Source organism: Kribbella sp. WER1 (assembly GCF_054189145.1).
Genome location: NZ_CM135186.1, coordinates 171,049 through 391,411 on the forward strand (window position 1 = coordinate 171,049; position 220,363 = coordinate 391,411).

The window sequence follows — 220,363 nt, forward strand, 5'->3', positions numbered from 1 at the left end:
AAGCCACCGGCGTACCCGAACGCCCAGGCGCGTGACGACACCGCGTCGCGCTGGTCCGGGGGAGCGATGTCGATCAGGATCGAGTCGTAGACGACCAGCGCAGACCCCAGACACACGTTGCCGATGAAGAGCAGTAACGCCCCGAGCTCCCAGCGGCCGCCGCCGACGAACACCATGCAGCAGGCGGAGATCGATCCGGCCCACGCGAACCCGCACATCAGGAGCTTCTTGCGGGCCATCCGGTCCGCGATCGCCCCGACCACGGGCAGGAACAGCGCGGAGGCCAGCGTCGCGACGGTGACGACGTAGAACGCGAGCGAGCCGGGGGAGATCCCGAGCCCGAGGACGTGCAGGTCGGTGTTGCACGGGTGGTCGGTGGTCCCGACGTACCCGCAGGCGTCGGTCTCGGCGACCGAGGTCAGGTACGGCGCGAACAGTACGGTCGCGACGGTGGTGACATAGCCGGAGTTCGCCCAGTCGAAGAGGCTGAACCCCCAGTACTCGCGCTTGTCCACACCGTCCGGGGCGGAAAGAAGTCCCATGCGCGGAAGTGTGTCATCAATGCCACTGACCCCGCTCGATCAACACGTCACGCAGGATGTCGGTGCGATCGGTGATGATCCCGTCGACCCCGGCGTCGAGCAGCCGGCGGATGTCGTCGGCGTCGTCGACGGTCCACACGTGCACCTGCTTGCCGCGCGCATGCGCCCGCTCGATCAGCCCGGGCGTCAGCAGGTGCAGCGAGCCGTACCGCTCCGGGATCTGCAGGCAGGCGCCTCGCGACGGCAGCGTGAACGGCAGGAACCGGATCAGCGCGATCTCCCACTGCCCGTACCCGGTGCACAGCCGCGGCCCGAGGAGCTTGCGCATCCGGTTCACCCGGGATTGCGAGAACGACGAGACGCAGACCCGGTCGATCGCGTTCGCGGCCCGCAGTACGGCGGCCGACGGCTCCAGCCCGCCCTCCGCCTTGACGTCGAGGTTGAACCGGGTGTCCGGGAACTGCTCGAGCAGCTCGTCCAGCCGGGGGATCGGCTCGCTGCCGTTGATCCGCGCCTTGCTCACCTCCGACCAGGGCAGCTCCGCGATCACGCCGGTACGGTCGGTGACCCGGTCGAGTTTGTCGTCGTGGAACGCGATCACCACGCCGTCGCTGGTGGCGTGCAGGTCGGTCTCGACGTACCGGTAGCCCAGGTCGACGGCGTGCTGGAAGGCGCGCAGCGAGTTCTCGTAGCCGGCGATCTCCGGGTGGTCGGCGCCGCCGCGGTGCGCCATCGCGATCGGTCCGTCGTGGACGAGGTACGAGTACACAACCTGCAGTATGTACCGTTGGGTCGGTGACGGTACTCAGCCCCCGCCCCGATCTGTGGACCCTCGATCCGGACGTTCTGCACCTCAACCATGGTTCGTACGGCGCCGTGCCGCGCCGCACCCAGGAGGTGATGGCCGGTCTCCGGACCGAGATGGACGCCAACCCGATGGTCTGGTTCCGGACCGTCGCCGACCGCCTGACCGCGAGCCGCCTGGCGCTGGCCGCGTTCCTGGAGACCGACCCGGACGGCTTCGCCCTGGTCCCGAACGCGAGCGCCGGCGTGACGGTCGCGCTGCAGACCCTGCCGATCCCGGCCGGCAGCCGGATCGTGCTCACCGACCACGCGTACGGCGCGGTCCGGTACGCCGCCGAGCGGTTCGCGAAGCAGTACGGCGCCGAGGTCGTGAACGTCGCGATCCCGCTGGAGGCCGACGACCAGACCGTCGTCGCGCTGATCGCGGAGCAACTGGACAACGCGTCGGTGCTGATCGTCGACCAGATCACCTCCGGTACGGCGAAGGTGTTCCCGATCGCGGAGCTGGTGGCCGCCGCCCACGAGCGCGGCGTACCGATCGTGGTGGACGGCGCGCACGCCCCGGCCCTGATCGACGCCCCGGCCGCCGGCGGCGCCGACTTCTGGACGGGCAACTTCCACAAGTGGCCGGCCGCGCCGCGGGCGACCGCCGGACTGGTCGTCGCGGAGCGCTGGCGGTCCGCGGCGATGCCGCTGATCGTGTCGTGGTCGGAGTACGACGAGCGGATGCCGGAGCGGTTCGACATGCAGGGCACGTACGACTACGTGCCGTGGATCGCCGCACCGGAGTCGCTGAGGGTGCTGGCCGAACTCGACTGGGCGACCCGCCGCCCGCAGCTGACCGCGCTGGTCGAGGAAGGCGCCCGGGTGCTGGCGAAGGCGCTCGGCACCGGCATCGCCGAGGTGGCGCACCCGCCGGCGACGATGCGCCTGGTCGAGCTGCCGGCGTCGGTCGACCTGTCCGGCGGGGACGCGCTGAAGATGCGCGTGTCCCGGGAGCTGAAGGCGGAGATCACGTTCACCGGGTTCGAGGACCGCAAGTTCATCCGGTTGTCGGCGCACGCGTACAACGCGCTGAGCGACTACGAGAAACTGTCGGAGGGGTTGCCTAGGCTCCTCGGGTGAACGACATCCAAGGGTCTTACAACACTGCCGCCGCCGACTATCACGCGATCCTGAAGGACTATCACCGGGCCGATCCGTTCGAGATCGGGGCGCTGGACTACTTTGCCGCACTGGTCTCCGAGGGGCCGGTCGGCGATCTCGGATGCGGGACCGGGCGGATCACGACGTACTTGGCCGGGCTGGGTCTCGATGTGTTCGGGATGGATCTGACGCCGGGGATGATCGAGGTCGCGCGGAGGGAGTACCCGGAGCTCCGGTTCGAGGTCGGGTCGCTGTTCGAGCTGGCCTTGAAGGATGGGGAGCTGGCGGCGGCGCTCGCGTGGTACTCGCTGGTCCACACGCCGCGGGAGGAGCTGCCGACGGCGTTCGCGGAGCTGTTCCGGGTGCTGCGGCCGGGCGGGCTGCTGGTGCACGGGTTCAAGGTCGGCGAGGGCAGCCGGCCGCTGACGCACGCGTACGGTCATGACGTCGACCTGCAGGTCTACATGTACGACGTACCGCAGGTGGCCGGGCTGCTCGCGGAGGCCGGGTTCGTGGAGGTGGCGACGTTGACGCGCGCGGCACTGCCCGCCGAGAAGGACGCCGGGCAGGCCGCGCTGATCGTCCGCAAGCCGGAGTAGCTCAGACCGGCCAGTTGGTGGCCGGTACGGCGAGGTCCAGGTCGTCGATCTCGGCGAAGCACGTGCGGTAGGTGAACCTGAAGGTGTTCGCGCCCGCGTTCAGCGGTACGTCGAGCGCCTGCTGTGTCCAGTTCTCCCAGCCGTACGACGGGTACTCGACGACCTTGCCCGCGCCGCCGTTGACGCTGAGCGTGTGCGAGCACGTCGTACCGGCGCCGTTGCCGCTGCGGATGAAGACGCGGAAGGTGCCGGCGTACGGCGCGTTGACCGTGATCGTCGCCGAGCTCGTCGCGTCGTCGATCCAGCCGGCCTTCCCGTTCCCCGACGCGACCAGGGTGGTCGCGCTGTGCGCCTTGCCGGTGAACGCCGCGGTCTCTGCCTCGAACCGGGCGATCGGCGAGCCTTCGAGGGCGGCGTACCACTGGGCGGCGAGCTTGCTGTTGCCGCTGTGCGTGAGGTGGATGCCGTCGGCCATCACGTCACTCGCCGGCAGCGCGCTGCGGGTGTCGACGAACCGGACCTTCGCCCCTTCACCGGCGAGCTTGGCGACGACGAACGGGAGCTGGTTGTTGAACGCCGCGGCCCGCGCGTTGGTGGCGGCGTCGGTCATCGGACCGACGGTCGCGACGTACACGGCGAGGTTCGGGCGGACGGTGAGCATGGTCCGGATCAGGTTCTCCAGTCGCGCCGGAGCGGTCGCCAGGTTGAGGTTCTGCAGGACGTCGTTGGCGCCGGCGTGCAGCAGCACGACGTCCGGCTGGTAGGTGGTCATCCGGTCGGCGGCGATCGCGGTCAGCTGGTCGATCACCCAGCCGCCGTGGCCTTCGTGGTCGCGGTCCGGCAGGTTGGCCGGCGTACTGTCGGTGACCGACCCGACGAAGTCGACCGGATGCCCCTCGGAAGTGAGCATCCAGTACAGGTCGGTGCGGTAGCCGCCGGGGATGCTCCCGGCGGTGGTGGACGAGCCCAGCGGCATGATCTTCGTCGTGGTCTGGGCGGCGGAGGTCGACACGGGCAGTGATACGAAGAGTGCGGGCAACAGCAGAAGCCCGGCCAGGAAGCGTCTCATCCTGGCACTGTCCCAGCCGGGCTCCTGCGGTGGTACGCCTTCGATCCAGGCCGAAAGCTCAGCCCTTGATCGCCCCCGACGTCATGCCGGCGACGATCTGCCGGTTGAAGAACAGGAACATGATCAACGGCGGGATCGTGATCAGCAGGATGTCCATGAACAGCAAGTTGTACTGCGTCGAGTACTGGCTGGAGAAGTTGTAGAGAGTCAGCTGGACGGTGGCGTTCTTGTCGCCGGGGAGGAAGTAGAGCGGGTTCACGAAGTCGTTGAAGACGTTGACGGACTGGACCACGACCACCGTGACGATGACCGATCTGAGCAGTGGGAACACCACCCGGAAGAACAGCTTCAACGGCCCGGCGCCGTCGATGATCGCGGCCTCGTCGAGCTCGCGCGGGATCGTGGCGACGAAGGCCCGGAACAGCAGGATGCAGAACGACAGCCCGTAGGCGATCTCGATCAGGATCAGCCCGGGCATGGTCCGGAACAGCCCGAACTTCTGCAGCACCCAGATCGTCGGCACCACGGCCGGCGGGATGATCAGGCCGGCCAGCACGAGGAAGTTGATGAACCCGTTCCAGCGACTCTTCCGGCGTTGCAGCACGAACCCGGCCATCGCGGCCAGGACGACCATCCCGGTGACGCTGGCGACGGTCAGGATCGTGCTGTTGATGAACGCGATCACCAGCATGAAGTCGCGGGCCCGGACGACCTCGACGAAGTTCTGCACGATCCGGAACTGGTGCGGCCAGGAGAAACTCAGGTCCGCGGCCTGCGTCCGGTCCTTCACCGCGGTCAGCAGGATGAACGCGAACGGGATCACGAACACCACGATCGACACCAGGATCGCGACCGCGCTCAGTACCCACTTCCGGGCCGGCCGGTGGTTGACGAGTTCCATGTGCATCGTGCTCACAGGTCCACCTCCTTCCGGTTCAGGAACCACGAGAGCGGGAGGATGATCGCGGTGACGACCACGAACAGGACGACGTTGCCGGCCGTGGACAGCCCGTAGAAGCCGGCCTGGTACTGCTTGTAGATCACCGACGCGATCACGTCCGAGGTGAAGCCGGGGCCGCCGCGGGTCATCGCCCAGATCAGGTCGAACGACCGCAGCCCGCCGATCAGCGACAGGATGATCACGGTCACCGTGGCCGGCCGGGACAGCGGCAGCACGATCCGCAGGAACTGCTGCCAGGACCCGGCGCCGTCCACCCGGGCCGCCTCGATGTACTCGCGCGGGATCGACACGATGCCCGCGATGTAGATCAGGGTGGCCAGGCCGACGCCCTTCCAGACGTCGACCGCGGCCACCGACAGCAGCGCCCACTTCGGGTCGGTGAGCCATCCGGGACCCTGGATCCCGAGCAGCGCCAGCGACTTGTTGATCAGTCCCTGGTCCGGGTTCATCAGCACGGTGAAGGTCAGCCCGACGCCGATCGTGGAGACCAGCACCGGGAAGAACACCACCGAGCGGAGGTAGCCGCGGGCAATGATCTGTGAGGTGAGCAGCACCGCGAGCAGCAGCCCGAGGACCACCTTCGATCCGGAGGTGACGACCGCGTAGATCAGCGTGTTCGTGAAGCCCTTGACCAGTTGCGGCTCCTGGAAGAACAGCTTGAAGTTGTCCAGGCCGATGAACTTCGACTCGAACAGGCTCCAGCGGGTGAGGCTGAAGTACAGCGAGGCGAAGGTCGGGACCAGGAAGAGGATGCCGTAGATGATTGCGGTGGGGAGGTAGAACCAGTTGGAGTACGGGCGGTAGACCTTGCTGCCGGTGCTGGACGTGACAGTGGCGGTCTTGGCGTGTTCTTCCGCGACCACAGCCACCCGACTCACCAGCCTGCCAGGCCGAGCTGTTGTGCCTGCTTCTTCACGTCGTCGTCGTACCGGGCCGCGCCGTCCTTCGCCTTGCGGATCCCGGACCCGACCTCGACCGTGATCTGCTCCAGCGACGGACCCTTGACCGGCGACAGGAACTCGAGCGCCAGGCTGGACGCGTCCGGCTTGTCCAGGTACGGCTGCATGTCCTTGATCGCCTGCGGTACGTCGTTCCCGAGGCTGCAGCCCTTCACCGCGTACGGACCGGTCGGCGCGCCGGCCTTGTTCTGCGAGTCGCACCCTTCCGGGCTGGCGATGAACGCGAGGAACTTCTTCGCCGCGTCCAGCTTGTCGCCGGTGGTGGTCTTCGGGATGTACACGCCGCCCGGGGTCCACAGCGTCAGGCCGTTCTTGCTCGCGTCGTCACCAGGCAACGCGAACAGTCCGACGGTCTTGGCGGCGTCCGGGTACGTCGCGACCATGTTCGCGACCACGCCGGACAGGATCGGGTAGTGCGCACCCTTGCCGGTGGCAAGCATCTTCAGCCCGTCCGGCAGCTTCGCGGACGCGAAGTCCTTGTTCTCGTACCCCGCGTCGTGCACCGCCTCGGTGTGCTGGAACCCCTTGATCGCGGCCGGGGAGGTCGCGTACTTCGCCTGGTTCTTCGTGTACTTGTCGGCGAAGTCCGGCTCGGCGGCCGCGACGTTGTGGAAGTCGCCCAGCACGAACAGCTGCGACGTCCAGGTCTCGCCGTACGTCTGGATCACCGGGGCGATCCCGCCGGGGGCCTTGATCTTGGCGTTGTTGGCCATGAACTCGGCCCAGGTCTTCGGGATCGTCAGCCCGAGCTTCTGGTAGACGGGGATGCTGTACAGCACCGCGCCGCCCATGAAGCCGCCGAACGGTACGCCGTACACCTGGTTGTCGGCGGTCACGGTCTGGGTGAACTTCGCGTCCAGGTCCTTGACGTACGGCTCGTCGTTGATCGACACCAGGTTCTTCTGCGGCGCGATCGCCTGGAACAGCGAGCCGGTGTTGTAGGCGAACACGTCGGGCATGTCACCCGTCGACAGCCGGGTCTTGACGATGTTGTCGCCCTCGGACCCGGCCGGACGGGTCTCCAGCTTGACCGTGATGTTCGGGTTCTTGGCGTGGAAGTCCTTGGCAATCTGCTCGCCTTCCTTCACGTCCTGGTCCTGGTTGCCGATCAGGTACGTGAGCTCGGTCGAGCCGCTGCCTCCGGAGTCGCTGGAGCCGAGACTGCCCGCGCTGCAGCCGGCGAGGGTGAGTGAACAGACTGCCAGCAGTGCGAGTCCGCTGGCTCCTGGGCGGAACCTCATCGTGACCTCCAAAAGGGGATGTACGTCGCAGCGGGGCGGTCAGGGCATGCGGGGTGTCAGGTAGTGCCAGGTAGTGCCGATCAGTGGTGCAGGACGGCACCGAGTGCGGCATTCACGGCCTCGGGACCGGAAGCGGTGGCCAGCTCGCCGGCCGGCTGGTCGAGGTAGGGCAGGAGACGGGCGGCGAGCGCGGCGTCGTCGGCGGCGAACCCGCTCTCGATCGCGGCGGCCGTGATCGCGTTCCAGATCGGCAGATTGTCAACAATCTGCCGAACCGTGGCGTCGGCGGGCAGTGCCGGCGCGGTGGCGTACGGGTCGTCCACGGTCCACTCGTGTGTCCCGTGCCCGACCTCGACGACGTCCTGACCGGGTACGTCGACCGTGGCGCGGGACCCGACCGGGACCGTGACGTTGACCGTGACCCGGCCGTCCGCGCGGGACCAGCCGACCGACGCCTCGCCGTACGGCGTGGCGTGCTTGGCGGCGGCCTTCGTGAGCTGATCGGTGAACAACGGGCGGACGTCGATGCTCCGGTAGCCCGGCTCCGCCGCCGCGAGCCCGGCGACCCGCCGGTGCATCCAGTCGGCGACGGCGCCGAGGGCGTAGTGGTTGAACGACGTCATCTGGCCCGGGTTGATGCTGCCGTCGGGCAGCATGCTGTCCCACCGCTCCCAGACCGTCGTCGCTCCCATCGTCACTGCGTACAGCCAAGAGGGGCAGCTTGTCTGTAGCAGGAGCCGGTACGCGAGGTCAGGATGACCGGAATCGGCCAGAGCGTCCGCAATCAAGGGGGTTCCGACGAATCCGGTACTGATCCGGAAGCCTGACGTCCGGACCAGGTCGGCCAGTCGCGCGCCGGCCCGCTGCCGCTGGTTCTCGGCCGGCAGCAACGCCCACTGCAGGGCGAGCGCGTAGTTCGTTGCCGAGTCGCTCAATACCCGGCCGCCCTCGGTGGCGTACTCGGCCGCGAACGCCTGCCGGACCCGCGCCGCCAGGTCGGCGTACTCGCGGGCCAGGTCGGACTGCCCGACGACCTCGGCGGCCTTCGCGACCACCTCGGCCGAGCGCGCCAGATGCGCGGTGGCCAGTACGTCGGGGTCGGCCTTGGCGCGGGCCGCGTCCTCCGGCGGCGCGGTCGGGTCGAGCCAGTCGCCGAACTGGAAACCGCCCGACCACAGCAGGTCGCTGCCGGCCAGCGCGGCCACCTTGTCGACCCACGCGCGCATACTCGGCAGCTGTCGCGCGAGCAGCCCGGCGTCGCCGGTGCGCTCGTACAGCACCCACGGCACGATCGTTGCGGCGTCACCCCATGCGGCCGTCGCCGGGCCTTCGTTGCGCAGGACGTCCGGTACGACGAACGGCACCGAGCCGTCCTTCTGCTGCTCGGCCGCGAGGTCGGCGAGCCAGTTCGTGAGGAAGCCGCCGGTGTCGAACAGGAAGCTCGCGCTGGGGGAGAAGACCTGGATGTCGCCGGTCCACCCGAGCCGCTCGTCGCGCTGCGGGCAGTCGGTCGGGACGTCGACGAAGTTGCCGCGCATGCCCCAGACCACGTTTTGGTGGAACTGGTTCAGCAGCTCGTTCGACGACTCGAACCAGCCCGTCCGGCGCAGGTCGCTGCCGATCACGATCCCCTCGAGGTCCTCCAGGCGGAGGTCGCTCACGCCCGAGATCTCGGCGTACCGGAAGCCGTGGAAGGTGAGCGGTGAGTCGAGCGTGACCTCGTCCGGGCCGGCCAGGACGTAGGTGTCGGTGGCTTTGGCGGTGCGGAGTGGGCGGACGCCGAGTTCGCCGTTCTCCAGGACCTCCGCGTGCCGCAGGACGATCTCGTCGCCGGCTGCTCCGCCGCGGACCTTCAGCCGGATCCGGCCGACCAGGTTCTGCCCGAAGTCGACGAGGGTCTTGCCGGACGGCGACGTGGTGATCTCGACCGCAGGCAGGACGTCGGTGATCCGCACCGGCGGACCGTCGGGCGCGACGAGCAGGGCGAGGTCGGCGTCGAGGACGTCCACTGGCGCAGGTTCGCCGGGCTGCCTGCGCAGGTCGGTGGACTGGCCGTCGTACAGGTCGTCGGCGAGGACGTTGCTCTCCCGGGACGTCCAGGCGCCGTCGCTGCCGTACGTGTGGACCTGGCCGTCCTCGGTGGTGACCTCGAGCTGGGCGAGGACGGCGAGGCGGTCGCCGTACAGCTGCGTTTGGTCGTGGAACCCGATCCGGCCGCGGTACCACGCGTTACCGAGCAGGAACTCGAGCGTGTTCTCACCAGGGCGAACAAGCTCGGTCACGTCGTACGTCTGGTAGCGCAGCCGGTACTGGTACGCCGTCCACCCGGGCGCGAGCTCCTCGCTGCCGACGCGCTGCCCGTTGAGCTCGGGCAGGTACACGCCGTACGCCGTCGCGTACAGGCGGGCCTTGACGACGCCTTCCGGGAGGTCCGCCGAACCGGCGACCAGCGGGGCGGGGGAGCCGTGCGGGTTGTCGTGCGGGCTGACGAACCGTGCGGTCCAGTCGTCGGGCGTGAGCAGCCCGGCCTCGACGGATCCGGGCTCGCTCCACTCGCTCCAGTCGCCGGTACCGCGGACCCGGACGCGGATCTGCGCGGACTCGCGGGAGCCGAGCGGCTCGGCCGGCCAGGGCACCAGCACCTGGTCGGGGGACTGGACGGTAAAGACCTGGGTGGTGTCGCGGGTGACCTCGACCTCGTACGCCGTCTGGGCGTAGCCGTCGTCCGCGGCCGGGACCTGCCAGGAGATCCGCGGGCTCGCGGTACCGGTCCCGACGACGGGAGCGGTGAGGTGCTCGAAGCGGAGGGCGGTGGGTGCGGCGAGATGCGACATGTGGCTCCAACCGTAATGAAACGATTCACTGGATGTACCGATCCTGCGACCGACCCTCCGCCGCCACTAGCCCGATGTGCACTCGCCCTAGCACGATCTGCACCTCGCCTCGTATCTTGAGGCATGCCCGACGAGCCGGTGACAACCCGTGGGACCGTCCTGCACTTCGTCGAGGGCACGGTCGTCCACGCCGGCACGCACGTGCACGAGGACAGTCATCCGCTGCACACCCACAGCTTCTTCGAGCTGCTGCTCGTGGTCGGCGGCGAGGGCGTCCACCACAGCCTCGCCGGCCGCCGGCGGCTACGTCGCGGCGACGCGATCCTGCTGCGGCCGGGGGTCTGGCACGAGTACGTCGACTGCCGGTCGCTCGAGGTCTACAACTGCTGTTTCTCGGCCGACCTGGTACGCCGCGAACTTGCCTGGGCGCGGGAGGATCCGCTGCTGGGCTACCTGCTGTGGACCGGACCGTTCTCGGCGGAGCGTCGCGGAATGCTCTCCACACACCTCGATCCGCAGGCGATGCTGGAGGCGCTCGGGCACCTCGACGGGCTGCGCGAGCTACGCAACCAGCCGCTGAGCCGGCACCGCGGCGAGGTGATCGGCTGGCTCGCGCTGTACCTGAGCTGCATCGCCCGGACCGTGGCAGACCGGGACGAACGCCGTGAGTACACCCATCCTGCGGTCGTCGACGCGATGCGGATGATGGAGGCGGACCCGGCGCGGCACTGGACGCTGACCGATCTGGCCGGCGAGCTGCACCTCGCGCCGGGCTACCTGGTGCGGCTGTTCAAGTCGGTCACCGGGGTGCCGCCGATGGCGTACCTGTTCCGGCACCGGGTCGAGCTGGCGGCCGATCGGCTGCTGCAGACGGACCTGCCGATCAACCGGATCGGGGAGTCCGTCGGGTGGCCGGATCAGAACTACTTCGCCCGCCGGTTCAAGTCGCACTACGGCCTGTCCGCGTCGGCGTACCGGCAACGTTTCAATCTCCGGCCGTCGAGTCTCTTCTACCACTGACCAGAAGCTCGAGACCGTCCAGGATCCGCTGCAGCCCGAACTCCAGGCCCTGGTTCTCGCTGCCGGCCGACGTGCGCATCGCGGCCGTCAGCCGCGGGAACCGGGCGGCCTCGGTACTGAGGATCTCGGCGAACGACCGCTGCATGTCCTCCTCGGTGAGCCCGGTGGTATGACCGGGGAACGTCGTGGACTGCTGCGCGATGTTCCGGACGTGACTGGTGATCACCAGGACCGAGTCGAGTTGCTCGCCGCCGGTCAGGCCGAGGTCGGTGAGTCCGGCGAGGCCGCGTTCCATCCAGGTGAGCTCGTTCGGTCCGAGCGGCCGGCGTCCGATCGTGGACTGGAGCAGCCACGGGTGCCGGGTGAATCCGTCGTACAGGTCGTGCGCCCAGGTGTGCAGCACCTCCCGCCACGGTGCGTCCGGGCGTTCCGGCGGTTCGCCCATCGCCAGGTCGCTCATCACCGCAACCAGCTCGGTCTTGCCGGGGACGTGGCGGTACAGCGCCATCTTGGTCACCGGCAGGTCGTCGGCGACGCGCTGCATGGAGACGGCGTCGAGGCCTTCGGCGTCCGCGATCGCGATCCCGGCGGCGGCGATCCCGGCCAGTGTGATGGCGGGTTTCGGGCCGCGGGTGCGGACCGGTTCCTTGCCCCAGAGCAGCTCGGTCATCAGGTTTCCTCCCGAACGGACTTGAACTGTGTCTACCATACACATTACTGTGTCCGGCAGACACAGTTACTTCCGAGGGAGACGATCATGAAGGTTCTGGTTTCGGGTGCGAGCGTTGCGGGACCGTCGGTGGCGCTCTGGCTGGGGCGGGCGGGGCACGACGTGACGGTCGTCGAGATCGCGCCGGCGCTGCGGCAGGGTGGGTACGCCGTGGACTTCCGCGGCGAGGTGTTCACCACGGTCCTGCAGCGGATGGGCGTGCTGGACGAGCTGCGGTCGCTGCAGACCGGCGGCAGCGCGATGCGGTTCGTGGACGAGTCGGGGCGGAAGCTGATGCGGCTGCCGGCCGAGTTCGCAGGCGGGGAACTGGAGGTACTGCGGGCCGACCTGTCGCGGGTGCTGTACGAGCACAGTCGCGCGCAGGCGACGTACCGCTTCGGGGACTCGATCGCGGCGCTGGCCGAGCACGCGGACGGGGTCGACGTACGGTTCGAGAGCGGGATCGAGGAGACGTACGACCTGGTCATCGGGGCGGACGGGATGCACTCCGTCGTCCGGCGGCTGGCCTGGCCGCGCGAGCAGGTGCTGGAGAAGCACCTCGACTACTACGTGGCCGGCTGGGAGGTGCCGAACACGCTCGGGATCTCCGGGGACTCGCTGATGTACAACGTGCCGGGGAAGCTGGCGAGCGTCGGCGCGGACCGGCGCGATCCGGGCCTGGCGCAGACGCTGTTCGTGTTCAAGTCGCCCGTCCTGGAGTACAACCGGCGGGACCTGGACCAGCAGAAGGCGATCATCCGCGGGCAGTTCGAAGGACTCGGCTGGCACGTGCCGGAGCTGCTCAAGGCGTTGCCGTCGGCAATGGAGCTGTACTTCGACTCGATCAGCCGGGTGCAGGTGGACCGCTGGTCGACCGACCGGATCGTGCTGCTCGGCGACGCCGGGTACGGCGCGACGTTCGGCGCGCTCGGTACCGGGACCGCCGTGGTCGGCGCCTACGTCCTCGCGATGGAGCTGGCCCGCGGGAACTTCCGGACCGCGTTCGACCGGTACGAGGCGCTGCTGCGGAAGGCGGTGTCGACGACGCAGGACGGGAGCCGGGCGGGATCGTTCCTGGCGCCGGCCAGCCGGTTCGGGATCGCGAGCCGGAACTGGATGCTCGACAAGCCGTTCTTCATGAACCAGATGCTGAAGATGGCGCAGAACATGAGCGAGCTCGTCGAGCTGCCCCCGTATTCAATCAACACAGCTTCAGTCGAGGAGGGGAATTTTGTACAGGAATGACTCCCACGAGTCGGGTAGCCAGCCCGGCACACCCAGCACGGCCAGATAGAGCCAGACGCCGACCACGACGCAGCCGGAGAGGGCGGCGGTGCCGAGGCCCTTCAGCCAGCCCGGCTGCTTACCGGTCCAGGTCGTCAGCGACTTCACCCAGTCCTTGACCCGGTACAGCAGCCGCTGCGCCCACTCGAACTCGCTGGCCAGGACGGCGAGACCCGCGATGAACAACGGGATCCCGCCCGGGCCCGGCAGCCAGCCGGTGAGCGGCGCGGCGATGAGCAGCAGCCCGCCGAGCGCGCCGACGCCGATGCGGTAGAACAGCAGCTTCTTCGGGTTCTCCCGGATCCGGCGCCGCCATTCCCACCGGTCGTCCGCAGCGTCCAGCGTGATGTTGTCGTCGGTGCGGTCGGGACTCTCTTTCTCGGCCACGCCGCCAGCCTACCCAGCCCTAGGAAGCGGTCGGACCCAGAGCGAGCAGGCGCCGGAGCGCGGCCGGCGTGCTGCCGAGGTGATCGCGCAGCGTGCGGGTGAGATGCGCCTGATCGGCGAAGCCGAGGTCGGCCGCGAGGCCGGCGAGGCTGGATTCGCCGGCCTCGAGGCGGTCCAGGGCGCGACCCACCCGGACCCGATTGCGGTACCTGGTCAGCGACACGCCCAGTTCGCGGGTGAAGGCGCGGCTCAGCCGGTACGGCGAGGCCTCGAGGAAGTTCGCGAGCGGGATCAGGCCGCCCGCGGCCGGATGGTCGTCGCCGATCAGCGCCCGCGCGCCCGCCACCAGATCGCGATCCCCGGCGGCGTCCCGGAGTCGGCTCGGGGTAGCGGTCGTGACGACTTGGCGCACGATCCGGGCGAGGAGGTCCAGCACGGCCTCGGCACCCGCGCAATCGGCGTCCGGCTCCCGTGCCGCGAGCAACAGCTTCCGATGGGACAGCTCGAGCGGCCCGTCGACGTACACGGCGGACGTGCGGATCCGCGGGGTGTCTCCGGCCAGCGTCCGCCACAGGTCTGGCGTCAAGGTGAGCGACGTACAGGCGTCACCGCCAGTGGGGTGGGCGAAGCGCTCCTCGTCACCTGGCAGCCCCACGTAACCCACCATGCGGTCGACGTCCCGATCGAGGCCGCGGACGGAGCGGCGGAAGCCTCCCTGGCGCACGAGCACGACCCGCACGTCGTACCGCGGCGGCTCGGTTGACCAGGCCCGGTGATCGTCGCGGCAGTGCACCGCGGTGACGGCGAAGTCGGGATGGTCGGCGAGGACCGCGAAGTCGAGCACGCGGGGAGCCTACTTTGGCGTTCCGACAGTTCTCGCAAGGATCTTCAAGACGGTCCCACCGTCCGTCGGACAGGCTGTGCGCACCGAATCGAAGGAGCGACGAACAGATGGCATCCATCAGCAAGGAAATCCACCTGCGCACCGGCGCGGACGACGCGTGGCGGGTGATCGGCGACTTCCACACCGGGCCGGAACGCATGGCGCCAGGCCTCGTCCTGGACAGCCGGATCGCCGGAGACTACCGACTCGTCACGTTCGCCGACGGGACCGTTGCCCGGGAACGCCTCGTGGCCGTCGACGACACCGCCCGGCGGATCGTCTACTCGGTCGTGGGCGACCACATCCAGCCGGAGCACAACAACGCGTCGATGCAGATCATCACCGACGGCGACGACGGTTGCCGGCTCGTCTGGATCCACGATGTGCTCCCGGACCCGACGGATGCTGCCTGAGGCGTTCAGAGCTGAGGCTAGGCGCCGGTCGGGTTGCCGAACTCCCAGTGCCACGGCTCTTCCCGGTTGTGGCCGGGTTCGGCCCAGGCCGGGTGCACCCAGCCGTACGCCGGGGCGTGCGCCTTCATCCACAGGTACTGCGGGGTGTTGTACCGGTCGATCCCGCCGCACAGGTCGACCGCGACGCCCCAGCCGTGGTTCGACGTACCGGGGAGGGCGGCCAGCGAGGGTTTGCGCTGGTACAGGCTGACCTGGGAGGCGTACGAGCGGTACGAGTCGGTGATGCACAGCGCCTGGCCGAACTGTCCGCGATAGGCCGCGGCGAGCTTCTGGTACGCCGCGGCGGCGTCGCAGCGGAGCATGTGCCCGGCGCTGATCGCGCAGAGCTTGCTCGCCGGGATCATGCCGTTGCTGTACCCGCCCCAGCCGGTACTCGCGGAACCGGTCGCCAGGAACGGCATCGGGTTCACCGGGTCGCCGCCGAGCCGGACCTCGAAGTGCAGGTGCGGGCCGGTCGTGTTCCCCTCGTCGCCGACGGCCCCGATCTGCTCGCCGGCCGTGACCTGCTGGCCGTCGGTGACGTCGACGCGGCTCAGGTGCGCGTACAGCGTCTCGAGGCCGTTGCCGTGGTCGATCCGGACCAGGTTGCCGGCCCACGCCGGGTGCTCGACCCGGACCACGCCGGACGTGACGGCGCGGACCGGCGTACCGATCGCGGCCGGGAAGTCCTGGCCGGTGTGCGACCCGCTCGACCACTCGGAGCCGGACTGGCCGAACGGCGTACCGATCTCGTACGTGCCGTCCGGCAGCGGCCAGGTCCAGGACCCGGAGCCGACGTCGTACGACGTGGCCGTGCTGCCGCAGCGGAACGCGTACGCGTCGCTCGTCGCGACGGGTGCGACCTGGGGCGTGGCCGGGGCGCCGAGAGTCGGGCGGAGAGCGGCATACAGGTTGTCGGGGACGCTGGTGACGACGACGGCGCCCTTGGACTCGTCGGCGGCGATCATCTCGTTGTCGTCGAGCGCGACGCCGATGTGCACCAGGCCGAGCGACTTGCTGCCCATCACGAGCAGGTCGCCGGGCTGGATCTGCGTGGCCGGGACGGCCTGGTAGTCCGGGTATACCTTGCCGACCAGGTTCGGGAGGGTGGTGTACGGCTCCCACGCGACCCGGGCGGCGCCGAGGCAGCCGTACTTGTCGGGGCCGGTCGCGGCGACGCCGTACGGCTTGCCGACCAGGCTGAAGGCCTGGTTGACGGCGCGGATCGTCTCGGCGGGCAGGACGCGGACGGTGCGGCCGGCTGCCGTGACCGACGCGGCCCCGGGGACGGCCGCGCCGCGGCGGGTCAGCGGCGCGAGGCCGGCGGGGAGCGTGGCCGGGTTCTTCAGCAGCGCGGCCGCCGGGGGAGTGACCTTCGCGGCGGTGAGCTCGGTCAGGTACGTCTTCCAGCGGGCGAGGGCCTGCGCGTCGCGGACCGTCTGGAGCTGCTGCGAGAGCCCGGACGCGACGTCCAGGTCGGCCGTCTGGTCGGCCATCGCGGCCGCGGCGTCGGCGGCCTTCGCCTGGACCTGCTTGCTCAGCTCCTGTGCCTTGGCGGCGGCCTCGTTCGCGGCGGCGCGCTTGGTGGCCGCGTCCGCCTTCAGCCGGTTCGTCTCCGATTCGGCGGCCATCGCGGCGTTGTACTGCGCGACCTGGGTGCTGCCCAGCTGGACGATCGCGGTCTGCCGGTCGGCGATCTCCTGCAGGTTCTCGGCGACCGGGGCGAGCGACCAGAGCAGCGATTCGGTGCCCATCACGGTCGGGATGCCCATCTGGTACGCCTGCGCGGTGATCACGCCGAGCTTGCGGCGCTCCTCGTCCGAGCGGCTCTTCGACGTACTCGCCGTGGTCTCGGCCTTCTTCGCGGCGGTCTCGGCGGCCTGCGCCTCCTTGAGGGCCTTCGTGTAGGCGATCGTCGCCTTGGCGAAGTCCGCCTGGACCTGGGCGGCCTCGGCCTGGAGCTGCTCGAGCGACCGGTTCACGTCGGTGACGGACGCGGGCGGCGGCTCAGACGTCGACGGAGCCGGCGGCGTCGGGTCGTCGGCGTACGCGGGCAGTGCCACGGCCGCCAGTACGATGCCGACGGCCGCGAACCGCAGCCCCCGGCGCTTCCCCAGATCCATCCGTCCCCCATGGTGCTCGCCTCACGCGCGCGACCAGCGTAGGCGCCGTACGGTGCTTACGGAACCCCGGTTAGCATTCACTTCATGGCCTCGCACTTTGACGTTGTTGTCCTCGGCGCCGGACCCGGCGGGTACGTCGCGGCGATCCGCGCCGCCCAGCTCGGGCTCAAGACCGCCATCATCGAGAAGAAGTACTGGGGCGGTGTCTGCCTGAATGTGGGCTGCATCCCCTCCAAGGCGCTGCTGCGGAACGCCGAGCTGTCGCACATCTTCCGGACGGAGGCGAAGACCTTCGGCATCTCCGGTGAGGTGAGCTTCGACTTCCCGACCGCTGTCCAGCGCAGCCGGAAGGTCGCCGACGGCCGGGTCAAGGGCGTCCACTTCCTGATGAAGAAGAACAACATCACCGAGTTCGACGGCTGGGGCTCGTTCACCGACGCGAACACGCTCGACGTCACGCTGAACGACGGGTCGTCCGAGACCGTCACGTTCGGCTCCTGCATCGTGGCGACCGGCGCCACCACGAAGCTGCTGCCGGGCACCCAGCTGAGCGAGCGCGTGGTGACCTACGAGGAGCAGATCCTCACCGAGGAGCTGCCCGGCTCGATCGTGATCGCCGGCGCGGGTGCGATCGGCGTCGAGTTCGCGTACGTGCTGGCGAACTACGGCGTCAAGGTGACGATCGTCGAGTTCCTGGACCGGATGGTGCCGCTGGAGGACCCGGAGGTCTCCAAGGAGCTCGCGAAGGCGTACAAGAAGCTCGGGGTCGACGTACTGACCTCGACCAGGGTGGACTCGATCGACGACTCCGGCGCGTCGGTGAAGGTCACGGTCACCGGCAAGGACGGCGTACAGAAGACCATCGAGGCCGACAAGGTCATGCAGGCGATCGGCTTCCAGCCGCGCGTCGACGGCTACGGGCTGGACAAGATCGGCGTCGCGCTGACCGAGCGCGGTGCCATCAACGTCGACGGCTTCTGCCGGACCAACGTGCCGAACATCTTCGCGATCGGCGACGTGACCGCGAAGCTGATGCTCGCGCACGCGGCCGAGGCGATGGGCGTGATCGCCGCCGAGACGATCGCCGGGCACGAGACGATGGAGCTCGACTACGCGATGATCCCGCGGGCGACGTTCTGCCAGCCGCAGATCGCGAGCTTCGGGTACACCGAGGAAGAGGCGAAGAAGCTCGGCCACGATGTCAAGGTCGCGAAGTTCCCGTTCACCGCGAACGGCAAGGCCCACGGCCTCGGCGACCCGACCGGCTTCGTGAAGGTGATCAGCGACAGCAAGTACGGCGAACTCCTCGGCGCGCACCTGATCGGCCCGGAGGTCACCGAGTTGCTGCCGGAACTGACCCTGGCCCAGAAGTGGGACCTGACCACCAAGGAACTGGCCCGCAACGTCCACGCCCACCCGACCCTGAGCGAGGCCCTGCAGGAGGCGTTCCACGGCCTCGAAGGGCACATGATCAACTTCTGATCAGCTTTTCCCGTCCGGGCCGGTGTCGATCTGACGCCGGCCCGTTCGACGATGAGGTATGACCAACCAGCGCAAGGTCGTCGCGGCCTACTTCCTGTCCCTCGACGGCGTCGCCGAGAAGGCGAACGAGTTCCTCACCGGCTGGGACGACGAAACCGACGCCGCCGGCGAACGGCTGATCAGCACCCAGGACACCGTCCTCCTCGGTCGCCGCACGTACGACGAATGGGCGCCCTTCTGGCCGACCAGCGACATCGAGCCCTTCGCCTCGTTCGTGAACGCGGCCCCCAAGTACGTCGCCACGTCGCGCCCACTCGACGGCACCTGGCCGAACTCCCACGCCGTCACCGGCGACCTCGCCGACTTCGTCCGCACCCTCAAGTCCCAGCCGGGCGCCGACATCGGCATCCACGGCAGCATCTCCGTCACCCGAACCCTCCTCGCCGCGGGCCTCGTCGACGAACTCCACCTCGTGATCGCCCCCACCGTCGTCGGCACCGGCCAAAAGCTCCTCGACGCGCTCGGCCTCCTCAACCTCGAGACAATCCACGGCACAAAAACCCCAGCCGGCCACCTCCTGGCCGACTACCGGGTGCTGCCCGCCTGAAGGTTCGAGGCGGCTCGGGGAGGATTTCTGCCCAAGCCGGGTAGCAAATGCTCCCCACACCGGTAGATCTAGCGCTCGGAGACGCCGCCGAGCACGGGCTTCACGTCAACGATCGGCGTTCCGTCGAGCGCTTCGAGGTTGGTGACGTGGAGGCGGAGGCCGTCGGCGGTGAGGACGGTGACTCGGTGGAGGCCGAGCGGGTTCGGTCGGTCCGGCGAGCGGGTGCTGAAGACGCCGCTCGCCGGGCGTGACTCGTCGCCGCGCGGATGGACCTTCTGCACCGTGCGATCGGCGCGGTCGAACCAGCTGATCAGGATCAGGTCGTCGCCGGCCGCAACGTCCGCGAGCGCCTCCCGTACGGACGCGTCGAACACGACCCAGGCATCCGGTGCCCCCTCGTCGCCTTGCCGCGGAGCATCCGCCCGCTCTCGCAGGCTCGACTCGACCCGCCCGATCGTACGTACGACAAACTCGTCCACCGCTGCAGTTTCGCAGCTCGGCCGGATACTGGAAACTTTTCGCCACCTGGTAACGATTTCTTTCCGCACAGTGCGTTACGCAGGGTCAGTTGGGGTAACGGTAGATCGTTTGGAGCGGCTCGCCCGGCGTGTGGATGTGGAAGGCGAGGCCTGGGTGGGCCTCGGGGTCCGTCAGGGTGCCGGTCGTGGGCTCGAACGGGAGGGGGACTGCCGAGCGGATGCCGGGGGCGCCGAGGACGGGGTGGCCGGCGAACGTGGTGGTGATCGCGTTGTGCACGTGCCCGGTCAGCAGCGCCGTGATGGGTTTGCCGGTCAGGACCTCGGCGAGGGCGCCGGGGTTCTCGAGCTTCCACTGGTCCATGACCTGGTGGTGCAGCACGAACGGCGGGTGGTGCATGGCGACGAAGACCGGCCCGTCGAACGACTCACTGAGGACGCCGTCGAGCCAGCTGAGGGATTCGTCGGACAGGTAGCCGTGATCCTTGCCCTCGACGGTGGAGTCGGCGAGCACGAACCGGGCCGGACCGACCTCGCGGACCTGGTGGACCGGGTGGCCGTGGCCCGCGGCGGTGACGAGGGCGCGGAAGGGTGTGCTGACGTCGTGGTTCCCGGGCAGCACCAGCGTCGGTACGTCGAAGGTCAGCTCGCGCGCCACCTCGACGTACTCCTCCGGCAACCCGTGGTCCGCCAGGTCACCGGTCGCGAGTACGACGTCCACCGTCGACGAGCGCACGTACGCCGTGACCGCCCGGAGCCGGGACCGTGCCTCCTCGGAGCCGTCGAGGTGCGGGTCACTCAGATGCGCGATCACGTACATGTCGGCACATTAGCCGCAGAACCCCGTCGGTAGTGCGCCGCAAGGCACCAGTCCGCCGCGTTCGAGCACCGGCCGCGCCTGCGACGACCGGACGTAGTCCAGGAACGCCGCGGTCAGCGACTTCGGCTCCGGCGCCCGGTACGTGTACGCGTGCTCGACCTCCCAGAACTTGTACGACCGGTCCGCCACCTTCGACGTGTCCGGTACGACGTTGTCGATCGTCACCGCGGCCAGGTCCGGGAACTTCTGCGCGCTGCCGAGTTCGGCATACCCGATCGCGCCGTCGATCTCGTTCACCCGGGTGAGCAGCTCGTCGGTCGTCCCGACCTCGCAGCGGTGGTACTTCGCGGCCGCGGCGTCGTCGTCGCGCCGGCAGTCGTCGGAGGTGATGCCCAGCTCCTGGTCGCCGCCGAGCACCTTCTCGCGGAACACCAGCCGCGACCCGGACGCCGGCCCGACCCGGCTGACCATCCGGATCGGCAGGTTCTTCCCGCCGACCTGGTTCCAGTTGGTGATCTTGCCGGTGTAGATCTTGCGCAGCTCGTCGGTGGTCAGGCTGGTGACGCCGGCCGCCCGGTTCACGACGACCGCGAACACGACGACCGCGATCGCCTCACCGCTGAGCGACGGCGCGTCCTCGGCCGGCCCGTCGGACATCGCGATCACCTTGCTCGCCGCGGCCGGATCCTGCGCCCCGAGCGTCTTGAGATCGAGTACGCCGCTCCGGCTGCCGTTCGCGGCGATCGTGATGTCGGAGCCCGAGCACTGGCTGGCGTAGGCGCTGCGCAGTTCGGCCACCGTCGGCTCGACCGCCGTCGACCCGATCACCCGCACCTGCCCGGCCGCGCAGTTGTCCGGGGGCCGCAGTACGTCGACCAGGAAGAACGCGACCAGCGCGCCGACGAGCACCAGTGTGGTCGCGCCGAAGATGAGGGTACGGCGACCCGGTCCGCGCGGCCGCGGCTCGTGGTAAACGCCGCCGTTCGACCCGCCGCCGGTGAGATACCCGGAGTGCGTGACGCCCTTGCCGCGTCCGGACAGCACGAGCAGGAACTTGAAGTGGTCGCCGTGGTTGATCGAGAACCGGGGTACGACGAGCTTGTCCTCGTCGACGTACGTCAGCGGATCGAGACTCTCCTCGATCAGCGTGCCCGAGTCGGTGTGCGCCTCGACCACCTTCATCCGGACGATCCGGCGGCCAGGGAACCCGAACCCGAGCTCCTTCTTCATGTCCGCGGCGTCGATGTCGGTGCCAGTGTTGTCCACCCGGAGCAGCACGATGCTCGGGTCCTGGACCACCTCGTTCTGGTGCCGGACCTCGACGTCGACCAGTTCGTGGGCCTGACCCTGCTGTGGATGGACGCCGATCTGCGCATCCACCTGGACGCGGTACACGAGTCGTTTGCGTCGCCAGACGTAACGGTCGAGCAGCCACACGATCGACGTGCCGATCAGCGAGACGAGGGCGATGACGGTGCCCAGGTCGATGTTGCCGAAATCGAACAACTCTGTCCTCACTTCTCCGGGAACAGAACGCTAGTGGCCGGTGGTGAACGCCTGCTTACGGTGCGATGACGCGCCGGGTCGGGGCTTGGTCCGGACCGGGCGGTCTGAGAGATTTGGCGGCATGGCTGAACAGGTGGACGTGGTTGTGGTCGGGCTCGGTGTGGGCGGGGAGGAGACCGCGGGCCGACTGGCGCAGGCCGGGCTGCGGGTGGTCGGGATCGAGTCCCGGCTGGTCGGCGGCGAGTGCCCGTACTACGGGTGTATCCCGAGCAAGATGATGATCCGGGCCGCGAACCTGATCGCGGAGACCCGGCGCGTCGAGGGCATCGCCGGTACGTCGAGCGTGCAGCCGGACTGGACGCCGGTGGCGAAGCGGATCCGGGAGGAGGCGACCGACACCTGGAACGACCAGGTCGCCGTGGACCGCCTGGTCGGCAAGGGCGCGACCGTGATCAAGGACGTCGCGACGATCACCGGCCCGCGCACGGTCAGCGCCGGCGGTACGGAGTACGAGGCGTCCCGCGGGATCGTGATCGCGACCGGGACGGTGCCGTCGGTGCCGCCGATCGACGGGCTCGCCGGTACGCCGTACTGGACGAACCGTGAGGCGATCGAGGTGGAGGACCTGCCGGCGTCGCTGCTGATCCTCGGCGGCGGCGCGATCGGGATGGAACTGGCGCAGGTGTTCGCCCGTTTCGGCGTCGCGGTCACCGTGATCGAGGGCGCGCCCGAGGTGCTGGCGATGGAGGAGCCGGAGTCCGGCGTACTGGCCCGCGAGGCGCTGGAGCGCGACGGCGTGACGTTCCGCCGGGGCGCGCACGCGCAGCAGGTCGGGTACGCCGACGGCGCGTTCACCGTGACACTGGAGGACGGCGGAACGGCCACCGGCGAGAAGTTGCTGGTGGCAACGGGCCGCCGGGTGGCGACCGCGGACCTCGGGCTGGACAAGGTCGGGCTGGACCCGACGGCGCGCCGGATCGAGGTGGACGAGCACGTCCGGGCCGGCGACAGGGTGTGGGCGGTCGGTGACGTCACCGGCGTCGGGGCGTTCACCCACAACGCGATGTACCAGGCCGACATCGCGGTCCGCGACATCCTGCAGGAGCCGGATGCGCCGACCGCGAGCTACCACGCGATGCCGCGGGTGACGTTCACCGACCCGGAGATCGGCGCGGTCGGCCTCACCGAGAAGCAGGCCCGCGACGCCGGGCTGAACGTCCGCATCGGCTCGACGCCGATCCCGGCCTCGACCCGCGGCTGGATCCACAAGGCCGGCAACGAGGGCTTCATCAAGGTCGTGATGGACGCGGACCGCGGCGTCCTGGTCGGCGCGACCAGCGCGGGCCCGACCGGCGGCGAGGTGCTGAGCGCGCTCGCCGTGGCCGTGCACGCGGCCGTCCCGGTGAACACTTTGCGACAGATGATTTACGCGTACCCGACGTTCCACCGTGCGATCGGCGAGGCGCTCAAGTTCTAGTTGCGATCCGGTCGCAAATAGATCAACAATGTCGGCGTGCATGTTCCTGACGGTTTCTTCGATGCCCCCACATCCGTCGCTACCGGCCTGATCGCGGCCGGGGCGGTCGGCATCAGCCTGCAGCGAGCGAGCCGCGAGCTCCGCGAGACCGGCCCGGCGCTGGCCGGGCTGACCGCGGCGTTCGTGTTCGCGGTGCAGATGGTGAACTTCCCGGTGGGAGCCGGGACCAGCGGGCACCTGCTCGGCGGTGCGCTGGCGGCGGCGCTGGTCGGGCCGTGGACCGCCGTCCTGGTGATGTCCACCGTGCTGCTGGTGCAGGGCCTGCTGTTCGCCGATGGCGGGCTGACCGCGCTCGGGACGAACATCACGCTGATGGGCCTGATCACGGTCCTCGTCGGGTACTTCGTGACCCGGGCGCTGCTGAAGGTGCTGCCGCGGCGCGTCGGCAGCGTCGTACCGGCGACGACCGTCGGGGCGCTGGTGTCGGTGCCCGTCGCGGCGCTGGCGTTCACCGGGCTGTACGCGATCGGCGGCGCGGTCGACATCCCGCTCGGCAAGCTCGCGACCGCGATGGTCGGCTGGCACGTCCTGGTCGGTATCGGCGAGGCTGTCATCACCGCCGCCGTGCTCAGCGCGGTCGTCGCGACCCGACCGGACCTGGTGTACGCCGCCCGGCACCTGCAGCAGGACCTGGTCCTGGTCGATGCCGACGGCAACAGCTCGGCGGTGTCGCCGGACCGCCCGGTCGCGGCGAAGCCGGCCGGGCGTTCGCTGGGGGTCGGCGTCGCCGTCACGCTGCTGGTCGCGGGCGGGCTGAGCCTGTTCGCGAGCGCGCACCCGGACGGGCTGGAGTTCGTCGGCGCGAAGCTCGGGTTCGAGAGCGCCGCGAAGGATTCGGCGGTGGCGAGCAGCCCGCTGGCCGACTACGGCGTCCACGGGATCGGCAACGCGCAGGTGTCCGGCGCGCTGGCCGGGATCATCGGCGTACTGGTGACGATCGTCGTCGGGCTCGCGATCGCGAAGCTCGCCTCGTTGCGGACCAACAAGGCCTCATGAGCGGGGACGGTCTGCTGGTCGCGGTGGACAGCCCGGTGCACCGGATGCCGGCGCAGGTGAAGCTTGTCGCGCTCTTCGTCTTCGTGCTCGCGGTCGTCTCCACCCCGGCCGCGATCTTCTGGGCCTTCGGCGTGTACACCGCGTTGCTGATCGGCGCCCTGGTCACGGCGAAGTTGCCCGCGGCCACGGTGCTGCGGCGGCTGGCGGTGGAGACGCCGTTCGTCGTGTTCGCGCTGCTGCTCCCGTTCGTTGCCACCGGCCCGCAGATCGACGTACTCGGGCTGCAGCTGTCGGCGTCGGGGGTGCTCGGTGCGTGGAACGTGCTCGCGAAGGGCACGCTCGGCGTGCTCGCGGCGATCCTGCTGTCGGCGACGACCGCGCCGCGGGACCTGCTCGCCGGGCTCGAACGGCTCCGGCTGCCGGCGACGTTGGTGGCGATTCTGTCGTTCATGGTGCGGTACCTGAGCGTGGTGTCGGACGACCTGCACCGGATGCGGGTCGCCCGGGAGTCCCGCGGGTACACGGGCGGCCGGGCCGGTCATCTGAAGGCGGTGGCCGGGGGAGTCGGGTCGTTGTTCGTCCGCAGCTTCGAACGCGGCGAGCGGGTGCACCTGGCGATGCGGTCCCGCGGGTACACCGGCCGGATGCCGCTGCTCAGCGCCCAGGGTGCGTCGAGCGCACAGTGGGTCGAGGGACTGGCGATCTCCCTGCTCGCGGTGGCGATCGCGGTCGCGGCTAGGGTGGTGGCCTTGTGAGCGCGATTCAAGTCGAACGTCTGGTGTTCGCCTACCCAGACGGACGACAGGCCCTGTACGGCGTCGACTTCAGCGTGGAGCACGGCGAGCGGGTCGCGCTGCTCGGGCCGAACGGTGCCGGCAAGACCACGCTGGTTCTGCACCTGAACGGCATCCTCGGCTCGGTCGCGGGCGGGACCGGCAGCGGCCGGATCGCGATCGGCGGTACGGCCGTGCACCGCGAGCACCTGACCGCGATCCGCCGCAAGGTCGGCCTGGTCTTCCAGGACCCGGACGACCAGCTGTTCATGCCGACCGTCCGCGACGACGTCGCCTTCGGCCCCGCGAACCTTGGCCTGCGCGGCGCCGAACTCGACGAGCGCGTCCACGAGGCCCTGGTTCAGGTCGGCATGCAGGACAAGGCCGACCTCGCCCCGCACCACCTCTCGTTCGGCCAGCGCCGCCGCGTCGCCGTCGCCACGGTCCTCGCGATGCGCCCCGAGGTCCTGGTGCTCGACGAGCCCTCCAGCAACCTGGACCCGGCCGCTCGCCGCGAACTCGCCGACATCCTCGCGACCCTCGACGTCACGCTGCTGATGATCACCCACGACCTCCCGTACGCCCTCCAGCTCTGCGAACGCAGCCTGCTGATGAACGACGGCCGCATCGTCGCCGACGGCAGCACCCGCGAACTCCTCGGCGACCCGGAGCTGATGCAGGCGAACCGGCTAGAGCTTCCCTACGGATTCGACCCCCTCTCGGTCTCCGGCCCCGAACGCTGACCGGAGCCGCCCGCGGGACGCGGTCAGGTGTGCGTGCATGGCGGCGTCGGCGGACTCGGTGTCGCGTTCCCGGATCGCGGTGACGATCAGGTCGTGCTCGTCGAGCGCGTCCTCGGTGACCCGGCTGTCGCGGAGCAGCCGGAACAGCTGCAGGTGGCAGTGCAGCTTGGCGAAGATCTCGCCGAAGTAGCTGTTGCCGGTCGCGGCGATGACGGCCGCGTGGAACTCCGCGTCGGCCCGGGCGAAGGCGCCGTACGACATCGTGCCGTCCTGGTAGCGGGCCCGCATCTCGACGGTCAGCCGGGTGATCTGCTCGACCTCGTCGCGGCGGTGCCGGCCGGCGGCCAGGCCGGAGCAGTACGGCTCGATCAGGAACCGGGCCTCGAAGAGATCCTCGAACCGTTCCGGCGTCAGCTTCGGTGTCGCGGAATATCCGATCAGATGTGTCTTGGTGACCAGGTCCTCGGCCTCCAGGCGGTTCAGTGACTCGCGGACCGGGGTCTGGGAGACCCCGAGCCGGCGGCTGAGCTCGTCGACGCGGATCCGCTCACCGGGCTGAATCACGCCGTCCAGCAGGAATTCCAGCAGACGCTCGTAGACGACGTCACTCATCCTGGTACGTCCGGAACGCTCCGTGCTGCGCTCGCTCATCACTGTCCATCCTGTCGGCAGAGGATTCCTGGATTCGTATTCACAGACCATTGCGAATCGTATCTGATCTGATCTAGGGTCCCAAGAAATCGAGCGGTGTATACGAATGCAGAACCTCTCCACCCCGGGACGGTCGACGTGCACACAGATCTGCTCACGGCCCAATCACTGGCCGAACGACTCCTGATCACCGCCGGTGTGCCCGCCCCGGCCGCCGCCCAGCAGGCCGAACTGCTCGTCGTCGCGGAGGCGAAGGGAATGCCGTCGCACGGCCTGCTGCGACTCCCGCGGCTGCTCCGCCGGCTCGCGAACGGCACGGCCAGCCCGACGAACACGGGCCGGCACACCTGGCTCAGCCCGAGCTACCTGACCGTCGACGGCGAGCAGGGCCTCGGCCCGGTGGTCGCGGTCCGCGCCCTGGACGCGATCGTTCCTGCCGCCGAGCGATACGGCGTCGCGGTCTGCTCGATCACCGCCAACAACCACCTCGGCATGCTCGGCTACTACGCCGGCCGAATGGCGGAGCGGGGACTGGTCTGCCTCGGCGTCACCACGAGCGAGGCGCTGGTCCACCCGTGGGGCGGCACCGAGGCGATGCTCGGTACCAACCCGCTGGCGCTGGCCGTCCCGGCGCGGCCCGCCCCGCTGGTCCTCGACATGGCCACGTCGGAGATCTCGATGGGCAAGGTGCACGACCACGCGCTCCGCGACGTACCGCTGCGGCCGGGCTGGGCACTGGATGCCGACGGCAACGAAACCGTGGACCCGAAGGCGGCCAAGGACGGCTCGATCGCGCCGTTCGGGGGAGCGAAGGGATACGGCCTCGGCCTCGGGCTGGGCGCGATGGTCACGTTCCTCACCGGTGCGGCGTACGGGACAGCGGTCGGCGGCACGCTCGACGACGACCGCCCGAGCACCAAGGGCGACCTGTTCGTGCTGCTGGCCGGCGGCCGGTTCGCCGCGAGCGACTACCTCGACCAGGTACGGCGCAGCCGTCGCGCCGATCCCGCGGTCCCGGTGGCGGTCCCCGGCGACGGCGCCCGGGAGCGCTACCGGTACGCCGCCACGCACGGCATCGAGGTCGCCGACGACCTGTGGCACGAGCTGTCCGCGCTCGACGCCGACGGCCGCGAAGCCGCACTGGCCGACTGACCCGCCCACAGACAAGGACCACCATCATGACGTCCACCGCCCCCCGTTTCGGGGTCCAGCGGTCGCCGCGCACCGTCGTCTTCGGCGCCGGCCAGCGCGCACTGCTCGGCCGGTCCGCCGCGGAGTACGGCGGCACCGCCCTGATCTGCACCGACCAGCGGCTCGCCGCGACACCCGAGTTCACCGAACTGACCCACGACCTCGCGGACCACGGACTGACTGTGCACGTCTGGCCGGACACCTCGCCGGAGCTGCCGATGTCCGACATCGACGCCTGCTGCGCGGCGATGGAGTACGCCGGGATCGACGTGGTGATCGGCATCGGCGGCGGCAGTTGCCTGGACCTGGCGAAGGCCGTCGCGCTGATGCTCAGCCACGGCGGCCCGATCGACCGGTACTACGGCGAGAACGCCGTCCCCGGCCCGGTGCTGCCGATCATCGCGGTGCCGACGACGGGCGGCACCGGGTCCGAGGTCACGCCGGTCTGCGTGCTGAGCGACAGCCGTCGCGAGCTGAAGGCCGGCATCTCCTCGCCGTACCTGATCCCGTCGGTCGCGATCTGCGACCCCGAACTCACCTACACCTGCCCGCCCGGCCTGACTGCCGGCGCCGGCGCCGACGCGGTCTCGCACCTGGTCGAGTCGTTCACCGCGATCCAGCGCCCACCCACCGCGGTCGCCGAGGGCCGGGTCTTCATCGGCAAGAACGTGATCAGCGACTCGTACGCCCGCTGGGGCCTGACGCTCCTCGCGCAGGCGCTGCCCGTCGCCGTCGAGCACCCGGACGACCAGGACGCCCGCTCCGACGTGATGCTCGCCGCGAACGCGGGCGGGTACGCGCTGGGCGTCGCGGGTACGGCGGCCGCGCACGCGTTGCAGTACCCGCTCGGCGCGCTCACCCATACCGCGCACGGCGTCGGCGTCGGCGTACTCCTGCCGTACGTGATGCGCTACAACGCCCCGGCGCGGATCCACGAGTTCGCCGAGATCGCCGCACTCTTCGGTACGCCGCCTACCGGCACGGCCGAGCAGCAGGCGATGGCCGGTATCGAGGCCGTCGACGCGCTGCTCGATCGGATCGGTATCCCGGCGACGCTGAAGGAGCTGGGGCTGACCGAGGACCAGCTCGAGTACGTCGCCACCCGCGGCCTGCAGTCCGCCCGTCTGATCGACAACAACCCGCGCCGGCTGGACGCCGGCGCCCTGCTGGAGATCACCCGCGCCGCGTACACCGGCGACCGCACGAACCCCTTCTGACCCCCTGCTGACACGGAGACCGCCAGATGAACTCTCCGCACGACCTCTTCATCGACGGACAGTGGCGCCCGTCGTCCGACGGCCGGCGCTTCGCCGTCCACGACCCGGCCGACGGTTCCGAGCTGGCCCGGTTCGCCGCCGCCACCGAGGCCGACTGCCTGGCCGCGGTCGACGCGGCCGCCGACGCCCTCGCGGCCTGGTCCGCGACCCCACCACGCGAGCGTTCGGAGATCCTCCGCGCCTGCTTCGAGGTCCTCACCGCCGAACGCGAGCAGTTCGCCGCGCTGATCACCGCCGAGAACGGCAAGGCGTACGCCGACGCGCTCGGCGAGGCGTCGTACGCGGCCGAGTTCTTCCGCTGGTTCGCCGAGGAGGCGGTCCGGATCGGCGGCGACTTCCGGCTCTCGCCGGCCGGGGACAAGACGATCGTGGTCAGCCGCGACCCGATCGGCGTCGCGATCCTGATCACGCCGTGGAACTTCCCGGCCGCGATGGCGAGCCGGAAGATCGCGCCCGCGCTCGCGGCCGGCTGTTCGGTGGTCCTGAAGCCCGCGAGCCAGACGCCGTTGACGGCGGCGTACGTCGTCGACGTGCTGCGCCGGGTCGGCGCACCGGCCGGGGTGGTCAACCTGGTCACGCCGGTGCCCGCGGGTCCGGCGGTGAGCGCGATGCTGCACCATCCGGCCGTCCGCAAGCTGTCGTTCACCGGGTCGACCGAGGTCGGCCGGATCCTGCTGCACGAGGCGGCCGACCAGGTGGTCAGCCCGTCGATGGAGCTCGGCGGCAACGCGCCGTTCGTCGTACTGCCCGGCGCCGACGTCGACGCCGCGGTCGAGGGCGCGATGGTCGCGAAGCTCCGCAACGGGGGCGCGGCCTGTACGGCGGCCAACCGGTTCTACGTGCACGAGTCCCTCGTCGACGAGTTCGGCACCCGGATCACGGCCGCGATGAAGGCGGTCACGATGGGCCCGGGCGCCGACCGTACGAACGACCTCGGCGCGCTGGTGTCGCCGGAGGAACGCGACAAGGTCGCCGGCCTGGTCGACCGCGCCGTCGCCGACGGCGCCACGCTGGCCCTCGGCGGTGAGCCGTCCGCCACCGGCGCGTTCTACCCGCCGACCGTGCTGACCGAGGTCCGGCACGGTAGCGAGATCAATCGGACCGAGATCTTCGGTCCGGTGACCGCGATCGTCGGGTTCCGCGACGTCGACGAGGCCGTCGCGATGGCGAACGACACGATCTACGGCCTGATCGCCTACGTGTACGGCGATCCGGCCCAGGCGCTCGCGGTGGCGCAGCGGATCGACGCCGGCATGGTGGCGGTGAACCGGGGCGTGCTGAGCGACCCGGCCGCGCCGTTCGGCGGCACCAAGCAGTCGGGGCTCGGCCGCGAGGGCAGCTCCGAAGGGATCCTCGAGTTCCTCGAGGAGAAGTACATCGGGATCGAGGTGTGACCGATGGCGAACGCCGTCCTGCCCACAGTCAGCCCGTCGCCGGCCGCGGATTCGCCCGCGGGCCGCCGGCGGACCAAGCACACGCCGAAGCGGCAGAACCTGGCCGGCTGGCTGTTCGTCGGGCCGGTGATCTTCGGCGTGCTGTTCTTCCAGTTGCTGCCGGTAGCCGCCTCGCTGGTGGTGTCGCTGACGAACTGGTCCGGGCTGAACTCGCCGTCGTTCCTCGGCCTGGACAACTACAAGGAACTGTTCACCGCCGACGACACCTTCTGGCCGTCGCTGAAGAACACGGTGGTCTTCACGCTGGCCGTCGTGGTGCTGACCATCGGGATCGGGCTCGGCCTCGCGGTGCTGTGCAACCAGAAGGTGAAGGGCATCGGGATCTTCCGGACGCTCTACTACTCGCCGGCCGTCACGAACGTTGTCGCGATCGGGTTCGTCTGGTTCTGGCTGTACGACCCTGACAACGGGCTGTTCAACTCCACGCTGAAGACCCTCGGCGTGCACGGACCGGCGTGGCTGTCGGATACGAAGACCGCGCTGATCGCCGTCGTCATCGTCGCGATCTGGCAGGGCGTCGGGTACCCGATGGTGATCCTGCTGGCCGGGCTGCAGAGCATCGACCAGTCATTGCTGGAGGCGGCCACCGTCGACGGGGCGTCGGCGTGGCGGCGGTTCTGGTCGGTGACCTGCCCGCTGCTGACGCCGAGCCTCTTCTTCCTGACGATCACGCAGTTCATCACCTCGTTCCAGGTCTTCGGGATCATCTACGTGATGACCTCGGGCGGGCCGAACAACGCCACCTCGGTGTTCATCTTCCACATCTACGAGGCGGCCTTCGGGCACGGCCGGTTGGGGTACGCGTCGGCGATGGGCTGGGTGCTGTTCGTGATCGTCGGCGTTGTCACCGCGGTGCAGTGGAAGCTCGAGAAGCGGTGGGTGCACTATGGCGACTGACCTGCGCCGGGCGCCGCGGCACATTCCGCGCCGGATCGTGGTGTTCGCGGTCCTGATCGTGCTCGCGGTGGTGTTCGCGATGCCGCTGCTGTGGATGATCAGCGCCTCGCTGAAACCGGAGAACGAAGTACTGCAGACGCCGCCGACGTTCGTCCCGTCGGAGTTCCAGTGGGCGAACTACTCGCAGGCCGGGCACGGGCTGCTGCCGTTCTTCCTGAACAGCTGCAAGCTCGCCGCGCTGAACGTCGGCTTTCTGCTGGTGTTCGCGGCGATGGCCGGCTACGGGTTCGCCCGGCTGAACTTCGCGTTCAAGAACCTCGCCTTCGCGCTCTTGTTGTCGACGGCAATGATCCCGAGCATGGTGTACCTGGTCCCGCAGTACATGCTGTTCCGGGAGCTGGGCTGGATCGACACCCACTACCCGCTCTGGATCCCGAACGTGCTGACGCCGGTGTTCGGGACGTTCCTGCTCCGGCAGGCGTTCCGCGGCGTCCCGATCGAGCTGGAGGAGGCCGCGAAGCTCGACGGCGCGTCGATCTTCGGCACCTTCTGGCGGATCATGGTGCCGCAGGTCAAGCCCGCGCTGGCCGCGGTTGGCGCGCTCACCTTCATGGGCTCCTGGAACGACCTGTTCGGCCCGCTGATCTTCCTGAACTCCACCCGGCTGCAGACCATGCCGATCGCGCTGGCGCTGTTCAAGGGGGAGTACTTCACCCAGACCAACCTGATGATGGCGGCCGCCACCCTGACCATCCTGCCGCCGCTGCTGCTGTTCCTGCTCGCGCAGAAGTACTTCGTCCAAGGCATCACGATGTCCGGCCTGAAGGGATAACCATGCGGATCACCCGGATCGAGTCCATCATCCTGCTCGACAAGCTGCACATCGTGAAGGTGCACACCGACGAGGGCCTGGTCGGTGTCGGCGAGGTCAGCCCGATGAACGCGCACGTCTCGCACAGCGTCGTCGAGCAGGCGCTGGCACCGCTGCTGATCGGCGAGGAGGCGACCGACCTCGAGCGGCTGTGGCGCCGGCTGTACACCAAGCCGTACAAGCTCGGCCCCGGCGGCGCGCAGCTGAACGCGATCGCCGGGATCGACATCGCGCTCTGGGACCTGCTCGGCAAGGCCGCCGGGCTGCCGGTCTACAAGCTGCTGGGAGGCAAGTACCGGCCGAGCGCGAAGGTCTACGCCAGCTCGATGTCGCGCAGTATGACCCCGCAGCAGGAGGCCGAGCGGGCGAAGTCCTTCCAGGAGAAGGGATTCCACGGCTACAAGATCCACTCGTCCACGCCCTGGATGCACGACGACGGCTTCGACCAGACCATCGCGACGGTGACCGCCGTCCGCGAGCTCGTCGGGGACGACTTCCCGATCCTGGTCGACGTCAACAACGCGTACTACGAACACACCGCGATCACGATGGCCCACGCGCTGGAGGACCTCGGCGTGTGGCACTTCGAGGAACCGCTCGCCGCCCACGACTACGCGGCGTACGGGCGGCTGGCCGACGCGGTCGACATCCCTGTCGCAGCGGGGGAGCAGGAGTACACGACCTGGCAGTTCCGGGACCTGATCCTGACCGGCCACGTCGACATCCTCCAGCCGGACGTCATCAAGTGCGGCGGCATCACCGAGTTCAAGAAGATCGCCGTCCTCGCCGACACGTTCACCAAGCCGATCACCGTGCACAACACGCAGCAGACGATCGGTACGTCGGCCCACGCGCACCTGTGGGTCAGTACGCCGTCCTGCGTCTATCCGCAGGAGTACAACATCGAGCACAACCCGATCCTCGACGACGTACCGATCTGGAAGAACCCGCTCGTCCCTGTGAACGGCGAGATCACGCCGTGGGAGCTGCCCGGTCTGGGCATCGAGCTGGACGACGACGCGGTCGCCAAGCTGCGGACCAACTAACTCCCCTGAACGAACAGGACCCGACCATGCCTGCATCAGACATCTCCCGACGATCGGTACTCAAGGCACTCGGCATCACCGGCGGGGCGTTGACCGCCGGCCTGCCACTCGCTGCCTGCGGCAACAACGGCGCCGGGGGCGGTGGCGGCAACGCCTCGTTCCTGACCTGGGACACCAACAGCGGTACGCCGCTCTACACGGTCGCGGAGAACTGGGCGAAGAGCGCCGGGAAGACCCTCGACATCCAGTCGGTGCCCGGCGACGACTACGACACCAAGCTGCGGACCGTGCTGTCGTCGGGCTCCGCGCCGACCGTGATCCGGATCAACGACGACTACGTCCGCGGCTACTACTCCGAGGGCTCGCTGCTCGACCTGCGGCCGTACCTGGAGAAGGACGGCATCAAGCCGGACGACTACTTCCCGGTCGCGTACAACTTCGCCAAGCAGCCGGACGGTGCGCACGCCGCCTGGCCGATCATGACCAACCCGGGCGTGCTGTACTGCAACACCGACGCGTTCGCCGAGGCCGGTGTCGAGCTGCCGCCGAAGGACTGGGCCAAGAGCGGCTGGACCTGGGACGACTTCGTCGCCGCCGCGAAGAAGCTGACCAAGCCGAACGGCGAACGCTGGGGCGCGCTGGTCTTCCCGGACACGTCGCTCGAGACCGTCTTCCCGGTCAGCAACGGCGGTGACGGGATCTACTCCAAGGACGCGACCCGGTTCACGCTCGCCGAGCCGCAGGGCACCGAGGCGATCCAGTGGGTCGCGGACCTGGCGCTCGTCCACAAGGTGCACCCGGACTTCGCCACGGTCACGGCCGGCAAGCAGACACCGAACTGGGCGCTGGCACAGCTCGGTACCGGCAAGGCGGCGATGCTGCTCTCGCTGACCAGCGGCATCCCGTACCTGCGGAAGAACGCGAAGGTGACGTGGGACATCTTCCCGACGCCGATGAAGGTGAACCGGACGACGGTGAACACGCTCACGGTGCTGGCGGTGCCGAAGCAGTCCAAGGACCCGGACGCGGCCTGGGCGTTCCTGAAGTACTGCGCGGGCGCCGACGCCGCGAAGCTGCTCGCGCAGTCGCGCGGGTTCATGCCGGTCGCGAAGAGCTCGTCGTCGTTGTTCGTACCGGACGAGCAGCCGCCATCGAACCTTGCGCTGGTGACGCAGGCGCTCGACAACGCCGTGAACGAGAACTTCAGCCGCTACATCGAGCGTGCCCGGACCGTGTACCGGCCGGTGCTCGACGATGTGTGGAGCGGCAAACGGACGGCCGAGGCCGCACTCGGTAGCGTCAAGCAGAAGGTCGAAGACGTACTCGCAGGCAAGGGATGACCGGATGAAGATCACCTCGGTACACGTCGACGTCACCTCGGAGCCGAAGGCGCATCCGGTCCGGGACGCGATCCAGTTGCTCGACCGGGACGGGGTCACCCGGGTCCGGATCGACACCGACGAAGGCGTGAGCGGCGAGAGTACGACGTACTTCGGGCGGGTCGAGTCCTCGCCCGCGGTGCTGGCGAAGATCGTCCGGGACCAGCTGGGGCCGGCGATCGTGGGGGAGGACCCGACGGTGATCCGGGGGATCCGGCAGCGGTTGCGGGAGCTGACCGACTACCAGGGGTCGGCGGGGTTGTCGGCGTACGGGATGTCGGCGATCGACCAGGCGTTGTGGGACCTGCTCGGGAAGTCGCTCGGGGTGCCGGTGTGGAAGTTGCTCGGGGCGCGGCGGACGGCGATCCCGGCGTACGCGATGGTCGGTTGGCTGGAGCTGGACGTCGCGGGGCTCGAGCGGGTGTCGGCGCGGGCGATGGAGCAGGGGTTCCACGGCGTGAAGATGAAGGTCGGCGGCGGGCCGTTGACCGAGGACCTGCGGCGGATCAAGGCGGTCCGGGCGGTGATCGGGCCGGACGCCGCGCTGATGGTCGACGCGAACCAGGCCTTCGGGTACGCCGAGGCGCTGCGGCGCGGGCGCGCGTACGAGGACCTGGACTGCCGGTGGTTCGAGGAGCCGCTGCCGGCGGGGGACACGGACGGGCATGTGCGGCTGGCGGACAAGCTGGACATCCCGATCGCGACCGGCGAGAACCGGTACGGGCAGGGCGCCTTCCGGGACCTGATCGCGCGCGGCGGCGTCGGCGTCGTACAGCCTGATCTGCGGCGGGCGGGCGGGGTGACCGACTGTCTCGAGATCGGGCTGATGGCGGCCGGGTTCGGGGTGCCGTACGCGTCGCACGGCGGCGGGGCGCACATCCACGTGCTGGCGGCGCTGCCGAACACGCTCTACCTGGAGAGCGGGCTGCTGCCCGAAGGGGGTCAGCTCGTGGACGGCTGCTATCCCTTGCCGTCGGCACCGGGGCTCTCGGCTAGTTGGTGACCGTCACCGGGAATCCACGGTGAATTTGTTACCAGGCCCTTGTGTGTTACTCACGGGTCAGCGAAGGTGACGTGGAGTACTTCAGTCGCCACACTTCGCCCCCAAAGGTGGTCCGCCCATGAAGTCCGTCACCAGTCTGCTGTCCGCCGCGGTCCTCGGCGCCGCGTCCCTGCTGATCCCCGGAGTCGCGCACGCCGCGGCTCCGAACTACGTCGCCCTGGGTGACTCCTATGCCTCCGGCGTCGGCACCCGGACCTACATCTCGTCGAGCGGCTCGTGCCAGCGCTCGACCAAGGCGTACGCGTACCTCGACGCCGGCCGGCTCGGCGCGAACCTGACGTTCGTGGCCTGCTCCGGCGCGAAGGTCGCGGACGTCACCGCGAACCAGCTCCCGTCGGTGACCAGCGCCGCGAACATCGTGTCGGTGCAGGTCGGCGGCAACGACGCCGGCTTCTCGTCGGTGATCACCGAGTGCGCGAAACCGTCCTGGCTGGGCGACTGCAACAGCGCCGTCGCGAGCGCCCAGTCGATCATCAACAACACCCTTCCCGGCCGGCTGAACAGCCTGTACGCGTCGATCAAGAGCCGGGCGTCGTCGGCCAAGGTCGTCGTGGTCGGGTACCCGCGGCTGTTCAACGGCACCGACTGCAACGCCGGCACGTTCTTCAGCCCCGACGAGATGACCAAGCTGAACGCGACCGCCGACCTGCTGAACGCGAAGATCTCGGCGTCCGCGAGCGCTGCCGGGTTCGCGTTCGTGAACCCGACCTCGAAGTTCATCGGTCACTCGGTGTGCGGCAACCCGGAATGGATCAACGGGCTGTCGAACCCGATCAGCGAGTCGTACCACCCGAACGTCACCGGCCAGGCGGCGTTCGCCGACCTGGTCCAGCCCGCGCTCTGACCGCAGTTTCCGAAAGGTGCCGTCCGAAAGGGCGGCACCTTTCGCCGTTGGAGATGCGGAACCGGCGAGTTCGTGGTGTCATGCTGAGGTGGCGCGGAGGTCCGTCGACTGGTTGCTGGCGGCCAGGATGCAGGCCAACTGCCTTGCGCGTCCGGTGAACGAGGCCGGCCCCGGAGGGGTGGCCGACGTCGTACGCCGGACGGGGGGACTGCAGGCCCAGACCTGGCGAGGTGCGGCGTACGCCGTGCGCGCCCGGTCCACCGCCACCACCTTCGCCGACGTGACGAACGCCCAGGTCACGGACCGGTCCGTGGTCCGCGGCTGGTTCATGCGCGGCACGCTCCAGCTCGTCGCGGTCGAGGACGCCGGCCCGCTGCTCGGCCTGCTCGGCCCGAAGCTGATCAAGGACACCGGCCGCCGGTACGCCGAACTCGGCCTGCCGGACCGCATCCGCTCGAAGGCGGCCGAAGTACTCGAGGAACACCTGCTGGCGCACGGCCCCTCCACCCGCGCCGAGCTGGCCGACGTACTGGTCCACGCCCGGCTGATCCCCGAGCCGAAAGGGCAGGCCGTCTACGCGCTCATCCGGTACGCCGGACTCCTCGGCCGCCTGTGCTACGGCCCCGGCGACACCTGGGTAGCGGTCACCGACTGGCTCGGCAAACCCCTCGACCTGGACGGCGACCTCGAAGCCCTTGCCCGCCGCTACCTGACCGCGTACGGCCCGGCCACCGCCCGCGACTTCGCCACCTGGGCCGGGCTGCCCGTCCCGCAGGCCCGCCGCGCGATCGCCGCCGTCGCGACCGGGACCTTCGAGGTGGACGGCACCGACCTGTCCGCCGTCGAGGACCTGCCGGGCTGCCAGGACGTCCGGATGCTCGGCGAGTTCGACGCATACCTGCTCGGCTACCAGAACCGGTTCCAGGAGCTGCCCAAGTCGATCTTCCCCGGCGGCGGGATGCTCAGCCCCGCTGTGATCCGGGCCGGCCGGGCGATCGGCGCCTGGAAGCACGCGGACCTCTCGACCGACCTGTTCGAGCCCGCGGACCTAACCGACGAGCTCGTCGACCTCGCCCGGTTCTGACACGTACCGGCGCAGGTGCTCGGCCGTCACCGTCGGGCTGCTCTCCACCAGATCGGCCGGCGTACCGGTGAACACGACCTGCCCGCCCGCGTGACCCGCGCCCGGTCCGATGTCGATCAGCCAGTCCGCATGCGCCATCACGGCCTGGTGGTGCTCGATCACGATCACCGTGTTGCCCTGGTCGACGAGGGTGTCGAGCATGCCGAGCAGCTTGTCGACGTCGGCCAGGTGCAGCCCGGTCGTCGGCTCGTCGAGGATGTAGATCGAGCCGGTCCGGCCCATGTTGATCGCCAGCTTCAACCGCTGCCGTTCGCCGCCGGACAGCGTCGTGAGCGGCTGGCCGAGCCCGATGTACTCCAGCCCGACCGTCGCCAGCCGGTCCAGGACCGTCCGCGCCGTACCCTTCACGAAGAACTCACGGGCCTCCGCGACCGTCATCCGCAGTACCTCGCTGATGTTCTTGCCGCGCAGCCGGTACTCGAGAACCTCGGCGGTGAACCGGGCGCCGTTGCAGTCCTCGCACACCGACGCGACCTCCGCCATCATCGCGAGATCGGTGTAGACCAGCCCGATGCCCTTGCATGTCGGGCAGGCGCCGACCGAGTTCGCGCTGAACAGGCCGGGCTTCACCTTGTTCGCCTTCGCGAACTCGGCCCGGATCGGGTCCAGCAGACCGGTGTACGTCGCCGGGTTGCTGCGCTTCGACCCGCGGATCGGTTCCTGTCCCGCGATGATCACGCCGTCCCGGCCGGCCAGCGAACCGTGGATCAGCGAACTCTTCCCGGACCCCGCCACGCCGGTCACCACGGTGAGCACGCCGAGCGGTACGTCGACGCTCACGTCCCGCAGGTTGTGCAGCGACGCGTTCGTGATCGCGAGCTGTCCGGCCGGCCGGCGTACGTCGTCGCGCACCCGCACCCGGTGGTCGAGGTACTGGCCGGTGAGTGTGCCGGACGCCTTCAGCCCGGCGACATCGCCCGCGTAACAGAGCCGCCCGCCTGCCAGGCCCGCACCCGGTCCGAGGTCGACGACGTGGTCCGCGATCCGGATGGTCTCCGGCTTGTGTTCGACGACGAGGACCGTGTTGCCCTTGTCCCGCAGTTGCAGGAGCAGATCGTTCATCTGCTGGATGTCGTGCGGATGCAGCCCGACCGTCGGCTCGTCGAACACATACGTGACGTCGCTGAGGCTCGACCCGAGGTGCCGGACCAGCTTGACCCGTTGCGCCTCGCCGCCGGACAACGTCGACGACTCCCGGTCCAGCGACAGGTACCCGAGCCCGATCGTGACGAACGAGTCCAGCAACTGCCGCAGCCCGTCGAGCATCGGGCCGACCCCGGAGTGCTCGACCCCGGCAACGAACTCGGCGAGGTCGCTGATCTGCAGGGCCGAGCACTCGCCGATCGTCCGGCCGTCGACGGTGACCGCCCGGGCCGCCGCGTTCAGCCGTACGCCGTGGCACTCCGGGCAGGTGTCCTGCCGGATCGCGCGCTGGGCGAACGCCCGGGCGTGACTCTGCATCGACTGCGGGTCCTTGCTCAGGTACTGCCGTTTGAGCTTGGTGATCAGCCCTTCGAAGGTGAGGTTGCTCTTCCCGACCCGGACCTTCATCGGCTCCTGGTACAGGAACTGCTGCCACAGCTCGTCCGGGTACTCCTGCAGCGGGAGATCCGGGTCGAAGAGGCCCGAGTGCGCCATCAGTTGCCATGGCCAACTGTCGATCGCGTAACCGGGCGCCTTGATCGGGCCCTGGTTCAGGCTCTTCTCGCGGTCCACCAGTTCGTCGAGGTCGAACTCCGTGGTCCGGCCGAGGCCTTCGCACAGCGGGCACATACCCTCGGCCCGGTTGAAGCTGAACACCGACGGCGGACCGGCGTACGGCGTCCCCGCGCGGCTGAAGAGCACGCGGAGCATGGTGTGCGCGTCGGTCGCCGTACCGACGGTGGAGCGGGCGTTGGCGCCGATCCGTTCCTGGTCGACGATGATCGCGGCGGACAGGTTCTGCAGGGCGTCCACGTCCGGGCGGCCGAGGCTCGGCATGAAGTTCTGCACGAACGCGGTGTAGGTCTCGTTGATCAGCCGCTGGGACTCGGCCGCGACGGTGTCGAAGACGAGTGAGGACTTGCCGGAACCGGAGACCCCGGTGAAGACGGTGAGCCGGCGTTTCGGAATGTCGAGCGAGACCCCGGCGAGATTGTTCTCCCGGGCGCCCCGCACCTGGATGACGTCATGACTGTCAGCAGGAAACATCCTTCAATGGTGTCATTGAAGCGGTCGCCAGAACTTTGCGCGCTTCGTCAGCCTGCTGGTGCGGAGGAAACCTTCAACGCCGTCAGGAAGGTTGGCGGGCCACCTTGGTGATCTCGTCGAGCAGTTCCTGCAGTTGGGAGGCCAGTTGGGCGCGGCCGCCGGGGGACAAGGAGGCGACCAGCTCGGACTCGCGGGTCAGCACCTGATCGACGGTGCGCTCGATCAGGTCGTGACCGGCCTGGGTCAGCGCGACAAGCACCGCGCGGGTCCCGTCGTCCGCGGACCGCCGGGTGACCAGTCCGCTCTCCTCGGCGCGCGCGACCCGCTGTGAGATCGCGCCCGCGGTGACGAGCGTCCGGCGGGTCAGCTCCCGGGTGCTCAGCTCGTACGGCGCCCCCGCGCGGCGCAGCACGCTGAGCAGGTCGAGGGTGGCCGGATCGACCCCGGCGTCCGCGAGCACCCGCCGCCGGTCGTCGGCGAACAGCTTCGCCAGCCGCCACAGGGGAGTGACGATCTCGATCGAGTCCGTCGGCGTCCCGGGTCGCTCACGCTGCCAGGCGCGGGCGATCTCCGCGGCCGGGTACGGGTTCGGGGCGTCGAGCGGATAGTTGTCGGTCACGGCGACCATGCTACGTTTAGGGCTAAACATTTAGACCTAAACGTGAGGACAGAGATGCGAACGATCGTGGTGACCGGTGGCGCGACCGGGATCGGTCGGGCGACCGCGGCCCGGTTCCGCGCGGACGGGGACGACGTGGTGATCACCGGCCGGCGGGAAGACGTCCTGCAGAAGGCGGCCGACGAGCTCGGAGCCAGGGGAGTGGTGTGCGACGCGACCGACCCGGCGCAGATCCAGCGGCTGCGGGACGCGCTGCCCGAACGGATGGACGTACTGGTCAACAATGCCGGCGGCAACACCGACTTCGGCCGCCCGGACGGCGATCTCGCGCAGCTGAAGGCGAACTGGCTCGCCAACCTCGAGGCCAACCTGATCAGCGCCGTGCTGACGACGACCGCGCTGGGTCCGCGGCTGACGACGGCCGTCGTCCACCTCGGGTCGATCGCGGGCAGCCGCGGCCCGGGATCGTACGGCGCCTCGAAGGCCGCGCTCGCGCTCTGGAACGCCGACGTCGCGGCGGAACTCGGCCCGCGGGGCGTCACCTCGAACGTCGTCGCACCGGGCTTCACCGCCGACACCGAGTTCTTCCAGGGGCGGCTCACCGACAACCGCCGCGACCAGTTGCTCCAGGCAACGTTGACCAAGCGGGAGGGCCAGGTCGAGGACATCGCGGGCACCGTCCACTTCCTGGCTTCGCCAGCCGCCCGGCATCTGACCGGTCAGGTGCTGCACGTGAACGGCGGTGCCTTCGTCACCCGTTGACGGCTGACAACGGTGGCCAGGTGTGACAATGGGCGACATGCGTCCCACCGTCAAAGATGTCGCCAAGCTCGCCGGGGTGTCGCCGAAGACGGTGTCGAACGTGATCAACGGCGTCGTCTTCGTGCGTCCCGAGACCCGCGCGCGGGTGGAGAGCGCGCTCGCGGAGCTCGACTACGTACCGAACATGAGCGCCCGCGGCCTGCGCAACGGCCGCTCCGGGATGATCGCGCTGGCGCTGCCCGACCTGCTCCGGCCGTACTCCGCCGAGATCGTGCACCTGGTCGTCGAGCTTGCCCACGAACGCGGCTGGGGCGTGCAGATCGAGCAGACCGCCTCCGAGCCGAACCGCGAGTTCGAGCTGCTGTCGAAGGCCCGCGCGTACCTGGTCGACGGCCTGATCCTGAACCCGGTGAACCTCGACGACAGCGCGGTGATGTCGGCCGGCCCGCTGCCGCCGGTGGTCCTGATCGGTGACGTCGACCAGGACGTCGTCAGCCAGGTCGCGATCGACAACGTCGCCGCGGCCCGGGACATGACCAGACATCTGCTGGCCCAGGGCTGCCGCCGGATCGTTGCCGTCGGCACGCCGGAGGTCCCACGCGGCTCCAGCGGCGCCGGGATGCTCGGCGGCTCGGCCGCGTCCCCGGGTACGGCGGCGTCCCGGTTGCGCACCACCGGGTACTGCGAGGCGCTCGAGGAGGCCGGCGTACCGCTGGATCCGGCGCTGCAGATCCCGCTGGACCGGTGGCGGCCGGAGGGGGCGGCGACCGTGGTGGCGAAGTACCTCACCGAGCACGAGCTGCCGGACGCGTTCTTCTGCTTCACCGACTCGATGGCCTCGGGCACCCTGTCGGCGCTCTGGGAGGCCGGCGTCGACATCCCTGGGCAGACGCTGGTCGCCGGGTTCGACAACATCCTCGAGAGCCAGTTCATGATCCCGCCGCTGACCTCGATCGACTTCGACCGGCGGGCGTTCGTGGCGGCCGCGCTGGACCTGCTCGAGGAGCGGATGACGGACAAGGACGCGCCGGCACGCAGGGTGATGATCCCGCACCGGGTGATCGAGCGCGCCAGTACTCAACGCTAACGGAGACGTTTGCACAAAATCACACACAAGATGCTTGTCTGAGCATTCCAACGATGTAATCATCGGTCCCGCCCCCAAAGGAGACCGAATGAGTGAAGATTTCTCCCGGCGCAGCCTGCTCAAAGCGGCTGCTGCGCTGGCCGGTGGCGGGTTGCTCGTCGGCTGCGCACCCGGTGCGTCACGCGCGACGACCGACCTGAGCTACTGGCACCTGATGACCGGTGGTGACGGGACCGTGATGGCCGGCCTGGTGGACGCCGTCAACGCCGCGCACCTCGGCTTTCACGCCACCCAGACCGTGCTGGCCTGGGGTCCGCCGTACTACACCAAGCTCGCGATGGCCTCGGCCGGCGGGCGTGCTCCGGACGTCGCGATCATGCACGCGTCCCGGATCGCGGGGTACGCGCCGGGCGGACTGCTGGAGCCCTGGGACGTGGATCTGCTCGCCGAGGTCGGCGTCCACGAGAGCGACTTCCCGGCCCGGGTGTGGGAGAAGTGTCACTACGACGGGAAGCTGTACGCGATCGCGCTCGACACGCACCCGTTCGTGCTCTACTACAACACCGAGCACGCCGAGAAGGCCGGTGTGACCGACACCCTGCACTCGATGAAGAGCCCCGAGGAGTTCGTCGAGGTCGCGACCAAGATGCAGCAGGTCACGAAGAAGCACGGCCTGTCGTACGGGTACCTGGGCGACGGCGCGCAGATGTGGCGGCTGTTCTACACGCTGTACCGGCAGACCGGCGCGGACATGAAGCTGGTCCCCGGACAGAAGGCGGACGTCGACAAGGACGCCGCGGTGCGGACGCTCGGGTTCATCCGCTCGCTGCTCAACGACAAGATCGCCTCCCGCAGCGGCGACGGCGGTACGGCGACCAGCGAGTTCCTGCACGGCGAGAGCGGCCTGTTCCTCGGCGGCGTCTGGGAGCTCCCGGTGCTGAAGGACGCGAAGATGCCGGTCGACGCGCTGCCGATCCCGAACCTGTTCGGGACCCAGGCGGCGTACGCCGACTCGCACACGTTCGTGCTGCCCCGGCAGTCGCACGTGTCGCCGGAGCGCCGCAAGCACGTGTACACGATGGTCGCGGAGATCCTGAAGCGGTCGGTGAAGTGGGCCGGCGGTGGGCACATCCCGGCGTACCAGCCGGTCGTGAAGAGCGCGGAGTACCAGGCGCTGAAGCCGCAGTCGAACTACGCGGGCATCCCGGCGTACGTGAACTACGACCCGGAGGTCTGGTTCAGCGGGGCGGGCAGCGACTTCCAGAACTACTTCGCCGAGAACGTGCAGAACGTGTTCCTCGGCAGTGGTGATCCAGCGGCCGGCTTCGGCGGATTCGTCGACCGGCTGAACAAGTTGCTCGACCGTCCGCAGCCGGTGTGAGAGGAGACCCAGACATGTCGACTGCCATCGACACTCCGGCCGCGGTCGCGGAGGAGAACTCGGCCAAGGGCCGGGCGCGCGCGAAGCGCGGCGAGACGTTCACCGGGTGGGCGTTCGCGGCGCCGTTCGCCGTACTGTTCGTGCTGTTCCTGGTCGTACCCGCGGTGTACGGCCTGTACCTGAGCTTCACCGGCGAGACGCTGACCGGTGCCGGCAGCGGGCTGGTCGGCTTCGCGAACTACGGGGAGGCGCTGACCGACCCGGACATGTGGAAGTCGCTCGGCAACACCTTGTGGTTCACGGTGCTGAGCACGATCCCGCTCGTGGTGCTGTCGCTCGCGCTGGCGCTGCTGGTGAACCTCGGACTGCCCGGCCGGTGGCTGTGGCGACTGTCGTTCTTCATGCCGTACCTGCTCGCGTCCACGGTCGTGGTGATGTTCTGGAGCTGGATGTACAACCCGACGCTCGGGTTGATCAACGGCGTACTGGCGAAGTTCGGGGCCGCGCCGGTCGCCTGGCTGCAGGACCCGAAGGTCGCGATGATCTCGGTCGTGATCACCACGCTCTGGTGGACGATCGGCTTCAACTTCCTGCTGTACCTCGCGGCGCTGCAGAACATCCCGGAGCAGCAGTTCGAGGCGGCGGCGCTGGACGGCGCCGGCAAGTGGCGGCAGCTGTTCTCGATCGTCATCCCGCAGCTGACGCCGACGACCGCACTGCTGGTGACGCTGCAGCTGCTCGCGTCGCTGAAGGTGTTCGACCAGATCTACATGCTGACCAACGGCGGTCCGGCCGGGAAGACGCGCTCGATCGTCGAGTACATCTACGAGTCCGGCTTCACCGGTTACCGGTTCGGCTACTCGTCGGCCATCTCGTATCTGTTCTTCGCGCTCATCGTCCTGGTGTCGCTGGCGCAGTACAAGCTGATCAACCGCAGGAGCGCCGCATGAGCACATCAGCGATCAAGCAAGGTCACAAACCAGGGGAGAACCCCTGGAGCCTCTCGCGCATCGTCGCGCTGCTGGTGCTCGCGTTCCTCGCCGTCACGTGGCTGGTCCCGTTCGCCTGGTCGGTGCTCACCTCGTTGAAGAGCGAGGCCGACGCCGGCGCCTCGTCGCTCAGCTTCAACCCGCCCGACGGCTTCAGCTTCGCGGCGTACCGCAAGGTGCTGTCCGCCGGCGACATCCCTTCGTGGGCGTGGAACAGCCTCATCACCTCGGTCGCGATCACGCTGATCACCGTCGCGACCTCGGCGCTCGCCGGGTACGCGTTCTCGCGGGTGAACTTCAAGGGCAAGCGCTGGCTGTACGCCGCGATCATCGCGGCGATCATCATCCCGCCGCAGCTGCTGATCGTCCCGCTGTTCCGGCAGATGCTGGCGTTCAACCTGGTCGACACCTACTGGGGCATCATCCTGCCGCAGGCGTTCGCGCCCGCGATGGTGCTGATCCTCAAGCGGTTCTTCGACCAGATCCCGACCGAGCTGGAGGAAGCCGCGCGGGTGGACGGCGCCGGCCGGCTGCGGGTGTTCTGGTCGATCGTGCTGCCGTTGTCGCGGCCGATCCTGGCGGCGGTGGCGATCTTCGTGTTCATCGGCGCCTGGAACAACTTCCTCTGGCCGTTCATCGTGACGACCGACGCGCACCTGATGACGCTGCCGGTCGGCCTGCAGACGGTGAAGAGCGCGTACGGCCTGCAGTACGCGCAGAACATGGCGTCCGCGATCCTGGCCGCGCTGCCGCTGGTCGTGGTGTTCCTGTTCTTCCAGCGCCAGATCATCAAGGGAATCGCGACCACGGGCTTCGGTGGACAGTAAGGACTCAGTAAGGACTCAGCAGGTTTCCTGAGGTTTCCTGAGACCGGGATTCCGGAAAGCGGGATTCCGGTCACGATCCCTTGAAAACATCGTCACTCTCAGCAATTGTTGACGGCTACCGCCACTCGGGGGCAGTAACGATGAGAAGGGGGAAGTGTGTCAGCGATGAGTAGGCTCGCCGGGCAGTGCCGTGATGTGAGGAGTCACGGCAACGCAGGTCTCGGACGGGCTGCGATCCAACCGGCGGTGTGCACCGGCATCCACGAGGTGAACTCGTCGATCCCGTCGGTGCAGCCGCGACGCGTGGCGATGCTCAGGTTGAGCAACGGTATGACGACCACGCTCCGACTCAGGTCCGGTGCGGAGGCACCGGCGCCTGGAAGTACGGTCTACGTCCAAGGTGGCCGGGGCATGGGTGACCAGCCCGCATCAGGTGGGGTCATCCTCGCGTCGAGCGAGCCCGGCCGGACGTCGGCGTACTGAGTCAGTGACTCGCCGGTCTCAGGTGTCCAACGCCCAGCTGAGGCCGGCAAGTCCCTGGGACAGCCATCAGTCCACGGGATCGGTGAATTCACGGATCTCGATGGGGGAGTACGGTGCCTCGGGCAGCCGCGCGGCGATCTCGGCCGCCCGTTCGAGGCTCGCGCAGTCGACCACGTAGTACCCGGCCAGCACTTCCTTGGCCTCGGTGAACGGCCCGTCGGTGACCGCCGGTACGCCGTCCTGGACCCGGACCACGCGGGCGTTCTTCGTGGTCAGGCCGACCCCGGCGACGAACTCGCCGTTGGCGACCAGCTCGTCGGAGAGCACGCGGTGCTGGTCCATCACACCGTCGATGCCCTGCTCGTGCAGCGTGTCCCAGGTCTGTTCGTTGCCGTAGATCAGCAGCATGTACTTCATGGCTTCACGGTAGCGACTACCAGGTCGCACCGGCAGGCTGACGCGTGGTCGTGTTCAGCCGGTTGAACAGGTTGGTGAGCGCGATCATCAAGATGATCGCGGACAGTTCCTTCTCGTCGAAGTGGTCGGCGGCCGCGTTCCAGATCTCGTCGCTGACCGCGGTCGGGTTGTCCGCCAGCCGGGTCGCCGCCTCGGTCATCGCGAGTGCGGCCCGCTCGGCGTCGGTGAACAGGTCGGAGTCCCGCCAGGCGGCCACCTGGTGCAGCCGCTCGTCGGTCTCGCCGTTCTTCAGCGCCGACTTGATCCCGCCGAACACACAGGGCGAGCAGCCGTTGATCTGGCTGGCCCGCAGGTGCACGAGCTCCAGCACCTTGCCGTCGGTGCCGGAGGCGCCGATCGCCTTGTAGATGTTCTGGATGCCCTTGGTGGCGTCCGGCAGGATCATCGCGGGGTTGGTCATCCGTGCTTGCATCGTGGTTTCTCCATCAGGTCTTGGTTGCTTTCACCCCCTTGACGGATGCTGCGCGGCGGATGTGACAGCGAAGCGGAGATCTTTCGCGAGCCGGTTTTCGACCGGTACAGCGGGGTCGGAGTACTGCCCGGTGAGGCAGATCGGACCGGCGTACCCGAGCTGCTGCAGCGTCGCGAACACAGCCGGCCAGTCCGACATCCCCTCCTCGGCCTCGACGAAGTTCGTCCGCCAGCCGTCGCCGGTGCGGACGTAGTGCACGTTCTTCAGGTTCACGATCCCGAGCCGGTCCGCGCCGAGCTCCAGCGTCACCGCGGGACGGTCGCCTGCGAGCGCGTCGTGCGCCGCGTCCCAGACCAGCTTGAACCGGTCCGGGAGCCCGTCGAGCAGTTGCAGTACGCCGAGCGTCGACGACACGTACCGTCCGTGATGCGGCTGGACGCCGACCTGCACGTCGTACCGCTCCGTCAGTTCGGCGGCCTGCTCGAGCAGCGTGCGGTTCCGGCGTACCGACGCGGCGTATCCGTCCGCGCCGAGCTCGGCCATGATCCGGATCATCGGGACGCCGGCCTCCGCGCAGGCGGCGAACACCGGCTCGGTGAGGTCGCTCGCGACGCTGATCGGTTCGATGCCCTCGGCCCGCAACTGCGCGGTGAACTTGGGCAGCTCGGCCTCCGCGTTCCCCGGCGTGACGTACGCCGTGTCCCGCACCGGCACCTCGGCGCCGCCGAACCCGAGACCGGCGACCAGCCGGCCGAGCTCGGCCCCGGGCAGCCCCGCCCACGGTTTGGTGAAGACGGACCACAGATACGACATCAACGGCCTCCCAGCCCACTCATCGTGATACCTCGGACGAACCAGCGTTGCGTGAGGAAGAACAGGACGATCAACGGGATCGTCGTGACGGTCGCGGCCATCAGCAGCAGGTTCCACTGGGTGCCGTTGGTGTCCTGGAACACCTGCAGCCCGACCGACGCAGTCCGGGTCGCGTCGCTGTTCGAGATCACCAGCGGCCACAGCAGGTTGTTCCACTGCCCGATGAACTTGAACACGGCCAGCGTCGCGATCGCCGGCACCGCGAGCGGCACGATCACCCGCACGAACGCCTGCCAGCGGTTCGCGCCGTCCAGCCGCGCGGCCTCCTCGTAGTCGCGCGGAATCCCGAGGAAGAACTGCCGGAGCAGGAACACCCCGATCGCGGTGAACGCGTGCGGCAGGATCATCCCCGGCCAGGTGTCGATCCCGTGCAGCTTCGCGACCAGCACGAACTGCGGGATCAGCGTCACCTGCGACGGGATCATCAACGTCGCCAGGTAGATCCCGAACAGCCAGCCGCGGCCGGGGAAGTTCAGCCGGGCGAACGCGTACGCCGCGAGCGCGGCCGTGACGGTTTCGAGGATCGTCGTACCGGCGGCGAAATAGATCGTGTTCAGCAGGTACTTGCCGAGCGGGATCAGGTCGAACGCGCGGGTCAGGTTCTCCGGGCGCCAGCTGCTCGGCCAGAACGACGGCTTCGCGGCCATCGACTCGGCGTCGGACTGGAACGCGACCAGCACCATCATCACGACCGGCACCAAGGTGATCGCGGTGACCAGGAAACAGGTGAAGACGACAAGCTTGCGCCTGATTTCAGTTGTCATAGTGCACCAGCCTCCGCTGGAACAGGAACTGGCCTGCGGTGATCATCACGATGAACGCGAACAGGACCAGCGACTGCGCGGCGGCGTACCCCTGGTCGTAGTTCTCGAAGCCGGTCCGGTAGATGTACATGACCAGCGTGGTGGTGCGGGTGCCCGGTCCGCCGTTCGTCATGATCAGCGCCTGGTCGAAGACCTGGAACGAGCCGATCACCGACGTCACGATCACGAAGAACAGCGCGGGGGAGAGCATCGGCAGCGTGATGTGCCGGAAGCTGTTCCACGGCGACGTACCGTCCACGCGGCCGGCCTCGTAGAGCTGCTGCGGGATCGCCTGCAGCCCGGCCAGGAAGACCACCATGCCGAACCCGAAGCTCTTCCAGACGCTCATCAGGATCAGCGCGGGCATCGCCCAGGTGTCCGAGATCAGCCAGGACGGCCCGTCGATCCCGAACCATCCGAGCACGGTGTTCACCAGTCCGTCGTGCGGGATGTAGAGCCAGATCCAGACGAACGCGACCGCCACCGTGATGGTTGCGTACGGCAACAGCAGGAGGCTGCGGAAGACAGCGATCCGCTTCAGGCCCTGGTTCAGCAGCAATGCGAGCGCGAGGCTGACCAGGATCGTGAGCGGGACGCTGACCAGCGTGAAGTACGCCGTGTTGCCGAGCGCGGACCAGAACGTCGGGTCCGGGCCGAGGCGGGCGAAGTTGTCCAGGCCGGCCCAGGTCGGGGCGCTGAACAGGTTCCAGTTCAGCAGCGAGATCACGCCCGCGGCGACGACGGGTCCGGCGGTGAAGATCAGGAAGCCGACGAGGCTCGGGAGGATGAAGAGCCACGCCGTGAGCGATTCGCGGTTGCGCCAGCGAGGAGTTGGGGTCTTCGGTGGTGCTGGCGTGGTTGTGACGGGAGCGGTGTCGACGGCCATGCGGCTCACCCCTTCCTCGCCGTGGCCTGGCGGACGGTGTCGAGATGCTGCCGCATCAGTACGTCGAGACGCGGCGTCAGACCGTGAATCGCGTCCGCGACCGGGACCTGGCCGAGGAACGTCCGCGGCAGGTCTTGGCCGAGCAGCTGCTTGACCTGGTTCCAGTTCGTCGTGACGTCGAACGCGTGCCCGCCGGCGACCTTGCCGGCCAGGATGTCCTGGACGATGCCGAGGTTGTCCGGCGGCGGCTGGAACGCCGTACCCGCGCTCAGCCGGGCGGGGTTGTTGCGGCCGGCCTTGGCGTAGATGTCGAGCGCCCCGGTACTCGTGAGCGTCTTCAGCAGCTTCCATGCGAGGTCGACATTGCGTGTCCCCGACGGGATCGCGAAGCTGGACCCGGAGACCCGAGGTTTGCTGCCGGCCGGGCCGGCAGGGAACGGGATGATGTCCCAGTCGAACTTCGCCTTCCGGGCGTTCACCACCTGCCACGGCCCGTTCTGCATGAACGCGACGTTGCCCTGCAGGAAGTTGGACAGCGAGTTCTCGGTGACCAGGTTCTTGATCGGCGGCGTCACCTGGTCCTTCACGAACAGGTCGATGACGAACTGCAGCGCCTGCATCGCCTCCGGGTCGCCGAGCGTACTGCGGCTCGCGTCGGCGCTCATCACGTTGCCGCCGGCGCAGTAGATCCACGACACCAGGTCGTCGATCGCCGGCGCGCAGGTGAAGCCGTACTGCCGGCCGGGTTTCGTGAGCTGTTTGGCGAGGTCGCGGAACGTTGCCCAGGACATCGGCTCGGTCCGGGACGGGAGCGGGATGTTCTGCTTCTTCAGCAGGTCCTTGTTGTAGTACATGACGGTCGGCGCGACGTCGAAGCCGATCGCGTACGTCTTGCCGTTGAAGCTGGAGATCTTCCGGCTGGTCTCGTAGAAGTCGTCGGTCGTGAAGTCCGGGTCCGCGTCGATCAGGTCGTCGAGCGGGCGGTGCGCGCCACGGGCGGCGTACGTCGGGATCAGCGTGCCGTTCAGCGCGGTGACCAGGCTCGCCGTACCGCTGACGAGTTGCAGGTCGAGCTTGGTCGGGTATCCGGGCGACGGGGTCAGGGTGGCGACGGACTTGACGCGGAGCTGCTGCTCGACGTACTTGCCGAAGTCGGCCCAGACCAACTTCTCGGCGGCACTGCTCGACCACATCGACCAGGTCGCCGTACCAGCCGACGGGCCTGTCGAACATCCGGCCGCCGCGATCCCGAGGCCGGCGCCACCGGCCATCGTCAGGAACCTGCGGCGGGACAGGTTGGTGCTCATCGTTCTCCTCACCGGTAGAGCAGGTCGATCGACTCGGCGCGGATGCGCTCCTCGTCGACCTCGACGCCCAATCCAGGGGCGGTGGGGACCGTCGCGACGGCCTTGGTGATGTTCAGCCCGTCGACGTACAGGTCGGTCAGCAGCTCCGGCCCGTTGAGCTCGGCGGGCAGGGCGAGCTCGAGCTGACTGAACACGTGCAGGGCGGCGGCGAATGCGATGCCGCAGTCGGTGAGTCCGCTGGCCAGGATCTCCAGGCCGCCGGCGAGGGCGGTCTGCGCGGTCTTGAGCGCGTTCCGCAGACCGCCGGACTTGCAGACCTTCACGACAACCAGGTCGGCGGCGTCCAGGCGGATCGCGCGGGCGAGGTCGGCGGCGGAGAAGCTGCCTTCGTCGATCGCGATCGGCAGGTCGACGAGCCCGCGGAGCCGCTGCATCCCGAGCGTGTCGGTGCTCGGCACCGGCTGCTCGACGCAGTGGATCGTCCGGACGTCGCGGGTCCGGTCGAGAAGCTGCCGGAGCGCGGCCGGGCGGTACGACTGGTTCGCGTCCAGCCACAGAGGCTTGCCGTCGGCAACTTCCGCGACGGTCTCGATCGCGGCCGTGTCGGCATCCAGGTCGCCACCGATCTTGACCTTGTACGCCGCGTAGTCCGACGACTGGAGCGCATGCTCGCGGACCACGTCCTGGTCGCCGACGCCGATCGCCGAGCAGAGCGGGATCTCGTCGTACACCTTGCCGCCGAGCAGCGCATGCACCGGGACGCCGGCGAGCTTGCCGGCCGCGTCGTGCATCGCGACGTCGACGGCGGCGCGGGCGAACGGGAATCCGTTCGAGACCGCCGGGCTGAGCCGCTTGGCGGCGCGCTGGTGGAAGAGTTCGACGTCGAACGGGGTGAGCTCTTCGAGGATCGGCGCGAGGTGGCGGCGGATCACCACCGCCATCGTCTCGGCGGTCTCGTAGCTCCAGCTCGGCAGCGCCCGCTGCTCGCCCCAGCCGACGACGCCGTCCGCGGTGGTGAGCTTGACGAACACGACCGCCCCGGCCTGATCGGGTGCGGCGTCGGGGGCACCGACCGGACCGCTGCCGAGCACGAACTTCCGCGCGAACGGTACGGCGACCGGGAACACCTCGACCTTCACGATGCGGCTCATGCTGCGATCGACCAGGTAGCTGGGTCCACGAAACTCGGGCCTTGGGTGCCGTCCTCGAGCCACTTGATCGCGTCACGGACGACGTACCCGGCCAGCGCCAGGTGTCCCTCCGCGGTGTCGCCTGCAATATGCGGAGTCAGCAGCAGATTCTGTGATCGCAGGACGTGTTCGCCGAAGGACGGGGGCTCGGGGTCGTAGACGTCCAGCGCCGCGTAGATCCGGCCGCTCAAGGCGTTCTCCAGCAGTGCCGGCTGATCGATCGCAGGCCCCCGGGACGAGTTCACGACGACCGCGCCGTCCGGCAGGTTGTCGATCAGCGCGCGGGTGATCATGCCCTTCGTCTCCAGCACGTTCGGTACGTGGATGCTCAGGAACGGCGCGCTCGCCACCTCGTCGAGGGGCGCCGTACGGACGCCGAGCTCGGCGGCTCGCTCGTCCTTGAGGTACGGGTCGTATACCGCGACGTCGCACGCGAACGGTTTCAGCATCGCGATCAGCGCCCGCGCCGTACTGCTCGCGCCGACGATCCCGACCTTGGCGCCTGCGAGTTCGTGACCGCGGTACTCCGTCTGCTTCCACCCACCGCCGCGCACCGCGCCGTCGAACCGCGGCAACCGCCGCGCCAACGTGAGCATCGCGCCGAGACAGTACTCACCGACCGACCACGCGATCCGCGGGCCGGCCGTGAACACGCCCACGCCGTCCCCGAGCACCGCCGGGTCGATCAGGTTCTTCACCGTTCCTGCCGCATGCGCGACCACCTTCGGGCCGCCGTCCGCCCACAGCTCCTTCGGGAGTCGCGGCGTACCCCAGCTGGTCAGCAACAGGTCTGCGCCGGCGGCCAACTCCGGTACGGCCGCAGGATCAATCCCAGGCGGAGTGCTGCCGCCGGTCAGGGTGTGCTCGGCACCCGCCCACACGACCTCGAAGCGGTCCTCGAGCAGCGTGCGGGTCTCTGCGTCGACCACGTCCGCGGCACGTTCCGGGGAGATGAGGGCGGCGAGTCTCGGGGTGGGGTTCGGCACCGGAGTAGCTCCTTCGGTTGGGATTGGAATGACGGTAGGCGCTTTCCGTTATGCAGGTCCAAGCCCATTTCCGTATGAACCGATACCGTGCACGCATGGACCTGTCGCTCCAGCAACTCCGCGGATTCGTCGCCGTCGCCGAGGAACTGCACTACGGCCGCGCCGCCCAACGGCTGAACCTCACCCAGCCCCCGCTCACCCGCCAGATCCAGGGCCTGGAACGCACGCTCGACGTCCGCCTCTTCGACCGCACCGGCCGCGGCGTCCGCCTCACCGCGGCCGGTGGCGTCTTCCTCGAACACGCGCGCCGCGTCCTGGCCCTCCTCGAGGTCGCCCCGGTAGCCACCCGCCGCGCCGCCGACGGCACCACCGGCACGTTGCGGCTCGCCTTCACCGCGATCGGCGCGTACGCCGTACTCGCCGACTTCCTCACCATGGTCAGCAGGCGCACCCCCGGCGTGACGGCCGAGCTGACCGAGCTCGTCAGCCCGGACCAGTTCGACGCGCTCGCGAACCTCGAGATCGACCTCGGGCTGGTCCGCCCGCCGATCCCAGCGCAGTTCGAGTCGCTGCTGGTGCACTCCGAGGACCTCGTCCTCGCCGTACCGGCCGACCATCCGCTCGCCGCGGGCAAAGGTCCGGTCTCGCTCGTCGACGTCACCGACGACTACATCGGCTACAGCCCGGAGGGATCGCAGTACCTGCACGACATCTGCGCCGCGATGATCGGCATGGACCGGTACGCCGTCAGCCAGCTCGCCTCGCAGGTGCCGACCATGCTCGCGCTGGTCCGGGCCGGCCTCGGCTGCGCGCTGATCCCGCGATCGATCATGGCGATGCGGGTCGAGGGCGTCCGGTACCGCGAACTCGACACGGCCGACGCGCACTCGGTCACGCTGCACGCCTGCTGGAGCCCCGACAACCCGAACCCGGCGCTGCAACGCCTGGCCGAATCGCTGCGCGCCGATCCGCACTTGACTTAGAGCGAACTCTAATTCGTACATTCGATGACATGACTGCACAACACAAGATCGGCTCCGGCTTCGGGCACGACAGCACCGCGGACGACGTCCTGGCCGGCCACGACCTGACCGGCAAGCTCGCGATCGTCACCGGCGGGTACTCCGGTCTCGGCCTGGAGACCACGAAGGCGCTGACGAAGGCCGGCGCACACGTCGTCGTACCGGCGCGCCGCCCGGACGCGGCCCGCGAGGCGCTCGCCGGGGTGGATGGCGTGGAGATCGACGAACTGGACCTCGGCGACCTGGGCAGCGTGCGCGCGTTCGCGGACCGGTTCCTGGCGACGGACCGCTCGATCGACATCATGATCGACAATGCCGCGATCATGGCGAGCCCCGAGACGCGGGTCGGTCCCGGCTGGGAGGCGCAGTTCGCGACGAACCACCTCGGGCACTTCGCGCTGGTGAACCGGTTGTGGCCGGCGATCGCCGCGAACGGCGGCGCGCGGGTGGTGTCGGTGTCGTCGTCGGCGCATCGGCGGTCGGACATTCGGTGGGACGACCTGGAGTTCCGGCAGGGGTACGACAAGTGGGCGGCGTACGGGCAGGCGAAGACCGCGAACGTGCTGTTCGCCGTTGCGCTTGATGCCTTGGGCAAGGATTCTGGGGTGCGGGCGTTCGCGCTGCACCCGGGTGGGATCCTCACGCCGCTGCAGCGGCATCTGCCGCGGGAGGAGATGGTTGCCTTCGGCTGGATCGACGAGGACGGCAACCTGCTGAGCCCGCACTTCAAGTCGCCCGAGCAAGGCGCGGCGACGCAGGTGTGGGCGGCGACGTCGCCGCAGCTCGACGGTCTGGGTGGCGTCTTCTGCGAGGACTGCGAGATCGCGGAGGTGTCGGACGACAGCCCGTACGGCGTACGGCCGTACGGGATCGACCCGGCGTCGGCCGCGCGGCTGTGGACGGTGTCGGCCGAGCTCACGGGGGTGAACGCCTTCGGATAAGGTCACCAGTTTGTGAAGGCACCTGAGGTCACCGCGATCGTCGCCCGGCTGCGCGCGTCCGGCTGCGTGTTCGCCGAGGACGAGGCCGCGCTGATCCTCGAGACCGCCCAGGACGCGGCCGAGGTCGCGGCCATGGTCGAGCAACGGGTGGCCGGGGCGCCGCTGGAGTACGTCGTCGGCTGGGCGTCGTTCCACGGCCTGCGGATCGCCGTCGAGCCCGGCGTGTTCATCCCCCGTCGCCGGACCGAGTTCCTGGTGAGCGAGGCGCTGCGCGTCGTCCGCGCCGGCAACACACTCGTAGACCTGGCCTGCGGCACCGGCGCCCTCGCCGCCGCCGTAGCGTCGGAGGTTGCCCGGCGATCTGTTGCTGGTGTCGAGCCGGAGCCGTCGGTGGTGGTGTATGCGGCCGACATCGAGCCGGTCGCGGTGCGTTGTGCCCGGCGGAACCTCGCGCCGTACGGCGGGATGGTCTTCGAGGGTGACCTCTTCGACGCGTTGCCGGAGGATCTGCGCGGGCGGATCGACGTACTGCTCTCGAACGTCCCGTACGTACCCACCGACGAGATCCGGCTCCTCCCGCCGGAGGCGCGGTTGTACGAGCCGCGCGTGACACTCGACGGCGGCCCGGACGGGCTCAGCACCCTGCGCCGGGTGGTCGCCGGCGCAGGGGAGTGGCTCACCCCGGGCGGCCACTTGTACGTCGAGATGAGCGACCGCCAGGCCCCGATCGCCCAAGCGGTGATGACCGCCGCCGGCCTCACCGCCGAGATCACGACCGACGACGACCTCGGCGCAACCGTCGTCCACGGCCGAACCTCGTTCTAACCAACCCGCGGCTTGGCGTAGTTGGTGAGGGATGGGGCGAGGAGAGTGAACGCGGTTTCGGCCTCAGCTCCTACTGTGGTGGCGATTTGGGGTGCGGGGAGGCCGGCGAGGGTCAGTTCCTGGATTCGTTGGAAGAGGATTCGGTGGACGGCGCCGAACAGGCCGGCTGTCGTGCGGACTGTGATGTCGTCGGGCTCGGTCCCGGCTGCTTCGGCGAGGGCTTCGGCGAGGGCTTGTTCGCGTTGGTCGTGGAGGGTGCGTAGGCAGGCGACCAACGTCGGGCTGGCGGCGATCATCCGGATGAACTCCGGGCCCGCGAAACCGGCGACCGCGTCCTGTGTCTCGACTGCGGTGGTGAACGCCCGGCGCAGCGCCTCATACGGCGACTCCCCGGCGGATCGGCCTCGGACCGCGTCGGCCAGGGAGGCGGTGAAGGCGTCCTGGTGGTCGAGGGCGAGGTCCTCTTTCCGGGCGAAGTAGTTCGTGACGGTCTTCTTCGCTACCCGGGCCGCGGCGGCGATCTCGGCGATTGTCGTCTCCTCGAAGCCCTGCGCGATGAACAGCCGGGTCGCCTGGTCGGAGATCTGTTGCCGGGTCTCCTGCTTCTTGAGCTCGCGGAGCCCGAGTGGGGCGGTCGTGATCGGTTCCATGACGGCAATCATACCCTCGTCATAAAAGTATGTTGACAGCACCGAAGGTGTCTGGTTAAAGTTACTCCCGTCGTAAAAATACTCTGAAGGGAAGTTGTGGATGCGCACTCCGAAACACGGTGCACCCCGGTCCGGCTCGGCGTTCCAGCGCCGGGACGACCAGCGGCGTACGGCGCAGCTCCGCGTCGTGCGCTACCAGCAGCCCGTCGCCCGGCGCGTCAACCCGCGCCGCAACGGCCGCTGACCCACCAGTTCGCCCAGTCACCGAGTTCTCCGGAAGGGAATCCCATGAACATCACCGCATCCACCCTGTCGCTGACCGTCGACGACGTTGCCGCGTCGCACGCGTTCTTCACCAAGCACCTCGGGTACGTCGAGGAGGTCGCCGCGGAAGGTTTCGCGAAGCTGAACCGCGACGACGCCCTCGAGATCGTCCTGCTGCAGCGCGGCATCGAGGTACTGCCGCCGGAGCAGCGCGACCAGCGGGCCGCCGGCCTGATCGTCGCGTACACGATCAGCGGCATCGAGGCGGAGGAGGAGCGCCTGCGCTCCGAAGGCGTCCCGATCTCGATGCCGCTGCGGGTCGAGCCCTGGGGCGAGAAGCTGTTCCAGGTCACCGATCCGAACGGTGTCGTCGTCCAGTTCGTCGAGTGGGCGGCCTAGACCCGGCGCTGGACGTGCAGTAGATACTCGCGGCGGTTGAGCGGGTCGTGATCGGTCCGCGGCCGGTCCGGTAGGTGGCCGGTCACCGGCTGGTACCGCTCGAACGCCGATTCGAGTACGCCCTCGCCGCGGGTGAGGGCCGGGAGCTGCTGCTCCAGTTCGTACACGGCGGCCGCGGGGACCTCACCTTCCAGGGTCGAGGTCTCCGCGGCCAGCGCCGGTACCTGCGGGATCGCCCGGAGCCGGGCGAGGGTCGCGAGTACGGCGCGGGTCGTGTCGGTCGGGATCTCCAGCCGGAAGCGGTGCATCGGCTCGTGCACCGTCGTACCGGCCTGCTGGAGTGCAGTCATCAGGACCAGCGGGGTTAGCAGCCGGAAGTCGCCCGCGGTGCTCGACATGCTCTTGTCGAACACCGCGTGCGCGTGACTCTGCCGGGCGGAGTACCCCGAATGCGTCATCACGACGTGCGCGTCCGGGATCTGCCAGCCGTGCAGACCCTGCTGCAGCGTCTCGCGGACGGTCTCCTCGACGGCCTTGATGAACGCGTACGGCATCGACCCGAGTTCGACGTCGAGCTCGAACGTGACACCTGCGTCGACCGGCGCCGGCTCGACGCGCAGCCCGACCGTGGCGAGGAACGGGTTCGGGTCCTTCTTGTTGAACTCGACCGCCTGGCCGGTGCCGGCGATCCGCTCGATGCAGATCGTCGTGGTCTCACGGAAGTCGACCGCGATCCCGTACTCGGTGGCCAGTGTGGTCTCGATGACCTCCTTCTGGACTTCGCCGTACAGCGACACGGACGTCTCCTGGCGGAGGTCGTCCTGGCGCAGGTTGATCAGCGGGTCCTGCTCGGCCAGCTGGGTCAGCGCGACCTGCAGGTTGCCCTTGTCGGACAGCCGCCGCGGCATCACCACGGTCTCCAGCGTGGGTGGCGCGAACTTTGCGGAAACAATTCGCCGCTGGGTGGCGGATTTGTTCCGAAGATCGGAGATGGTGTCGCCGATCCTGATGTCGGGCAGGCCCCAGAGCTTGCCGATCTGCCCGGCGGAGAGCGCGTCGCCGTACGTCTCGAGGGCGGTGATCTTGCCGTCGGTGTCGCCGTACCGGATGCGGTCGCGGACGGCGACGGTGCCGGAGAACAGCCGCACGTACGCGATCTTCTCGCCGGCCGGGCCGCGTTCGACCTTGAAGACCGTGCCGTCGAGCGGACCGGTCGTGGTGCCGGCGCGGGGGAGCAACTCGCGGATCCCGTCCGTGAGAGCGTCCGTGCCGGCGCCGGTGATCGCGGATCCGAAGTACACCGGGTGCACGATCGCCCGGCGGGTCTGGTCCGCGAGTACGTCGTGCAGCCCGAGCGGGGCGCCGTCGACGTACCGCTGGAGCAGGTCGTCGTCGTGCTCCGCGAGGACGTCGAGCAGCGCGTCCTCCTGCACGATCGGCTTGAACGCCGCCTCCGGGGTGCCGAGGTTCGACGCCTCACCCATCGGCACGATGCCCGGCGTCAGCTTGGCCGCGATCTGCCGGAGCACACCGTCGTACTGCGCGCCCGGGCGGTCGAGCTTGTTGACGAAGATCAGCGTCGGGATGCGTAGCCGTTGCAGTGTCCGCATCAGGATCCGCGTCTGCGCCTGCACGCCCTCGACCGCCGAGATCACCAGCACCGCGCCGTCGAGCACGCTCAACGCCCGCTCCACCTCGGCGATGAAGTCCGGGTGCCCCGGTGTGTCGATGAGGTTGATCCCGAGCTCGCCGATCCGGAACGCGGCCACCGCCGACTTGATCGTGATCCCACGCTGCCGTTCCAGCGCGAGCGAGTCGGTCTGAGTACTTCCGTCGTCGACGCTCCCGACCGCGTCGATCACCCCGGCGGCGAACAGCAGCCGCTCGGTCAGGCTGGTCTTACCGGCGTCGACATGCGCCAGGATCCCAAGATTCAGTACTTCCACGCAGCTTCATGTCCTTCGAACAGGTGTGGTCCATTTCCATGCCAGACATGAAGCGAGGTCGCATGACGGACTCCTATCGATCACCTGTTCGCGGTACTACGTGCTGAGTACACCAACTCCTCGGTCGCGGGAACAAACCATTTAGGTCAGACCTACACCCTCCGTAAACTGCCGAACGATGACGGACCCATTCGCCTTCGCGACGCCGCACCTCGGCCCGATCCTGCTCGCGCAACCTGTCGACGGATTCGTCGGCAATCAGACCTTCCATCTGCGGACGTCCGACGGCGTCTACTACCTGAAGCAGGCGGAAACGGCCGCCGAGGAAGCTCGCGCCTGCAAACTCGCGACCACCGTCGGCGCGCCCGCGCCGACGGTGGTCGCCCAGGGCCCTGGGTATCTGATCACGCGCGCGCTGGCTGGACGACCACCGGCCGCGGAGGATGCCGCCGTCCTTCGCGTCGCAGGACAGGCAGTACGTGCGGTGCACTCGCTGTCCGGTGAGTCAGTCTCCTGGGCGACGCACTTGCGAACGGTGTCGGAGAACCTGACCGTGCTTCCGCCCGGCTTGCAGGTGCGCTATCGGGAGCTGATCCCGCCGTTCGTCGACAGTGTCGCGGGGGTGCAGCCGGTGCTGCTGCACGGCGATTTGCATCTGCGCCACCTGTACGCCGACGGGGACCGGCTCACCGGAATCCTGGACTGGGGCGACACGACGTACGGCGATCCGCTGTTCGACCTCGCGCGATTCTCGATGGCGGGACCGGTTGCGATGGCCGCGTTCGTGGAAGGGTACGGCGGGGTCGACGCCCCGGAGCGCACGCTGTCGTGTTACCGCGTGCTCTGGTCGCTGATGGCGCTGCAGGCGGAGCACCTCGCCGGCGGCGACTGGTTGCAGCCGCACATCGACCGGATCGCCGCTGAACTCAGTTGATGAGAGTGCCCAGTGGGGTGCCGGTGGCGATGGTGGTGGCGGCGTGGGGGCGGTCGATGTCGAAGACGTGGAGGGGGAGGTGGTGGTCGCGGGCGAGGATGAAGGCGGACTGGTCCATGACGCCGAGGCCGCGGTCGATGACTTCCTGGTAGCTGAGGTGGTCGAAGCGGCGGGCGCCGGGATGGCGGTTGGGGTCGGCGTCGTACACGCCGTCGGTGCCGTTCTTGGCGACCAGGAGGGCGTCGGCCTGGAGCTCGATCGCGCGCTGGACGGACGGGTAGTCGGTGGTGGTGAACGGCTGACCGTTGCCGCAGGCAAGTAGGACGATCGCGCCCTTCTCGAGGTGCCGGAGGGCGCGGAGGCGGATGTACGGCTCGGCGAGGTTGTTGATCGGGATCGCGGTCATCAGCCGGACGTCGTCGGCGCCGAGCGCGGCGAGCCGGCCGCGGAGGAGCACCGCGTTGATGACCGTGCCGAGCATGCCGATGTTGTCGGCCTCGACCCGGTCGATGCCCCAGTCGTCGGCGCGGTTGCCGCGGAACACGTTCCCGCCGCCGATCACCACCGCGACCTGCACCCCGGTGGCCCGCAGCGCGATCACCTCGGTGGCGAGATGGGTCAACCGGTCACTGCTGAAACCGAACTCGTTCGAGCCGGCGATCGCCTGCCCGGACAGCTTGAGGACGAGCCTGCGATACATGCCGACAGGTCTATCACGAACTGTCGGCGGCCGGGGCTAGCCTCGGGGGATGAGTGATTGGCGGAAGCTCGCGCAGGCCTGGCACACCCGGTTCGGTACGTCGTCAGTGCTCGACGGGGCGAGGTTCGCGCAGGCCGTGGGGGAGGAGTGCGCGGATCCGGAGCTACGGCTCGGGCCGACGTACGTCGATGTCGCGACTCGGGACCGCGCCACGGCCGACCGGATCAGCGCGATCGCCAAGGAGCGCGGGCTGATCGCGGATCCGGCGGCGGTCGCGCAGCTGGAGATCGGGCTCGACACCGCGGACCTGGTCGCGATCGGGCCGTTCTGGGCGGCGGTGCTGACCGGCAGCACGGACGCGTTCACGGGGAACGACGTCATGGACCCCACCCGCCGGGTCGCGAACCTGTGGTTTCAGGGCACGACGCCGCACGAGACGCCCCGCCAGCGGTTCCACCTGGACCTGTGGCTGCCGTCCGAGGTGGTGCCGTCCCGGATCGAGGCGGCGATCGCGGCCGGCGGCAAGGTCGTGTACGACGACGAGGCGCCGATGTTCATCGTGCTCGCGGACCCTCAGGGCAACAGGGTCTGCTTGTGCACGGCGGAGGGGCGCTAGATCTGCTAGCGTTCGTGGTGACTCGAGGAGGTGTGTGATGGCTAGGAAGGTTCTCCGGTTCCGCGCCGTTCCCTCCTCGGATGCTGTCGTCTGACAGTTCTTCTCCGGACCGTTCGGTGCGTTTCCCCGTCCGTGCCGATCGAACCGGAGATCACTCATGTCCTCCGTGGACACCCAACTTCATGCTGCCCTCGCCCGCGCCGCTAGCGGCGTACCGCACCACGAACTGCACACCAGGGCCGACGCCCTCTCACACCGCTACCGCACCGAGCAGGTCGACGACTGCACGCCGGGGATGCGCGACGCGCTCGACGCCCTCGCGTACGCCGTCGTCCGGATGCCGGCGACCGTCAGCGCCTTGTCCGCGGCGCTCGCGGCCGTCGAACGTCAGGTTGACGGCGCGCACGCCACCCAGCTCGATCTCGGCGGCGGTACCGGCGCCGCGGCCTGGGCCGCTGCGGCGCGATGGCCGGACCTGGCGATCGAGATCGTCGAACGTCAACCAGCGGCCGTCCGTCTCGGCCAGAAGATTGCCCTAGGCAACTGGCAGTGGACCACCGCCGACGTCCGGACCTGGGCCGGCCGCCCGGTCGACCTGATCACGATCGGGTACGTGCTCAACGAGCTGACCGCCGGCGCCCGCCGCGACGTGCTGCTCCGCGCGATCCGCCACGCCCAGACGATCGTGATCGTCGAACCAGGCACCCCGCGCGCCCACGCCCGTACCCTCGCCGCCCGCGCCCTGCTGATCGAGCACGGCTTCCGGATCGCCGCGCCCTGCCCGCACCAGCAGGCCTGCCCGGTCGACTGGTGCCACTTCGCGACCCGCCTGCCCCGGACCGAGCTGCACCGGCTGCTGAAGGATGGCACCCGGAACTTCGAGGACGAGAAGTTCACGTACGTCGTCGCGACCCGGTACCCGGTCCGCCCGGCCGCGGCCCGCGTGCTCGCTCGCCCCGCGCGCGCGAAGAACCGGGTCGGCCTCGACCTCTGTACGTCGGCCGGCACCGCCGAGCACGTCGTCGTACCGAAGTCGTCGCCCGCCTACCGGGCCGCGCGGAACGCGACCTGGGGTGATGCCTGGTAGCTCTACGAGGAACGCATTCCGAGCCACTGCTCGGCGTCCCACGCCCGGAACCGCTCCACCTCGGCGAACCCGAGTTTCGCCGCGAGGCGCATCGACCCGGCGTTGGCGCTCTGCGTGGTGAGCACCACCGGCTCGCCGGGAAGTACGTCGTCCAGCCATCCGAGCGCCGCCGAGCACGCCTCGGCGGCGTACCCGGATCCCCACGCCCGCGGGAGGAACAGGTATCCGAGATCCACCTTCCCGGCGGCCGTGGGGCGGCGGTGCTCGGTCGCCCGGCGGAGCAGGACCTGGCCGATCATCGCCCCAGGTCTGACATGCTGGCAGGCTACCGTCTGGACGCTGCAACCGGTTGCGTGGTTGTCGCGCGGACGATGAGCGAGGTGCTGAGCAACACCCGGCGGTCGGGACCGTCGGGGTTCTCCAGGCGGTGCAGCAGCAGGTCGACGGCCGCGGCGCCGGCGTCGGCCGCGTGCGAGGAGACGGTGGTCAGCGGCGGATACACCTGCGCCTTGAGTACGTCGTCACACCCGACGATGCTGAGGTCGTCCGGCACCGACAGGCCGTGCTGCACGAGGCCGGCCAGGACCCCGTGCGCGAGCACGTCGTCGAAGGCGACCGCCGCGGTCGCGCCGGACTTGAGCAGCGCAGGCACCGCCTGCATCCCGGCCTCGTAGTTCGAGACCTGCCCGGGCAGCATCACCGCCTCGATCCCTGCGCGTTCCGCCGACCGCTTCACCGCCTTCTTCCGCTGCGCGTTCGCCCACGACCGCGCCGGACCGGCCAGGTACGCGATCCGCGTATGCCCGAGCTCCGCGAGATGCTCGACTGCTGCCCGTACGCCGTCGGCGCTGTCGACGAGCACCCGCGGCAGACCGGGGAGATCGCGGTTGACCAGCACGACCGGCCGCCGCTTGGCCAGTTCGCGGATCTGCCGTTCGCTCATCCGGCTCGCCGCGAGGATGAACCCGTCGGCCTGCAGCGTGAGCCGGCCGACCATCGTGTGTTCACGGGCCGGATCCTCGTCGGTGTTGCCGAGCAGCAACGCCAGACCGGACGTTTCCGCACGTCCCTGCGCGGCCCCGATCATCGGCGGGAAGAACGGGTTCGCGATGTCCGGCACGATCATCGCCAGCAGCCCGTGCCGCCCGGTCGACAACGCCTGCGCGGTCGGATTCGGCACGTACCCGAGCTGCGCCGCGGCCTCATGCACCCGCGCCACGGTGTCGGCCCGCAGGACCCGCGGATTGCTGAACGCCCGCGACACCGTCGCCCGCGAAACCCCCGCGAGCGCCGCAACGTTGCTGATCGTCGGCCCCGGTGCCATGCCGCGCAGCCTAGCTCTTCACGCAACCGGTTGCACGCGTCACGGGCGGGCGACGTACGCCGTCTTCTCGTCCGGGTCGAAGCCGCAGCGGCGGTAGAAGGCGTGGGTGGACTCGCGGCGGGAGCCGGTCTGGAGCATCACCTTGTAACAGCCGGCGTCCCACGCCGCCTGCAGTGTTGCGGCCATGATCTGCTTGCCGAGGCCGGTGCCGCGGCGGGTGGAGTCGACGACGACGTTCTCGATCACGGCGTACGGGCGGCCGCCGCGGGTCAGGTTCGGGATCAGGTTCAGGTACGTCGTGGCGACGACCGTGGGCCCGTCGGCGAGGACGTACAGGTGCAGGCCGGGCCGGTCGAGGATTGTGGTGAAGGTCGCGCGGGCGGCCGGGACGGGCGGATCGGCCGGGTGCAGCTGCCGGTAGAGCGCCAGGATCCCGTCGAGGTCGTCGGCGCCGGCCTCGCGGAACAACGCCGTCACAGGTCCGCCACCAGCAGGCAGAACGGATGCCCGGCCGGGTCGGCCAGGACGTACAGCGGCTCGCCCGCGTCGGCCGTCCGGTCGTGCAGCACCCGCGCCCCAAGCTCCTCGGCCCGCGCGCGATGCCGTTCCAGCTCCTCCACCGACGGTACGGCGTAGTCGAGGTGCGCCTGCGTCGGTACGTCGGACGACGGCCAGGTCGAGCGCTTGAGCTCGGCGACCTGCTGGATCGCGAGCTGCCGGTTGCCGTCGGCGTCGAGCAGCACGATCCAGTCGTCGTCATCGCCCGGGCGGAACCGCAGCCCGAGCAGGTCTCGGTAGAACCCGGCCAGCCCGCGCGCGTCGGTCGTGTCCAGCGCGGTGTGCATCCGCCGCGGGTACGCCAGGTCGAACCGGACGATCACCAGCTCGTCGCCCGGCTGCAGGTCCGGGTAGTAGCTGCTCAGCCCCGGGATCACGTCGTACGCCCCGGCGAAGCCGTCCTCGAGCGCCTCCTCCTCGGTCACCTCGTCGGCCCGCTTCGCGACCGTCGACACGATCCGCCCCGGCAGCCGGACCTCTTCGTCGAACTCGAAGACCAGCGTCGCCGGCCCGACCTCGACGGGATCGTCGTACCGCATCGTGATCCGTTTCGTGCCGGCCCGGACGGCGTCGAGGTGGTCGGCGCGGAAGCGCAGCTCCTGGAGGCTCATGGCGCCCGAGCCTACGTGCTGCGGAACGACTGCCGATACGCGTTCGGCGGTACGCCGACAACACGCTGGAAGTGTCGCCGCAACGTCGTCGCTGTCCCCAACCCGGTCGCGGCGGCGACCTTCTCGACGGACGCGTCGGTGGACTCGAGCAGCTGCTGGGCCCGGCGTACGCGTTGCGTGAGCAACCACTGCAGCGGGGTCTGCCCGGTCACCGCGCGGAACTGGCGGCCGAGGTGGCGCGGGCTGGTGCCGGCCCGCTTGGCGAGGTCGGTGACGGTCAGCGGCTGGTCGAGGCGTTCCTGCGCCCAGGCGAGGAGGTTCGCCAGCGAGTGGTCGCCGCTCGGCTGCACCGGAGTGGAGACGAACTGCGCCTGGCCGCCGGCGCGATGCGGCGGTACGACGAGGCGCCGGGCGACGGTGTTCGCGACCGTGGCGCCGTGGTCTCGGTGGACGAGGTGCAGGCACAGGTCCACGGCGGCTGCTTTACCGGCGGAGGTGAGGATGTCGCCGTTGTCCGTGTACAGGACGTCTGGGTCTACCGAAGCCTCCGGGTAGCAGGACTGGAGCTCGGCGGTGTGGGCCCAGTGGGTGGTGGCTCGACGGCCGTCGAGCAGCCCGGCCGCGCCCAGCACGAAGGCGCCGGTGCAGAGCGAGGCGATGCGCGTCCCGGAACTGTGGGCAGCGCGGATGGCCTCGACCAGCACCCGGGGCGGTGGGGTGTCGACGTCGGCCAGGGCGGGGACGAGGACGGTGTCGGCGGCGGCGAGGTGGTCGAGCTGGTGGGACGGCTGCACCTGGAACGGGCCGACCTGGATGGGCGCCGGTCCGCAGAGCTGGACGTCGTACCAGTCGTCGACTCCGACGGGAGGGTTGGCGAAGATCTCGTAGGCGATGCCCAGCTCGAAGTGCAGCAGGTCGCCGGTGGCTGCCAGCGCGACAGTGTGCATGTCCGAAAGTGTACGGATGGTGTCGTTCCGGACTCTCACGCTCGTCCGGGCAGCGGACCGAGACTCGACCCATGAACGCCATCGTCGTGTACGGCGCCACCGGTCACACCGGCCAGTTCGTCGTCGAAGAACTCCGCCGCAGGCATCTCCCGACCGCCGTCTCCGGCCGCGACCCCACCGCCCTCGCGGCGCAGTGGCCCGACCTCGACGTACGTCCGGCGGCCGTCGACGACCCGCATGCGCTGGACGTCGCACTGAAGAACGCTGCCGCGGTCATCAACTGTGCGGGACCGTTCGCCACGACCGCGGAGCCGCTGATCGAGGCGGCCGGACGGCAGCGGATCCCGTACGTCGATGTCGCCGCGGAGATCGAGGCCAACGTGGCGACGCTGGCCCGGCGGAGCGACGTCCCGGTCGTGCCGGCGATGGCCTTCTTCGGCGGACTGGGCGACCTGCTCGCGACCGCAACGCACCAGGAGAAGGCGGACCTGGTGCAGGTGGCCTACGGGCTGAGTAGCTGGCACCCGACTCCCGGTACGCGGGTCGCCGGTCAGGTGTCGCACGACCGCCGGAACGGGCGGCGCGTGCGGTTCGCGGACGGGCGGCTGCAGTACCACGCGGATCCGGCGGTGCAGCAGGACTGGGAGTTCCCGGAGCCGCTCGGCCGGCGTCGGGTGTTCGCCGGGTTCAGCATGGCCGACATCGTCACGATCCCGAGCCACCTCGACGTACCGGACGTGCGCACGTACATGACGGTGGAGGCAGCGGGGGATCTCGCCGACGCGGAGACGCCGGCTCCGGTGGCCGTGGACGAGCAGGGCCGGTCGGACCAGACGTTCGTGGTCGACGTCCGGGTCGGCGACGTCCGGGCGACGGCCACCGGGCGGGACATCTACGCGATCTCGGCGCCGCTCGCGGTAGGCGCCGTACGGCGGATCCTCGGCGGCGAGACGCGGGCCACCGGGGTCGCGTCCGCCGGGGCGATGTTCGACGCCGTCGGGTTCCTGCAGGAGCTGCCACTCGCGCTCAGCCTGCCGTAAATCGATTGCCGGCGGACAATGGTGGGGCCCCTGCTGACCGCCCGCACAGCCGGAGGCACCGCCATGCCCGAGAGCCGCCCGTCCCGTCGTACTCTCCTCACCCTCACTACTGCCGGTGCGCTCGCCGGCACCGTCGGTCGCGCGCTGCCGGCGTACGCTGAAGGGGTCGACTACACCGCGCGCAAGACGTTCGATGACTGGGACCGCCTGTTCCAGAAGGGCGGTCCTGGCCAGCCGGACCAGCCGAACGACAACTCGAATCGCGACGGCCGGTCGGGCATGCTCGCCTGGAGCCAGTCGTACGTGCTGCTCGGGCTGGTCCGGATGTACGAGACGTACCGCGACACCTATTACCTGGACCGGCTGATCGACAACGTCGACCAGGTCCTCGCGGTCCGCGACAGCGCCCGTGGCGTCACCGACTACCGCGGGCTGTCGCTGCCGGCCTGGCGCGCCGACCACCCGTACACGACCGGCTACGCGACTCTTGCCGACAGCAACGGCCGGCCGTTGCTCGACCTGCGCGAGGCGCTCTCCTACGCCGAGGACACGACCGTCACCGTCACCGCCGGGAGCCACCAGGACACGTTCACCGTCCAGCTCGACAACACCTCGGTGAAGCGCTCGGTCACGCACACCGATCTCTCGCTCGACCCGGCGAGCCCGGACTACGCGGTCGCGCAGATCTACGCGGCCGCGCCCGGGCCGTTGCAGCTGACCGCGGCCGACCGAGGCGCGGGTCCCGGCGCCGTACCGGCGTTCGGCACCTACCAGATGCACTGCAAGCCGGTGATCTTCGCCGTCCACACCGGCATGATCACGTACCCGATCGCCGCCTTCGTCCGGATCGTCGCGGGCTCACCGGTGCTGCGCCGACGGTACTGGCGGAAGGCGTCGGAGTACCTGACCGCGTGCCGGGAGGCGGTCGCCGTCCACGACTGGGAATACCGCGACGGCGGGTACCTGAGCTGGCCGAAGACGCAGCCGCTGCCGTACGACGGATGCGAGCAGCCGATCAACCAGTCCGTCGGGCTCGGGCAGACGCTCGTGGAACTGGCGCTCGTGACCGGCGACCCGGAGTACCGGGCGAAGGTGGCCGCGATGGGCCGGATGCTCGCGGCGCAGCTGACCGTCGACAGTGGGGACGCAGACGTCTGGCACTACTGGCCGACCGGCGGGCACATCTACGACGGCTTCGCGAAGACCGGCGACCCGGACACCGACGTCTCGATCTTCACCCCGTCCGGCGGACCGGCCCGGCAGTTCGAGGACATCAGCCACGGCGCGATCGACGTCGAGTTCGCGGTCCGGGCGTTCCGTGCGAAGCTCGCGTTCACCGGCCGGGACATGAACCGGATCGCCCGCACCTTCACCCGCAACGTCGCCGCCACCGACGCGGACGGCCTGCCCGCGATCCACACCACCGTCGGCGGCGGCACCCTCGGCGGCCCGTCCGTCGCGGCCCAGGCGCCGCGCTGGATGCAGGTGACACCGTGGGACCCACAGGTGCTTGCGCACTGCCTGGCCCTCTACAACCGCAACCAACCGACCCCCGAACGCGACGGCCAGCAGGCGATCGGCTTCGGCTGGCTGCTCGCCAACGTCGCCTACCTCAACTGGGGCGCCCGGAAGGTTCCGCGGTGACGTAGCCTGGGGGCGTGGAGGGGGAACCGCTGGTACGGCGGTCCGTGGGGATCGTGATCGCCGGATTGTTGCCGTGGGCATGGTTCGTGGTGCGGGACCGGCTCGGTGTGGTCACCGACGTGGTCGCGATCGTGCTGCCGATGCTCACCCTGGTCGTGGCTGTCGTCGTTGGTATGGTCGGCCGGCGGCGACGGGCCGCGGTCGCGTTCGCGGTGTCGACGTTGGTGGTCGGGATCGTCGCGACGTTCGGGCCGTGGATCCCGCACGGCACCGGCACGGTCGCCGCGGGCAAGGGGATCCGGGTCGCCGCCGCGAACATCGGGGTCGGGGAGCTCGAGGGCGCCGACACGCTGATCAACCTGCGGGCCGACGTACTGGTCGTGTCCGAGATCGGCGAGCCGCTGACGGACCGGCTGGCGCAGACGTACCCGGATCACGTCGCGGACTGGAAGGGCCCGTCGATCGCGGTCTTCAGCCGCTGGCCGCTCACCGTCCTCGAACAGCCCGGCCCGGACCTGCCCGGCTACCTGCTGCGGGTCAACGCCCCGACGGGCGCCTTCGACCTGATCGCCGCGCACGTACCGCGTCCGTGGTGGACGGCGGACGGTTCGACGTACCAGCGGTCGACCGACACCGGGCAGCCGTACGAGACGACCGTCGCCGGGCATTACCGGCTGATCGAGCAGATCGCGGCCCGGGTGCAGCGCGACGGCCGGCCGGTGGTGGTGACCGGCGACCTGAACACGACCGACCGCGGCCGCGACTACCGGATCCTGACCAGCCACCTGACCGACGCGATGCTGGACCACTGGGGCCGCCCGTCGCAGATCGGCAAGTGGGCCGCGCTGCTGGTCCGGATCGACCACCTGATGGTGACACCGGGCTGGTGCTCCGACGACAGCTCCTGGTATCCGGTGCCGAAGTCGGACCATCATGGACTGATCTCCACGATCGGACCGTGCGGCTGATCTGGGCTGATATGGCAGGATTACGACTGTGAGTAGCGGAACGACGGACGCGCAGCGCCTCGAGGACCTGGCGCGGCTGCGGCGCGTCAAGGATCGTATCGACCGCGAATACGCCCAGCCGCTGGACGTCGAGGCGCTCGCCCGGGGCGCGCACATGTCCGCCGGGCACCTGAGCCGCGAGTTCAAGCGTGCTTACGGAGAGTCGCCGTATGGGTATCTGATGACGCGCCGCATCGAGCGCGCGATGATGCTGTTGCGGCGCGGCGGGATGAGCGTGACCGACGTCTGCTTCGAGGTCGGCTGCCAGTCGCTCGGCACGTTCAGCACCCGGTTCACCGAGCTGGTCGGGATGCCGCCGAGCGTCTACAAGGACGCCGCCGCCGACGCCACGGTCGGGATTCCGTCGTGTGTCGCGAAACAGGTGACGCGACCGATCAGGAATCGAGAAGCAACCCCGGCTTCCGGCACGTAGCGTGGCGCCCATGAGCCTGAAGATCCTGAACAGCTTCCTGCCGCACACCGACCCCGAGGAGTCGCTGAAGTTCTACCGCGACCTGCTCGGCTTCGAGGTCCGGATGGACGTCGGCTACGAGGGGATGCGCTGGATCACGGTCGGCCCGCCCGGCCAGCCGGACACCTCGATCGTGCTGACGCCGCCGGCCGTCGACCCGGGCATCACCGAGGACGAGCGGAAGACCGTCTTCGAGATGATGGCCAAGGGCACGTACGCGACCGTCGTCCTGCAGACCGACGACGTCGACGCGCTGTTCGACCGGTTGCAGGCCAGCGACGCCGAGGTCATCCAGGAGCCCGTCGACCAGCCGTACGGCGTCCGCGACTGCGCGTTCCGGGACCCGGCCGGGAACCACGTCCGGATCAACCAGGCCCGCTGACCCTTTCGGAGAGATGACCATGAGCCGCGACGAGTACGTTGCCGACAGCCACGACATGATCCGGGTCACCGGGGCGCGGGTGAACAACCTGAAGGACGTCAGCGTCGAGATCCCGAAGCGCCGGCTGACCGCGTTCACCGGGGTGTCGGGGTCCGGCAAGAGCTCGCTGGTGTTCGGCACCGTCGCGGCGGAGTCGCAGCGGCTGATCAACGAGACGTACAGCGCGTTCGTCCAGGGGTTCATGCCGACGCTGGCCCGCCCGGAGGTCGACGTACTGGACGGCCTGACCACCGCGATCATCGTCGACCAGGAGCGGATGGGCGCGAACCCGCGGTCCACCGTCGGTACGGCGACCGACGCGAACGCGATGCTCCGGATCCTGTTCAGCCGGATCGCCGAGCCGCACATCGGCCCGCCGACGGCGTACTCGTTCAACGTCCCGAAGCGCACCGCGACCGGCTCGATGACCGCGGACAAGGGCGCCGGCGAGAAGAAGGTCGTCCGCGATCAGGTGTACGCCGGCGGCATGTGCCCGCGCTGCGAAGGTATGGGCTCGGTCACCGACTTCGACCTGACCGCGCTGTACGACGCGGAGAAGACGCTGGCCGAGGGCGCGCTGACGGTCCCCGGCTACAGCATGGACGGCTGGTACGGGCGGATCTTCCGCGGCTCCGGCTTCTTCAACATGGACAAGCCGATCAAGAAGTTCACCAAGAAGGAACTGCACGACCTGCTCTACAAGGAGCCGACCAAGATCAAGGTCGAGGGCATCAACCTCACCTACACCGGCATCATCCCGTCGATCCAGCGCTCGCACCTGTCCAAAGACGTGGACGCGATGCAGCCGCACATCCGCGCGTTCGTGGAGCGGGCGGTGACCTTCACGATCTGCCCGGACTGCGGCGGCACCCGGCTCGCCGAGGAGGCGAGGTCGTCGAAGATCAACGGGCTGAACATCGCCGACCTGACCGCGATGCAGATCACCGACCTGGCCGCCTGGGTCCGGAAGCTGAAGGCGCCGTCGGTCGCGCCGCTGCTGAAGGCGCTCGGCGAGGCGCTGCAGGCGTTCGTCGACATCGGGCTGGGGTACCTGTCGCTGGACCGCCCGGCCGGCACGCTGTCCGGCGGCGAGGCGCAGCGGACCAAGATGATCCGGCACCTCGGGTCGTCGCTGACCGACGTCACGTACGTGTTCGACGAGCCGACGATCGGGCTGCACCCGCACGACATCCAGCGGATGAACGAGCTGCTGCTGCAGCTGCGGGACAAGGGCAACACGGTGCTGGTCGTCGAGCACAAGCCGGAGACGATCGCGATCGCGGACCACGTGATCGACCTCGGGCCGGGGGCCGGGTCCGGCGGCGGTGAGGTCGTGTTCGAGGGGACGGTCGAGAAGCTGCGGACCAGCGGGACGCTGACCGGGCGGCACCTCGACGACCGCGCGTCGCTGAAGGACTCGGTCCGGTCGGCGTCGTCGGTGCTGGAGATCCGCGGCGCGTCGCTGAACAACCTGCAGGACGTCGACGTCGACGTACCGCTCGGGGTGCTGACGGTCGTGACCGGCGTGGCGGGGTCCGGGAAGAGCTCGCTGATCCACGGGTCGATCGCCGACCGGGACGGCGTGGTGGCGATCGACCAGGGCGCGATCCGCGGGTCGCGGCGGTCGAACCCGGCGACGTACACCGGTCTGCTGGATCCCATCCGGAAGGCCTTCGCGAAGGCGAACGGGGTGAAGCCGGCGTTGTTCAGCGCGAACTCCGAGGGCGCCTGCCCGGCGTGCAAGGGCGCGGGCGTGATCTACACCGAGCTCGGCGTGATGGCGACCGTCGAGACCCCGTGCGAGGAGTGCGAGGGGCGGCGGTTCCAGGCGGCGGTGCTGGAGTACGAGTTCGGCGGCAAGAACATCGCCGACGTACTGGCGATGCCGGTGTCGGAGGCGCTGCCGTACTTCGCCGACGGCGACGCGCGGACGCCCGCCGCGGAGAAGATCCTGGAGCGGCTCGCGGACGTCGGGCTCGGGTACCTGTCGCTCGGCCAGCCGCTCACCACGCTGTCCGGCGGTGAACGGCAGCGGCTGAAGCTGGCGACGCACATGGGGGAGAAGGGCGGCATCTACGTCCTCGACGAGCCCACCACCGGCCTGCACCTCGCCGACGTCGAGCAGCTCCTCGGCCTGCTCGACCGGCTCGTCGACGCCGGCAAGTCCGTGATCGTCATCGAGCACCACCAGGCCGTGATGGCGCACGCCGACTGGATCATCGACCTCGGCCCGGGCGCCGGCCACGACGGCGGCAAGGTCGTCTTCGAGGGCACTCCCGCGGATCTGATCAAGAAGCCGAAGACGCTGACCGGCAAGCATCTGGCGGAGTACGTCAACTGATCAGGAATCGAGAAGCAGCCGGTGGCGGTCCGGAAATAGCGTTGGTCGTGCTGGAAGACCACTCGAACTGGAGATGAAATGACCACCACACAAGGCGTCCAGACGATCCTGCACCCGGTGACGGACATCGAGAAGGCGAAGCCGGTGTACGCCGCGCTGCTCGGCGTCGAGCCGGTCGCGGACTCGCCGTACTACGTCGGTTTCGAGGCCGCCGGCCAGCAGATCGGCCTGGTCCCGAACAGCGACATGACCGCGCCGATCGCGCACTGGCACGTGACCGACATCGAGGACCGCATCAAGGCGATCGTCGGGGCCGGCGGCACCCTGAAGTCGCCCCCGAAGGACGTCTCGAACGGCCGCCTGGTAGCCCTCGTGACCGACCCCGACGGCAACGTCCTCGGCCTCCTCCAAGACCCGTCCTGACCATGTGCACCCTCCCTCCGGAGGTCCGCGCGGCCCTGTACGGCACCCACCCCAAAGCGGGCGAACCACGCGAGCCCAAGCCCACCGAGGAGCCCGTAGGGCATCATCTGGTGCATGACTGAGCCCAGCTACGTCCGCCTGCAGGCCGGCTATCGCGGCCGGCTCGGCATCGAGGTCGGCCTGTTCGTCGCGGTGGACCACCTGCGGCGGGCGGGCCGGCTGTCGGCGGCGGAGGAGGCACAGTACCTCGACATCGACGACTGGTTCCTCGCCGAGTTGCCGAACCCGGACTTCTACGCCGACGGCAACACTGTCGGCGCCGTGACGTGGTTCAAGGGACCGATCCCGGCGCCGATGCAGGAGCGGGCCGACACGTTGTGCGCGATCCTGTCCGCTCACGACGTCGCCTGGGAGCGCGTGACGTCGACGGATCCCGGGACCGTGGTGTACGAGGACGAGTTCCAGGTCGGCGTGGTGCCGTACGTCCGCGGTGAACAGACGCCGCTGCCGACCGGTATCACGCTCACGCCGACGGCCGGTGGTTCCAAGCGAGCCGTCGCAGCATCCCCGGTTCGGCATGTGTTGTTCGATGCGGATGGGGTTTTGCAGGATCTGCCGGGTGGTTGGTACTCGGCGCTGGAGCCGTATCTGGGGGAGCGGGCGAAGGAGTTTCTGCACCAGACGTGGTCCGACGAGCTGCCGATGCTTGCTGGTGAGGGGGACTATCTGCCGCTGCTGGCCGAGTCGCTCCAGCGGTACGGCGTACGCACGCCGGTGACCGAGGTGTACGACGCGGTCTGGAAGAACATCGTGCTGATCGAGGAGTCGCTCGAGATCGTCCGGGCGCTGCGGCGGAACGGGTACGGCGTCCACCTCGGCACCAACCAGGAGAAGTACCGCGGCGCGCACATGCGGACGGCGCTCGGGTACGACGAGCTCTTCGACGTCAGCTGCTACTCGTACGACCTCGGCGTCGCGAAACCCGACCCGGCGTTCTTCACCCGCGCCGCAGGCCGGATCGGCGCCGAACCCGGCACGATCCTGTTCATCGACGACACCGCGAAGAACATCACCGGTGCCCGCGCCGCCGGTCTGCGCGCCGACCAATGGGACTTCACCCAGGGCCACGACACCTTGCACACGCTCTTCGAGGAGCACGGCGTCGACGCCCGCAGCACAGCCTGACCAGACTCTTGTTTTCCATGTCAGGACAAGTGAAGATTCTCGGCCATGAGACGACGCGACTTCCTCGGCCTGACCCTGGCAACTGCGACTGCGACCGCGGCCGCCACCGCGCTGCCGGCCCAGGCCGCCACCTCCGCCCTCGAGCTGACCCGCCCGTACCGCGTCTTCCTGAAGCGCGGTCTCAGCGCCGGCGCCTGGGTGACGACCCCGCAGACCGGGCGGTACGTCCCGAGCGCCGCCGAGTGGCTGCAGTCCTCGTTCACGCAGCCGACGTTCTACGAGCGCGACTTCTACCACCCGGGGCTGATGGCTGCGCTGCCGCGGAACACGCCGTGGGGGATCGCGGCGTACCCGCGCGACGACAACTGGGGCTCACTGACCCGCGGACCGGCGCCGGACGAACAGATCCTGTGGACCCCGGAGCAGCGCGCGAACGCGAAGAACCTGCTCACGTTCAACGTCGGCGACGAGGAGTCGTACAGCGAGCAGATGATCGAGTGGCTGCGCCAGTGGTTCGGCGTCGTCCGCGCGCAGGTCGGCGACGACGTACTCGTGCACAACAACCAGCCCGGCGTGCTCTGGCCGGAGCCGCAGCTGCACACGTACGTCGAGTACGCGAAGCCGGACCTGCTGACCACCGACTGGTACCACTTCCAGTCGCCGGCGCCGTACGAGACCGGCAACATCAGCGACCCGTACGACGACATCGCGCACTACCGCCGGGTCGCGCTGGCCGGGCTGGACGGCGACTACCGGCGGCCGATCGCGTTCGGGCACTACTCGCAGGGCTACAAGGGCGGCGGCGACGCGTACAACTACGTGCCGTCGGAGTCCGAGCTGGCGTTCCTGTACTTCATGCCGTGGACGATGGGCGCCCGCTGGGTGATGTTTTTCCGCTGGGAGCTGGACCCGGCGGTGTTCCTGCTCAACCGGCCGGACGGCAGCCACTCGCCGCAGTTCGCCCAGCTCGCGAACATCGTCCGCCAGAGCCGCACGCTGTCGCCGTACCTCGTCCAGCTGCTGACCGAGGAGGTGCACTTCGTCACCGGCGTCCACCGCGATCCGGCCGGCGCGATCGTGCCGAACCGGAAACCGGAGTGGATCGACTCGTTCGCTCCCGACCCGTCCGGCGTCGTCGACGTGACCTCCCGCGACGTCGGTGGCGCGAACGACGGGCACCCGGGCGACGTCCTGATCGGCTCGTTCCGCCCGCTGCCCGGAGTCGGCTGGCGGCCGGACCGGCGCGCGTTCATGGTGCTGAACGGGCTGATCGGGCCGAACCCGTCCGGTGACTTCGACGCCACCGGCGGCTTCGCGGCCGGCGGTCGCCAGGAGATCACGCTGACGTTTGCCCACGGCAACCGGCTGCTGCGCCTGGACCGACGGACCGGCCGGCTGGTCCCGGTCCCGCTGCGGCACACGTCCCGGACGGAGGCGCGGGCGACGATCACGGTGGACGGCGGTTTCGCGGAGCTGCTGCTCCTCGACTGAGCTAGGGTCCGGGAGATGGACCTGCGCGCGATGTACTCCGCCGAGCCCGGCGCGACCGCTCTCGGCGGGATGACGGATGCCTGGCACTGGAGCAAGGCGCCTGGGCTGGACTCGGTCGCGGCACTGTCGGGGGAGCACGCCTTCGAGGCCTTCGCGCTGGACTCGTACCACGAGGGTCTCGCGGTCGCGCTGCTGTCGTTCTGCCGGGAGCACAGCGCCGAACTGCTGCGCGATCAGCCGCTGGTGGTGGTCGACGGGTTCAGCCATCCCGGGTACGGGTTCTCGCTGGTGGTCGCGGTGTCCCCGGCGGTGCACCAGAAACATCCGGACGATCCGGAGGCACAGGCCGCGGTCCGGTCCGTCGTACCGGCGTACCGCTGTGAATTCGCGGGCGACGAGGACCTGCAGGACGCCAGCTACCGGTGCAACCGCGCGCCCGGCGTCCAAGGCACCAGGTGGGACCGCACCGACCCGCGCCCGTACTTCAAAGCCCGCTTCCGCGGCGACGACGGCCACCTCGCAACTCGCCGCGGCTTCACCCGCCCCCAACTCCTCGCCTCCCGAGTGACGAGAGAGGACCGCCGCGAGGAACAGTTCATAGAGTTCGAGAACTACCGCCACGAGATCTACACCGTCACCTGGCAGGACACCTGGTTGCTAGCGGGTCCGACCGGAGCGGCAACGCCGTACACCGACCCAGCGCAGCTGCTCGCCGCCGTCAACACGATCATCGGCCTCTGAGCGACCCCGGAGACCGAGCTGCACGTGCTGCCCGACGTCAGCGGCAAGGACGTGATCGACCTCGGGTGCGGTACGGCGTACATCGGGGCCTGGGTACTGCGAGCCGGCGGGCGCTCCGTCGGCATCGACAACTCTGCGGAGCAGCTGGCCACGGCGCGGACGCTGCAGGACAAGACCGGCCTGCGCTTCCCGCTGATCAACGGGAACGCGGAGAGCGTCCCGCTGCCGGACGACTCGTTCGACGTCGCGATCAGCGAGTACGGCGCCAGCAGTTGGTGCGACCCGGCCCTCTGGATCCCGGAGGCCGCGCGGCTCCTCCGTCCCGGCGGGCGGCTGATCTTCCTCCGGAACTCGACCCTCGTCGAACTCTGCACACCCCCGGACGCCCCGGCCGCCACCGGCCGACTCAGCTGTCCGTACGCCGACGTCGTCCGGATCGCGCGCTCCGACGGCGGCACGCAGCCGACTGGCCGTCCGTGGAGTTGTGGAAGGCGACCTGGTCGCCGGGCGCCTGAGTCGCACCGCGCGAGCAAGACCGATCGTTCTATCTGCTACCGTCGAGGGTGTTACGTCGAACGGATGGGGAAGCGGATGTCGGAAGCGCGGATGCGGCTGCTCAGCACGGCCACTGGACTCTTCTACTCGGAGGGGATCCACGCGGTCGGCGTCGACCGGGTGATTGCCGAGGCGCAGGTCACGCGTGCCACGCTCTACCGGCACTTCCCGAGCAAGGACGACCTCACCGTCGCCTACTTGACTGCCGCCGACGACGCGATGCGCGCCCGCGTCGCCGACGCACGTACGACGGACGCGAGCCCCGACGACGTGATCCGCGCGGTCGCGACGTCCATCACCGACGACATCACCGGCCCGGGCTTCCGCGGCTGCGCCTTCCTGAACGCCGCCGCCGAGTACCCGGACCCGGCCCACCCCGTCCACCAGGCCGTCCTCAAGCACCGCGACTGGTTCCTCGCGACGATGACCGAGCTCTTCACCGCCACCGGCAAACCCGACCCCGAACCGGCCGCCCGGCACTTCGTGATGCTCCGCGACGGCGCCATGACCGCCGGCTGCCTGACCGATCCGGCGCCGATCTGCGACACCTTCACCCGCGGCGTCGACGGCCTGCTGACGTACCGCAGCCGCCTGGGTTGACCTTGACCCTAGGGGAATGCCGAGGGTCGGCTTCAGGCGCACCGGCGCCGCAGTCGAGAGGATGGGACCCCACGTGCTGAGTATCGGAGAGTTCGCGCGGGCGACAGGGCTGACCGCGAAGGCGCTCCGCCTGTACGACGAACTCGGCCTGCTGACACCCGCCGCGGTCGACCCGTACAACGGCTACCGGTACTACGCCGACGACCAGGTGGACCAGGCCCGCCTGGTGGCCCGGCTCCGGTCGGCCGCCGTACCGCTGCCGCGGATCGCCGCGATCATCCGGGCCGCGACCCCGCGGGACGCCGCCGACGAGGTGCTGTCGTACTGGCGCGTCGTCGAGGCGGACCGGGCCTCGGCGCGTGAGGTCATCACGTCTCTCGTTGCCCTACTCACAGGACAGGACAACACCATGGCAACACCGGAAGCACTGGAAGCACTGGAAGCACTGAACATCAGCCTCGGCGAACTGATCGCCGGCGTGTACGAGGACCACCCGGACGCCGACGACCTGGCCCGGATCGCCGAGGCTCGTCGCCGCGCCCGCGCGCTGACCGACCTCGGCGAGCAACTCGTCGACCACTACGTCAGCGAGGCCAAACTCAGCGGCGCCTCGTGGAGCGACATCGGCGACGCGCTCGGCGTCTCCGGCGCCGACCGGCCCCGTACCTCCGACGTCTTCGCCCGGTACACGAACCTGAACCGGCACTGCATCGTCCTCGCCCAGGAGGCCGCCCGGACCCACAAGCACGACCTCATCGCGACCGAGCACCTGCTGCTCGGCCTGCTGTCGGAGCCGAGGGGCCTGGCGTACGACGTACTGACCGCGCACGACACCTCGGAGCAGCAGGTCCGCGACGCGATCGAGGCCGCACTGCCCGCCGCCGGGGCGGAGGCGCTGCAGGGGCACATCGCGTTCGGGGCCGACAGCAAGGAGTCGATCAAGGAGACGATCCGCGCGGCGGGCGAACTCGGGCACGACTGGGTCGGTACCGAACACACGCTGCTCGGGCTGATCCGCGTCGAGGACAGCGGCGCCGCGCGGATCCTGCGGAGTCTCGGCTTCACTTCGGACGCTCTGCAGACGACGATCAAGTCCGAGATCGCCGCGCGGCTGGCGGAGTAGTTGCTCAGGACAACGGCAACAGAGCGCGGCAGGCGTCGATGCCGTGCAGCTCGATGTCGTACCGGCGACGTTGTTCCCAGGCCTGCCGCGTCAGTCGCCACTGGTTGAGCAGGACGGGTTCGCCGCGGCGCGTCGCCCAGTCGAACCCGTTCGGCTCGTACCCGAGGGACCGGGAGACCGCGTTCGACCCGACGTTGTCGACGAACGCGTCGCTGCCCGCCTCCTTCGCGCCGAGCCCCTCGAACGCGAGATGCAGGATCGCCTGCCGCATCTCCGTGCCGATCCCGCGCCCGCGGTGGTCGGCGGACAGCCAGGAGAACGACGTGACGGTCCCGAACGCCGAGAAGCTCACGCCGATGACGTCCTGCATCCCTACCGGCTCGCCGTCGACGACAACGGCGAAGTTCATCCGCCACCGGTCGTCTTCGACGATCCCGCGACCACGCCACATCGCCCGCAACCACTTGGCCACCCGGAGATCCGGGTCCTGTTCGTAGAACGTGCTCGGATCGTCGTACGGCGCCGGTTCGGCGGTCATCTTGCCGGCGTGCACCACCGGCACGAGCTGCTCCAGCAGGTCGTCGGTGGCGGCGCGCAGTTCGAGTCGCGGCGTACTGACACGCACATCGAGGAGGGGATAGCTCAGCACAAGGCACCCTAACGGTTGAAAGCGGGGAACAGGCGCGGCGGGGGATTGGTGGCGTCGGTCCAGCGGGCCGTCATCGCGGCGGCGAGCTCGCGGGACCACCGCGCCAGCCCGGGCAGGACTCCGGCCCGCGCAGCCAGGCGGTCGAACACGCCGATCTGCTGGACGATCTGCCCGCGCCGCCGCCAGCTGTCGTGGGCCGACTGGTCGCCGCGGGCAACGAGAGGCAGGCGGACCACCCGGCTGGCGATGGCTGCCGCAGCCCCGATCGCGACCGCTTGGTCGAGGCCGTCGAGCGCGACGATGCCGCGGTAGGCGTCGTCCGCGTCCCGGATGATTGCGTCCGGCAACGTGCACCAGTGCGCGCTGTAGTGCGGGAACGGGTAGTGCAGGAAGGAGGCGTCGAAGCCGAGGTGGCCGAAGCCCGCCCCTTCGAAGTCGACGAGCCGTACGCCGCGGTCGGTGACGAGCGCGTTCGTCGGGTTGAGGTCGTGGTGGACGAGGGCGGCGTACGGACCCGGCTCGTCCAACTGCCCGCGGACGAACGCGATGTCGTCGCGGGCGATGCCGGCGTCCGGGAGATCAAGCTCCGCACACGCTCGCTCGACCTCGTCCCAGCGGCGGACGCCTCCGGTCCCGACGCCGTCGCCCGTCGTGACGTCGGCCTCGCCGAACTCGGCGAGCGCCCGCTCGTGGTCCGCGCGACGGCCCCGCGTGGTCGCGTGCAACCGTCCGACGGTTCGCGCGAAGTCGACCATCGCGGCGGCGGCACGATCCGGGTCGTCGCCGAGCAGGACTGTCTCCAGCGTCGGCCACTGGCCAAGGTCCGACTGGACGACAACGCCGGCCCGGTCGTCGACCAGGATCACCCGTGCTGCGACGTCACTGGCCGCGGCCGTCCGCAGCCCCGCGACCTCGCGCCGCAGATACGCCGGCCCGCCGTGCCCCTCGCCGTCCACGCGGCGCGTCTTCACGATGACCGGCTCGTCGCGATCGAACACCAGCCGCGTCACCGGCGCCCACTGGTGCCCGACCTTCCGCGCGTCGACCACCACCGGCCGATGCCCCCAGACGTCCGCGAGCCCGTCCAGTACCGCGTCGCGCCGTTCGTCCGTCAGTGGATAGTGCATCAGCGGTCCTGGTACTCGGCGAAGATCTCGCCCAGAACATGCTTCGCGGCGGCCGCGGTCGCCGCATCGCCGGGGTCGTCGTACGTGGATCTGTAGGTGGCGAGTGCCTTCCACAGCGCCCAGCCGCGACCGCGCGCCCAGGTCGGGTCGTCGACCGCCAGGCGCTCCCGGAACGCGCGCCGACCGTCCGCGTTCAGCAGCGTCCACGCGATCGCCAGGTCGCAGGCCGGATCGCCGACGCCACAGGTCCCGAAGTCGATGACGGCCGAGAGCTGCCCGTCGGTCAGCAGCAGATTCCCCTCGGCGATGTCGCCGTGGAACCAGCGATCCACCCGGTCCCAGCGCGCGGCGAGCGAATCCGCCCAGATCTCGCGCGCCAGCTCCACGTCGACCTGCCCGGCGAGTTCGCCGAACGCGCTCCGCGTGTTGTTGTCGTACGTTCGCAGCGTGCCACCGCGGTACCAGTTGTGGATGCCGGGTTGCGGTCCGTCGCCGGCGTCGACGCTCTGCAGTGCGGCGAGGAATCCGGCGAGGTCGAGCGCGAACCGCACCGGATCGGCGATGCCGTCCGCCGTGGCGGTCACGCCGTCGATCCACCGGTAGACCGACCACGGATGCGGGTACTCCGCCGTCGGTTCCCCGTGTGCCAGCGGCACCGGGATCGGCAGCGGCAGCAGGGGAGCCAGAACCGGGAGCCACCGGTGCTCCTTCTCGACCGCCTGCGCGTACTCGGCCGCGCTGGGTATCCGGACGAGCATGCCGGTGCCGAGGTGAAACGTCCGGTTGTCCCAGCCGCCGTTGTCCAACGCCCGTACGGCGAGCCCCGCCCACTGCGGGAACTGCTCCGCCACAAGACGCCGTACCAGCGGCGCCTGGACGTCGATGCGCTCCGGCACGGGACCAAGATCCGGCGTCTCACTCATCCGGACAGCATGCCCGACGTGCCCGCGCCCCGGCCTCCGGTTTTCTCGACAGTGCTCCATCGTTGCTGTTGGATCAGGGGATGCCGAAGACCGACTACAACGAGTTCGCCGAGGCGTATTCCGCGGACAACGAGACCAATCTGCTCAACGGCCACTACGAACGACCCGCGATGGTGAAGCTCGCCGGGGACGTCGAGGGCCGCCGCATCCTCGAGGTCGGCTGCGGGTCCGCGCCGCTGTCGGCCGCGCTCCGCGACAAGGGGGCAATCATCACCGGCTTCGACCAGAGCACCGCCATGCTCGAACTCGCCCGCCGTCGCCTGGGCCCCGACGTCGAACTCACCGCCGGCGACCTCTCCGAGCCGCTCCCGTACGACGACGCCGCGTTCGACGACGTCGTCGCGTCACTCGTCCTGCACTACCTCGAGGACTGGACCAAGCCGCTCGCCGAACTGCACCGCGTCCTGAAGCCCGGCGGCCGCCTGATCCTCTCGGTCAACCACCCGATCGTGTACACGGCGCTGAACCCGGACGGCGAGTACTTCGACGTCACCGAGTTCACGTACGACGCCGAACACGAGGGCCGTACCGTCATCTACACCAACTGGCACCGGCCGCTGCAGACGATGACCGACTCGTTCACCGCGGCGGGCTTCCGGATCGTGTCGATCACCGAACCGCCGATCGACCCGGACACGCCCCGCGACGTGATCCCTGCCGAGCTGCGGCACGTGCCGAACCCACGCTTCATCTGCTTCATCTTCTTCGTCCTCGAGGCCGCCTGAACCTCAGGTGATCCTGGCGAAGACCGGTCCGGTCGCCGCGCCGTCCACCTGCGCCAGGAGCCGCGCGGCGCCGGCCGGGCAGAACGGTGAGAGCTCGGTGCTGATCGTGCGGCAGGCGTGTGCGACCAGGCTGAGGACTCGGTGGGACTCGGGGCTCGTGGGTGTCTTCCACGGTTCCGCTGCATTGAGGAGTTGGTTGGCGGTGGTGACGGCGGCGACCAGGTGCGCGGTCGCTGCCCGGAAGTCCGCGGTGCTGAGGGCGGCGTCGATCCTCGCCGGGAGCGGGTCGTGGGCCGGCTGGACGAGCGGTTCGTCGTAGTACTTGCGGAGCAGGGTCGTCGTACGGTTGACGAGGTTGCCGATCCCGTTCGCCAGGTCGGTGTTGTACGCCTGGACGAGGCGTCCGGCGGTGAACTCGGTGTCGCCGAGGAGCGGGACCTCGCGGGTGATCCACCAGCGCAGGGCGTCCGCACCGTACGCATCGACGAGGTCGACCGGATCGACCACGTTGCCGGTGCTCTTGGAGAGCTTGGCGCCGCCGACGTTGACGTAGTCGTGTACGTGGACGGTGGTCGGGAGCGGCAGCCCGGCCGAGAGCAGGAGGCCGATCCAGTAGACGGCGTGGAAGCGCGTGATGCCCTTGCCGATCACGTGCACGCGTTCACCGCTTCCGGCCCACCAGGACTCGTACTCCGGGCTCCGCCGGTCGACGCCGAGTGCGGTGAGGTAGTTGGCGAGCGCGTCCCACCAGACGTAGATCACCTGGCTCGGGTCGCGGGGGACTGGTATGCCCCATCCGCCGGCGCGCTCCGCCGGCCGGGAGACGCTGAAGTCCTGGAGACCGCTGTCGATCAGCGCGAGTACTTCGTTACGCTTCTGGGGCGGGTTGATCGTGACGGCGCCGGAGGTGATCGCCTCCTTGATCTGCCCGCCGTACCTCGAGAGGCGGAAGAACCAGTTGGTCTCGGTGACCTCCTCGGGCCGCGTACCGTGCTCCGGGCAGACGCCGACGTCCGGCTCGTAGAACTGCTCGCAGCCGACGCAGTACAGACCTGTGTAGGCGCGCTGGTAGAAGTCACCTGCGGAGGCGCATCGCTCCCACAAGTACTCGACGCCCGGGCGATGCCGCGGGTCGGACGACGTCCGGATGTAGTCGTCACAACTCAACCCGAGAACGCCCTGCAACGCCTCGAATCTGTCCGCCGCGTTCCTTACGTATGCCGCGACCGGTGCGCCGGCGTTCCTCGCGGCGAGGACGTTCTTCAGCGCGTGATCGTCCGTACCGGACAGAAACCGAACCGGTTGACCGCGCAGCCTCCGATGCCGCGCGAGCACGTCTGCCTGCACGAACTCGAGCGCATGCCCGAGATGCGGAGCGGCGTTCACGTAGGGGAGTGCGGTGGTGATGTAGTACCCGTTCACAGTTGGGTGTCCTTCCTGACACACCGACAGGCAGGCCCCACCTCACCGCGAGCCCACATGCCGTGGGCTCGACCGGCTGCAATTCAGCGCATGACGACGGGACCCACCAAGGGGCCCATCATTCGCCGCCACGCAACAACCATGCCCCGAGGCTACCGCCGCCCCGCCCTCCCCACGACCCATTTCCCATGCCAAGCTGCGCCGTATGACCGAGGTCGTACTCCCACTGACCATCCGCCCGCTGACCGAAGCAGACCTCCCCAACTGCGGCTGGTACGGCACACCAACCGACCTCGCCTACCTGACCGAAGCCATCCACCGAGCGCACCGCGGCGAGGTCGACTACCTGGCGATCTGCCCACCGTCCGCCCGCCCCATCGCCGTAGGCGGAATCGACTACACAAAACCACCCGACGCCGCCACCCTCTGGCAACTCGCCGTCCACCCCGACCTCCGCGGCTGCGGCATCGGCACCACCCTCATCACCGCCCTCGAACACCAAGCCCGCAAACGAGGCCTCACCTGGGTAGAACTAGGCGTAGACAACAACAACCCCCGCCCCCGCGCCCTCTACGAACGTCTCGGCTACCAACCAACCACGACCGAACCCGCCTCCTGGAACCAACAATCCCCAGACGGCACCATCACCCGCTACCAAACCCAAATCACCCTGATGCGCAGGCAACTCGCTCGTTAGGCCCAGCCGTCGAGAGCGGTGATGAACTCGTCGAAATGGCTGTACCAAATGCTGTGGCCGGCTCCAGGGACTGATCGAACCTCGAAACCAAGCAGCTGGAGTTCTTCCGCACGCCTCTGCGACACGAATCGGCTCGGCTCCGCGCGGATCACCAAGGAGGGCGTGTCGGCGCTCGATGGATGCAACCCCTGGTAGGCCAATTCCAGGGCAACGGCCGTCGCGACGTCGAACTGCTGTGCTGCTCTCGCCTCCACGGCGCGGTCCTCCTCGGACCACAGCGGCCGGCTGACCCTGAGTGCTTCGACCGTACGGCCGTCCCGCGCCGCGGTGAAGCGTGCCGCCAACGCGTCCTCCTGCACCGCATCCGACGTGGCATCCGACAGCGGGGCGTCGACGTACACAGCTCTCGAAGGCTTGAGCGCGGGGAGCGCTTCCGCGAGCACGACGGCGCCCAGCGAATGGCCGATCGCGAGCTCAGGCGCCGATCCCACAGTCTCGACAACCGACGTGGCGAACAGCGCGAGATCAGCAGCGGGCGCCGCCGGCGAACTGCCGTGACCGGGCAGGTCGAGGGCAACGGCTCGGTAGCCACGATCGGCGAGCGCAGGCCCGACCCTCCAGAACTGCTCGGCCGACCCCAGCATCCCGTGCAGCAGAACAGCCACCCGATCGCCGTCACCCCACTGCCTGGTCGTCAGACGCACTGGACAGCGTTCTGAATACTCGCGAGGCATTCCGGGTGGGCGAGTTGGATGTCGGCGAGTTCGTTCGGGTGGAACCAGTGGAGGGTGTCGTGTTCTTCCGGGGCGATGTTGGTGGGTTCACCTGTCCAGTGGGTGACGAGGAAGGCGTGCATGTCGACGGTGCGGTTGCTGACCTTCATCTCGATCGGCTGCGGGTTGTGGATGTGTACGGCGATTTCCTCGAGGCATTCGCGGGCCGCGGCCTCGTGGGGTTGTTCGCCTGGCTCGACGTGGCCGCCGGGGAAGCTCCAGGTGTTGGGGTACGCCTGGCGCATCGGGTGGCGATGCGCCAGGAGTACGAGGCCGTTGCGTACGAGTACGGCGGTTGCGATCTGAATCCGGGCGACCATGCGCGGGATCCTAGACGCGGGCACCGACAATCACTGGCCGAGTCCGTCGATCGCCTGAGCCGTCAGCCGTTCCGCGAACTCGTGGCTGCTGAGCTGCATCCAGCCCTCGTCCATCGCGCGCGTACCGCCGTTGTTGACCGTCATCCGGAAGTCGAGGCATTCCAGCCACAACGGGCGCATGGTGAGGATCGACGGGAGCCTGTCGAGTTCTTCGGTGGTGAGCTCGACGTGCTCGGAGTATCCGCGCATGACTGCCGCAATGCTCTCGGCGTCGTTCCCTTCGGCCGCAGTACGCAGCAGCCAGGCCAGCGCCGGCAGCCGAGGCCCGCGCCCCGAGCCAGCCCAGCCGACGATCGAGAGATCGCCGGGCGCACCGACGGCGGCCCACGGATGGTAGTTGCTGTGGGTCAGCGCCTCGGGCAGACCTTCTGCGTCGTCGGCGGCCTCGACCTGATCCCGCAGCCACTCGAACTTCGGACGGTTGGCGGCGTCCACCTTGGCCTCGACGCTGACCAGGAAACCCATCGCGGCCGCCAGATCCTCCTTCGGCCGGCCCACGTGGTACCCGCCGTCGTGCTCCTCAGCACCACCGTCCCGCGCGACAGCGCCCGCGCCACCGGGCAGTCGATGCAGCCGCCCCAGCAGACCCGCGAGTTCGTACCAGACAGCGGGGGAGTCGGCACTCGGACGACCCCCGTCGAGGAACTCGGTGACGATGATCCCGTTCCCGTCGAGCGCCGTCACTGCATCCTCGCGGGCAACCCGTTCGGCCGGGAAGTCATGCGCGGCGAGGTACTGCAGGATCTCCGCATCCTCCCGGACCCGGCTGACCCGGTCGGCCGAGGACGAGAAGATCCGCGCGATCCACTGCTGTCCGTCGGCGTGCTTGACGACCAGGGTCCACGGGTAGTGCCCCGGCCACGAGTCGCGCGGACGCGTCGCGGGGTCGTCGTCGATCGGCAGGATCGAGGTGATGCCGATCCCGTAGTACTCCTCGAGATGAGCCCTGAGCGCCGCCTGGTCGAACGGGCGGGAACGCACGAACTCCTGCCGGTTCGCCAGTTCCAGATCGGCGCGCGCCTGGGTGTACCGCTGCCCCGTGGCGCGGGCACGCTCGCGGACGGCGCGCTTGAAGCTGCTCTGCTTGGTCATGACAAGCCTCCTCGACATGTCCTCGTTCCCCAGCAACGTGACACTCGAACAGGCCTGAACTGGTCGCGACCGTGAGGGCAGATTCCCCTTCGCCATCCCGAGGCCCCGGCTGGGGCAGGTCCTCGCAGGCTCGGCGTCAGGTCAACGCCAGTCCCGATGATGGTCCGGCCCGCAGTACGGTGTCAACCATCGCGGCGCGCGACGCCGGTGCGTCATCGGTGATGCCGGTGTGCGTGGAGTACGTGCCGAGAGCACCGCGGCCGCCGCTGGACGGGCTGATCGACGACCTCTACTACCTCGCGGGTACGCCGACGGCTGCGTGATCACGACGCCGACCCGCGCGATGGAGTCCGGGTACCCGCCTGGGACGCGGTCGGTCGACGTACACCTGAAGGCGTGGGGGATGGCGCCGTTCCTGCCGTTGCCCGCGGCCGAGCTGTGCGACCGGCCGGTGACGATCGAGCGGTGTGGGGACGCGCCGCCGTTGCGGGGCTGCGCGACCGGCTCGACTCGGCGAACGGACCCGACGAGATGCTGACGCTGCTCGAACAGGAGTTGCTGGGACGGCTACGTGGGACCGCCGGGCTGGGGCTGGTCAGCCAGACGAGCAGCCTGATCGGGGCGACCAGGGGAGCGGTGACGATCGGGGAGCGGTGGCGATCGGGGAGTCGATCGATCCCGCCGGACCGATCGACTGGGGCGCGCTCGCCGGCCGATTGATTTCTTACAAGAACAACCGTGCGCGACAAGCTAGCTTGAGGGCAACCCGAAGAATGAGGAGGGCCCCGTGGGCAAAGTGGTCATGTACAGCTCGGTGTCGGTGGACGGCTTCGTCGCGGACGAAAACGACCAGCCCGGACCGCTGTTCGACTGGCTGATCAGCGGTGACGTCCCGCTGGACGAGAGCGGCGCGCTCAGGGTGTCACAGGCGTCGTACGACTACACCCGCCCGTACTGGGACTCGATCGGTGTCACCGTCGCCGGCCGCCGCGTCTTCGACCTGACCGACGGCTGGGACGGGAAGCCCCCGGCCGGAGTCGACCACGTTGTCGTCGTCACGCACCGCCCGGCGCCCGAGGGTTGGGACCCGGCCGCGCCGTTCCACTTCGTCGACGGCGTCGAGGCAGCGATTGCGAAGGCGCAGGAACTCGCCGGGGACCGCATCGTCGAGGTAGCCGCCGGCGACGTAGGCGGCCAGGTTCTCGCCGCGGGCCTGATCGACGAGGTCCGGATGGACGTCGTACCGGTCGTCCTCGGCTCCGGCAAACGCTACTTCGGCTCGGTCGACTCGCAGCACCTACTAGAAGACCCAGACGTGGTACTCCGCGCCAACCGAGTCCTGCACCTCCGCTACCAGGTACGCCGCTGACTCCCATGGAGCGTGCTTTCCCCAACGGCGCCGCCGACGAGCGCGAAGTACTAACCGGCTTCCTCGACTGGCAACGAGCCACCGTCCGCCGAAAGGTCCACGATTTGCCGGCTGAGTTAGCCGATCGCGCCCTCCTGGAAACATCCCCCCGTATGACAATTGCCGGAGTCGTCTCACACCTCCGCCAAACCGAACACGACTGGTTCGCCGGAAGCTTCCCTTCCCTGACAAGCGAGGCCATTCGAGCGGGACGAGGACGGCGGTTGGTCTGCTGAAGGTCGAGCAATCACCGACCTCCTGAACAGCTACGAAGGTGAATGTGCGCAATCAAGGCGCATCGTTGCCCAATTGTCTCTCACCACGATTCAGCATTTCACGCCACCGCAATTCACCCCGGTGTCGCTGCGATGGATCCTGACCCACATGCTCGAGGAAACGGCTCGGCACCTCGGCCACCTGGACATCCTGCGCGAACAACTCGACGGCTCTCGCGGATACTGACCAGATGATCGAACTCAGACCGTTGACCGCGGCGGACGCGGAAGCGCACTGTGCGGGGGAGGACGAACTCACCGTCCGCTGGCTGACCGGAGGCTACGGCGACGTCGAAGGCACCATCACGTACTTCGAATCGCTCGCGAGAAATGCTGCCAGGGGAGTGGGCAAGCGAGGCTTCGGGATCTGGAAGTCCGATCGCCTCTGCGGCTACATCGACTACACCCCAAACCTCGACGACGGCCTGGAACCGGACGACGTGTCGCTCGCCTACACCATCCACCCGTGGGCCCGCGGCCAAGGCGTCGCAGTCGAAGCCGTCCGGCTGATCTGCGACCTCCTCCGAACCAACGAAATCGGAAAACGCGCCGCGATCCGCGTCGAGCCGGACAACATCCCGTCAGTCCGCGTTGCGCAGAAGGCCGGCTTCAAATACGTCCGGGATTATCAATCCAATCGAGACACCCAGCCGGACGGAACGCCAACAACGTTCAGCCTCTATCTACTGGACCTATTCCGTATTCGAGACGCAGCACCAGGCGACGGTGATCCGCTGGCGGGGTTGCGTGCGCGGTCCCGGGCTGCGTATTACCGCGCCGGCGGTCACGAGGTGCCCGCGATTCCTGATGAGAGATATCGGGAGATCTGGCGCAACATGGTGGCGGACGATCGACTCACCGTCCTGGTGGCCGTCGTACGAGACGAAATCGTCGGCGTGATCACGCTCGATGCGAACGGCGTCTTTCCGACCAATGCACCGCACGAGAGGCGCGTTCGTCTCGTCGGCATCTTTGTCGACCCAGACCATTGGTCGAGCGGCGTTGGTACCGCCTTGATGGAACGCTTCGTCTCCATCACCCGCCAGGCCGACGCCATGGGCGAGGTAGACGTCTGGGAGCGGAACTCCCGCGCCATCCACTTCTACGAACGACACGGCTGGACCCGCGACGGAACCTCACGCCCAGGGCCAGCTGATGCGGACTACATCGGCTTCACACACCTGCCGTAGATCCAGCGATCTGGAACTGACCGCTGGGGGAGCAGACGGCGCGACGCCTGTAGTGTCTTGGGGCTATGTGGAGCGAGGTGCGACCGCCGACGACGGCTCAGGTCCGTGACGCCTTCGGGATCGCGGTGGGTGAGCTTCGGTCGCGTGAGGGCGGGTTCGAGGCGGATGCGTTCACAGACGGTCGGTGGTTTGTGAAGCTGTGGCGTCAGGAGCCCGACAGTGATGCTGCGCTGGCGCTCACGGTCGAGCTGGCGGCTCGCGGCATCCCGGTTCCGGCTGCGCAGCGAGCGCGTGACGGCTCGTACACAGGGGAGCACCTCGGCCGGCGCTACGCCTTGTTCCCGTACGTCGAGGGCCGGCAGGCAACGCGGGACGACCCGGAAACGATCGCGCGGGCGATGCGCGCCGTCCACGAGATAGCCGGCCTCGTCCTGCCGCGGGCCGATCTGCGTGAGTGGTGCATCGAGGCACTGCGTGATCGCCAGGATCACCCATGGCTCGCCGGTCGCCGAGACGAGGTCCTCGCCAGCGTGGACCGGCTCGAAGCGGGATCGCACGGGCGCGCGCAATCGACGTACCCCACGTCCTGTGCCACCACGACCTGTTTCCGCACAACGTGATCATCGACGGCAACGGTCGCGTCGCAGCGTTGCTGGACTGGGGTCACGCGCTGCTGGCGCCGCGCGAACACGAGGGCATCAACAGCTGGGGCTTCGAGGGGCTGCGTCGAGTCGACGCCGACCTCGCACTCGCCCGCCCGTTCTGCGCAGCCTGACGATACGGCTAGAGCCAGGGTGGGGTGTAGCGAGCCACGTAGGTGCGGGCGCGTTCCGTCGGATCTGCCCAGTATTGGTGCGGTTGTCGATGGACGTGCTTCTCGCAGAACTCCCGAAGGTCAGTGGTGATCGTCTCCACCTCACGGACGGGGAGACCTTCGAAGTCGCTGTTGACCTGCAGGAGTTCGGATTCAGGGTTCCATCCCGATGCGTCGAACGCCCACCTGTCCAACCTCGCGTACACGTGCAGCGGATGGTCGAAGTCACCGATGTACAACGCCGCCAAGCCGATTTCCTGATCGGGATAGAAGTCCCTGCACGTCCAGGCCAGCACGTGGCACGCCCCGCTCGAGAAGAACGCCTGATCCGTTCGTTCCCACGAGACTCGTTGATCCGACCGCTCGATCGCGGTCCGCCGGAACACCCCAGACGCTGTCGCTGCCACGGATCGATCCTAGCCTGCGGCCGGCTTCGGATGAGGTAGAGCTTGTCAGGGCTGGTATGTGACGGCTCGTAGGACCTTCGCCGGTGCGCCGGCCGCGACGGAGTACGGCGGAATGTCCTGTGTGACAACGCTGTTCGCGCCGATCACGCACCTCTCGCCGATCGTCACGCCGCTCGTGACGACCACGTTCGCGCCCAGCCAGACGTTGTCGCCGATGCGCGTCGGGCCCTTGGAATCGAACCCCTGCCACGGCACCGGACGATCCGGATCGTCGTACCGATGATTGGCATCTGTCACGAAACATCCGTTCGCCAGCATGCAGTGCGACCCGATCTCCACCAGGTCGAGCGCCGCGACCATCACCGCGATGTTGAGGAACGTACCCTCGCCGATCCGCACCCGCCCCTCGTCGCCCATCGTGATCCACACGTTCGGCTCGAACATGGTGTTGGCCCCGACCTCGAGCCGCCCGTCCCGCAGGGCCTCCAGTACGTTGCCGTGCAACGGCCACCGCGCGAACGCTCCGCGCCGCATCAACTCCCAGTGGATCCGCCCCCGATTCCACGGCAACGAACTCCGCTGATACCAACGCCACTTCCGCACCCAAGCCGTCAGCTGCTCGCGAAGCCCGTCCACCCGCACCAGGCTACGCAATGTTGCATCGTGCGCGGCAGTTCGATGAGCGCGGGGGAGAGGCAGCATCGCGTCGGACCTGGCAGACTGGCTCGGCATGACCTCCGATGCGCGGACCGCCGATCAGGAACCGGACCACTACGACAGCTTCGCCGAGGCGTACGGGCGCGCGAACGACAACGGTCTGTACACCCGCTGGTACGCGCGGTCTGCGGTGCTCGATCTGCTGGGTGACGTCACCGGGCGCCGGATCCTGGACGCCGGCTGCGGTTCGGGCCCGCTCGTCGCGGAATTGAAGGCGCGAGGAGCGAGCGTCGCCGGGTTCGACGCAAGCCCGGCGATGATCCGGCTCGCCCGGGAGCGGCTCGGAGACGACGCCGACCTGAAGGTCGCCGACCTGACGCTGCCGCTTCCGTACGACGACGAGGCCTTCGACGACGCGTCGGCCATGCTCGTGCTGCACTACTTCGAGGACTGGTCCGGCCCGCTGACCGAACTGCGCCGGGTACTCAGGCCTGGCGGTCGGCTGGTCGTCGTGGTCAACCACCCGGTGATCACCCCGGTGGCGTACCCCAAGTCCGACTACTTCGCGACCGTGCCGCACACGGAGGACTACGACTTCGACGGCGTCTCCGCAAACCTCACGATCTGGTACCGCCCACTGAGCGCAATGTCGGAGTCGTTCACCACCGCCGGCTTCAAAATCTCCACGATCAGCGAGCCACCAGTCTCACCGGACACACCCGTCGACCTGCTACCGAACAGCGAAACCGACCCAACCCGCTTCATCAGCTTCATCTTCTTCGTCCTCGAAGCCCAGTAGGAAGCCCCTTCTAGGCCTCTCAGCGATGCGCCGATAAGGGACATTATGTCAACTAGTGGTCTGTATAGCCCGTGGATACGACCTCATCCGTCGCGTTCGGCGCTGATGATCAGGAAGTTCGGCAGCGCGACGTAGGACTCGATCGCGTCGATTCCGCTGTCTCGTGCAACCTGTGGATCCAGTCTCGGTTCGCACAGTTCCGTCACGCGACACCCTAGGCCGATGACCTCGTTGATGTAGGCAGACAGCGGGCGGTGAAAGTCGGGTGCATGACCGCCTGGCAGCTCGTACTCGTCCAGGTATCGATCAAGTTGGTAATGACCGTGCTCTCGCCACGTTGGGTAGAGACTCTCAAACGCCGGATGAGTGATCGAGAAGACGAACCGGCCGCCCGGCCTCAGCGCTCCGACGCACGCCGCCATCGCCGACTGCCAGGCGGGTATCGCGAGCAGCACCATGCTGCAGACCACCGCGTCGAACGGCTGACCAACCTCCGGCAACGTCGAGAGGTCAGCCTGCGCGAACCGGATCCCCTGACGCCGCTCCTGCTCGATCCTCTGAGCGCGCGCCAGCAATGCGGCAGCCGGCTCCACGCCGACCACCTCGGCTCCGCCTTCGGCCAACAGCCGGCTCAAATAGCCCTCGCCGCTGCCTGCATCGAGGACCTTCCGACCAGCGACAGGCCCCAGCATCCGGAGCAGGTTCCCATTCAGCAGGTGGCGCTTGGGGAAGTCGCCCTGATCGTCGTACGCCTCAATCGCGTCAGTCGGCATCGCCGACCACGCCGCGATCGCCTCTGAGTTACTGATCGTGGACATCCGGTCACACCTCTCCGACGACAGATAGCCAGGGACAGCCATGCAACCTACCGCCTCCCCCAGCCTGCTCACGCGGTCGCGCTGAACGCCCTCCGCCTCATGACGGTGTGCAAGTTGTGATCGATGACCTTGCCAAGGAATACCTGCACCTGTCGGTCACCGAGGCGCGATACTTCAGCGGGGTGTTCGACCGGCCCTCACTGTGGCCACTTTCCCACTGGAAAAGCGACGTGGTCGCGTAGGCCAGACGTGAAGCTGTTCAACGTCCTGGTCCACCTGCTCACCGAGACCAGCCGCCATGCCGGTCACGCTGACATCCTGCGCGAGGAACTGGACGGACACGTGGGCACGGGTCTCACCGGAACGATCCTGCACGGTCAGGACAGGGAGTACTGGGCAGCCCATCGCGCGCCGCCCGGGCTGCTCACAATTCGTATCGCATCAGATGAGTCAATCGCGTGCGACTGATCCACTGCCCCCGCTGACTGGACAGAACCCAGGCCTGACCTGCGGAAACGGAGCGCCGAAGGTTGTCGCGACGACGTCATCCGTGCGTGGAAGCCGACAGGATCAGGCGTTTGAGCCCGCGGAGTCTGAACTGTCGGCCGGCGGCCCGGGGTCCTCTGGCGCCGGATACCGCACGGCTGCGGGAAAGCAGCGCAGCAGTGCGGCGAGCCGCGCGGTATCGCCCGCCACGTCGGTGTCTGCCCGCTCGACGGCGTCGTGCAGCGCCGCACCGGCGAACACCAGATCGCGCAATGTCGCCGCCTCGCGCACGGTCAGCCACGCATCGGGTTCGGCTTGCTCACCGCGGTCCACCTCGAGGTGTCCGCCCGCAACGGCGATGCGGAACCGATCGCCCGCGACGTCCAGCTGGCAGCGCAGCGACAGCTCACCCGCCAGTGCCGGATCGAAGGTGGCGCGCAGGGCGAACAGCAGCGCGTCGACGCTCAGTTCCGCCGCGCCGTCCTCGGGCAGCGGTGCGCGGCTCCCCCAGTGGGCGAGCGCGCGGAGCACGGGCTCCAGTTCCTGCCCGCGCTCGGTGAGTTCATACACGGCGACGGACGCAGGCGGTCCCAGGTGCCTTCGCCGCACCAGGCCGTCGGCTTCGAGCTCGCGCAACCGCTGCGCGAGGACGTTCTGGCTCATCTGCGGCAGCCCGCGGTGCAGGTCGGAGTAGCGCTTCGGGCCGAAGATCAGCTCCCGCACGACGAGCAACGTCCACCGCTCGCCGACCGCGTTCAGCGCTCGCGCGATGCCGCAGGGATCGTCGAACACCCGCTTCTTGCTCATGCACCCGAGTGTAGACAACAGGAGTGAACGCTCCTAAATTAGGAGCGTCAATCGTGACCTGAGCCGACGGCACCGTCATCGGCTGCACACGACGCGGGTCAACATGCTCCGACGGTGACGACCACGCCTCGAGATAGGGAGAGAAGCAGTGAACGAGATGACACTTCGTGTGACGTCCGCCGACGGTACGAGGATCGCCTACGACCGGAAAGGCACTGGCCCGGCGGTGATCCTCGTCGGCGGCACCCTGGACGACGGCGCTGAGAACGCGCCGCTGGCCCGGCTCCTTGCCAACCATTTCACGGTCTACAACTACGCACGACGCGGCCGGGGCGACAGCGGCAACACACCGCCGTACGCCGTGGCGCGGGAGGTGGAAGACCTCAACGCGCTGATTGCGACAGCCGGCGGCTCAGCTCACCTGTACGGCGCCTCATCTGGCGGCGCCCTCGCGCTGGAGGCAGCAGCGGCAGGTTCGGCGATCGACAAGATCGCGGTGTGGGATGTGCCGTACGTGATCGGGGACGACCTGCGGCCGAGGTTCGACCAGTACCTCGCGGACACCCACGAGGCAGACAAAGCCGGGCGGGACGAGGAGATGCTGGAACTGTTCATGAGGCTTACCGGCGGACCCGACGCGGACATCGCGGCCGGCAAACAGCACCCGTTCTGGGCCTTGTCCGTCGCGCTCGCCCACACGCTCGTCAAGGACGCCCTGGTCCTCAATGACTACAAGATCCCCACGGACCGACTTGCCCGCATCACTCAGCCGGTCCTGGTGACCACCGAGGGTCCGATCACCGAGCCCCAGATGGCGTACCTCCCGACCGACTTCTTCGACCGCTCCGCGAAAGCGATAGCCGCTGCCATCCCCCAGACCGAACGACACACGCTCGACGGGCAGGGACACGTCGTCGCCCCCGAACTCATGGCCCGTGTACTGAAGACGTTCTTCGACCAGTAACCCGTCGACTGATCAGGTCGCTTCGCGTTCGTTCGGATGCGGGTGGTGTGCGTAGAGCGTGAGCTCCCCGTACATGTCGTAGAAGTTCAACCGTTCGCGCAGATGGTCGCGCTCGAACAGCTCCGGATACGCGCCGTGCAGCCATCGGGGAACCTCGGTGAGTGTGGTCTCGTCGAGCCCTTGTTCGTCGGGCGTTGGTGGGAACTCTCGCGCTTTCGCGCACCAGCGCAGAATGGTGTCGAGCTCGACGTCGGCCGGCTGAGCCAGCGCCTCCGCGAAGTCGATCAGACCAGTGACGCGTCCTTGGTCGACGATCAGATTCGACCCATGGAGATCACCATGGACGAGGGCAGGTCGGTCGGTGGCGAACAATGCCAGCCGCTCCTGGACCCAATCGGCAACATCGGCGAGCAGGCGCGAGTCATGCCCGCGCACGCGCTGGGCAGCCTCGACCTGCTGGAGCGCCGCACCCACGACGGGTGGATGGAACGCAGACCATGGCTTGCCGGCGAGCGCGCTGGCCAGCCAGGGCGGCAGCAGACCTGCCGGAGCAGGAACCCGGTGCAGAGCCCGCAACGCAGCACCCAGGCTGTCGATGATTGCCTGGCGCGTGGACGAATCCGCCGCCGGCCACGCTTCGTACAGGGTTCGTCCGGGCAAGCGTTCGGAGACGTACCACGGCCCGTCGGCGCCGTCGCCATGTGCGACGTGCGAGGCGTGTGGGACCTCGCTACCGGCGAGCAGGTTGACGACTGCAGCCTCGTGGCGATACGCGTCACGGAACCGTCCGTCGGTGTTCAGGCGTACGACGTACTCGTCACCCACCCACGCCCTGCTGACCCAGCCGGCCTTGGGCACAAAACGCCCGGCTACTGGCAGATCAGCGGCCGCCAGGATCCTCAGCAGCACCGGATCGGTAGCCGGCTCGACGAACGATGTTGATCGGGTGATCGCGGTGCTCCTCAGGACGGTCGACCAAGAACATCAACGTATCGACGTGGGTGGAATCGCTCACGGTGCCGTACGACGGGCGCGAGTCTGAGCCTGCCCCGGAGAGAAGTTCCCCCACTGGGCCGACGCCGGCAGGCGGCGCGACGAGGTGTCCGCAGCACCCGCCCGGTCAACGGGCGACCTACGGACCTCCTGCTCATGGGCGAATACGCGCGAACTCAATACGCAGAGTCTGCACCAGTGGCTGGCTTGGTCGCTACAACCGTGTAGTTGTCGGCCTTGGGATCGAATGTGCTCAGTTCTGTCTGGAGGCCGGCCTGGTGCAGCTCGGCTTCGAGTTGCTCGTATCGGTAGGGCCAGCAGGACAGCTGTTCTGAGCGGACGAGAACCGGCCCGGTCGGATCTACTTGCGCGATCGCAATCTCGATGTGGTGCGCGTCCTCCCAGTGCGGCGCGATGTCCCAGCGGTAGACCACGACTGCGTCGCGACCGTTGCGGCGGACGAGTCGGTTGCTGATGTCGAGTCGGGAACCTCTGGCCCTGACGAGTTCCCAGGTGCGGGATGTGAGCACCAGGCGCCCTCCAGGACGCAGGAGCCGTGACATCGAGGCCAGAGCAGCACGTCTGGCTGTCGGGCCTGCGGCATGGTGTAGCGAGTTGCCGACGCAGAAGACCATGTCGAACGTGTCGTCCTCGAAATGGTCAGGCAACTCTTCCCAGCTCGCCCGCAGGGCTCGGACGGATGCCCGAACTGCTCAGACAACTCTGCAGTACGGCGAATCATCGCTTCGCTGGCGTCGGTTGCGACAACCTGCATGCCACGACCGGCGAGCGGCAACTTTGCATCTGAGATGAGCCATTCGTACACCTCGGCGAGGATGTCATAGTCCGTCACAACCACTACCTCCGTCATACGGCAGGCCCACGGTGGGACGTCAGTACTATCAGTACTCCCCTGGGCTCGGAAAACCGGCTGACGGTGTGTGGGGCGCGAACCTAAGGTTCGGATGATGACTGACCTGTTCGCACCGTTGGATTGGCGGCGGCTTCGTGGGGCGGCGTCGGTGGTGGCGCTGACGGCGGGTGCTGTTGCGGCTGTGGGGTCCACGCTGGGCAGCGTGGTGGCTGGGCAGTTGGCGGCGCGGCCTGGTTGGCGGTTGGTTGGGCTGTTGATGTTGTGTGTTGTCGGTGGCGCCGTGATCAGCAGCGTCGGCAAGGTCATCTGGGTTGGTGTCTCGGACCGGGCTGAGGGTCGGCTTCGTGAGGACGTGCTCGGGGCCGCTCTGCGGCAGCCGCTGGCCGTACTCAATGAGCAAGCCGCCGGCGAGATCCTGGATCGGGTCGACGACGACTCGCATGAGGTGGGCAATCTGCTGCGTTCGCAGCTGTGGAGTCTGGCGACGATCCTGTTCGGGATGATCCCGATGTGGATCGTCGCCGCGGTGACCTGGTGGCCGGCTGTTGTGCTGTTCCCGGTGCTCGCCGTGATGACCTGGTTCGCCGTCCGCGGACTTCTGGGTGAGCTCGCTGCCAGGAAGATCGTCGAGGAGATGGCCTGGACCGATCACACGGCCGCGCTCGAGGAAGGGATCGCCGGGCGTGACGATCTGCGGACGAGTCTCGGGCAGGCGCATGTGCTGGCGCGGGTGGCGCGACTCTCGGCTGTGGTGCACGAGAAGTTCAACGCTCGGGTCACGGTGGACAGCCGTATCGCTCGGCGGGCCGGTGTCTTGCTGCACGGTCTGCTGGCGGCGATCGGTGTCGTCGGGATTGCTCTTGCTGTGGGCAACGATCTGTCGGTGGCGCGGTTGGTGACGCTGTTCCTGGTCACCTCGACGTTCGTCGGGCAGATCGCCGTACTCGCCAACAGTCTCCCCCAGCTCCAGGCCGGTCTCGGCGCGATCGTCCGGCTGCGGCAGCTGCTCGCCGCCGAACCCGAGCCGGAAGGCGGCTCCGAGCTGCCGCTGGACGGCCCGATGGACCTGGAGATCCGCGACCTGGATTTCTCGTACGACGAAAGCTCGTTCGCGCTCCGCGACATCAACCTGCGGGTAGAGGACGGTCAGACGATCGCCCTGGTCGGACGTACCGGCTCCGGGAAGTCGACGCTGGCGTCGCTGATCTCGCGGGCCGTCGAGCCGCCGCCGGCCAGCGTGTTCCTGGCTGGTCAGGATGTTCGCGAGCTTGATCTGCGGAAGCTGCGCGCGGCGGTCGGTGTGGTCACTCAGCGGACGGAGATCCTCGCGGGCAGCCTCGCCGAGAACATTGCCCTGTTCAACGATGATCTGCCGAGGCCGGCCATCGAGGCGGCTGTGCTGGAACTCGGGCTCAGCGACTGGGTCGCGGGTCTGCCGGACGGGTTGGACACGCTGCTCGGGCCGGGTGGGACGTTGTTGTCCGCGGGTGAGGAGCAGCTGGTCGCGTTCGCCCGGCTGCTGGTCCGCGACGTCCGCGTGGTGATTCTGGACGAGGCGACCGCGCGGATGGATCCGCTGACCGAGCGGCTGGTGATCGCCGCGTCGGACCGGTTGCTGTCCGGACGGACCGGCGTACTGATCGCTCATCGGCTCTCGACGATCGTGCGGGCGCCGCTGGTGGCGGTTCTCGATCACGGGCGGGTTGTCCAGCAGGGCGTTCGTGCTGAGCTGGCGGTCTCCCCCGGGCCGTTCCGGGAATTGTTGCTGGCCGGCGATTCCGGGCCGACGTACGACGGGCCCACGTACGACGAGCCCGAGCCAGACCCGGCCGAGGCGGTCGGCGGCCGGCGGCGGGTCGGCGCGTTGCCTGAGCGTACGGACGTCGGCGACGGGCCGAGCCTTGCCCGGGGCGTCGCGCATGCGTTGCTGGTCCGGCCCGAGGTGAGCGTGGTCGGCGCGTTGCTGTTCCTGATCGCCGGCCTGATCGGCGCGCAGGGAGCGGTGACCGGCCTGGTCTGGGGGCACGTCGTCGAAGCCCTGCATCGCGGGCAGGCACCGTGGTGGCTCGCATTCGCTCTGGCGGCGACCCTGCTCGCCACTCCCCTGGTGTTCGCCGAAGGTCTCCGCCGCTATCCGCGTCGAGCGGTCGAGGTGATGCTGCGGACCCGGATGGCGGTGCTCTTCGGTCAGACCGGACAGCGCCGCCTGTCCCGGACTCCACCCGGCGAGGTGGTCGCCCGAGCCATGGACGCGCTCCGGATCGTCGCGTACGGCGACCGCTGGGTCGACTTCGTCAACGGCCTCGTGATCACTGTCGTCACCGCCCTGCTCGGCGGCACCTGGCTCGCGGGCGCCGTACTGCTCGTCGTGATGATCTCGTCAGGGCTGGCCTCAAGCCTCGGCCGACCCGCCGCGGGTCGTTCGGCGGCTGCGGCGTCGACGGCGCGAGCTCGTTTCGGGCGATCGCTGGTGTCCACGCTGGACGCGGCCCGGACGATCAAGTTGGCGGCCGCGATGCCGCAGGTGCACGCGCATCTGCAGCACGTCGACCGCGGCCGGGTCGACGCCGCGGTACGCGAGCACCGAGTGCAGGCCTTCCTGGACGGCATCCCGGTCGTGATGGTGCAGCTCGGCGTGGTCGCGGCGTGGGCGGCGTACATGGGAAACGTCTGGGGCCTGGCCACCGCGCTGCTGGTCGCCAATGCCGTCAACGGGTTCGACTACTTCGGGCGGGTCGCGAGTGCGGTCGTCACCGACGCGCCGGGCACCCGCGCCTGGCAGGTCGAGACGAGTCGGCTCGCCGGCGGCGTCGACCTGATGGACCTGCCGCCCGGCGTCGACCTGATCGCCGGTACGGCGCCTGCGCCCGAGCCGGTGCCGCGCACCCACCTGCGTCGACTCGAGGTGGTCAACCTCAGCGCGATCCACGACGACGGCACGATCGGCGTAGAGGGCGTCACCCTGACGGTCGAGGCAGGAGAGCTGGTACTGCTGGTCGGCCAGGTCGGCGCCGGCAAGTCCAGTCTGCTGTCCGCATTGGCCGGGCTGATCGACCATCGCGGTCAGGTCCGCTGGAACGGCGAGCTTGTCGACGAGCCACAGCTGTTCCTGCGTCCGGGGCAGGTCGCACATGTTGCCCAGGTCCCCCGGGTGCTGTCCGGCAGCTTCGCGGACAACGTACGGCTGGGGCATGCCCGCGCGTTCGAGGATCCGGTCGCCGGTGCGCGGCTGGATGCCGACGTTGCGGACGCCGGCGGCAAGGACGCGCTGGTCGGGCATCGCGGCGTACGGCTGTCCGGCGGGCAGGTGCAGCGCCTCGCGCTGGCCCGCGCGCTGGCGACAGATGCGGAACTGTTGCTGGCCGACGACGTCTCCAGCGCCCTGGACGCCGCGACCGAGATCGAGTTGTGGAAAACCCTGCGAGAACGCCGTACGACGGTCATCGGCGCGACGTCGAAACGGGCCGCTCTGGCCCAGGCGGATCGGGTGGTCGTCCTTGTCGACGGCGAGGTCACCGCGATCGGTCCGTGGTCCGAGCTGTCCTCGCGCTGGTCCCATCTCGCCGGCTGAATCAGACGGTCTGGTCCGCGACGATTGCGAGGAAGGCGTCGCGGGCCGGGTCGTCCACGTCCTGCAGGAGGACCAAGGCACAGGTGGACGGCGGCAGGTCCCGTACCGGGATCGCGACCACGTCAGGGTGCTGGAAGTGTTCCGCGAACGGCGCGACGGTCGGATGTACGAGGCGGCCGCGGGCCAACAAATAGAGGAGTTCGGCGTTGTCGGCGACCGCCGTGTCGACGAAGTGGATCGGCCGGCCGGAGGGCGTCGTGGACGGGCAGGTCGCCTCGGCGGCCTCGGTGGTGAGTCCGTACGGGCGTCTGACGTCATGGTCGGCCAGGTCCTCGACCGACAGCTCGGCACGGCCCGCGAGCGGATGGCTGCGTCCGACCATCACCACTCGTTGATCGGCTGAGCTCAGGACCGGTCCGACGACGACATCGGGCTGGTTGAGCGGCAGACGCGAGACGACGAGATCCACCTCGCGGCGGCGCAACGGGCCAAGCCTGTCGTCGAACGGCGTCGTACTCAGCTGAACCGTTGCCCCGACGTACTCGGACTCGAAGCGTTCGATCGCCCGGCTCAGGACGTCGACGCCCGAGGCAGCGTTGAGCAGGCCGACTCGGACGATCCCCGGCCCACTCCCCCGGAACGTCGCGGTCCGCAGTACCCGGTCGAGGTCGGCCACCGCGGGCCCCAGCTCGGTGAGTAGCGCGCGGCCGGCGTCGGTCAGTTCGACGACGCGGCTGGTACGGCGGAACAGTGGCCGGCCGCCCAGCTTCCGCTCGACGGCTCGTACGGTCTGGCTGACTCGCGAGGTCGTCAGGCCGAGGCGTCCTGCGGTGCGTCCGAAGTGCAGTTCCTCGGCGAGCACCAGGAACACGCGCAGCTCACGCAGCTCGACGTCTGGCATCGTTGAGCGATGCTACACATTCCGTGGCGCAGATCGGCGTTGATCGCGCCACGGTGACGCTGCGACGCTCGGGTCATGGAGGACGCGATCGTGGTCGGCGTGATCACACCTCACGCCGTACCTGGGCCGGAGGTCGAGCTGCCGGAGATGGCGCCGGTGCGGGTCGAGCTCGTGCGGACCGAGCCGACTCCCCCGGCGCTCGCCGCGGCGGCCTCGGTACTGCGATCTGCGGACGTGCTCGCGTTCGCGTCGACCGGGTCAGGGTATGCGCTCGGGTACGACGGTGAGACCGCGCTCGTGGAGCGGCTCCGGGAGCGGGCGGGTGTGCCGGCCTGCTCGACGTCTCGGTCGGCGGTGGCGGCGCTCCGGGCCTTGGGTGTTCATCGGGTGAGCCTGGTTCATCCGCCGTGGTTCGGGCGGGACCTCAATGCGCGCGGAGCGGAGTACTTCCGGCGCCAGGGGTTCGAGGTTGTCGAGGCTCGGCTGGCCGAACTACCCCAGGATCCGCGTCTCGTTCGGCCGGAGATGGTGGTCGAGTGGGTGGTGGAGCACGTGTCCGACCGCGCCGAGGCGATGTTCCTCGGCGGGAACGGGTTCCGGGCCGCACAGGCGATCGAGCCGCTGGAGGTCCGGACCGGACGCGTCGTACTGGAAGCGAATCAGGTGTTGCTGTGGTCAGTCGTGGAAAGCGTCGGGGCGCAGGTTCGGGGGTTTGGGAAGTTGTTCGACGACTAAGGAGAAGTGGGTCATGCGGGACGTGATTCTGTACATGTCGATGTCGGTGGACGGGTTTGTCGGTGGCGTCGTACTGGCCGCATTCGGACGATGCGTACGCGGCGCCGATGAATGACATTCCTAAGGTGGTTTTCTCGAAGACGTTGAGTGATGCCGAGGCGAGTTGGCCGGATACGCGGGTGGCTCGCGGTGAACTTGCGAGCGAGATTGCGGCGATCAAGGCTGAGGACGGGGCGGATGTGGTTGTGTGGGGTGGCCGGCGGTTGGCCGGCGCTTTGGCGGCTGCGGGTTTGATCGACGAATACCGGTTGCTGATTCAGCCGTTGGTGTTGGGGCGTGGGGAGGCGTTGTTCGATCAACTGGGTGATGCGCGGCGGTTGGAACTGGTGGAGGCTCTGCCGTTTCCCAGCGGGGTGGTCGTGCATGTCTATCGCTAGCAGAGGCAGAAGGGGTGGCCGTCGGGGTCGAGCATGACGCGGTGGTCGGTGGGGCGTGGTTGGACCGGGGCGATGGTTGCGCCGCAGTCGACGGCCCAGGCGACGGCGGTGTCCAGGTCGTCGACGCCCAGGTCGAGGTGCATGGTCGAGGTCTGTTCGCCGTTGACGGCCGGCCAGGCGGGTCGGCGGTAGTTGGCTTCGTAGTCGAAGTTCAGGGCCGGTTCGGCGACGCCTTCGGGCGGGCAGACCAGGGCGTAACCGGCCTCGGGTGGCTCACCTGGGCGCGGGGGTTCTTCCCGGACGTACGGCCAACCCAGCAGGCGTGAGTAGAACCGCGCCAATTCCCGCGGCCTGGCAGCCATGATCGTGAGCGCGCCGAGCCGGACGGAGGTCACCTTCCGGCGCGCGCCGCTGTGGACATGAATGTGCAGGTGTTTGGAATCTTGGTAATTTCCTAGATTTGTGAGTACGGCAGCTTCTCCGGTGGACTGCTCTACATCTGCGGCGACCGACTGGACGACCTCGAAGAGGCGGCGTACGACCGGTTCATCGGCTGGGGTCAGTGTCGTCAGTGAGGCGATGTGCCGTTTCGGGACCACGACACTGTGCGTTGTCCAGAAAGGTCGCGTGTGATGGAACGCGAGTACCAGTTCGTCTTCGTGGATGACATTCAGGTCGGCAGGGTTCGGGATTGCCACGTCGCAGTAGAAGTCGTCACCGGTGTAGGGCTGCATCTTTGGAGGGTAGGCGGAACGGTGGGCGGGTTGTCCAGGTCGCCCAGCGCCAGAGCCATTCGAGGGGGCCTTGGGAGTAGCGGCGGAGCCAGAGGGTGGAGGCGAGGGACTGGGTGGTGAGGATGGCGGCGGCGATCACGACGACGTCCTGGGTCGAAATGGTGTGGAGGTGGAGTACTCGGATGATCAGCAGGACCAGGATCGTGGCGGAGATGTAGTTCGTGAGGGCCATCCGGCCGAGGGGGCTGAAGACTTTTGCGAGGAGCGGGCGGAGCGGGGTTCGCAGCAGGATCAGCAGTAGGCAGATGTAGAAGGCGGCGACTACCAGACCGGCGGTTGCCAGGGCGAGGGAGAAGGCTCTGTCCCGCGCTTGGAGTTGCCACAGCAGGAGCGGTACGGCGACCAGCGCCAGCGCGATGGTGACGAGTGGTAGGCCGCGGCCGGGCTTCTCCCCCGCCGCGAGGCGGTCGACGATGCCGAGGTGGACGAGGGCGGAGCCGGTGAGGAACAGGCCGGCGGTGAGCGAGAAGCGGCCGTCGCCGGTGGCCAGGGAGACGAGGATGAGGAGCGGTCCGAGGATCGCGACCGCTCGGGTCGGGAGCCAGGTCGACGGGAGCAGTACGAGCAGGCCGACGACGGCATACGTCGAGAGGATGTCGCCCCACCAGAGCAGCAGGAAGTGTGCGGCGCCGATCACCAGCAGCGTGAGCAGGCGACGCAGCAGCAGCACCCGCGGACGCGGCACGGCCGCGCCACTCGCCTGGTCGTAGACCGCGCGGCGCGCGGTGACGGAGCGGAGGAGCAGGGCGAAGCCGATGCCGAAGAGGAGGGCGAAGATCGGCATGAAGCGCTGTTCGACGAACAGCCCGAGCCAGGTGGCGCCGTCGGACTCCCCCGACGCGCGGATCGTGCGGCCGCCGGAGATCGGCTGGACGTTCGCGAGCAGGATCCCGCAGAGTGCGAAGCCGCGGATCACGTCGAGTGCGACGATCCGCGGCTGTCCGGATGAGGTAGGCATCCCTCAACCCTGGGCGGCGCGGACCGGGAGCGGCAGCGGCCGGAAGTACGTTCGGACGGTACTTTCGGCCGGTTCTGGCCGCCGCCGATGATTTCGTAGGCTGACCGGGTGCGCTGTGCGAGGACGAGTACGGACGTCGCGTTCGGCGGCGTCGTACTGGTGCTGCTCGGGTATGAGGCGTACCAGCTGGCGACGGTCTGGGGCCGGCAGTACTGGATCCTCGACGCGGGAGCAGGAGCGGTGGTCGGGGTGATCGCGTTGCTGCGACGGCACGACCGGTGGCGCGCAGCGGTTGCGGGGCTCGCGGTCGCGGCCGTGACGGTCGTGGTCGCGTGGACAGCGGGGCTACCGAGTGAGCCAGGACCGGCGATGGCGCTCGGGCTCGCGGTGCTCGTCGGCTCAGGGGTCGCGACGTTGCCGAACCAGCAGGCAGCAGTGGTCGCGGCCGGCGGGCTGATCGTTGCCGTGGGCAGCTTGTTGATCAGTCACAGCTCGGCGATCGGTACGGTCAACGCTGTCGGCTGGCTGGTCGCGGTGAGCATCGGGTCGGCGGTGCGGGTCAGGGACGTACGGCGGCGCGCGACCGCGGACCGGATCCGCCAGGACGAGCGGCTCGAGCTCGCCCGGGAACTGCACGACGTCGTCGCCCACCACATCTCCGGCATCGTCCTGCAGGCCCAGGGCGCGCGGATCGCCGGACGCCGGACGCCCTCGCAGTACGACGAATCGCTGGCCGGGATCGAGTCCGCCGGGGCCGAGGCGCTGGCGGCGATGCGCCGGGTCGTCGGGCTCCTGCGCGGCGACGACGTCGTACCGGGGCCGATCAGGCTGGACGAGCTGCGCGAGCTGGCGGCGCGGTTCGGCGAGCACGGGCCGGCGGTCGCGCTCCGGCTCCCCGACGACGAGCCGACGTGGCCGCCGGAGGTGATGCGGACGGTCTGCCGGGTCGTGCAGGAGTCGCTGACGAACGTCGCCCGCCACGCGGCGCATGCCGGGACGGTGACGGTCAGCGTGACGCAGGTACGGCGGGCCGTGGCCGTCGAGGTGGTCGACGATGCCGAGCCCGCCGCGCGGCACCACCGCGCGGGCTACGGGCTGATCGGTATCCGCGAACGGGTCGAATCGCTCGGCGGAACCCTCTCGGCCGGCCCGCACCCGACGACCGGCTGGATCGTGTCCGCCTCTCTCCCGCTGGAACCCGGCCGATGACGATCAAGGTGCTGCTGGCCGACGACCAGGCGATGGTCCGCGGCGGGTTGCGGCTGATCCTCGAGAACCAGCCCGACATCCAGGTGATCGCGGAGGCCGCCGACGGGGTCGAGGCGATCGCGCTCGCCCGGGAGCTGCGGCCGGATGTGTGCCTGGTCGACATCCGGATGCCGCAGTTGGACGGCATCGAGGTGACACAGGCGCTGGCCGGTCCCGACGTACTCGAGCCGTTGAAGGTCGTTGTGGTGACGACGTTCGATCTGGACGAGTACGTGTACGGCGCGCTGCGTGGTGGCGCGGTCGGGTTCATCCTGAAGGACGCCGGGCCGGCCATGCTGGTCGAGGCGGTCCGGGCCGCGCATGCCGGTGATGCTCTGGTGTCGCCGTCGATCACTGTCCGGCTGTTGCGTCGGCTGACGCCCGCTGCGACGACCCGGTCCACCACTCCCCTGTCGGATCGTGAGGTCGATGTCGTGAGGGCGATTGCGCGGGGGCGTACCAATCACGAGATCGCTGCCGAGCTGTTCATCTCGCTCAGCACGGTCAAGGGACACGTGGCGGGTATCCAGGCCAAGCTGAAGGCCCGGAACCGGACCGAGGTCGCGGTCTGGGCGTGGCAAACCGGCCTGGTCTGACCCTTTGTGAATGCAGTCACGAGCTGCGAGGATCAGCGGCATGACCTGGGACCCGCCCCGCGCGAAGGACCTCGCAGGCCCGTATCGGTACCTGCTGTGGCTCACCCGGGCGCAGGCCCGGCGCGCTTCCTGGGGCGCGATGCTCGGGACGTTGTGGATGGTCGGACTGACCGTGCCGCCCTGGGTGCTGTCGAAGGCCGTTGACGACGGACTCGCTGCTCGGGACACGGGCGCGCTGGTGAAGTGGGTGCTGTTGCTGCTGGGGGTCAGCGTGCTGAATGCGGTGCTGGGGATCGCTCGGCATCGGGCGATGACGAAGATCCGGATGGATGCGGCGTTCCGGTCGGTGCGGGCGACGGTTCGGCAGACGGCGCGGTTGGGGGCGTCGCTCGAGCGGCGGATGAGCGCGGGTGAGGTCGTGACGGTTGGGATCAGCGATGTGTACACCGTCGCGCAGACCTTGACGATTACCGGGCCTGGCGTTGGGGCGGTGGTCGCTTATGCGGTGGTTGCGGTGGTGTTGTTCACGATTTCGCCGTTGCTGGCGGCGGTGGTGTTGGCCGGCGTACCGCTGCTGGCTGTGGCGGTGGGGCCGTTCTTGCAGCGGATCGAGCGGACCGGTGGGACTTATCGGGTTCATCAGGGGCGGTTGACCACGAGGCTTGTTGATGTGCTTGCAGGCTTGCGGGTGCTGAACGGGCTTGGCGGGAAGGCGTTCGTTGCGGAGCGGTACGGGCGGGAGTCGCAAGGGCTGATCAGGCACGGGTATCGGGTGGCCGGGCCTACCAGTTGGGTGGGAGCGCTGTCGACAGGACTACCGGCGTTGTTCTTGGCCGCGGTGGTGTGGTTGTCGGCGCGGATGGCTGCGACGGGAGCTATCACGATCGGCGATGTGGTGGCGGTTTACGGGTATGTCGCGGTGCTCGTTGTTCCGGTGTCGGCGTTCATCGAGGGTGGTGCGGATCTTGCGCGGGCGCGGGTGGCCGGGCAGCGGATCGTCGAGCTGTTGAGGCTGCCGGTACCGCGGGAGGGCGAGGGGGCGGTCCCGCGCGGTTGTGGGCCGCTGGTGGATCCGGCGTCGGGGGTGGTTGTTCGTCCGGGGGTGCTGACCGCGCTGGTGACGGCGCGTCCCGCGGAGGCGATCGCGGTCGTCGAGCGACTCGGGGGGCTTGAAGGCGGCGCGGGTGTTACGTGGGCCGGGGTGGACGTTGCTCAGGTCGGGCGTGGGGAGTTTCGGCGGCGGTTGGTGGTGGTGGACAACGACGGGGAGGTGTTCGGCGGGACCGTGCGGGACGTTGTCGCGGGGCGGCTGGACGCGGAGGACGGGCGGATCCGGGAGGCGCTTCGGGTGGCCGTCGCCGAGGATGTCGTCGAGGCGTTGCCGGCTGGGCTGGCGGCGACGATCGCGCCGGGTGGTACCGACCTGTCGGGCGGGCAGCGGCAGCGGATCCGGCTTGCTCGGGCCGTGTACTCCGCGCCCGACGTGCTGCTGGCCGTCGAGCCCACGTCCGCGCTCGACGCCACCACCGAGGCCGCGGTCATCGACCGGATGCGAGCGGCCCGGCGCGACACGACGACCGTGATCACGACGACGTCGCCGCTGGTCCTGGATCGTGCCGACGAGGTGATCGTCCTGGTCGACGGCAAGCTGTCGGCCGCCGGCACCCACGCGGACCTCATACGCTGCGACCCGTACTGCCGGGACCTCGTAGCAAGGACCGCCGATGAATAGCCTTCCGGTGGCCGAGCCTCGTGAGGTTCGGGCTGCACTTGTGCGCGATCTGGGCGCGGATCGGCGCGCGATCGTCGGCGTGGTGGTGGTCAACGCGCTTGCGTCCGCGGCGGGACTGGTGGCGCCGTGGTTGCTGGGGCGGATCGTAGACACAATCCGGGCGGGCGGTCCGCACGTGCTGAGCGCAGTCGACCGGCTCGCGTTCGGGGCGTTGGTCTTCACCGTTGTGCAGACCGTGCTGGCGTGGTGCGCGTTGACGCTCGGCTACCGATTCGGTGAGCGTACGGCGGCCCGTGTCCGGGAACGCTTCCTCGCCCGAACCCTCGCGCTCCCGCCCCGCGCGGCCGACCACCTTCCGGCCGGCGACCTGATCGCCCGCGGCAGCACCGACGCCTCGCTGGTCGCGTCGACGCTGCGGTCGGCGGTGCCCGAAGTACTGGTCGCGCTCATGCACGCGCTGTTCCTGATCGTCGCGGTGCTCGTCCTGGATCCGCGACTCGGCCTGTGCGGGCTGGTCTGCCTCATCGGCGCCGGCGCGGCCGTCCGGTGGTACCTGCGGCGCGCCCGCCCGGCGTACCTCGCCGTCGCCTCCACCGGCGCCGACCTCGCGGACGCCGTCGTCAGTACGGCGAAGGGCGCCCGTACGGTCGAGCTGCTCGGCCTGGAGGACCGTCGCGCAAAGGTCACCGAGAACGCGGTCGCGCGCGCCCGGACCGCCCGGCTCGACGCGCTGCGACTGCGGACGGTGCTGTTCCCGTGGGCGGATGTGTCGCTGGCGCTGCCGGTCGTCGGCGTGCTGCTCGTCGGCGGCGCCCTGTACGCCGACGATCTGGTCAGCCTCGGCGTCGTCGTGACGGCGACGGTGTACCTGCGACAGCTCGTCGGCCCGCTCGACACCCTCATGCTCTGGATCGAACAGCTGCAAGGCGCCGGCGCGTCGTACGCGCGGGTCGAAGGACTCGCGGACGTCCCCGAACCCCAGCCGGCCGTACCGGCGCAGGACCTCGGCGACCGGATCCAGGTCCGCGACGCCCACTTCAGCTACACCGGCGCCCGCGACGTCCTCCGCGGCATCGACCTGCTCGTCCAGCCCGGCGAACGACTCGCGATCGTCGGTACGTCGGGCGCCGGGAAGTCCACGCTGGCCCGCCTGCTCGCCGGTCTCGACCGCCCGCGGGCCGGATCGGTGACCATCGGCGGTACGCCGGTCGCGGATCTCCCGCCCGAGCAGCTGCGCGAGCACGTCGTGCTGATCACGCAGGACCATCACGTCTTCCACGACACGGTCCGCGACAACCTGCTCCTCGCGAAACCGGACGCCACCGACGACGAGCTGTCCGCCGCGCTCGCCGCCGTCGGCTGGTCGGGCGACCTGGACGCCGAGGTCGGTACGGATCTCGCCGACGCCGAAGCCCAGCAGCTGTCGCTGGCGCGGGTCGTGCTCGCGGACCCGCACACGCTGATCCTCGACGAGGCGACCGCCCTGCTGGATCCGAAGACCGCGCGCCGCACCGAGCAGTCGCTGGCGGGCGTACTGCGGGGCCGGACGGTGATCGCGATCGCGCACCGGTTGCAGACGGCGCACGACGCCGACCGGATCGCGGTCATGGAGGCGGGTGAACTGGTCGAGCTCGGCACGCACGACGAGCTCGTCAGCGCGGGCGGTGTCTACGGGCAGCTCTGGCGGGCGTGGCACGGAGACCCTGCCGAGCGGTAGAAGGGACTGTGGACTTCTCAGGGTTGTCCGATCTGCTCGAGGAACACCGGCTGCCGGGGATGGCGGTCGGCGTCTGTACGGCGGACGAGGTGCTGTGGTCGGGTGGGTTCGGCGTGACGCGGGCCGGCGGTGATGTCCCGGTCGGGACCGAGACCATGTTCAGCGTCCAGTCGTGTTCGAAGATGTACACCGCGACGGCGGTCCTGCACGCCGTACGGGACGGGCTTGTCGAGGTGGACGAGCCGATTGTCCGGTACCTGCCGGAGTTCCGCGTGCGGAGTCCGTTCGAGGAGCATCCGGAACGGCGGATGACGCTGCGGCATTTGCTGAGCCATACCGCGGGGTTCACGCACGAGGCGCCGGTCGGGTCGAATTACCTGGTCGGGCGGGAGTCCTTCGAGGCGCATTGCCGGAGCATTTCCCAGACGTGGTTGCGGTTCCCGGTCGGACGCCATTTCCAGTACTCGAACCTCGGGATCGACCTGGCCGGATATGTACTGCAGCGACGGTCCGGGCTGCCTTTTCACGAGTACGTGCGCCGGGTGCTGCTCGAGCCGTTGGGGCTGGAGCGGACGTCGTTCGACGCGCGGGTGATCGCACGTGCGCCGGACCGGGCGATCGGGCATTCGACCGGGTACTCGCGGTTGCCGGTGCGGGTGCCGATGGTGGCCGCGGGCGGTCTGTACACGACGGTCTCCGACGCCTGCCGGTTCATGCAGTTCCATCTTATGCACGGCGAATCGCTGGCCGCGATGTATCCGCAGCACGGTTACGGGTTGGGAATTGCCCTCACCAAGGCCAACGGCATTCCGACGCTTGGGCACGGCGGTGGCGGTTTCGGATTTCTGTCGGACATGTCCTGGGGTGCGGGAGTCGGGGTCGTCGTCCTCACCAATTCCACGGCGCATTCGCTCCAGCGGAAAGTTGCCACCGACATCTTCCGCGAGGTCGTCGGCGAGGGCCCTCCCCCGTCGCGGCCCACGCGATCCGTGGCCCCGGATCCGTCGCTTGCCGGTCGGTACGACCAGGCGACGCTGGTTGTCGACGGCGAGGACGCGTTCCTGGTGGAGGGTGACGAGCCGAAGCCCGCGGTGTTCGTCGGCGCGCGCGAGTTCTGGGTCGACGGCGAGACGTTCCGCGTCCACGACGAGTACCTCGAGTCCGTCGAAGGCGGCGGCGTCCGGTACCGCAACGACGTACCCGAGCCGTCGCCGGCTCCGGTGGACGGTCCGTGGAACCGGGACTACGCCATCCACGTGTCCGGCGTTCGCGACGGTACGGCGCGGTTGCGGAAGGAGGACGGCGTCCACGTGTTCGACCACTGGGGCGGCGGCACGTACCGGTTGCGCGAGTACCGGCCCGGGCTGTACCTCTCGTCCAACGGGGAGATGCTCGACCTGACCTCGACGCCGCCGACGTACGCGAATGTCCGGCTGCACGATTTGTCGGATCCGGGTGCTTAGGTTCGTTGCTCAGGTGGGGTCCGGCGAAAGGGAGACGATGGTGTTTTCGGCGAAGCGGTTGTCGCGGCTGCGGACGGTGCTGGAGCGGCGGGTCGAGTCCGGCGCAGTGCCGGGCGTCCTCGCGGTGCTCGCGCGGCGCGGCGAGGTGCATGTCGAGGCCGTGGGCGGTCTCTCCTTCGACAGCGGCAGTCCCGCGATGGCGACCGACACGATCGTCCGGCTGGCGTCGATGTCGAAGCCGCTCGCCGCGGCCTGCGCGATGACGCTGGTCGAGGAGTGTGCGCTGCGGCTCGACGACCCGATCGACGACCTCGTCCCGGAGCTGGCGGAGATGCGGGTGCTGGCCGATCCGCTCGGGCCGCTGGAGGACACCGTCCCGGCGGCGCGGCCGATCACCGTACGGGACGTCCTCGCGTTCACGCTCGGCACCGGCATGGTCCCGGAGCCGGCGCCGATCTCCGACGCCCTGGACAACCTCGGCGCGCCGCCGCTGGACGAGTGGGTCGCGCTGCTCGGGAAGGTGCCGCTGGTCCATCAGCCCGGTGAGCGGTGGCTGTACGACACGGGCTCCGACGTGCTCGGCGTACTGATCCAGCGGGCCACCGGGAAGACCTTCGGTACGGCGCTGCGCGAGCGGGTCTTCGAGCCGCTCGGGATGAAGGACACCGGATTCAGCGTCGACCCCGCGAGCATCGACCGGTTCGCGACGGCGTACGACCACGAGGACGGTCCGTCCGGCGCGGTCGTCCAGGACGTGCCGGCGACCGGGCGCTGGAGCAGGCCGCCGGTGTTCGAGGGCGGCAGCGGCGGGCTGGTGTCGACGGCCGAGGACTACCTGACATTCGCGTCGGCCCTGCTTGCCGGTGGCACGCAGGTGCTGTCCCCGGCGGCGGTCGCGCTGATGACGAGTAGCCAGCTCACGCGGGAGCAGCGGGCCGTGTCCGGCTTCTATCCGGGGTACTTCGCGAGCACGAGCTGGGGGTTGGGGGTCGGGATCGTCACGGACCGGACACACCTCGGTCCGTCGGTCGGCAGCTACGGCTGGAACGGGTTCTACGGCACGTCCTGGTACAACGATCCCGCCGAGGAGCTGACCGCGATCCTGATCCAGCAGCGCGCGCACGCCGGTGATCCGCTGCACGCGTTCCAGCGGGATTTCTGGACCGGCGTGTACCAGTCGCTGACCTAAGGGACGGCAAAACCTGACCTGTCCTGCGGGGTCTGCTCGTGCTTCGGCCGTATCGTCCGAAGAGGTGCCGGTTCACACCGAGCCGGATTCACGAACGGGGAAACTGATCCATGCGCAGGTCTGTACTGACTATTGTCCCAATATTGCTCGTCGCCCTCTTGCTCGGCGGCTGTGGCGGCTCCACGAAGAACAACAGCTCCGCCGCGACCACACCGTCCGCCGGTGCGAGCCAGCCCTCCGCGGGGAGCACGCCCTCTGCGTCGACGGCCGCGTCCGCCGACACCTGCCCGGCGAGCAACACCAAGTCGTTCGCGAAGACGAAGTTCGTCGCGCACGTCGGGCTCGCCGCGGGCAGCTTCCACCGCTGGATCTGGAAGCCGTACAAGGCGGGCACGTTCGCCAAGGGCGCGCACGGCCGGCTCAAGGCGACCGTGAAGGCGGGTCTGACCGCGGCGTTCATCGCCCACGAGGTCAAGGTCGCCAGTGACGACGTGAACGCGAGCCCCGCGCTCTGCAAGGTGCTGAAGAAGCCGCTCGTCGCCCTGGGCAACCAGTTGGACGGTCTGAAGACCAAGATCACCGGCGGCGACCTGTCCAGCCTGGACGGGGTCAACACCGCGATCGCGGGCGTGACCTCGCTCAGCGACAAGAACGGCGCCCAGATCACCGAGACCTCCCAGAACTAGGGCCCCTCCCCCTCGACGGCCGGCCCGGCGGACACTCCGCCGGGCCGGCCGTCACTTTTGTTCGTCAGAATGTGTCGTACCGGGGTGGTGCGCTTCGTTGGGTGGGTGTACGCAGTCTTGTGAAGGGAGATGGTGATGCAGTACCTGATTTCGGTGGTCGATCATCGGACCGGTTCGGCGACCGAGGAGGAGATGGCCGCGATCGACGCGTTCAACGAGCAGCTGGTGGCGGACGGGCACTGGGTGTTCGCGGGCGGGCTGAGCGCGCCGAGCGACGCGACGGTGATCGACGCGCGCGGCGACGGGCAGCCGATCTTCACCGACGGCCCGTTCCTGGAGTCGAAGGAGTACCTGGCCGGGTTCTGGGTGTTCGAGGCGCCGGACCTGGACGTGGCGTTGAAGCTCGCGGCGGCCGCGTCGAAGGCGTGCAACCGGCGGCTCGAGGTGCGGCCGTTCCTGTGACTGGAGTCGAGGAGGCGATCACCCGGGCGCACCGCGAGGAGTGGGCGCGGGTGGTCGCCTCGCTCGCGAAGCGGTTCGGCGACCTGGACATCGCGGAGGAGTCGGCCGCGGAGGCGTTCGCGACCGCGGTCGAGCGCTGGCCGGTGGACGGCGTACCGCCGAACCCCGGCGCCTGGCTGACCACCACCGCGAACCGCAAGGCGATCGACCGGATCCGCCGGGAGACCAAGCGGGACGACAAACAGAAGGAGGCTCAGATGTCGTACGACGAACCGCCGGAGCCTCTCGGGGTGATCGACGACGAGCGGCTCCGGCTGATCTTCACGTGCTGCCACCCGGCGCTGGCGATGGAGACCCGGGTCGCGCTCACGCTGCGGATGGTCGGCGGGCTGACCGTGCCGGAGATCGCGCGCGCGTTCTTCGTCCAGGAGACCGCGATGGGTCAGCGGATCACCCGCGCGAAGGCGAAGATCAAGGCCGCCCGGATCCCCTACCGGGTGCCGTCCGCGGAGGACCTGCCGGGCCGGGTGTCCGGCGTACTCGCGGTGCTGTTCCTGGTCTTCAACGAGGGCTACCTGGCGACCGGTCCGGACAGCGACCCGGTGCGGGGCGAGCTGACCGCGGAGGCGATCCGGCTGGCCCGGCTGATCCGGGTACTGCTGCCGGCCGACGGTGAGGTCGCCGGTCTGCTCGCGTTGATGCTGCTCACCGAGGCGCGGCGTACCGCGCGGGTCTCGCAGACGGGCGAGCTGGTCGCGCTGGACGAACAGGACCGCGGCGCGTGGGACACGGCGATGATTGCCGAGGGCCACCGACTCGTGCGGGAGCGGATCGCACGCCGGATCTCCCCCGGGCGGTACCAGATCCTGGCGGCGATCAACGCGGTCCACACGTCCGCCCGGGACGTCCGCGACACCGACTGGTCGCAGGTGGTCACGCTGTACAACCAGCTCGCGCAGGTCGACCCGTCGCCGATCGTCACGCTGAACCGGGCGATCGCGGTCGCGGAACTCGACGGGCCCGAGGTCGCGCTCGCGATCGTCGACGGGCTCCACGAGCAGCTGTCCGGCTACCACCCGTACCACGCGACCCGCGCGGACCTCCTCCGCCGGCTCGGCCGCAGCAGCGAGTCGCGGGCGGCGTACGACGCGGCGATCGAGCTGTCCGGGAACACCGCCGAGATCGCGTACCTGACCCGGCGGCGCGATCAGCTGGCGTGAGGGGTTGCGCTGGAACGCCTTACCATGAGGTAATGCATTACCAAATGGTAAGGAGATGATGATGGCTGATGTAACCCGTGCGATCACGATCCCGCGTCCGCCGAGCGTGGTCTGGCGGCAGTTCGGGACCGAGGAGGCGCTGCGCCGCTGGCTCTCGCCGACGCTGACGATCGACCTCCAGGAGGGCGGCGCGTACCGGATGCTCGGCGCCGACGGCGACACCTGGATCAGCGGCGTCGTCCTCGAACTCGTTCCCGAGGGACGGCTCGTGCTGTCGTGGCTCGAGGAGAACGCCGGCTGGGTCCACCCCGGACGGCTGGTGGTCGAACTGCGCGCGGCCGGCGACGGTACGGAGGTGTCGCTGACGCACGACGGGTTCGCCGGGATCGGTACGGCGACGTGGCGCCGGACCCGGGACGCGTACGCGCGCGGCGCCGTGGAGCACCAGATCCTCGAGCAGCTGGCGGACGCGGTGAAGCAGAGTGCCTGACGAGTCCGCGGATCCGTTCCGGGCGATCGCCGATCCGACCCGGCGACGGATCCTCGAGCTGCTGATGGAGCGGCGCAGTCTCACCGTGGGCGAACTGGCCGCGGAGTTCCCGGAGCTGGTGACGTCCGGGATCTCGAAACACCTGATGACGTTGCGGGCCGCCGGGTTGGTGGTTGCGGTGAAGGCGGGACGGCATCAGCACTACCGCATCGACGACGGCGGCCTCGACGCGGCGTTCGGGGCGTGGATCGCCCGGTACGAGTCGTACTGGTCGGACGCGCTGACGAAGCTTCGCGACCTGTCCGTCGAGGATTAGCTGCGACCGTAACGCGCCAGGCAGTGCCAGACGTACTTGATCGCCTGGGGCGGGTGGTCGCGCGCCGCCTCGCCGAGCACGTACGGCGTCAACTCGCCGCCAAGCGAGCGGGCCAGCGCAACGATCTCCGGCCCGCGGTACGCCGGGTCGAACGAATCCGGCGTACCGCGGAAACCCGGGTGGTATTCGAGCGGGCACCCGAGCTCGCGAGCCGCCGCCTCGACCGGAGTACCGATGAACGACGGATCGAGAACCACAGCCTCGACATCATCCGCAAACGCGACCGGCCCGTGAACATGCGCCTCGACGTAATCATCCAACTCATCCGCCGATGCAGCGTCGGCCAACCCACACAAGCGCGGCAGAACACCCCGATCCCCGTAGTCACGCGGTTCCCGCGCAGAGTCCGGAAAGCAGAAGGTCGCCCGCTCGACGACCTCAGCCTTCAACCGCAGATACGACGACCCGAACCGGATCGCCCCGCCGTACACGTCCTCCCGCCGGTTCCACACCCCATACACCGGCCGAGCCACACCAGGCAGCTCGTCGTACCGCCCACCGAACAACCGACTCTCCCACCGCCACCGATCCCCGCCCAGGCCACCATTGGAAATCCCAGTGGCGAACTGCGACCGATACACCCCGTCCCCCACCATCGACTCGATCACCATCCGCGAACCATGCGGCCAGTTCGGATGGAACTGAATGGTCAGCATCAGGCCGGCCCCGTCGCGTTGCCGTCGGCGCCGACCGTGATGAAGCGGAGCGTCCGATCGTGCCGGCCGACGGCCAGCCAGTGCGTGAACGCGATCCGCGCCGTGACCGGCATCTGCAGCCCTGGATCCACGTCCAGATCGAACCATGCGAGGTCGCCTTCGGCGCATTCCGTCGGGACGCTCGCGGTCGCGTCGAGGTCGGCGGTGAAGTAGTACGTCGTTCGGATCTCGCCACCGGTGTCGCGCACGGCGACGTACCGGAGCTGGAGCCCGACCAGGTGGTCGGCGGTCACTCCGATCTCCTCGTGCAGTTCGCGGAGCGCGGCGGCAGTCGGGTCGGTCAGTTCGTCGGGTTCGAGGTGACCGCCGATGCCGACCCAGGAGTCGGCGATGGCGCGTGAACCGCGGCGGTACAGGAGCAGGACGCGGCCGTCGCGAACGAGGTACAGCGACGTGAGATGGCGTGCTGTGTGCACGATCAGACGTTGATGTTGAAGCCGAGGTCCAGGTCGGCGGCGGCTTGGCCGGCGCGGATGCCCCAGTTGGTGGTGGGGAGGTCTCGGACGAGGATCGTGATGTGGTCCGGTGGGATGCCGAAGGGCTTCAGGTTGGTGATCAGGGCGGTGTAGAGGGCGCGTTTGGCGGCGAGGGAGCGGCCGGCGAAGCAGTCGATGCTGATGAGGGTGAAGTACTCGGGCTGGGTGAGGCGGGGTGAGCAGGCGAAGCGGTGGGGCGCGTGGACGACCAGCCGTACGTCCTTGTCCTGCGGTGGGATGCGGAACGCGGTGACCAGCGCCTGGTGGACCGCGTCGATCAGGCCCATCTCGTCGGTCTCGGAGTACTCGCGGCGGACCTCGATCTGTGCACTCGGCATGGCCCCAGATCTCACCACGGATCAGCTCGGTCGGCGAGCGAAATATGCCGATGTCGAAGGCCCCGACTGCGCCGGCCACCGGTACGCCGTGCTTCCGGGCGGGCACGTCGAGCCGGATGAGTCGGCTGCCGCCGCGGCGCTCCGGGAGCTGAACGAGGAGACCACGCTCACCGGCAGCGTCGACCAGCTCCTCTGGACCGGCACCCACAACGGACGCCCGGCGTACTACTTCCGCATCAAGGACGTCACCGGCGAGCCGCAACTCTCCGGCGACGAAGCAGCCGAGCACTCCCCCATGAACCACTTCGAACTCCGCTGGGCCGACCGCGCCGACCTCAAGTCGTTCGGCATCTACCCACCAGACCTCCTGGGGCGCCTAGTCGAGCTGTGCGACTAGTGCGTCGAGCATGCGATAACCCTGCTGTTCGTACGCCGCGTCCCCGACCCGCCGCGCCCACACCGCCGTACTGACCGCCTCGCGGACGCGGTTGCGTTCCCACGCCGCAGGCTCGCGAGGATCCGACCCATACCCGTCGAGGAACGCCTGCTCCAGCTCAGGCCTGCCCTGGAACTGCTGGGCAGCCAACCGAGCCAGATCCGTGTACGCCGGCCGCAGCGCCGCCCGCCCGTAGTCGATCACCCGGACGACGCCGTCGTCGATCAACCAGTTCCGCGGCTGCCAGTCGCCGTGCGTCGGGACGAGCGTCGCCGGCGGCGTCGGCCAATTCCCGACCGTGTTCCGCAGCCGCTCGACCACATCGGGCGCGATCAGGTGCGGCTGGCTCAGATACGCCAGCAGCCGCGCATTCTCCCCCGACTCGTACCCGTCATCGACAACGGCGGACTGCTCGTGGAGTAAGTGCAGCAACTCACCGGCCTGACGATACGTCGCGGGCGCCCACTCGAACGCCGTCCCTTCGACCAGCTCGCCCGGAAGGTACCGGGTCAGCAGCAGTTTCGCGTCCTCGTCTGCCTGGACCAGCTCGGCCGCCCGACCCTGCGCGGTCCACGGTCGCAGCCAGTTGCGGTGGGCCCGCAGTTCCCGGGCAAGGTGCCGGTCGGCGTCGTCGGCGGCCTTCGCGATGTACCGCCGACCCTCGTGCTCGAGCTCGAGAACGTAGGTGCCGACAAGCCCCCAGCTGTGGTCGCGCGCGATCGTCGCTGACGGCAGCCAGAGGTTCAGCAGTTCCTGCTGCCGATCGGAGAGTCGCACGCACCAAGAATAGTGCAGAAAGCTGCGGGGAAGTCTGGACGAATATCCCCGGAGGATTTATCCTGGCCGAATGCAGAATTCACAGGGAAATGCCTCACTACCAATAAACCTATCATCGGAAATTGCGGAAAGCAAGTCCGGCGAATTCTGGCAGCTCGGGGCGGACCGGGTCCGCCGGATCGGCTTCGGCGCGAAGCGGCTCGCGGGCGCCGGCCTGCCCGACGGAGCGGACATCCAGGACCGGGCGATCGCGCTGCTGCGACGGGTGGTCGAGCTGGGCGTGAACCACCTCGACACGGCCGCGTTCTACCCCAGCCACGGAGTCGCCGGCGGCACCGAGTTCGAGAGCCTGGACTGGGCGAATGACGTGATCCGCCGGGCCCTCGGGCCGTACCCGCAGGACCTGGTGATCGCGACCAAGGTCGGCCCGACGAAGGACGGGCTGGCCCGTCCGGACGAGCTCCGCGGGCTCGTCGAGGCGGACCTCCGCGCACTCGGCGTCGACACCCTCGATCTGGTCTACCTGCGGCAGATGCGGCTGGACTCGATCGCCGAGCATTTCGGCGTACTCGCGGAACTCCAGGCGAAAGGCCTGATCCGCCAGCTCGGAATCTCGAATGTCCGGGTGTCGCATTTGCACGAGGCCCGCGAGATCGCGCCGGTGGTCGCGGTACAGAATCGGTACAGCGTCGGCTTCGGCCGGGTGAACGACGAAATCCTCGAGCTCTGCGGCCAGCTGGGAATCGCGTTCGTCCCGTTCTTCGCGGTCACGGCCGAATCGCGCGAGGCCGGCGGCGTCCCGGTGTCGGATCCGGTCCGGGACATCGCCGCGCGGCACGGCGCGACCGAGGCGCAGGTCCGCTTGGCGTGGACGCTGAGCCGCGGCCCGCACGTCCTGGCGATCCCCGGTACGTCAAGCGAGCGGCACCTCGAGGAGAACCTGCGGGCCGGCGAGCTGGTGCTGTCCGTCGACGAGCTGACCGCGCTGGATGCGGTGATCGACTGAGGTGACAGGTGCTCGGGGACGCCCTCCCCGAGCACCTACCATCGTCGGATGCTCACCACGGTGCTGTTCGACCTCGACGGAACGCTCGTCGACCACGAGTCGGCGGCCGCGGCGGCGGTCGTGGTCTGGGCGGCCGAGTACGGCGTGGCCGGGCCGGAGCTCGCCTCGACCTGGGCGGCGATCTCGGACAAGCACTACCGCCGGCACCTGCGGCGCGAGCTGACGTTCCCGGAGCAGCGGCGGTTGCGCGTCCGGGAGTTCCTCGGCGTGCAGGCGACCGACGCCGAGGCGGACGAGATCTTCGAGAACTACGTCCGCCGGTACGAGGCCGGCTGGGCCGTGTACGACGACGCCGTACCGGCGCTGCGGGCCGTCCGCGGGGCCGGACTCGGCGCGGTCGTCCTGACGAACGGCAATACGGCGCACCAGACGTACAAGCTCGAACGGATGGGGTTGACCGCGGAGGTCGACGAGCTGATCACCGGCGACGACCTGCCCGCGACCAAGCCGGATCCCCGGGCGTTCGCCTACGCGCTGGACCGTGTCGGCGCGGTCGCCGACCAGGTCCTGATGGTCGGCGACTCGCTCGAGAACGACATCCGCGGCGCGCAGGCAGCCGGGATCCACGCGGTACTGATCGATCGGAAGAACGCGCACGCACAGGCCGACGTACCGCGCATCCGGGCGTTGACCGAGGTGCTGGGCTTCAGCCTGCGAGACGGCGACGTCGAGCGCGTTGCCGGCACGTAGCGCCGCAGTAGCGGGCCGGCCGGCCGGTCGACCGGAGCGGGAGGCCGGCGCCGCACTGCTCACAACGGTCGTCACGAAAGGGTTGTTCCGTGACAGCCGGGCGCAGGCTGTCGAGGACGAGGCGAACCAGGCTCTGGCCGGCTGACCGGTCGTGGCGGCCGCGCAGGATCGCGGCACATCCGACGGTGAGCGCGACGACGTCGTCGGGGTCCAGGTCGCGGCGGACGCCGCCGGATCTCTGCGCGGCGTGCAGCAGCGCGGTCAGGGCCTGACGGAAGCGTTGCACGGACGCGGTGAGCATCGGGTGTGGCCAACTGGAGTCGCCTGCGACGACGTCGCAGATGTGGCCGCCTTTGTCTGTCTTCTCCACGACTTCTTGGAGAAATGCGAAGAGTGCCTGGGTCGGTGGAAGTTGTGCCATCAGCCGTTCGCCGGCGGCGACCAGCCTGTCGAGGTGCTGGACGAACACCGCTTCCAGGAGGGCCTGCTTCGTCGGGAAGTGGCGGTAGACGGTACCGGTGCCGACTCCGGCGCGGCGGGCGATCTCCCCCAGCGGGACGTCCAGGCCGTCCGCCGCGAACGCCTCGCCGGCGGCGGTCAGCACCTTGGCCCGGTTGCGTCGTGCATCGGCCCGATCGCCACCGTTGATCAGTGCAGTCATGTCACGAAACCCCTTGTACGCCCAGGCTCAACCGGGTTGAAGTATTCCAGATGCCAACGAGAGGAAGCCATGAGAAGTTCAACCGTCGTGGTCACCGGAGCGACAGGGAATCAAGGTGGAGCCACCGCTCGCCGTCTACTGGCGGGTGGATGGAAGGTACGGGCGCTGGTGCGGGACAAGTCCGCGCCTGCCGCTGAAGCGCTGGCGGCAGCAGGTGCCGAGTTGGCGATCGCGGACTTCGACGAGCCGTCCACGCTGGCGCCTGCGTTGGAGGGGGCCGGCGGGTTGTTCGCCGTACCGCCGGTCGCTTTCGGGCCGGACGGGAGCAATCCGGAGCTGGAGTTTGCCCGGGGGCGTGCGGTGGCTGATGCCGCGGCGGCTGTGGGCGTGCGGCAGGTGGTGTTCACCGGTGTTGCGTCGACTTCCGGGGATGCGTTTGCGGCGCCGGGGAAACGGCGAACGGAGGAGTACTTGCGGGAACACATCCCGGTGGTCACCGTGCTGCGGCCGGTGCGGTTCATGACGAACTATCTGGCGCGCCCCGGGCTAGGTCTCGAGGGGTTCGTCGACGGGGTGCACCGGCATCTGTTCCCGCCGGACGAGCCGGTCCAGATCATCGCGCTGGAGGACATCGCGGAGTTCGCGGCACTGGCGTTCGAGCAGCCGGAGCGGTACGCCGGACGGACGCTGGAGCTGGCCGGTGACGAGCTCACGCCCGTCGAGGCCGTCGCAGCGATCGCCGAGGCGGCCGGAGTTGCCCTGCGCTACGAGCAGCTCACCCATGACGACGCTGCGGCGCTCAACGTGGAGATCGCCGAAACCCGTCGCCGCTGGATCGACGGCCAACGCTGGCACGCCGACATCGAGGCGCTCCGGGTGATCCACCCCGGCCTCCGCACGTTGGCTGACTGGCTCGCCGAGTCCGGCACCACCGCCCTCCTCGCCGGCCCCCTCCGCACTACCTGAGGCCCGGCGCCTCCCGGGTCAGAAGCTGACCTCGTCGGTCTTCTTGACCGCTGCCGCGCGGCCCGGGGCGCGGTGTTCTCCCCAGTACAGGTTCGTGTGCGCGATGACCTTGTCGGGCGTCGGCGCGCCCCACTCGGACAGGTCCTCGGTCGTGTGCGCGTCGCCGACCAGCGTGACGTCGTAGCCGCGGACCATCGCGCCGTGGATCGTCGAGCGGATGCACTCGTCCGTCTGGGCGCCGCTGACCACGAGATGTCCGATGCCCGCGGCGGCGAGGACCTGCTCCAGGTCGGTCGCTTCGAAGGAGTCCGGGTACGTCTTGTGGACCAGTGCCTCCGAGTCGTCGCGGGACAGCTCGGGCACCAGTTGCCACTCGTCGCTGTCCTTTACGAGGTTGTCGCTGGAGTGCTGGACCCACACGACCGGAACTCCCCCGGCGCGGGCCTTGCCGACCAACGTGGAGATGTTCGCGACGACCTGGTCGCGCTCGTGCGCTTCGGCGACGACACCGGTCTGGACGTCGACCACCAACAAGGCCGTGTTCGGCCGCTCGGGCAGCGTGGACATGCGCTGCTCCTTCCTCTCGGGTTGTACGACGGAACGCTAGCGACCCCCGCCGACAGTTCTCGTCACGTCCGCAACCGCAGCCGGACCGTCGGGACGTCGCCGTCGTCCAGATCCTCCGCCCGCCGGACCGCGGCCTTCACCGGGAGGACGTACTGCCCGTCCTTCGGGAACATCGAGGTCGCCCACACGCTCCCGCCGATCTCCGCGGTCACCGGGATCATCCCCCACCCGTAGGACACCTGCCCGGCCTCGGCCTCGAAGTACCCGCACTCCTCCTCGGGCACCGTCACGAAATACCACGGCGCCGGACCGCGCCAATACCAGATCTCACCTTCGAACTCGATCTCGTTCACTTCTCTCCCAGAGTGCTGGCGGCGAGGAGGCGCTGGGCCAAGGAGCGCGAGGCGGCTTGCAGCTCGGGGCTGGCGAGGATGCGGTACGGCGCCTGGATCGCGGTCAGCTGGGCCGCGTACCAGGTCGGCTCGTCGGTGCTGGCGAGCAGCCGGGTGTGGGTGTCGTCGATCGGTTCGAGCCGCCCCATGCTGCGCGCGATCCAGCAGGTGGTGTCCGCACGCGGCGCGTCGATCTCGACCTCGATCGGGTACTTCCAGCCCATCGCCAGATGCTCCTCGACCATCGCCAGCGGATCCAGGTCGGCCGGCGGGTCGAACGACGTCGGCTGCGCTTCCACACGGGTGATCTTGTCGACGCGCAGCACCCGCTGGGCGTCCTTCGTATGCGACCAGCACAGCAGATACCAGCGGCCCCGGCGTACCACGACCGCCCACGGGTCGACGTCCATCGGGAACTCGCTCTGATGACGCCGGTAGTGGATGGTGATCCGCCGGTGCTCGGCGCTCTGCGCGACCAGCGACGCGGTGATCTCCGGATCGGGCGTCCGTACGCCGGGATCGGGCCCGCGGGCGCTGACCCGCCGGACCGCGTCGGTCGACCGGGCGACCGCCTCGGGCAGTACCCGGATGATCTTGCCGAGCGCGGTCTCGACCGGGTCCGCCGTACCGCGGGGGCCTTCGAGGACGGCCATCACCAGGCCGAGCGCCTCGGTGGTGGTGAACATCAGCGGCGGCAGCCGGAGCCCGCGGCCGACCCGGTACCCGCCGTACGGGCCGCGCAGGGACTCGATCGGGATGTCGGCCTCGCGCAGGATCGGGCTCACGTCGTACGCCATCGTCCACCACATTCCGGAAGAAGACCGTCCGGATCCGAGACTAACCCAGTCTGGCAGGATCGACGCGTGCGGGCGGATCGGTTGGTGGCGGTGCTGTTGCTGATGCAGGCACGCGGCAGGGTGACCGCGGCGGAGGTCGCGACCGAGCTGGAGATCTCGGTGGCCACCGCGCGCCGCGATCTCGAGGCGTTGTCCACCGCCGGCATCCCGGTCTATCCACAGCCCGGCCGGAACGGCGGCTGGCAACTCGTCGGCGGTGCCCGGACCGATCTGAGCGGCCTGTCCGCGACCGAGGCGCAGGCGTTGTTCCTGCTCGTCGGTCCGGCCGCGTCGATCGCCCCGGACGCGAAGGCCGCGCTCCGCAAGCTGGTCCGCGCGCTGCCCGGCACCTTCCGGGAACACGCGCAGGCCGCTGCCGAGGCGGTCGTCATCGACCCGGCCCGCTGGGGCGAGCACGTCAAGGAGCGTCCCGAGCAGGTCCGCCGCCTGCAGGACGCCGTCGTACGCCGGGAACGGGTCCGATTGGTCTACTCCGGCCGTGGCCGCGAACCGTCGGAACGCACCGTCGACCCGCTCGGACTCGTCGACAAGGACGACGTCTGGTACCTGATCGCAGACACCGACGACGGCCGGCGGACGTTCCGCGTCGACCGGATCGCCGGCGCCGAGCCGACCGGTGACTCCTTCGAGCGACCAGCCGGCTTCGAACTGTCATCGGCGTGGGCCGAGATCGTCGAGCGGATGGAGGAACGCCGATCGGGGCTGACGGCAACAGTGCTGATGGACGAGCGGTTCGTGTGGGTGATGCAGGACCGGCTCGGCCGGCACTGCGAGGTCGACGGAACGGTCGGCGACCGGGTGCGGGTCCGGGTCACCGCGCCGACGCCGTTGATGATCGCGCAGCACCTGGCCGGCTGGGGTGGGTCGATCGAGGTCGTGGATCCGCCGTCGGTGCAGGCGGAGCTGGCCCGTCTTGGCCGGGAATTGACGAACCGGTATGCCTCGGTGGACCACCTGGGTGAGTAAGGTGCCATGGTTCAGCGTGACCCGATCAAGCCTCAGGAACCATTCGTGACCACATCCCCTCCCCAGCCGCCGCAGGGCCCGTACGCAGGTCAGCCGGACGGCTACGGTCCGCCACCGCAGCAGTTCCCGCAGTACGGCCAGCCCGGCCCGCAGGACCGCCCGCAGGACCAGCAGCAAGGCCAGCAGTACGGCGGCGCCCCGCAATACCAGGGTCAGCCCGGGCCGTACCAGCAGCAGTACGCCGGCCAGCAGGCCCCGCAGTACGGCCAGTACCAGCAAGGCCAGCAGCAAGCCCAGTCGTTCCCGCAGTACAACGGGCCGCAAGAGCAGATGATCTGCCGGTTCTGCGGCGGGTACCCGGCGGTGCAGGCGACCGTCCGCGGCCACCAGGGCCTCATCATCCTGATGCGTTTCCTCAAGCTGCAGGGCCCGTTCTGCCGGACGTGCGGCATGGCCTCCGTGCGCGACATGACCTCGAAGAGCCTGTGGCAGGGCTGGTGGGGCATCGGTTCGTCGATCATCAACCCGATCACGATGCTGATGAACATCGGCCCGATGCAGAAGTTCAAGAGCCTGCCGGAGCCGACGCCCGGTCCGGGCCGGCCGATGAACCCGGGCAAGCCGCTGTTCCAGCGCCCGGCGATCCTCGGTCTGCTGCTGCCGATCGCCGTGATCGCGCTGATCGTGTTCGCGAACCTGAACTCGGTCGAGAACAAGGCCCAGGTCGGCGCCTGCGTGGTGAACAAGGGCACGTCGAGCGTCCCGGACGTGAAGGTCGTCGACTGCAGCTCGTCCGACGCCGAGTACCGGGTGATCGACAAGCTCAACTCCACCGACGAGAGCCAGTGCGGTGACAACGCCGACGCGACGTACGTCGACGAGAAGGCGAACTACACGCTCTGCCTGGCGAAGGTGAAGTGAGTGAGGCGGGGTCCCCGTCGCCGGGACCCCGCTCCTCAGCTGTAGTACCCGTCGACGGCGGCCTTCGCCTCGTCGTACAGCGCAGGCCCTTCGAGCGGTACGCCGGTGAAGTTGCCCGTCGTCTTGAGACCGTTCAACTGCTCGCCCGACAGCGCGAACACGACCTTGCCGAGCCCGGATCGCGCCAGCGCGCCCGAGCACATCTCGCACGGCTGGCAGCTCGTGTACATGGTCGTCCCGGCCGCCACCTCGGGCGTCAGGTGCTGCGCCGCCCACACCGCCAGCTTCAGCTCCGGGTGGTAGCTGATGTTGCCCTCGCTGATCGTCGTGTTGTGGTCCTCCGCCAGTACGTCGCCGTCCGGGCCGACCAGCAGCGAGCCGAACGGCGGGTCGCCGCCCTCCCGCGACGCCGTGGCCAGCGCGATCGCGCGGCGCAGGAATTCCTCTGCTTCAGGTGTCACGTCGTTCTCCAGTTCTCGCGATAGTTCTCCGCAATCGTTGCCAACGCCTGCCACGCCGTCTCCGGACGCTCGGTCTCCGCGGGATCGCCGACGAACGGGTCGAGGACGACGCTCCCGGCGCCGAGCTCCCGCAGTACGGCGAGGTCGTGCAGCACCTGGTCGACCGATCCCTCGCCCGCGATCCGATCACCGTCCGGCAGCGGGTCCCCGGTCAGCCGGAGCAGGATCCGCGGCGCGAACCCGGGCACCGGCCGGTCCAGCTGTTCCGCGAGCGCCTGCATCCGGGTGAGACCGGCCCGGAGCTCGGGAACAGTCTGCCGCAGCGGGTGCCACGCGTCGGCGTACCGCACGGTCCGCCGGAGCGCCGGCGGACTGCTGCCGCCGACCCACAGCGGGACCATCCCCTGCAGTTCCGCGAGCACCTCGTCCGTCAGCCGGCCGCGCGCGGCATGGTCCGCGCCGAGCGCCTCGAACTCCTGCCGCGCCCACCCGGCCCCGACGCCGAGCACCAGCCGGCCGCCGCTGAGCGCGTCCAGGTTCGCCGTCATCCTTGCCGTCAGCAACGGATGCCGGTACGGCGCGATCAGCACCGTGGTGCCGAGCCGGATCCGGTCGGTGATCCCGGCCAGCCAGCTGAGCGTGGTGAACGGCTCGTAGAACGGCTCCGGGTACTGCTCGGCGACGTCCGGCGTGATCACGACGTGGTCGGAGACCATCAGCAGGTCGTATCCGAGCCCTTCGACGATCCTGGCCCAGTCGCGCAGCCGGGCCGGGTTCGTCCCCGGCCCGAAGTTCGGCACGTTCACCCCGAGTTCCATGCCGTTCAGGCTATCCAGGCGGACGCCCGCACTTGAAGAGATTCCTCCCGGCGTACGACCGTCGGCGCCGTGGAATCACCGGTAGATTGGCCGGATGACCGAGACTCTCGATGCGACCGACTGGGCGATCCTCGGCGAGCTGCAGGCCGACGCGCGGCTGTCCCTCACCGAGCTCGGCCGCCGGGTGAGCCTGAGCGCGTCCGCGACCACCGAGCGGGTCCGGCGGCTGGAGTCGATCGGCGTGATCACCGGCTACCGTGCCGAGGTCGACCTGACGAAGGTCGGCTACCCGGTGCTGGCCGTCGTCCGGCTGAAGTACCCCGGGAACAAGCACGAGCCGCTGCGCCGGCTGCTCGCCGAGCGCGGCGAGATCCTCGAGTGCCTGCGGACCACCGGCGACGACTGCTACACGCTGAAGGTGGCCGCCGCCTCGATGCCGCACCTCGAACAGCTGGTCAACGAGCTGACCGACTTCGGCAGTACGACGACCAACCTCGTCTACTCGCAGACGCAGCGGTACCGCGGCCCGCAAAAGCCGGTGACCGAACAGCCCTGAGGATGAGAGCGTGGCCCGATGCTGACCGTCCTCGGTATCCCCGTCTCCGCCGACCTGCTCGACCACTGGGTTCACTGGCTCGCGCCGGACGAGCAGCCGTTCTTCCTCACGCCCAAGCAGGCCAGGACCTGGAAGCTCACCACCGACGACCGTGAGCCGAGCCGCGAGGACCGCGACACGTACTGGATCTACGCGATCGACCCGAAGGCTGCGCGGACGGCCTGGCTGAGCGAGGCGGCGTACGACGAGCTGCCGCAGGCGACACGTGCCGCGCTGGTGCGGGCGCAGGTGAACCACGGGCGGGGCTCCGTGCCGACGGTGCGTCGGTGGGCGGGTGTTGCCGGATCAGAGCTCAGGCAGCAGGCGGACGGGCATCGGTTCGTGTGGTGGAAGTCGTTGCTGGGCGATCCGAAGGCGGTGCTGCCGGAGATCGTCAGCGAGGGCATGGGGCCGAGCCGCCATGCCGAGGTGCGCAGGTGGCCGCGCCAGTTGCCGCGGGTGCGGGAGCTGGCCGGCACGTTCGCGGACGGGAGTGGGCCGAACTGTTTCGGGACGGTGATGGCGGCGTCCGGGGTCGAGGGGGCCGAGCACGTGTGGATGGTGCGTGAGCCGTTCGAGGAGTGGCTCGCGGCGCACACCGAGCGCGGCGGGAAGGACGACGTACCGGGCACGGTGTTCGTGTGGCGGAACGCGGCGGGGCTCGTCGAGCATGCCGGGCTGACGATCGGGGACGGCTGGATGTTGCACAAGCCGTCGCAGGCGTGGAAGTCGCCGCGCAAGATCCGGACCGTGGCGGAGGTGAAGCGCGCCACGCGGACCGCCGGCTGGCGGCTCGAACGCCATAGGGTTGTCATGTGAGGCTGCTTGTCACCGGCGCCGCAGGACTCCTGGGGCGCGAACTCGTGCGCGTCGCGGCCCACGAGGTCGTCCCGGCGTACCACTCGCAGGTCGTGCCGGGCGGAGTACAGCTCGACGTACGGCGTCCCGATCAGGTCCGCGCGGTGATCCGGGAGGTCGCGCCGGACGGGATCATCCACACCGCGTACAAGCAGAACGAGTGGGCGACGACCGCGACCGGCGCCGCCAACGTGGCGCTCGCGGCCGAAGGCGTCCGGCTGGTGTTCGTGTCGACCGACGCCGTGTTCGGCTCCCGCGCCACGCCGTACGACGAGTCCGAGCCACCCTGCCCGACCACGCCGTACGGCGCCGCGAAGGCAGCCGCCGAGACCGCCGTCCGCGCGCTGCGCCCGGACGCGGTCATCGCCCGGACGTCGCTGATCGTCGGATCGGACGGCACCTCGGAAGAAGAACGCCGGGTACGACGCCTCGCGGCCGGCGAACCCGGCACGTTCTACACCGCCAACGTCCGCTGCCCGATCCACGTCACCGACCTGGCGTCGGCCCTGCTCGAACTACTGGTCCTCGACGTCCGAGGAATCACCCACGTCGCCGGCCCCGAACCACTCAGCCGCCACGAACTCGGCCGCCTGATCGCCCGCCGGGACAACCTCGACCCCGACGCGCTCCCGTCCGAACCAGGCGCCCCGTCGGACATCCGCCTCGACAGCAGCAGGACCCAAGACCTCCTGCAGACCCGGCTCCGAGCGCCGTCGGAGTTCCTCAGTCGTTGACCGTGGTGGTCACCGGAGTGCCGAGCTCAACCGTACGGCTGACCGTGCACAGCCGGTCGTGGGACATCTTCACCGCGCGCGGGAGCGCCTCGCGGGCCTTGTCGCCGTCCTCGCCGTCGGGGAAGTGGACGGTGAACTCGATCGCCAGGTTCTGCATCCGGTTGCCCTCGTCGGCGTCCCGGATCTTGTCGCCCTTGACCACCGCGCTGAACTCGGTCGGCTCGGCGCGCCGGCTGACCACGATGTCGACGTCGATCGCCGAGCAGGTGCCGATCGCGGCCAGCAGCAGCTCGACCGGGGTGAAGTCGGTGTCCGCGCCGCCGGAGCCGACCCGGATGCTGCCGCCGCGGGCGTTCTTCACCTCGTAGCTGCTGTTCGCCAGCCGTTCGAAGCTGACCTGGCGGAGTGTGTCTGCCATCGTCCCGTCACATTCTGTTGCTTGTGGCAACGTTAGAGGTTCTGCAGGGCGTCGCGGACCGGGCTGTCGCCGGCCACGAGTTCAAGGGTGCGGCCGATCGCGGCCGGAGTGTCGCAGAGACCGGCCAGCACCAGCGCGACGTCGTCCCGGGTGATCCGGCCGTTCCCGGTCTTGTCGGCGAGGTGGACCGTGCCGGTGCCCGGGTCGTCGGTCAGCCCGCCCGGCCGCAGGACCGTCCAGTCGAGGTCGCGGGCCCGCAGGTCCTCCTCGGCCGCCCACTTCGCCTTCAGATAGACGGTGAACGTCGCGTCGTCGGTGAGCGAGTCCGCCCGGTCCGCACCCATCGAGCCGACCTGGATGTGCCGCCGTACGCCGGCCTGCTCGGCGGCGTCCGCGAACAGCGCGGCCGCTCCGCGGTCGACGGTGTCCTTCCGGGCGTTCCCGCTGCCCGGGCCCGCGCCCGCCGCGAAGATCGCGACGTCGGCACCCCGCAGTACGTCGGCCACCGCCGCCGTGTCGGCCTGCTCGAGGTCGAGGACCGCGGCCCGCCCGCCGGCCGCGGTGAGGTCGGTCTCGTGGTCCGGGTTCCGTACGATCCCGACGACCTCGTGCCCGTCCGCGCTCAGCAGCCGGGTCAGGCGCAGCGCGATCTGTCCGTGTCCACCCGCAATCACGACTCGCATACCTGCACACTATCTCCGTGCCATACGCAGCAACCATCGACGGGACACGGATCGCCTACCAAGTTCGTGGCGAGGGGCAACCACTTGTGCTGCTCGCCGGTCAGGCGAACAACCACACCTGGTGGGATCCGATCCTCGACGACTTCCACGGACACCGGCTGATCACGCTCGACTGGCGAGGCACCGGCGACAGCGACAAGCCCGACGAGGTGTACAGCACCCGAGGCTTCGCGCAGGACGTGGTCGCCGTACTGGACGCGCTCGGGCTCGACACCGCCAACATCTACGGGACCTCGATGGGCGGACGCGTCGCGCAATGGCTCGCCGCCGACGCCCCGGAGCGAGTCGACAAGCTCGTACTCGGCTGCACCTCCCCCGGCGCCGCCCACGGTCACGAACGCAGCCAAGCGATCCGCAAGGCACTCGCGGACCCGGCGAAGACCGACAGCGTCCTGCTCGACCTCATGTACACACCGGCTTGGATCGAGAACAACCCAGGCCCGTACTACGTCCTCGGCGACAAGACCATGCCGCCGTACGCCAAGGGCCGTCACCTGGTCGCGAGCAACAAGCACGATGCCTGGGACCAGCTCCCGAAGATCCAGGCGCCGACGCTGATCCTGCACGGCACCGACGACGTCTTCAGCCCGGTCGCGAACGCGCAGCTCCTGGCCGGCCGGATCCCGAACGCGCGCGCCGAGCTGATCGAGGGCGCCCGGCACGCTTACTTCCACGAGTTCCGCGACGTCGCGAACCCGGCCGTCCTAGCCTTCCTGGGCGCCGCGCAGCACCGGCCGTAGCGCGGCCAGTACGCCGGCGTCCTCGATCGTCGACGGCACCGGTTCGTCGCGGCCGTCGGCGATCCCGCGCATCGTCCGGCGGAGGATCTTCCCGGAGCGGGTCTTCGGCAGCGCGTCCACCACCGACACGTCGCGGAACGCCGCCACCGGGCCGATCTCCCGGCGTACCGCGGCGACCAGTTCGTCCCGCAGTACGTCCTCGGTCACCGTCGCGCCGGCCTTGAGTACGACGAGCGCTCGCGGCAGCTGGCCCTTCAACGCGTCGTGCACGCCGATCACCGCGCACTCGGCAATCGCCGGGTTGGCCGCCACGACGGCCTCGATCGAACCGGTCGACAGCCGGTGGCCGGCCACGTTGATCACGTCGTCGGTGCGGCCCATCACGAAGATGTAGCCGTCGTCGTCGATGTAGCCGCCGTCCCCGGTCAGGTAGTAGCCGTCGTACTCCTTGAGGTAGCTGTCGATGTAGCGCTGGTCGTCGCCCCACAGCGTCGGCAGCGCGCCGGGCGGCAGCGGCAGCTTGATCGCGATCGAGCCCTCCTCGTGCGGCAGCAGTTCTTTGCCGTACATGTCGAGGATCTGCACGTTCCAGCCCGGCATCGGCACGGTCGCCGAGCCCGGCTTGGTCGGCAGCGGCTCGAGCCCGCGGGGGTTCGCGGCGATCGGCCAGCCGGTCTCGGTCTGCCACCAGTGGTCGACCACGGGTACGTCGAGGTGGTCGTGCGCCCAGTGGTACGTCTCCGGGTCGAGCCGCTCCCCCGCGAGGAACAGCGTCCGGAACGTGTCCATCGGGTACTTCGCCAGCTCGGCCGCCTCGGGATCAACCTTCTTGATCGCCCGGATCGCGGTCGGCGCGGTGAACAGCGCCTTCGCGCCGTGCTCCGAGATCACCCGCCAGAACGCGCCGGCGTCCGGCGTACCGACCGGCTTGCCCTCGTACAGGACCGTGGCCGCGCCGACCAGCAGCGGCGCGTAGACGATGTACGAGTGGCCGACGACCCAGCCGACGTCGGAGGCGGTCCACCACACGTCGCCCGGGCCGATGTCGTACACGTTCCGCATCGTCCAGGCGAGCGCGACCGCGTGCCCGCCGTTGTCACGGACCACGCCTTTCGGGCGTCCCGTCGTACCGGAGGTGTAGAGGATGTAGAGCGGGTCGGTGGCCGCGACCGGCACCGGGTCGGCCGGCTCGGCCACCAAGGAGGACCAGTCGAGGTCCCGCTCCCCGAGTTGCGCTTCGGCTTGCGGCCGCTGGAAGACGATCGTGTGGTCGGGCTGGTGCGACGAGATCGTCAGCGCCTCGTCGATGATCGGCTTGTACTCGACCACCCGGGACGGCTCGATCCCGCAGGACGCGGCCACGATCACCTTCGGGCCGGCGTCCTCGATCCGGGCCGCGAGCTCGCGCGGGGCGAAGCCGCCGAAGACCACCGAGTGGATCGCGCCGAGACGGGCGCAGGCGAGCATCGCGACGACCGCCTCCGGGATCATCGGCATGTAGACGATCACCCGATCGCCCTTGCCGACACCGAGGGACTTCAGCGCGCCGGCGAACCGCGCGACCTCGTCGCGCAGCTCGGCGTACGTGAGGCTGGCCGAGCTACCGGTCACGGGCGAGTCGTAGATGAGCGCGGTCCGGTCGCCGTGGCCGGCCTCGACGTGCCGGTCGAGCGCGTTGTACGCCGTGTTGAGCTCGCCGTCCGGGAACCACCGGAAGATCGGCGCGGCACTCGCGTCGAGGGCCCGGGCCGGCGGCCGCGTCCAGGAGATCGCCTCGGCCGCTTCCAGCCAGAACCCGTGCGGGTCGTCCAGGCTCCGGCGATAACTCTCGTCGTACGCGCCCATGGGCAGGGCCTCCCAACCGTCGGCTGTTCCCCATCGTGGCAGGGTTGAGCCATGACGGTAAGTGCCGACGACGTCCAGCAGGCCGCGCAGCGGATCGCCGGCCGGGTTCACCGGACCCCGGTGATCGAGGTGGCGCCGGGTCTCACGTTCAAGCTCGAACTGCTGCAGCACACCGGGTCGTTCAAGCCGCGCGGCGCCTTCAACCGATTGCTGACCGCGAAGGAGAACGGCGAGCTCGGCGGTACCGGCATCGTCGCCGCGTCCGGCGGGAACCACGGGCTCGCGGCCGCGTACGCCGCGCGCGAACTCGGCGTACCGGCCCGGATCTTCGTCCCCGAGACCACCCCGGCCGCGAAGCTCGGCAAGCTGCAGACGCTCGGCGCGGACGTCGTCCAGGTCGGACGCGAGTACGCCGAGGCGTACCAGGCGGCGCTGCAGGCGCAAGGCGAGTCCGGTGCGCTGCTGGTGCACGCGTACGACCAGCCGGAGATCCTCGCAGGGCAGGGCACGGTCGGGCTGGAGCTCCTCGAACAGGTCTACGGCTTCGACACGGTCCTGGTCGCGGTCGGAGGTGGCGGCCTGATCGGCGGCATCGCCACCGCGATCGGTGACCACGCCCAGGTCATCGGCGTGGAGCCGGCACTCGCTCCCACCATGAACCGCGCCCTCCACGCACAGCAGCCGACGGACGGCGCCGTCGGCGGAGTAGCCGCGGACTCCCTGGGCGCCCGCCGCCTGGGGGACCTCGCCTTCCAGGCGGTCCAGCGCCATCACGTGCGGTCCGTCCTGGTCGACGACGACTCGATCGTTGCCGCCCGCAAACAACTCTGGGCGACGTACCATCTGGCCACCGAACACGGCGGCGCCGTCGCCTGGGCGGCCCTTGCCTCCGGCGCCTACACACCGGCCGACGGCGAGCGGGTCGTGGTGGTCGTCTGCGGAGCGAACACCGACCCGAGCACGCTTATGTAGTACGGGTCTGCCGGTCGTCCGACAGCACCCAGGCCGCGATCAGCCCCGCGATCCCGCCGCACAGGTGACCCTGCCAGGAGATCCCGTCCTGCGGCAGCAGGCTGGTCAGCAGCGCGCTGCCCCAGACCATGATCACCACGATGCCGATCAGCACCTGGCCGATCCGCCGGTTGAACAGCCCCCGCACGATCAGGTACGACGCATACCCGAACACCAGGCCGCTCGCGCCGATCGTGATCACGTTCGGCGGTGAGATCAGCCAGGTCCCGAACCCACCGAGCACCGTCACGATCGCGGTCACCTGGAACAACCGGGCCGCGCCGCCGACCGCGATCAGCGCACCGAGCGTGACCAGCGGCAGCGTGTTCGAGATCAGGTGCCCGAACCCCATGTGCAGGAACGGCGAGGTCAGGATCCCGACCAGGCCGCGCGCCTGCCGCGAGATGATCCCGTAGTGGTTGAGCGCACCGTTCGTCGCGGTGTCGATGACCTCGATCAGCCACATCAGCCCGACAAGGACGCCGAGCAGCTTCAGGCCACCGCCGACCTTGGCGGTGTCCACGCTCCGTCCGGTCCGCTTCGCCGGAGTCTGGTAGCTCATACCCCCACGATGCCGCATCCGGCCAAGTCTCAGGCCTTGACAGGCGCGGCGACAGCAGAACGTGACGTCTGCGATACTGCGAGTGGCACTCGTCGAGTGAGGGGGAACGATGCCGATCGCCGTCTACGTCCTGGGCCTGAGCATCTTCGCGCAGGGGACGTCGGAGTTGATGCTGGCCGGCCTGCTCCCGGAGCTGGCCGCGGACCTGCACGTCACGATCCCGCAAGCCGGCCTGCTGATCTCCGCGTTCGCCGCCGGCATGCTCGTCGGCGCCCCGGTGCTCGCGGTCGTCACGCTCACCTGGTCCCGGCGTACGGCGCTGCTGCTCTTCCTCGCGGTCTTCGTGGTCACCCATGTCGCGGGCGCGCTGACGACCAGCTACGCCGTACTGCTCGCGACCAGGATCGTCGGCGCGTTCGTGTACGCCGGGTTCTGGTCGGTCGCCGCGGTCACGGTCGTGGCGCTGGTCCCGTCGAACGCCCGCGCCCGCGCGATGAGCGTGGTCACCGGCGGACTCACGATTGCCACCATCATCGGCCTGCCGCTCGGCACCGTCCTCGGCCAGCACCTCGGCTGGCAGTCGGCGTTCTGGACCGTCGCCGGGCTGTGCGTGCTCGCGATGGCCGGCGTCGTCACCACCGTCCCGGCCGGACGCCCCGACCCCGCGACCGCCCCACGCCTCCGCAAGGAACTCCGCGCCCTGCGCAACACCCGTTTGTGGCTGGCCTTCGCCACCACCGCGCTGGTCACCGCGACGATCCTCGTCGTCTTCAGCTACCTGGCCCCGCTGCTGACGCAGACCACCCACCTCCCGCCGGCCGCGGTCCCGGGCGTGCTCGCGCTCTACGGCCTTGGCTCCTTCATCGGGATCACCGTCGGCGGCCGTTTCGCGGACGCCCTCCCGTTCCACACCCTGTTCATCTGCATCACCGGCCTCATCACGCTGTCCGCCGTACTGGCGCTCACCGCCCACGTCGCCGTCCTGGCGGTCGCCGTCATCGTCTTCCTGGGCGCCTTCGGCTTCGGCGCGAATCCGGCACTGAACGCCCGCGTCTTCACCCTCGCCGGGGACGCGCCCACGCTCGCCACCGCGACGAACTTCTCCGCGTTCAACGTCGGCATCACCGCCGGCCCGTGGCTCGGCGGCCTCGCGCTCGCCGCCGGCGCGGACTACCGCACACTCGGCTGGATCGCGGTCGCGACCGGGCTCGCCGCGCTCGCGACCGTGCTGGTCGCGGCGCTGGTCAGTTCACCGGACCCTGCTGATCGAGGTGCGTCGGATCGAAGTCGGCGCGCCGCTTGAACACGTACTTGTTCAGCAGCCAGGTCAGCGCCCACAGCCCGACGCCGACGAGCATCAGCCACCCGGCGATCTTGTAGTCCGCCGAGTCCCGCCCGGACAACGGGCTGGCCAAGTACACGCACAGTACGACGCCCACGATCGGCAGCGCGGTCGGTGCGTGGAAGTGCTTGTGCTCGACCCTGTCCCGGCGCAGCACCAGCACCGCGACGTTCACGACCGCGAACACGCACAGCAGCAGGAACGCCGTCGTACCGCCGAGGGCCGCGAGGTCGGCGTACCCGATCAGGAAGAACGCCAGCAGCGTGGTGAACAGGATCGCGATGTACGGCGTCCGCCGCTTGTGCAGCACCCGCCCGAGCGGTCCGGGCAGCACGCGCTCGTGCGACATCCCGTACAGCAGGCGGCTCGCCATCAGCATGTTGATCAGCGCCGAGTTCGCCACCGCGAACATCGTGATCCACGCGAACACCTCCAGCGGGAACCCGGGAGCACCGGCCTGGACGACCTTCAGCAGCGGCGTCGCACCCTTGTTCAGCTCGTCCGGCGGGACCAGCGCGACCGCGGAGATCGCGACCAGGACGTAGATGACGCCGGTGATGCTCAGCCCGATCAGCATCATCCGCGGGAAGATCCGGACCGGGTCCTTGGTCTCCTCGGCCATGTTCACCGAGTCCTCGAACCCGACCATCGCGAAGAACGCCAGCGCGGTCGCCGCGGTCACCGCACCGAACGGCGACTCGCCCTCCGGGACGTGGAAGTCGGTCAGCCGCGAGGTGTCGCCGTCACCGCCGATCAGCGCCCAGGCGCCGACGCCGATCACGATCAGCAGCCCGCTGAGCTCGACACAGGTCAGGACGACGTTCGCCTTCACGCTCTCGCCGACGCCGCGCAGGTTCACCAGCGCGATCAGCGTCATGAAGCCGAGCGCGGTGATCATCAGCAGCGCGCCACGATCCGGGTCGAGGTGCACCGCGGAGAAGAAGTTCGCCGCGAACGCCTTCGACGCGCTCGACGCCGACGTCAGCCCCGAGCACATCACCGCAAAGGTGAGCAGGAATGTCAGGAAGTGGATCCCGAACGCCTTGTGCGTGTAGACCGCCGCACCACCGGCCTTCGGGTACTTCGTGACGAGCTCGAGGTAACTGGTCGCGGTCAGCATCGCGACCACGAACGCACACAGGAACGGCAGCCACACCGCCCCGCCGACCTCACCGGCGACCTTCCCGGTCAGCGCGTACACGCCGGTCCCGAGGATGTCCCCCACCACGAACAACAGCAGCAGGCCAGGCCCCATCACCCGCTTGAGTTCGGGACGTTCGACCACGGCAGCGTCACTCATCGTGCCTCCCGGAGATCGGATGCGTGACATCCATGGTCGCATCTGAGAGCCAACTGAGAACCGGGAACGCGCGGGTTGCGGCATCATGTCGCCCGTGATGCACCTACGCCTGATCGTCCCGCCGGAGCGCAGCGAACTCGTCCTGGACACGTTGGTCGCCGACCCGCGGGTCACCAGCATCGTGCGGCTGCCCGGCGCGGCGCACCGTCCGGACGGTGACGTGGTCGAGTGCGACGTGACCCGCGAGGCGACCTCCGACGTCCTCGGCTTCCTGCGCACCGAGGGCCTGTACGAGGACGGCGCCGTCGCGCTGACGGCCGTCGACTCGGCCCCGTCGCGGAACGCCCAGGCCGCGGAGAAGGCCGCGCCCGGCGCACCCGACGACGCGGTGATCTGGGACGCGGTCGTCGACCAGGCGTACAACGAGGCCGGCGGCTCGTGGGTGTACTACGCGTTCCTGACGCTGGCGACGATGATCGCCTCGGTCGCCGTCGTCACCGACTCCGCGATCCTGGTCGTCGGCGCGATGGTGGTCGGCCCGGAGTTCGGGGTGGTCGCGGCGCTCGCCGTCGGGTTGTTCCTGCGCAAGCGCGGGCTGACACGCGCGTCGTTCGTCCTGCTCGTCAAGGGTTTTGTACTGGCGATTGTCCTGACCGCGATCGCGGCGTTGCTGGCGCGGGCGGTCGGCTGGGTGGATACGAGCGACGTGACGGCCGCGCGGCCGTTGACCGGATTCATCTGGCGGCCGGACAAGTGGTCGGCGGTGGTCGCCGTACTGGCTGGCTGCGCCGGGGTGCTGTCGCAGACGGCCGGCCGCGGGAACGCGCTGGTCGGCGTGTTCATCTCGGTCACCACGGTCCCGGCCGCGGGCGATCTGGCGTTGTCGCTCGCGCTCTGGGCGCCGCACCAGATCGGGGGGTCCGCGGCGCAGCTCGGGATCAACCTGGCCGGTATGACGGTGGCCGGCGTACTGACGCTGATGCTGCAGCGCCTGGTGTGGCGCGGTTACCTGAGGGTCAAGCGCAGGACGGGCGCGCGCGTTGAGGCTTGACCGGGCGTCCCCTGTCCGGTCCGCGCGCGCCCGGCACGTCAGATTTACCCCACCCGAGGGGGTCGTGCACCCGTTCGGGGACTGACGTATCTCAGCCATGACGTGAAGTCGCCAAACCGGTCGAGGCCGTCCGGGGAACGAGATAGCCTGATCGGATGCTGGAGTCCGTGGGGGTGGAGCCGTCCGACGAGGAGGCCTACCGGGCGCTGTTGTCGGCGCCGGGCTGCGAGATCCAGCAGCTCGCCGACCGCCTCGGGCGGGACCGGCAGGACGTGGTCGCCACCGTCGAGCGCCTCGAGAAGCTCGGGCTGCTCACGAGTACGTCGGACGACCCGGTCCGGCTGCTGCCGACCCGCCCGGACGTCGCGGTCGACGCGCTGGTCGCCGTACGGCGGGCCGAGCTCGACCGGGTCCGCGCCGAGGCCCGGGTGTTGTTGTCCGAGCTCAGCACGCAGGAGCGGTACCGGCCGGAGAACCTCGTCGAGGTCATCGTCGGGCAGGAGGCGATCGCGGCCCGGTTCACGCAGCTGCTGAACGGGACCCGGAACCAGCTCCTCGTCCTCGACCGGCCGCCGTACGCCGCGCAGGCCGACGAATCCGACAGCACGGTCCGTGGGCTGCTCGGCGAGGGAGTCGTCGTGCACGGCATCTACTCCCCCGACTCGCTCGACATCCCGGGCGGCGTCGACGAGGCGTTCAGCGCGGCCGACGCGGGCGAGACCTCACGGGTGCACCCGCAGGTGCCGATGAAGCTGGCCGTGTTCGACGGGAAGATCGCGCTGCTGCCGCTGTCCGTGGACCAGTTGGTCGACAGTGCTCTCGTCGTCCATCCGTGTGCGCTGCTGGACGCGCTGATGGAGATGTTCTGGCTGCTCTGGGACCAGGCCGTACCGGTAGTCCCGGCGGCGAAGGCGGACCCGACCGACGCGCGGCTGATGACGCTGCTCGCGGCCGGGTTCAAGGACGACGCGATCGCGCGGCAGCTCGCACTGAGCAGCCGGACCGTCGGCCGCCGGGTGGCCGAGCTGATGGATACGCTGGGCGCGCGGACCCGTTTCCAGGCCGGCATCCACGCCCAGCGCCGCCACCTTCTCGAGGACTAGCAGGTCGCGAGCATGCCCTGCAGCGCGGTCTTCTCGCTCGACTGCAGCGACAGCTTGTAGGTGTACTTCACCCAGATCCAGTACCGCGCGTACAGGCAGTGCACCGCGGTGTTCGGCGGCTGCCACTCGGACGGGTCCTTGTCGCTCTTCGAGCGGTTGCTCGACGCGGACACCGCGATCAGCTGCGAGATCGTCAGGTTGTTCGCGAACTCCTGACGCTTCGCCTGCGTCCAGCCGCTGGCGCCGGACTTCCAAGCCTCGGCGAGCGGGACGATGTGGTCGATGTCGACGTCCGAGGAGTTCGTGAACGTCTGCTTGTCGTACACGCTGTACCAGCTGCCCGAGGTCGGCTTGCAGCTGCTGTCGACCTGCACACCGGTCCCGTCGCGCTTCAGGACCTCCTCGCGGGTGTCGCAGGTACCGGACTGGTTGATCCAGTGCGGGAACTTGTCCCGGCTGTAGCCGGTGGTCGTGCCCTCCGCCTTCACGGTCAGGCTCGCCAGCTCGGTGGCGGCGGTGCTCGCCGACGGCGGGGTCGGCGGGGTCGCCATCACCGGGCCGGTGCTGAGGGCAAGGGCCGCGGTCGCGGCCACGGTGGTGATCAGGAACGTACTGATGCGTCGCATTGGTCAGGCCTCCGATGGGGTGGGGCGGATATCCCCCTGACGTTGCCGCCTTCAGCCTTCCCTGATCACCCAGCGTGGGAAACCACTCACCAGTTACAGTCGAGTGAACGTCAGTCGTGTTCCACGACGGTGAGGGTCCAGCCCGCTCCTGAGCTGCTGGAGCGCTCGAGTTCGGCATTCCATCGGTCATTGACCAGCTTGTGCAGCGATTTCGCGGTCCCCGGGTCCTTGCCGGACTCAAGCAAGTGCCGGGCGACCAGACCGCGGGTGTGCTTGGCGTTGTGCGAGACGACCGTCCGTACGCCGTCCCGCTCGCGGACCACGTTCACCGACACCCACTTGTCCGCCTGCGGGCCGCTCGGACGCCACGCCGCGACGTACGTCGAGGACCGGCAGTCGACGATCACCCCGTCGACGTCCTTCAGGACCGCGTTCAGCGGCTCGCGCCACACCGACGCCAGCGGGCCGTGGCCGGGCAGCGTCGTACCCATCGAGAGCCGGTACGGCGGGACCCGGTCGGCCGGGCGGAGTGCGCCCCAGGCGGCCGAGACGACGAGCAGCCGGTTCGCGGCGCGGCGCTTCGTACCGGCCGACAGCGTGGCGTAGGACAGCGCGTCGTACAGGACGCCGGAGTACAGCTCGGAGACCGGGACGGACGGCTCGGTGCGCCAGCGGGTGTTGCGCTCGACCTCGTGCTGCAGCGACGCGCCGACCTCCAGGACGTCGTGCGCGTCGGCGGAGGCGGACACCTTCGCCAGCGTGTCGAGGACCTGCTCGCGGACCGGGTTCAGCTCCGGGAAGGACAGCGTCTCCAGGTCGACGGCACGGCCGCGCGACCGTCCGGTCTTGCCTTCGGACGGCGGCAGGAGAATCAGGGTCACGTCAGCTCGTCCAGCGTCGCGAGGTCGGCCGGGGTCGGGTCCCAGGTGCCGGCGGCGACGTTCTGCGCGATCTGCTCCGGCCGGGTCGCACCGGCGATCACCGACGCGACCGCGGGCTGTGCGGCCAGGCCGCCGATCGCCACGTCGATCATCGTCAGGCCGCGCTCGGCCGCGAACGTGTCCAGCGCCTCGAGCTTGTCGAAGTCCGCCCGCGCCAGCCGCTCCGGCTGCGTCGCGAGGCGGCTGCCCTCGGGCGCCGACGTACCGCGCTTGTACTTGCCGGACAGCAGACCCGACGCGAGCGGGAAGAAGGGCAGGATGCCGATCCCGAGGTGCTCGCAGGCCGGCACCAGTTCGTCCTCGACGTCGCGTTCGAGCAGCGAGTACTGGTTCTGGGCGCTGACGAAGTGCTCCAGGCCGTTCGACCGGGCCGTCCAGTCCGCGTCCACCACCTGCCAGCCCGCGAACTGCGAGCTGCCGATGTACCGCACCTTGCCCTCGGCAACCAGTTCGGACAGGGCCGCCAGCGTTTCCTCGATCGGCGTGACCGGGTCCGGGAAGTGCAGCTGGTACAGGTCGATCCAGTCGGTGCCGAGCCGCTGCAGGCTGGACTCGACCGCCTTGCGGATGTACCGCCGGGAGCCGCGGACGCCCCAGTCCGGGCCGTTCACGCCGCCCATGTCGCCGCCGAACTTGGTCGCGATCACGACCTCGTCGCGGCGCGACCCGAGCGCCTTGCCGAGCAGCTCCTCGCTGAACCCGTGCTCGCCGCGGTAGATGTCCGCGGTGTCGAACAGCGTGATGCCGGCGTCGACCGCGGCGTTCACGACGGCCTCGGTCCGGCCCGCGTCCAGCCGCCGTCCGAAGTTGTTGCAGCCCAGTCCGACGACGCTGACGGTCAGACCCGAGTCACCCAGTTGGCGGTACTCCATATTGCCCATGGGGCTCAGCCTAGTCACCGCATACAGTGGCCCTCATGCCGAGTCTCACCGTCGACGGCGCCCGCACTCGGGCCGCCGCGCTCTCCGTCCAGTCGTACGACGTCGACCTCGACCTCACCCAGGGCGAGCGGACGTTCGGATCCACCACGACGATCCGGTTCACGGCCACCGAACCGAGCAGTTGGGTGGACGTGAAACCCGACGCGCTGGTCTCGGTGACCCTCAACGGCTCGTCCGTCGACGTCGCCGGCCTGAACGACGGACGGCTCGAGCTGACCGGCCTGCAGGCCGCGAACGAGCTCGTCGTCGTCGCCACGATGGCGTACTCGCACGACGGCGAGGGCCTGCACCGCGCGGTCGACGCCGCCGACGGTCTCGCGTACACGTACGCGATGGCGTTCTTGGACGCCGGCCCGCGGATCTTCGCCTGCTTCGACCAGCCCGATCTCAAGGCGCCGTACCGGCTCAAGGTCACGGCCCCGGAGGAGTGGCTCGTGCTCGGCAACGGCGCGTCCACCCAGGTCTCCCCCGGCCGCTGGGAGCTGGCCGAGACCAAGCCGCTGTCGACGTACTTCGTCACCGTGGTCGCCGGGCCGTACCACCAGGTCACCGACGCGCACGACGGGATCAACCTCAGCGTCGTGTCGCGGCAGTCGCTCAAGGACGCGCTGGACCGCGAGGCCGCGGACATCTTCGAGGTGACCAAGCAGTCCTTCGACGAGTACCACCGGATGTTCGGCTACCGGTACCCGTTCGGCGAGTACCACCAGGCGTTCGTGCCGGAGTTCAACGCGGGCGCGATGGAGAACCCGGGCTGCGTGACGTTCCGCGACCAGATGGTGTTCCGGTCCGCCGTGACCGACGGCGAGCGCAGCCAGCGGGCCCGGACCATCGTGCACGAGATGGCGCACCAGTGGTTCGGCGACACCGTGACGATGAAGTGGTGGAACGACCTCTGGCTGAACGAGTCGTTCGCCGAATACATGGCACACCGCGTCGCGACCGCCGCCACCCGGTACAGCGACAACTGGATCGACTTCGCGTACATGCGCAAATGGTGGGGCCTGCAGGCCGACCAGCGGTCCTCGACGCACCCTGTCGCGGCCGACGCGGTCAAGGACGCCGCCTCCTCGCTCGACGACTTCGACGGCATCTCGTACGCGAAGGGCGCCGCGACGTTGAAGCAGCTCGCGGCGTACCTCGGTGACGACGTGTTCCTGGCCGGCGTGAACGCGCACATCGAGTCCCACGAGTTCGGCAACGCGACCTTCGCCGACCTGGTCGGCAAGTGGACCGAGGCCGGCGCGACCGGGCTCGACGACTGGGCCCAGGCCTGGCTGCGGACCCCCGGCCTCGACACGCTCACCGTCGTACGGACGGCCGACGGGATCAAGCTGCACCGCAAGGCACCCGCGGCGTACCCGGCGTCCCGGCCGCACCAGCTCACCGTCGCCGGGTACGACGCCGACGGCCGCCGCACCGACGTCGCCGTCCTGGTCGACGCCGACGAGGTGGACGTCGCCCTCGACCCGTCGGTCGCCGTGGTGATCCCGGACGCGGGCGACGACAGCTGGGCGAAGATCCGGCTCGACGCCGACAGCCTCGCGAACCTCACGGCCGTGCTGCCGAAGATCGAGGACGGGGTCACGCGGGCCGTCGTACTGAACAGTGTCCGGGACGCGGTCGCCGACGCCGAGCTGGACCCGAAGGCCGGGTTCGACGTCGTGCTCGGGATGCTGCCGACCGAGACCAGCGACATCGCGGTCGGGACGCTGGTGAACTGGTCGGTCAGCCACCTGCTCGGCGTCTACCTGCCGTACGAGCCGTACCGCGGGCAGCTGGCCGACGTACTGCGGGCGCGGCTGGAGACCGTCGAGGCCGGGACGGGCGTGCAGCTGTCGGTGGCTCGCGGGTTCGTGCGGTTCACCGACGACGTCGAGCGGTTGAAGGGGTGGCTCGCCGGTGACGGCGTACCGGACGGCCTGCCGATGGACGCCGACCTGCGCTGGCTGGTCACGCTGCAGCTGGCCAGGCTCGGCGCGATCGGCGAGGCCGAGATCGACGCCGAACTGCAGCGCGACTCCTCGTCCGAGGGCGTCGTCCACGCGACCCGCTGCCGCGCGGCGCTGCCGACCGCCGAGGCGAAGGAGCGCGCCTGGGCGCAGATCAGCACCGACGCCGACCTGCCGAACTACGAGCTGTACGCCGCCTGTGAAGGGTTCTGGCACCCCGCGCAGGCCGAGCTCACGGCCGGGTACGTCGACCGGTACTTCGCCGAGATCGCCGGTACCGAGAAGCTCCGCTCCGGGTGGGTCGTCGCGAGCAGCGCCAAGCTCGCGTTCCCGCGGTACGCGATCGAGCAGCGGGTCGCCGACCTGGCCGCCGGACTGGTCGCCGACGAGTCGGTCGCGGCCGGCATCCGGCGCTCGGTCGCGGACAGCGCGGACGACCTCAGGCGCGCGCTTTCGGTCCGTTCGGCGTACGGCGACTGACCCCGTCGTCAGCTGTCACGCCGTGTTGTGACTAATGTGACTGGTGTGACCAGGAGGACCCTGGTGACCAGGCAAGATGTGTTTTCGTGACGTAACCTCCACAATGACCGGGCGGCACGGCGCGCCGGTCTTGGTCAGGCCCAGCGTCCGGGAGAGACTGTCTAGAACCGCACAGGAGAACAAGGTCAATGCGCGAGGCGAGGCTCGTCGGTCTGAGCCAGGATGGGACGCAACTCATCCTGGCGATGGCAGAGACGGGTGAGGAGTTCGCCGTTCCGGTCGACGACCGGATGCGTGCGGCCCTCCGCGGCGACCGTGCCCGACTCGGCCAGCTGGAGATTCAAATGGAGAGCGCGCTGCGCCCACGAGACATCCAGGCTCGTATCCGCGCCGGCGAAAGTCCCGAGGCGGTCGCGGCGGTCGCCCAGATGCCGATGGAACGCGTGATGGCGTTCGCCGGCCCGGTCCTGGCCGAGCGGGACCACATCGCGACGCTCGCCCAGCGCGCCTCCGTCCGCCGCCGTGGCGGCGGCGACGCACCGGCACGCAACCTCGGCGCCTGGGTCACCGACCGCCTCCGGCTGCGGCACGTCGACCCCACCTCGGCCGAGTGGGACGCCTGGCGCCGCGAGGACGGCCGCTGGGCGGTGCGCGTCTCGTACTTCGTCGAGTCCGAGGACGAGGCGGAGAAGAAGGACGAGAAGATCGGGATGTTCGCGTACGACGCGCCCGGTCGCTATGTCGTACCGGACGACGACGAGGCACGCTGGCTGGTCGGCGAACAGCCCCAGGTCCTGCCGACGCCCGTCCAGCCGCAGCCCGGCGAACGCCGCCTCGCCGCAGTCGCCGACATCGACCCGATCCTCGCCCCCGACCACGGCGCCGACAGCTACGAAGCCGGCTTCGAAGACACCGTCGCCCTCCGCCGCCGAAACCACCCGGTTTCCCGCGAAGACGCGTACTCCCGCGACGACTCGGCCCGCTACTCGCGAGACGACTCCCGCTACTCGAGGGACGACGCCGCCCGCTCCCGCAACGAGCCCGCCGGCTACTCCCGCGACGAAGCCGCCGGTTCTCGGGGCGACCGCTTCTCCCGCGACGAATCCGCGGGCTCCCGTGGCGACCGCTACCCCGGCAACGAGCCCGCGGGCTACCCGCGCGACGACTCCGCCGGCCACCAGCGCGAGGTCTCCCGCACGTCCCGCGACACCGACCGCGGTCCCCGCCGCGTCCACTCGGTCCCGAACCCCGACGAAGAACCCACCCTGATCGACGTCCCCGTGGACCAGCCCCCCGCCCCCCGCCCGTCGGTCCGGGCAGTGGAACGCCCCACCACACCCCCGACGTACGCCTCCCCCGCCAACCCACGCGAGGACCAGACCGACCGGGACTCCGCCGCCGAAGCCGCCCCTCGTCCTCAGCCTGCACCGGCGGCACGTGCAACCCCGTCGCGGACGGCAGACGCCCCCAACCGCCCCGCGGGCCCGCGCCCCACCCCACCCCGGCCAACCGACGAACACCCGGTAGAGGCTCGATCGCCGCAGCCGCAGCCGCAGGAGCAGACCGCCCAGCCCACCCAGCAGCCTGCGACCAAACAACCCCACACCGAACAGTCGGCCACCCCCGAGCAGCCCGCACTCCCGGACGGCACCGACGAGGCAACGGACACCCCCGCAAAGAAGAAGCCGGCCCGCCGAGGCAAGCGCGCCAGCGTACCCAGCTGGGACGAAATCATGTTCGGCAAGAAGGCCGACTGAGCTACCGCGCTCGCCGGGCCGCATTCGCTTCCTGGACAGGCGTCCCACATCGCGGACGGTGTTTGGTGATCGACCCTGCGTGCTGCCATCATCGTCGGCATGCAGATGATGCTGTGTTGTTGCTGTTGTCAGTGTTGTCACTGACGCGCGCCGACTCCGGCGCCCGAGGCCCTGCCCCTTTCCGTGGCCCGCCCGCCGACACAGCACTCACAGGAACTCCGCATGAATCTCCCGGCTCTAGCCGACCTCTTCGCGTCCCACGACCTCCGCCTGCTCCCCGGCTCGCACCCGGTCCCGGTCGAGCTGCTAGTCCAGTTGCCTGACGCAACCATCGCCCACTTCACCGCCCGCGGCACCAGCCTCCGCCTGCGCATCTACTCCCCCGACGCGCTCACCACCATCACCATCCCCGCCGAGTGCGGCTGCGGCGACCACCACCCCCAAACCGGCCCCGCCCGCCTAACCCTCAGCCGGTACGCCGTCCCTCTGAACGAGCGAATCATCGACGGCGAACTCGAATACAACTGGCACCACCACGAAGCCGGCCTCCTCCGCCTCGCCGACGCCGTCCCCCACTTCTTCACCCTCCTGACCCACCTGAAAACCCGCGAACTGGTCAGCGTCGCCTAAACCCACCCCACACCGCCCCTCCTCACCCGGCCGCCAGGCCCAACCGGGCCTCCCACCAACCCGGTCGCCCACCGGACCCGCCCGCTCCGCGTCACCACCATCCCAACCCGCGCGACACCCGACCAGCGCGCAAGCCCACACCGCGGCACTCCGCACTTCACCGCACGGCCGGGACCAGCTCACGCCGCCACAGCAGTACGCAAGCACCCGCGCGGCACCGCGCCATCGCCTACGCCGCGCAGGTCGTTCCGGCCCAGATCGCGCCGCTCGCCTGCCGTGCCTGGCCGGCCCGCCCGACCAGCTGACGCCGTACGCCAGTGCGCAACGCGCCCGCGTCGCGCCACCGCCTACGCCGGTGCGGGTCGAGCCGTCCAGGTCGAGCCGCGCGACCGGCTTGCCACCGCGCGTCGCCCATCACGGGACCAACCCGCCACGCCACCGCCTACGCCGGTGCGGGTCGAGCCGTGCAGATCGAGCCGCGCGACCGGCTTGCCACCGCGCGTCGCCCATCACGGGACCAACCCGCCACGCCACCGCCTACGCCGGTGCGGGTCGAGCCGTGCAGATCGAGCCGCGCGACCGGCTTGCCACCGCGCGTCGCCCATCACGGGACCAACCCGCCACGCCACCGCCTACGCCGCGCGGGTCGCGCTGCCCGGGCGGGGTACCACCGCTCGCGTTGCCCAACCACGGGACCGACCCGCGCTACGAGACTGCCGTGCCTGACTGGCTGGGCCGCCGGCGTACCGGGCGCGGAACCGTCTGCGGACCACGCAGTACCCAAGCCTCCCCACCTCGTCCGGACCGGCGCGCATCCCGCTGAACGCGAGGGGATATCCCCTCGCGTTGCTGCTTCTCCCCTGCTACATCAGCGGAGAACCGGCAACTGCAACGGATATCCGTTCGTGTGCGGCAGGCGGCGGCGGGGGTCAGGGGCCGGGGTCAGGGGCGGCGGTTGGCGGGTTCGTGGGTGTCGAACTGCCGGCGGGCGGCCTCCACCTTCGTCAGGTTGGGGGACCATTCGGCGAGGGAGTGGAAGAGTGGGGCGAGGCTTCGGCCGAGGGGGCTGATGGCGTACTCGACGCGGGGCGGGACCTCGGCGTGGTAGGTGCGGGTGATCAGGCCGTCGCGTTCGAGTTGGCGGAGGCGCTGGGTGAGGACTTTCGGGGTGATGGTGCCGATCCGGCGGTGCAGCTCGACGAAGCGCTGGACGCCGTATTCGTTGAGCGTCCACAGGATCGGCGTCGTCCACCGGCTGAACACCAGGTCGACGACCGGAGCGATCGGGCAGGCCTGGACGGGCTCGGCGGCAGCTGACGTGGTCTCGGTCACAAACCCGATACTATCCTCTAGGTACCTACTATCCGCGCGCCACTAGCGTGATCCCCATGATCGTGATCACCGGAGCAACCGGCAACGTAGGCCGTCCCCTCGTCCAGACCCTGACCGCGCTCGGCGAGGACGTCGTCCCCGTCTCCCGCAGCGGCGCCGGCCACCAGGCCGACCTCACCCGACCCGAAACCCTGCGCCCCGTTCTCGACGGCGCGAAGGCCGTCTTCCTGCTCACCTCCCCCGACTTCCTTGCCCGCGGCAACCTCCAGGAGGTGATCGCGGTACTGCGGGAAGCCGGCGTACCGCGGGTCGTCCTGCTGTCGTCGCAGGGTGTCGCCACGGAGCGGCACCCGTCCGTTCACGAGGACGCTGTCACCGGGTCGGAGCTCAAATGGACGATCCTCCGGCCCGGCAACTTCGCGAGCAACGCGTTCGCCTGGGCGGAGTCGGTCCGGAGCCAGCGGACGGTGTACGCGCCGTTCGCGGACGTCGCACTCCCCGTCGTCGACCCGCAAGACATCGCCGAGGTCGCCGCGGCGGTGCTCCGCGAACCGGGTCACGCCGGCGCCATCTACACCCTGACTGGTCCCACCGCGATCACCCCACGCCAACAGGCCACGGCGATTGAGGAGGCAGTCGGTACGCCGGTTCAGTTCGCCGAGCTCACCCCCGACCAGGCGCGCGCCAACATGCTCAACTTCATGCCAGCGCCAGTGGTCGAATCAACCCTCGACATTCTGGGCACTCCCACCCCAACCGAACAGCAGCCAACCCGCGACATCCAAGAGGTCCTCGGCCGCCCAGCACACACCTTCGCAGACTGGGTACGCCGCAACGCGACCGCCTTCCGCTAGTCGTCGGAATCGTCGAGAGCAGGACCGGCGCTGCGCGCAGCTCTGTACGCGCAGCCGACCGGTACAGGTGGTGCCCGTCGCGCGGCTCTTACCTTCCGCGGGTCTGCCGCCGAGCAGGGAGAGGCGCCAATGGTGGCTCATGCACCTCTTCACTCCGAACGACAGGCGTGCGGCGCGGGTCGTGCGCAGCGCGCGTCTCTCCGCGCAGGTCGGTCCCGGCGCGCGGGACGGCCACCTGAGGTGCAGGTGGTGCGCGCCGGACAGCTCTCCTGCTTCGCCTGGACCGCCGTGAGGTAACGCCGGGATGCGGGGCTAGTTCTTCTTTGATTCTTCAGGGGCGGGTTCAGCGGTGGGGAGGGCGTGTAGTTGGTGGCGGAGGGCTTGGGCTTCTTGTTCTGCTGCTTGGTGGGCTGCTGTCAGGGCGGCTACTCGGTCTTCGGTTGCCTGCTTGAGGTCGGCCAGTTGGGTTTGGTGGTCGGCGCGGAGTTGGTCGCGGTCGGTTCGGTGTTCGGTGCGGAGGGTTTCTAGTTCGGTGCGGTGGCGGGTGCGGTCTTCGCGGAGTTCGGCGCGGAGTTGGTCGGCGGTTTGCTGGGCGGCTTCGAGGGTGGACTCGGCGGTGGACTGGGCCTTGCGGGCAGCTTCGACTTCGGTTCGGGCTTGGCGGAGTTGGTCTTCGGCTGCGGTTTGGGCTTCGCGGAGGCGGTGTTCGGCTTCGGTGCGGACGCGGTCGAGTTCTGCGGCGGCCGATTCGTGGGCTGCGGCGAGGTCCTGGCGGGCTTGTTCCAGCTCGGCGGCGGCGTGGTCGGCGGCGGCGGTGGCTTCTTGGCGGGCTTGTTCGGCGGCTTCCTGGGCGACTGCCACGTCTACCCGGGCTTCGTCGAGGGCTGCGACGGCTTCGCGGGCCGCCTCGTCGGCTTCCTCGCGGGCGTCTTCTGCGTCGGCGGCTTGCTGTTCGGCCTGGCGGCGGCGGTGTTCTTCGTGGCCGCGTTGCCGTTCGGCGTCGGCGAGCTCGGCGCGCGATGCCGCCTGCAGTTGTTCGACCTCGGCGGCGACGGCTTCTGCGTCGCCGTACGTGCGGACTGCCTCGGCGATCTGGGCGAGGTAGCCCTCCAGTTCCTGCATCAGGCGCGGCAGGTTGCCCTTCATCAGCTGCTCGAGCGTCATCCGAGCCGCAGTCACCGGTCCCGGCCCTGAGACAGCCGACGAGTCCGGGCCGGCGGCAGTGCCGTCGCGACGGGCGGGTTGTCTGGCGAGCCGGTTCTTAGCGGCCCAGGCGTTCGCCTTGTTGTGGACGACCGGCTTCCCGTCGACCCCGGCTCCTTCCCGCCCGCAGTACTTCGGCGGGCGGCCCGGCGTCCCGGGGTCCACCTGCTTCGGGTTCGCACAGGTCACTCCAGGAAACTCGCACAGTCCCTGTCGAGTCCGAACGATCGGCTCAGTCGTCATCTCACCATCCTACGACATTACGTCGATAAAGTTCCCCATTAAGTATGGTTAACATCCACTACTTTAGACACAACTAAACTGAACGGAAGTAGCGCATAATCCCCGTTATGCGCTAGCGTGACGCCGTGAACGATCCGCTGGTTTTCCGTCCGACGGAGACTGCCGTCGAGCTGCCACGGCCCGATCCGGCGACTGAGGGCGCCGTACGTCGCTCCCTCGGCAGGCGTCGGCCACTCGCCGACCCCCGGGCGGACCCCGTCGACCGGCTGGAGCTGTTGATGGCAGCCCTCACGCCGGAGCTGACCGCGCTGGTCGTGCTCTGGCTGGGCGGGACACGGCGTGCGAGCCGGGACACGCGGATCGGGTACGCCGACGACCTGCTGCTGTGGGCCGACTGGGCGCAGCGCGAGCTCGGCCGGGAGCGGTTCGGGCTCGACCTGCGGCGCGGGGAGGTGACGATGTGGCTCACCTGCCAGCAGGACGCGGGCGCTGCGGCGTCCTCCGTCTCACGCCGGCTGTCGACGCTGTCCAGCCTCTACCGGTACGCCGCCGGCTGGGGCCTACCCGTGGTCTCCCCCATCTCCGACGACGACCACCGTCCCAAGTTCCAGCGCGGGCGCCGCGCCACCTCGGCGCGGGTGCTCGACGCCGACCAGGTGGGCGACCTGCTCGCGGCCGCGAGCGACGTCCGCGACGCCCTGATCGTCGGCCTCCTCTACACCGGCGCCCTGCGGGTCTCCGAACTCTGCGGCGCCAACGACGCCGACCGCCAGGACGAGGGCCGCCGTACCTGGCTCGTCGTCACCCGGAAGGGCGGTAAGTCCGTACGCGTACCGCTGGAGACGACCGTGTCCGAGCTACTCGACGCCTACCGCGGGACCCGGCCGCCCTGGACCGGCCAGGGGCCGGCCCCACTGTTCGCCGACGCCATCGGAAACAGGCTCGACCGCCACGACGTCACCCGCCTGCTCCGCCGGCTCGCGAAGGCGGCCGGTATCCCCCGCCCCGAAACAGTCGGCCCGCACTCGCTACGCGCCACCGCGATCACCGACCAGAAGCGCCGCGGCCACAGCGCCGAGGATCTCCAGGAGCTCTCAGGGCACGCGGATGTCCGCACGGTCATGGTCTACATCGACGACGACGGCCGCGCCGAACGCGTCGCCGCCCTTACCGACGACCTCGGCCGCGTCATGACCGCCGTACCCCGGCACCTCAAGTCGCCCGGCTAGTCCCGCAGCAGTCGGTCGACCAGTCCGTCGATGTACTCCGGAGTCAGCGGGTCCAGCCCGAACAGGACGCGGATGTACATCGGGGCCATCACGTGGTCCAGTACGCCCAGCGCATCGGGCGCGCGCTCCCCCCGTTCGGCGGCACGGTCGAGCATGGATTGCAGTTGCCGAGCGCGTTCGGCAAGGACGTCGTCCCGCGCCTGCAGGCCCTGCTCACCAGTACTCGACAACGCGATCGCGAGGCGGAGCAGGGCCAGACCGTCCGGGCCGGTGATCTCACGGGCCACCTGGGCCGCGTAGGTGCGCAGGTCTCCGTCCAGGGTGCCGGTATCGGGCATCGGTGACTGCGTGTCGAGGCGGGTGAGCGCCACCTCGGCGAGCAGGGTTTCCAGGCTTCCCCACCGGCGATAGATGCTGCTGTCGGCCACCCCCGCCCGCGCGGCGATGTCGCCGACGGTGAAGTTCCCGTAGCCGCGCTCGCTGATCAGATCGGTGACCGCCCGATGGACGTCCGCCGCGACCCGGGCGCTGCGTCCGCCGGGCCGCCGGGCGCGCTGTGGCTCGTTCATGGCCCGAGCTTAACGCAGCTGCGACTTGCGTTTGCGAGGCGGCGCGCCTACAGTCGCTAACGCAGCCAACAACTGCATTAGTGGTTCTGACGACGGAGAGGAATCCCGTGGCAGTGAACAGTCGACCGCATCGGGCCGTGTTGCTCGCGGTGACCTGTCTTGGCCAGTTCATGGTCCTGCTCGACAACACGATCGTCGGCGCGGCACTCCCTGACATGCAGCGCCGGCTGCACACCGAACTGACCGGCCTGCAATGGATCGTGGACGCCTACGTCCTGCTCGTCGCCATGCTGCTTCTCACCGGCGGCGTCCTCGCCGACCGGTTCGGACGCAAACGGGTGTACCTGATCGGAGTTGCCGTCTTCACCGTGGCGTCGCTGGTGTGCAGCCTCGCTCCGTCGGTCCCCTGGCTGATCGCCGGCCGGGTGCTACAGGGCATCGGCGCGGCGGCGCTGAGCCCGGCATCGCTCGCCCTGCTCGCCAGTGCGTATCCAGTGCCACAAGAACGAGTCAAGGCGATCGGTTTGTGGGCCGGCTTCAGCGGAATCGGCCTGGCCGCGGGACCGGTGGCCGGCGGCGTGCTCGCGCAGGCGTTCGGCTGGTCCGCGATCTTCCTGGTCAATCTGCCGGTCGGTGCGATCCTCCTGCTCGTCGGCCTTCGCAGCCTCGCCGAAACCCGGAATCCGGACGCTCCCGCGATCGACGTCCCAGGGACGGTGCTGTCCGTGCTCGGGGTCGGGGCGCTGACGTACGGACTCATCGAGGGCGGCGCTCGCGGGTGGACGTCGCCGTTGATCCTCGGCACTTTCGGCGCTGCCGTCGTCCTGCTCGCGGCCTTCGTCACCGTCGAGGCCCGCCGTTCCGCCCCGATGCTGCCGCTGCGGCTGTTCCGGGAGCGGCTGTTCAGCGTGTCCAACACGGCCATGGTCGTGGTCGGGTTCGCGCTGATGGGTTCGTCCTTCTTCTTCTCCCAGTTCTTCGTGTACGTCCAGGGCAGCTCGATCCTGCGCGCGGGCCTGCAGACCCTCCCGACATCACTCGCCATGGTCGTCGTCAGCCCGTACGCGGGCCGGCTCGCCGCCCGGTACGGCTTCCGTGTCGTGGTCACCGCAGGTCTCGCCCTCGCCGGTCCGGGTCTACTCGCACTCGGCATGGTCCACGCCGACACCGGCTACGGGAACGTGTGGTGGCGTCTGGGGCTCGTCGGCGTCGGCTTCGCGTTGACCATGTCCCCGTTGACGGGGGCCGCCATCCAGGCGGTCAGCCAGCAGGAAGGCGGCCTGGCCTCGGGCATCAGCAGCACGACCCGGCAGATCGGCGCGGTGCTCGGTGTGGCGCTCCTCGGGGCCATCGTGCGCGCCCGGCAATCCTCCGGCGCCTCGTTCGAGGCGGGGCTCAACAGTGCCTTCCTGGCCGCCGGCGCCGTCACCTTGGCCACCGCGGTCTTCACCGGTCTGTGGCTCGCGAAGTCCAGAACCGCGCACACCGTGGCGTCTGCGCCCGAGTCGAAGCACAGAGTCTTGAATTAGTAACACGCTTGGTTTAACTTATCCGCGCAGCTGCTCTTCCGGTCCGCCACCTGGGAGGTTCCAGCATGTCCAGACGCCTGCTCGCGCGGGTACTCCCCCTCTGTCTACTGACCGGCCTGCTCGCTGTTCCGACAGCGCAGGCCGCGACCACGTACCCCAGCGGCGTCGGCGCCGACCTCGGGCCGGCGCCCACCACGCTCGGCGTGAAACCTGCCGCCGGCGACGACCCGGCCGGGCTCCGGACCGGCACCGCGCAGGGCCGCACCTACTGGCAGACGAACCGGGCCGCCAACACCGGATACCTCGAGTTCGACGTGGATCACGACTATGTCGGCGAGATCGGCACCGACGACGTCCTGGTGACGGTGACGTATCTCGACAGCGGCTCCGGCACCCTCGACCTTCAGTACGACGCGAAGGACAACCCGCAGCAGGACGCCACCGACGTACAGCTCACGAACACCGGCCAGTGGAAGACCGGCGTCTTCGCGCTCACCGGCATCAGCTTCACCAACCGGCTCGGCGACGCCGACCTGCGGGTCTTCGGCGGCTCCGACGACGTCACGATCGCCGGCCTTCGGATCAGTACGGCGGGCGCCTCCGTGCAGCTCGGCGCGACGCCCGTCCAGAACGGCATCAGCCCCCGCGCCGGCGACGACGCCTCGCACCTGCTCACCGGCATCCAGGACGGCCGCCCGTACTGGCAGACCGACCGCACCGCGCCGTCGCCCGGAACGAACTTCTTCTACATGAACGTCGCCGACACCTATCTGTACGACAACCACGGCCTCGTCCTGGTCAGTGTCGACTACTTCGACGAGGGCAACGGTCAGTTCGGGCTGCACTACGACTCCTCCGGCGACACGATCCCGGACAAGTTCAAGAACTCCGAGGTCGTCCGGTACGGCGACACGAAGACGTGGAAGACCTACACGTTCGCGCTTCCCGACGGCGTACTGACGAACCGTTCGAACGGCGGCGACTTCCGGATCCACAACGGCGACGGCTCCGCCGACCTCAAGGTCGCGGCCGTCCGGGTCGCGAAGGTCGCGGGCACGCTCGACGTCACCGAAGGCCTCGTCGACCTGATCGGCCAGGCCACCCGCACCGCCAAGGCCGCCCGGGAAGGAACCCGGGACGGGCAGTACCCGGCCGGCAGCCGCGCCACCTTGCAGGCCGCGATCGACAACGCTCAGGCGGTCGCGTCCACCCCGGGCGTCACCGACGCCCAGGTCAAGGCGGCGCTGACCACGCTGCAGAACCGGCTGGACGCGTTCACCGCGTCGGTCGTCGACACGAACTTCGCGGCCAGTGGTACGGCGTCCGCGAGTGCCGGCACCGGCGCGGCGAACGTGAACGACGGCGACGACACCACCTCCTGGACGGGCGGCGCCGACTCGTGGCTGCAGCTCGACCTCGGCAAGCCGCGACCGGTGAACGACGTCCGGGTGGAATGGGGCGCCGCCTCCTCCCCCGACTACACCGTGCAGGTGTCGAACGACGGCAAGAAGTTCACCGACGTCGGCCGGATCGGCTCGCCGGGCGGGAACCAGATCAGCCGTACGCGGTTCGCGACGGTCGACGCGCGGTATGTAAGAGTCGCGATGACAGGCGCTCAGACATTCACCGTGCAGGAGCTGCAGCTGCGAGCAGCACCCGTCGTCACGCCGCAGCCGAAGCTCGTGCAGACCAGCAGCCCGACCGAGGACGGCGTGGTCGCCGACTTCGACGCCACGCAGTACGGCGCCGATCGCTCCGGCAAACGGGACTCGACGCGGGCGATCCAGCAGGCGATCTACGCCTGTCAGGACGCAGGCGGCGGCACGGTCTGGCTCCCGGCCGGGCAGTACAAGGTGACCGACACGATCGAAGTACACGCGTTCTGCACGCTGCGCGGCGACAAGCGCAGCACGATCGTCGTCGCGGACCTGGCGCCGGGTGACGACGGGCCGAGTCTGTTCCGGATCGGCGGCAGCGCCGGCCTGGTCGGCGTCACGACGTACTACCCGAACCAGAACGCGACCGACCCGGTGCCGTACAACTACACGTTCGAGATCCCCGGCGGCGCCTGGATCGGCAACGAGAACTACATGATGTCGACGGTCTCCGACGTCACGATGCTGAACTCGTACCGCGGGATCGGCGTCAGCACGATGCCGAACGACCACGGCAACGCCCCGAGCTCCGGGCAGGTGCACGAGTCGACGACGATCCGGAACGTGCAGGGTACGGCGCTGTTCGAGGGCGCCCGCGCGTACAACGGCGCCGACGTCGGCACCTGGGAGAACGTTGCCTTCGACAACTCGTACTGGTCGTCGGCGCCGGCCGCGTTCCGTCCGCCGGCTCGGGCACAGCTGGACGCGTGGACCCGCGCGCACGGCACCGGGCTAGTCCTCGGCGACCTCGAGTGGGACCAGTTCTACCGGGTCTCTGTCGCCGACTACGCGATCGGGATCCACGTGGTCGCCGGTCAGCGCGCGCAGTTCACCGGCAGCTTCCTCGCACCGGACATCCGTCGCACCGGGGTCGGCATCAAGGTCGACGTGATGGACGACCGCTGGGGTATGACGCTCGCCGGCGGGCACGTGGACGGCGGGATCACGAACGACTCGCACGGCTACGTGAAGCTCACCGGGACGGAGGTCGTCGGCCCGCAGACCGGGACGATCCACCACATGTCCGGCACGGCACCGACATACACGCAGAAGCCGTTGCCGAAGCCGGTGCAGAAGCTGTACGTCGTGGACGCGCCGCACGGAGTCGGGTACTTGCCGGCCGCGGACGCGACGCGCGACGTACAGAAGGTGCTCGACCGGGCCGGGCGGGACGGCGGCGGGATCGTGTACCTGCCGGCCGGGTGGTACCGGATCAGCACGCATCTGGCCGTCCCGGCGAAGGTCGAGCTGCGCGGCGCGTCCGCCGTACCGAACCGGGACGAGGGCGGGCTGAGCGGCGGGACGGTGCTGCAGGCGTTCGAGAGGAACACCGACACCGCCCTGGTCACGCTTGGCGCCAAGGCAGGTGTGCGCGGGCTGCGGGTGTTCTATCCGGAGAACAACCCGGCGAACGGCGTCGTGCCGTACCCGTACGCGATCCGCGGGCACGCCGGTGGCAACTACGTCATCAACGCGGGCTTCCCGAACGCGTGGGACGGCATCGACCTCAGCGGCGACGACGTCGTCGTACGGAAGGTGGCCGGTGCGTTCTTCGACCACGCGATCACGATCGGGGCCGGGCGCAACGGCCGGGTCGAGGGCGTGCTGTCGAACGGGAACGCGGTCACCCGGGTCGGGTACCAGCATCCGTACTGGATGAACGAGGGCAACATCTTCGAGCTCGTCATCGACAAGTACATGCGCAAGACCGCGAAGATCGTCACGGTCGACGGGGCCCGCGGGCTGACGCTGCTGAACGTGTTCGCGTACGGCTTCCACGACGGGCTGGTCGTGGACGACGGGCAGGTCGAGGCGTTCAACCTGGGCACCGACAACCTCGGCACCGACGGCCACACCGTGCAGGTGGTGAAGGGCGACGTCGAGGCGACGAACCTTGCCCGGTACAACGGTGCGACGCTCAGCGGTCCGGCGACCTTGCACAACGTGATGGTGATCAACGTCGTGCAGCGCAGTGTCGCGGTGCGGGCGAACGGGAACGGTACGGTCGCGATCGCCGGCAACGAATCCGAGCCCGGAACGTACGAGGTCGGCGCGCAGGTCACAGTGACGGCGGCACCCAGATCGGATAGCGTTTTCCTCAACTGGACCGTGAACGGGACGGTGGTGGCGACAACGCCGTCGTACACCTTCACCGTCGACACGGACCGGATACTGACCGCCAACTTCACACCGAAGTAGGAGCGAGATGGCTGACACACAACAGCAGCAGGTCGCGATCGTCGGCTGCGGCATCATCGGCCGCACCCACGCCAAGGCCGTCGCGGAACGCCCCGACGCCGTCGTCACCGCCCTCGTGGACGGCGACGACGCGGCCCGGGAGGCACTGCGGGCACAACTGGTCGAGCTCGGCCAGCCGGAGCCGAAGGTGTACGACGACCTGCCCGCGGCGCTGAGTGGGTCGGACGTGTCCCTCGTCGCGATCTGCACCCCGAGCGGCACGCACGCCGCGCTCGCCGAGCAGGCGCTGGACGCGAAGAAGCACGTGGTGATCGAGAAGCCGCTCGACGTGGACCTGGTCCGCGCCCGCCGGCTCGGCGCCGCGGCCGACCGGGCCGCGAACCACGGCGTCCTGTCGTCCGTGATCAGCCAGCACCGGTTCGACGCCGGCAGCGCGGTCGTCAAGCAGGCGATCGACGCCGGGCGCTTCGGGCAGCTGACCTCCTGCGTCGCGACGGTCGCCTGGTGGCGGAGCGACGAGTACTACGCCTCCGCCGGCTGGCGCGGCACGTGGGCGCAGGACGGCGGCGGCGCGCTGATGAACCAGGGCGTGCACACCGTCGACCTGATGCTGTGGTTCATGGGCCGCCCGGTCACGATCCAGGCCCAGGCGCTGCGCGCCGCCCACCACGCGATCGAGGTCGAGGACACGGTCGTCGCGACCCTCACCTTCGAGAACGGCGCGGTCGGCACGCTGCACGCGACCACGGCGGCGTACCCCGGTGGCCGCACCCGCGTCTCGGTCCACGGCACCGAAGGCGGCGCCGAAATCGAGGACGACCGCCTCAGCCGCCTCAACGTCGACGGCACCGACTCCGACCAGCCGGTCGACGTCGGCAGCCCCGGCGGCCACACCGCGCAGTACGACGACATCTTCCACGCACTCGCCGAGGGCGAGAAGCCGGCCATCACCGTCCAGGACGCCATCGACGCACTGGCGACGGTGCGGGCGGTCTACATCGCGTCAACTCTCCAACGCCCAGTCAAGTTCCTGGACGTCCTGGAAGGCCGGTACGACGACGTAGACGTCTCCCGCGGCATCGGTCTCCCGCCCAACTAGCCAACTGCGCGAACCCGGTGTCGTTAGGCGCCGGGTTCGCGGTTGTTGAGGATGCGTTGGTAGAGGTTGCAGTCCTGCCAGTAGCCGTCGATGTGTAGGTAGGTGGGGGCCATGCCTATCTGCTGGAAGCCCGTGCGGTCCAGCACTCGCTGAGAGGCGACGTTGCCGGTGAGGGTGCTTGCCTCGATGCGGTGGAGTTTCAGTTCGGTGTCGGCGATCTCGGCGACGGCTTCCACCGCGCGGGTCGCCAGGCCCTGGCCGATCGAGTCGGCCGCGATCCAGTAGCCAAGGCTTGCGCTGCGGAACGGACCCGGGACCAGGTCGCTCAACGTGATTGCGCCGACGATCCGGTCGGCGGCGGCCAAAACCCAGGGAACTACCTGGCCGTTCTGGTAGCGGCCGAGTTGGTAGGTCAGGCGTTCCAATTGGCCTTCGGCCGTGAACCACCGCTCCGCACGAACCGGCTCCCACCGCCGCAGATGTTCCCGGCTCAAGGTCTGAGCATCGGCCAGCGCAGCAGCATCGTTCAGGGTTGCGATCCGGAGTTCGACGTCCGGCGTCAGCTGGCGGGGTTCGATCACTTGGGAAGCCTACGGGCCTGGCTCGATCCCGACACCCGAGGGGTGAACGCGTCGTGGAAGATCGTCGACGCCGCGCCGACCGCGGCCGCGTCCTTCTGCAGCATCGACTCCTCGACGACGACCTCCCGGGTCTCCCGCGCCAGCGGATGCGCGTTCACCGCGCGGCCGATCTCGGCGAGGAAGATCTCCGCGATCTCCTTCCCGAACGCCGGTCCGCCGAGCACCAGCAGGTCGATGTCCAGCAGGTCGACGAGCCCGACGGCACCCTGCCCGATCACCCGAGCCACCTGCCGTACGGCCCGCACCGCCGCCGCGTCCCCGGCAGCCGCGGCGTGGCAGACCGCCTTGTACCGCGTGGCCTCGTCGGTGGCGGCCGGGTCCTTCTCGACGTACCCGTACTCGGCCGCGATCACCGGAAGCGACGCCGTCGGGTTGCACTCGGGGACGAGCCGCGGGCCGTTCTCGCCGTCCCACTCCCCCACCCGCAGCGCCGCGACCTGCCCGAACTCGCCCGCGTTCGACGTACCGCCGCGATAGATCGCCCCGTTCAGGAACAGCCCGCTCCCGACTCCGGTGCCGAGATACAGGTACGCGAAGTCGCGGGCCCGCGCCGACCGGCCGATCCAGCGTTCGCCGATCGCGGCCGCCGTACCGTCCTTCTCGACCAGCACCGGATGGTTCAGCCGATCCTGCAGCAACTGCCGGATCTTCAGCCCGTGCCAGGCCGGCTGCAACGGCAACGCGAGCAGGGACCCGTCGGCGTCGATCGGACCGGGAACCGCGACCCCGACGCCGAGCATCGAGGCCATGTCCACCTGGCTGATGCTCAACGCCGCGGTCACCGTCGCCGCGGTCAGGTCCACGAGCCGGCCGGCCTCGAGATCCTCGGCGAGGTCGACGGTCTCGCGGCGGACGATGTTCCCGTCCAGGTCCACGACCGCGACGGTCAGCAGTTCGGGGTCGACGTGGATCCCGACCGCGTGCGCCGCGTTCGACCGCAGCCGGACCGGCGTCCGCGGTTTGCCGAGCCGTTCGGCGCGCTCCTGCGCCTCCTCCACCAGCAGGCCCTGCTGGAGCAGGATGCGCAGGATCCGCGACACCGACTGCTGGGTGAGGCCGGTCCGGCGGGAGATCTCGGTCCGGCTGATGATGCCGGCCAGCCGGATCGTCTCGATGATCACGGCCTCGTTGAACGAGCCCAGGTCGTACTGGTTCGCACCCGCGCGCCGGACCAGCCCCTCGACCGATTCGCTCATCTCTCCACCTCCCGTCTCGTCGCCTGCCTGGGCCGTGATCGTACTGCCGGACTACGGTGCCTCGAGGGCCCCGTCGATCCGCCGTACGCCGGCCGCCCACTCGTCGTGACCCGACAGCTCGGCCGGGTACCGGGCCGCTGCCTCCAGGTCGACGTCGATGCCCCAGCCGGGAGCGTCGTTCGGCCGCAGCCAGCCGTCCTCGATCCGCAGCGTGCCGGGGAACACCTCGTACGTCGCGTCGTTGTAGATATGCCCCTCTTGGATGCCGAAGGCAACCGACGTGACGTCCAGTGCGACGTTCGCGGCGGCACCGATCGGCGAGGTGTCGCCCGGGCCGTGCCACGCGGTCCGGACGCCGCACAGCTCGGCCAGGTCGGCGAGCTTGCGGGCCGGCGTCAGGCCGCCGATGTCCGAGACGTGCGAGCGGATGAAGTCGACGCCGTGGTCGCGGATCAGCCGGACCGCGTCGTTCATCGACGTGGTCAGCTCGCCGACCGCGAGCGGCACCGGCGACGCGGCCCGCACCTCGGGCAGCCGGTCCCAGTTCTCCGGCGCGAGCACGTCCTCCAGGAAGAACAGCCCGTACGGCTCCAGCGACCGCGCCAGGATGATCGCTTCCTTCGGGGTCAGCCGCGAGTGCACGTCGTGCAGCAGCTCGATGTTCGCGGGCAGTGCCTGCCGCGCCTCGGCGAACAGCTCCGGCGTCGAACGCAGGTAGTCGCGCGCGGACCAGCCGTTGCGGTAGGGCGCGTCCGGGTAGAGCGTCGGCAGCTGCGGAGCGCCGTACCCGCCGCCGCCCGGCGTGGACATCTGCAGCCGGACGTGCCGCCAGCCCTGGTCGACCAGGGTCTTCGCGTGCTCGATCGTGTCCTCGATGGTCTTGCCGCTGGCGTGGATGTACGTGTCCGCGGCCGCGCGCACCTTGCCGCCGAGCAGCTCGTACACGGGCATCCCGGCGCGCTTGCCGGCGATGTCCCAGAGCGCCTGGTCGATCCCGGAGATCGCGTTGTTGGTGACCGGTCCGCCACGCCAGTACCCGGAGTACGACGCGAGCCGGGTCAGGTCGCCGATGTCACCCGGGTAGCGGCCGACCAGCAGCCGGGCGAGGTGCTCGTCGACGAACGTCTGCACCGCCTTCCAGCGCTGCGTGAACGTCGCGCAGCCGAGCCCGTACAGGCCCGGCTCGGTGGTTTCGATCTTCACGACCACCAGCGGGATGCCTTGCGGCGCCGTGACGATCGCCTTCACCGCGCGGATCCGCAGGTCGTCGCGGACCGGCCACGGCTGGTCGAAGTTCGAGGGCATGTCAAAGCTCCAGAGGAAGAGTTGGTAGGTCCAGTTCGTGCCGGGCCTGGAAGCCCAGCGTGGTACGGACTGCGGTCAGGTCCATCGGTACCTCGCGCCCGACGAACCGCCGCAATCGCGGCACCTCGGGTGCGTACGCGTCCAGCAGGTCCTCGGTCGCGTACGGCGCGGTGCTGGTGCCGGCGGCAACGAAGAACGTGTGCGCCCCGGACAGCGGCGCGGTCAGCCCGAGCTCCACGACGTACGCCGCGTCCCGGGTGTCGAGGTAGGTCCACGCCTCGCGGAGCCCGCTGACCGGGTCCTCCTTGACGTGCGCGGCCATCCGCTCGAGCGCGTCGGCGGAGTTCACGTGCGGGAACCGGAACGAGACCACGTCGATCCCCCACCGCCGCCACGCCATCCGCGCGGTGTTCTCGTCGTTCTGCTTGGACAGCGAGTACCAGTCGCCGACGTCGCTCGGCGCCTTCTCGTCCCACGGGAAGTACGCCGGCCGGATCTCGTGCGGGTTGAACGGTACGCCGGTGGCGTTGATGCTGCTCGCGATCACCGCCCGGTCGATGCCCAGCGCACCCGCCTGCGCGAGCACGTTGAACGTCGACACCACGTTGATCGTGTACACGTCGTACGGCGTACCGGCCGACGGATGCGCGAGCGCCGCCAGGTGCACGACGTACTCCGCACCCTCCAGCGCCTGGGCCACGTCCGCCTCGGACCGGGTGTCGCCGATCAGCACCCGGTCCGCCTTCAGATCGGGATGCGGGACGTTCGACAAGGCGGTCACCTTCGCACCCAGCTCGTTCAGGTGCTCGACCGTGACCAGCCCGATCCGGCCGGCAGCCCCCGTGACCAGCACCCGCCGGCCGTTCAGTTCACTCACTCTTTGATGCCTCCGGACATTCCGACGCCGCGCAGGAACTGCTTCTGGAACAACAAGAACAGCACCACAGGTATCAGAACCGCGAGGAACAGTGCGCTCATCTGCAGCGAGATCTCTGTGGTCTTCTGCACACGCGGGAGCGCGACGGAGATCGGCTGCAGGCTCGGATCCGGCAGCACCAGCAGTGGCCAGAGGTAATCCTTCCATGAACCGATCACGGTCAGCAGCGCCACGACGCCGACGATCGGCTTCGACAGCGGCAGGATCAGCGACGTGAACATCCGCAGGTTGCTCGCCCCGTCGATCCGGGCCGCCTCGATCAGCTCGCGCGGGATCGAGTCGAAGTACCGCTTCATCACCAGGATGTTGAACGCGCCCGCGGCCTGCGGCAGCCAGACCGCCCAGAACGTGTTCTGCAGGCTGATGTGCAGCAGCGGCATGTCCAGCACGGTCATGTAGAGCGGGACCAGCGAGATCACGCCGGGCAGGAACAGCGTCGCGAGGACGGCGCCGGTGACGACCGGGCCCCACTTCGGACGCAGGATGCTCAGCACGAACGCGCCCGTCGTACACACGAACAGCGTCGAGATCATCGAGCCGATCGCGATGAACGCGGTGTTGCCGAGGTACGCGCCGATCTGTACCCGGTTCCAGGCATCGGGGATGTTCTTCAGCTGGATCCCCGACGGCCACAGCTGCATCGGGCCGCTGAGGATGTCCTGGCTGGTGGAGACGCCGGACTTCAGCAGCCACAGCAGCGGGCCGACACCGGCGACCACCACGGCGACGAAGATCACCACCTGGATCGCGGGCAGCCCGAACCGGACCGCGGTGCGCTGCCGGTCGGCGGTCGAGATGATTCCACGTTCGTAGCTCATCAGTTGCTCCAGCGGCGGGTGGCGAAGTGGTAGACGACCGACAGCAGGCACAGCACGCCGGCGAGCAGCACACTCAACGCGGTCGCGGCCCCGAAGTCGCCGTTGATGAACGCGTACCGGTAGATCAGCAGCAGGATCGACAGCGTCGCGTCGTTCGGTCCGCCGCCGGTGAACAGGAACGGCTCGGTGAACACCTGGAAGGTTCCGATCAGCTGCAGCAGCATCATGATCAGGATGATTCCGCGGATCTGCGGCAGCGTGACGTGCCAGACCCGGCTCCAGATCCCGGACCCGTCGAGCTCGGCCGCCTCGTACAGCTCCGTGCGGACGCCGGTCAGCGCCGCCAGGTAGATGATCGAGGTGGCGCCCGCGCCGGCCCAGGTCGCCTCGAGGACGATCGCCGGCATCGCGAGGCTCTGCGAGTTCAGCCAGGCGTACGGGCCGAGCCCGAACCAGCCGAGGATCGCGTTGAACACCCCGGAACCGCTCGGGTCGTAGAAGAACTTCCACAACAGGATCGCGGCCACCGGCGGTACGACGGCCGGCAGGTACGACAGCACGTTGTACAGCCAGCCCGTCTTGCGCAATTCGCTGACGAACACGGCCAGGAACAGCGGCACCGGGAATCCGAAGACCAGCGCCAGGAACGCGAAGTACAGCGTGTTCAGGGCCGCCTGCGGGAGCTGCGGGTCGGTCAGCACGTAGCTGAAGTTCGCCCAGCCGACCCACTCGGCGGGAGCGACCAGGTTGGTCTTCTGGAAGCTCAGCACCAGGCCGCGGACGATCGGGCCCCACGAGAAGTACAGGAAGGTCAGGAGCAGCGGCAGCGCGAACAGGATCGCGCTCAGCCCGCCGGAGCGGTACCAAGTGGCAACGCTCCGGCTCGACGACTGCTTAGTTCTTTGCTGGAACATCTGATTACCGCGCCAGACGCGCGTCGACCTTCGAGGCGGCGTCGCTGACCAGCTTGTCGACGTCCGCGTCCTTCTTGGTCAGCACCTGCTGGACCAACGGGTCGAGCAGCGAGTAGACCTCCTGGCCCTTGTTGGGCGGCTCGGGCAGCAGCTTCAGGGTCTTCGTGGAGTCGATGTAGCCCTGGAACTGGTTCACCGGGACGTTCACGTACGGCTGGATCCACTTGTTGTACTGGTCGTACGTCTCCTGGCTCAGCGGGCTGATGCCCGGCCGGCCGACGAAGCCCTTGTCCGCGATCGCGGTCTTCGCGTCCGCCACCGCCGAGGCCTCGCTGGTGTACTTGTCGAACTGGTCGAACCGGATCCACTTCAGCGCCGCGACGATCTCGTTCTTGGTCGCCTTCGGGCTGATCATCTTCAGCGCGCCGCCGGTCAGCGTGCCGTGCGGGCCGCCGTCCTGCGGCAGCGCGCCCTCACCGAAGTCGGCGGGCTTCATGCCGAAGTTCTTCACGCTCATGTCGTAGGCGTCCGGCGCCTGCATGACCATGCCGATCTTGCCGGCCGCGAAGTCCTGCCGGATCTCCTCCTGGTTGTAGAGGAACTTGCTGCCCATCGAGTTGTCGGTCCAGCGCATGTCCTTGAGCAGCTGCAGCGCCTTCTTGGTCGGCGCGTCGTTGAACGTGCTCTTCTTGCCGTCCTGGCTCTCGATGCTGCCGCCCATGCTGTACGTCATCGTGGTCAGCATCCAGCCACCGGTGTTGTTGGTGGTGAGCTGCGCGTAGCCGGCCTTGCCGGTCTTCTCCGCGATCTGCTTGGCGTCCGCGCGGACCTCGTCCCAGGTCGTCGGCGGCTTGTCCGGGTCCAGGCCGGCCTGCTTGAACAGGTTCCGGTTGTAGGCCAGGCCGACCGAGAACACGTCGATCGGTACGCCGTAGATCCGGCCCTTGTCGTCCTGGACGATCTTCAGGACGTTCGGGTTCAGGTCCTTGGTCATGTCGACCAGCTTCAGCTCGTCGGTGATGTCCGGCAGCTGCTTGTTCGGGATCATGTTGGCCGGCTCGGTGAAGCTGATGCTCATCACCGTCGGCAGCGTGCCGCCCGCGACCTGTGCCTGGAAGGTCTGCGCCTGCCAGTTGGTCTCGGTCGACTTCACCGTGATGTTCGGGTTCTTCGCCATGAAGTCCTTGATCTTCTGGTCGAAGGCCTTCACGTCGTTCGGCTTGTCCGGGGTGGGCCGGTCGCCGATCGTGATCGTCACCGGCGCCTTCTCGTCGATGTCACCACCGCCGCTGCCGGCCGCGCCGGGCGTGGTGCCCTTCGCGCAACCCGCCGCCAGCAACAGCCCAGCCACTCCGAGGGCAGTACCGAACCGGCCCCACCTGCTCGCAAACGTCATCGGAACTCCTCAGGTTTCCGGATGCCGCCGGTGTGCTCTGAGCCACACACCGGCCAGGTCCCGAGTAAGTTAAACCAAGCGTGTTACTAACTCAAGACCTAGATCCCGGCATCTGCGGTAACGCTTTCGCAACGTCCGAAAACCGATGGAAGCCCGCGGTCGCGGGGCGTGAGGATGAGGGCATGCATCTGCGACCGGCGACCGCTGCCGACTTCCCGTTCCTGCTGGAGATGTTGCTCGAGGCGTGCAACTGGGACGGGACACCCTGGTACGACGAGGCGAAAGTACGGCAGGACCCGCGCGCGTGGGGGTACCTCGGCGGCTGGCCGCTCGACGGGGATTTCGGGGTCGTCGCGGAGATCGACGGCTCCCCCGCCGGCGCCACCTGGGCGCGGCTCCTCACAGCGGATCGGCCCGGCTACGGGTACGTCGCGGACGACGTACCGGAGCTGACGCTCGGGGTGGCGCCGGGGTTTCGCCGGCGCGGGGTGGCGCGGGCCGTGCTGACCGAAGCAGCCGCGCAGGCCCGCGCGGCGTCGTACCGGAGGTTGTCGCTCAGCGTCGACCCGGACAACCCCGCGCGGGGCCTCTACGAATCACTCGGTTTCCGCAAGGTCGGCGTCGTCGGGACGTCCGACACGATGGTGCTGGAGCTCTAGCCGAACCCGCGGACGCGGAACTGCATCACCCGGTACGGCCAGCCGGCGTCGGTGTTCCACTGGCTGACCGACAGGTGCATGTCGGACAGCGTCGAGCCCGGGATCACGTACCCGCCGTACAGCTGCGCCACGTGGTTGTCGTCCTCCGAGCCCCACGCGCCGCCGTAGATCAGGGTTTGCCGGTACGCCGTGTACAGGTTCGACGTCGGCGTGTCCATGATCATGCCGTCGATCCGGTAGTCGCCGGCGTTGAACCAGGTCAGCACCCACCTCCCACCGAGCGGCCGCAGACTCATCTCGCCGAAACTGCCGTTCAGGATCGGGGTCGCCGGATTGCCCCACGCCCAGATGCCGTCGCGGTAACCCCACGGCTCGTACGCGCCCGGATTCGCGATCTGCTCCTGCCGGACCCGCTTCAGGATGATCGGCTTGTTGCGCTGGAACCCGGTCGAGTAGACGTACACGTACCCGTCGTTCCCGAGACCCCAGGTGAGCAGCTGGAACATCCCGCCGTCGATGTTCGGGTCGAACTTCGCGCCGGTGTGGTACCAGCTGGCACCGGAGTTGTCGGAGCGCCAGATCTCCGTCCACACGACGTTCCCGAGGCCCTTGTTGACCATGGCGTGCAGGTACATCGACCCGCCGATCGTGATCACGTCCGACGGCAGCACGGTCGAGAACGTCGGGTTGTCGTGCGGGTAGTCCCAGAGCTGCTGCGCCGCATCACCGCCGACCGCGCCGGACCACTTCACGCCGCCGCTCAGGTCCGACGTCGTCGACCACAGCGCCACCGGCGAACGCCACCAGCCGCCGCCGACCCGCGCTTCTTCGAACGTGTCGCCGAACATGAACAGCAACCGGCCGTCCGGCGTACGCGCCGGAATCCCGAGATCGGTCGCCGCCATCCGGAACCGGTCGGTGAGTCCCGGCCCGGTCAGGTCCGCGACCTTGTTGGTCTGGATTGCCTGGGTACTGCCGAACGCTCGCCCTGGTACGGCGGCGAGCACACCGGCACCGACCGCGGCCTTGAGGAACGTGGATCGCTTCATCATCTGTGGTGACTCCCAGCATCAACGGGGGCGGACTGATGGGAAATCGATTTCTGCCACAGAATCCCGCACCCCCACACCCGAAGTCAACCCTCAACCACCCCACGACCCCACCACCAACCACCGCCACCACCTAGGCCACCGAGGCAGCGGAGGCAACCGAGGCGACGGAGGGAGCGGAGAGGATCGTGGCCACCGGCGCGAGGGGCATTTGAGCGGATGTCCCTTCGCGTTGCTGGTTCTCCCCTGGTATGAGAGCGGAGAACCAGCAACACGAGGGGACATCCCCTCGTGTGTGCGGCCAGCCTCAGGAGACCTCGTACGTCCCGTCGAGCCGAGCGCGACCGAGGACCTGGCCGCTGATCGCGGCATTCGAGGCGACCGCACTTGAGGGGATATCCCTTCGTCTTGCTGGTTCTCCCCTGGTATGAGAGCGGAGAACCAGCAACACGAGGGGACATCCCCTCGTGTGTGCGGCCAGCCTCAGGAGACCTCGTACGTCCCGTCGAGCCGAGCGCGGCCGAGGAGGTGGCCGGTGATCGCGGCGGTGAGCTGGGCGAGGGTGAAGCCGGGCGGGAGGTCCGTGGGTCGGTCCAGGGCGAAGAGCTGGAAGACGTACGCGTGGGGACCGTGCGAGCGGATCGGCATCGGCCCGATCCACCCACGCCGCCCAAGCGGTCCACGCCCGTGCCGCAGCTCGCCGCCCCCGGCACGGTCCCGCGCGGCGTCGCCGACGGCGGACGGGTCGGCCGCAGACACGGCGGTGGACACGCCGGGCGTAGGCACGGCGGTAGACACGTCAGGCGCAGCGGCAGTAGACGGGTCTACCGCGGGCGCGGCGGTAGCCGCGTCGGGCGTAGGCACGGCGTCGGTAGACGCGTCCGGCGTAGGCACGGCGTCGGTAGATGGGTCGGCCGCGCGCGCGGTGGTAGACGCGGCGGGGGCGGGTACGGCGGGGGTGGGTGGGGTGGGTGCCGGGTCGGTGGGTGGGGTGGGGTGGTTGGTTAGGGCGTTCGCGGGGAGGGCGCCGGAGGATGGGTTGATGCCGACTGTGAGGGCGTGGACGGCGGGGGTGCTGTGCGGTACGTCGGGGTCCTGGACGATCAGGACGAGCTCGAGCGTGCCCGCGGGCGGCTCCGTCCAGGCTAGGGGCGGTGAGATGTTCGCGCCGAATACGTGGCCTCGGTGTGCGGGCGGGATCGGCGTACCGTGCTCGAAGGCGGGGCTGGTCAGGGTGAAGGTCTCCGGGGCCTGCAGCTCCGGGCGTGCCCAGGCGAGCTTGTCCTGCCCGGCGCGCCGGTTGCGCAGCAGTACGCCGAGCGGGTTCGCGGGCATTGGTCTACCGCCCGGTGGCGACCGGGCGACTCGGGTCGGTCACCCACTCGGACCAGCTGCCGACGTACACCGTCGAGGGGATCCCCGCGGACTCCAGCGCGAGTGCCTCGTGCGCGGCGGTCACGCCGGAACCGCAGTACACGGCCACCTCGGAGCCGCCCTTCACCCCGAGCGCCGCGAACCGCTCCCGAAGCTCGTCGGCCGGGCGGAAGTGTCCGCTCTCGGTGACGTTCGCACCGGTGGGCGCGTTCACTGCTCCCGGGATGTGTCCCGCAACTGGGTCCATCGGCTCGACCTCGCCCGTGAACCGCTCCGGAGCACGCGCATCCAGCAAGATCCCCCGCCCGGCGACCGCTGCCGCTCCGTCCGCATCCAGCACGGGAAGATGTCCAGGAGTCGCGATGAAACCGCCGACGGCCTCGCCTGTGCTCCCGTCGGCACCGGTGGAGTTGGTTGCCGGGGCGGCAGTCCCCTCTCCACCGGCGGCAGCCTGTCCCTTGGCAGCAGCTTGTCGCTCCGCGGGAGCGTGTCCCTCGCCGCGAGCCTGTCCCTCGGCCGGAGCGTGTCCCTTGGCGGGAGCTTGTCGCTCGCTGCGAGCCTGTCCCTCGGCGGCTGTCAGCCGTTCTCCTCCGGCCGGCGGAAGAGCCTCGCCTGTCAGCTCTGCTCCACCAGCTGGCGGTGGGGCCTTGGTTGTCAGGTGTTCGCCGGCTGCTTGCCAGGCGGCTAGGCCTCCGTCCAGGACGCGGACGTTGGTGAGGCCGAAGTAGCGGAAGGTCCACCAGGCGCGGGCTGCCGACATGGAGGTGGCGGCGTCGTACACCACTACCGGTGTGTCGGCGGAGGTGATGCCGAGGCGGTGGAAGGTGGCCGTCACGGTGGTTGCGTCGGGCAACGGGTGGCGGCCGGGGCCGGGTGGGCCGGCCAGTTCGGTGTCGAGGTCTACGAAGTGCGCACCCGGTAGGTGGCCGGCGTCGTAGGCTTCCTTGCCGGGAGGGCCGGCCAGGTTCCAGGTGACGTCGGCGAGGACCGGAGGCGTCTCCAGTGCGCGTAGTTCCTCGACGGTGATCAACGGGTTCACGATGCGGCTCCTCCGAACGGCAGGACCTCGGGTGACAGCGTGGCGCGGGCGCGCGCCTGGGTGAGGCGGCGGCGGTGGTGCCGGCGGCAGAGGACCTCGTACGCGACCTCGTGGTCGTGTGTCTCGATGTCACCCACCACCAGCTGTTCGCCTTCGGTCACCATCTCCCCACCGATCGTACGGGCGTTGTGCGTGGCCCGTTCACCGCACCAGCACAGCGCCTCGACCTGGAGCAGTTCCATCCGGTCCGCGAGTTCGACCAGCCGCGCCGAGCCGGGGAACAGCGTGGCCCGGAAGTCGGTCAGGATCCCGAAGCAGAACACGTCGATCTGCAGCTCGTCGACGAGCCGGGCGAGCTGCTCGATCTGCAGCGGACTGTAGAACTGGGCCTCGTCGCAGACCACGTAGTCGATCCGCCCGCCGTGCGTCAGCTCGCCGACGACGTAGTCCCAGAAGTCGAACTCGCCGCGCACCTCGACCGCGTCGGCGGACAGCCCGAGCCGGGACGAGAGCACCGACTCCCCGGCCCGGTCGTGGCTGGTGAAGATCCGGCCGCGGCGGCCGCGCGCCTTGTGGTTGTGGTCCATCTGCAGCGCCAGTGTCGACTTGCCGCAGTCCATGGTGCCGGTGAAGTACAGGAGCTCAGCCACGGGCGAACATCCTGCCAAGTCAACGGGCCGCCGCGCACTCCGGGGTGTGTCGGAGGGGTGGGTTGGGTTCTGAGCCCCGGGTCCGTTTGAATGAATCGTGCGCAAACCCCTGCTTCTCGTCCTGGCGGCCTGTCTGCTGGCCGTCTCCGCCGTCCAGCCGGCTGCCGCGGCGCCGGCGCGTTCGGAGGCGGGGCTGCGGGCGTACTTCGTGATCACCGCACCGAACCAGACCGCCCAGGTCACCGGCGCAATCACGCAGAACGGCGGCTCGGTGTACGCGACGTACGACGCGATCGGCGTGATCGTCGCGCATTCGACGGCGGCCGACTTCGCGGACAAGCTGCGCGGTGTCGCCGGGGTCCAGAAGGCGGGCGCGACCCGGACCACGGACTTGCCTGCCGAGGTCGGCAATCCGGCGATCCCGCAGCAGGTGCCGGAGGTGGCGACCACGCAGGCCGAGTCCGACCGCCAGGACATGGCGCAGATCGGCGCGGACCGGGCCTGGACGAAAAACCCGGGCTCGAAGAACATCACGGTCGGCGTCCTGGACACCGGCGTCGACGACCAGCACCCGGACCTGAAGGCGAACTTCGACGCGACCAAGTCGGCGTCCTGCGCGTACGGCAAGGTCGACGCCCGTCCCGGTGCCTGGCGTCCGGTCGGCGAACACGGTACGCACGTCGCGGGCACGATCGCGGCCGCGAAGAACGGCATCGGCATGATCGGCGTCGCGCCGGGTGTGCGGGTGTCGTCGATCCGGATCGCGGAGCCGGGCAGCCAGCTGTTCTTCCCGGAGAACACGGTGTGCGCGTTCATGTACGCCGCCGACAAGGGCGTCTCGGTGACGAACAACAGCTACTACGTCGACCCATGGCTGTTCAACTGCCCGAGCGACAAGGATCAGGACGCGATCGCCGAGGCCGTCCGCCGGGCCGTCGCGTACTCGGACACCAAGGGCGTCGTGAACGTGGCCGCCGCCGGTAACGAGGACTACGACCTGGCGAACAAGACCGACGACAACACCAGCCCGGACGACTCGACCGCGACCGACCGGCCGATCACGAACGACTGCATCAGCCTGCCGACCGAGCTGCCGAACGTCGTCGTGGTCGCGTCCGTCGACCCGACCAACCTCAAGTCCCCGTTCTCGAACTACGGCGACAACAAGATCAACCTGGCCGCGCCCGGACAGGCCGTCTACTCGACGGTGCCGGGCGGTGGCTACAAGGTCCTCGAGGGTACGTCGATGGCGTCGCCGCACGTCGCGGGTGTCGCCGCCTTGATCCGCAGCGTCAACCCGAAGCTCACCCCGGCCCAGGTCCGCGCGAAGCTCGCGCAGCAGGCGAACGACCTCGCCTGCCCGGCCGGTTCCGCGGGCCAATGCACCGGCTCGCCCGCCGACAACTCGTACTACGGCGAGGGTCTGGTCGACGCCGCCGAGGCCGTCGGCGCGGCGGCTGCCCAACCCCAGGGCGCACTCGCGGTCGCGCAACCGTCCGAGCAGCTCGGGTTCGGCGGTATCCCGGCGGTCCCGCTGCAGCTGAAGGGCACCGGCGGTACCGGCGAGATCACCTACACCGCGGTCGGTCTGCCGCCCGGCCTCAGCATCGACAAGACCGACGGCTGGGTCGTCGGCGTCCTCACGCCGGGCTCCGGCCGGTACAAGGTCACCGTCACCGCGCGCGACGGCGAGGCGAAGACCGCGACGACGAGCTTCTTCTGGGACGTCTGGAGCTTCTAGTTCCCGGTGTCGACGAGGAGCGGGATCTCCATCTCGTCCGGGGTGAGTGACCCGTGCAAGCCGATCAGTGCGGCCTCCTGCGCGTACCGACGGCTGGCGACCAGCGCGAGCGGGCCGAGCGCCGCGACGATCACGTCACCGAGCCGCGGCAGCACCCGCTCCTCGACGGCCGGGCCGAACCAGCCGCGGCCGATCGCCTCCGCGCGGGTCAGCACGAGCGCCTTCTCCCCCAGCCGTTCCTGGTACGTCGCCAGTACGTCGGCGTCCGCGCCGGGCGCGCAGTACAGGTGTCGGAAACGGGACTCGCCGCCGACCAGGCTGACGCCCTCGGTAAGCGCGGGCTCCGCGTCCAGGTCGACGCGGTGCTCGGGTGCGACGTCGATCATGCCGTGGTCGGCGACCACGATCAGTACGGCGTCTCGCGGCAGCGCGGAGCGGACCTGCTGGGCGAACGTGTCGGCCGCGGTCAGCTCCTTCTGCCACTGCGAGGAGTCGCAGCCCTGCTGGTGGCCGATGTAGTCGAGCTGGGAGTCGTAGACGTACACCAGCGACGACCGGCCCTCGCGGCTCGCGAACCGGGTCGCGTCCAGCCGGTCCTCGATCGTGTCCGCGCCGCGGTGCATGCTCCCCCGGAACGCCGCCGCCGTCAGACCTGACTTCTCGAACCGCACCTTGCTCACGTTGCGGGTCGCGACTCCCGCGGCCGTCACCCGATCGAACACGGTCGGATGCGGCTGCCAGCGCCGCGGATCCACCGGAGCGTCCCACTGCAACGCATTCAGCAGCGCGCCGCTCTCCGGGACGATCGACGTGTAGCCGACCATGCCGTGCGCGCCCGGCGGCAGACCGGTACCGAGGCTGGTCAGGCTGACCGCGGTCGTCGACGGCACACCCGCGGTCAGGCTGCGCCCCGCGATCGACGACAGGTACGGCGCGGCTTCGGCGTACCGCTTGAGCAGGTTCCACCCGAGGCCGTCGAAGAGCAGGACCGCATACCGCGAGGCGGGTGGCAGGTCGAGGACGTTGGTCTCCCCCGGCACCGCCAGGGCGCCGGCCACGGACGGCAGTACGTCGGCGAGGGCACCGCCGCCGTACTGCGGGGACACCGGGACGATCACGGCGCTACCTGCTGGTCGCGAACGAGAGCGCCTTCGCGAACTCGAGCACCTGCTGGATCCCCGCCGGGCCGTCCGCCGCGGCGCTGATCCGCAACGAGATGTCGTCGGCCGCGACCGAGCCGGTGTAGCCGTGGTCGGCCTCGCAGTTCGGGTCGGCGCAGACGGCCGGCTCGAGATCGATCCGGTTCACCATGCCCCAGCCGATGGTCAGCACGACCTCGCCGCTGCCGGCCACCGCCGGGTCGGCCTTGCCGGTCGCATAACCGGCCGGGTTCGGAACGACGCGGTTGACGACGACGGCGTTCACGCGGTGCAGCGGGATCGCCTCGGTCGAGGTGGACGCATAGGGCGCGCGGATCAGCTCGTCGGCGGCGTGCTCGTCGGTGTGCCCGACGATCAGCCGGGTCGGGGTCAGCGCCAGGATCGTGATGTGCCGCCGGACCTCGTCCCGATCGAACGTCGGCTCGTGCTGCAGGACATAGGCCCGGATCGGCTCGTCGGCGATCGCCACCTCGAGCGAGTCGGTCACCACATCGGGGTAGTAGCCGCACCGATCTATCGCGTCGCGCAGGTCCGCCGACGCATCCGCGAGCTCCGGTGCATTCAGGTCACGCATGCCCTCATCCTTGCACGATCAGGGCGCCGAGCGTTTCACCCTTGTGGACAACCGCGATCAGTTCGCACTTGCCTTCCGTAACACCGGAGCACCGGCGGCCCCCGCGACCGCGACCAGCACGAGACCCACGACCACCTGCCCCAGCAGCAGGAACAGCCCGGAACTCCCCTGCGTGATCACCCGGCCGCCACTGAGCACAAGCCCGCAGAACGCCCCGAAACCGACCACAGGCAGGCCAACACCCAGTACAGGTACGACGGCGGCGAGTCGCGCGGCCCGCTCGATCACAGTGAGCGGTACGCCGGAACGCCGCAGCGCACGGGCCGGTGCGGCCTGGTCCAACGCCGTACCGACTGCGCCGGCGGCTGTGGACGCGGCCACGGTCAGGAACACCAGCGACAGCAGCAATGCCACGCCGATCCGCATGTCCTGGAACGTCGGGTCGTCGTTACCGGACGGCATGAACACCGAGATGAAGCCGGTGACGAAACCGGACAGCACCAGCGCCGCCACGGGCCGGAACGCACCCTTCGGGTCGTCGACCAGCCGTCGGCCGGCCAACAACGTCACGGGCTTGTTCGCACTGTTGGCCATCGCCTTACCGACCAGCTGCACCGCCCACGGCCCGATCACCCGCACAGCAAGGGCAGCGAAGCCCACACCGAACAGCAACGGCAGGAACGCGCCCTGCAGACCGTAGTAGCCAAGAATCGCCGGACCGATGACCAACAGACCTGCCCGAAGCGCGGTGACGCCCTTGCGGGTTTGACCACGTACGACGCCCAGGGGCGTGATGCTGACCCGGCCGAGCCCGATGAGCGCGCTGACGACGGACAGGATCGGTACGGCGACCAGTACGACCAGGACGGTCCACCACTGCACGGTGATGTCGCCGAGGTACCAGCGTCCGCCGCCCAGCGGGATCTGCGCGATCAGCGGGCTCAACGCGGAGTAACCGATCAGCCCGACCACCGCGCCCGCAAGACCGAGCACGGCCTGCTCTACTGCGCTCAGCCAGAGAACCTGCGTGCGGGTGGCGCCGGCGAGACGCAGAGCGGCTAGCCGATGCTCACGACGCTTGGCCGCGACGCCTGCGGCCTGTCCGACCAGGCTGAGGATCGGGAACAGCACCAGCATGATCCCGAAGCCGACCGCGATGGTGAGGCCGAGCATGCGGCTGTCCCAGACGTGGTCGTTCCAGCTGCTCAGGTACTGCGGATGTTCGTCGGCCGGGATCGTGTCGACGCCACGGATGATGACGTACTCCTCGGGCGACGACAGGCCCTTGCTACTGATGATCCAGGTCGGCTTGTCCAGTCCGTACTGCTTCGTCCAGTGCTTCGCGACCTCCGGTGACACGTAGACCTCGCCAGGCTTCGGCGCGTGGTCCAGGCCAGGCGGTGCGGGTTCGTTCGGCTTGAGCACCGCGAGGTCGATGACCGTCGTACGGTGGCCGGCGACGCTCTGGTCTTCATGGACGTCGAGCATGCCGACCGCCGTCGACGGGTCGGCCTTGTCCGCGCTGCGCCAGCCGATCCGCTCGGACCGATGCGACAGCCCGAGCGACCCCGCGATCAGGAACGTCACCAGCAACGCAACTACAGCGGTGGCCCCGAAGGCGGCCAGGTTCGCCGCCCGTCCGCCAGGTCCTGGCCGGCGGACGAACCGCAGGCCGAGGTCGGTCATCGGGCTCATCGGACAACTCCCGCGGTCTCGCTGACGCGACCGTCGACGATGTTCAACGTCCGGTGGCAACGGGCGGCTACGGCGTTGTCGTGGGTCACGACCACAACCGCGGCACCGCGATAGGTGGCAGCACCGACCAGCAGCTCGATGACCTGCGAGCCGGTCGCCGCGTCGAGAGCGCCGGTGGGTTCGTCGGCGAAGACGACCTGCGGCTCGCCGACCAGGGCGCGGGCGATCGCCACCCGCTGGGCCTGACCGCCGGACAACTCGCCCGGACGCCGCCCCGCCTCAGCGGCGAGGCCGACCTGGGCGAGCGTGTTCCGGGCCCGGGCGATCGCGTCCCGCCGGCTCAGGCCGTCGACCATCAGCGGGAGCGCGACGTTCTCGTCCGCGGGCAGCTCCGCGAGCAGCTGGTTGTCCTGGAACACGAACCCGAGCCGCCGGCGCCGCAGTACCGTCCGGGCCGCGTCGTTCAGCTGGTCGACGCGCTCGCCGCCCAGCCACACCTCGCCCTGGTCCGGCGTCAGGATGCCGGCCAGTACGTGCAGCAGCGTCGTCTTGCCGTTGCCGCTGGGACCCATCACCGCGAGCGCCTCGCCGGAGCGGACCGCGACGTCCACACCGGCCAGGCCGACGACGCTGCCGTAGTACTTGACGAGGCCGTGACCGCTCAGCACGACCTGGGGCGCAACCTGGGGACTCTGGAAGTTCATACCCCAGAGCCTTTCGCGATCACCGCCCGCGAGCGTCGGACCACGGGCCGGTCTTCGGATCGCCTTCGGGGGCCTTTCGGCGGATCGGCGTACGACTCAGGTCGTACGTCGCAACGCCGACGGGAAGGCGTCCCGGTACGCCGGAATCACCCCGTCCGGCGTCTCCACCGACTCCGCGGCCAGCATCGCGTGCACGATCGCGCGGGTCAGCGTCCGCGCCCCGGCGGCGTACACGGTCTCCAGCTGGGCGAGCGCGGTCGGGTCGTTGACGCTCAGCCGCGGGCCGTCCGTCGCGGTCGACACCGCGAAGATGCTGTCGCCGTCGACAAGCGTGTGGATCGGGTCGATCGCCCGGGCCAGCCCGTCGTGCGCGATCATCGCCATCCGCTTGGTCGCGGCCTTGTCCAGCGGTACGTCGGTGCCGACCACGGCGATCACGGTGTTCATCGAGGGACCGGGGATCAGGTTCCGCCCGGGCGCGGCGGCCGGCGGCACCTCGGTCGGCGTCTGCAGGTGGGCGAACTCGTCACCGAGGCCGAGGCGGGCGCCGTACAGGTTCCCGTCCGCGTCGACCGTGGAGCCGGCCGCGTTCACGATCACCAGCGCGCCGACGGTCGTACCGTCGTCCAGCCGCACGCTCGCCGACCCGACGCCGCCCTTCAACGTCCGGGCCCTCGCCCCGGCGCCCGCGCCGTGGTTGCCCAGGGCAACCGGACCGTCGGAGGCGGCGGCGAGTGCGTCCGCACCCCAGGACGGCTCGGGCCGGGCCTTGAAGTCACCACCTCGCGCCAGGTCGAAGATGACCGCGGTCGGCACGATCGGCACCACGTCGAACTCGCCCTGCCCGACCCGGACGCCCTCGCCGCGCTCCTCCAGCTTGCCCATCACGGCGCCGGCCGTGTCGAGCCCGAACGCGCTGCCGCCGGTGAGGACGATCGCGTTGACGCCGCCGTTCGAGTTCACCGGCGAGAGCAGGTCGGTCTCGCGCGTCCCGGGCGCACCGCCGCGCACGTCGACCGCGGCGACGGCCGGGTGCGGGAAGTGCAGGACGGTCGTGCCGGTCAGGTACGGCGGGTCGAGCCGCTCCACCTGGCCGACGTGGATTCCGGGGACGTCGGTGATCGCGTTCTGCGGGCCGGGTTGCATGCACCGATCCTAAATCCGGTTGCAACGCCGCATAGCGTGAAAGGTATGAACGCCGATCAGTTGTGTGGTCTGCTGGCCGAGCCGTCGAGGTTGCGGACGTACTCCGCGATCGTCCTCGGCGCCGCGACTCCGGAGCAGGTGGCCGGGAGTACCGGCCTGGACGCGCCGGTCGTGGTGAAGGCGCTGCAGCGGTTGACCAAGGGCGGGCTGATCACGGCGAGCCGGGACGGGTTCACCGCGGATGCCGCGGTGTTCAAGGACGCCGTCCGGCAGCACCGGCCGGAGCGGGTGCCGCTCGATCCGGATCCGGCGCGGGACAACGTGCTGAAGTCCTTCATCCGGGACGGGCAGCTGACGCACTTCCCGACGTACCCGGAGAAGTATCAGGTCGTTCTCGAACACATCGTCCAGACCTTCGAGGCCGGTCGCGCGTACCCCGAGCCCGAGGTGAACGAACTGCTCAACCGCTGGCACCCCGACCACGCTGCTCTCCGCCGCGGGCTGGTGGACGCAGGCCTGTTGCGGCGGGAGAACGGCATCTACACACGCACTAGGTGAGGCGGCGGGCGGGCGTGTCCTGGCGGGGTTTCTCGTTCGGGGCGATCCGGACCCGGGTGTCCAGCACTGTCGCCCCCTCGGCCGACACCAGCACCGACCGCAGGTCCAGCCGGACGACTTCCTCGAGGTCGAGTGTCAGCCGGGAGACCCGGTGCAGCAGGTCCTCGATCGCGCTGATGTCCACGGGATCCGAGCCGCGGTAGCCGTACAGCAGCGGCGCCGCCTTCACCTCGCGGACCATCTCCGCCGCGTCCCGCGTGGTCAGCGGCGGCATCCGGTACGACCGGTCGCCGAGCAGGTCCGTCGCCACCCCGGACAGCCCGAACGTGACCACCGGCCCGAACGACACGTCCTCGATCGTCGAGATCACCACCGGTACGCCCGGCGGCGCCATCTTCTGCACGACGAACTGCGCCCGCCCCGGATCCGCGGCCACCCCGAACGTCCGGGTCATCTCCGCCCAGGCGGCCCGCATGTCGTCCTCGTCGTGGATGTGCCGCCAGATGTCGGCCAGGTCCGGCCGCATCCGCCACTGCTCCGCGGTCGCCTTCAGGATCACCTCGAACCCGAGGTCCGCGGCCCGCGCGACCGCCTCGTCGCCGCTCAGCACCGGGAACGCCGGCAGCACCGTGATCCCGTAGAAGCTCAGCAGCCGCTGCCGGTCCGCCTCGTCCAGGTCCGCGCCGGACGGGTGCCGCTGCAGGTACTCCGCGACGAAGTCCTCGGCGGCAGCGGTGTCGACGTCCGGCAGGTCCGGGATCCGGCTGTCCGAGCGCCGCCGCCACTCGGCGTACTGCGTGGCCTTCGCGAGCGCGCCCACGGCGTACTGCGGGTTCAGGAACGACGGGATCGAACCGCGCGTCGCTCCCCCGTCCTCGTCCGGCACCCGGAGCTCCTCGGGCACGCTGCGAGACGCGAGGAACGTCGACACGACCGGCTTGTCCGATCCGGCCGCGGCGGCCGCCAGGACCTGCGCGATCTCGCCGCCGCTGGACTGCACCGGCGGCGTGTAGATGACCACGACCGAGTGCACCTTGTCGTCGGAGAACACCTCGGACAGCGCCAGCCCGAAGTCCGACGGGCTCGCATCCGGGCGCAGGTTCCGCGGCTCCCCCGCCACCTCGAGGCCGCAGCCGGCCATGGTGTCCAGTGCGAGCAGGGTCAGGGCGTCGGAGTTCGAGACGATCGCCACCCGGCGGCCCTTCGGCAGCGGCTGGTGCGCAAGCAGCTGGGCGACGTCGAACAGCTCGCCGGTGGTGTCCACACCGATCAGGCCGCTCTGCCGGAACATCGCCTCGATGGTTGCTGCCGGCAACTGGCTGCGCCGGATCATCTGCCCGACCGGCACCCCCTGCGTGGCCCGCCCGGACTTCAGCGCGACCACCGGCTTGCGGCCGGCCAGCCGCCGCGAGACCCGGCTGAACTTGCGCGGGTTCCCGAGTGACTCCAGGTACAGCAGTACCACCTCGGTGGCCTCGTCGGAGTACCAGTACTGCATCAGGTCGTTGCCCGAGACATCGGCCCGGTTGCCGGCCGAGACGAAGCTCGACAGGCCGAGGCCACGGCCGACCATGTCGGCCAGGATCGGGACGCCGAGCGCGCCGGACTGGCAGAAGAACGCGACCCGTCCCTTGCTCGGCATCAACGGCGACAGCGTGGCGTTCAGCGACACGCCGGCCGCGGTGTTGATCAGCCCGAGCGCGTTCGGCCCGATCACCCGCATGCCGTACGAGCGGGCCAGCCCGACCAGGTACCGCTGCCGCTGCCGTCCCTCGTCGCCGATCTCCGCGAACCCGCTGGACACCACGACCAGCCCGCGGACCCCCTTCGCGGCGCAGTCCAGCACCACGTCCGCGACCATCTCGGCCTTCACCGCGACCACCGCGAGATCGACCGTGTCCTCGACCTCCCGGATCGTCGGGTACGCCGGGACGCCCTCGATCTCATCGGCTTTGGTGTCGGTGTTGACGGCGTACAGCCGGCCGGGGAAGCCGCCGTCGCGGAGGTTGCGGAGCAGCGCGTTGCCGATCGTGCCCTCGCGCCGGCTCGCGCCGATCACCGCGACGCTCCCGGGTGTCAGCAGCCGCGCGATCGACAGCGCCTCGGAGCGCTGCTCACGGGCCTGCATCACGCCGAACGACGTGTCGGTCGGCGCGATGTCGAACTCGACCATGATCACGCCGTCCTCGAACTCCCGGGCGACCTTGTAGCCGGCCTCGGTGAAGACCGTGATCATCTTCCGGTTGTCCGGCAGTACTTCGGCGACGAACCGGTGGATGCCGTTCTCGCGGGCGGCCTGGGCCAGGTGTTCGAGCAGCAACTGGCCGAGCCCGCGGCCCTGGTGCGCGTCCTCGATCAGGAACGCGACCTCCGCCGTACTCCGGCCGGTGCCCTCGTACCGCCCGACGCCGATCATCTCGTCACCGACCGTGACGATCAGGGCGAGCCGCTGGTGGTAGTCCACCTGGGTGAACCGCGCGACGTCCCGGTCGGACAGCTCCGGGTACGGCGCGAAGAACCGGTAGTACTTCGACTGCTCCGACACCCGGGCGTAGAACGCGACCAGCAGGGCGTCGTCGGCCGGCGTGATCGGCCGCAGGTGCGCGGTCGCGCCGTCCCGCAGGACGACGTCGGCCTCGTACTCCGCCGGATAGCCGTCCGGGAGCTCGTGGTCATACTGGTCCGGCACCCAGACAGCGTAATCGAACGGGCACACCGGAGGTCGGGAATTTGGTCGAGCGGATCGCACCGGTCCTGGTGTTCCTGATCGCGGTGACGGTCATCGCCGAGCTGGCCGACCAGGCCAAGGTGTTCGACGTCGCGGCCCGCGAGGCGGCGCACCTGGCCCGCGGCCGGGTCTGGCGGCTCTGGCTGCTGGTCGTCGCGCTCGCCACGGGCCTGACGATCGTGTTGTCGCTGGACACCTGTGCGGTGCTCCTGACGCCGGTGGTGCTGTCGATGGCCCGCCAGCTCAACATCCCGCCCAAGCTGTTCGCCTTCACGACCGTCTGGCTGGCCGGTACGGCCTCCCTCCTGTTGCCGGTGTCCAATCTCACGAACCTGCTCGCCGTGCACCCGTTCCGGGAGCTGGGCGTGAGCTACCTGTCGGTCAGCTGGCGCCCGGCGATCGTCTCGATCGTGATCACGGTGCTGGTGCTCGCGGCGTTGTTCCACCGCGACCTGCCACGGACGTACGACGTGCCGCCGACGCCGCAGGTCGAGGACAAGGTGCTGTTCTGGGGCGCCACCGCGGTCTGCGTGCTGCTCGGACCCGCCTTCGTGTCCGGGGTCCAAGTGGCGTACCCGGCCACCATCGGCGCGCTCATCCTGGTCGGGTTGTTCGCCGTACGGCGCCGGAGCGCGCTCAAGTGGTCACTGCTTCCGGTCAAGCTGGTCGTGACGGTCGTGGTGCTGTTCACGGTTGTCGGCTTCCTGAGCTCGCACGGGCTCGAGGACCTGTTACGGCGCGTGGCCGGGACCACGTCCGAGCTACGGCTGAGCGCGACCGCCGCGGTCGGCGCGAACCTGTTCGACAACCTCCCGGCGTACCTGGCGATGGAACCGGTCGCCTCGAACAGCCCGCAGCGCATGCTCGCCCTGCTCATCGGCGTCAACTGCGGATGCCTGCTGACGCTGTGGGGTTCGCTCGCCACGCTGCTCTGGCGGGCGCGCTGCGACGCGGCCAGAGTCTCCATCTCGTGGTGGTCGTTCCTGTGGCGCGGGCTGATTCTGACGCCACTCGTCGTGACCGGAGCCGTTCTCGCGCTGAATGGGTAATGTTGCGCTACATGGCGACGGAGCAGAGCACTTCGGAGGTCACCCGGGAGTTCCGGGCGGCGCGGGACTTCCTGGTCGCGCATCGGGACGACTACGAGACGGCGTACCGGGACTTCAGCTGGCCGCAGTTCGAGCGGTTCAACTGGGCGCGGGACTGGTTCGACGCGCTCGCGGTCGAGCAGCCCGAGGTGTCCGCGCTGACCATCGTCGAGGAGGACGGCGAGGTCAACTCGCGGACGTACGCCGAGATGGCCGAGCGGTCCCGCAAGGTGGCCGGCTGGCTGACGGCGGCGGGCCTGAAGCCGGGCGATCGGGTGCTGATCGTGCTCGGCAACCAGGTCGAGCTCTGGGAGACCATGCTCGGCTGCATCCGCGCCGGTGCCGTGATGATCCCCGCGACCACGCTGCTCACCGACGCCGACCTCGCCGACCGGATCACCCGCGGCAACGTCCGCGCGGTCGTCACCAGCGGCGCCGACGCCCCGCGGTACGCCGGGATCGCCGACCACTGCATCCGCGTCGCCGTCGGCCAGGCCGCGGACGGCTGGATGCACTACCCCGACTCCGAGCGCTACGACGGCCCGGTCCCGGACGTCGACACCGCCGCCGACGACTCGCTGCTGCTGTATTTCACCTCCGGTACGACGAGCCAGCCGAAGCTGGTCGAGCACACGCAGGTCAGCTACCCGCTCGGGCACCTGTCGACGATGTACTGGATCGGCCTGCAGCCCGGCGACGTCCACCTGAACGTGTCCTCCCCCGGCTGGGCGAAGCACTCGTGGAGCAACGTGTTCGCGCCGTGGAACGCGGGCGCCACCGTGTTCCTCTACAACTACACGCGCTTCGACGCCTCGAAGATGCTCGACGTGCTCGCGACGTACGGCGTGACCACGTTCTGCGCGCCGCCGACCGTCTGGCGGATGCTGATCCAGGCCGACCTGTCCGCGGTGGACGTGAAGATCCGCGAGTGCATCTCGGCCGGCGAGCCGCTGAACCCCGAGGTGATCGAGCAGGTCCGGAACGCCTGGGACATCACGATCCGCGACGGCTACGGGCAGACCGAGACCACCGCGCAGATCGGGAACCCGCCCGGCCAGCCGGTGAAGCTCGGCTCGATGGGCCGCCCGTTGCCCGGGTACAGCATCGCGCTGATCGACCCGGCGACCGACGAGATCGGCGACGACGGCGAGATCTGCATCGAGCTCGCGCCGGCCCCGGTCCCGCTGATGCGCGGCTACCGCGACGCCGACGAGCTGACCGCCGAGGTGATGCGGAACGGGTACTACCACACCGGCGACGTCGCCTCCCGGGACACGGACGGCTACATCACGTACGTCGGGCGCTCGGACGACGTGTTCAAGGCCAGCGACTACCGGATCTCGCCGTTCGAGCTGGAGTCCGTGCTGATCGAGCACCCGGCCGTCGCGGAGGCCGCCGTCGTGCCGTCGCCGGACCCGGTGCGGCTCGCCGTCCCCAAGGCGTACGTCGTTCTCGCCGCGGGACATGAGCCGTCGCGGGAGCTCGCCGGGGAGATCCTGGCGTTCTGCCGCGAGCACCTGGCGCCGTACAAGCGGATCCGGCGGCTCGAGTTCGCCGACCTGCCGAAGACGATCTCCGGCAAGATCCGGCGCGTCGAACTGCGCGCCGACGAGGCCGCCAAGGTCGAGAGCGGCGACGGCGGCCAGACCTACGACGAGGCCGACTTCAGGTAAGTGACCTTCCACACCGGCCTCGGCTGGTCGGCACTCGTCGTCCTGCCGCTCCTGATCGCGATCGGCGTCGCCGCGTCCCGGTACGCCGGGCTGCGGCACGACAAGGGCATCGTCACCGCTGCACTGCGCGCGATCCTGCAGCTGGCCGCGATCGGCCTGGTCGTCGGTGTCGCGCTGCAGCACACCCTCGGGGCGATCGCGTTCGTTCTGCTGATGTTCGGGGTCGCGACCGTGACCAGTACGCGGCGGATCCACAACACCGCGGTGATCCCGCGGCAGTGGCTGTACTGCGCGGCGGCGATCGGCTCGGGTGCGTTCGCCGTACTGCTGCTGCTCATCCTGCCGGGCGTGGTGCCGCGCAACCCGGCGAGCATCCTGCCGATGGGCGGGATCATCGTCGGCGGCACGATGACCGCGACCACGCTGGCCGGGCGGCGCGTGCTGGGCGAGTACAGCACCCGGTACGGCGAGTTCGAGGCCGGCCTGTCGATCGGGCTGCTGCAGCCGGACGCGTTCAAACTCGTCGTCGGCCCGGTCGCCGGCGACGCTCTGCTCCCGGCCCTCGACCAGACCCGCACGGTCGGCCTGGTCGCGCTCCCCGGCGCGTACGTCGGCATGCTGCTCGGCGGCGCCTCCCCCGTCGAGGCCGCCGCCCTGCAACTCGTCGTACTGATCGGACTCGTCTCCGCGGAAGCGATCGCGATCCTGGTGCTCACCGAGCTGCTCTCCCGCGCTCAGCTGCCGGACGGGCGTACGGTTACCCCATGAGCGACGACAAGGGCATCTTCAGCCGCATCGACGACCTGGTGGCCGAGGAGCACGAGCTCCGGACCAAGCATGCGGCCGGCCAGGTCGGCAACGCCGACGAGCAGGCTCGCCTCAAGGCCCTCGAGGTCGAGCTGGACCAGTGCTGGGACCTGCTGCGCCAACGCCGCGCCAAGCGCGAGTTCGGCGAGAACCCCGACGACGCCCAGGCCCGCTCCACCGACACCGTCGAGGGCTACCTCAACTAGAAGCCGCGCAGTTTCACCGGGGTGATCCGGATCAGCACCGAGTACGACCGGTGGAACTGGTCCGGCGTCATCCCCAGCCCCTCGATGTCAGCGGCGTACTTCGCGTTGTACGCCGCCAGAGCCTCGCCGCTGATCGGCTCCGGGTCGATCCGCGCCGTCCCGGTGATCACCCCGACGTCGCCGCCGGTCTGGGTCGCGTTGAAGTTCACGGCCACCTGCGGGTGGGCGGCGACGTTCCGCAGCTTGGCCTTGTCCGGCTCGCTGCCGATCAGCAGTTCGCCGTCGTGCCAGAGGAACCAGACCGGCGTCGGTGCCGGCGTACCGGACCGGGCGACGGTGGTGAGCCAGACGATGCGTTCGTCGTCGAGCTGACGGGCGATGCGTTTGCCGAAATCGGTGGACGTGTCGAGGTCGAACATCAAGCTCCTCAGGAGGCCGGTCCGAGACGCCCCCACTCGATGGCCGGGCAGTGGTCCATCACCATCGTGAGGCCTGCTGCCGTCGTCCGTGTGTAGGCGTCCTGGTCAACTACACCGAGCTGGAACCAGACCGCCTTCGCGTTGATTCCCACCGCCTCGGCCGCGATCGGGCCCGCGAGCTCCGAACGGACGAAGACGTCCACGCAGTCGACCGGGAACGGGATATCGGCCAGTGTCGCGTACCCCGGCTCGCCGTGCACCGTCTCCGCGGACGGGTGCACCGGCACGATCCGCTTCCCGTGCTCCTGCAGGAAGCGCGCCACGCCGTACGCCGCCCGGCCGGTGTTGTTCGACAGGCCGACCACCGCCCAGGTGTCGCACTCGGCCAGGATCTTGCGGATCGCCTCGTCCATCGTCAGCCCCTCAGGTAGGTCAGTACCGCGGACACGCGCCGGTCCAGCCCGTCGTCCAGCCGCAGCTTCGCGAAGATGTTGCCGACGTGCTTGCGGACCGCGGCCTCGCTGACCACCAGCTGTTCGGCGATCGACGCGTTCACCCGGCCTTCGGCCATCAGCGCGAGCACCTCCAGCTCCCGCGGTGTCAGCGCCGCCAGGGGGCCGTCGTTCCGCCGTCGCGCGAGCAGCTGACGCACCACCTCCGGATCCACCACGGTACCCCCGCCGGCCACTCGGTCCAGCGACTCCAGGAACTCGGCGACGTGCCCGACCCGGTCCTTCAGCAGGTACCCGATCCCGCCGGTCGTTGTCTCCAGCAACGACGACAGGTACGCGTCGGCGACGTACTGCGACAGCACCAGGATCCCGATCGCGGGCAGCTCGGCCCGGATCGCGGCGGCCGCCCGGAGCCCCTCGTCGCTGTGCCCGGGCGGCATCCGGACGTCGGTGATCACCACGTCCGGCGGATCCTTGCGAACCACCGCGAGCAGCGTGTCCGCGTCGCCGACCGCGTCCCGGACCTCGTGCCCGGCGCGGTCCAGGATGCTCGCCAGCCCCTCCCGCAGCAGCAGCGAATCCTCCGCCAGCACGATCGTCAGTCGCCGAGTCGGCACGGGCACTCCATCCTCAGTCGGGTCGGCCCACCGGGTGGGCTGTCGACGTCGAGTGTGCCGCCCAGCGCGTCCAGCCGGGTCACCAGGCCCGTCAGCCCGGTCCCCGCGCCGAGCTGCGCGCCGCCGATCCCGTCGTCCTGCACGGTGATCACCAGCCGCCCACGGTCGACCCAGCCGGACACCTCGCAGCTGGTCGCCTGAGCGTGCTTGGCGACGTTCGCGAGCGCCTCGCTGACCACGAAGTACGCCGCTGCCTCGATCGGCGCGGGCAGCCGGTCCGGGAGCGTGATGTTCAGCGTCACCGGGAGCGGCATCCGGTCCGCTACCTCCCGCGCGGCCGCCTGCAGACCGTGGTCGACCAGCACCCGCGGGTGGATCCCGCGGACCGCGGCCCGCAGATCCGCGAGCGCCGCCTCCGCCTCGGCGTGTGCCTTCACCACCAGCCGCCGCCCCTCGCCCTCCGGCAGGTCCAGCTCGGCCAGCCCGAGCGTCATCGTCAGCCCGACCAGCCGCTGCTGTACGCCGTCGTGCAGGTGCCGCTCGATCCGCGCCCGCTCGGTCTCGAACGCGTCCACCAGGTCCAGCCGGGACCGCCGGAGCTCGGCGAGGTTGCGCTGCAGCTCCTCCTGGCGCGGCCCGAGCATCGCCTTCGCCAGCGACGCCTCGGCCCCGGCGAGGACGCCGAGCAGGTACGAGCTGACGGCGTAGAACACCGGCCCGAACAGGACCGTGAACAGCATCCCTTCCCAGAACGAGTCCAGCTTCCACGACCACATCACCACGTCGTCGCCGCTGCCCGCGAGCAGCGGGGTCGCCAGGGTGATCCCGAGGACCAGCGCGGACAGCCCGCCGATCGCCGCGCTGAACGGCCAGACGAGCACGCCGAGCACGAACCCGTATCCGAGGCCCCGCATCGACGCCTGCTCCCGGCGCCGGTACGTCAGCCGCGCCCGCGGCGACAGCCCCGCCGGCAGGGTCGCGTGCGGACTCGGGATCCCGTCGACGAGCATCAGCCCGGCGCGGCGCCGCTCGACGTACCCGATCGCCGCCCCGATCAGCGGGAACGCCGTCAGCATCAGCACACCGATCAGGATCGGGCTCAGCACGGCGCTCAGACCGGCGACGCCGACCAGGACGCCGATCGTCAGCGCGCCCATCGGCACCGACGACAACAGATACGCGTACGACCGCCACGGCCACGACGAGATCAGGTAGCGCGGCGACGCGAGCGCTGCCCAGACCGTCTTCTCCACAGGCCAACCCTAGGTGGACGGCGGCCTGTCCCGCGGTAGCGCCTGCGCTACTCCAGGTCTCGCCCGCAGGCCAGCGTGCGGAGCGCCGTACGACGGTTGGCTGGCAGCATGACCGCTACCGCGCCGACGTACCCCACCGTCGCACCGATCGCGCCGCCCGCCCTGCTGCTGGACGGCATCACCAAGACGTACCGCTCCAAGGCCGGGGCGGTCGACGCGCTCCGGGGCGTCACCTACCGGTTCGCGCGCGGCTCGTTCACCGCGGTGATGGGGCCGTCCGGCTCCGGCAAGTCGACGCTGCTGCAGTGCGCGGCCGGGCTCGACCAGCCGACGACCGGGGAGGTCGTGTTGAACGGCGTCCCGTTGCGCGGGCTGAACGAAGTACAGCTGACCAAGCTGCGGCGGTCGGAGATGGGCTTCGTGTTCCAGGCGTACAACCTGCTGCCGTCGCTGAGCGTGTACGACAACGTCGCGCTCCCGCTGCGGCTCACCGGCCGCCGGCCGGCGCGTCACGACGTACTAGGGGTGCTCGAGCAGGTCGGGCTGGACGGGAAGGCGAAGCGGCGGCCGGCCGAGTTGTCCGGCGGGCAGCAGCAGCGGGTCGCGATCGCGCGGGCGCTGATCACGCAGCCGTCGGTGTTCTTCGCCGACGAACCGACCGGGGCGCTGGACAGCGGCACCAGCCGGCAGGTCCTCGAACTGTTGCGCGCGGCAACCGATCGGGCAGGACAGACCGTGGTGATGGTCACCCACGACCCGGTGGCCGCGGCGTACGCGGAGCGGGTGCTGTTCCTGTCCGACGGCCTGCTCGCCGGGCACCTCGACCGCGCGACCCCGGCCCAGATTGCCGCCGCGATGAGCGAGCTGGAACGGTGATGTTCCAGCTCAGCCGGCAGACCGTCGGGCAGCATCGGTCGCTGTACGCCGGGTCGTTCGTCGCGCTCGCGGTCGGGGTGTTCATGCTCGGGCTGGCGGCGACCACGACGGCCGCCACGATCGCGTACCACCTGCCGGCGTCGGCGACGATCGCCGTACGGACGCTGGGCGGGCCGGATACGCCGCCGCAGCAGGTGCGGGTGGCGCTCGCCGACGCCGACGTGTCGGGGTTGCAGACGGTGCTGAGCATGGTGGGGGCGATCTGCGGCTTCATCACGGTGTTTGTGATCGCCAGCACGTTTGCCTTCGCCGTTGCGTCGCGGCGGCGGGAGCTGGGGTTGCTGCGGCTGATCGGGGCGACACCTCGGCAGCTTCGGCGGATGATCATCGGTGAGGCGCTGGTGGTCGCGTTCGCCGCCTCGGTCACCGGGGCGGTCGGCGCGCAACTGGCGACACCGTTGCTGTTGACGAAGGCGTCGTACACGGAGTTGGCGCCGGTGAAGCTGGAGCCGGCGTCGCCGTGGGTACCGCTCGCGATCGCGGTCGGGGCGGGGATGCTGGTCGCGTTGCTCGGCGCTCGCTCCGCTGCCCGGCGTGCCGGGAAGGTGGCGCCGATCGACGCCTTGCGGGAGGCCGCGCTGGAGCCGCCGCGGATCGGGCCGGTACGGATCGCGTTCGGGGTGCTGTTCCTGGGCGGGGCACTGGTGATGCTGTCGCTGATCCGGCCGTCGTCCGGGGAGGGCGCCGTACCGCTGGCGATGTTCACGCCGATGGTGATGGTGGTCGCGCTCACGCTGCTCGCGCCGCTCGTCGTACCGGTCGTCGGACGGCTGTGGGCGGCGCCGCTGGTCGCGTGGACGCAGGTGTCGGGGCGGTTGGCGCGCAGCAACGTGGTCGCCTCACCACGCCGCAGCGCCTCACTCGCGGCGCCGATCCTCGCGATCTCTGCCATCGCCGGATCGATGGTGCTCAGCTTGAGCTTCGCGGCGGACAGTTCGGTGGCTGCCATCCGCGACGCCGTCCGCGCGCCGGTCGTGGTCACCGGCGACGCGCCTGTTGGCGACCCGGGAGTTCGCGCGGTGGATGCCGCGCTGCCGACGCAGCTGGTGCGGGTGGCGGCGGACTACGCGCAGTTGGAGGGGGTGGAAGGGATCGACCCGGCGATTGCCTCGCAGACCCGGGACCTCGGCGTACTGGATGGGGATCTGAGCAACCTGACCGGGCTGACTGTTGCCGTCAGCAAGGAGATGGCCGGGTTCGAGCACTATCGGGTCGGGGACGAGATCCCGGTGGTCTTCGTCGACCGGGTGCCGGCCAAGCTCCGGGTGGTCGCGATCGTGAAGGACGCGTTCGGGGTCAACCCGTCGTTCATGATCCCCCTCGACGTCGCCCGCCGGCACGCCCCCGACGCCAAGGTCGAACGCAGCTTCGTCCTTCCCGCCGACGGCGTCTCCCCCGGTGAGCTGGTCGGACGCATCCCGCACGCGCAACTCGCCGCCGACTGGGAGGCGGACCAGTCCACAGGCCTCCGCAAAGGCAACCAACTCGGCCTCGTGATGCTGCTCGGCCCCGCCGCCCTCTACAGCGCGATCGCGATCGCCAACACCCTGCTGATGAGCAGCCTCCAGCGCCGCAACGAGTTCGCCACGTCCCGCCTCCTCGGCGCAACCCCCCACCAACTCCAACGCATGGTCCTCTGGGAATCCACCCTCGTCGGCGCAGTAGCGCTCACCCTGGGTACCACAATCACGCTCACAGTAGGCCTCCTCCTCCGTCATGCCATGACCTCCGGCCTCACCGACGTACCCCTGACCATCCCTTGGCCCACCCTCCTGACCATCGCCACCGTCTGCCTGACCCTGACAACGACGTCCGCCCTGACCCCCGCCACCTACCTCCTACGCGCCACCTCCCGCTCCCTCACCAGCCACCAATCAGCCTGACGACCGCTCCCGCAACCAGGCTGCGGCGGTCGCGTCGTCGGGGTTTGTCGGGGGTGGGAGGTAGTGTCCGCTCTGGCCCCTCTGCGGGTCGTAGGCAGGGAAATGGTGGTTCACCAGGGAGAATAGGGACGGCGCCGTTCCCGTCGCGGCGTCGGTACTACTTGATCGAGGAGTTCGTAGACCCGCATGGCACGTCGCACCAGTACCGCCGAACCCGAGGACTTCGAGGAGCACATCCTTGACGTCGACGTCTCCGACGAGATGCGCACCAGCTACCTGGAGTACGCCTACTCGGTGATCTACTCCCGGGCGCTGCCGGACGCCCGGGACGGGCTGAAGCCGGTTCAGCGGCGGATCCTGTTCTCGATGGCGGAGAACAACATCCGCCCAGACCGTGGGCACGTGAAGTCGGCCCGTGTCGTCGGTGAGGTGATGGGTAAGTACCACCCGCACGGCGACGGCGCGATCTACGACGCCCTGGTCCGGACCGCGCAGCCGTGGTCGATGCGGGTGCCGTTGATCGACGGGCACGGGAACTTCGGTTCGCTCGACGACGGTCCGGCCGCGATGCGGTACACGGAGTGCCGGATGGCGCCGTCGGCGATGGCGATGACGCTCGGCCTCGACGAGAACGTCGTCGACTTCCGGCCGAACTACGACGGTCAGGAGGAGGAGCCCGCGGTCCTGCCGGCGGCGTTCCCGAACCTGCTGGTCAACGGCGCCGCCGGGATCGCCGTGGGTATGGCGACGAACATGGCGCCGCACAACCTGGTCGAGGTGATCCAGGCGCTCCGGCACCTGATCAAGACGCCGACGGCCGACCTCGACGACCTGATGCGGTTCATCCCGGGTCCGGACCTGCCGACCGGCGGCAAGATCGTCGGGCTGGACGGCATCAAGGACGCGTACGCGTCCGGCCGCGGCAGTTTCAAGATGCGCGCCACCGCCCGGATCGAGAACGTCACTCCGCGCCGCAAGGGCATCGTGGTCACCGAGCTGCCGTACTCGGTCGGCCCGGAGAAGGTCATCGAGAAGATCAAGACCCTGGTGCAGAGCAAGAAGCTCCAGGGCATCGCGGACGTCAAGGACCTGACCGACCGGACGCACGGCACGCAGCTGGTGATCGAGGTCAAGAACGGGTTCGTCCCGGAGGCCCTGCTCGAGCAGCTGTACAAGCTGACCCCGCTCGAGGACGCGTTCCACGTCAACAACGTCTGCCTGGTCGAGGGCCAGCCGCGGACGCTCGGCCTGAAGCCGCTCCTCGAGGTGTACCTGGACCACCGGTACGACGTGGTCCGCCGGCGCAGCGAGTTCCGCCGGAAGAAGGCGCAGGACCGGCTGCACATCGTCGACGGCCTGCTGATCGCGATCCTGGACATCGACGAGGTCATCCAGGTGATCCGGAGCAGCGACGACTCGGCCGCGGCCCGGTCCCGGCTGATCGAGATCTACGACCTTTCCGAGATCCAGGCGAACTACATCCTGGACATGCCGCTGCGCCGGCTGACGAAGTACTCGAAGCTCGAGCTGGAGAGCGAGAAAGGCGAGCTCGAGCGCGAGATCGAGGCGCTGACGGCGATCATCGAGGACCCGAAGCTGCTCCGCAAGACCGTCTCCGACGAGCTCGCCGAGGTCGCCAAGACGTACGGGACGCCGCGCCGGACCGTGCTGCTGGAGTCGTCGGGCGCGACCAAGACGGCCGCCGTACCGCTCGAGGTCAGCGACGACCCGTGCTGGATCCTGATGAGCTCCACCGGGCTGCTGGCCCGGATCGACGGCGTCGAGCCGTTCGGGGCGACCGAGTCGCGGGCCAAGCACGACGCGATCGTGTCGGTGATCAAGAGCACCGCCCGCGGGCAGTACGGGCTGGTCACGAGCGCGGGCCGGCTGATCCGGCTGGAGTCGCTCGACCTGCCCGCCGTACCGCACACGGCGCACGCACCGAACCTGCAGGGTGGCGCGCCGGTCGCGGAGTTCGTGTCGCTGGAGCCGGGCGAGAGGGCGCTCGCGCTGACCACGATGGACCCGGACTCGGTCGGTGTCGCGCTCGGTACGGCGGGCGGTGTGGTGAAGCGCGTCGTGCCGGACCACCTGAGCAACCGCGACTCGTGGGAGATCGTCGGCCTGAAGGACGGCGACGAGGTGATCGGCGCGGTCGAGCTGACCACCGGCGACGAGGAGCTGTGCTTCATCACGTCCGACGCACAGCTGCTGCACTTCCCGGCGTCGGCCGTCCGGCCGCAGGGGCGGACCGCCGGCGGTATGGCGGGTGTCCGGCTGGCCGCCAAGGCGAAGGTGGTCTTCTTCGGCGCCGTGGACACCGCCCGCGAGGCGCAGGTCGTGACCATCGCGGGCTCGTCGTCGGCGCTGCCGGGGACCGAGGTCGGCGCGGTGAAGGTGACGCCGTTCAGCGAGTACCCGGGCAAGGGCCGCGGGACCGGCGGTGTGCGCTGCCAGCGGCTGCTCAAGGGCGAGGACGGGCTGCTGCTCGGGTACGTCGGTGTCGCGCCGGTGAAGGCCAGCGCGAACAGCGGCGCGCCGATCGACCTGCCGCCGATCGACCCGCGCCGGGACGGTTCCGGCGTACCGGTGGCGCAGCCGATCGCTGCGTGCGCTTCCGATCTGGCAGGCTGACGTCGTGAAGAGAGTGCTCGCGCTGTGTGCGGTCGTCGCACTGGCGCTGACGGGCTGTAGCGGCAAGAAGGACAGCGGCAGCGGAAGCAATGGCGGTGGCGACGACGCGGTCGCGTTGCTGACCGGCGCCAAGAAGCAGATCGACGACGCGGCCAGCGTGCACATCGTGCTGACCGGGCGCGACCTGCCGGACGGCGCGCAGGCGCTGGTGTCCGGTGACGGCGTCGCCACCCACGCGCCGGCGTTCAAGGGCAAGCTGACCGTCCGGACGAACGGCTCGAACCTCGACGCCGAGGTCGTCGCGGTCGGCAGCAAGGTCTACGCGAAGGTGTCGTTCGCGCCGACGTTCATCGAGTTGTCGCCGAGCCAGCTGGCCGGGCTCGGCGCGCCCGACCCGGCCGTCCTGCTCGATCCCGCAAAGGGTCTGACCGCGGTCCTGCCGACGCTGAAGGACCCGAAGGTGAAGGGGCAGACGCGGGACGGCTCGAAGGTGCTGACCGAGATCACCGGGTCGGTCACGGGCAAGTCGCTGCAGGGCATCTTCCCGAAGGCGCCCGCGGACCAGGACTTCCCGGGCACGTTCAAGATCGACAAGTCCTCGCAGCAGCTGGTCGCCGCGACGATCACCGGCCCGTTCTATGCCGGCGCCACCAGCAGCTACGACGTCACCTTGGACAAGTACGGCGAGAAGGTCGAGATCGCCAAGCCGTGACGCCGCGCGCGCAGCTCACGCTGGCGTCCGTCGCGGTCGCGTTCGCCGCGGCGGACACGTACGTCGTCGTGCTCGCGCTGCCGGACATGATGTCCGGCGTCGGGCTGTCCGCCGACGAGCTGCAGCGGGCGGCGCCGATCATCTCGGGCTTCCTGCTCGGGTACATCGCGGTCCTGCCGCTGATCGGGCGGATCGCGGACGTCGTCGGCCGTACGCCGGTCCTCGTCGCAGCGCTGCTGCTCTTCGCCGTCGGGTCCCTGGTGACGGCGGGCGCGTACGACCTGCCACTGGTGGTAACCGGTCGGTTTCTCCAAGGTGTCGGTGGTGGCGGGCTGGTTCCGGCGACGCTCGCGTTGGTCGCCGATCTGTGGCCGTCCGAGCGGCGCGGGCTGCCACTGGGCGTGGTCGGCGCCGTACAGGAGCTGGGGTCGGTTCTCGGTCCGCTCCTGGGTGCCGCGGTGCTCGCGGTCGCCGACTGGCGGTACATCTTCTGGCTCAACCTGACCGTCGCGGTCGTCCTCGCGCTGCTGCTCCGCGGTCGGCGATGGCCTCCCCCGTCAGCGGCGGTCGGGGTGCTCGCGGGCGTCGCTCTCGGGCTCACGTTGACGGCGCCGCAGCGGCTGGCCTCGGGCGTCACGCTCGGGATCCCGTTCGTGCCGTTCACGGGTACGTCGCGGCTGCTGACGCCGATCGGGGTCGTCACACTCGTCCTCGGACTGCTGTGGCTTGCGCTCGTGCTGCGGCGGACGCGTGGTCAGCTCAGTCGGCTGCGCTCGCAGGTCGACCTCGTCGGCGCCCTGCTGCTGGCGCTCGCGCTGGCCGGTGTGGTGCTCGCGTTCGCGACGGCGGATCCCGAGAAGCACCTGATGTCGCCGGCCGGGCCGTGGTTGCTCGTCGCCGCGGCGGTCTTCGCGGTCGCGTTCGCGCTCTGGCAGCGGCGTACGGCGGCGGCGATCGTCCCGCGCGGGCTGCTCGGTGCGCGGGCCGCATGGGGATCGCTGGTTGTCAGCTTCCTGATCGGTTGCGCGTTGATCGCCGCGCTGGTCGACGTACCGGTGTTTGCTCGGACGACGCAGGGCGGCGGTCAGCTGGCGGCGGCGTTGGTGCTGCTGCGGTTCCTCGTGGCGCTTCCGGTCGGTGCGGTCGTCGGCGGGTGGCTGACCCGCCGGTACGGGCTCGGGCTGATCACGGGCGCCGGGCTGGGCGTGTCCGGGGCGATGTTCACGGTGATGGCGTTCTGGAGCCGTACGGCGCTCGATCACTGGCCGGCCACCGTCGTACTGCTGGTGTGCGGGTTCGGCTTCGGGCTCGCGTTGTCGCCGGTGAACACCGCGATGCTCGGCGCGACGCCCGGCGACAGCCACGGACTGGTCAGCGCGCTGGTCGTGGTCGCGCGGATGGTCGGGATGCTCGTCGGGGTCTCCGCGCTCACCGCGATCGGTCTACGCCGGTACTACGCCATTGCCAACGGCATCAAATCGCCCAACGAGCTGTGCCCGGCGACGCCCACCAACTGCCGCCCGTTCGTCGACGCGCTGCTCGACGCGGCCGTTTCACAAGTTCACGCGATCTTCGCCGGGGCGGCCGTCTGCGCGTTCCTGGCCGCGGCCGTCGGCGCGCTCGTGCTCGGGCGCCGTGGTACAGCGCACACATGATGATCATCATGAGGGACAGCCGTCTCGCATCGCGTACCGTGTGATGCTGTGAGCCTCGCACCTGCCTCCGGCCTGTGCTCGACGTTCTGTCGGGTGCTGCAGGAGCCATTGGCCGGTACGGCGGTCGTCGCGGCCGGCTGGGTCGTCGTCGAGCAGCCGGGCCCGTGGGGTGCGAAGGCGCCGACGCAGAGTCACCTCGATCCGGTGTTCGGCGGAGCGTTCGACGACCGCTGCAAGAAGGCCGACGTACGGTTCGGGCTGATCCGCTCCCCCGGCCGGCACGCCGACGCGATCGAGCGGTCGCATCAGGTCTTCGTCGCGTCGACCCGGCCCGGGCGCACCTGGCTGCTCGGCGGCCGCGTCGCGGATCCGGCCGCGGTGAGCACGCTCGACCTCGGCGCGGTGGCCCGCGGCGACCGTACGGCGGTGCTCGCGTCGCTGCCGGGATTGTCGATTGTCGACGATCCGATCGTTCTCGTGTGTACGAACGGCAAGCGGGACGAGTGCTGCGCCATCCTCGGGCGGCCGCTCGTGTCCGGGCTGGCCGCGCGCGTACCGGGCCGGGTGTGGGAGGCCAACCACCTCGGCGGGCACCGGTTCGCGCCGACCGCGACGTACCTGCCGGCCGGGACCATGCACGGACACCTCACGGTCGAGACGGCGGTCGACGTACTCGCCGCCGCGGATCGTGGGGAGACCGTACTCACCGGGCTGCGCGGCCGGTCCACCTGGACCAAGCGCGGCCAGGCGGCCGAGGTCGCCGTCCGCGAACTCACCGGAGAGCTCGCCCTCGATGCGTTGCAGGTCGTCGGCGAAGGCGCCGACACTGTGACTGTCCAGCACGCCGACGGCCGATCCTGGATCGTGCCGGTCACCAGCGCACCGGCCGATCCACCTCGCCCGGACTCCTGCGGAAAGGAACCGTTCGCCATGTCGATCCTGCAAGCCGGAACCCCAGTCCAGGGAGCCACCCGATGACCGGCGGCTTCGACGACCTGCTCGCGGCCAACGCCGAGTACGCCGCCGACTTCCACTACAGCGGCTTCGACGGCATCGCCCACGCCGGCATCGGCCTGGTCACCTGCATGGACTCCCGGATCCCGCCGCTGGAGATGCTCGGCCTGAAGGCCGGCGACGCCAAGGTCCTGCGCTCGGCCGGCGGCCGCGTCACCGAGATCACCATGACCGGCCTGGTCCTCGGCGTCCAGCTGCTCGGCGTCCGCCGGATCATGATCATCCCGCACACCCGCTGCGCGATGGCCGCGATGTCCGAGGACGAACTCCGCGCCAAGGTGGAACTCGCCGCCGGCAAGCCCGCCGGCTACCTCCCCATCTCCGTCATCCCCGACCAGCACGAAGCTCTCCGCCGCGATGTCGCCGCCGTCCGCGAACACCCCCTGATCGGCGAAGACATCCTCGTCGGCGGCTTCATGTACGACGTCGACACCGGCAAACTCACCCAAATCGACTGACCCGGCCGAGGCCCGCCCGGATGACGGGCGTGCGGGTGGGAAATCTGATAGACAGCCGTGTATGAGACTCCGCCCCAGCTCATTTCATCGTTCGTTGGTTGCCGGTGCTTTGGCCTTGACGGCTATGTTGTCCGGTGCGCCGATTGCTCACGCGGTGCCAGATGCGGCGCCGGTGTTTCGGGGCGGGGCGGTTACCGGGTGTTTGGATCGGTCGATCGTCGGGACGGTCGAGGAGCAGCGGCTCGGGAGTGTGCCGGCGGAGATCTTGCGGCGGTCGGGGTTCGAGCGACAGGTGGCGTTGTTCGGGCAACTGCTCTGCCGGGTGCCCAACCGAGCGGCCGCCGCGGCGTTGGTGCGGACGCAGGGCGAGGCGCTCTGGCGTACGGCGACGTACCGGGCTCAACATGCGCCGACGGGTGCCGACGCGCTCCCGGCCACCGATGACCGCGGACTGTACTGGGCGCGGATCTCGATGGCGCTCATGCTTCGCCAATGGCAGCCGGACTTCGGGGTCAGTACGGCGGAACGCACCGAGCTGATGCGCTCCTTCGAGTACACGTCCCGCGGCATCACCAGCACCCGCTTCACCCCGGGCGTGCGGAAGATCCTCGTCACCGGGTTCGACCCGTTCACACTGGACGCGGACATCCGGATCGGCAACCCGTCCGGCGCGAACGCGCTGACCCTCGACGGGAAGCGCTGGAAGGTCAACGGGACGACGTACGAGATCCAGACCGTGGTGTTCCCGGTGCGCTACCCGGACTTTGACCAGAACATGGTCGAGAACGCGCTCGCGCCGCACTACCGTCCGGGGCCGCAGCGCGCCGACCTGGTGATGACCGCGAGCCAGGGCCGGGCCGGGATCTTCGACCTCGAGGTGTTCAACGGCCGGCGGCGGTCGGTGAGCTCCATCGGCGACAACAACAACCTGTGGGGCGGCGGCACGATCAGCGCGCCGGTCGTCTCGCCGAGCATGCCGCCCGGCCCGGAGTGGATCACGTCCAGCCTGCCGCTGGCCCGGATGGCGCAGGCCGACGTCGGCCCGTTCCGTACCCGCGTCAACACATCCGTCCTGGAGATCCCGGCCGGCGAGACCACGCCGGTACGGCGGCCGGACGGCCCCACGGCCGGATCGATCGCGTCCGAGGGCACGGGCGGCGGCTACCTGTCGAATGAAGTTGCCTACCGCAACACTCTGCAGCGCGACCTGCTGGACCCGTCGATGCCGGCCGGTCACCTGCATGTCCCGGTGCTGACCTTCGACCTGGTCAACAAGACCGCGATCACCGACCCGACGTACGAGGCCAACCGGGACGCGATCGTCGCGGGTGCCCATGCGGTTCTCGCAGCAGCCCTGTGATCAGAATGCTGATCACCTGATCAGTATCCTGATCATGGCTTGAGGATCAATCGGTTAGGTGCCCTCCCCGGAGGGTGGATAGCGTCCGCGGCATGAATACCGCCGAAGAACTTGTAGCTGCTTTGCGTTCCGGTGAGGTCAGCTCCGTCGAGCTGGCCGAGCAGGCGATCGAGCGCGACGACAAGGCGATCAACGCGATCTGTGTGCCGGACTACGACCGTGCTCGGGAGGCCGCGCGCGCCGCCGACCAGGCGCTGGCTCGCGGCGAGGAGCAGCCGTTGCTCGGCGTTCCGGTGACGGTCAAGGAGTCGTACGACGTTGTCGGCCTGCCCACGACCTGGGGAATGCCGGAGTACCGCGGCTATCTGCCGGCCGCGGACGCCGTACAGGTGGCGCGACTGAAGGCGGCCGGTGCGGTGATCCTTGGCAAGACCAACGTTCCCTTGGGACTGCAGGACATCCAGAGCTTCAACGAGGTCTACGGCACCACCAGCAACCCGTGGGATCACAGCCGTACGTCGGGCGGCTCGTCCGGCGGATCCGCGGCCGCCCTCGCGGCCAGGGTCGGCGCGCTGTCGATCGGCTCCGACCTCGCCGGTTCGCTCCGTACGCCCGCGCACTTCTGCGGCATCTACGCGCACAAGCCGACACTCGGCCTGGCCGCCGGCCGCGGCATGACCCCGCCGCCCGGCCCGGCGCTACCGGTCGACCTCGACCTGGCCGTCGTCGGCCCGATGGCCCGCTCCGCGCGCGATCTCACGCTTCTGCTCGACGTCATGGCAGGACCGGACCCGCTGGCGCTCGGCGTCACGCACCGGCTGCCGCCCGCCCGCCACCAGCGCCTCGAGGACTTCCGCGTCCTGGTCGTCGAGGACCATCCCCTGATCCCGACCGGATCCGCCGTACGAGCCGCCGTGAACCGGGTCGCGGACGCGCTCGTCCACGGCGGCGCACGCGTCGAACGGCACAGTCCGCTGCTGCCCGGTCTGGCCGAATCCGGGACGCTCTACACGCAGTTCCTCACCTCGGGCTCGATACCGCGTTTCCCCGCCGAATCGCTCGACCAGCTCCGAGCGGAACTCGACGCGGACGACCAGAGCCTGCACGCGACTCGCCTGCGCGCGATGGTGTTCAGCCACCACGACTGGCTCCGGGCGAACCACCGCCGTGAACTCCACCGCCACGGCTGGCGGCAGTTCTTCGCCGAGTTCGACGTGGTGGTGTGCCCGATCACGCCGACGCCCGCGTTCCCGCACGACCACACCCCGAACCCGATGGAACGGCACATCGACATCGACGGCGTCGACTACCCGTACTTCGACCAGCTCGTCTGGGCAGGCCTCGCGACCATGCCCGGCCTGCCCGCCACCGCCGTCCCGGCAGGCCGATCGCCCGAGGGCCTGCCGGTCGGAGTGCAGCTCATCGGCCCGATGCACGAGGACCGCACCCCGCTCCGCCTGGCCGAACTCCTCGAGCTCTCCGCGCCGGAGTAGTAAATGTCGACTTTTCGACACTCAACTCGGGGCAGAACCCACGGCCCGGGAACCGGGTCCGGGTCAGCACGTGGCCGGCGCAGGAAGTGACTACTAAACTGATCACCACGGTCCGAGAGTGATCAGTATTGTGTTCACGAAGTACGACGATCACCGTCGACGCCTGCGTGCGGGCATGACCGTCTGGGGAGGATCTTGTCCCGATCCGGGCGGTAATCCTCCCCGACCTGGCATGTGGCGCGGGGGTCAGCTGGTGAGGATCAGGGCGAAGGCGTCGATCACCGAGTCGGCGTGGTGGTCGGGCGTGGGAGTGTCGGTGTCGTTGTGGTTCCCGACCCGGATCGTCCGCAGCCCGGCCGCGATCCCACCGGCGATGTCGTACGCCGGGTGGTCGCCCACCATCCACCCGCCCGCCAACGGAGCCCCGGCCCGGTTCGCCGCCAGCTCGAAGATCCGTCGATCGGGCTTTCGTACGCCGACCGCACCGGACACGCAGGCGTAGTCGACTGCCTTGTCGAGCTGCGTGTACTCGAGCTTCAGATCCTGCTGCGCCGGATCCCCGTTCGTCACTACCGCCACCCGCCACCCGCCAGCGCGCAACGACCCCAACCCGTCCAGGACGTCCGGCCGAACCCGCACGAACAGCGGATGCTCCTCGTTGTACGCCGCCACCAGCTCGTCCACCGGCGCCACAATCCCGAACCGCTCCCGCGCCATCCCGAACAACTCCGCCCGCGGCCGGAACCCACCGTTGTCATAGGCAACGAACCACTCGAGCGCTGCCTCATCCAGCCCCTGCAGCTCCACCCACCACCGCGCCCAGCGCAGAAACGCCCCGTTCCGATCGATCAACGTATTGTCCAGATCGAAACACGCCAGCCGCAAAGTCACCCTTCACCCTTACACACACCCCGAACACACCACGACCCGCTACCCTCGTCACGTTGCGTAGGGGTGCGCATCTTCTGACAGGGGGCTCCATGAACGGTGTACGACGGGCTCGGAGTCGGCACCGGGTTCATCGGGCTCACCAATCTGCGGGTGATCGTCCAGGACAACTCGTTCGTAGGTAAGAAGACCGCGCCGACGAGCATTCCGTACAGCAAGATCCAGTCGGTGTCGTACGTCTCCGACAAGTCTGTCTTCGGCAAGTTCGCGTCGCCGAGCACGATCGCCCTACATGTGAGCGGCACAACCTACGAGGTCCAGTTCCGCGGATCCGAGAAGGCCACGCACGCACACAACATCGTCCTCTGGAACATCATGCGCTAGCCCGCCAGAACCGCCAGCCCATCACAATCGCACCCGACCGGGTACGTGCACGCCTGAGGCTCCCTGCTCCCGCCGATTGCGATGGCCTGGCGGTCCGCAACCCAGCACGAACCACGCCGGCACCGCACCCGGCGCCGCCAACCTCGGCGACGTCACCACCGCAGGTGACCGACACGACAGCCGCCGCGGAGCGGTGGCCGTTGTCAGACGTCGATGCGGTTCTCGTCCAGTTCATAGGCGCCCTGGACGAGGAACTCCTTGCGTGGGGCGACGTCGTTGCCCATCAGCAGGTCGAACACCTGCGACGCGGCTTCCACGTCGTCGACCGTGATCCGGCGGAGCGTGCGGTGTCGCGGGTCCATGGTGGTTTCCGCCAGCTGGTCGGCGTCCATCTCACCGAGACCCTTGTAGCGCTGCGGGGGCTCCTTCCAGCGGACGCCCTTCTTCATCAGCTCGGCCGTCTTCCGCTGGTACTCCGCGTCGCTGTAGGTGTACAGGTACTTGTCCTGCCCCTTCTTCGGGTTCGTCAGCTCGAAGCGGTGCAGCGGCGGGACGGCGGTGTAGACGCGGCCGGCCTCCACCATCGGGCGCATGTAGCGGAAGAACAGCGTCGCGAGCAGCGTACGGATGTGGGCGCCGTCGGAGTCGGCGTCGGCCATGAAGATGATCTTGCCGTACCGCGCCTGCTCGAGGTCGAAGGTGCGGCCGGAGCCGGCGCCGACGACCTGGATGATCGACGCGCACTCGACGTTCTTCAACATGTCGCCGACGGACGCCTTCTGCACGTTCAGGATCTTGCCGCGGATCGGCAGCAGCGCCTGGAACTCCGAGCTCCGCGCGAGCTTCGCGGTCCCGAGCGCCGAATCACCCTCGACGATGAACAGCTCGGAGCGGTCGACGTCGTTGCTGCGGCAGTCGGCCAGCTTCGACGGCAGCGCCGACGACTCCAGCGCGGTCTTCCGGCGTTGCAGCTCGCGGTGCTGACGCGCGGCGACCCTGGTGCGGGACGCGGCGACGACCTTCTCCAGCACGGCCCGCGCCTGCGCCTTGAACTCGCGCTTGGTCGAGGTCAGGAACGACTCCAGCTCGGACTGCACGACCTTCGCGACGATCCGCGACGCCGCCGGCGTCCCGAGCACCTCCTTCGTCTGGCCGTCGAACTGCGGCTCGGCCAGCCGGACCGTGACCACCGAGGTCAGGCCCTCGAGGACGTCGTCCTTGATGATCTCCTCGCCGCTCTTCAGCAGCCGGGTGCCGTCGAGCGCGTTCGTGAAGCTCTTGGACAGCGCGCGCTCGAAGCCGGCGACATGCGTTCCGCCCTTCGGCGTCGCGACGATGTTCACGAACGAGCGCAGCTCGGTCTCGTACCCGTCGCCCCAGCGGACCGCGATGTCGACGTCCAGGTCCCGCTCGACGTCCGTCGGGGTCATGTGGCCGGCCTCGTCCAGCATCGGCACGGTCTCGGTGAAGTGACCGGTCCCGGCCAGCCGGATCACCTCGGTGACCTTCTGGTCGGTGGCCAGGAACTCGCAGAACTCGCTGATCCCGCCGTCGTGCTTGAAGCTCTCCTCGGTGATCTCCTCGCCGCGCTCGTCGCGGATCACCAACTCGAGGCCGGGCACCAGGAACGACGTCTGCCGCGCGCGGGTGACCAGCTCGTCGTAGTTGAAGGTGGCGTCCTTGGTGAAGATCTGCCGGTCCGCCCAGTACCGGATCCGGGTGCCGGTGACGCCGCGCTTGGCCCGGCCGGCCTTGCGCAGCCCCTTGGACGGCGTGAACCCGGCAGCCGCGCCCTCACCGTCGAACTCACCGGCGACACCGCGCCGGAACGAAGTGGTCCAGACCGTTCCGCCGCGGTCGACCTCGACGTCCAGCCGCGCGGACAGCGCGTTCACCACCGAGGCGCCGACACCGTGCAGACCGCCGGAGGCGTTGTACGACCCGCCGCCGAACTTGCCGCCGGCGTGCAGCTTGGTGAAGACGACCTCGACACCGGTCATCTTGGTCTTCGGCTCGATGTCGACCGGGATGCCGCGGGCGCGGTCCTTCACCTCGACCGAGCCGTCCTGGTAGAGCACGACGTCGATCCGCTCGCCGTGGCCGGCCAGGGCCTCGTCGACGGCGTTGTCGATGATCTCCCACAGGCAGTGCATCAGGCCGCGGCTGTCCGTCGACCCGATGTACATCCCGGGCCGCTTCCGGACCGCCTCGAGTCCTTCGAGGACGAGCAGGTTGCGGGCGTTGTACGTCGGGTCGATCTCGGTACTGCGAGGCGTCGGGGCGGCCACAGGGCTCCTTCACTGGTTCACGCACTTACTCGGGTCAGCTTATGCGGCCGCACCCCCAAAACAGTGCAGGCCCGACATGCCGATGGGCACCGGAGATACATGTCGCGGCAGATATCGATCCGGACTCGATTCGAAGTGGTGTACGACACTCCGATTCCGAGCAGACGGTGACGATTCCATGGCGCACAGTGAGAGAAGAAGCACCCCTCCTCCGTGACTCGCCAGATTTCCGCCGTACCACGAAACGATTCCGTGTCAGCAAACGTCATAGCGGAACAGGTGGTTCGTCTCACATACGGACACGTTGTCCCCACCGGGAAGCGATCCGCATGTCAGGATGTTGCTATCTGGTGAGTACGGAACTAGATGAGATGAGGCCTCAATGACTACAGCACTCGCCCCGAGTTCGGCCCTGTCGGCCGCGGATCGTTGTGACCGCTGCGGTGCGCAGGCCTACGTCCGAGTCACCCTGACCAGCGGTGGGGAGCTGCTCTTCTGCGCCCACCACGGCCGGGAGCACTCGGAGAAGCTGCGCGACATCGCGATCACGATCCACGACGAGACGGGCAGGCTCGACGCCACGCCGACGATCGCCGCCGAAGACGAGCGGTAAACCACCAGGCTGTTCCAAACGCGCCAACGACGGCGCCAAAGTCATAGCAGGCTTCGATGGCGGCTGATCCCGACAGGATGGCCGCCATCCTTTCTTGTCACACCACAGGTACGCCGGGTCCCGGCCCGTGTCGGCGCAGTTCCTGCCATGCCCGTGCCAGCCGGCTGACCGCGTCGTCGAGCACGCGCTCCGAGTAGGCGAACGGCACCCGTAGGTAGTCGTTGTGCTCGCCGGTCGGATCCATCGCCTGCCCGGCCACCACCTCCACGCCGTGCCGCAACGCGACCTGGGCGAACACCCGCGCATCGGTGTCCGGCAACCGGATCCACAAGGCCGACCCACCGACCGGTACAGACCACTCCCATTCGGGCAGTCGTTCGGTCAGCAACTCCCCCATCAACTTCTTCCGCACCGTCGCCACGCGTGCCCGTGCCGCGGTCAGCTCGCCGAGCCGCGGCAGTAACCGGGCCGTCAGCGCCTGGTCGATCACCGGGCTGCCGAGATCGGCCAGTGCCTTGTGTCGCGCCAGCCGTTCCGCCAGCGGCCGCGATGCCCGGATCCACCCGATCCGCAGCCCGCCCCACACCGCCTTCGACACGGACCCGATCGTCAGTACCTCGGCCGCGTCCGGCGCGTACGCGGCCAGCGGCGGCGGGATCTCCGGCCCGGACGGATCCCACGCCGAGTACGCGTTGTCCTCCACCACGACGACCCCGTGCCGCGCGGCCAGCTCCGCGACCTGCCGCCGGCGCGCCGCCGACATCAGCCGCCCGGTCGGATTGTGGAACGTCGGCATCACGAACAGCATCGCCGGCTGATGCTCCGCGAACGCCGCATCCAGCAGGTCGGGCCGGATCCCCGCATCGTCCAGCGGTACGCCGACCACCCGCCCGCCGGCCGCGCCGAACAGGTCGAAGCACCCCGGCCAGCTCGGCTGCTCGATCGCGACCGCGGCACCGTTGCGCAGGTACATCTGGGTGACCAGCGCGATCGCCTGATGCGCGCCGGTGGTCACGACGATCTCGTCCGCGGACGTCGGCAGCCCCGAAGCGGTGAAGTGCTCCGCGATCCGTTCGCGCAGTACCGGCAGGCCGCGCGGGTGGTAGCCGACGTCGCCGAGCAGCTCGGGCAGGTCGGTCGACGCGAGGTCGACCAGCTCGGAGGAGAGCTCGGGCAGTCCGGGGTCGACGGCGTACGTCATCGAGATCAGTTCGCCGGGGCCGACCGTGATGCGGTGGAACAGCGACTCGCCGGACCCGGACGGCATCCGCTTGTCCGCTCGTGAACGTCCCCGTCCGGCGGCGCGGGCGACCGTCGTACCGCTGCCGCGGCGGCTCTCCACCAGGCCGCGGGCGCGGAGTTCGTCGTACGCCGCGACGACCGTGGAGCGGCTGACCGCGAGCGCTTCGGCGAGCCGGCGTTCGGCGGGCAGCCGGGCGCCGACGGGGAGCTCCGCGGAGCCGATCAGCGCGGCGAGTTCGTCGGCCAGCCGCCGGTACAGGCCGCCGCTGCGGCCGGTCAGCCGGTGGCCGATCAGATCGGCCAGCGCACCCGCGTCTCCAGAACGGTCCACTTCTCCTCTTATTGGCTCGGGTGGACTGCTTCCAAGGCCGCCAGGCTAATACAGTCCAATAGGAGGTCACGTGGGGATCGGGCAGGTCGCGGGATTCGCGGGAGCGACAGTGCTGCTGGTCGGCATGCCAGGGCCGAACAATCTGTACATCTCGCTGCGCAGTCTCACTCAAGGACGGCGCGCGGGTGTCGTATCGGCGCTCGCGATCGAGACCGGGACGCTCGTGTACATCGTCGTCACCGCGCTCGGCCTGGCGACCGTGGTGCAGGCCTCGCCCGCGTTGTTCACCGCGATCACGGTCACGGGCGCGCTCTACCTCGCGTACCTCGGGACCCGGCTGCTCGTCGCACCGGCCGCCGCGCACTCGGCCGGGATCCAGGCAGCCCCGCTCGGCCGGATCTTCCGCGACGGCGTCGTGGTCAACCTGCTGAACCCGAAGGCCGCGCTGTTCTTCCTCGCGTTCCTCCCGCAGTTCACCACCCGCGGCGCCGGACCCGATCAGCTCCGCACCGAGATGCTGCTGCTCGGCGCCGGCGCCCTGCTGATCGGCATCACCCTCGACCTCTGCTACGCCCTCGGCGCCGACGCCGTCGGCCGCCGCTTCCGCTCGACCCGCGCGACAGGCCGCTGGCGCAACCGCCTGGTCGCAGGCGTCTACCTGGCCCTCGCCGTCGCCGCCGTCCTCAGCACCTTGACCACCTAGCCGCGCAGGATCTCCGCGCCGTCGCCGTCCAGCCGGACGGTCAGTATGTCGTCGCCGACCCGCAAGCCCTTCAGTTCAAGGCGTTTCCACGGCGCGGCGGGGTTCACCACCAGCGCCCCACCCGGTACGTCGGGCTCGATGCCGAGCGCCGCGACCAGGACGGCGACGGCCGACGCGGCGGCCCACGCCTGCGGGCGGCACGAGAGCGGGTACGGCGTCGGCGTACTCTCCGCACCGGTCCCGCGGCCGCCGTACAGCTCGGGCAGGCGGTAGTCGAACGCCTCCGCGGCGCGGACCAGGCCCTCGACGTACGACGCCGCGACATCGGCGTGGCCGGTCGCGAACAGGCCCTGGATCGTCATCGCGGTGTCGTGCGGCCAGACGCTGCCGGTGTGGTAGCCGAGCGGGTTGAACCGGGTCATTGCCGTGGACAACGTCCGGAGACCGAAGCCGCTGTCCAGGTCGGCGCCGGCGAGGACGTCGGCGACAGTCTGCTCCTCGTCCGCGTCCAGCAGGCCGGTGCCGAGCAGGTGGCCCATGTTCGAGGCGCGGCCGGCGACCGGGTTCTTCGCACCGTCGAGCGCGATCGCCGGACAGCCGTCGACCCAGAACGCGGCTCGGAACCGCTCCTGCAGCGCAGCCGCCCACAGCCGCCACTCGTCACCGGACTCGTCGAACGCCTCGAGCAGCTCGGCACCCTGCACGGCCGCGGCGTACGCGTATCCCTGGACCTCGCACAGCGCGATCGGCGCGGTCGCGAGCGTCCCGTCCGGCCATTGCACGGCGTCGGCGGAGTCCTTCCAGCCCTGGTTCGCGAGGCCGTGGCCGGACTCGTCGACGTACTCGAGGAAGCCGTCGCCGTCCGGGTCGGCGTAGTCCTTCATCCAGGTCAGGGCGCGCCGCACGTTCGGCAGCAGGTCGCGGACCTCGTCGGTGGGCATGCCCCAGCGCCAGGCCTTGTGCAGGGTGCTGATCCACAGCTGGGTCGCGTCGTGCGTCCCGTAGTACACCGGCGGGAGGACCAGGCCGCCGCCGTGGTCGGCCACCTCGGCGCGCAGCTCGTGCGGGATCTTGCCCGGCTGCTCGGCGGTGTCCGCGTCGACCTTCGTCCCCTGGCGGGCGGCGAGGGCGCGCAGGGTCCCGGCGGCGAGCGTCGGGTCGACCGGGATCAGCATGCCGGACGAGATCAGCGAGTCCCGGCCGAAGAGCGTCAGGTACCACGGCGGCCCGGCACCGAGGTACCTGTCGTCGCCGTCGGCGAGCTGCAGCGCGGTCACGTCCTCGAGCGACCGCTCCAGCCAACGCTCCACGCGCTTGTCGTCACAGTCGAGGATGACGTCGTACGGCGTACGCTCGGCCGGCGGCTCGATCGAGAAGCCGGTCGTCGACTTCGGGAAGTCGGCGGCGACATGCAGCGTCAGCGTGAACTCCGCCCCCGGCTCGACGCGCGGCGTCGCCGTCACGCCAGGGTCCGCGGTGACGACGACGCGGGTGTCGTCGCTCTCCCAGCGGATCCGGCCAGGCCCGTCCGGGAGCGGCGGGAGCTGCGGCAGGGCGGTCGCCGCGCCGCTGCGGACCGCGGCGGTACCGGCCAGGTCGGTGCCGAGGGCAACATCCAGGCGGCACTCGACGGTCGCGCGGGAACGGTTCACGAGCGTGATCCGCTCGATGAGGCCGGCGGATTCGACGGTCCGGGTCCGGTACAGCATCACGGTCGGGTCGTGCCGGGTGTCGCCGAGCCCTTCGACCATCGCGACGTACTGGTGGGTCGCCGCGTCCTGTTCGTCGACGTGCACCGGGATCGGGTCGCGGCCGTCGACCGTGACGCTCAACCGGGACAGGATCCGGCGGTCCCGGGCGTACACGCCCTCCGCACCGGAGCCGGTGAGCTGACCTGATCGCGGCGACAGCACCACCCACGGAGCGGCCAGGGCGGTGACGAGTTCGTGGAGCTGGGAGGACATGTCCCCACCCTAAAGGCCCCGCGGTGCGAGAGAGTTGGGGTATGCAGACTGCCGTGACGGTCCTCGCCGGGATCGCGATCTTCGTTGGGATCGCGGGCATCGTGCTGCCGATCCTGCCCGGCGCGCTGCTCAGCCTGGCGGCGATCCTGGTCTGGGCGATCGTCGAGCGGAGCGCCACCGGGTGGATCGTGTTCGCGGTCTGCACGGTGCTCATCGGTGCCAGCCAGGTGGTGAAGTACGTCGTACCGGAGCGCCGGCTGCGTGAGGCCGGCGTACCGCGGCGCTCCATGATCGTCGGCGTACTCCTGGGCATCGTCGGCTTCTTCGTGATCCCGCTGGTCGGGATGTTCGTCGGCTTCCCGCTCGGCGTCTACCTGTCCGAGGCGCAGCGGCTGCGCGCGCACGGCGCGGCCTGGACCTCCACCAAACACGCGCTCCGCGAGACCGGCGTCTCCATGCTCATCGAACTCCTCGGCACCTGCCTCGCCGCCGCCCTCTGGCTGGTCGCGGTGCTGTTCCTGATCTCTTAGCCGATTGCCAGCTCGTTCTTAGTCACGGGCGGCATGCTAGGACGATGAAGCTCTCTCAGAAGCGGTGGCGCCTGATCGGCACGGCCGCCGCGGTCGTCGTGACCACGGCAGCCGGCGGCGTTGCCTGGGCCGCGAACAACACGGACCCGACCCCGTCCGCCTCTCCGTCCGCGTCTCCCTCGCAGCCGAACCAGAATCAGAACCAGAAGCCCGGGCGTGGCGGGTTCCGCGGCGAGTTCGGGCTCGGCGGAGCGCTGCACGGCGAGTTCGTCGTACAGAAGAACGGTGGCGGGTACGAGACCGTCGCCGTCCAGCGCGGTCAGGTCACTGCCGTCAGCAGCACCTCACTCACGGTGAAGAGCGCCGACGGCTACAGCCGGACGTACACGCTCACCTCGAACACGATGGTGAACGCGGCCCGCAACGGCATCGGCGACGTGAAGACCGGCAACACGGTCAACGTGCAGGCCGTCGTCACGAACGGTAACGCCACGGCGGTCCGGGTCAACGACGGTACGGTCCGGCAGGCAGCGGGGCAGAGCTGGGGCTTCAAGCACGCACCACGCTGACCCAGACGTACAGGTGACGTTCCGGCGACTCACAGGCGATTGCCAGGAAGCTTCCAGGGTTCACACGGATGCCGGCGGCACACTGTCACTATGAGTCCGCATCTGCTGGTTGTCGACGACGAACCGAACATCGTCGAGCTGCTGTCCGCGAGTCTGCGGTTCGCCGGGTACGACGTGACCACGGCGACGCACGGCGCCGAGGCGCTGCGCAAGGCCCGGGACGTGGAGCCCGACCTGGTCGTCCTCGACGTGATGATGCCCGGACTGGACGGCTTCGAGGTGGTCCGCCGGCTGCGCGGTGAGGACCGGCACGTACCGGTGCTGTTCCTGACCGCGCGGGACGCGGTCGAGGACAAGGTACTCGGCCTGCAGACCGGCGGCGACGACTACGTCACCAAGCCGTTCAGCCTCGACGAGCTGGTCGCGCGGGTGCGGGCGCTACTGCGCCGCTCCGGTCACCGCGAGGAGACGACGACCGAGGCGGCCGTACTGCGGTACGCCGACCTGGAGCTCAACGAGGACAGCTACGAGGTGTTCAAGGCCGGCAAGGCCGTGCAGCTGTCGCTGACCGAGTTCAAGCTGCTTCGCTGCCTGCTGGAGAACTCCGAGCGGGTGATGTCGAAGGGGCAGATCCTGTCCGCGGTGTGGAACTATGACTTCGCCGGCGACGCGGGCGTGGTCGAGTCGTACATGTCGTACCTGCGCCGTAAGGTCGACACCGGCGACCAGAAGCTGCTCCACACCGTCCGCGGGGTCGGCTACGTACTGCGCACCCCGCGAGGCCCCAACTGATGCAACTGAGTCACCGGCGGTTCACCGACCGGTATCCGCTGCGCGTCACCATCGTCGTCGTCCTGCTGACGCTGGTCGTGCTCGCGCTGGCTGCCTCCGGCATACTGTCGACGACCATCATGCGCGGCTACCTCATCGACCGCGTCGACGAGCAGCTGCAGCAGACGTCGATGCAGCTGATGCGCTTCCGGCCGGACAACCGCCCGCTGCCGCCGGGGCCGAACCGCCCACGGCAGATCCCGAACCCGGTCGTCGTGCAGTACAACGACTCCGAGGGCCACAGCGACAACGGCCCGATCGGGACCCGGCTGACCGACGCCGAGCCGCTGCCGACCCTTCCGGTGCTGGACCTCAACCAGGTTCGCAACCTGAACGGCCGGCCGTTCGACGTGAAGGCGGTCTCCGGCGGCGCCACCTGGCGGGTGCTCGCCGTACCGCTCGACGACGGCACCGGTTCGGTGATGGTGGCGCAGAGCCTGCGCGACATGGACCACACGATCACCCGGCTCGTCGGCGTCCAGCTCTCCGCAGGCGTGATCGTGCTGGTGCTGCTGGCCGGCGTCGGGACGTTCGTCGTACGGCGAAGTCTGCGCGGGCTGGAGGACGTGGAGAACACCGCGGTCGCGATCGCCGGCGGGGACCTGGGGCGGCGTGTCCCGCAGCGGGATCCGCGGACCGAGGTGGGGCGGCTGTCGCTGGCGCTGAACCAGATGCTCGGGCAGATCGAGACGGCGTTCGCGCAACGGACCGCGTCCGAGGCGGCGGCGCGACGGTCGGAAGACGCTGCCCGGCAGTCGGAGGAGGCGGCGCGGCAGTCCGAGGAGCGGATGCGGAGGTTCGTCGCGGATGCGTCGCACGAGCTGCGGACTCCGTTGACGTCGATCCGCGGGTTCGCGGAGCTGTCGCGGCAGCGCGGCGACAGCACGGACTCCGACACGATGCGCCGGATCGAGGACGAGGCGAAGCGGATGGGGCTGCTCGTCGACGACCTGTTGCTGCTGGCACGGCTCGACCAGCAACGTCCGTTGCGGATGGAGTCCGTGGATCTGCTGCCGATCGCCGCCGACACGCTGCACAACGCGCAGGCGATCCAGCCGGACCGGCCGCTGTCGCTGACGATCCTCCCCGACTCGGAAGCGCCCGTCGTCGAAGGCGACGAGGCACGCCTGCGCCAGGTGCTCGGCAACCTGGTCAGCAACGCCCTCAACTACACCCCCGTCGACGCCCCGATCACGGTCTCCGTCGGCACTCGCGGCACCGAGGCCATCCTCGAGGTCAGCGACACCGGCCCGGGCCTCTCCGAGGAGCAGAAGGCCCGCGTCTTCGAACGCTTCTACCGCGCCGACACCGCCCGCACCCGCACCACCGGCGGCTCCGGCCTCGGCCTCTCCATCGTCGCCGCCCTCGTAGCCGCCCACAAAGGCCGCGTAACCACCACCAACACCACCCCCCACGGCGCCACCTTCACCGTCCACCTCCCCCTGGCCAACTGAGCAAGGTCAGCGAATGGCTCTCAACCTTTTCCGGGGGTCGGGTCATCAGCCTCTTGAGTGAGATGAGAGGCGGAGGATGGCTTTGGAGACCGGGCGGGACCGGGAGTTCGCCGAGTTCGTGGACGGGAGGTTCACCGCGTTGCAGCGGTTCGGGTATCTGCTCACCGGGGAGTGGCAGCTGGCGGAGGACCTGGTGCAGACCGCGTTGACGAAGGTGTGGTTCCACCGCAACTCGCTGCGGAGCGCCAACGCGCTGGAGAGCTACACCCGGACCGCGATGGTCAACACCAGCACCCAGTGGTGGCGCCGCAAGTGGCGGGGCGAGACGCCCACCGAGCATCTGCCGGAGCGGGTGAGCCAGTCGCAGTACGGCGTGGTCGACGACCGTGATCTGCTGCTCCGGGCGCTCGCGGACCTGCCGAAGCGGACCCGGGCGGCCGTCGTCCTGCGGTACTTCGAGGACCTGCCCGAGGCCGAGATCGCCCAGATCATGGGGTGCTCGGTCGGTACCGTGAAGAGCAACGTCTCCCGCGGCCTCGCCCGGCTCCGCGAGCATCAGCTCGTCGCGGCCGTCACGTCCCCTGCGCGGAAGGAAGTCGCCCATGACCGATGAGCTGAAGCAGCGCTTCGAGCAGCTCGTCGCCGAGCCGCCGCCCCCGAGCCAGGCGCCGAGCGAGGCCGTGTTCGCGCGCGTCCGCAAGGTACGCCGCCGGCGCGCCGTGGGTGCGGCCGGGCTGGCGTCGGCCGCCGTGGTCGCCGCAGTCGCGATCGCCGGCAACCTGAGCGGCCCGAGTACCCAGGCACCCGTCGCGGGACCGCCGTCCCCGTCGGCGCTGCAGGCGACGGTGCCCACGCCGTCCGCGACCGCCCCGCCGGCGTTCGGCGTCCGGCTCAAGCTGACGCCGCACGTGAAGGGCCGGACGCTGACCATGACGATCGAGGCCTCCGGGACGATCCTGGTCCCGTACGTCGGCGGGTACCTGCCGACCGACCAGGGCCTCGCGGGCCTCGGCCAGGGCTCGACGACGTCGTACGGCTACGGCCCGACGGTCGGCTCGCTCAGCAACATGCAGGAGTGCGCGAAGTCGACGAGACGCTACACAGGCAACGCGACGTACCCACCGGACACGTTCACCTATCCGAAGGCCGGCACCTATACCTACACCTACACAGGCCAGTACTGCGGCCTGAAGAACCCGGTCGTCGTCAGCACCAAGGTGACGATCCGCTAGAGCACCGGGAACGACCGCGTCGCCGACTCCCCGTGCTCCAGGACCTGGGCCGCCGGGCCGAGGATCTTGGGGTCGGGGTGGCCGACCAGCTCCTCGTCCTTGTCGGTGTAGTCGTACAGCGAGAGCACGTGCCGCATCGCCTCCAGCCGGGCGCGCTTCTTGTCGTTGCTCTTCACAACGGTCCAGGGGGCGTGCCCGGTGTCGGTGTAGTGGAACATCGCCTCCTTCGCCTCGGTGTACGCCTGCCACTTGTCCAGCGACGCGAGGTCGGTCGGCGACAGCTTCCACTGCCGGACCGGGTCGATCTGGCGGATCGTGAAGCGGGTCTGCTGCTCGGCCTGCGACACCGAGAACCACAGCTTCACCAGCTTGATCCCGGACCGGACGAGCATCCGCTCGAACTCCGGCGCCTGCCGCATGAACTCCTCGTACTGCTCCTGGTCGCAGTACCCCATCACGTGCTCGACGCACGCGCGGTTGTACCAGGACCGGTCGAACAGCGTCATCTCACCGGCGGCCGGCAGATGCGCGACGTACCGCTGGAAGTACCACTGGGTCTGCTCGCGCTCGGTCGGCTTCTCGAGCGCGACGATGCTCGCGCCACGCGGGTTCAGGTGTTCCATGAACCGCTTGATCGTCCCGCCCTTGCCCGCCGCGTCACGCCCCTCGAACACGATCACCAGCCGCTGCTTCGACCGCTTCACCCAGTACTGCAGCTTGAGCAGCTCGATCTGCAGCAGCCGCTTGTCCCGGTCGTAGCTCTCCCGCGGCAGCCGCTCGGCGTACGGATAACCCTCCCGCCAGGTGTCCACCGGCGTACCGTCGGCGCGCAGCAGCACCGGGTCGTCGTCCTCCTCGTCCAGCACGCGGAAGCCGAGCTCTTGCACCAGATCAGGCGTGTTCATGCCCTCAGAATCCGCTGCGATGATGACCTTCAGATGAACAGGCGGCGCAGCTTCACCGTGCAGTCGCGGCGGTTGACCGGTACGCCGTCGCGCATCACCTGGGCGCGGTCGTGCGCGCGGCTGACGAGCGTCTCCCACTCGCCGTCGGCCAGCGCGAGGCTGTCGATCACCTCGGCGGGCTCCGGGAAGTGGATCTCGGGGTGCGGGTTGTGCTCCCCCGGCGGGAATCCCAGGTGGCCCTCGATCAGCAGTACGCCGCCGGGCGCGACCGCGGCCGCCGCGCGCCGCAGGATGCCGTCGCGCGGCAGGTCGGTCTTGGAGTGCAGGAACTGCGCGGACACCAGGTCGAACTCGCCGTCCGGGAACGAGCTGCCCAGCTCGTGCTGCTGCCAGTCGATCCGGTCGCCGACACCGGCCGCCTTCGCGTGCTCGGCCGCACGGCCGAGCGCGACCGTCGAGATGTCGACGGCGGTGACCTGCCAGCCCCGCTCGGCGAGCCAGATCGCGTCGGCGCCTTCGCCGCAGCCGAGGTCGAGGGCGCGGCCGGCGGGCAGGTCCGCCACCTCTTCGGCGAACGCGACGTTCGGCCTGCCGCTCCAGATCTGCTCGTGCTCGGCGTAGAAGGCGTTCCAGAACTCGTCCGGCAACTGTTCGGTCGTCATACCGCGATCGTCCGCCTGCGCGCCGAATCCCGCAAACAATCTTGCCGTGTTGGCAAGTCAGGTGTCCCGGACAGGCAGCGGTTCGGCCTTGCCGACCACGAACGCGTACGTCAGCGCCCCGATCACCGCCACCACTCCGGCGACCGCGAACGACGGCAGGTACGAACCGTGGTAGATGTCCAGCAGCAGCCCGAACACGTACGGGCTGATGATCCCGGCGATGTTCGACGCGAAGTTCTGGATGCCGCCGATCGACGCCACGTGCCGCGACGACGGCGCCACGTCCCCGGGCAGCGACCAGATCCCGGTCGCCGCGATCGCCAGGCTCGCGTACGAGATCGCCAGGAACAGCAGCGCGACGTACACCGACTTGGCCGGCGCCGCGAACACGATCGCCGCACCGCCGAGCAGCCCGCCGACCATCACGGTCTTCCGCACCCGGGTCACGTCGGCGCCGGCCCGGATCCGCCGGTCCGCGACGATCCCCGCGATCCAGCCGCCGGCGATCGCGGTGATGCCGGGCAGCGTGCCGAGCGTCCCGAGCTGCGCGAGGTCGAGCCCGCGGGCGTCCTTGAGGTACGACGGGAACCAGGTGAGGAAGAAGTAGATGACGAAGTTCAGGCAGAAGAAGCCGAGCATCATCCCGCGGATCGTCCGGTACCGGAACAGGTCCCGCCAGCGCACCTGCGCCGCTGCCTCGTCGTCGTTGTCCTCCAGACGCGCGCCGTGGGACGCGATGTACGACCGCTCCTCGGCGTTTGCGTGCCGATGCTCCATCGGGTCGCGGTAGTACCAGTACCAGACCGCGGCCAGCATGATCCCGAGCACGCCGAGGACGACGAACGAGAAGTGCCAGCTGACCAACGCGATCAGCCCGGTCACGACCGGCAGCGACAGCACCGTGCCGACCCGCGACCCGGAGTCGATCACCGCACTCGCGAACGCCCGCTCGTGCGCCGGGAACCACCGCGACGCGGCCTTGGTCGCACTCGGGTACGCCGGCGCCTCGCCCGCGCCGAGCGCGAACCGGAACGCGAAGAGCGACCAGAACCCGCGCGCCAGCGGGGTCAGCGCGGTCACGACACTCCACCACAACGCGGCGAACGTGAACGCCTTCCGCGAGCCGACCTTGTCCGCGAACCAGCCCGCGGCGAGCATCGCCCCGTCGTACGCCCAGAAGAACGCGCCGAGGATCAGGCCCTTCTCGGCATTGCTGAGGTGCAGGTGCAGGTCGTCCTGGATGAACGGCAGTGCGACGCTCAGGTTCGCGCGGTCCAGGTAATTCAGTGAGAGCCCGACGAACGCGAGCCCTAGGATCAGGTATCTCGTGCGGCTGGCTCCCGGTGGAGCTTTCACAGAGCTGGCGGTCACTGTGCGCCTCCGATCAATCGCGGATCGTCGCACGCTACCGCGCCGGCACCTTATGTGTAGACAAACGTTTCAGCTAGTGGAATGAGGCATGGTGATCGAGGACGGCGAGGAGATCCCGCTGCTCGGCGGGGACGTGACCGAGGGCCTGGTGCGGGTCGGCGACACCGTACGACGTCCGCCCGGCGAACGCGCCGAGCTGGTGCAGGACGTACTGCGCTACCTGGAGAAGGCCGGCTTCGACGGCGCACCGCGGTACCTCGGCATCGACTCCAAGGGCCGGCAAACCCTCACGTACGTCGAGGGCGAGGTGGCCGGCCGCCCGCGTCCGGCCTGGATCGCCGACGAGGACCGGATGGTGTCGGTCGCGCACCTGCTCCGCGCGTACGACGACGCGATCGAGCCGTACGGCGTCCCCGGCAACCTGCCCGCGCCGATCGAGCCGCCCGGGCTGCCGGAGCTCGACGATCCGCCGGAGCTGGTCGGCCACCAGGACGTGACGCCGGAGAACGTCGTGTTCCGCGAGGGCCGTGCGTACGCGCTGATCGACTTCGACCTCGCCCGTCCGGTCAGCCGCGCCCGCGAGTTCGTCAACCTGATGCTCTGGTGGGCCCCGCTCGGCGCCGACGCCGACCTCGACCCCGGACTCCGCGGCCTCGACCGCCCACGCCGCTGCCGCCTGCTCGCCGACGCCTACGACCTGTCCCCCGCAGACCGGGCACGGGTCGTCCCGCTCTCGATCGCCCTGAACGTCCGCGCCTGGCACACGATGAAGCACCGCGCCGACACCCTCGGCGGCGGCTGGCAACGCATGTGGAACGAGGGAGTCGGCGACACCATCCGCCACCGCCAGACCTGGCTGGAGCAGAACGCCGACTCCCTCACTACCGCACTCAGTGGCTGATCTTCACCTCGGCGCCGAGCTTGGCCGACTCGTAGATCGCGGACAGCATCTTGGCCATCTCGAGGCCCTGTTCCGCGGTCGCGTCGGCCGGGATCTCGCCGCGGCAGATCTGCAGGAAGTGGTCGATCTGGTTCGCGAAGCCGACCTTGAAGTCGAAGCCGAGCGAGTCGATCTGCGGCTGGACGTGCAGCAGCGTGTCGTGCCGCTCGGTGACCATCAGCAGTTCGGGCTCGATCTCCGCGCCGCCCTTGTCGCCGTGGATCCGGACGCTCAGCTCGTTGCGCGCATGCAGCGAGTACGACGTGTCCACGTCGAGGACCGCCCCGCCCTCGAACCGGATCTGCGCGGTCGCGTAGTCCTCGACCGTGTTCGGCCGGGCCGCCGAGGCCGCCTTGTACCGGGTCAGGTTCTGGATGTTGTCGCGGGCACCCAGCGGCGCGAACGTCGCACCCGACGCGGACACCGGCTTCGGCATCCCCATCAGGTACCAGCACAGATCGATGATGTGGACGCCGAGGTCGATCAGCGGGCCGCCGCCGGACAGTTCGACATCGCCGAACCAGCCGCCCGGGTTGCCGGCCGTCCGCAGCAGCGTCGCGCGGGCCGCGTAGATGCTGCCGAACTCGCCGGCCTCCAGGAACCGCTTGGTCACCAGCGCGTTCGGCGCGTACCGGCGTACGTACCCGATCTGCAGGGCCTTGCCGGTCTCCTCGACCGCCTTCACCAGCGCCTCGGCCTCCGGCACCGTCACGGTCATCGGCTTCTCGACCAGGACGTTCTTGCCGGCCCGCAGCGCGCCCTCGGCGATCGGGGCGTGCAGCGTGTTCGGCACGCACACGCTGACCGCGTCGATCGACGGGTCGGAGAAGATCTCCTGGGCGTCGCCGGTCACCCGCTCGACCCCGAACTGCTCGGCGCGCGCCTTCGCCCGCTCGAGGTCCACGTCGCACACCGCGACCAGCTCGGCCTGCGGGTTCTTCTGGTACGCCGCCAGGTGCTCGACGGCGATCGAGCCGAGGCCGATCACTGCAATCCGCGTCGTCATGTCAGGCGTTGCCTTCCGTCAGTCGGAGGATGTTGGCGAGCGAGCGCTCGATCGCGGGCAGCGGCGTCTCCATGCCCTCGAATTCCAGGCTCACCGGTACGTCGGGCTTCGTCGCCGCCAGCGCCAGCAGCCCCGCGACGTCCACGTCACCGTGGCCCGTGACCGTGCCGAGCAGGTAGTCGCCGGCCAGCGTCTTCAGCCAGCCCTCACCCGCCGAGCGGCGGATGTGGAAGTCCTTCACGCCGATCGACGCCGCGACGTCGATCAGCCCGGCGGCCGTCTTGCCCGGGACCTCGCCGACGCACAGGCCGTTGCCGAGGTCGAGCGTGACCCGGAAGTTCGGCCGGTCCACCTCGTACACCAGGCGGGCCAGCCGCTCGCTGCCGTTCATGAAGAAGCCGTGGTTCTCGATCGTCGACACGATGCCGAGCCCGGCCGCGTGCTCGGCGACCGCCCGGCAGCCCTCGACGACCTTGGCGAACGTCGTCTCGAACTCGCCCGGGTCCTGCTCCCGCCACGCCCACGGCGCGACGTCGTGCCGGAAGATCCGCGCACCGAACGCGTGCGCCACGTCCAGTTGCTTGCGGAGCCGGTCGATCTCCGCGGTGTCCGCGGTCCGCAGGTCGCCGCTGACCAGGTAGTTCACGATCGGTACGCCGATCTCCTCGGCGTGCTTCGCGGTGTCGCGGACGACGTCCTGGTGCTCCAGGTAGTACTCGCCGTCCATCGCGGCCACCTCGATGTGCCCGGCCGACGAGGCCGCGACCCAGTCCAGGACACCGATCAGGTCCATCTCGCCGCTCGTCATGAGCTGGCGGAAACAGTACGAGCTGACTCCGAGCTTCACTTTTCATCTCCGGTGTAGGTGCGGAACTTCAGGGTGGAGGGACCACCCGAACGGTGACGATTCAGAAACTGTCGGTTCTCGATGGTTGGCTTCCTTTCATGACGACGCCGTCCCCGGGCCCTAACGGTGAGACCGAAGACATTGTGCGTGCGAGGTACAGGTACCGATTGCGGGTCTCGTCCGCAGCCGCCGACGCATTGCTTCGCGAGTGGGATCGTTGCCGGTGGGTCTGGAACGAGTGCGTCGCGAAAGCCCGGCAGGTCCATTTGCACAATCGGGCCACTCCCGATCGCAAGCTGACCTGCGGCCCGGCGCAGCTCGACCGGATGCTTACGCAGGCGCGCGCTCGCGTGCCGTGGCTGCGTGCGGGTGCCAGCGTGCCACAGCAGCAAACGATCAGGGACTTCGCCAAGTCCAGAACGAAGGCGTTGAAAGACATCAACGACGGGCTGCCGCAACGACAGCGTGCCGGCATGCCTCGCCCGAAGAAGAAGCGGGTCGCGCTGCCGACCCTCAACTACACGAGGAACGGCTTCCGCTTGAAGGCCGGGCGTCTGCAGCTCGCGGGCGGGATCGTCCTCACCGTGGTGTGGTCTCGCGACCTCCCGTCGCCGCCGTCTTCGGTTCGCGTCTTCCGTGACAGTTCGGGGCATTGGTACGCAACATTCGTCGTCGTCGCGCAGCCAGACCCACTGCCCGCGACCGGTCGCGCCATCGGTGTGGACTGGGGCGTCAAGGTAACCGCGACGACTACCTGTGACAACTACGACTTGCTGCATGCTCAGCACGGCAAGATTGCCGCAAAGCGGCTCGCCAAGTACCAGCGGGCGATGGCGCGCAGAAAGCCGGTCACAGGACAAGTCGAGTCGCGAGGATACCGCGCCGCAAGAGGTAAGGCCGCAAAGCTGCAGAAGAAGGTCGCGAGACAACGACAGGACACTGCCAGGAAATGGGCGAAAGCAGTTGTTCGCGACCATGATGTGATTGCCGTCGAAGACTTCCGCCCGAAGTTCCTCGCCAAGTCCTCGATGGCCCGGAAAGCCGCCGACGCAGCGATCGGCGTGACGAAGCAAGCTCTGCTCGAAATGAGCCACAAGCATGGGCGCGAAGTGCGTCTCGTGAATCCCGCGCATACCACGATGGACTGCGCGGCGTGCGGTGCGAGAACCAAGCACGCACTTCCCCTTTCCGAACGTACCTATACCTGCATCTCGTGCGGCATGGTGTCTCCGAGAGACAAGAACTCCGCTCGCGTGATGCTCGTCCGGGCTGGTCTGTCCCCGGCTGGTGCTGACGGCGCAAGACCTCTGGCAGCACGCCTGCCGGGGCAGCCTGAGCCAGGAATCCCACCTTCAGGAGGGAGCAGTCAATTGGTGGTCCTCTCCACTTCGTGAGTGATGCGGGTCCAGGGGCTGGGGACGTCCTGGATTCCGTAGATGCCTGACGTCAAGCGGTCGAACGCGTTGCCGACGGCCCCGAGTACCACCGCTTCGCGGCCCAGGGCTGCGGCGGCGAAGGGTGGGCGTTCGGGGAAGACCAGTTCGTTTTCGACCGCGGCGGCGAGTGGGCGGAGCAGGGCGCTGCTGTCTGCCGCGGGGCCGCCGCGGACGACGATCACCTCTGGGTCGACGACCAGGAGGACGGTCGCGATCCGCGGGGCGATTTGCTGGCAGAACTCTTGGAGCTCGGCCTGCGCTGCGGCGTCTCCGGCGGCGGCAGCGGTCAGTACTTCGGCGCCGGTCGGCCGAGTCGACCAGACGAGCTGTCCGCGCTGGGCGTTCCGCGTCCACCGCATTCCGCGTTGCGCGCCCAACTCGCCTGCCAGCCGGTGACGTCCTTGCCGGATGACGCCGTTCAGCACGATCGACACCGACAGCCGGTGCCCGATCTGCAGATAGACGACGTCGGAGTACCCAAGCCCCGCCCCACCCCGCTGCTCCGCCAGCGCCGCCAGCTTGATGTCGTTGTCCACCACCACCGGAACCCCGAGCTCCTTCGCCAGCAACTCCCCCACCGGCAACCCCACCAGCCCGGGGGTCGCGAGGCTGGCCCGCAACCGCCCGTCCGCCTCCACCACCCCCGGCAGCCCAATCCCCACCGCCCGCAACCGCCGAAGGTCAAGCGGACCCGAAGACGCGGAGGAACCACCGCGCGAACCGGCAGCCGCGTCCAGCGCACGCCACTCG

General features: G+C 69.5%; 225 protein-coding genes (2 of these 225 running past the window's edge). 124 read left to right on the top strand and 101 right to left on the bottom strand.

Annotated features, from left to right (window positions below; all coding sequences use genetic code 11):
- Both ACXJJ3_RS00780 and ACXJJ3_RS00785 read right to left on the bottom strand, forming a co-directional pair.
- A protein-coding gene (locus ACXJJ3_RS00780; RefSeq protein ID WP_458167846.1) for an MFS transporter crosses the window boundary here: on the bottom strand, positions 1-542 show its 5' portion. It extends 832 nt beyond the left edge of the window; only the first 542 of its 1,374 coding nucleotides appear in the window; its start codon is at positions 540-542; its stop codon lies beyond the left edge, outside the window.
- Positions 543-558: 16 nt separating this feature from the next.
- The gene (locus ACXJJ3_RS00785; protein WP_458167847.1) at positions 559-1,311 is read right to left on the bottom strand and encodes a glycerophosphodiester phosphodiesterase; all 753 of its coding nucleotides are present in this window, start codon (positions 1,309-1,311) and stop codon (positions 559-561) included.
- Positions 1,312-1,337: 26 nt separating this feature from the next.
- Here ACXJJ3_RS00785 and ACXJJ3_RS00790 point away from each other — a divergent pair, with 26 nt between their 5' ends.
- Together ACXJJ3_RS00790 and ACXJJ3_RS00795 are read left to right on the top strand one after the other, a co-directional pair.
- A complete protein-coding gene (locus ACXJJ3_RS00790) occupies positions 1,338-2,471 on the top strand; it encodes an aminotransferase class V-fold PLP-dependent enzyme (RefSeq protein WP_458167848.1) in 1,134 nt (377 codons plus the stop codon).
- Positions 2,468-3,091, top strand: coding sequence for a methyltransferase domain-containing protein (locus ACXJJ3_RS00795; RefSeq protein ID WP_458167850.1), 624 nt, complete (start codon positions 2,468-2,470; stop codon positions 3,089-3,091). Before ACXJJ3_RS00790 ends, ACXJJ3_RS00795 begins: the two co-directional genes overlap by 4 nt.
- A gap of 1 nt (position 3,092) precedes the next feature.
- Here the strand turns inward: ACXJJ3_RS00795 and ACXJJ3_RS00800 are convergent, their stop codons facing one another.
- The 5 genes from ACXJJ3_RS00800 to ACXJJ3_RS00820 all read right to left on the bottom strand — a co-directional run bounded on the left by ACXJJ3_RS00800 (position 3,093) and on the right by ACXJJ3_RS00820 (position 10,155).
- Positions 3,093-4,160 carry a GDSL-type esterase/lipase family protein gene (locus ACXJJ3_RS00800; RefSeq protein ID WP_458167851.1) on the bottom strand — a complete coding sequence of 356 codons (1,068 nt, stop codon included), beginning with the start codon at positions 4,158-4,160 and terminating at the stop codon, positions 3,093-3,095.
- Positions 4,161-4,218: 58 nt separating this feature from the next.
- On the bottom strand, positions 4,219-5,067 hold the full coding sequence (locus ACXJJ3_RS00805) for a carbohydrate ABC transporter permease (protein WP_458172008.1): 849 nt from the start codon (positions 5,065-5,067) through the stop codon (positions 4,219-4,221).
- Between the two features lie 5 nt (positions 5,068-5,072).
- A complete protein-coding gene (locus ACXJJ3_RS00810) occupies positions 5,073-5,990 on the bottom strand; it encodes a carbohydrate ABC transporter permease (RefSeq protein ID WP_458167852.1) in 918 nt (305 codons plus the stop codon).
- A 5-nt stretch (positions 5,991-5,995) separates the two neighbouring features.
- A complete protein-coding gene (locus ACXJJ3_RS00815; protein WP_458167853.1) occupies positions 5,996-7,321 on the bottom strand; it encodes an ABC transporter substrate-binding protein in 1,326 nt (441 codons plus the stop codon).
- A gap of 80 nt (positions 7,322-7,401) precedes the next feature.
- Positions 7,402-10,155, bottom strand: coding sequence for a family 78 glycoside hydrolase catalytic domain (locus ACXJJ3_RS00820; RefSeq protein ID WP_458167854.1), 2,754 nt, complete (start codon positions 10,153-10,155; stop codon positions 7,402-7,404).
- Positions 10,156-10,278: 123 nt separating this feature from the next.
- Between ACXJJ3_RS00820 and ACXJJ3_RS00825 the strand changes: the two genes are divergently transcribed.
- Entirely contained in the window at positions 10,279-11,175 is an 897-nt protein-coding gene (locus tag ACXJJ3_RS00825) for an AraC family transcriptional regulator (protein WP_458167855.1), read from the top strand.
- Here the strand turns inward: ACXJJ3_RS00825 and ACXJJ3_RS00830 are convergent.
- On the bottom strand, positions 11,141-11,845 hold the full coding sequence (locus ACXJJ3_RS00830; protein WP_458167856.1) for a TetR/AcrR family transcriptional regulator C-terminal domain-containing protein: 705 nt from the start codon (positions 11,843-11,845) through the stop codon (positions 11,141-11,143). The two genes, ACXJJ3_RS00825 and ACXJJ3_RS00830, sit on opposite strands and share 35 nt — an antisense overlap.
- Before the next feature lie 87 nt (positions 11,846-11,932).
- Between ACXJJ3_RS00830 and ACXJJ3_RS00835 the strand changes: the two genes are divergently transcribed.
- Entirely contained in the window at positions 11,933-13,129 is a 1,197-nt protein-coding gene (locus ACXJJ3_RS00835) for an FAD-dependent monooxygenase (protein ID WP_458167857.1), read from the top strand.
- On the opposite strand, the gene ACXJJ3_RS00840 is transcribed toward ACXJJ3_RS00835, so the two are convergent.
- Both ACXJJ3_RS00840 and ACXJJ3_RS00845 read right to left on the bottom strand, forming a co-directional pair.
- Positions 13,097-13,555, bottom strand: a complete 459-nt coding sequence (locus ACXJJ3_RS00840; RefSeq protein WP_458167858.1) for a PGPGW domain-containing protein — start codon at positions 13,553-13,555, stop codon at positions 13,097-13,099. The genes ACXJJ3_RS00835 and ACXJJ3_RS00840 overlap by 33 nt on opposite strands.
- A gap of 19 nt (positions 13,556-13,574) precedes the next feature.
- Positions 13,575-14,399, bottom strand: a complete 825-nt coding sequence (locus ACXJJ3_RS00845) for a helix-turn-helix domain-containing protein (protein WP_458167859.1) — start codon at positions 14,397-14,399, stop codon at positions 13,575-13,577.
- A 107-nt stretch (positions 14,400-14,506) separates the two neighbouring features.
- Here ACXJJ3_RS00845 and ACXJJ3_RS00850 point away from each other — a divergent pair, with 107 nt between their 5' ends.
- Entirely contained in the window at positions 14,507-14,851 is a 345-nt protein-coding gene (locus ACXJJ3_RS00850) for an SRPBCC family protein (RefSeq protein WP_458167860.1), read from the top strand.
- A 17-nt stretch (positions 14,852-14,868) separates the two neighbouring features.
- Here ACXJJ3_RS00850 and ACXJJ3_RS00855 read toward each other — a convergent pair whose 3' ends face one another.
- Positions 14,869-17,013, bottom strand: a complete 2,145-nt coding sequence (locus tag ACXJJ3_RS00855) for a peptidoglycan DD-metalloendopeptidase family protein (RefSeq protein WP_458167861.1) — start codon at positions 17,011-17,013, stop codon at positions 14,869-14,871.
- Positions 17,014-17,097: 84 nt separating this feature from the next.
- Here ACXJJ3_RS00855 and lpdA point away from each other — a divergent pair, with 84 nt between their 5' ends.
- Both lpdA and ACXJJ3_RS00865 read left to right on the top strand, forming a co-directional pair.
- Positions 17,098-18,495, top strand: a complete 1,398-nt coding sequence (lpdA, locus tag ACXJJ3_RS00860; RefSeq protein WP_458167862.1) for a dihydrolipoyl dehydrogenase — start codon at positions 17,098-17,100, stop codon at positions 18,493-18,495.
- A 58-nt stretch (positions 18,496-18,553) separates the two neighbouring features.
- Positions 18,554-19,102 (top strand): dihydrofolate reductase family protein, encoded by a 549-nt coding sequence (locus ACXJJ3_RS00865; RefSeq protein ID WP_458167863.1) that lies wholly within the window; start codon positions 18,554-18,556, stop codon positions 19,100-19,102.
- Positions 19,103-19,170: 68 nt separating this feature from the next.
- On the opposite strand, the gene tsaA is transcribed toward ACXJJ3_RS00865, so the two are convergent.
- The 3 genes from tsaA to ACXJJ3_RS00880 all read right to left on the bottom strand — a co-directional run bounded on the left by tsaA (position 19,171) and on the right by ACXJJ3_RS00880 (position 21,916).
- The gene (gene tsaA, locus ACXJJ3_RS00870) at positions 19,171-19,581 is read right to left on the bottom strand and encodes a tRNA (N6-threonylcarbamoyladenosine(37)-N6)-methyltransferase TrmO (RefSeq protein ID WP_458167864.1); all 411 of its coding nucleotides are present in this window, start codon (positions 19,579-19,581) and stop codon (positions 19,171-19,173) included.
- Positions 19,582-19,666: 85 nt separating this feature from the next.
- On the bottom strand, positions 19,667-20,398 hold the full coding sequence (locus ACXJJ3_RS00875) for a metallophosphoesterase (RefSeq protein ID WP_458167865.1): 732 nt from the start codon (positions 20,396-20,398) through the stop codon (positions 19,667-19,669).
- Between the two features lie 9 nt (positions 20,399-20,407).
- Complete coding sequence (locus tag ACXJJ3_RS00880; protein WP_458167866.1) at positions 20,408-21,916, bottom strand: PstS family phosphate ABC transporter substrate-binding protein; 1,509 nt, start codon at positions 21,914-21,916, stop codon at positions 20,408-20,410.
- A 109-nt stretch (positions 21,917-22,025) separates the two neighbouring features.
- On the opposite strand from ACXJJ3_RS00880, the gene ACXJJ3_RS00885 reads away from it, so the two are divergent.
- The 4 genes from ACXJJ3_RS00885 to ACXJJ3_RS00900 are packed head-to-tail and all read left to right on the top strand — an operon-like array spanning position 22,026 to position 25,953.
- Positions 22,026-23,381, top strand: coding sequence for a dihydrolipoyl dehydrogenase family protein (locus ACXJJ3_RS00885; RefSeq protein ID WP_458167867.1), 1,356 nt, complete (start codon positions 22,026-22,028; stop codon positions 23,379-23,381).
- 36 nt (positions 23,382-23,417) lie between these two features.
- On the top strand, positions 23,418-24,437 hold the full coding sequence (locus ACXJJ3_RS00890; protein ID WP_458167869.1) for an energy-coupling factor ABC transporter permease: 1,020 nt from the start codon (positions 23,418-23,420) through the stop codon (positions 24,435-24,437).
- Positions 24,434-25,192, top strand: coding sequence for a cobalt ECF transporter T component CbiQ (gene cbiQ, locus ACXJJ3_RS00895; RefSeq protein WP_458167870.1), 759 nt, complete (start codon positions 24,434-24,436; stop codon positions 25,190-25,192). The genes ACXJJ3_RS00890 and cbiQ overlap by 4 nt, the downstream gene beginning before the upstream one ends.
- Positions 25,189-25,953 (top strand): energy-coupling factor ABC transporter ATP-binding protein, encoded by a 765-nt coding sequence (locus ACXJJ3_RS00900; protein ID WP_458167871.1) that lies wholly within the window; start codon positions 25,189-25,191, stop codon positions 25,951-25,953. The genes cbiQ and ACXJJ3_RS00900 overlap by 4 nt, the downstream gene beginning before the upstream one ends.
- On the opposite strand, the gene ACXJJ3_RS00905 is transcribed toward ACXJJ3_RS00900, so the two are convergent.
- Positions 25,900-26,604: a GntR family transcriptional regulator gene (locus ACXJJ3_RS00905; RefSeq protein ID WP_458167872.1), complete on the bottom strand. Its 705-nt coding sequence runs from the start codon at positions 26,602-26,604 to the stop codon at positions 25,900-25,902. The genes ACXJJ3_RS00900 and ACXJJ3_RS00905 overlap by 54 nt on opposite strands.
- A gap of 138 nt (positions 26,605-26,742) precedes the next feature.
- On the opposite strand from ACXJJ3_RS00905, the gene ACXJJ3_RS00910 reads away from it, so the two are divergent.
- The 10 genes from ACXJJ3_RS00910 (at position 26,743) to ACXJJ3_RS00955 (ending at position 37,710) form a co-directional block, all read left to right on the top strand.
- Complete coding sequence (locus ACXJJ3_RS00910) at positions 26,743-27,756, top strand: Ldh family oxidoreductase (RefSeq protein WP_458167873.1); 1,014 nt, start codon at positions 26,743-26,745, stop codon at positions 27,754-27,756.
- Positions 27,757-27,782: 26 nt separating this feature from the next.
- Positions 27,783-29,012, top strand: coding sequence for an iron-containing alcohol dehydrogenase (locus tag ACXJJ3_RS00915; RefSeq protein ID WP_458167875.1), 1,230 nt, complete (start codon positions 27,783-27,785; stop codon positions 29,010-29,012).
- A 26-nt stretch (positions 29,013-29,038) separates the two neighbouring features.
- Positions 29,039-30,466 (top strand): NAD-dependent succinate-semialdehyde dehydrogenase, encoded by a 1,428-nt coding sequence (locus ACXJJ3_RS00920; protein ID WP_458167876.1) that lies wholly within the window; start codon positions 29,039-29,041, stop codon positions 30,464-30,466.
- A gap of 3 nt (positions 30,467-30,469) precedes the next feature.
- Positions 30,470-31,423, top strand: a complete 954-nt coding sequence (locus ACXJJ3_RS00925; protein WP_458167877.1) for a carbohydrate ABC transporter permease — start codon at positions 30,470-30,472, stop codon at positions 31,421-31,423.
- The gene (locus tag ACXJJ3_RS00930; protein WP_458167879.1) at positions 31,413-32,255 is read left to right on the top strand and encodes a carbohydrate ABC transporter permease; all 843 of its coding nucleotides are present in this window, start codon (positions 31,413-31,415) and stop codon (positions 32,253-32,255) included. Before ACXJJ3_RS00925 ends, ACXJJ3_RS00930 begins: the two co-directional genes overlap by 11 nt.
- Before the next feature lie 2 nt (positions 32,256-32,257).
- On the top strand, positions 32,258-33,340 hold the full coding sequence (locus ACXJJ3_RS00935; RefSeq protein ID WP_458167880.1) for a mandelate racemase/muconate lactonizing enzyme family protein: 1,083 nt from the start codon (positions 32,258-32,260) through the stop codon (positions 33,338-33,340).
- Between the two features lie 26 nt (positions 33,341-33,366).
- Complete coding sequence (locus ACXJJ3_RS00940; RefSeq protein ID WP_458167882.1) at positions 33,367-34,680, top strand: ABC transporter substrate-binding protein; 1,314 nt, start codon at positions 33,367-33,369, stop codon at positions 34,678-34,680.
- A gap of 4 nt (positions 34,681-34,684) precedes the next feature.
- A complete protein-coding gene (locus ACXJJ3_RS00945; RefSeq protein ID WP_458167883.1) occupies positions 34,685-35,722 on the top strand; it encodes a mandelate racemase/muconate lactonizing enzyme family protein in 1,038 nt (345 codons plus the stop codon).
- Between the two features lie 118 nt (positions 35,723-35,840).
- Positions 35,841-36,626 (top strand): SGNH/GDSL hydrolase family protein, encoded by a 786-nt coding sequence (locus ACXJJ3_RS00950; RefSeq protein WP_458167884.1) that lies wholly within the window; start codon positions 35,841-35,843, stop codon positions 36,624-36,626.
- An 88-nt stretch (positions 36,627-36,714) separates the two neighbouring features.
- Positions 36,715-37,710 (top strand): winged helix DNA-binding domain-containing protein, encoded by a 996-nt coding sequence (locus ACXJJ3_RS00955; RefSeq protein WP_458167885.1) that lies wholly within the window; start codon positions 36,715-36,717, stop codon positions 37,708-37,710.
- Here the strand turns inward: ACXJJ3_RS00955 and ACXJJ3_RS00960 are convergent.
- Both ACXJJ3_RS00960 and ACXJJ3_RS00965 read right to left on the bottom strand, forming a co-directional pair.
- A complete protein-coding gene (locus tag ACXJJ3_RS00960) occupies positions 37,675-39,960 on the bottom strand; it encodes an ATP-binding cassette domain-containing protein (RefSeq protein WP_458167886.1) in 2,286 nt (761 codons plus the stop codon). The genes ACXJJ3_RS00955 and ACXJJ3_RS00960 overlap by 36 nt on opposite strands.
- A gap of 82 nt (positions 39,961-40,042) precedes the next feature.
- Entirely contained in the window at positions 40,043-40,579 is a 537-nt protein-coding gene (locus ACXJJ3_RS00965; RefSeq protein WP_458167887.1) for a MarR family winged helix-turn-helix transcriptional regulator, read from the bottom strand.
- Between the two features lie 54 nt (positions 40,580-40,633).
- Between ACXJJ3_RS00965 and ACXJJ3_RS00970 the strand changes: the two genes are divergently transcribed.
- The 6 genes from ACXJJ3_RS00970 to ACXJJ3_RS00995 all read left to right on the top strand — a co-directional run bounded on the left by ACXJJ3_RS00970 (position 40,634) and on the right by ACXJJ3_RS00995 (position 46,108).
- Positions 40,634-41,341 (top strand): SDR family NAD(P)-dependent oxidoreductase, encoded by a 708-nt coding sequence (locus tag ACXJJ3_RS00970; RefSeq protein ID WP_458167888.1) that lies wholly within the window; start codon positions 40,634-40,636, stop codon positions 41,339-41,341.
- 37 nt (positions 41,342-41,378) lie between these two features.
- Entirely contained in the window at positions 41,379-42,428 is a 1,050-nt protein-coding gene (locus tag ACXJJ3_RS00975) for a LacI family DNA-binding transcriptional regulator (RefSeq protein WP_458167889.1), read from the top strand.
- A gap of 88 nt (positions 42,429-42,516) precedes the next feature.
- On the top strand, positions 42,517-43,809 hold the full coding sequence (locus ACXJJ3_RS00980; protein ID WP_458167890.1) for an extracellular solute-binding protein: 1,293 nt from the start codon (positions 42,517-42,519) through the stop codon (positions 43,807-43,809).
- Positions 43,810-43,823: 14 nt separating this feature from the next.
- On the top strand, positions 43,824-44,759 hold the full coding sequence (locus ACXJJ3_RS00985; protein WP_458167891.1) for a carbohydrate ABC transporter permease: 936 nt from the start codon (positions 43,824-43,826) through the stop codon (positions 44,757-44,759).
- Positions 44,756-45,625 (top strand): carbohydrate ABC transporter permease, encoded by an 870-nt coding sequence (locus ACXJJ3_RS00990; protein WP_458167892.1) that lies wholly within the window; start codon positions 44,756-44,758, stop codon positions 45,623-45,625. The genes ACXJJ3_RS00985 and ACXJJ3_RS00990 overlap by 4 nt, the downstream gene beginning before the upstream one ends.
- 165 nt (positions 45,626-45,790) lie before the next feature.
- Positions 45,791-46,108, top strand: coding sequence for a hypothetical protein (locus tag ACXJJ3_RS00995; protein ID WP_458167893.1), 318 nt, complete (start codon positions 45,791-45,793; stop codon positions 46,106-46,108).
- Between the two features lie 66 nt (positions 46,109-46,174).
- Here the strand turns inward: ACXJJ3_RS00995 and ACXJJ3_RS01000 are convergent, their stop codons facing one another.
- Genes ACXJJ3_RS01000 through ACXJJ3_RS01035 form a run of 8 tightly spaced genes read right to left on the bottom strand, consistent with a single transcriptional unit; the run spans position 46,175 to position 53,042 of the window.
- On the bottom strand, positions 46,175-46,525 hold the full coding sequence (locus tag ACXJJ3_RS01000) for a YciI family protein (protein WP_458167894.1): 351 nt from the start codon (positions 46,523-46,525) through the stop codon (positions 46,175-46,177).
- Between the two features lie 16 nt (positions 46,526-46,541).
- Positions 46,542-46,997, bottom strand: coding sequence for a carboxymuconolactone decarboxylase family protein (locus ACXJJ3_RS01005; protein WP_458167896.1), 456 nt, complete (start codon positions 46,995-46,997; stop codon positions 46,542-46,544).
- 30 nt (positions 46,998-47,027) lie between these two features.
- Positions 47,028-47,810, bottom strand: a complete 783-nt coding sequence (locus tag ACXJJ3_RS01010; protein WP_458167897.1) for a sugar phosphate isomerase/epimerase family protein — start codon at positions 47,808-47,810, stop codon at positions 47,028-47,030.
- Positions 47,810-48,634 (bottom strand): carbohydrate ABC transporter permease, encoded by an 825-nt coding sequence (locus ACXJJ3_RS01015; RefSeq protein ID WP_458167898.1) that lies wholly within the window; start codon positions 48,632-48,634, stop codon positions 47,810-47,812. The genes ACXJJ3_RS01010 and ACXJJ3_RS01015 overlap by 1 nt, the downstream gene beginning before the upstream one ends.
- On the bottom strand, positions 48,624-49,559 hold the full coding sequence (locus tag ACXJJ3_RS01020; protein WP_458167899.1) for a carbohydrate ABC transporter permease: 936 nt from the start codon (positions 49,557-49,559) through the stop codon (positions 48,624-48,626). Before ACXJJ3_RS01020 ends, ACXJJ3_RS01015 begins: the two co-directional genes overlap by 11 nt.
- Before the next feature lie 5 nt (positions 49,560-49,564).
- Positions 49,565-50,866 carry an ABC transporter substrate-binding protein gene (locus ACXJJ3_RS01025; protein WP_458167900.1) on the bottom strand — a complete coding sequence of 434 codons (1,302 nt, stop codon included), beginning with the start codon at positions 50,864-50,866 and terminating at the stop codon, positions 49,565-49,567.
- Between the two features lie 8 nt (positions 50,867-50,874).
- Positions 50,875-52,017, bottom strand: a complete 1,143-nt coding sequence (locus tag ACXJJ3_RS01030) for a mandelate racemase/muconate lactonizing enzyme family protein (RefSeq protein ID WP_458167901.1) — start codon at positions 52,015-52,017, stop codon at positions 50,875-50,877.
- The gene (locus tag ACXJJ3_RS01035; protein ID WP_458167902.1) at positions 52,014-53,042 is read right to left on the bottom strand and encodes a hydroxyacid dehydrogenase; all 1,029 of its coding nucleotides are present in this window, start codon (positions 53,040-53,042) and stop codon (positions 52,014-52,016) included. Before ACXJJ3_RS01035 ends, ACXJJ3_RS01030 begins: the two co-directional genes overlap by 4 nt.
- Before the next feature lie 95 nt (positions 53,043-53,137).
- Between ACXJJ3_RS01035 and ACXJJ3_RS01040 the strand changes: the two genes are divergently transcribed.
- The 3 genes from ACXJJ3_RS01040 to ACXJJ3_RS01050 are packed head-to-tail and all read left to right on the top strand — an operon-like array spanning position 53,138 to position 55,830.
- The gene (locus ACXJJ3_RS01040; RefSeq protein ID WP_458167903.1) at positions 53,138-54,025 is read left to right on the top strand and encodes a LysR family transcriptional regulator; all 888 of its coding nucleotides are present in this window, start codon (positions 53,138-53,140) and stop codon (positions 54,023-54,025) included.
- Between the two features lie 29 nt (positions 54,026-54,054).
- Positions 54,055-55,005, top strand: coding sequence for an SDR family NAD(P)-dependent oxidoreductase (locus ACXJJ3_RS01045; RefSeq protein ID WP_458167904.1), 951 nt, complete (start codon positions 54,055-54,057; stop codon positions 55,003-55,005).
- Between the two features lie 12 nt (positions 55,006-55,017).
- Positions 55,018-55,830 carry a putative protein N(5)-glutamine methyltransferase gene (locus ACXJJ3_RS01050; RefSeq protein ID WP_458167905.1) on the top strand — a complete coding sequence of 271 codons (813 nt, stop codon included), beginning with the start codon at positions 55,018-55,020 and terminating at the stop codon, positions 55,828-55,830.
- On the opposite strand, the gene ACXJJ3_RS01055 is transcribed toward ACXJJ3_RS01050, so the two are convergent.
- On the bottom strand, positions 55,827-56,480 hold the full coding sequence (locus tag ACXJJ3_RS01055; RefSeq protein ID WP_458167906.1) for a TetR/AcrR family transcriptional regulator: 654 nt from the start codon (positions 56,478-56,480) through the stop codon (positions 55,827-55,829). The genes ACXJJ3_RS01050 and ACXJJ3_RS01055 overlap by 4 nt on opposite strands.
- A gap of 100 nt (positions 56,481-56,580) precedes the next feature.
- On the opposite strand from ACXJJ3_RS01055, the gene ACXJJ3_RS01060 reads away from it, so the two are divergent.
- Positions 56,581-56,724 (top strand): hypothetical protein, encoded by a 144-nt coding sequence (locus ACXJJ3_RS01060; RefSeq protein ID WP_458167907.1) that lies wholly within the window; start codon positions 56,581-56,583, stop codon positions 56,722-56,724.
- A gap of 44 nt (positions 56,725-56,768) precedes the next feature.
- Positions 56,769-57,143, top strand: a complete 375-nt coding sequence (locus tag ACXJJ3_RS01065; RefSeq protein ID WP_458167908.1) for a VOC family protein — start codon at positions 56,769-56,771, stop codon at positions 57,141-57,143.
- On the opposite strand, the gene ACXJJ3_RS01070 is transcribed toward ACXJJ3_RS01065, so the two are convergent.
- Entirely contained in the window at positions 57,140-59,089 is a 1,950-nt protein-coding gene (locus ACXJJ3_RS01070) for a GTP-binding protein (RefSeq protein ID WP_458167910.1), read from the bottom strand. The genes ACXJJ3_RS01065 and ACXJJ3_RS01070 overlap by 4 nt on opposite strands.
- Before the next feature lie 178 nt (positions 59,090-59,267).
- Between ACXJJ3_RS01070 and ACXJJ3_RS01075 the strand changes: the two genes are divergently transcribed.
- Complete coding sequence (locus tag ACXJJ3_RS01075; protein ID WP_458167911.1) at positions 59,268-60,023, top strand: phosphotransferase family protein; 756 nt, start codon at positions 59,268-59,270, stop codon at positions 60,021-60,023.
- On the opposite strand, the gene pyrH is transcribed toward ACXJJ3_RS01075, so the two are convergent.
- Positions 60,016-60,723 (bottom strand): UMP kinase, encoded by a 708-nt coding sequence (gene pyrH / locus ACXJJ3_RS01080; protein WP_458167912.1) that lies wholly within the window; start codon positions 60,721-60,723, stop codon positions 60,016-60,018. The two genes, ACXJJ3_RS01075 and pyrH, sit on opposite strands and share 8 nt — an antisense overlap.
- A gap of 49 nt (positions 60,724-60,772) precedes the next feature.
- Here pyrH and ACXJJ3_RS01085 point away from each other — a divergent pair, with 49 nt between their 5' ends.
- Positions 60,773-61,339 (top strand): VOC family protein, encoded by a 567-nt coding sequence (locus ACXJJ3_RS01085; protein ID WP_458167913.1) that lies wholly within the window; start codon positions 60,773-60,775, stop codon positions 61,337-61,339.
- Between the two features lie 157 nt (positions 61,340-61,496).
- On the top strand, positions 61,497-62,426 hold the full coding sequence (locus ACXJJ3_RS01090; protein ID WP_458167914.1) for a small ribosomal subunit Rsm22 family protein: 930 nt from the start codon (positions 61,497-61,499) through the stop codon (positions 62,424-62,426).
- 2 nt (positions 62,427-62,428) lie between these two features.
- Here the strand turns inward: ACXJJ3_RS01090 and ACXJJ3_RS01095 are convergent, their stop codons facing one another.
- Genes ACXJJ3_RS01095 through ACXJJ3_RS01115 form a run of 5 tightly spaced genes read right to left on the bottom strand, consistent with a single transcriptional unit; the run spans position 62,429 to position 65,866 of the window.
- A complete protein-coding gene (locus tag ACXJJ3_RS01095) occupies positions 62,429-62,725 on the bottom strand; it encodes a GNAT family N-acetyltransferase (protein ID WP_458167915.1) in 297 nt (98 codons plus the stop codon).
- 26 nt (positions 62,726-62,751) lie between these two features.
- Complete coding sequence (locus ACXJJ3_RS01100; protein WP_458167916.1) at positions 62,752-63,750, bottom strand: LacI family DNA-binding transcriptional regulator; 999 nt, start codon at positions 63,748-63,750, stop codon at positions 62,752-62,754.
- Between the two features lie 39 nt (positions 63,751-63,789).
- The gene (locus tag ACXJJ3_RS01105; protein ID WP_458167917.1) at positions 63,790-64,227 is read right to left on the bottom strand and encodes an N-acetyltransferase family protein; all 438 of its coding nucleotides are present in this window, start codon (positions 64,225-64,227) and stop codon (positions 63,790-63,792) included.
- On the bottom strand, positions 64,224-64,919 hold the full coding sequence (locus ACXJJ3_RS01110) for a VOC family protein (RefSeq protein ID WP_458167918.1): 696 nt from the start codon (positions 64,917-64,919) through the stop codon (positions 64,224-64,226). Before ACXJJ3_RS01110 ends, ACXJJ3_RS01105 begins: the two co-directional genes overlap by 4 nt.
- Positions 64,920-64,930: 11 nt before the next feature.
- On the bottom strand, positions 64,931-65,866 hold the full coding sequence (locus ACXJJ3_RS01115) for a helix-turn-helix domain-containing protein (protein ID WP_458167919.1): 936 nt from the start codon (positions 65,864-65,866) through the stop codon (positions 64,931-64,933).
- 71 nt (positions 65,867-65,937) lie between these two features.
- On the opposite strand from ACXJJ3_RS01115, the gene ACXJJ3_RS01120 reads away from it, so the two are divergent.
- From ACXJJ3_RS01120 to ACXJJ3_RS01175, 12 genes are all read left to right on the top strand, one after another.
- Entirely contained in the window at positions 65,938-66,906 is a 969-nt protein-coding gene (locus tag ACXJJ3_RS01120; protein WP_458167920.1) for a saccharopine dehydrogenase NADP-binding domain-containing protein, read from the top strand.
- A gap of 63 nt (positions 66,907-66,969) precedes the next feature.
- Complete coding sequence (locus ACXJJ3_RS01125) at positions 66,970-68,550, top strand: hypothetical protein (RefSeq protein ID WP_458167921.1); 1,581 nt, start codon at positions 66,970-66,972, stop codon at positions 68,548-68,550.
- 14 nt (positions 68,551-68,564) lie between these two features.
- Complete coding sequence (locus ACXJJ3_RS01130) at positions 68,565-69,518, top strand: endonuclease/exonuclease/phosphatase family protein (RefSeq protein ID WP_458167922.1); 954 nt, start codon at positions 68,565-68,567, stop codon at positions 69,516-69,518.
- Between the two features lie 28 nt (positions 69,519-69,546).
- Entirely contained in the window at positions 69,547-69,990 is a 444-nt protein-coding gene (locus tag ACXJJ3_RS01135; RefSeq protein WP_458167923.1) for a helix-turn-helix transcriptional regulator, read from the top strand.
- A 10-nt stretch (positions 69,991-70,000) separates the two neighbouring features.
- Positions 70,001-70,411, top strand: coding sequence for a VOC family protein (locus ACXJJ3_RS01140; protein ID WP_458167924.1), 411 nt, complete (start codon positions 70,001-70,003; stop codon positions 70,409-70,411).
- 19 nt (positions 70,412-70,430) lie between these two features.
- Positions 70,431-72,791 carry an ATP-binding cassette domain-containing protein gene (locus ACXJJ3_RS01145; RefSeq protein WP_458167925.1) on the top strand — a complete coding sequence of 787 codons (2,361 nt, stop codon included), beginning with the start codon at positions 70,431-70,433 and terminating at the stop codon, positions 72,789-72,791.
- Positions 72,792-72,869: 78 nt separating this feature from the next.
- A complete protein-coding gene (locus ACXJJ3_RS01150) occupies positions 72,870-73,214 on the top strand; it encodes a VOC family protein (RefSeq protein ID WP_458167926.1) in 345 nt (114 codons plus the stop codon).
- Positions 73,215-73,328: 114 nt separating this feature from the next.
- Positions 73,329-74,399 (top strand): HAD family hydrolase, encoded by a 1,071-nt coding sequence (locus tag ACXJJ3_RS01155; protein WP_458167927.1) that lies wholly within the window; start codon positions 73,329-73,331, stop codon positions 74,397-74,399.
- A 45-nt stretch (positions 74,400-74,444) separates the two neighbouring features.
- Positions 74,445-75,890, top strand: coding sequence for a hypothetical protein (locus ACXJJ3_RS01160; RefSeq protein WP_458167928.1), 1,446 nt, complete (start codon positions 74,445-74,447; stop codon positions 75,888-75,890).
- A gap of 15 nt (positions 75,891-75,905) precedes the next feature.
- On the top strand, positions 75,906-76,631 hold the full coding sequence (locus ACXJJ3_RS01165; RefSeq protein WP_458167930.1) for a hypothetical protein: 726 nt from the start codon (positions 75,906-75,908) through the stop codon (positions 76,629-76,631).
- Between the two features lie 24 nt (positions 76,632-76,655).
- The gene (locus ACXJJ3_RS01170) at positions 76,656-77,786 is read left to right on the top strand and encodes a methyltransferase domain-containing protein (RefSeq protein ID WP_458167931.1); all 1,131 of its coding nucleotides are present in this window, start codon (positions 76,656-76,658) and stop codon (positions 77,784-77,786) included.
- A gap of 73 nt (positions 77,787-77,859) precedes the next feature.
- Positions 77,860-78,909, top strand: coding sequence for a Clp protease N-terminal domain-containing protein (locus tag ACXJJ3_RS01175; RefSeq protein WP_458167932.1), 1,050 nt, complete (start codon positions 77,860-77,862; stop codon positions 78,907-78,909).
- A gap of 4 nt (positions 78,910-78,913) precedes the next feature.
- Here the strand turns inward: ACXJJ3_RS01175 and ACXJJ3_RS01180 are convergent, their stop codons facing one another.
- The 3 genes from ACXJJ3_RS01180 to ACXJJ3_RS01190 are packed head-to-tail and all read right to left on the bottom strand — an operon-like array spanning position 78,914 to position 81,608.
- Positions 78,914-79,558, bottom strand: a complete 645-nt coding sequence (locus tag ACXJJ3_RS01180) for a GNAT family N-acetyltransferase (protein WP_458167933.1) — start codon at positions 79,556-79,558, stop codon at positions 78,914-78,916.
- 8 nt (positions 79,559-79,566) lie between these two features.
- Entirely contained in the window at positions 79,567-80,685 is a 1,119-nt protein-coding gene (locus ACXJJ3_RS01185) for a phosphotransferase family protein (RefSeq protein ID WP_458167934.1), read from the bottom strand.
- Entirely contained in the window at positions 80,685-81,608 is a 924-nt protein-coding gene (locus ACXJJ3_RS01190; RefSeq protein ID WP_458167935.1) for an aminoglycoside phosphotransferase family protein, read from the bottom strand. The genes ACXJJ3_RS01185 and ACXJJ3_RS01190 overlap by 1 nt, the downstream gene beginning before the upstream one ends.
- Before the next feature lie 80 nt (positions 81,609-81,688).
- On the opposite strand from ACXJJ3_RS01190, the gene ACXJJ3_RS01195 reads away from it, so the two are divergent.
- Positions 81,689-82,393: a class I SAM-dependent methyltransferase gene (locus tag ACXJJ3_RS01195; RefSeq protein WP_458167937.1), complete on the top strand. Its 705-nt coding sequence runs from the start codon at positions 81,689-81,691 to the stop codon at positions 82,391-82,393.
- Positions 82,394-82,396: 3 nt separating this feature from the next.
- On the opposite strand, the gene ACXJJ3_RS01200 is transcribed toward ACXJJ3_RS01195, so the two are convergent.
- The gene (locus ACXJJ3_RS01200) at positions 82,397-83,815 is read right to left on the bottom strand and encodes a methionine--tRNA ligase (RefSeq protein ID WP_458167938.1); all 1,419 of its coding nucleotides are present in this window, start codon (positions 83,813-83,815) and stop codon (positions 82,397-82,399) included.
- Positions 83,816-84,020: 205 nt separating this feature from the next.
- Here ACXJJ3_RS01200 and ACXJJ3_RS01205 point away from each other — a divergent pair, with 205 nt between their 5' ends.
- Complete coding sequence (locus ACXJJ3_RS01205) at positions 84,021-84,512, top strand: GNAT family N-acetyltransferase (protein WP_458167939.1); 492 nt, start codon at positions 84,021-84,023, stop codon at positions 84,510-84,512.
- On the opposite strand, the gene ACXJJ3_RS01210 is transcribed toward ACXJJ3_RS01205, so the two are convergent.
- From ACXJJ3_RS01210 to ACXJJ3_RS01220, 3 genes are read right to left on the bottom strand one after another with little or no spacing between them, the layout of a single operon-like run.
- Positions 84,509-85,246, bottom strand: a complete 738-nt coding sequence (locus ACXJJ3_RS01210) for an alpha/beta fold hydrolase (RefSeq protein ID WP_458167940.1) — start codon at positions 85,244-85,246, stop codon at positions 84,509-84,511. The genes ACXJJ3_RS01205 and ACXJJ3_RS01210 overlap by 4 nt on opposite strands.
- Positions 85,207-85,605, bottom strand: a complete 399-nt coding sequence (locus ACXJJ3_RS01215; RefSeq protein WP_458167941.1) for an NUDIX domain-containing protein — start codon at positions 85,603-85,605, stop codon at positions 85,207-85,209. The genes ACXJJ3_RS01210 and ACXJJ3_RS01215 overlap by 40 nt, the downstream gene beginning before the upstream one ends.
- Positions 85,606-85,635: 30 nt before the next feature.
- Complete coding sequence (locus ACXJJ3_RS01220) at positions 85,636-86,757, bottom strand: phosphotransferase enzyme family protein (protein ID WP_458167942.1); 1,122 nt, start codon at positions 86,755-86,757, stop codon at positions 85,636-85,638.
- 179 nt (positions 86,758-86,936) lie between these two features.
- Between ACXJJ3_RS01220 and ACXJJ3_RS01225 the strand changes: the two genes are divergently transcribed.
- The 8 genes from ACXJJ3_RS01225 (at position 86,937) to ACXJJ3_RS01260 (ending at position 90,405) form a co-directional block, all read left to right on the top strand.
- Positions 86,937-87,080, top strand: coding sequence for a hypothetical protein (locus tag ACXJJ3_RS01225; protein ID WP_458167944.1), 144 nt, complete (start codon positions 86,937-86,939; stop codon positions 87,078-87,080).
- Positions 87,077-87,295: a hypothetical protein gene (locus ACXJJ3_RS01230; protein WP_458167945.1), complete on the top strand. Its 219-nt coding sequence runs from the start codon at positions 87,077-87,079 to the stop codon at positions 87,293-87,295. The genes ACXJJ3_RS01225 and ACXJJ3_RS01230 overlap by 4 nt, the downstream gene beginning before the upstream one ends.
- Before the next feature lie 249 nt (positions 87,296-87,544).
- Entirely contained in the window at positions 87,545-88,126 is a 582-nt protein-coding gene (locus ACXJJ3_RS01235; RefSeq protein WP_458167946.1) for a dihydrofolate reductase family protein, read from the top strand.
- 5 nt (positions 88,127-88,131) lie between these two features.
- The gene (locus ACXJJ3_RS01240) at positions 88,132-88,401 is read left to right on the top strand and encodes a mycothiol transferase (protein WP_458167947.1); all 270 of its coding nucleotides are present in this window, start codon (positions 88,132-88,134) and stop codon (positions 88,399-88,401) included.
- A 22-nt stretch (positions 88,402-88,423) separates the two neighbouring features.
- On the top strand, positions 88,424-88,627 hold the full coding sequence (locus ACXJJ3_RS01245) for a mycothiol transferase (RefSeq protein WP_458172009.1): 204 nt from the start codon (positions 88,424-88,426) through the stop codon (positions 88,625-88,627).
- A 4-nt stretch (positions 88,628-88,631) separates the two neighbouring features.
- A complete protein-coding gene (locus ACXJJ3_RS01250) occupies positions 88,632-89,630 on the top strand; it encodes a GNAT family N-acetyltransferase (RefSeq protein WP_458167948.1) in 999 nt (332 codons plus the stop codon).
- 65 nt (positions 89,631-89,695) lie between these two features.
- The gene (locus ACXJJ3_RS01255; RefSeq protein ID WP_458167949.1) at positions 89,696-90,250 is read left to right on the top strand and encodes a phosphotransferase enzyme family protein; all 555 of its coding nucleotides are present in this window, start codon (positions 89,696-89,698) and stop codon (positions 90,248-90,250) included.
- Positions 90,247-90,405 (top strand): hypothetical protein, encoded by a 159-nt coding sequence (locus tag ACXJJ3_RS01260; protein ID WP_458167950.1) that lies wholly within the window; start codon positions 90,247-90,249, stop codon positions 90,403-90,405. Before ACXJJ3_RS01255 ends, ACXJJ3_RS01260 begins: the two co-directional genes overlap by 4 nt.
- Before the next feature lie 8 nt (positions 90,406-90,413).
- Here ACXJJ3_RS01260 and ACXJJ3_RS01265 read toward each other — a convergent pair whose 3' ends face one another.
- Entirely contained in the window at positions 90,414-90,851 is a 438-nt protein-coding gene (locus tag ACXJJ3_RS01265; protein ID WP_458167951.1) for a hypothetical protein, read from the bottom strand.
- 45 nt (positions 90,852-90,896) lie between these two features.
- A complete protein-coding gene (locus ACXJJ3_RS01270; protein WP_458167952.1) occupies positions 90,897-91,487 on the bottom strand; it encodes an acyltransferase in 591 nt (196 codons plus the stop codon).
- 94 nt (positions 91,488-91,581) lie between these two features.
- Between ACXJJ3_RS01270 and ACXJJ3_RS01275 the strand changes: the two genes are divergently transcribed.
- Complete coding sequence (locus tag ACXJJ3_RS01275; RefSeq protein ID WP_458167953.1) at positions 91,582-92,307, top strand: class I SAM-dependent methyltransferase; 726 nt, start codon at positions 91,582-91,584, stop codon at positions 92,305-92,307.
- An 83-nt stretch (positions 92,308-92,390) separates the two neighbouring features.
- On the opposite strand, the gene ACXJJ3_RS01280 is transcribed toward ACXJJ3_RS01275, so the two are convergent.
- A complete protein-coding gene (locus ACXJJ3_RS01280; protein ID WP_458167954.1) occupies positions 92,391-93,125 on the bottom strand; it encodes a class I SAM-dependent methyltransferase in 735 nt (244 codons plus the stop codon).
- Between the two features lie 116 nt (positions 93,126-93,241).
- On the opposite strand from ACXJJ3_RS01280, the gene ACXJJ3_RS01285 reads away from it, so the two are divergent.
- Together ACXJJ3_RS01285 and ACXJJ3_RS01290 are read left to right on the top strand one after the other, a co-directional pair.
- Positions 93,242-93,367: a hypothetical protein gene (locus ACXJJ3_RS01285; RefSeq protein ID WP_458167955.1), complete on the top strand. Its 126-nt coding sequence runs from the start codon at positions 93,242-93,244 to the stop codon at positions 93,365-93,367.
- A 7-nt stretch (positions 93,368-93,374) separates the two neighbouring features.
- A complete protein-coding gene (locus ACXJJ3_RS01290; protein ID WP_458167956.1) occupies positions 93,375-93,593 on the top strand; it encodes a mycothiol transferase in 219 nt (72 codons plus the stop codon).
- 102 nt (positions 93,594-93,695) lie between these two features.
- Here ACXJJ3_RS01290 and ACXJJ3_RS01295 read toward each other — a convergent pair whose 3' ends face one another.
- On the bottom strand, positions 93,696-94,418 hold the full coding sequence (locus tag ACXJJ3_RS01295) for a winged helix-turn-helix transcriptional regulator (protein WP_458167958.1): 723 nt from the start codon (positions 94,416-94,418) through the stop codon (positions 93,696-93,698).
- A 157-nt stretch (positions 94,419-94,575) separates the two neighbouring features.
- Here ACXJJ3_RS01295 and ACXJJ3_RS01300 point away from each other — a divergent pair, with 157 nt between their 5' ends.
- Positions 94,576-95,382 carry an alpha/beta fold hydrolase gene (locus ACXJJ3_RS01300; RefSeq protein ID WP_458167959.1) on the top strand — a complete coding sequence of 269 codons (807 nt, stop codon included), beginning with the start codon at positions 94,576-94,578 and terminating at the stop codon, positions 95,380-95,382.
- A 12-nt stretch (positions 95,383-95,394) separates the two neighbouring features.
- Here ACXJJ3_RS01300 and ACXJJ3_RS01305 read toward each other — a convergent pair whose 3' ends face one another.
- Both ACXJJ3_RS01305 and ACXJJ3_RS01310 read right to left on the bottom strand, forming a co-directional pair.
- Complete coding sequence (locus ACXJJ3_RS01305) at positions 95,395-96,207, bottom strand: phosphotransferase family protein (protein ID WP_458167960.1); 813 nt, start codon at positions 96,205-96,207, stop codon at positions 95,395-95,397.
- Between the two features lie 344 nt (positions 96,208-96,551).
- Positions 96,552-97,043 (bottom strand): class I SAM-dependent methyltransferase, encoded by a 492-nt coding sequence (locus tag ACXJJ3_RS01310; protein WP_458167961.1) that lies wholly within the window; start codon positions 97,041-97,043, stop codon positions 96,552-96,554.
- Positions 97,044-97,343: 300 nt separating this feature from the next.
- Here ACXJJ3_RS01310 and ACXJJ3_RS01315 point away from each other — a divergent pair, with 300 nt between their 5' ends.
- The gene (locus ACXJJ3_RS01315; protein WP_458167962.1) at positions 97,344-100,820 is read left to right on the top strand and encodes an ATP-binding cassette domain-containing protein; all 3,477 of its coding nucleotides are present in this window, start codon (positions 97,344-97,346) and stop codon (positions 100,818-100,820) included.
- A 1-nt stretch (position 100,821) separates the two neighbouring features.
- On the opposite strand, the gene ACXJJ3_RS01320 is transcribed toward ACXJJ3_RS01315, so the two are convergent.
- Positions 100,822-101,721 carry a LysR family transcriptional regulator gene (locus tag ACXJJ3_RS01320; RefSeq protein WP_458167963.1) on the bottom strand — a complete coding sequence of 300 codons (900 nt, stop codon included), beginning with the start codon at positions 101,719-101,721 and terminating at the stop codon, positions 100,822-100,824.
- Positions 101,722-101,796: 75 nt separating this feature from the next.
- Here ACXJJ3_RS01320 and ACXJJ3_RS01325 point away from each other — a divergent pair, with 75 nt between their 5' ends.
- Both ACXJJ3_RS01325 and ACXJJ3_RS01330 read left to right on the top strand, forming a co-directional pair.
- A complete protein-coding gene (locus ACXJJ3_RS01325; RefSeq protein ID WP_458167964.1) occupies positions 101,797-102,456 on the top strand; it encodes a maleate cis-trans isomerase family protein in 660 nt (219 codons plus the stop codon).
- A 107-nt stretch (positions 102,457-102,563) separates the two neighbouring features.
- Positions 102,564-102,893, top strand: a complete 330-nt coding sequence (locus ACXJJ3_RS01330) for a dihydrofolate reductase family protein (protein ID WP_458167965.1) — start codon at positions 102,564-102,566, stop codon at positions 102,891-102,893.
- Here the strand turns inward: ACXJJ3_RS01330 and ACXJJ3_RS01335 are convergent.
- The gene (locus ACXJJ3_RS01335) at positions 102,890-103,627 is read right to left on the bottom strand and encodes a VOC family protein (protein ID WP_458167967.1); all 738 of its coding nucleotides are present in this window, start codon (positions 103,625-103,627) and stop codon (positions 102,890-102,892) included. The genes ACXJJ3_RS01330 and ACXJJ3_RS01335 overlap by 4 nt on opposite strands.
- The gene (locus ACXJJ3_RS01340; protein ID WP_458167968.1) at positions 103,608-104,645 is read right to left on the bottom strand and encodes a DUF418 domain-containing protein; all 1,038 of its coding nucleotides are present in this window, start codon (positions 104,643-104,645) and stop codon (positions 103,608-103,610) included. The genes ACXJJ3_RS01335 and ACXJJ3_RS01340 overlap by 20 nt, the downstream gene beginning before the upstream one ends.
- Before the next feature lie 108 nt (positions 104,646-104,753).
- Between ACXJJ3_RS01340 and ACXJJ3_RS01345 the strand changes: the two genes are divergently transcribed.
- The 11 genes from ACXJJ3_RS01345 (at position 104,754) to ACXJJ3_RS01395 (ending at position 115,764) form a co-directional block, all read left to right on the top strand.
- Complete coding sequence (locus tag ACXJJ3_RS01345; protein WP_458167969.1) at positions 104,754-105,854, top strand: sensor histidine kinase; 1,101 nt, start codon at positions 104,754-104,756, stop codon at positions 105,852-105,854.
- Positions 105,851-106,489 carry a response regulator gene (locus tag ACXJJ3_RS01350; RefSeq protein WP_458167970.1) on the top strand — a complete coding sequence of 213 codons (639 nt, stop codon included), beginning with the start codon at positions 105,851-105,853 and terminating at the stop codon, positions 106,487-106,489. Before ACXJJ3_RS01345 ends, ACXJJ3_RS01350 begins: the two co-directional genes overlap by 4 nt.
- 40 nt (positions 106,490-106,529) lie before the next feature.
- Positions 106,530-108,221, top strand: coding sequence for an ABC transporter transmembrane domain-containing protein (locus ACXJJ3_RS01355; protein ID WP_458167971.1), 1,692 nt, complete (start codon positions 106,530-106,532; stop codon positions 108,219-108,221).
- A complete protein-coding gene (locus tag ACXJJ3_RS01360; RefSeq protein WP_458167973.1) occupies positions 108,214-109,938 on the top strand; it encodes an ABC transporter ATP-binding protein in 1,725 nt (574 codons plus the stop codon). Before ACXJJ3_RS01355 ends, ACXJJ3_RS01360 begins: the two co-directional genes overlap by 8 nt.
- Positions 109,939-109,946: 8 nt before the next feature.
- Positions 109,947-111,401 carry a serine hydrolase domain-containing protein gene (locus ACXJJ3_RS01365; RefSeq protein WP_458167974.1) on the top strand — a complete coding sequence of 485 codons (1,455 nt, stop codon included), beginning with the start codon at positions 109,947-109,949 and terminating at the stop codon, positions 111,399-111,401.
- A 37-nt stretch (positions 111,402-111,438) separates the two neighbouring features.
- The gene (locus ACXJJ3_RS01370) at positions 111,439-112,590 is read left to right on the top strand and encodes a serine hydrolase domain-containing protein (protein WP_458167976.1); all 1,152 of its coding nucleotides are present in this window, start codon (positions 111,439-111,441) and stop codon (positions 112,588-112,590) included.
- Positions 112,591-112,733: 143 nt separating this feature from the next.
- Entirely contained in the window at positions 112,734-113,276 is a 543-nt protein-coding gene (locus ACXJJ3_RS01375; RefSeq protein WP_458167977.1) for a hypothetical protein, read from the top strand.
- A 135-nt stretch (positions 113,277-113,411) separates the two neighbouring features.
- Positions 113,412-113,738 (top strand): YciI family protein, encoded by a 327-nt coding sequence (locus tag ACXJJ3_RS01380; protein ID WP_458167978.1) that lies wholly within the window; start codon positions 113,412-113,414, stop codon positions 113,736-113,738.
- Complete coding sequence (locus ACXJJ3_RS01385; RefSeq protein WP_458167979.1) at positions 113,735-114,958, top strand: RNA polymerase sigma factor; 1,224 nt, start codon at positions 113,735-113,737, stop codon at positions 114,956-114,958. Before ACXJJ3_RS01380 ends, ACXJJ3_RS01385 begins: the two co-directional genes overlap by 4 nt.
- A 61-nt stretch (positions 114,959-115,019) precedes the next feature.
- Positions 115,020-115,448: an SRPBCC family protein gene (locus ACXJJ3_RS01390; RefSeq protein WP_458167980.1), complete on the top strand. Its 429-nt coding sequence runs from the start codon at positions 115,020-115,022 to the stop codon at positions 115,446-115,448.
- Positions 115,441-115,764 (top strand): ArsR/SmtB family transcription factor, encoded by a 324-nt coding sequence (locus ACXJJ3_RS01395; protein ID WP_458167981.1) that lies wholly within the window; start codon positions 115,441-115,443, stop codon positions 115,762-115,764. Before ACXJJ3_RS01390 ends, ACXJJ3_RS01395 begins: the two co-directional genes overlap by 8 nt.
- On the opposite strand, the gene ACXJJ3_RS01400 is transcribed toward ACXJJ3_RS01395, so the two are convergent.
- Genes ACXJJ3_RS01400 through ACXJJ3_RS01410 form a run of 3 tightly spaced genes read right to left on the bottom strand, consistent with a single transcriptional unit; the run spans position 115,761 to position 117,354 of the window.
- Entirely contained in the window at positions 115,761-116,480 is a 720-nt protein-coding gene (locus ACXJJ3_RS01400; protein ID WP_458167982.1) for a DUF3626 domain-containing protein, read from the bottom strand. The two genes, ACXJJ3_RS01395 and ACXJJ3_RS01400, sit on opposite strands and share 4 nt — an antisense overlap.
- On the bottom strand, positions 116,480-116,956 hold the full coding sequence (locus ACXJJ3_RS01405; RefSeq protein WP_458167984.1) for an NUDIX domain-containing protein: 477 nt from the start codon (positions 116,954-116,956) through the stop codon (positions 116,480-116,482). The genes ACXJJ3_RS01400 and ACXJJ3_RS01405 overlap by 1 nt, the downstream gene beginning before the upstream one ends.
- 2 nt (positions 116,957-116,958) lie before the next feature.
- Positions 116,959-117,354, bottom strand: coding sequence for a tautomerase family protein (locus ACXJJ3_RS01410; protein ID WP_458167985.1), 396 nt, complete (start codon positions 117,352-117,354; stop codon positions 116,959-116,961).
- Here ACXJJ3_RS01410 and ACXJJ3_RS01415 point away from each other — a divergent pair.
- A complete protein-coding gene (locus ACXJJ3_RS01415; protein ID WP_458167986.1) occupies positions 117,353-117,751 on the top strand; it encodes an NUDIX hydrolase in 399 nt (132 codons plus the stop codon). The two genes, ACXJJ3_RS01410 and ACXJJ3_RS01415, sit on opposite strands and share 2 nt — an antisense overlap.
- On the opposite strand, the gene ACXJJ3_RS01420 is transcribed toward ACXJJ3_RS01415, so the two are convergent.
- Positions 117,731-118,567, bottom strand: a complete 837-nt coding sequence (locus ACXJJ3_RS01420) for a phosphotransferase (protein ID WP_458167987.1) — start codon at positions 118,565-118,567, stop codon at positions 117,731-117,733. The two genes, ACXJJ3_RS01415 and ACXJJ3_RS01420, sit on opposite strands and share 21 nt — an antisense overlap.
- Before the next feature lie 70 nt (positions 118,568-118,637).
- Here ACXJJ3_RS01420 and ACXJJ3_RS01425 point away from each other — a divergent pair, with 70 nt between their 5' ends.
- Both ACXJJ3_RS01425 and ACXJJ3_RS01430 read left to right on the top strand, forming a co-directional pair.
- The gene (locus tag ACXJJ3_RS01425) at positions 118,638-119,573 is read left to right on the top strand and encodes an aldo/keto reductase (RefSeq protein WP_458167988.1); all 936 of its coding nucleotides are present in this window, start codon (positions 118,638-118,640) and stop codon (positions 119,571-119,573) included.
- Positions 119,574-119,621: 48 nt separating this feature from the next.
- Positions 119,622-120,323 (top strand): HAD family hydrolase, encoded by a 702-nt coding sequence (locus ACXJJ3_RS01430; protein ID WP_458167989.1) that lies wholly within the window; start codon positions 119,622-119,624, stop codon positions 120,321-120,323.
- On the opposite strand, the gene ACXJJ3_RS01435 is transcribed toward ACXJJ3_RS01430, so the two are convergent.
- Entirely contained in the window at positions 120,280-120,984 is a 705-nt protein-coding gene (locus tag ACXJJ3_RS01435; RefSeq protein WP_458167990.1) for a TetR/AcrR family transcriptional regulator, read from the bottom strand. The genes ACXJJ3_RS01430 and ACXJJ3_RS01435 overlap by 44 nt on opposite strands.
- Positions 120,985-121,053: 69 nt before the next feature.
- Here ACXJJ3_RS01435 and ACXJJ3_RS01440 point away from each other — a divergent pair, with 69 nt between their 5' ends.
- A complete protein-coding gene (locus tag ACXJJ3_RS01440; protein ID WP_458167991.1) occupies positions 121,054-121,950 on the top strand; it encodes an NmrA family NAD(P)-binding protein in 897 nt (298 codons plus the stop codon).
- Positions 121,951-121,968: 18 nt separating this feature from the next.
- On the opposite strand, the gene ACXJJ3_RS01445 is transcribed toward ACXJJ3_RS01440, so the two are convergent.
- The 3 genes from ACXJJ3_RS01445 to ACXJJ3_RS01455 all read right to left on the bottom strand — a co-directional run bounded on the left by ACXJJ3_RS01445 (position 121,969) and on the right by ACXJJ3_RS01455 (position 123,706).
- Positions 121,969-122,517 (bottom strand): isochorismatase family protein, encoded by a 549-nt coding sequence (locus ACXJJ3_RS01445; RefSeq protein ID WP_458167992.1) that lies wholly within the window; start codon positions 122,515-122,517, stop codon positions 121,969-121,971.
- A gap of 62 nt (positions 122,518-122,579) precedes the next feature.
- The gene (locus ACXJJ3_RS01450) at positions 122,580-122,870 is read right to left on the bottom strand and encodes a DUF1905 domain-containing protein (RefSeq protein WP_458167993.1); all 291 of its coding nucleotides are present in this window, start codon (positions 122,868-122,870) and stop codon (positions 122,580-122,582) included.
- The gene (locus ACXJJ3_RS01455) at positions 122,867-123,706 is read right to left on the bottom strand and encodes a helix-turn-helix transcriptional regulator (RefSeq protein WP_458167994.1); all 840 of its coding nucleotides are present in this window, start codon (positions 123,704-123,706) and stop codon (positions 122,867-122,869) included. Before ACXJJ3_RS01455 ends, ACXJJ3_RS01450 begins: the two co-directional genes overlap by 4 nt.
- Positions 123,707-123,772: 66 nt before the next feature.
- Between ACXJJ3_RS01455 and ACXJJ3_RS01460 the strand changes: the two genes are divergently transcribed.
- Entirely contained in the window at positions 123,773-124,732 is a 960-nt protein-coding gene (locus tag ACXJJ3_RS01460) for a helix-turn-helix transcriptional regulator (RefSeq protein ID WP_458167996.1), read from the top strand.
- A 45-nt stretch (positions 124,733-124,777) separates the two neighbouring features.
- On the top strand, positions 124,778-125,653 hold the full coding sequence (locus tag ACXJJ3_RS01465; RefSeq protein WP_458167997.1) for an LppU/SCO3897 family protein: 876 nt from the start codon (positions 124,778-124,780) through the stop codon (positions 125,651-125,653).
- A 35-nt stretch (positions 125,654-125,688) separates the two neighbouring features.
- Here ACXJJ3_RS01465 and ACXJJ3_RS01470 read toward each other — a convergent pair whose 3' ends face one another.
- Positions 125,689-126,114 carry a nucleoside deaminase gene (locus tag ACXJJ3_RS01470; RefSeq protein ID WP_458167998.1) on the bottom strand — a complete coding sequence of 142 codons (426 nt, stop codon included), beginning with the start codon at positions 126,112-126,114 and terminating at the stop codon, positions 125,689-125,691.
- A complete protein-coding gene (locus ACXJJ3_RS01475; protein ID WP_458167999.1) occupies positions 126,111-126,932 on the bottom strand; it encodes an LLM class flavin-dependent oxidoreductase in 822 nt (273 codons plus the stop codon). The genes ACXJJ3_RS01470 and ACXJJ3_RS01475 overlap by 4 nt, the downstream gene beginning before the upstream one ends.
- A 94-nt stretch (positions 126,933-127,026) precedes the next feature.
- Between ACXJJ3_RS01475 and ACXJJ3_RS01480 the strand changes: the two genes are divergently transcribed.
- The 3 genes from ACXJJ3_RS01480 to ACXJJ3_RS01490 are packed head-to-tail and all read left to right on the top strand — an operon-like array spanning position 127,027 to position 129,119.
- Complete coding sequence (locus tag ACXJJ3_RS01480) at positions 127,027-127,488, top strand: Lrp/AsnC family transcriptional regulator (RefSeq protein ID WP_458168000.1); 462 nt, start codon at positions 127,027-127,029, stop codon at positions 127,486-127,488.
- A gap of 18 nt (positions 127,489-127,506) precedes the next feature.
- Positions 127,507-128,346 (top strand): hypothetical protein, encoded by an 840-nt coding sequence (locus tag ACXJJ3_RS01485; protein ID WP_458168001.1) that lies wholly within the window; start codon positions 127,507-127,509, stop codon positions 128,344-128,346.
- A complete protein-coding gene (locus ACXJJ3_RS01490) occupies positions 128,343-129,119 on the top strand; it encodes an SDR family oxidoreductase (protein WP_458168002.1) in 777 nt (258 codons plus the stop codon). The genes ACXJJ3_RS01485 and ACXJJ3_RS01490 overlap by 4 nt, the downstream gene beginning before the upstream one ends.
- On the opposite strand, the gene ACXJJ3_RS01495 is transcribed toward ACXJJ3_RS01490, so the two are convergent.
- Positions 129,109-129,537: an OsmC family protein gene (locus tag ACXJJ3_RS01495; protein WP_458168003.1), complete on the bottom strand. Its 429-nt coding sequence runs from the start codon at positions 129,535-129,537 to the stop codon at positions 129,109-129,111. The genes ACXJJ3_RS01490 and ACXJJ3_RS01495 overlap by 11 nt on opposite strands.
- Positions 129,538-129,569: 32 nt before the next feature.
- A complete protein-coding gene (locus tag ACXJJ3_RS01500) occupies positions 129,570-130,220 on the bottom strand; it encodes an SDR family oxidoreductase (protein ID WP_458168004.1) in 651 nt (216 codons plus the stop codon).
- A gap of 17 nt (positions 130,221-130,237) precedes the next feature.
- Between ACXJJ3_RS01500 and ACXJJ3_RS01505 the strand changes: the two genes are divergently transcribed.
- On the top strand, positions 130,238-131,020 hold the full coding sequence (locus tag ACXJJ3_RS01505; protein ID WP_458168005.1) for an alpha/beta fold hydrolase: 783 nt from the start codon (positions 130,238-130,240) through the stop codon (positions 131,018-131,020).
- Here ACXJJ3_RS01505 and ACXJJ3_RS01510 read toward each other — a convergent pair.
- The gene (locus tag ACXJJ3_RS01510) at positions 130,985-132,865 is read right to left on the bottom strand and encodes a propionyl-CoA synthetase (protein WP_458168006.1); all 1,881 of its coding nucleotides are present in this window, start codon (positions 132,863-132,865) and stop codon (positions 130,985-130,987) included. The genes ACXJJ3_RS01505 and ACXJJ3_RS01510 overlap by 36 nt on opposite strands.
- Before the next feature lie 51 nt (positions 132,866-132,916).
- Between ACXJJ3_RS01510 and ACXJJ3_RS01515 the strand changes: the two genes are divergently transcribed.
- Entirely contained in the window at positions 132,917-133,837 is a 921-nt protein-coding gene (locus ACXJJ3_RS01515) for a threonine/serine dehydratase (protein WP_458168007.1), read from the top strand.
- On the opposite strand, the gene ACXJJ3_RS01520 is transcribed toward ACXJJ3_RS01515, so the two are convergent.
- The gene (locus ACXJJ3_RS01520; protein WP_458168008.1) at positions 133,830-134,438 is read right to left on the bottom strand and encodes a rhomboid family intramembrane serine protease; all 609 of its coding nucleotides are present in this window, start codon (positions 134,436-134,438) and stop codon (positions 133,830-133,832) included. The two genes, ACXJJ3_RS01515 and ACXJJ3_RS01520, sit on opposite strands and share 8 nt — an antisense overlap.
- Before the next feature lie 109 nt (positions 134,439-134,547).
- On the opposite strand from ACXJJ3_RS01520, the gene ACXJJ3_RS01525 reads away from it, so the two are divergent.
- Positions 134,548-135,741 carry a Cmx/CmrA family chloramphenicol efflux MFS transporter gene (locus ACXJJ3_RS01525; RefSeq protein WP_458168010.1) on the top strand — a complete coding sequence of 398 codons (1,194 nt, stop codon included), beginning with the start codon at positions 134,548-134,550 and terminating at the stop codon, positions 135,739-135,741.
- Here ACXJJ3_RS01525 and ACXJJ3_RS01530 read toward each other — a convergent pair.
- Positions 135,683-137,080, bottom strand: a complete 1,398-nt coding sequence (locus ACXJJ3_RS01530; protein ID WP_458168011.1) for an APC family permease — start codon at positions 137,078-137,080, stop codon at positions 135,683-135,685. The two genes, ACXJJ3_RS01525 and ACXJJ3_RS01530, sit on opposite strands and share 59 nt — an antisense overlap.
- Positions 137,081-137,177: 97 nt before the next feature.
- Between ACXJJ3_RS01530 and ACXJJ3_RS01535 the strand changes: the two genes are divergently transcribed.
- Positions 137,178-138,131 carry a DUF389 domain-containing protein gene (locus ACXJJ3_RS01535; protein WP_458172010.1) on the top strand — a complete coding sequence of 318 codons (954 nt, stop codon included), beginning with the start codon at positions 137,178-137,180 and terminating at the stop codon, positions 138,129-138,131.
- Between the two features lie 155 nt (positions 138,132-138,286).
- A complete protein-coding gene (locus ACXJJ3_RS01540) occupies positions 138,287-139,234 on the top strand; it encodes a helix-turn-helix domain-containing protein (protein ID WP_458168012.1) in 948 nt (315 codons plus the stop codon).
- Here ACXJJ3_RS01540 and ACXJJ3_RS01545 read toward each other — a convergent pair.
- The 3 genes from ACXJJ3_RS01545 to ACXJJ3_RS01555 all read right to left on the bottom strand — a co-directional run bounded on the left by ACXJJ3_RS01545 (position 139,231) and on the right by ACXJJ3_RS01555 (position 141,682).
- Complete coding sequence (locus tag ACXJJ3_RS01545; RefSeq protein ID WP_458168013.1) at positions 139,231-139,860, bottom strand: HNH endonuclease family protein; 630 nt, start codon at positions 139,858-139,860, stop codon at positions 139,231-139,233. The genes ACXJJ3_RS01540 and ACXJJ3_RS01545 overlap by 4 nt on opposite strands.
- Before the next feature lie 110 nt (positions 139,861-139,970).
- Positions 139,971-140,741, bottom strand: coding sequence for a YaaA family protein (locus ACXJJ3_RS01550; protein ID WP_458168014.1), 771 nt, complete (start codon positions 140,739-140,741; stop codon positions 139,971-139,973).
- Entirely contained in the window at positions 140,738-141,682 is a 945-nt protein-coding gene (locus tag ACXJJ3_RS01555) for an aldo/keto reductase (RefSeq protein WP_458168015.1), read from the bottom strand. Before ACXJJ3_RS01555 ends, ACXJJ3_RS01550 begins: the two co-directional genes overlap by 4 nt.
- A 35-nt stretch (positions 141,683-141,717) precedes the next feature.
- On the opposite strand from ACXJJ3_RS01555, the gene pepN reads away from it, so the two are divergent.
- The 3 genes from pepN (at position 141,718) to ACXJJ3_RS01570 (ending at position 146,561) form a co-directional block, all read left to right on the top strand.
- Positions 141,718-144,174: an aminopeptidase N gene (pepN, locus tag ACXJJ3_RS01560; protein ID WP_458168016.1), complete on the top strand. Its 2,457-nt coding sequence runs from the start codon at positions 141,718-141,720 to the stop codon at positions 144,172-144,174.
- Between the two features lie 188 nt (positions 144,175-144,362).
- The gene (gene sepH, locus ACXJJ3_RS01565) at positions 144,363-145,931 is read left to right on the top strand and encodes a septation protein SepH (protein WP_458168017.1); all 1,569 of its coding nucleotides are present in this window, start codon (positions 144,363-144,365) and stop codon (positions 145,929-145,931) included.
- Positions 145,932-146,153: 222 nt separating this feature from the next.
- On the top strand, positions 146,154-146,561 hold the full coding sequence (locus ACXJJ3_RS01570; protein WP_458168019.1) for a hypothetical protein: 408 nt from the start codon (positions 146,154-146,156) through the stop codon (positions 146,559-146,561).
- Between the two features lie 942 nt (positions 146,562-147,503).
- Here the strand turns inward: ACXJJ3_RS01570 and ACXJJ3_RS01575 are convergent.
- Positions 147,504-147,893 carry a winged helix-turn-helix transcriptional regulator gene (locus ACXJJ3_RS01575; RefSeq protein WP_458168020.1) on the bottom strand — a complete coding sequence of 130 codons (390 nt, stop codon included), beginning with the start codon at positions 147,891-147,893 and terminating at the stop codon, positions 147,504-147,506.
- A gap of 56 nt (positions 147,894-147,949) precedes the next feature.
- On the opposite strand from ACXJJ3_RS01575, the gene ACXJJ3_RS01580 reads away from it, so the two are divergent.
- Entirely contained in the window at positions 147,950-148,747 is a 798-nt protein-coding gene (locus tag ACXJJ3_RS01580; RefSeq protein WP_458168021.1) for an NAD(P)H-binding protein, read from the top strand.
- A gap of 312 nt (positions 148,748-149,059) precedes the next feature.
- Here ACXJJ3_RS01580 and ACXJJ3_RS01585 read toward each other — a convergent pair whose 3' ends face one another.
- Positions 149,060-149,911: a hypothetical protein gene (locus ACXJJ3_RS01585; protein ID WP_458168022.1), complete on the bottom strand. Its 852-nt coding sequence runs from the start codon at positions 149,909-149,911 to the stop codon at positions 149,060-149,062.
- 407 nt (positions 149,912-150,318) lie between these two features.
- On the opposite strand from ACXJJ3_RS01585, the gene ACXJJ3_RS01590 reads away from it, so the two are divergent.
- On the top strand, positions 150,319-151,422 hold the full coding sequence (locus ACXJJ3_RS01590) for a tyrosine-type recombinase/integrase (protein ID WP_458168023.1): 1,104 nt from the start codon (positions 150,319-150,321) through the stop codon (positions 151,420-151,422).
- Here ACXJJ3_RS01590 and ACXJJ3_RS01595 read toward each other — a convergent pair.
- Positions 151,419-151,991 (bottom strand): TetR/AcrR family transcriptional regulator, encoded by a 573-nt coding sequence (locus tag ACXJJ3_RS01595; RefSeq protein ID WP_458168024.1) that lies wholly within the window; start codon positions 151,989-151,991, stop codon positions 151,419-151,421. The two genes, ACXJJ3_RS01590 and ACXJJ3_RS01595, sit on opposite strands and share 4 nt — an antisense overlap.
- Positions 151,992-152,104: 113 nt before the next feature.
- Between ACXJJ3_RS01595 and ACXJJ3_RS01600 the strand changes: the two genes are divergently transcribed.
- The 3 genes from ACXJJ3_RS01600 (at position 152,105) to ACXJJ3_RS01610 (ending at position 158,473) form a co-directional block, all read left to right on the top strand.
- Positions 152,105-153,520 (top strand): MFS transporter, encoded by a 1,416-nt coding sequence (locus ACXJJ3_RS01600; RefSeq protein WP_458168025.1) that lies wholly within the window; start codon positions 152,105-152,107, stop codon positions 153,518-153,520.
- Positions 153,521-153,585: 65 nt separating this feature from the next.
- Positions 153,586-157,374: a discoidin domain-containing protein gene (locus tag ACXJJ3_RS01605; protein ID WP_458168026.1), complete on the top strand. Its 3,789-nt coding sequence runs from the start codon at positions 153,586-153,588 to the stop codon at positions 157,372-157,374.
- Between the two features lie 7 nt (positions 157,375-157,381).
- Positions 157,382-158,473 carry a Gfo/Idh/MocA family protein gene (locus ACXJJ3_RS01610; RefSeq protein ID WP_458168027.1) on the top strand — a complete coding sequence of 364 codons (1,092 nt, stop codon included), beginning with the start codon at positions 157,382-157,384 and terminating at the stop codon, positions 158,471-158,473.
- Positions 158,474-158,496: 23 nt separating this feature from the next.
- Here the strand turns inward: ACXJJ3_RS01610 and ACXJJ3_RS01615 are convergent, their stop codons facing one another.
- The 7 genes from ACXJJ3_RS01615 to ACXJJ3_RS01645 are packed head-to-tail and all read right to left on the bottom strand — an operon-like array spanning position 158,497 to position 165,680.
- Positions 158,497-159,054: a GNAT family N-acetyltransferase gene (locus ACXJJ3_RS01615; RefSeq protein ID WP_458168028.1), complete on the bottom strand. Its 558-nt coding sequence runs from the start codon at positions 159,052-159,054 to the stop codon at positions 158,497-158,499.
- Entirely contained in the window at positions 159,051-160,310 is a 1,260-nt protein-coding gene (locus ACXJJ3_RS01620; protein ID WP_458168029.1) for an ROK family transcriptional regulator, read from the bottom strand. The genes ACXJJ3_RS01615 and ACXJJ3_RS01620 overlap by 4 nt, the downstream gene beginning before the upstream one ends.
- Positions 160,311-160,361: 51 nt before the next feature.
- Positions 160,362-161,615, bottom strand: coding sequence for an enolase C-terminal domain-like protein (locus ACXJJ3_RS01625; protein WP_458168030.1), 1,254 nt, complete (start codon positions 161,613-161,615; stop codon positions 160,362-160,364).
- 1 nt (position 161,616) lies between these two features.
- Complete coding sequence (locus ACXJJ3_RS01630) at positions 161,617-162,492, bottom strand: NAD-dependent epimerase/dehydratase family protein (protein ID WP_458168031.1); 876 nt, start codon at positions 162,490-162,492, stop codon at positions 161,617-161,619.
- A complete protein-coding gene (locus ACXJJ3_RS01635; protein ID WP_458168032.1) occupies positions 162,489-163,370 on the bottom strand; it encodes a carbohydrate ABC transporter permease in 882 nt (293 codons plus the stop codon). Before ACXJJ3_RS01635 ends, ACXJJ3_RS01630 begins: the two co-directional genes overlap by 4 nt.
- Positions 163,370-164,284, bottom strand: coding sequence for a carbohydrate ABC transporter permease (locus tag ACXJJ3_RS01640; protein WP_458168034.1), 915 nt, complete (start codon positions 164,282-164,284; stop codon positions 163,370-163,372). Before ACXJJ3_RS01640 ends, ACXJJ3_RS01635 begins: the two co-directional genes overlap by 1 nt.
- Before the next feature lie 4 nt (positions 164,285-164,288).
- Positions 164,289-165,680 carry an ABC transporter substrate-binding protein gene (locus ACXJJ3_RS01645; RefSeq protein WP_458168035.1) on the bottom strand — a complete coding sequence of 464 codons (1,392 nt, stop codon included), beginning with the start codon at positions 165,678-165,680 and terminating at the stop codon, positions 164,289-164,291.
- A 182-nt stretch (positions 165,681-165,862) separates the two neighbouring features.
- Here ACXJJ3_RS01645 and ACXJJ3_RS01650 point away from each other — a divergent pair, with 182 nt between their 5' ends.
- Positions 165,863-166,339, top strand: coding sequence for an N-acetyltransferase family protein (locus tag ACXJJ3_RS01650; RefSeq protein ID WP_458168036.1), 477 nt, complete (start codon positions 165,863-165,865; stop codon positions 166,337-166,339).
- Here the strand turns inward: ACXJJ3_RS01650 and ACXJJ3_RS01655 are convergent.
- From ACXJJ3_RS01655 to ACXJJ3_RS01670, 4 genes are all read right to left on the bottom strand, one after another.
- The gene (locus ACXJJ3_RS01655) at positions 166,336-167,391 is read right to left on the bottom strand and encodes a DUF4185 domain-containing protein (RefSeq protein ID WP_458168037.1); all 1,056 of its coding nucleotides are present in this window, start codon (positions 167,389-167,391) and stop codon (positions 166,336-166,338) included. The two genes, ACXJJ3_RS01650 and ACXJJ3_RS01655, sit on opposite strands and share 4 nt — an antisense overlap.
- 480 nt (positions 167,392-167,871) lie before the next feature.
- Positions 167,872-168,723 (bottom strand): YbhB/YbcL family Raf kinase inhibitor-like protein, encoded by an 852-nt coding sequence (locus ACXJJ3_RS01660; RefSeq protein WP_458168038.1) that lies wholly within the window; start codon positions 168,721-168,723, stop codon positions 167,872-167,874.
- 4 nt (positions 168,724-168,727) lie between these two features.
- Entirely contained in the window at positions 168,728-169,801 is a 1,074-nt protein-coding gene (locus ACXJJ3_RS01665) for a sulfurtransferase (protein WP_458168039.1), read from the bottom strand.
- The gene (locus ACXJJ3_RS01670) at positions 169,798-170,451 is read right to left on the bottom strand and encodes a thymidine kinase (RefSeq protein ID WP_458168040.1); all 654 of its coding nucleotides are present in this window, start codon (positions 170,449-170,451) and stop codon (positions 169,798-169,800) included. The genes ACXJJ3_RS01665 and ACXJJ3_RS01670 overlap by 4 nt, the downstream gene beginning before the upstream one ends.
- 97 nt (positions 170,452-170,548) lie before the next feature.
- Between ACXJJ3_RS01670 and ACXJJ3_RS01675 the strand changes: the two genes are divergently transcribed.
- Positions 170,549-172,192: a S8 family peptidase gene (locus ACXJJ3_RS01675; RefSeq protein ID WP_458168041.1), complete on the top strand. Its 1,644-nt coding sequence runs from the start codon at positions 170,549-170,551 to the stop codon at positions 172,190-172,192.
- Here the strand turns inward: ACXJJ3_RS01675 and ACXJJ3_RS01680 are convergent.
- The 5 genes from ACXJJ3_RS01680 to ACXJJ3_RS01700 form a co-directional block, all read right to left on the bottom strand.
- On the bottom strand, positions 172,189-173,310 hold the full coding sequence (locus ACXJJ3_RS01680; protein ID WP_458168042.1) for an alkaline phosphatase family protein: 1,122 nt from the start codon (positions 173,308-173,310) through the stop codon (positions 172,189-172,191). The two genes, ACXJJ3_RS01675 and ACXJJ3_RS01680, sit on opposite strands and share 4 nt — an antisense overlap.
- 4 nt (positions 173,311-173,314) lie before the next feature.
- On the bottom strand, positions 173,315-173,926 hold the full coding sequence (locus tag ACXJJ3_RS01685; protein ID WP_458168043.1) for a DUF5998 family protein: 612 nt from the start codon (positions 173,924-173,926) through the stop codon (positions 173,315-173,317).
- A gap of 57 nt (positions 173,927-173,983) precedes the next feature.
- Complete coding sequence (locus tag ACXJJ3_RS01690) at positions 173,984-175,621, bottom strand: FtsX-like permease family protein (RefSeq protein ID WP_458168044.1); 1,638 nt, start codon at positions 175,619-175,621, stop codon at positions 173,984-173,986.
- Entirely contained in the window at positions 175,618-176,325 is a 708-nt protein-coding gene (locus ACXJJ3_RS01695) for an ABC transporter ATP-binding protein (protein WP_458168045.1), read from the bottom strand. Before ACXJJ3_RS01695 ends, ACXJJ3_RS01690 begins: the two co-directional genes overlap by 4 nt.
- 96 nt (positions 176,326-176,421) lie before the next feature.
- The gene (locus ACXJJ3_RS01700) at positions 176,422-177,471 is read right to left on the bottom strand and encodes a P1 family peptidase (protein ID WP_458168047.1); all 1,050 of its coding nucleotides are present in this window, start codon (positions 177,469-177,471) and stop codon (positions 176,422-176,424) included.
- A 45-nt stretch (positions 177,472-177,516) separates the two neighbouring features.
- On the opposite strand from ACXJJ3_RS01700, the gene ACXJJ3_RS01705 reads away from it, so the two are divergent.
- On the top strand, positions 177,517-178,029 hold the full coding sequence (locus ACXJJ3_RS01705; protein WP_458168049.1) for a DUF2087 domain-containing protein: 513 nt from the start codon (positions 177,517-177,519) through the stop codon (positions 178,027-178,029).
- Here ACXJJ3_RS01705 and ACXJJ3_RS01710 read toward each other — a convergent pair.
- Complete coding sequence (locus tag ACXJJ3_RS01710; protein ID WP_458168050.1) at positions 178,022-180,718, bottom strand: bifunctional acetate--CoA ligase family protein/GNAT family N-acetyltransferase; 2,697 nt, start codon at positions 180,716-180,718, stop codon at positions 178,022-178,024. The genes ACXJJ3_RS01705 and ACXJJ3_RS01710 overlap by 8 nt on opposite strands.
- A gap of 41 nt (positions 180,719-180,759) precedes the next feature.
- Between ACXJJ3_RS01710 and ACXJJ3_RS01715 the strand changes: the two genes are divergently transcribed.
- The 4 genes from ACXJJ3_RS01715 to ACXJJ3_RS01730 are packed head-to-tail and all read left to right on the top strand — an operon-like array spanning position 180,760 to position 184,531.
- Positions 180,760-181,806, top strand: a complete 1,047-nt coding sequence (locus ACXJJ3_RS01715) for an SLC13 family permease (RefSeq protein WP_458168051.1) — start codon at positions 180,760-180,762, stop codon at positions 181,804-181,806.
- An 11-nt stretch (positions 181,807-181,817) separates the two neighbouring features.
- The gene (locus tag ACXJJ3_RS01720; protein WP_458168053.1) at positions 181,818-183,518 is read left to right on the top strand and encodes an AMP-binding protein; all 1,701 of its coding nucleotides are present in this window, start codon (positions 181,818-181,820) and stop codon (positions 183,516-183,518) included.
- Positions 183,519-184,286, top strand: a complete 768-nt coding sequence (locus ACXJJ3_RS01725; RefSeq protein ID WP_458168054.1) for an ABC transporter permease — start codon at positions 183,519-183,521, stop codon at positions 184,284-184,286. It begins immediately after the preceding gene.
- Positions 184,283-184,531, top strand: coding sequence for a DUF2630 family protein (locus ACXJJ3_RS01730; RefSeq protein WP_458168055.1), 249 nt, complete (start codon positions 184,283-184,285; stop codon positions 184,529-184,531). The genes ACXJJ3_RS01725 and ACXJJ3_RS01730 overlap by 4 nt, the downstream gene beginning before the upstream one ends.
- Here ACXJJ3_RS01730 and ACXJJ3_RS01735 read toward each other — a convergent pair.
- The 4 genes from ACXJJ3_RS01735 to ACXJJ3_RS01750 are packed head-to-tail and all read right to left on the bottom strand — an operon-like array spanning position 184,528 to position 187,272.
- Positions 184,528-184,950, bottom strand: coding sequence for a TIGR03667 family PPOX class F420-dependent oxidoreductase (locus tag ACXJJ3_RS01735; RefSeq protein WP_458168057.1), 423 nt, complete (start codon positions 184,948-184,950; stop codon positions 184,528-184,530). The two genes, ACXJJ3_RS01730 and ACXJJ3_RS01735, sit on opposite strands and share 4 nt — an antisense overlap.
- Positions 184,951-184,958: 8 nt before the next feature.
- Entirely contained in the window at positions 184,959-185,363 is a 405-nt protein-coding gene (locus ACXJJ3_RS01740; RefSeq protein ID WP_458168058.1) for a CoA-binding protein, read from the bottom strand.
- Between the two features lie 2 nt (positions 185,364-185,365).
- Complete coding sequence (locus ACXJJ3_RS01745; protein ID WP_458168059.1) at positions 185,366-186,019, bottom strand: response regulator transcription factor; 654 nt, start codon at positions 186,017-186,019, stop codon at positions 185,366-185,368.
- A complete protein-coding gene (locus ACXJJ3_RS01750; protein WP_458168060.1) occupies positions 186,001-187,272 on the bottom strand; it encodes a sensor histidine kinase in 1,272 nt (423 codons plus the stop codon). The genes ACXJJ3_RS01745 and ACXJJ3_RS01750 overlap by 19 nt, the downstream gene beginning before the upstream one ends.
- 108 nt (positions 187,273-187,380) lie before the next feature.
- Between ACXJJ3_RS01750 and ACXJJ3_RS01755 the strand changes: the two genes are divergently transcribed.
- The 9 genes from ACXJJ3_RS01755 (at position 187,381) to ACXJJ3_RS01795 (ending at position 199,417) form a co-directional block, all read left to right on the top strand.
- The gene (locus ACXJJ3_RS01755; RefSeq protein ID WP_458168061.1) at positions 187,381-188,148 is read left to right on the top strand and encodes an ABC transporter ATP-binding protein; all 768 of its coding nucleotides are present in this window, start codon (positions 187,381-187,383) and stop codon (positions 188,146-188,148) included.
- Complete coding sequence (locus ACXJJ3_RS01760; RefSeq protein ID WP_458168062.1) at positions 188,148-190,091, top strand: FtsX-like permease family protein; 1,944 nt, start codon at positions 188,148-188,150, stop codon at positions 190,089-190,091. Before ACXJJ3_RS01755 ends, ACXJJ3_RS01760 begins: the two co-directional genes overlap by 1 nt.
- A gap of 186 nt (positions 190,092-190,277) precedes the next feature.
- Positions 190,278-192,725, top strand: coding sequence for a DNA gyrase/topoisomerase IV subunit A (locus tag ACXJJ3_RS01765; protein ID WP_458168063.1), 2,448 nt, complete (start codon positions 190,278-190,280; stop codon positions 192,723-192,725).
- A gap of 4 nt (positions 192,726-192,729) precedes the next feature.
- On the top strand, positions 192,730-193,437 hold the full coding sequence (locus tag ACXJJ3_RS01770) for an LppX_LprAFG lipoprotein (protein WP_458168064.1): 708 nt from the start codon (positions 192,730-192,732) through the stop codon (positions 193,435-193,437).
- Entirely contained in the window at positions 193,434-195,092 is a 1,659-nt protein-coding gene (locus ACXJJ3_RS01775; RefSeq protein ID WP_458168065.1) for an MFS transporter, read from the top strand. The genes ACXJJ3_RS01770 and ACXJJ3_RS01775 overlap by 4 nt, the downstream gene beginning before the upstream one ends.
- A 48-nt stretch (positions 195,093-195,140) precedes the next feature.
- A complete protein-coding gene (locus ACXJJ3_RS01780) occupies positions 195,141-196,070 on the top strand; it encodes a sucrase ferredoxin (protein ID WP_458168066.1) in 930 nt (309 codons plus the stop codon).
- The gene (locus ACXJJ3_RS01785) at positions 196,067-196,564 is read left to right on the top strand and encodes a beta-class carbonic anhydrase (RefSeq protein WP_458168067.1); all 498 of its coding nucleotides are present in this window, start codon (positions 196,067-196,069) and stop codon (positions 196,562-196,564) included. The genes ACXJJ3_RS01780 and ACXJJ3_RS01785 overlap by 4 nt, the downstream gene beginning before the upstream one ends.
- Before the next feature lie 202 nt (positions 196,565-196,766).
- Positions 196,767-197,924, top strand: coding sequence for a hypothetical protein (locus ACXJJ3_RS01790; RefSeq protein ID WP_458168068.1), 1,158 nt, complete (start codon positions 196,767-196,769; stop codon positions 197,922-197,924).
- Between the two features lie 92 nt (positions 197,925-198,016).
- A complete protein-coding gene (locus tag ACXJJ3_RS01795; RefSeq protein ID WP_458168069.1) occupies positions 198,017-199,417 on the top strand; it encodes an amidase in 1,401 nt (466 codons plus the stop codon).
- 246 nt (positions 199,418-199,663) lie between these two features.
- On the opposite strand, the gene ACXJJ3_RS01800 is transcribed toward ACXJJ3_RS01795, so the two are convergent.
- Positions 199,664-200,308, bottom strand: a complete 645-nt coding sequence (locus ACXJJ3_RS01800; protein WP_458168070.1) for an HAD family hydrolase — start codon at positions 200,306-200,308, stop codon at positions 199,664-199,666.
- 96 nt (positions 200,309-200,404) lie between these two features.
- On the opposite strand from ACXJJ3_RS01800, the gene ACXJJ3_RS01805 reads away from it, so the two are divergent.
- On the top strand, positions 200,405-200,689 hold the full coding sequence (locus tag ACXJJ3_RS01805; RefSeq protein WP_458168071.1) for a PH domain-containing protein: 285 nt from the start codon (positions 200,405-200,407) through the stop codon (positions 200,687-200,689).
- A 203-nt stretch (positions 200,690-200,892) separates the two neighbouring features.
- Here ACXJJ3_RS01805 and ACXJJ3_RS01810 read toward each other — a convergent pair whose 3' ends face one another.
- Positions 200,893-202,977: a DNA gyrase/topoisomerase IV subunit B gene (locus tag ACXJJ3_RS01810; protein ID WP_458168073.1), complete on the bottom strand. Its 2,085-nt coding sequence runs from the start codon at positions 202,975-202,977 to the stop codon at positions 200,893-200,895.
- 382 nt (positions 202,978-203,359) lie between these two features.
- On the opposite strand from ACXJJ3_RS01810, the gene ACXJJ3_RS01815 reads away from it, so the two are divergent.
- Positions 203,360-203,590, top strand: a complete 231-nt coding sequence (locus ACXJJ3_RS01815; RefSeq protein ID WP_458168074.1) for a DUF7455 domain-containing protein — start codon at positions 203,360-203,362, stop codon at positions 203,588-203,590.
- Positions 203,591-203,687: 97 nt separating this feature from the next.
- On the opposite strand, the gene ACXJJ3_RS01820 is transcribed toward ACXJJ3_RS01815, so the two are convergent.
- A complete protein-coding gene (locus ACXJJ3_RS01820; protein WP_458168075.1) occupies positions 203,688-205,163 on the bottom strand; it encodes an aminotransferase-like domain-containing protein in 1,476 nt (491 codons plus the stop codon).
- A gap of 70 nt (positions 205,164-205,233) precedes the next feature.
- On the opposite strand from ACXJJ3_RS01820, the gene ACXJJ3_RS01825 reads away from it, so the two are divergent.
- On the top strand, positions 205,234-205,866 hold the full coding sequence (locus ACXJJ3_RS01825) for a LysE family translocator (protein ID WP_458168076.1): 633 nt from the start codon (positions 205,234-205,236) through the stop codon (positions 205,864-205,866).
- On the opposite strand, the gene ACXJJ3_RS01830 is transcribed toward ACXJJ3_RS01825, so the two are convergent.
- Positions 205,863-207,830: an amylo-alpha-1,6-glucosidase gene (locus ACXJJ3_RS01830; RefSeq protein WP_458168077.1), complete on the bottom strand. Its 1,968-nt coding sequence runs from the start codon at positions 207,828-207,830 to the stop codon at positions 205,863-205,865. The two genes, ACXJJ3_RS01825 and ACXJJ3_RS01830, sit on opposite strands and share 4 nt — an antisense overlap.
- 41 nt (positions 207,831-207,871) lie before the next feature.
- On the opposite strand from ACXJJ3_RS01830, the gene ACXJJ3_RS01835 reads away from it, so the two are divergent.
- From ACXJJ3_RS01835 to ACXJJ3_RS01860, 6 genes are all read left to right on the top strand, one after another.
- The gene (locus ACXJJ3_RS01835; RefSeq protein ID WP_458168078.1) at positions 207,872-208,360 is read left to right on the top strand and encodes a DUF456 domain-containing protein; all 489 of its coding nucleotides are present in this window, start codon (positions 207,872-207,874) and stop codon (positions 208,358-208,360) included.
- A 44-nt stretch (positions 208,361-208,404) separates the two neighbouring features.
- Positions 208,405-208,929: a hypothetical protein gene (locus ACXJJ3_RS01840; protein WP_458168079.1), complete on the top strand. Its 525-nt coding sequence runs from the start codon at positions 208,405-208,407 to the stop codon at positions 208,927-208,929.
- 90 nt (positions 208,930-209,019) lie between these two features.
- Positions 209,020-209,721, top strand: coding sequence for a response regulator transcription factor (locus tag ACXJJ3_RS01845; RefSeq protein WP_458168080.1), 702 nt, complete (start codon positions 209,020-209,022; stop codon positions 209,719-209,721).
- Positions 209,721-211,214 (top strand): sensor histidine kinase, encoded by a 1,494-nt coding sequence (locus tag ACXJJ3_RS01850; protein WP_458168081.1) that lies wholly within the window; start codon positions 209,721-209,723, stop codon positions 211,212-211,214. Before ACXJJ3_RS01845 ends, ACXJJ3_RS01850 begins: the two co-directional genes overlap by 1 nt.
- A 76-nt stretch (positions 211,215-211,290) precedes the next feature.
- Positions 211,291-211,827 carry a SigE family RNA polymerase sigma factor gene (locus tag ACXJJ3_RS01855; RefSeq protein ID WP_458168082.1) on the top strand — a complete coding sequence of 179 codons (537 nt, stop codon included), beginning with the start codon at positions 211,291-211,293 and terminating at the stop codon, positions 211,825-211,827.
- Positions 211,817-212,446: a hypothetical protein gene (locus ACXJJ3_RS01860; protein ID WP_458168083.1), complete on the top strand. Its 630-nt coding sequence runs from the start codon at positions 211,817-211,819 to the stop codon at positions 212,444-212,446. Before ACXJJ3_RS01855 ends, ACXJJ3_RS01860 begins: the two co-directional genes overlap by 11 nt.
- Here the strand turns inward: ACXJJ3_RS01860 and ppk2 are convergent.
- From ppk2 to ACXJJ3_RS01875, 3 genes are read right to left on the bottom strand one after another with little or no spacing between them, the layout of a single operon-like run.
- Positions 212,443-213,351 carry a polyphosphate kinase 2 gene (gene ppk2, locus ACXJJ3_RS01865; RefSeq protein WP_458168084.1) on the bottom strand — a complete coding sequence of 303 codons (909 nt, stop codon included), beginning with the start codon at positions 213,349-213,351 and terminating at the stop codon, positions 212,443-212,445. The genes ACXJJ3_RS01860 and ppk2 overlap by 4 nt on opposite strands.
- Before the next feature lie 29 nt (positions 213,352-213,380).
- Positions 213,381-214,013, bottom strand: a complete 633-nt coding sequence (locus ACXJJ3_RS01870; RefSeq protein WP_458168085.1) for a class I SAM-dependent methyltransferase — start codon at positions 214,011-214,013, stop codon at positions 213,381-213,383.
- Between the two features lie 57 nt (positions 214,014-214,070).
- Complete coding sequence (locus ACXJJ3_RS01875; RefSeq protein ID WP_458168086.1) at positions 214,071-215,369, bottom strand: MFS transporter; 1,299 nt, start codon at positions 215,367-215,369, stop codon at positions 214,071-214,073.
- Positions 215,370-215,472: 103 nt separating this feature from the next.
- On the opposite strand from ACXJJ3_RS01875, the gene ACXJJ3_RS01880 reads away from it, so the two are divergent.
- Positions 215,473-216,285 (top strand): phosphotransferase, encoded by an 813-nt coding sequence (locus ACXJJ3_RS01880; protein ID WP_458168087.1) that lies wholly within the window; start codon positions 215,473-215,475, stop codon positions 216,283-216,285.
- Here ACXJJ3_RS01880 and ACXJJ3_RS01885 read toward each other — a convergent pair.
- Together ACXJJ3_RS01885 and ACXJJ3_RS01890 are read right to left on the bottom strand one after the other, a co-directional pair.
- The gene (locus ACXJJ3_RS01885; protein WP_458168088.1) at positions 216,275-217,330 is read right to left on the bottom strand and encodes a Gfo/Idh/MocA family protein; all 1,056 of its coding nucleotides are present in this window, start codon (positions 217,328-217,330) and stop codon (positions 216,275-216,277) included. The genes ACXJJ3_RS01880 and ACXJJ3_RS01885 overlap by 11 nt on opposite strands.
- A gap of 1 nt (position 217,331) precedes the next feature.
- Positions 217,332-218,138, bottom strand: a complete 807-nt coding sequence (locus tag ACXJJ3_RS01890) for a sugar phosphate isomerase/epimerase family protein (protein ID WP_458168089.1) — start codon at positions 218,136-218,138, stop codon at positions 217,332-217,334.
- A gap of 92 nt (positions 218,139-218,230) precedes the next feature.
- Here ACXJJ3_RS01890 and ACXJJ3_RS01895 point away from each other — a divergent pair, with 92 nt between their 5' ends.
- Positions 218,231-219,571: an RNA-guided endonuclease InsQ/TnpB family protein gene (locus tag ACXJJ3_RS01895; protein ID WP_458168090.1), complete on the top strand. Its 1,341-nt coding sequence runs from the start codon at positions 218,231-218,233 to the stop codon at positions 219,569-219,571.
- Here the strand turns inward: ACXJJ3_RS01895 and ACXJJ3_RS01900 are convergent.
- On the bottom strand, positions 219,544-220,363 hold the 3' portion of the coding sequence (locus tag ACXJJ3_RS01900; protein ID WP_458168091.1) for an ROK family protein. It continues 440 nt past the right edge of the window; 820 of the gene's 1,260 nt are visible here — the last part of the coding sequence; the start codon falls outside the window, past its right edge — the gene reads right to left on this strand; it ends in the stop codon at positions 219,544-219,546. The two genes, ACXJJ3_RS01895 and ACXJJ3_RS01900, sit on opposite strands and share 28 nt — an antisense overlap.

What these genes read in the sequence shown, in the direction of transcription:
- ACXJJ3_RS01140 (WP_458167924.1), top strand. Translation starts at nt 70,001, where the DNA reads ATGAGCCTGAAGATCCTGAACAGCTTCCTGCCGCACACCGACCCCGAG.
- ACXJJ3_RS01500 (WP_458168004.1), bottom strand. Translation starts at nt 130,220, where the DNA reads ATGCGAGTCGTGATTGCGGGTGGACACGGACAGATCGCGCTGCGCCTG.
- ACXJJ3_RS01325 (WP_458167964.1), top strand. Translation starts at nt 101,797, where the DNA reads ATGGAGGACGCGATCGTGGTCGGCGTGATCACACCTCACGCCGTACCT.
- ACXJJ3_RS00960 (WP_458167886.1), bottom strand. Translation starts at nt 39,960, where the DNA reads ATGTTTCCTGCTGACAGTCATGACGTCATCCAGGTGCGGGGCGCCCGG.
- cbiQ (WP_458167870.1), top strand. Translation starts at nt 24,434, where the DNA reads ATGAGCGGGGACGGTCTGCTGGTCGCGGTGGACAGCCCGGTGCACCGG.
- ACXJJ3_RS00970 (WP_458167888.1), top strand. Translation starts at nt 40,634, where the DNA reads ATGCGAACGATCGTGGTGACCGGTGGCGCGACCGGGATCGGTCGGGCG.
- ACXJJ3_RS01860 (WP_458168083.1), top strand. Translation starts at nt 211,817, where the DNA reads ATGACCGATGAGCTGAAGCAGCGCTTCGAGCAGCTCGTCGCCGAGCCG.
- ACXJJ3_RS01625 (WP_458168030.1), bottom strand. Translation starts at nt 161,615, where the DNA reads ATGCCCTCGAACTTCGACCAGCCGTGGCCGGTCCGCGACGACCTGCGG.
- ACXJJ3_RS01520 (WP_458168008.1), bottom strand. Translation starts at nt 134,438, where the DNA reads ATGAGCTACCAGACTCCGGCGAAGCGGACCGGACGGAGCGTGGACACC.
- ACXJJ3_RS01610 (WP_458168027.1), top strand. Translation starts at nt 157,382, where the DNA reads ATGGCTGACACACAACAGCAGCAGGTCGCGATCGTCGGCTGCGGCATC.
- ACXJJ3_RS01890 (WP_458168089.1), bottom strand. Translation starts at nt 218,138, where the DNA reads ATGACGAGCGGCGAGATGGACCTGATCGGTGTCCTGGACTGGGTCGCG.
- ACXJJ3_RS01570 (WP_458168019.1), top strand. Translation starts at nt 146,154, where the DNA reads ATGAATCTCCCGGCTCTAGCCGACCTCTTCGCGTCCCACGACCTCCGC.
- ACXJJ3_RS01595 (WP_458168024.1), bottom strand. Translation starts at nt 151,991, where the DNA reads ATGAACGAGCCACAGCGCGCCCGGCGGCCCGGCGGACGCAGCGCCCGG.
- ACXJJ3_RS01475 (WP_458167999.1), bottom strand. Translation starts at nt 126,932, where the DNA reads ATGGAACTCGGGGTGAACGTGCCGAACTTCGGGCCGGGGACGAACCCG.
- ACXJJ3_RS01335 (WP_458167967.1), bottom strand. Translation starts at nt 103,627, where the DNA reads ATGCAGCCCTACACCGGTGACGACTTCTACTGCGACGTGGCAATCCCG.
- sepH (WP_458168017.1), top strand. Translation starts at nt 144,363, where the DNA reads ATGCGCGAGGCGAGGCTCGTCGGTCTGAGCCAGGATGGGACGCAACTC.
- ACXJJ3_RS00835 (WP_458167857.1), top strand. Translation starts at nt 11,933, where the DNA reads ATGAAGGTTCTGGTTTCGGGTGCGAGCGTTGCGGGACCGTCGGTGGCG.
- ACXJJ3_RS00805 (WP_458172008.1), bottom strand. Translation starts at nt 5,067, where the DNA reads ATGCACATGGAACTCGTCAACCACCGGCCGGCCCGGAAGTGGGTACTG.
- ACXJJ3_RS01275 (WP_458167953.1), top strand. Translation starts at nt 91,582, where the DNA reads ATGACCTCCGATGCGCGGACCGCCGATCAGGAACCGGACCACTACGAC.
- ACXJJ3_RS01060 (WP_458167907.1), top strand. Translation starts at nt 56,581, where the DNA reads ATGCGCACTCCGAAACACGGTGCACCCCGGTCCGGCTCGGCGTTCCAG.
- ACXJJ3_RS01095 (WP_458167915.1), bottom strand. Translation starts at nt 62,725, where the DNA reads ATGATCGGCCAGGTCCTGCTCCGCCGGGCGACCGAGCACCGCCGCCCC.
- ACXJJ3_RS01430 (WP_458167989.1), top strand. Translation starts at nt 119,622, where the DNA reads ATGCTCACCACGGTGCTGTTCGACCTCGACGGAACGCTCGTCGACCAC.
- ACXJJ3_RS01765 (WP_458168063.1), top strand. Translation starts at nt 190,278, where the DNA reads ATGGCACGTCGCACCAGTACCGCCGAACCCGAGGACTTCGAGGAGCAC.
- ACXJJ3_RS01700 (WP_458168047.1), bottom strand. Translation starts at nt 177,471, where the DNA reads ATGCAACCCGGCCCGCAGAACGCGATCACCGACGTCCCCGGAATCCAC.
- ACXJJ3_RS01655 (WP_458168037.1), bottom strand. Translation starts at nt 167,391, where the DNA reads ATGATGAAGCGATCCACGTTCCTCAAGGCCGCGGTCGGTGCCGGTGTG.
- ACXJJ3_RS00920 (WP_458167876.1), top strand. Translation starts at nt 29,039, where the DNA reads ATGAACTCTCCGCACGACCTCTTCATCGACGGACAGTGGCGCCCGTCG.
- ACXJJ3_RS01690 (WP_458168044.1), bottom strand. Translation starts at nt 175,621, where the DNA reads ATGAGCCCGATGACCGACCTCGGCCTGCGGTTCGTCCGCCGGCCAGGA.
- pyrH (WP_458167912.1), bottom strand. Translation starts at nt 60,723, where the DNA reads ATGTATCGCAGGCTCGTCCTCAAGCTGTCCGGGCAGGCGATCGCCGGC.
- ACXJJ3_RS01045 (WP_458167904.1), top strand. Translation starts at nt 54,055, where the DNA reads ATGACTGCACAACACAAGATCGGCTCCGGCTTCGGGCACGACAGCACC.
- ACXJJ3_RS01255 (WP_458167949.1), top strand. Translation starts at nt 89,696, where the DNA reads ATGTGGAGCGAGGTGCGACCGCCGACGACGGCTCAGGTCCGTGACGCC.
- ACXJJ3_RS01815 (WP_458168074.1), top strand. Translation starts at nt 203,360, where the DNA reads ATGACTACAGCACTCGCCCCGAGTTCGGCCCTGTCGGCCGCGGATCGT.
- ppk2 (WP_458168084.1), bottom strand. Translation starts at nt 213,351, where the DNA reads ATGAACACGCCTGATCTGGTGCAAGAGCTCGGCTTCCGCGTGCTGGAC.
- ACXJJ3_RS01880 (WP_458168087.1), top strand. Translation starts at nt 215,473, where the DNA reads ATGGTGATCGAGGACGGCGAGGAGATCCCGCTGCTCGGCGGGGACGTG.
- ACXJJ3_RS01735 (WP_458168057.1), bottom strand. Translation starts at nt 184,950, where the DNA reads ATGTTCGACCTCGACACGTCCACCGATTTCGGCAAACGCATCGCCCGT.
- ACXJJ3_RS01125 (WP_458167921.1), top strand. Translation starts at nt 66,970, where the DNA reads ATGCCCGAGAGCCGCCCGTCCCGTCGTACTCTCCTCACCCTCACTACT.
- ACXJJ3_RS01220 (WP_458167942.1), bottom strand. Translation starts at nt 86,757, where the DNA reads ATGACCAAGCAGAGCAGCTTCAAGCGCGCCGTCCGCGAGCGTGCCCGC.
- ACXJJ3_RS01340 (WP_458167968.1), bottom strand. Translation starts at nt 104,645, where the DNA reads ATGCCTACCTCATCCGGACAGCCGCGGATCGTCGCACTCGACGTGATC.
- ACXJJ3_RS00940 (WP_458167882.1), top strand. Translation starts at nt 33,367, where the DNA reads ATGCCTGCATCAGACATCTCCCGACGATCGGTACTCAAGGCACTCGGC.
- ACXJJ3_RS00855 (WP_458167861.1), bottom strand. Translation starts at nt 17,013, where the DNA reads ATGGATCTGGGGAAGCGCCGGGGGCTGCGGTTCGCGGCCGTCGGCATC.
- ACXJJ3_RS01295 (WP_458167958.1), bottom strand. Translation starts at nt 94,418, where the DNA reads ATGAGCAAGAAGCGGGTGTTCGACGATCCCTGCGGCATCGCGCGAGCG.
- ACXJJ3_RS01085 (WP_458167913.1), top strand. Translation starts at nt 60,773, where the DNA reads ATGAGTGATTGGCGGAAGCTCGCGCAGGCCTGGCACACCCGGTTCGGT.
- ACXJJ3_RS01645 (WP_458168035.1), bottom strand. Translation starts at nt 165,680, where the DNA reads ATGACGTTTGCGAGCAGGTGGGGCCGGTTCGGTACTGCCCTCGGAGTG.
- ACXJJ3_RS01115 (WP_458167919.1), bottom strand. Translation starts at nt 65,866, where the DNA reads ATGCACACTGTCGCGCTGGCAGCCACCGGCGACCTGCTGCACTTCGAG.
- ACXJJ3_RS01635 (WP_458168032.1), bottom strand. Translation starts at nt 163,370, where the DNA reads ATGAGCTACGAACGTGGAATCATCTCGACCGCCGACCGGCAGCGCACC.
- ACXJJ3_RS00825 (WP_458167855.1), top strand. Translation starts at nt 10,279, where the DNA reads ATGCCCGACGAGCCGGTGACAACCCGTGGGACCGTCCTGCACTTCGTC.
- ACXJJ3_RS01445 (WP_458167992.1), bottom strand. Translation starts at nt 122,517, where the DNA reads ATGTCCACGCTGCCCGAGCGGCCGAACACGGCCTTGTTGGTGGTCGAC.
- ACXJJ3_RS00995 (WP_458167893.1), top strand. Translation starts at nt 45,791, where the DNA reads ATGAGTAGGCTCGCCGGGCAGTGCCGTGATGTGAGGAGTCACGGCAAC.
- ACXJJ3_RS00915 (WP_458167875.1), top strand. Translation starts at nt 27,783, where the DNA reads ATGACGTCCACCGCCCCCCGTTTCGGGGTCCAGCGGTCGCCGCGCACC.
- ACXJJ3_RS01100 (WP_458167916.1), bottom strand. Translation starts at nt 63,750, where the DNA reads ATGGCACCGGGGCCGACGATCAGCAACGTTGCGGCGCTCGCGGGGGTT.
- ACXJJ3_RS01195 (WP_458167937.1), top strand. Translation starts at nt 81,689, where the DNA reads ATGCCGAAGACCGACTACAACGAGTTCGCCGAGGCGTATTCCGCGGAC.
- ACXJJ3_RS01065 (WP_458167908.1), top strand. Translation starts at nt 56,769, where the DNA reads ATGAACATCACCGCATCCACCCTGTCGCTGACCGTCGACGACGTTGCC.
- ACXJJ3_RS01120 (WP_458167920.1), top strand. Translation starts at nt 65,938, where the DNA reads ATGAACGCCATCGTCGTGTACGGCGCCACCGGTCACACCGGCCAGTTC.
- ACXJJ3_RS00980 (WP_458167890.1), top strand. Translation starts at nt 42,517, where the DNA reads ATGAGTGAAGATTTCTCCCGGCGCAGCCTGCTCAAAGCGGCTGCTGCG.
- ACXJJ3_RS00985 (WP_458167891.1), top strand. Translation starts at nt 43,824, where the DNA reads ATGTCGACTGCCATCGACACTCCGGCCGCGGTCGCGGAGGAGAACTCG.
- ACXJJ3_RS01030 (WP_458167901.1), bottom strand. Translation starts at nt 52,017, where the DNA reads ATGAGCCGCATCGTGAAGGTCGAGGTGTTCCCGGTCGCCGTACCGTTC.
- ACXJJ3_RS01795 (WP_458168069.1), top strand. Translation starts at nt 198,017, where the DNA reads ATGAATACCGCCGAAGAACTTGTAGCTGCTTTGCGTTCCGGTGAGGTC.
- ACXJJ3_RS01855 (WP_458168082.1), top strand. Translation starts at nt 211,291, where the DNA reads ATGGCTTTGGAGACCGGGCGGGACCGGGAGTTCGCCGAGTTCGTGGAC.
- ACXJJ3_RS01425 (WP_458167988.1), top strand. Translation starts at nt 118,638, where the DNA reads ATGCAGAATTCACAGGGAAATGCCTCACTACCAATAAACCTATCATCG.
- ACXJJ3_RS01390 (WP_458167980.1), top strand. Translation starts at nt 115,020, where the DNA reads ATGGCTGATGTAACCCGTGCGATCACGATCCCGCGTCCGCCGAGCGTG.
- ACXJJ3_RS01785 (WP_458168067.1), top strand. Translation starts at nt 196,067, where the DNA reads ATGACCGGCGGCTTCGACGACCTGCTCGCGGCCAACGCCGAGTACGCC.
- ACXJJ3_RS00875 (WP_458167865.1), bottom strand. Translation starts at nt 20,398, where the DNA reads ATGTACGTGATCGCGCATCTGAGTGACCCGCACCTCGACGGCTCCGAG.
- ACXJJ3_RS01400 (WP_458167982.1), bottom strand. Translation starts at nt 116,480, where the DNA reads ATGCTGACCATTCAGTTCCATCCGAACTGGCCGCATGGTTCGCGGATG.
- ACXJJ3_RS01160 (WP_458167928.1), top strand. Translation starts at nt 74,445, where the DNA reads ATGAGACGACGCGACTTCCTCGGCCTGACCCTGGCAACTGCGACTGCG.
- ACXJJ3_RS01355 (WP_458167971.1), top strand. Translation starts at nt 106,530, where the DNA reads ATGACCTGGGACCCGCCCCGCGCGAAGGACCTCGCAGGCCCGTATCGG.
- ACXJJ3_RS00925 (WP_458167877.1), top strand. Translation starts at nt 30,470, where the DNA reads ATGGCGAACGCCGTCCTGCCCACAGTCAGCCCGTCGCCGGCCGCGGAT.
- ACXJJ3_RS00850 (WP_458167860.1), top strand. Translation starts at nt 14,507, where the DNA reads ATGGCATCCATCAGCAAGGAAATCCACCTGCGCACCGGCGCGGACGAC.
- ACXJJ3_RS01010 (WP_458167897.1), bottom strand. Translation starts at nt 47,810, where the DNA reads ATGTCGTATCTGTGGTCCGTCTTCACCAAACCGTGGGCGGGGCTGCCC.
- ACXJJ3_RS01410 (WP_458167985.1), bottom strand. Translation starts at nt 117,354, where the DNA reads ATGCCGAGTGCACAGATCGAGGTCCGCCGCGAGTACTCCGAGACCGAC.
- ACXJJ3_RS01640 (WP_458168034.1), bottom strand. Translation starts at nt 164,284, where the DNA reads ATGTTCCAGCAAAGAACTAAGCAGTCGTCGAGCCGGAGCGTTGCCACT.
- ACXJJ3_RS01495 (WP_458168003.1), bottom strand. Translation starts at nt 129,537, where the DNA reads ATGGCAGACACACTCCGCCAGGTCAGCTTCGAACGGCTGGCGAACAGC.
- ACXJJ3_RS01530 (WP_458168011.1), bottom strand. Translation starts at nt 137,080, where the DNA reads ATGAGTGACGCTGCCGTGGTCGAACGTCCCGAACTCAAGCGGGTGATG.
- ACXJJ3_RS01215 (WP_458167941.1), bottom strand. Translation starts at nt 85,605, where the DNA reads ATGGTCGCCCGGATTCAGATCGCAACCGCCGTACTCGTACGCAACGGC.
- ACXJJ3_RS01580 (WP_458168021.1), top strand. Translation starts at nt 147,950, where the DNA reads ATGATCGTGATCACCGGAGCAACCGGCAACGTAGGCCGTCCCCTCGTC.
- ACXJJ3_RS01535 (WP_458172010.1), top strand. Translation starts at nt 137,178, where the DNA reads ATGCACCTACGCCTGATCGTCCCGCCGGAGCGCAGCGAACTCGTCCTG.
- ACXJJ3_RS01370 (WP_458167976.1), top strand. Translation starts at nt 111,439, where the DNA reads ATGGTGTTTTCGGCGAAGCGGTTGTCGCGGCTGCGGACGGTGCTGGAG.
- ACXJJ3_RS01090 (WP_458167914.1), top strand. Translation starts at nt 61,497, where the DNA reads ATGTCCTCCGTGGACACCCAACTTCATGCTGCCCTCGCCCGCGCCGCT.
- ACXJJ3_RS01155 (WP_458167927.1), top strand. Translation starts at nt 73,329, where the DNA reads ATGACTGAGCCCAGCTACGTCCGCCTGCAGGCCGGCTATCGCGGCCGG.
- ACXJJ3_RS01545 (WP_458168013.1), bottom strand. Translation starts at nt 139,860, where the DNA reads ATGCGACGCATCAGTACGTTCCTGATCACCACCGTGGCCGCGACCGCG.
- ACXJJ3_RS01330 (WP_458167965.1), top strand. Translation starts at nt 102,564, where the DNA reads ATGAATGACATTCCTAAGGTGGTTTTCTCGAAGACGTTGAGTGATGCC.
- ACXJJ3_RS00815 (WP_458167853.1), bottom strand. Translation starts at nt 7,321, where the DNA reads ATGAGGTTCCGCCCAGGAGCCAGCGGACTCGCACTGCTGGCAGTCTGT.
- ACXJJ3_RS01585 (WP_458168022.1), bottom strand. Translation starts at nt 149,911, where the DNA reads ATGACGCTCGAGCAGCTGATGAAGGGCAACCTGCCGCGCCTGATGCAG.
- ACXJJ3_RS00935 (WP_458167880.1), top strand. Translation starts at nt 32,258, where the DNA reads ATGCGGATCACCCGGATCGAGTCCATCATCCTGCTCGACAAGCTGCAC.
- ACXJJ3_RS01150 (WP_458167926.1), top strand. Translation starts at nt 72,870, where the DNA reads ATGACCACCACACAAGGCGTCCAGACGATCCTGCACCCGGTGACGGAC.
- ACXJJ3_RS01525 (WP_458168010.1), top strand. Translation starts at nt 134,548, where the DNA reads ATGCCGATCGCCGTCTACGTCCTGGGCCTGAGCATCTTCGCGCAGGGG.
- ACXJJ3_RS01730 (WP_458168055.1), top strand. Translation starts at nt 184,283, where the DNA reads ATGAGCGACGACAAGGGCATCTTCAGCCGCATCGACGACCTGGTGGCC.
- ACXJJ3_RS01110 (WP_458167918.1), bottom strand. Translation starts at nt 64,919, where the DNA reads ATGAGCCTCCAGGAGCTGCGCTTCCGCGCCGACCACCTCGACGCCGTC.
- ACXJJ3_RS01015 (WP_458167898.1), bottom strand. Translation starts at nt 48,634, where the DNA reads ATGACAACTGAAATCAGGCGCAAGCTTGTCGTCTTCACCTGTTTCCTG.
- ACXJJ3_RS01320 (WP_458167963.1), bottom strand. Translation starts at nt 101,721, where the DNA reads ATGCCAGACGTCGAGCTGCGTGAGCTGCGCGTGTTCCTGGTGCTCGCC.
- ACXJJ3_RS01835 (WP_458168078.1), top strand. Translation starts at nt 207,872, where the DNA reads ATGCAGACTGCCGTGACGGTCCTCGCCGGGATCGCGATCTTCGTTGGG.
- ACXJJ3_RS01540 (WP_458168012.1), top strand. Translation starts at nt 138,287, where the DNA reads ATGCTGGAGTCCGTGGGGGTGGAGCCGTCCGACGAGGAGGCCTACCGG.
- ACXJJ3_RS01075 (WP_458167911.1), top strand. Translation starts at nt 59,268, where the DNA reads ATGACGGACCCATTCGCCTTCGCGACGCCGCACCTCGGCCCGATCCTG.
- ACXJJ3_RS01250 (WP_458167948.1), top strand. Translation starts at nt 88,632, where the DNA reads ATGATCGAACTCAGACCGTTGACCGCGGCGGACGCGGAAGCGCACTGT.
- ACXJJ3_RS01210 (WP_458167940.1), bottom strand. Translation starts at nt 85,246, where the DNA reads ATGCCTCGCGAGTATTCAGAACGCTGTCCAGTGCGTCTGACGACCAGG.
- ACXJJ3_RS01620 (WP_458168029.1), bottom strand. Translation starts at nt 160,310, where the DNA reads ATGAGCGAATCGGTCGAGGGGCTGGTCCGGCGCGCGGGTGCGAACCAG.
- ACXJJ3_RS01055 (WP_458167906.1), bottom strand. Translation starts at nt 56,480, where the DNA reads ATGGAACCGATCACGACCGCCCCACTCGGGCTCCGCGAGCTCAAGAAG.
- ACXJJ3_RS01025 (WP_458167900.1), bottom strand. Translation starts at nt 50,866, where the DNA reads ATGAGCACCAACCTGTCCCGCCGCAGGTTCCTGACGATGGCCGGTGGC.
- ACXJJ3_RS01165 (WP_458167930.1), top strand. Translation starts at nt 75,906, where the DNA reads ATGGACCTGCGCGCGATGTACTCCGCCGAGCCCGGCGCGACCGCTCTC.
- ACXJJ3_RS00975 (WP_458167889.1), top strand. Translation starts at nt 41,379, where the DNA reads ATGCGTCCCACCGTCAAAGATGTCGCCAAGCTCGCCGGGGTGTCGCCG.
- ACXJJ3_RS01005 (WP_458167896.1), bottom strand. Translation starts at nt 46,997, where the DNA reads ATGCAAGCACGGATGACCAACCCCGCGATGATCCTGCCGGACGCCACC.
- ACXJJ3_RS01760 (WP_458168062.1), top strand. Translation starts at nt 188,148, where the DNA reads ATGTTCCAGCTCAGCCGGCAGACCGTCGGGCAGCATCGGTCGCTGTAC.
- ACXJJ3_RS00865 (WP_458167863.1), top strand. Translation starts at nt 18,554, where the DNA reads ATGACCAACCAGCGCAAGGTCGTCGCGGCCTACTTCCTGTCCCTCGAC.
- ACXJJ3_RS01885 (WP_458168088.1), bottom strand. Translation starts at nt 217,330, where the DNA reads ATGACGACGCGGATTGCAGTGATCGGCCTCGGCTCGATCGCCGTCGAG.
- ACXJJ3_RS01380 (WP_458167978.1), top strand. Translation starts at nt 113,412, where the DNA reads ATGCAGTACCTGATTTCGGTGGTCGATCATCGGACCGGTTCGGCGACC.
- ACXJJ3_RS00800 (WP_458167851.1), bottom strand. Translation starts at nt 4,160, where the DNA reads ATGAGACGCTTCCTGGCCGGGCTTCTGCTGTTGCCCGCACTCTTCGTA.
- ACXJJ3_RS00950 (WP_458167884.1), top strand. Translation starts at nt 35,841, where the DNA reads ATGAAGTCCGTCACCAGTCTGCTGTCCGCCGCGGTCCTCGGCGCCGCG.
- ACXJJ3_RS01740 (WP_458168058.1), bottom strand. Translation starts at nt 185,363, where the DNA reads ATGGACGAGGCGATCCGCAAGATCCTGGCCGAGTGCGACACCTGGGCG.
- ACXJJ3_RS01240 (WP_458167947.1), top strand. Translation starts at nt 88,132, where the DNA reads ATGGAGCGTGCTTTCCCCAACGGCGCCGCCGACGAGCGCGAAGTACTA.
- ACXJJ3_RS00945 (WP_458167883.1), top strand. Translation starts at nt 34,685, where the DNA reads ATGAAGATCACCTCGGTACACGTCGACGTCACCTCGGAGCCGAAGGCG.
- ACXJJ3_RS00905 (WP_458167872.1), bottom strand. Translation starts at nt 26,604, where the DNA reads ATGAGCGAGCGCAGCACGGAGCGTTCCGGACGTACCAGGATGAGTGAC.
- ACXJJ3_RS00820 (WP_458167854.1), bottom strand. Translation starts at nt 10,155, where the DNA reads ATGTCGCATCTCGCCGCACCCACCGCCCTCCGCTTCGAGCACCTCACC.
- ACXJJ3_RS01020 (WP_458167899.1), bottom strand. Translation starts at nt 49,559, where the DNA reads ATGGCCGTCGACACCGCTCCCGTCACAACCACGCCAGCACCACCGAAG.
- ACXJJ3_RS01280 (WP_458167954.1), bottom strand. Translation starts at nt 93,125, where the DNA reads ATGTCCACGATCAGTAACTCAGAGGCGATCGCGGCGTGGTCGGCGATG.
- ACXJJ3_RS01315 (WP_458167962.1), top strand. Translation starts at nt 97,344, where the DNA reads ATGACTGACCTGTTCGCACCGTTGGATTGGCGGCGGCTTCGTGGGGCG.
- ACXJJ3_RS01705 (WP_458168049.1), top strand. Translation starts at nt 177,517, where the DNA reads ATGAACGCCGATCAGTTGTGTGGTCTGCTGGCCGAGCCGTCGAGGTTG.
- ACXJJ3_RS01350 (WP_458167970.1), top strand. Translation starts at nt 105,851, where the DNA reads ATGACGATCAAGGTGCTGCTGGCCGACGACCAGGCGATGGTCCGCGGC.
- ACXJJ3_RS01660 (WP_458168038.1), bottom strand. Translation starts at nt 168,723, where the DNA reads ATGCCCGCGAACCCGCTCGGCGTACTGCTGCGCAACCGGCGCGCCGGG.
- ACXJJ3_RS00830 (WP_458167856.1), bottom strand. Translation starts at nt 11,845, where the DNA reads ATGACCGAGCTGCTCTGGGGCAAGGAACCGGTCCGCACCCGCGGCCCG.
- ACXJJ3_RS00990 (WP_458167892.1), top strand. Translation starts at nt 44,756, where the DNA reads ATGAGCACATCAGCGATCAAGCAAGGTCACAAACCAGGGGAGAACCCC.
- ACXJJ3_RS01480 (WP_458168000.1), top strand. Translation starts at nt 127,027, where the DNA reads ATGACCGAGACTCTCGATGCGACCGACTGGGCGATCCTCGGCGAGCTG.
- ACXJJ3_RS01000 (WP_458167894.1), bottom strand. Translation starts at nt 46,525, where the DNA reads ATGAAGTACATGCTGCTGATCTACGGCAACGAACAGACCTGGGACACG.
- ACXJJ3_RS01185 (WP_458167934.1), bottom strand. Translation starts at nt 80,685, where the DNA reads ATGCACTATCCACTGACGGACGAACGGCGCGACGCGGTACTGGACGGG.
- ACXJJ3_RS01515 (WP_458168007.1), top strand. Translation starts at nt 132,917, where the DNA reads ATGACGGTAAGTGCCGACGACGTCCAGCAGGCCGCGCAGCGGATCGCC.
- ACXJJ3_RS01415 (WP_458167986.1), top strand. Translation starts at nt 117,353, where the DNA reads ATGGCCCCAGATCTCACCACGGATCAGCTCGGTCGGCGAGCGAAATAT.
- ACXJJ3_RS00930 (WP_458167879.1), top strand. Translation starts at nt 31,413, where the DNA reads ATGGCGACTGACCTGCGCCGGGCGCCGCGGCACATTCCGCGCCGGATC.
- ACXJJ3_RS01870 (WP_458168085.1), bottom strand. Translation starts at nt 214,013, where the DNA reads ATGACGACCGAACAGTTGCCGGACGAGTTCTGGAACGCCTTCTACGCC.
- pepN (WP_458168016.1), top strand. Translation starts at nt 141,718, where the DNA reads ATGCCGAGTCTCACCGTCGACGGCGCCCGCACTCGGGCCGCCGCGCTC.
- ACXJJ3_RS01845 (WP_458168080.1), top strand. Translation starts at nt 209,020, where the DNA reads ATGAGTCCGCATCTGCTGGTTGTCGACGACGAACCGAACATCGTCGAG.
- ACXJJ3_RS01455 (WP_458167994.1), bottom strand. Translation starts at nt 123,706, where the DNA reads ATGGCGTACGACGTGAGCCCGATCCTGCGCGAGGCCGACATCCCGATC.
- ACXJJ3_RS01605 (WP_458168026.1), top strand. Translation starts at nt 153,586, where the DNA reads ATGTCCAGACGCCTGCTCGCGCGGGTACTCCCCCTCTGTCTACTGACC.
- ACXJJ3_RS01685 (WP_458168043.1), bottom strand. Translation starts at nt 173,926, where the DNA reads ATGCGTGACCTGAATGCACCGGAGCTCGCGGATGCGTCGGCGGACCTG.
- ACXJJ3_RS01850 (WP_458168081.1), top strand. Translation starts at nt 209,721, where the DNA reads ATGCAACTGAGTCACCGGCGGTTCACCGACCGGTATCCGCTGCGCGTC.
- ACXJJ3_RS01190 (WP_458167935.1), bottom strand. Translation starts at nt 81,608, where the DNA reads ATGAGTGAGACGCCGGATCTTGGTCCCGTGCCGGAGCGCATCGACGTC.
- ACXJJ3_RS01830 (WP_458168077.1), bottom strand. Translation starts at nt 207,830, where the DNA reads ATGTCCTCCCAGCTCCACGAACTCGTCACCGCCCTGGCCGCTCCGTGG.
- ACXJJ3_RS01720 (WP_458168053.1), top strand. Translation starts at nt 181,818, where the DNA reads ATGGCGACGGAGCAGAGCACTTCGGAGGTCACCCGGGAGTTCCGGGCG.
- ACXJJ3_RS01840 (WP_458168079.1), top strand. Translation starts at nt 208,405, where the DNA reads ATGAAGCTCTCTCAGAAGCGGTGGCGCCTGATCGGCACGGCCGCCGCG.
- ACXJJ3_RS01440 (WP_458167991.1), top strand. Translation starts at nt 121,054, where the DNA reads ATGAGAAGTTCAACCGTCGTGGTCACCGGAGCGACAGGGAATCAAGGT.
- ACXJJ3_RS01040 (WP_458167903.1), top strand. Translation starts at nt 53,138, where the DNA reads ATGGACCTGTCGCTCCAGCAACTCCGCGGATTCGTCGCCGTCGCCGAG.
- ACXJJ3_RS00885 (WP_458167867.1), top strand. Translation starts at nt 22,026, where the DNA reads ATGGCTGAACAGGTGGACGTGGTTGTGGTCGGGCTCGGTGTGGGCGGG.
- ACXJJ3_RS01300 (WP_458167959.1), top strand. Translation starts at nt 94,576, where the DNA reads ATGACACTTCGTGTGACGTCCGCCGACGGTACGAGGATCGCCTACGAC.
- ACXJJ3_RS01485 (WP_458168001.1), top strand. Translation starts at nt 127,507, where the DNA reads ATGCTGACCGTCCTCGGTATCCCCGTCTCCGCCGACCTGCTCGACCAC.
- ACXJJ3_RS01435 (WP_458167990.1), bottom strand. Translation starts at nt 120,984, where the DNA reads ATGACTGCACTGATCAACGGTGGCGATCGGGCCGATGCACGACGCAAC.
- lpdA (WP_458167862.1), top strand. Translation starts at nt 17,098, where the DNA reads ATGGCCTCGCACTTTGACGTTGTTGTCCTCGGCGCCGGACCCGGCGGG.
- ACXJJ3_RS01145 (WP_458167925.1), top strand. Translation starts at nt 70,431, where the DNA reads ATGAGCCGCGACGAGTACGTTGCCGACAGCCACGACATGATCCGGGTC.
- ACXJJ3_RS01555 (WP_458168015.1), bottom strand. Translation starts at nt 141,682, where the DNA reads ATGGGCAATATGGAGTACCGCCAACTGGGTGACTCGGGTCTGACCGTC.
- ACXJJ3_RS01205 (WP_458167939.1), top strand. Translation starts at nt 84,021, where the DNA reads ATGACCGAGGTCGTACTCCCACTGACCATCCGCCCGCTGACCGAAGCA.
- ACXJJ3_RS01650 (WP_458168036.1), top strand. Translation starts at nt 165,863, where the DNA reads ATGCATCTGCGACCGGCGACCGCTGCCGACTTCCCGTTCCTGCTGGAG.
- ACXJJ3_RS01695 (WP_458168045.1), bottom strand. Translation starts at nt 176,325, where the DNA reads ATGAACTTCCAGAGTCCCCAGGTTGCGCCCCAGGTCGTGCTGAGCGGT.
- ACXJJ3_RS01755 (WP_458168061.1), top strand. Translation starts at nt 187,381, where the DNA reads ATGACCGCTACCGCGCCGACGTACCCCACCGTCGCACCGATCGCGCCG.
- ACXJJ3_RS01510 (WP_458168006.1), bottom strand. Translation starts at nt 132,865, where the DNA reads ATGGGCGCGTACGACGAGAGTTATCGCCGGAGCCTGGACGACCCGCAC.
- ACXJJ3_RS01360 (WP_458167973.1), top strand. Translation starts at nt 108,214, where the DNA reads ATGAATAGCCTTCCGGTGGCCGAGCCTCGTGAGGTTCGGGCTGCACTT.